At 46.2% G+C, this 230,686-nt stretch carries 214 protein-coding genes, 2 tRNA genes, 1 other RNA gene, 6 pseudogenes and 1 riboswitch (2 of these 224 only partly in view); of the genes and pseudogenes, 154 read left to right on the forward strand and 69 right to left on the reverse strand.

Annotated features, from left to right (window positions below):
* Window positions 1-342: the 3' portion of a sensor domain-containing protein gene (locus tag BLS15_RS14575; protein ID WP_254777345.1), read on the forward strand. 1,632 nt of this gene lie to the left of the window's left edge; 342 of the gene's 1,974 nt are visible here — the last part of the coding sequence; its start codon lies off the left edge, out of view; the stop codon is at window positions 340-342.
* An 88-nt stretch (window positions 343-430) separates the two neighbouring features.
* On the opposite strand, the gene BLS15_RS14580 is transcribed toward BLS15_RS14575, so the two are convergent.
* Window positions 431-1,057 carry a hypothetical protein gene (locus BLS15_RS14580; protein ID WP_021254154.1) on the reverse strand — a complete coding sequence of 209 codons (627 nt, stop codon included), beginning with the start codon at window positions 1,055-1,057 and terminating at the stop codon, window positions 431-433.
* 177 nt (window positions 1,058-1,234) lie between these two features.
* Between BLS15_RS14580 and BLS15_RS14585 the strand changes: the two genes are divergently transcribed.
* From BLS15_RS14585 to BLS15_RS14630, 9 genes are all read left to right on the forward strand, one after another.
* Window positions 1,235-1,537 carry a YunC family protein gene (locus BLS15_RS14585; protein WP_021254153.1) on the forward strand — a complete coding sequence of 101 codons (303 nt, stop codon included), beginning with the start codon at window positions 1,235-1,237 and terminating at the stop codon, window positions 1,535-1,537.
* A gap of 342 nt (window positions 1,538-1,879) precedes the next feature.
* Window positions 1,880-2,323, forward strand: a complete 444-nt coding sequence (locus tag BLS15_RS14590; RefSeq protein ID WP_028532376.1) for a Dps family protein — start codon at window positions 1,880-1,882, stop codon at window positions 2,321-2,323.
* A gap of 345 nt (window positions 2,324-2,668) precedes the next feature.
* Window positions 2,669-3,451 (forward strand): Fe-S cluster assembly ATPase SufC, encoded by a 783-nt coding sequence (gene sufC / locus BLS15_RS14595; RefSeq protein WP_021254151.1) that lies wholly within the window; start codon window positions 2,669-2,671, stop codon window positions 3,449-3,451.
* A gap of 40 nt (window positions 3,452-3,491) precedes the next feature.
* Window positions 3,492-4,808, forward strand: coding sequence for a Fe-S cluster assembly protein SufD (gene sufD, locus BLS15_RS14600; RefSeq protein ID WP_028532377.1), 1,317 nt, complete (start codon window positions 3,492-3,494; stop codon window positions 4,806-4,808).
* Window positions 4,805-6,031, forward strand: a complete 1,227-nt coding sequence (locus BLS15_RS14605; RefSeq protein ID WP_028532378.1) for a cysteine desulfurase — start codon at window positions 4,805-4,807, stop codon at window positions 6,029-6,031. Before sufD ends, BLS15_RS14605 begins: the two co-directional genes overlap by 4 nt.
* A complete protein-coding gene (gene sufU, locus BLS15_RS14610; protein ID WP_021252193.1) occupies window positions 6,018-6,440 on the forward strand; it encodes a Fe-S cluster assembly sulfur transfer protein SufU in 423 nt (140 codons plus the stop codon). Before BLS15_RS14605 ends, sufU begins: the two co-directional genes overlap by 14 nt.
* Before the next feature lie 41 nt (window positions 6,441-6,481).
* A complete protein-coding gene (gene sufB / locus BLS15_RS14615; protein ID WP_021252192.1) occupies window positions 6,482-7,879 on the forward strand; it encodes a Fe-S cluster assembly protein SufB in 1,398 nt (465 codons plus the stop codon).
* 675 nt (window positions 7,880-8,554) lie between these two features.
* Window positions 8,555-9,019, forward strand: a complete 465-nt coding sequence (locus BLS15_RS14625; protein ID WP_051614074.1) for a MarR family winged helix-turn-helix transcriptional regulator — start codon at window positions 8,555-8,557, stop codon at window positions 9,017-9,019.
* Window positions 8,997-9,860: a DUF6544 family protein gene (locus tag BLS15_RS14630; RefSeq protein WP_051614075.1), complete on the forward strand. Its 864-nt coding sequence runs from the start codon at window positions 8,997-8,999 to the stop codon at window positions 9,858-9,860. Before BLS15_RS14625 ends, BLS15_RS14630 begins: the two co-directional genes overlap by 23 nt.
* Window positions 9,861-9,909: 49 nt before the next feature.
* Here the strand turns inward: BLS15_RS14630 and BLS15_RS29490 are convergent.
* Window positions 9,910-10,051: pseudogene (locus BLS15_RS29490) on the reverse strand (IS110 family transposase); the annotation flags it as partial.
* A 63-nt stretch (window positions 10,052-10,114) separates the two neighbouring features.
* On the opposite strand from BLS15_RS29490, the pseudogene polYB reads away from it, so the two are divergent.
* A pseudogene (polYB, locus tag BLS15_RS29970) lies at window positions 10,115-10,667 on the forward strand (DNA polymerase IV); the annotation flags it as partial.
* A 312-nt stretch (window positions 10,668-10,979) separates the two neighbouring features.
* Window positions 10,980-11,690, forward strand: a complete 711-nt coding sequence (locus tag BLS15_RS14640; protein ID WP_051249834.1) for a polysaccharide deacetylase family protein — start codon at window positions 10,980-10,982, stop codon at window positions 11,688-11,690.
* 108 nt (window positions 11,691-11,798) lie between these two features.
* Here BLS15_RS14640 and BLS15_RS14645 read toward each other — a convergent pair whose 3' ends face one another.
* Complete coding sequence (locus tag BLS15_RS14645) at window positions 11,799-12,869, reverse strand: HD-GYP domain-containing protein (RefSeq protein WP_028532381.1); 1,071 nt, start codon at window positions 12,867-12,869, stop codon at window positions 11,799-11,801.
* Between the two features lie 231 nt (window positions 12,870-13,100).
* Between BLS15_RS14645 and BLS15_RS14650 the strand changes: the two genes are divergently transcribed.
* The 4 genes from BLS15_RS14650 to yfkAB all read left to right on the forward strand — a co-directional run bounded on the left by BLS15_RS14650 (window position 13,101) and on the right by yfkAB (window position 18,900).
* On the forward strand, window positions 13,101-13,925 hold the full coding sequence (locus tag BLS15_RS14650) for an undecaprenyl-diphosphate phosphatase (RefSeq protein WP_028532382.1): 825 nt from the start codon (window positions 13,101-13,103) through the stop codon (window positions 13,923-13,925).
* Window positions 13,926-14,223: 298 nt separating this feature from the next.
* On the forward strand, window positions 14,224-15,318 hold the full coding sequence (locus tag BLS15_RS14655) for an HD-GYP domain-containing protein (protein ID WP_021252188.1): 1,095 nt from the start codon (window positions 14,224-14,226) through the stop codon (window positions 15,316-15,318).
* A gap of 102 nt (window positions 15,319-15,420) precedes the next feature.
* Entirely contained in the window at window positions 15,421-17,667 is a 2,247-nt protein-coding gene (locus BLS15_RS14660; protein ID WP_028532383.1) for an MMPL family transporter, read from the forward strand.
* Window positions 17,668-17,736: 69 nt separating this feature from the next.
* The gene (gene yfkAB, locus BLS15_RS14665) at window positions 17,737-18,900 is read left to right on the forward strand and encodes a radical SAM/CxCxxxxC motif protein YfkAB (protein WP_028532384.1); all 1,164 of its coding nucleotides are present in this window, start codon (window positions 17,737-17,739) and stop codon (window positions 18,898-18,900) included.
* 47 nt (window positions 18,901-18,947) lie between these two features.
* On the opposite strand, the gene BLS15_RS14670 is transcribed toward yfkAB, so the two are convergent.
* Window positions 18,948-19,928, reverse strand: a complete 981-nt coding sequence (locus BLS15_RS14670; protein WP_028532385.1) for a YpdA family putative bacillithiol disulfide reductase — start codon at window positions 19,926-19,928, stop codon at window positions 18,948-18,950.
* A 215-nt stretch (window positions 19,929-20,143) separates the two neighbouring features.
* Here BLS15_RS14670 and BLS15_RS14675 point away from each other — a divergent pair, with 215 nt between their 5' ends.
* The 3 genes from BLS15_RS14675 to BLS15_RS14685 all read left to right on the forward strand — a co-directional run bounded on the left by BLS15_RS14675 (window position 20,144) and on the right by BLS15_RS14685 (window position 22,719).
* A complete protein-coding gene (locus BLS15_RS14675; RefSeq protein WP_021252184.1) occupies window positions 20,144-20,854 on the forward strand; it encodes an HAD family hydrolase in 711 nt (236 codons plus the stop codon).
* Window positions 20,855-21,001: 147 nt separating this feature from the next.
* On the forward strand, window positions 21,002-21,553 hold the full coding sequence (locus BLS15_RS14680) for a hypothetical protein (protein ID WP_021252183.1): 552 nt from the start codon (window positions 21,002-21,004) through the stop codon (window positions 21,551-21,553).
* Between the two features lie 116 nt (window positions 21,554-21,669).
* The gene (locus BLS15_RS14685; RefSeq protein ID WP_254777346.1) at window positions 21,670-22,719 is read left to right on the forward strand and encodes a S66 family peptidase; all 1,050 of its coding nucleotides are present in this window, start codon (window positions 21,670-21,672) and stop codon (window positions 22,717-22,719) included.
* A gap of 62 nt (window positions 22,720-22,781) precedes the next feature.
* On the opposite strand, the gene BLS15_RS14690 is transcribed toward BLS15_RS14685, so the two are convergent.
* From BLS15_RS14690 to BLS15_RS14710, 5 genes are read right to left on the reverse strand one after another with little or no spacing between them, the layout of a single operon-like run.
* Complete coding sequence (locus tag BLS15_RS14690; protein ID WP_051614076.1) at window positions 22,782-23,948, reverse strand: YheC/YheD family endospore coat-associated protein; 1,167 nt, start codon at window positions 23,946-23,948, stop codon at window positions 22,782-22,784.
* A gap of 24 nt (window positions 23,949-23,972) precedes the next feature.
* Complete coding sequence (locus BLS15_RS14695) at window positions 23,973-25,079, reverse strand: YheC/YheD family endospore coat-associated protein (protein ID WP_021252180.1); 1,107 nt, start codon at window positions 25,077-25,079, stop codon at window positions 23,973-23,975.
* A complete protein-coding gene (locus BLS15_RS14700) occupies window positions 25,076-26,452 on the reverse strand; it encodes a YheC/YheD family endospore coat-associated protein (protein ID WP_028532386.1) in 1,377 nt (458 codons plus the stop codon). The genes BLS15_RS14695 and BLS15_RS14700 overlap by 4 nt, the downstream gene beginning before the upstream one ends.
* On the reverse strand, window positions 26,449-27,615 hold the full coding sequence (locus BLS15_RS14705; RefSeq protein WP_021252178.1) for a YheC/YheD family endospore coat-associated protein: 1,167 nt from the start codon (window positions 27,613-27,615) through the stop codon (window positions 26,449-26,451). Before BLS15_RS14705 ends, BLS15_RS14700 begins: the two co-directional genes overlap by 4 nt.
* A gap of 13 nt (window positions 27,616-27,628) precedes the next feature.
* Window positions 27,629-28,996 carry a YheC/YheD family endospore coat-associated protein gene (locus tag BLS15_RS14710; RefSeq protein WP_021252177.1) on the reverse strand — a complete coding sequence of 456 codons (1,368 nt, stop codon included), beginning with the start codon at window positions 28,994-28,996 and terminating at the stop codon, window positions 27,629-27,631.
* 152 nt (window positions 28,997-29,148) lie between these two features.
* Between BLS15_RS14710 and BLS15_RS14715 the strand changes: the two genes are divergently transcribed.
* The 5 genes from BLS15_RS14715 (at window position 29,149) to BLS15_RS14735 (ending at window position 35,606) form a co-directional block, all read left to right on the forward strand.
* On the forward strand, window positions 29,149-30,327 hold the full coding sequence (locus tag BLS15_RS14715) for a DUF445 family protein (RefSeq protein ID WP_090512242.1): 1,179 nt from the start codon (window positions 29,149-29,151) through the stop codon (window positions 30,325-30,327).
* A gap of 78 nt (window positions 30,328-30,405) precedes the next feature.
* Window positions 30,406-30,741 carry a YlbF/YmcA family competence regulator gene (locus tag BLS15_RS14720; protein ID WP_021252175.1) on the forward strand — a complete coding sequence of 112 codons (336 nt, stop codon included), beginning with the start codon at window positions 30,406-30,408 and terminating at the stop codon, window positions 30,739-30,741.
* A gap of 112 nt (window positions 30,742-30,853) precedes the next feature.
* Window positions 30,854-31,159, forward strand: coding sequence for a hypothetical protein (locus BLS15_RS14725; RefSeq protein WP_021252174.1), 306 nt, complete (start codon window positions 30,854-30,856; stop codon window positions 31,157-31,159).
* Window positions 31,160-31,454: 295 nt separating this feature from the next.
* Window positions 31,455-34,130, forward strand: a complete 2,676-nt coding sequence (locus BLS15_RS14730; protein ID WP_028532390.1) for a YhgE/Pip domain-containing protein — start codon at window positions 31,455-31,457, stop codon at window positions 34,128-34,130.
* Between the two features lie 141 nt (window positions 34,131-34,271).
* Window positions 34,272-35,606 carry a DRTGG domain-containing protein gene (locus BLS15_RS14735; RefSeq protein WP_028532391.1) on the forward strand — a complete coding sequence of 445 codons (1,335 nt, stop codon included), beginning with the start codon at window positions 34,272-34,274 and terminating at the stop codon, window positions 35,604-35,606.
* Window positions 35,607-35,808: 202 nt separating this feature from the next.
* Here the strand turns inward: BLS15_RS14735 and BLS15_RS14740 are convergent, their stop codons facing one another.
* The 3 genes from BLS15_RS14740 to BLS15_RS14750 all read right to left on the reverse strand — a co-directional run bounded on the left by BLS15_RS14740 (window position 35,809) and on the right by BLS15_RS14750 (window position 37,161).
* On the reverse strand, window positions 35,809-36,114 hold the full coding sequence (locus tag BLS15_RS14740) for a YtpI family protein (protein ID WP_021252171.1): 306 nt from the start codon (window positions 36,112-36,114) through the stop codon (window positions 35,809-35,811).
* 125 nt (window positions 36,115-36,239) lie between these two features.
* Window positions 36,240-36,734 (reverse strand): sporulation membrane protein YtrI, encoded by a 495-nt coding sequence (locus BLS15_RS14745; RefSeq protein ID WP_021259007.1) that lies wholly within the window; start codon window positions 36,732-36,734, stop codon window positions 36,240-36,242.
* Between the two features lie 100 nt (window positions 36,735-36,834).
* A complete protein-coding gene (locus BLS15_RS14750; RefSeq protein WP_028532392.1) occupies window positions 36,835-37,161 on the reverse strand; it encodes a YtrH family sporulation protein in 327 nt (108 codons plus the stop codon).
* 123 nt (window positions 37,162-37,284) lie between these two features.
* Here BLS15_RS14750 and BLS15_RS14755 point away from each other — a divergent pair, with 123 nt between their 5' ends.
* The 8 genes from BLS15_RS14755 to BLS15_RS14790 all read left to right on the forward strand — a co-directional run bounded on the left by BLS15_RS14755 (window position 37,285) and on the right by BLS15_RS14790 (window position 46,792).
* On the forward strand, window positions 37,285-40,995 hold the full coding sequence (locus BLS15_RS14755) for a DNA polymerase III subunit alpha (RefSeq protein ID WP_090512245.1): 3,711 nt from the start codon (window positions 37,285-37,287) through the stop codon (window positions 40,993-40,995).
* A 120-nt stretch (window positions 40,996-41,115) separates the two neighbouring features.
* Window positions 41,116-41,640, forward strand: a complete 525-nt coding sequence (locus tag BLS15_RS14760) for a phosphatidylglycerophosphatase A family protein (protein WP_090512249.1) — start codon at window positions 41,116-41,118, stop codon at window positions 41,638-41,640.
* A gap of 169 nt (window positions 41,641-41,809) precedes the next feature.
* Window positions 41,810-41,998 (forward strand): hypothetical protein, encoded by a 189-nt coding sequence (locus BLS15_RS14765; protein WP_021252166.1) that lies wholly within the window; start codon window positions 41,810-41,812, stop codon window positions 41,996-41,998.
* A gap of 137 nt (window positions 41,999-42,135) precedes the next feature.
* Window positions 42,136-43,017 carry an acetyl-CoA carboxylase, carboxyltransferase subunit beta gene (accD, locus tag BLS15_RS14770; protein ID WP_021259003.1) on the forward strand — a complete coding sequence of 294 codons (882 nt, stop codon included), beginning with the start codon at window positions 42,136-42,138 and terminating at the stop codon, window positions 43,015-43,017.
* Entirely contained in the window at window positions 43,007-43,972 is a 966-nt protein-coding gene (locus BLS15_RS14775) for an acetyl-CoA carboxylase carboxyltransferase subunit alpha (RefSeq protein ID WP_021252164.1), read from the forward strand. Before accD ends, BLS15_RS14775 begins: the two co-directional genes overlap by 11 nt.
* Window positions 43,973-44,192: 220 nt before the next feature.
* A complete protein-coding gene (pyk, locus tag BLS15_RS14780) occupies window positions 44,193-45,623 on the forward strand; it encodes a pyruvate kinase (RefSeq protein WP_021252163.1) in 1,431 nt (476 codons plus the stop codon).
* A gap of 122 nt (window positions 45,624-45,745) precedes the next feature.
* The gene (locus BLS15_RS14785; protein ID WP_090512254.1) at window positions 45,746-46,246 is read left to right on the forward strand and encodes an acyl-CoA thioesterase; all 501 of its coding nucleotides are present in this window, start codon (window positions 45,746-45,748) and stop codon (window positions 46,244-46,246) included.
* A 153-nt stretch (window positions 46,247-46,399) separates the two neighbouring features.
* Window positions 46,400-46,792 (forward strand): FxsA family protein, encoded by a 393-nt coding sequence (locus BLS15_RS14790; protein ID WP_036590083.1) that lies wholly within the window; start codon window positions 46,400-46,402, stop codon window positions 46,790-46,792.
* A 78-nt stretch (window positions 46,793-46,870) separates the two neighbouring features.
* Here BLS15_RS14790 and ytvI (BLS15_RS14795) read toward each other — a convergent pair whose 3' ends face one another.
* On the reverse strand, window positions 46,871-47,986 hold the full coding sequence (gene ytvI, locus BLS15_RS14795) for a sporulation integral membrane protein YtvI (protein ID WP_021252160.1): 1,116 nt from the start codon (window positions 47,984-47,986) through the stop codon (window positions 46,871-46,873).
* A gap of 349 nt (window positions 47,987-48,335) precedes the next feature.
* Here ytvI (BLS15_RS14795) and citZ point away from each other — a divergent pair, with 349 nt between their 5' ends.
* The 4 genes from citZ to BLS15_RS14815 all read left to right on the forward strand — a co-directional run bounded on the left by citZ (window position 48,336) and on the right by BLS15_RS14815 (window position 52,447).
* Window positions 48,336-49,448 carry a citrate synthase gene (gene citZ, locus BLS15_RS14800; RefSeq protein ID WP_072731473.1) on the forward strand — a complete coding sequence of 371 codons (1,113 nt, stop codon included), beginning with the start codon at window positions 48,336-48,338 and terminating at the stop codon, window positions 49,446-49,448.
* Window positions 49,449-49,581: 133 nt separating this feature from the next.
* Window positions 49,582-50,880 carry an NADP-dependent isocitrate dehydrogenase gene (gene icd / locus BLS15_RS14805; RefSeq protein WP_021252158.1) on the forward strand — a complete coding sequence of 433 codons (1,299 nt, stop codon included), beginning with the start codon at window positions 49,582-49,584 and terminating at the stop codon, window positions 50,878-50,880.
* Between the two features lie 14 nt (window positions 50,881-50,894).
* Window positions 50,895-51,845 carry a malate dehydrogenase gene (mdh, locus tag BLS15_RS14810; RefSeq protein ID WP_021258996.1) on the forward strand — a complete coding sequence of 317 codons (951 nt, stop codon included), beginning with the start codon at window positions 50,895-50,897 and terminating at the stop codon, window positions 51,843-51,845.
* Between the two features lie 158 nt (window positions 51,846-52,003).
* Window positions 52,004-52,447: a hypothetical protein gene (locus tag BLS15_RS14815; protein WP_090512260.1), complete on the forward strand. Its 444-nt coding sequence runs from the start codon at window positions 52,004-52,006 to the stop codon at window positions 52,445-52,447.
* 76 nt (window positions 52,448-52,523) lie between these two features.
* Here BLS15_RS14815 and ytvI (BLS15_RS14820) read toward each other — a convergent pair whose 3' ends face one another.
* Together ytvI (BLS15_RS14820) and yfbR are read right to left on the reverse strand one after the other, a co-directional pair.
* Complete coding sequence (ytvI, locus tag BLS15_RS14820) at window positions 52,524-53,672, reverse strand: sporulation integral membrane protein YtvI (RefSeq protein WP_090512265.1); 1,149 nt, start codon at window positions 53,670-53,672, stop codon at window positions 52,524-52,526.
* Between the two features lie 108 nt (window positions 53,673-53,780).
* Entirely contained in the window at window positions 53,781-54,410 is a 630-nt protein-coding gene (gene yfbR / locus BLS15_RS14825) for a 5'-deoxynucleotidase (protein ID WP_021252154.1), read from the reverse strand.
* A 242-nt stretch (window positions 54,411-54,652) separates the two neighbouring features.
* Here yfbR and BLS15_RS14830 point away from each other — a divergent pair, with 242 nt between their 5' ends.
* The 17 genes from BLS15_RS14830 (at window position 54,653) to BLS15_RS29975 (ending at window position 76,434) form a co-directional block, all read left to right on the forward strand.
* A complete protein-coding gene (locus BLS15_RS14830) occupies window positions 54,653-56,203 on the forward strand; it encodes a fumarate hydratase (RefSeq protein ID WP_021252153.1) in 1,551 nt (516 codons plus the stop codon).
* Window positions 56,203-57,198 carry a bile acid:sodium symporter family protein gene (locus BLS15_RS14835; protein ID WP_021252152.1) on the forward strand — a complete coding sequence of 332 codons (996 nt, stop codon included), beginning with the start codon at window positions 56,203-56,205 and terminating at the stop codon, window positions 57,196-57,198. Before BLS15_RS14830 ends, BLS15_RS14835 begins: the two co-directional genes overlap by 1 nt.
* Window positions 57,199-57,258: 60 nt before the next feature.
* Window positions 57,259-59,079, forward strand: a complete 1,821-nt coding sequence (gene pnpS, locus BLS15_RS14840) for a two-component system histidine kinase PnpS (RefSeq protein ID WP_021252151.1) — start codon at window positions 57,259-57,261, stop codon at window positions 59,077-59,079.
* 149 nt (window positions 59,080-59,228) lie between these two features.
* Entirely contained in the window at window positions 59,229-59,963 is a 735-nt protein-coding gene (locus tag BLS15_RS14845) for a response regulator transcription factor (protein WP_021252150.1), read from the forward strand.
* A 183-nt stretch (window positions 59,964-60,146) separates the two neighbouring features.
* Window positions 60,147-61,064 carry a PadR family transcriptional regulator gene (locus BLS15_RS14850; protein WP_021252149.1) on the forward strand — a complete coding sequence of 306 codons (918 nt, stop codon included), beginning with the start codon at window positions 60,147-60,149 and terminating at the stop codon, window positions 61,062-61,064.
* Between the two features lie 665 nt (window positions 61,065-61,729).
* Window positions 61,730-63,436 carry a hypothetical protein gene (locus tag BLS15_RS14855; protein WP_021252148.1) on the forward strand — a complete coding sequence of 569 codons (1,707 nt, stop codon included), beginning with the start codon at window positions 61,730-61,732 and terminating at the stop codon, window positions 63,434-63,436.
* A gap of 93 nt (window positions 63,437-63,529) precedes the next feature.
* The gene (locus tag BLS15_RS14860; protein WP_139170668.1) at window positions 63,530-68,914 is read left to right on the forward strand and encodes a polymorphic toxin-type HINT domain-containing protein; all 5,385 of its coding nucleotides are present in this window, start codon (window positions 63,530-63,532) and stop codon (window positions 68,912-68,914) included.
* 67 nt (window positions 68,915-68,981) lie between these two features.
* On the forward strand, window positions 68,982-69,626 hold the full coding sequence (locus BLS15_RS14865) for a DUF3885 domain-containing protein (RefSeq protein WP_021252146.1): 645 nt from the start codon (window positions 68,982-68,984) through the stop codon (window positions 69,624-69,626).
* Between the two features lie 201 nt (window positions 69,627-69,827).
* Window positions 69,828-70,112 (forward strand): hypothetical protein, encoded by a 285-nt coding sequence (locus tag BLS15_RS14870; protein WP_021252145.1) that lies wholly within the window; start codon window positions 69,828-69,830, stop codon window positions 70,110-70,112.
* Between the two features lie 237 nt (window positions 70,113-70,349).
* Window positions 70,350-71,420, forward strand: coding sequence for a polymorphic toxin-type HINT domain-containing protein (locus BLS15_RS14875; RefSeq protein WP_139170669.1), 1,071 nt, complete (start codon window positions 70,350-70,352; stop codon window positions 71,418-71,420).
* 12 nt (window positions 71,421-71,432) lie between these two features.
* Complete coding sequence (locus BLS15_RS14880) at window positions 71,433-71,990, forward strand: hypothetical protein (protein ID WP_028533804.1); 558 nt, start codon at window positions 71,433-71,435, stop codon at window positions 71,988-71,990.
* Window positions 71,991-72,223: 233 nt separating this feature from the next.
* Window positions 72,224-72,877, forward strand: coding sequence for an RHS repeat domain-containing protein (locus tag BLS15_RS14885; RefSeq protein WP_021252142.1), 654 nt, complete (start codon window positions 72,224-72,226; stop codon window positions 72,875-72,877).
* A 126-nt stretch (window positions 72,878-73,003) separates the two neighbouring features.
* Window positions 73,004-73,495 (forward strand): hypothetical protein, encoded by a 492-nt coding sequence (locus BLS15_RS14890; RefSeq protein ID WP_021252141.1) that lies wholly within the window; start codon window positions 73,004-73,006, stop codon window positions 73,493-73,495.
* Between the two features lie 46 nt (window positions 73,496-73,541).
* Entirely contained in the window at window positions 73,542-74,471 is a 930-nt protein-coding gene (locus tag BLS15_RS14895; RefSeq protein WP_021252140.1) for a polymorphic toxin-type HINT domain-containing protein, read from the forward strand.
* A gap of 20 nt (window positions 74,472-74,491) precedes the next feature.
* On the forward strand, window positions 74,492-74,872 hold the full coding sequence (locus BLS15_RS14900; RefSeq protein ID WP_021252139.1) for an Imm8 family immunity protein: 381 nt from the start codon (window positions 74,492-74,494) through the stop codon (window positions 74,870-74,872).
* 370 nt (window positions 74,873-75,242) lie between these two features.
* Complete coding sequence (locus BLS15_RS28575; RefSeq protein WP_021252138.1) at window positions 75,243-76,166, forward strand: hint domain-containing protein; 924 nt, start codon at window positions 75,243-75,245, stop codon at window positions 76,164-76,166.
* A 19-nt stretch (window positions 76,167-76,185) separates the two neighbouring features.
* The gene (locus BLS15_RS29975; protein WP_021252137.1) at window positions 76,186-76,434 is read left to right on the forward strand and encodes a DUF1871 family protein; all 249 of its coding nucleotides are present in this window, start codon (window positions 76,186-76,188) and stop codon (window positions 76,432-76,434) included.
* Window positions 76,435-76,592: 158 nt separating this feature from the next.
* On the opposite strand, the pseudogene BLS15_RS29980 reads toward BLS15_RS29975, so the two are convergent.
* Window positions 76,593-76,658, reverse strand: a pseudogene (locus BLS15_RS29980) (IS3 family transposase); the annotation flags it as partial.
* A 538-nt stretch (window positions 76,659-77,196) separates the two neighbouring features.
* On the opposite strand from BLS15_RS29980, the gene BLS15_RS29495 reads away from it, so the two are divergent.
* The 10 genes from BLS15_RS29495 to BLS15_RS14975 all read left to right on the forward strand — a co-directional run bounded on the left by BLS15_RS29495 (window position 77,197) and on the right by BLS15_RS14975 (window position 85,693).
* A complete protein-coding gene (locus BLS15_RS29495) occupies window positions 77,197-77,658 on the forward strand; it encodes a CPCC family cysteine-rich protein (RefSeq protein WP_231515224.1) in 462 nt (153 codons plus the stop codon).
* Window positions 77,659-77,915: 257 nt separating this feature from the next.
* Window positions 77,916-78,086: a hypothetical protein gene (locus tag BLS15_RS29500; RefSeq protein WP_254777347.1), complete on the forward strand. Its 171-nt coding sequence runs from the start codon at window positions 77,916-77,918 to the stop codon at window positions 78,084-78,086.
* Window positions 78,083-78,973, forward strand: coding sequence for an RHS repeat-associated core domain-containing protein (locus tag BLS15_RS14935; protein WP_254777348.1), 891 nt, complete (start codon window positions 78,083-78,085; stop codon window positions 78,971-78,973). Before BLS15_RS29500 ends, BLS15_RS14935 begins: the two co-directional genes overlap by 4 nt.
* Window positions 78,974-78,990: 17 nt before the next feature.
* Entirely contained in the window at window positions 78,991-79,302 is a 312-nt protein-coding gene (locus BLS15_RS14940) for a hypothetical protein (protein WP_090512273.1), read from the forward strand.
* Window positions 79,303-79,680: 378 nt separating this feature from the next.
* Window positions 79,681-80,574 carry a polymorphic toxin-type HINT domain-containing protein gene (locus BLS15_RS29985; RefSeq protein ID WP_175460779.1) on the forward strand — a complete coding sequence of 298 codons (894 nt, stop codon included), beginning with the start codon at window positions 79,681-79,683 and terminating at the stop codon, window positions 80,572-80,574.
* Between the two features lie 5 nt (window positions 80,575-80,579).
* On the forward strand, window positions 80,580-81,125 hold the full coding sequence (locus tag BLS15_RS14955; protein WP_090512288.1) for a hypothetical protein: 546 nt from the start codon (window positions 80,580-80,582) through the stop codon (window positions 81,123-81,125).
* Window positions 81,126-81,276: 151 nt separating this feature from the next.
* Window positions 81,277-82,053, forward strand: coding sequence for an RHS repeat-associated core domain-containing protein (locus BLS15_RS14960; RefSeq protein WP_090512291.1), 777 nt, complete (start codon window positions 81,277-81,279; stop codon window positions 82,051-82,053).
* Window positions 82,054-82,299: 246 nt separating this feature from the next.
* Window positions 82,300-82,644, forward strand: coding sequence for a hypothetical protein (locus BLS15_RS14965; protein ID WP_028533809.1), 345 nt, complete (start codon window positions 82,300-82,302; stop codon window positions 82,642-82,644).
* Between the two features lie 42 nt (window positions 82,645-82,686).
* Window positions 82,687-82,872 (forward strand): hypothetical protein, encoded by a 186-nt coding sequence (locus tag BLS15_RS14970; protein ID WP_028533810.1) that lies wholly within the window; start codon window positions 82,687-82,689, stop codon window positions 82,870-82,872.
* A 577-nt stretch (window positions 82,873-83,449) separates the two neighbouring features.
* Window positions 83,450-85,693, forward strand: coding sequence for a glycoside hydrolase family 78 protein (locus tag BLS15_RS14975; RefSeq protein WP_028533811.1), 2,244 nt, complete (start codon window positions 83,450-83,452; stop codon window positions 85,691-85,693).
* 67 nt (window positions 85,694-85,760) lie between these two features.
* Here BLS15_RS14975 and BLS15_RS14980 read toward each other — a convergent pair.
* A pseudogene (locus BLS15_RS14980) lies at window positions 85,761-85,856 on the reverse strand (IS3 family transposase); the annotation flags it as partial.
* A gap of 155 nt (window positions 85,857-86,011) precedes the next feature.
* On the opposite strand from BLS15_RS14980, the gene BLS15_RS14985 reads away from it, so the two are divergent.
* The gene (locus tag BLS15_RS14985; protein WP_028533812.1) at window positions 86,012-87,019 is read left to right on the forward strand and encodes a carbon-nitrogen hydrolase family protein; all 1,008 of its coding nucleotides are present in this window, start codon (window positions 86,012-86,014) and stop codon (window positions 87,017-87,019) included.
* 474 nt (window positions 87,020-87,493) lie between these two features.
* On the opposite strand, the gene BLS15_RS14995 is transcribed toward BLS15_RS14985, so the two are convergent.
* From BLS15_RS14995 to BLS15_RS15010, 4 genes are all read right to left on the reverse strand, one after another.
* Complete coding sequence (locus BLS15_RS14995) at window positions 87,494-87,673, reverse strand: aspartyl-phosphate phosphatase Spo0E family protein (protein ID WP_331281233.1); 180 nt, start codon at window positions 87,671-87,673, stop codon at window positions 87,494-87,496.
* Between the two features lie 243 nt (window positions 87,674-87,916).
* Complete coding sequence (locus tag BLS15_RS15000) at window positions 87,917-89,209, reverse strand: helix-turn-helix domain-containing protein (RefSeq protein ID WP_028533813.1); 1,293 nt, start codon at window positions 89,207-89,209, stop codon at window positions 87,917-87,919.
* A gap of 407 nt (window positions 89,210-89,616) precedes the next feature.
* A complete protein-coding gene (locus tag BLS15_RS15005) occupies window positions 89,617-90,669 on the reverse strand; it encodes a cytochrome d ubiquinol oxidase subunit II (protein WP_028533814.1) in 1,053 nt (350 codons plus the stop codon).
* A complete protein-coding gene (locus BLS15_RS15010) occupies window positions 90,666-92,027 on the reverse strand; it encodes a cytochrome ubiquinol oxidase subunit I (protein WP_021252123.1) in 1,362 nt (453 codons plus the stop codon). The genes BLS15_RS15005 and BLS15_RS15010 overlap by 4 nt, the downstream gene beginning before the upstream one ends.
* 408 nt (window positions 92,028-92,435) lie before the next feature.
* Here BLS15_RS15010 and BLS15_RS15015 point away from each other — a divergent pair, with 408 nt between their 5' ends.
* The 11 genes from BLS15_RS15015 (at window position 92,436) to BLS15_RS15065 (ending at window position 103,994) form a co-directional block, all read left to right on the forward strand.
* Entirely contained in the window at window positions 92,436-93,563 is a 1,128-nt protein-coding gene (locus tag BLS15_RS15015; protein ID WP_090512294.1) for a methyl-accepting chemotaxis protein, read from the forward strand.
* Between the two features lie 130 nt (window positions 93,564-93,693).
* Window positions 93,694-94,698, forward strand: a complete 1,005-nt coding sequence (locus BLS15_RS15020) for a PstS family phosphate ABC transporter substrate-binding protein (RefSeq protein WP_175460780.1) — start codon at window positions 93,694-93,696, stop codon at window positions 94,696-94,698.
* A gap of 148 nt (window positions 94,699-94,846) precedes the next feature.
* Complete coding sequence (gene pstC, locus BLS15_RS15025; RefSeq protein ID WP_090512298.1) at window positions 94,847-95,773, forward strand: phosphate ABC transporter permease subunit PstC; 927 nt, start codon at window positions 94,847-94,849, stop codon at window positions 95,771-95,773.
* 4 nt (window positions 95,774-95,777) lie between these two features.
* Entirely contained in the window at window positions 95,778-96,653 is an 876-nt protein-coding gene (gene pstA / locus BLS15_RS15030) for a phosphate ABC transporter permease PstA (RefSeq protein WP_028533817.1), read from the forward strand.
* Between the two features lie 12 nt (window positions 96,654-96,665).
* Complete coding sequence (pstB, locus tag BLS15_RS15035) at window positions 96,666-97,439, forward strand: phosphate ABC transporter ATP-binding protein PstB (protein ID WP_021252118.1); 774 nt, start codon at window positions 96,666-96,668, stop codon at window positions 97,437-97,439.
* A gap of 33 nt (window positions 97,440-97,472) precedes the next feature.
* Window positions 97,473-98,132, forward strand: a complete 660-nt coding sequence (phoU, locus tag BLS15_RS15040; protein WP_021252117.1) for a phosphate signaling complex protein PhoU — start codon at window positions 97,473-97,475, stop codon at window positions 98,130-98,132.
* Between the two features lie 160 nt (window positions 98,133-98,292).
* Entirely contained in the window at window positions 98,293-100,965 is a 2,673-nt protein-coding gene (gene polA / locus BLS15_RS15045) for a DNA polymerase I (RefSeq protein ID WP_065293585.1), read from the forward strand.
* A gap of 101 nt (window positions 100,966-101,066) precedes the next feature.
* Window positions 101,067-101,900, forward strand: coding sequence for a DNA-formamidopyrimidine glycosylase (gene mutM, locus BLS15_RS15050; protein WP_090512303.1), 834 nt, complete (start codon window positions 101,067-101,069; stop codon window positions 101,898-101,900).
* A gap of 143 nt (window positions 101,901-102,043) precedes the next feature.
* Window positions 102,044-102,784, forward strand: coding sequence for an MntP/YtaF family protein (locus BLS15_RS15055; protein WP_090512307.1), 741 nt, complete (start codon window positions 102,044-102,046; stop codon window positions 102,782-102,784).
* A gap of 29 nt (window positions 102,785-102,813) precedes the next feature.
* A complete protein-coding gene (gene coaE, locus BLS15_RS15060) occupies window positions 102,814-103,410 on the forward strand; it encodes a dephospho-CoA kinase (protein WP_021252113.1) in 597 nt (198 codons plus the stop codon).
* The gene (locus BLS15_RS15065) at window positions 103,407-103,994 is read left to right on the forward strand and encodes a lytic transglycosylase domain-containing protein (RefSeq protein ID WP_021252112.1); all 588 of its coding nucleotides are present in this window, start codon (window positions 103,407-103,409) and stop codon (window positions 103,992-103,994) included. The genes coaE and BLS15_RS15065 overlap by 4 nt, the downstream gene beginning before the upstream one ends.
* Before the next feature lie 67 nt (window positions 103,995-104,061).
* Here the strand turns inward: BLS15_RS15065 and BLS15_RS15070 are convergent, their stop codons facing one another.
* Window positions 104,062-104,283 (reverse strand): alpha/beta-type small acid-soluble spore protein, encoded by a 222-nt coding sequence (locus tag BLS15_RS15070; protein WP_021252111.1) that lies wholly within the window; start codon window positions 104,281-104,283, stop codon window positions 104,062-104,064.
* Between the two features lie 127 nt (window positions 104,284-104,410).
* Between BLS15_RS15070 and nrdR the strand changes: the two genes are divergently transcribed.
* On the forward strand, window positions 104,411-104,890 hold the full coding sequence (gene nrdR / locus BLS15_RS15075; RefSeq protein WP_090512312.1) for a transcriptional regulator NrdR: 480 nt from the start codon (window positions 104,411-104,413) through the stop codon (window positions 104,888-104,890).
* Between the two features lie 228 nt (window positions 104,891-105,118).
* Here the strand turns inward: nrdR and BLS15_RS15080 are convergent, their stop codons facing one another.
* The 9 genes from BLS15_RS15080 to BLS15_RS15120 all read right to left on the reverse strand — a co-directional run bounded on the left by BLS15_RS15080 (window position 105,119) and on the right by BLS15_RS15120 (window position 112,399).
* On the reverse strand, window positions 105,119-105,406 hold the full coding sequence (locus tag BLS15_RS15080; RefSeq protein WP_021252109.1) for a hypothetical protein: 288 nt from the start codon (window positions 105,404-105,406) through the stop codon (window positions 105,119-105,121).
* Window positions 105,407-105,493: 87 nt separating this feature from the next.
* Window positions 105,494-106,315: an energy-coupling factor transporter transmembrane component T family protein gene (locus BLS15_RS15085; RefSeq protein WP_321163048.1), complete on the reverse strand. Its 822-nt coding sequence runs from the start codon at window positions 106,313-106,315 to the stop codon at window positions 105,494-105,496.
* Window positions 106,266-108,143, reverse strand: coding sequence for an ABC transporter ATP-binding protein (locus tag BLS15_RS15090; protein WP_090512316.1), 1,878 nt, complete (start codon window positions 108,141-108,143; stop codon window positions 106,266-106,268). Before BLS15_RS15090 ends, BLS15_RS15085 begins: the two co-directional genes overlap by 50 nt.
* Window position 108,144: 1 nt before the next feature.
* On the reverse strand, window positions 108,145-108,720 hold the full coding sequence (locus BLS15_RS15095) for an ECF transporter S component (RefSeq protein WP_090512320.1): 576 nt from the start codon (window positions 108,718-108,720) through the stop codon (window positions 108,145-108,147).
* Window positions 108,721-108,805: 85 nt separating this feature from the next.
* Window positions 108,806-109,399, reverse strand: coding sequence for a YkoF family thiamine/hydroxymethylpyrimidine-binding protein (locus tag BLS15_RS15100; protein WP_090512325.1), 594 nt, complete (start codon window positions 109,397-109,399; stop codon window positions 108,806-108,808).
* 145 nt (window positions 109,400-109,544) lie between these two features.
* A riboswitch (TPP riboswitch) is annotated at window positions 109,545-109,651 on the reverse strand.
* A gap of 193 nt (window positions 109,652-109,844) precedes the next feature.
* The gene (locus tag BLS15_RS15105; protein ID WP_302848148.1) at window positions 109,845-110,120 is read right to left on the reverse strand and encodes a sensor histidine kinase; all 276 of its coding nucleotides are present in this window, start codon (window positions 110,118-110,120) and stop codon (window positions 109,845-109,847) included.
* A gap of 24 nt (window positions 110,121-110,144) precedes the next feature.
* Window positions 110,145-110,220 (reverse strand) — tRNA-Lys (locus BLS15_RS15110).
* A gap of 323 nt (window positions 110,221-110,543) precedes the next feature.
* Window positions 110,544-111,359: an ABC transporter permease gene (locus BLS15_RS15115; protein ID WP_021252101.1), complete on the reverse strand. Its 816-nt coding sequence runs from the start codon at window positions 111,357-111,359 to the stop codon at window positions 110,544-110,546.
* On the reverse strand, window positions 111,356-112,399 hold the full coding sequence (locus tag BLS15_RS15120; RefSeq protein WP_021252100.1) for a daunorubicin resistance protein DrrA family ABC transporter ATP-binding protein: 1,044 nt from the start codon (window positions 112,397-112,399) through the stop codon (window positions 111,356-111,358). The genes BLS15_RS15115 and BLS15_RS15120 overlap by 4 nt, the downstream gene beginning before the upstream one ends.
* Before the next feature lie 856 nt (window positions 112,400-113,255).
* On the opposite strand from BLS15_RS15120, the gene BLS15_RS15125 reads away from it, so the two are divergent.
* From BLS15_RS15125 to BLS15_RS15145, 6 genes and pseudogenes are all read left to right on the forward strand, one after another.
* Window positions 113,256-113,331: transfer RNA gene (locus BLS15_RS15125), tRNA-Ala, on the forward strand.
* Window positions 113,332-114,219: 888 nt separating this feature from the next.
* The gene (locus tag BLS15_RS29990; RefSeq protein ID WP_368087125.1) at window positions 114,220-114,390 is read left to right on the forward strand and encodes a GNAT family N-acetyltransferase; all 171 of its coding nucleotides are present in this window, start codon (window positions 114,220-114,222) and stop codon (window positions 114,388-114,390) included.
* Between the two features lie 89 nt (window positions 114,391-114,479).
* Window positions 114,480-115,550: a DUF3810 domain-containing protein gene (locus tag BLS15_RS15130; protein ID WP_028533829.1), complete on the forward strand. Its 1,071-nt coding sequence runs from the start codon at window positions 114,480-114,482 to the stop codon at window positions 115,548-115,550.
* 7 nt (window positions 115,551-115,557) lie between these two features.
* A pseudogene (locus BLS15_RS29995) lies at window positions 115,558-115,776 on the forward strand (thioesterase); the annotation flags it as partial.
* A 208-nt stretch (window positions 115,777-115,984) separates the two neighbouring features.
* Window positions 115,985-116,698: a copper amine oxidase N-terminal domain-containing protein gene (locus BLS15_RS15140; protein WP_021253303.1), complete on the forward strand. Its 714-nt coding sequence runs from the start codon at window positions 115,985-115,987 to the stop codon at window positions 116,696-116,698.
* Between the two features lie 472 nt (window positions 116,699-117,170).
* Complete coding sequence (locus BLS15_RS15145; RefSeq protein ID WP_231515226.1) at window positions 117,171-118,433, forward strand: P1 family peptidase; 1,263 nt, start codon at window positions 117,171-117,173, stop codon at window positions 118,431-118,433.
* A gap of 176 nt (window positions 118,434-118,609) precedes the next feature.
* Here BLS15_RS15145 and BLS15_RS15150 read toward each other — a convergent pair whose 3' ends face one another.
* The 3 genes and pseudogenes from BLS15_RS15150 to BLS15_RS15160 form a co-directional block, all read right to left on the reverse strand.
* Window positions 118,610-118,822 (reverse strand): hypothetical protein, encoded by a 213-nt coding sequence (locus BLS15_RS15150; RefSeq protein WP_021253301.1) that lies wholly within the window; start codon window positions 118,820-118,822, stop codon window positions 118,610-118,612.
* Between the two features lie 129 nt (window positions 118,823-118,951).
* Window positions 118,952-119,239, reverse strand: a pseudogene (locus BLS15_RS30000) (hypothetical protein); the annotation flags it as partial.
* A gap of 1,186 nt (window positions 119,240-120,425) precedes the next feature.
* Window positions 120,426-120,956, reverse strand: coding sequence for a tetratricopeptide repeat protein (locus tag BLS15_RS15160; protein ID WP_028533830.1), 531 nt, complete (start codon window positions 120,954-120,956; stop codon window positions 120,426-120,428).
* Between the two features lie 292 nt (window positions 120,957-121,248).
* Between BLS15_RS15160 and BLS15_RS15165 the strand changes: the two genes are divergently transcribed.
* The 5 genes from BLS15_RS15165 to BLS15_RS15185 all read left to right on the forward strand — a co-directional run bounded on the left by BLS15_RS15165 (window position 121,249) and on the right by BLS15_RS15185 (window position 125,994).
* Window positions 121,249-122,592, forward strand: coding sequence for a phenylacetate--CoA ligase family protein (locus tag BLS15_RS15165; protein WP_090512329.1), 1,344 nt, complete (start codon window positions 121,249-121,251; stop codon window positions 122,590-122,592).
* A 77-nt stretch (window positions 122,593-122,669) separates the two neighbouring features.
* Window positions 122,670-123,911: a phenylacetate--CoA ligase family protein gene (locus tag BLS15_RS15170; protein ID WP_021253297.1), complete on the forward strand. Its 1,242-nt coding sequence runs from the start codon at window positions 122,670-122,672 to the stop codon at window positions 123,909-123,911.
* Between the two features lie 52 nt (window positions 123,912-123,963).
* On the forward strand, window positions 123,964-124,986 hold the full coding sequence (locus BLS15_RS15175; RefSeq protein ID WP_028533832.1) for a bifunctional 3-deoxy-7-phosphoheptulonate synthase/chorismate mutase: 1,023 nt from the start codon (window positions 123,964-123,966) through the stop codon (window positions 124,984-124,986).
* A gap of 81 nt (window positions 124,987-125,067) precedes the next feature.
* Entirely contained in the window at window positions 125,068-125,673 is a 606-nt protein-coding gene (locus BLS15_RS15180) for a chorismate pyruvate-lyase family protein (RefSeq protein ID WP_028533833.1), read from the forward strand.
* 3 nt (window positions 125,674-125,676) lie between these two features.
* The gene (locus tag BLS15_RS15185) at window positions 125,677-125,994 is read left to right on the forward strand and encodes a hypothetical protein (RefSeq protein ID WP_028533834.1); all 318 of its coding nucleotides are present in this window, start codon (window positions 125,677-125,679) and stop codon (window positions 125,992-125,994) included.
* Between the two features lie 210 nt (window positions 125,995-126,204).
* Here the strand turns inward: BLS15_RS15185 and BLS15_RS15190 are convergent, their stop codons facing one another.
* A complete protein-coding gene (locus BLS15_RS15190) occupies window positions 126,205-126,495 on the reverse strand; it encodes a hypothetical protein (protein WP_021253293.1) in 291 nt (96 codons plus the stop codon).
* 26 nt (window positions 126,496-126,521) lie between these two features.
* On the reverse strand, window positions 126,522-126,794 hold the full coding sequence (locus BLS15_RS15195; RefSeq protein WP_021253292.1) for a hypothetical protein: 273 nt from the start codon (window positions 126,792-126,794) through the stop codon (window positions 126,522-126,524).
* A gap of 339 nt (window positions 126,795-127,133) precedes the next feature.
* On the opposite strand from BLS15_RS15195, the gene BLS15_RS15200 reads away from it, so the two are divergent.
* A complete protein-coding gene (locus BLS15_RS15200; RefSeq protein WP_254777350.1) occupies window positions 127,134-127,700 on the forward strand; it encodes a CPBP family intramembrane glutamic endopeptidase in 567 nt (188 codons plus the stop codon).
* 250 nt (window positions 127,701-127,950) lie between these two features.
* Here BLS15_RS15200 and BLS15_RS15205 read toward each other — a convergent pair whose 3' ends face one another.
* Complete coding sequence (locus BLS15_RS15205; protein ID WP_021253290.1) at window positions 127,951-128,205, reverse strand: hypothetical protein; 255 nt, start codon at window positions 128,203-128,205, stop codon at window positions 127,951-127,953.
* A gap of 189 nt (window positions 128,206-128,394) precedes the next feature.
* Here BLS15_RS15205 and BLS15_RS29030 point away from each other — a divergent pair, with 189 nt between their 5' ends.
* The 7 genes from BLS15_RS29030 to BLS15_RS15235 all read left to right on the forward strand — a co-directional run bounded on the left by BLS15_RS29030 (window position 128,395) and on the right by BLS15_RS15235 (window position 132,518).
* Window positions 128,395-128,559, forward strand: coding sequence for a hypothetical protein (locus tag BLS15_RS29030; protein WP_155987360.1), 165 nt, complete (start codon window positions 128,395-128,397; stop codon window positions 128,557-128,559).
* A gap of 70 nt (window positions 128,560-128,629) precedes the next feature.
* A complete protein-coding gene (locus BLS15_RS15210) occupies window positions 128,630-129,526 on the forward strand; it encodes an AraC family transcriptional regulator (protein ID WP_175460781.1) in 897 nt (298 codons plus the stop codon).
* Window positions 129,527-129,717: 191 nt separating this feature from the next.
* A complete protein-coding gene (locus tag BLS15_RS15215; protein ID WP_021253288.1) occupies window positions 129,718-130,095 on the forward strand; it encodes a cupredoxin domain-containing protein in 378 nt (125 codons plus the stop codon).
* Window positions 130,096-130,274: 179 nt separating this feature from the next.
* A complete protein-coding gene (locus BLS15_RS15220) occupies window positions 130,275-130,703 on the forward strand; it encodes a DUF86 domain-containing protein (protein ID WP_021253287.1) in 429 nt (142 codons plus the stop codon).
* Between the two features lie 92 nt (window positions 130,704-130,795).
* Entirely contained in the window at window positions 130,796-131,443 is a 648-nt protein-coding gene (locus BLS15_RS15225) for a helix-turn-helix transcriptional regulator (RefSeq protein WP_090512339.1), read from the forward strand.
* Window positions 131,444-131,661: 218 nt separating this feature from the next.
* Window positions 131,662-132,102: a DUF948 domain-containing protein gene (locus BLS15_RS15230; protein WP_090512343.1), complete on the forward strand. Its 441-nt coding sequence runs from the start codon at window positions 131,662-131,664 to the stop codon at window positions 132,100-132,102.
* A 32-nt stretch (window positions 132,103-132,134) separates the two neighbouring features.
* On the forward strand, window positions 132,135-132,518 hold the full coding sequence (locus BLS15_RS15235; protein WP_021253284.1) for a YtxH domain-containing protein: 384 nt from the start codon (window positions 132,135-132,137) through the stop codon (window positions 132,516-132,518).
* Window positions 132,519-132,628: 110 nt separating this feature from the next.
* On the opposite strand, the gene BLS15_RS15240 is transcribed toward BLS15_RS15235, so the two are convergent.
* Window positions 132,629-133,660, reverse strand: coding sequence for a phosphodiester glycosidase family protein (locus tag BLS15_RS15240; RefSeq protein ID WP_227774739.1), 1,032 nt, complete (start codon window positions 133,658-133,660; stop codon window positions 132,629-132,631).
* Between the two features lie 338 nt (window positions 133,661-133,998).
* Between BLS15_RS15240 and racE the strand changes: the two genes are divergently transcribed.
* The 6 genes from racE to BLS15_RS15270 all read left to right on the forward strand — a co-directional run bounded on the left by racE (window position 133,999) and on the right by BLS15_RS15270 (window position 138,965).
* Window positions 133,999-134,811 carry a glutamate racemase gene (gene racE / locus BLS15_RS15245; RefSeq protein WP_021253282.1) on the forward strand — a complete coding sequence of 271 codons (813 nt, stop codon included), beginning with the start codon at window positions 133,999-134,001 and terminating at the stop codon, window positions 134,809-134,811.
* 194 nt (window positions 134,812-135,005) lie between these two features.
* Window positions 135,006-136,208 (forward strand): M14 family zinc carboxypeptidase, encoded by a 1,203-nt coding sequence (locus tag BLS15_RS15250; RefSeq protein ID WP_021253281.1) that lies wholly within the window; start codon window positions 135,006-135,008, stop codon window positions 136,206-136,208.
* A 97-nt stretch (window positions 136,209-136,305) separates the two neighbouring features.
* Window positions 136,306-136,584: a YkvA family protein gene (locus BLS15_RS15255; protein WP_021253280.1), complete on the forward strand. Its 279-nt coding sequence runs from the start codon at window positions 136,306-136,308 to the stop codon at window positions 136,582-136,584.
* Between the two features lie 125 nt (window positions 136,585-136,709).
* On the forward strand, window positions 136,710-136,931 hold the full coding sequence (locus BLS15_RS15260) for a YuzB family protein (protein WP_021253279.1): 222 nt from the start codon (window positions 136,710-136,712) through the stop codon (window positions 136,929-136,931).
* Window positions 136,932-137,037: 106 nt separating this feature from the next.
* Window positions 137,038-137,319 carry a hypothetical protein gene (locus BLS15_RS15265; protein WP_021253278.1) on the forward strand — a complete coding sequence of 94 codons (282 nt, stop codon included), beginning with the start codon at window positions 137,038-137,040 and terminating at the stop codon, window positions 137,317-137,319.
* A 116-nt stretch (window positions 137,320-137,435) separates the two neighbouring features.
* The gene (locus BLS15_RS15270) at window positions 137,436-138,965 is read left to right on the forward strand and encodes a glycine betaine uptake BCCT transporter (protein ID WP_021253277.1); all 1,530 of its coding nucleotides are present in this window, start codon (window positions 137,436-137,438) and stop codon (window positions 138,963-138,965) included.
* A gap of 101 nt (window positions 138,966-139,066) precedes the next feature.
* On the opposite strand, the gene BLS15_RS15275 is transcribed toward BLS15_RS15270, so the two are convergent.
* Entirely contained in the window at window positions 139,067-141,049 is a 1,983-nt protein-coding gene (locus BLS15_RS15275) for an LTA synthase family protein (RefSeq protein WP_081676836.1), read from the reverse strand.
* 248 nt (window positions 141,050-141,297) lie between these two features.
* Window positions 141,298-142,458, reverse strand: coding sequence for a THUMP domain-containing class I SAM-dependent RNA methyltransferase (locus BLS15_RS15280; protein ID WP_021253275.1), 1,161 nt, complete (start codon window positions 142,456-142,458; stop codon window positions 141,298-141,300).
* Between the two features lie 82 nt (window positions 142,459-142,540).
* On the opposite strand from BLS15_RS15280, the gene BLS15_RS15285 reads away from it, so the two are divergent.
* From BLS15_RS15285 to BLS15_RS15295, 3 genes are all read left to right on the forward strand, one after another.
* Window positions 142,541-143,176 carry an O-methyltransferase gene (locus BLS15_RS15285; protein WP_021253274.1) on the forward strand — a complete coding sequence of 212 codons (636 nt, stop codon included), beginning with the start codon at window positions 142,541-142,543 and terminating at the stop codon, window positions 143,174-143,176.
* Window positions 143,177-143,289: 113 nt separating this feature from the next.
* On the forward strand, window positions 143,290-144,636 hold the full coding sequence (locus BLS15_RS15290; protein WP_021253273.1) for a sodium-dependent transporter: 1,347 nt from the start codon (window positions 143,290-143,292) through the stop codon (window positions 144,634-144,636).
* 76 nt (window positions 144,637-144,712) lie between these two features.
* Window positions 144,713-146,053 (forward strand): sodium-dependent transporter, encoded by a 1,341-nt coding sequence (locus BLS15_RS15295; protein ID WP_028533843.1) that lies wholly within the window; start codon window positions 144,713-144,715, stop codon window positions 146,051-146,053.
* A gap of 76 nt (window positions 146,054-146,129) precedes the next feature.
* Here the strand turns inward: BLS15_RS15295 and BLS15_RS15300 are convergent, their stop codons facing one another.
* Entirely contained in the window at window positions 146,130-146,903 is a 774-nt protein-coding gene (locus BLS15_RS15300) for a Cof-type HAD-IIB family hydrolase (RefSeq protein ID WP_175460782.1), read from the reverse strand.
* Window positions 146,904-147,146: 243 nt separating this feature from the next.
* On the opposite strand from BLS15_RS15300, the gene BLS15_RS15305 reads away from it, so the two are divergent.
* Complete coding sequence (locus tag BLS15_RS15305; RefSeq protein ID WP_021253270.1) at window positions 147,147-148,136, forward strand: LacI family DNA-binding transcriptional regulator; 990 nt, start codon at window positions 147,147-147,149, stop codon at window positions 148,134-148,136.
* Between the two features lie 143 nt (window positions 148,137-148,279).
* Here BLS15_RS15305 and BLS15_RS15310 read toward each other — a convergent pair whose 3' ends face one another.
* The 4 genes from BLS15_RS15310 to BLS15_RS15325 all read right to left on the reverse strand — a co-directional run bounded on the left by BLS15_RS15310 (window position 148,280) and on the right by BLS15_RS15325 (window position 153,245).
* Window positions 148,280-149,491 carry an MFS transporter gene (locus tag BLS15_RS15310; protein WP_021253269.1) on the reverse strand — a complete coding sequence of 404 codons (1,212 nt, stop codon included), beginning with the start codon at window positions 149,489-149,491 and terminating at the stop codon, window positions 148,280-148,282.
* 119 nt (window positions 149,492-149,610) lie between these two features.
* Complete coding sequence (locus tag BLS15_RS15315; RefSeq protein ID WP_028533845.1) at window positions 149,611-150,690, reverse strand: Ger(x)C family spore germination protein; 1,080 nt, start codon at window positions 150,688-150,690, stop codon at window positions 149,611-149,613.
* A 15-nt stretch (window positions 150,691-150,705) separates the two neighbouring features.
* Window positions 150,706-151,830, reverse strand: coding sequence for a GerAB/ArcD/ProY family transporter (locus BLS15_RS15320; RefSeq protein ID WP_028533846.1), 1,125 nt, complete (start codon window positions 151,828-151,830; stop codon window positions 150,706-150,708).
* A complete protein-coding gene (locus tag BLS15_RS15325) occupies window positions 151,800-153,245 on the reverse strand; it encodes a spore germination protein (RefSeq protein ID WP_021253266.1) in 1,446 nt (481 codons plus the stop codon). Before BLS15_RS15325 ends, BLS15_RS15320 begins: the two co-directional genes overlap by 31 nt.
* Before the next feature lie 319 nt (window positions 153,246-153,564).
* Here BLS15_RS15325 and hemE point away from each other — a divergent pair, with 319 nt between their 5' ends.
* From hemE to BLS15_RS15375, 10 genes are all read left to right on the forward strand, one after another.
* A complete protein-coding gene (gene hemE / locus BLS15_RS15330) occupies window positions 153,565-154,614 on the forward strand; it encodes a uroporphyrinogen decarboxylase (RefSeq protein WP_021253265.1) in 1,050 nt (349 codons plus the stop codon).
* A gap of 32 nt (window positions 154,615-154,646) precedes the next feature.
* Window positions 154,647-155,591: a ferrochelatase gene (hemH, locus tag BLS15_RS15335; protein WP_090512348.1), complete on the forward strand. Its 945-nt coding sequence runs from the start codon at window positions 154,647-154,649 to the stop codon at window positions 155,589-155,591.
* 26 nt (window positions 155,592-155,617) lie between these two features.
* Window positions 155,618-157,096: a protoporphyrinogen oxidase gene (hemG, locus tag BLS15_RS15340; RefSeq protein ID WP_021253263.1), complete on the forward strand. Its 1,479-nt coding sequence runs from the start codon at window positions 155,618-155,620 to the stop codon at window positions 157,094-157,096.
* A gap of 379 nt (window positions 157,097-157,475) precedes the next feature.
* Complete coding sequence (locus BLS15_RS15345; RefSeq protein WP_028533847.1) at window positions 157,476-158,729, forward strand: CapA family protein; 1,254 nt, start codon at window positions 157,476-157,478, stop codon at window positions 158,727-158,729.
* A 46-nt stretch (window positions 158,730-158,775) separates the two neighbouring features.
* Window positions 158,776-159,465 (forward strand): fumarylacetoacetate hydrolase family protein, encoded by a 690-nt coding sequence (locus BLS15_RS15350; protein WP_331281232.1) that lies wholly within the window; start codon window positions 158,776-158,778, stop codon window positions 159,463-159,465.
* Window positions 159,466-159,494: 29 nt separating this feature from the next.
* Window positions 159,495-160,364, forward strand: coding sequence for a DUF92 domain-containing protein (locus BLS15_RS15355; RefSeq protein WP_090512352.1), 870 nt, complete (start codon window positions 159,495-159,497; stop codon window positions 160,362-160,364).
* Between the two features lie 115 nt (window positions 160,365-160,479).
* Complete coding sequence (locus BLS15_RS15360; RefSeq protein ID WP_021253259.1) at window positions 160,480-161,058, forward strand: TetR/AcrR family transcriptional regulator; 579 nt, start codon at window positions 160,480-160,482, stop codon at window positions 161,056-161,058.
* A gap of 230 nt (window positions 161,059-161,288) precedes the next feature.
* Window positions 161,289-163,214: an ABC-F family ATP-binding cassette domain-containing protein gene (locus BLS15_RS15365; RefSeq protein ID WP_021253258.1), complete on the forward strand. Its 1,926-nt coding sequence runs from the start codon at window positions 161,289-161,291 to the stop codon at window positions 163,212-163,214.
* A gap of 207 nt (window positions 163,215-163,421) precedes the next feature.
* On the forward strand, window positions 163,422-163,625 hold the full coding sequence (locus tag BLS15_RS30005) for a hypothetical protein (protein ID WP_368087126.1): 204 nt from the start codon (window positions 163,422-163,424) through the stop codon (window positions 163,623-163,625).
* Window positions 163,564-163,848 carry an STM3941 family protein gene (locus tag BLS15_RS15375; protein WP_139170670.1) on the forward strand — a complete coding sequence of 95 codons (285 nt, stop codon included), beginning with the start codon at window positions 163,564-163,566 and terminating at the stop codon, window positions 163,846-163,848. Before BLS15_RS30005 ends, BLS15_RS15375 begins: the two co-directional genes overlap by 62 nt.
* A gap of 115 nt (window positions 163,849-163,963) precedes the next feature.
* On the opposite strand, the gene BLS15_RS15380 is transcribed toward BLS15_RS15375, so the two are convergent.
* From BLS15_RS15380 to BLS15_RS15390, 3 genes are all read right to left on the reverse strand, one after another.
* Window positions 163,964-164,971, reverse strand: a complete 1,008-nt coding sequence (locus BLS15_RS15380) for an oxidoreductase (RefSeq protein WP_021253255.1) — start codon at window positions 164,969-164,971, stop codon at window positions 163,964-163,966.
* A 120-nt stretch (window positions 164,972-165,091) separates the two neighbouring features.
* Window positions 165,092-166,177 carry a M42 family metallopeptidase gene (locus tag BLS15_RS15385; RefSeq protein ID WP_021253254.1) on the reverse strand — a complete coding sequence of 362 codons (1,086 nt, stop codon included), beginning with the start codon at window positions 166,175-166,177 and terminating at the stop codon, window positions 165,092-165,094.
* A 152-nt stretch (window positions 166,178-166,329) separates the two neighbouring features.
* Window positions 166,330-166,719, reverse strand: a complete 390-nt coding sequence (locus BLS15_RS15390; protein ID WP_021253253.1) for a LapA family protein — start codon at window positions 166,717-166,719, stop codon at window positions 166,330-166,332.
* Between the two features lie 185 nt (window positions 166,720-166,904).
* Between BLS15_RS15390 and BLS15_RS15395 the strand changes: the two genes are divergently transcribed.
* The gene (locus tag BLS15_RS15395; protein ID WP_036590692.1) at window positions 166,905-168,512 is read left to right on the forward strand and encodes an FAD-dependent oxidoreductase; all 1,608 of its coding nucleotides are present in this window, start codon (window positions 166,905-166,907) and stop codon (window positions 168,510-168,512) included.
* 157 nt (window positions 168,513-168,669) lie between these two features.
* Here the strand turns inward: BLS15_RS15395 and pepF are convergent, their stop codons facing one another.
* The 3 genes from pepF to BLS15_RS15410 all read right to left on the reverse strand — a co-directional run bounded on the left by pepF (window position 168,670) and on the right by BLS15_RS15410 (window position 171,164).
* On the reverse strand, window positions 168,670-170,463 hold the full coding sequence (gene pepF, locus BLS15_RS15400; RefSeq protein ID WP_174810925.1) for an oligoendopeptidase F: 1,794 nt from the start codon (window positions 170,461-170,463) through the stop codon (window positions 168,670-168,672).
* 274 nt (window positions 170,464-170,737) lie between these two features.
* Window positions 170,738-170,917 (reverse strand): hypothetical protein, encoded by a 180-nt coding sequence (locus tag BLS15_RS15405; protein ID WP_072729768.1) that lies wholly within the window; start codon window positions 170,915-170,917, stop codon window positions 170,738-170,740.
* 13 nt (window positions 170,918-170,930) lie between these two features.
* The gene (locus BLS15_RS15410) at window positions 170,931-171,164 is read right to left on the reverse strand and encodes a hypothetical protein (protein WP_021253250.1); all 234 of its coding nucleotides are present in this window, start codon (window positions 171,162-171,164) and stop codon (window positions 170,931-170,933) included.
* 263 nt (window positions 171,165-171,427) lie between these two features.
* Between BLS15_RS15410 and BLS15_RS15415 the strand changes: the two genes are divergently transcribed.
* The gene (locus BLS15_RS15415) at window positions 171,428-171,625 is read left to right on the forward strand and encodes a cold shock domain-containing protein (protein ID WP_005546053.1); all 198 of its coding nucleotides are present in this window, start codon (window positions 171,428-171,430) and stop codon (window positions 171,623-171,625) included.
* A gap of 202 nt (window positions 171,626-171,827) precedes the next feature.
* On the opposite strand, the gene BLS15_RS15420 is transcribed toward BLS15_RS15415, so the two are convergent.
* Window positions 171,828-175,124, reverse strand: coding sequence for a glycoside hydrolase family 2 TIM barrel-domain containing protein (locus BLS15_RS15420; RefSeq protein WP_254777351.1), 3,297 nt, complete (start codon window positions 175,122-175,124; stop codon window positions 171,828-171,830).
* A gap of 154 nt (window positions 175,125-175,278) precedes the next feature.
* On the opposite strand from BLS15_RS15420, the gene BLS15_RS15425 reads away from it, so the two are divergent.
* Window positions 175,279-176,172: a helix-turn-helix transcriptional regulator gene (locus BLS15_RS15425; protein ID WP_021253247.1), complete on the forward strand. Its 894-nt coding sequence runs from the start codon at window positions 175,279-175,281 to the stop codon at window positions 176,170-176,172.
* 130 nt (window positions 176,173-176,302) lie between these two features.
* Here the strand turns inward: BLS15_RS15425 and BLS15_RS15430 are convergent, their stop codons facing one another.
* Both BLS15_RS15430 and BLS15_RS15435 read right to left on the reverse strand, forming a co-directional pair.
* The gene (locus tag BLS15_RS15430) at window positions 176,303-176,956 is read right to left on the reverse strand and encodes a nitroreductase family protein (RefSeq protein WP_021253246.1); all 654 of its coding nucleotides are present in this window, start codon (window positions 176,954-176,956) and stop codon (window positions 176,303-176,305) included.
* A gap of 93 nt (window positions 176,957-177,049) precedes the next feature.
* Window positions 177,050-178,246: an MFS transporter gene (locus BLS15_RS15435; protein WP_021253245.1), complete on the reverse strand. Its 1,197-nt coding sequence runs from the start codon at window positions 178,244-178,246 to the stop codon at window positions 177,050-177,052.
* A 190-nt stretch (window positions 178,247-178,436) separates the two neighbouring features.
* On the opposite strand from BLS15_RS15435, the gene BLS15_RS15440 reads away from it, so the two are divergent.
* The 10 genes from BLS15_RS15440 (at window position 178,437) to BLS15_RS15485 (ending at window position 187,554) form a co-directional block, all read left to right on the forward strand.
* Window positions 178,437-178,754, forward strand: a complete 318-nt coding sequence (locus BLS15_RS15440) for a hypothetical protein (protein ID WP_021253244.1) — start codon at window positions 178,437-178,439, stop codon at window positions 178,752-178,754.
* A 132-nt stretch (window positions 178,755-178,886) separates the two neighbouring features.
* Entirely contained in the window at window positions 178,887-179,969 is a 1,083-nt protein-coding gene (locus BLS15_RS15445) for a tetraprenyl-beta-curcumene synthase family protein (RefSeq protein WP_021253243.1), read from the forward strand.
* Window positions 179,970-179,993: 24 nt separating this feature from the next.
* Window positions 179,994-180,965, forward strand: a complete 972-nt coding sequence (gene pfkA / locus BLS15_RS15450) for a 6-phosphofructokinase (protein WP_028533856.1) — start codon at window positions 179,994-179,996, stop codon at window positions 180,963-180,965.
* A gap of 180 nt (window positions 180,966-181,145) precedes the next feature.
* Window positions 181,146-181,349, forward strand: coding sequence for a DUF3906 family protein (locus BLS15_RS15455; RefSeq protein ID WP_021253241.1), 204 nt, complete (start codon window positions 181,146-181,148; stop codon window positions 181,347-181,349).
* Window positions 181,350-181,401: 52 nt separating this feature from the next.
* On the forward strand, window positions 181,402-181,941 hold the full coding sequence (locus tag BLS15_RS15460; RefSeq protein WP_021253240.1) for an NADPH-dependent FMN reductase: 540 nt from the start codon (window positions 181,402-181,404) through the stop codon (window positions 181,939-181,941).
* Window positions 181,942-182,380: 439 nt separating this feature from the next.
* Window positions 182,381-182,611 (forward strand): hypothetical protein, encoded by a 231-nt coding sequence (locus BLS15_RS15465; RefSeq protein ID WP_021253239.1) that lies wholly within the window; start codon window positions 182,381-182,383, stop codon window positions 182,609-182,611.
* Between the two features lie 208 nt (window positions 182,612-182,819).
* Window positions 182,820-183,767: a hypothetical protein gene (locus BLS15_RS15470; RefSeq protein ID WP_021253238.1), complete on the forward strand. Its 948-nt coding sequence runs from the start codon at window positions 182,820-182,822 to the stop codon at window positions 183,765-183,767.
* A gap of 599 nt (window positions 183,768-184,366) precedes the next feature.
* The gene (locus BLS15_RS15475) at window positions 184,367-185,734 is read left to right on the forward strand and encodes a radical SAM/SPASM domain-containing protein (protein WP_051614220.1); all 1,368 of its coding nucleotides are present in this window, start codon (window positions 184,367-184,369) and stop codon (window positions 185,732-185,734) included.
* Entirely contained in the window at window positions 185,718-186,302 is a 585-nt protein-coding gene (locus BLS15_RS15480) for a flavoprotein (protein ID WP_021253236.1), read from the forward strand. Before BLS15_RS15475 ends, BLS15_RS15480 begins: the two co-directional genes overlap by 17 nt.
* Window positions 186,286-187,554 (forward strand): MFS transporter, encoded by a 1,269-nt coding sequence (locus tag BLS15_RS15485; protein ID WP_028533859.1) that lies wholly within the window; start codon window positions 186,286-186,288, stop codon window positions 187,552-187,554. The genes BLS15_RS15480 and BLS15_RS15485 overlap by 17 nt, the downstream gene beginning before the upstream one ends.
* Window positions 187,555-187,684: 130 nt before the next feature.
* Here the strand turns inward: BLS15_RS15485 and BLS15_RS15490 are convergent, their stop codons facing one another.
* On the reverse strand, window positions 187,685-188,071 hold the full coding sequence (locus BLS15_RS15490) for a DUF3899 domain-containing protein (protein WP_021253234.1): 387 nt from the start codon (window positions 188,069-188,071) through the stop codon (window positions 187,685-187,687).
* 496 nt (window positions 188,072-188,567) lie between these two features.
* Here BLS15_RS15490 and BLS15_RS15495 point away from each other — a divergent pair, with 496 nt between their 5' ends.
* The 5 genes from BLS15_RS15495 (at window position 188,568) to BLS15_RS15515 (ending at window position 194,534) form a co-directional block, all read left to right on the forward strand.
* Window positions 188,568-190,352: a peptide ABC transporter substrate-binding protein gene (locus BLS15_RS15495; RefSeq protein WP_021253233.1), complete on the forward strand. Its 1,785-nt coding sequence runs from the start codon at window positions 188,568-188,570 to the stop codon at window positions 190,350-190,352.
* Window positions 190,353-190,420: 68 nt separating this feature from the next.
* A complete protein-coding gene (locus tag BLS15_RS15500) occupies window positions 190,421-191,368 on the forward strand; it encodes an ABC transporter permease (protein ID WP_021253232.1) in 948 nt (315 codons plus the stop codon).
* The gene (locus BLS15_RS15505; RefSeq protein ID WP_021253231.1) at window positions 191,368-192,507 is read left to right on the forward strand and encodes an ABC transporter permease; all 1,140 of its coding nucleotides are present in this window, start codon (window positions 191,368-191,370) and stop codon (window positions 192,505-192,507) included. Before BLS15_RS15500 ends, BLS15_RS15505 begins: the two co-directional genes overlap by 1 nt.
* Window positions 192,508-192,526: 19 nt before the next feature.
* Entirely contained in the window at window positions 192,527-193,576 is a 1,050-nt protein-coding gene (locus BLS15_RS15510) for an ABC transporter ATP-binding protein (protein ID WP_021253230.1), read from the forward strand.
* Window positions 193,577-193,589: 13 nt separating this feature from the next.
* Complete coding sequence (locus BLS15_RS15515; protein ID WP_028533861.1) at window positions 193,590-194,534, forward strand: ABC transporter ATP-binding protein; 945 nt, start codon at window positions 193,590-193,592, stop codon at window positions 194,532-194,534.
* A gap of 172 nt (window positions 194,535-194,706) precedes the next feature.
* Here the strand turns inward: BLS15_RS15515 and BLS15_RS15520 are convergent, their stop codons facing one another.
* On the reverse strand, window positions 194,707-195,534 hold the full coding sequence (locus BLS15_RS15520) for a YitT family protein (protein WP_021253228.1): 828 nt from the start codon (window positions 195,532-195,534) through the stop codon (window positions 194,707-194,709).
* 271 nt (window positions 195,535-195,805) lie between these two features.
* On the opposite strand from BLS15_RS15520, the gene BLS15_RS15525 reads away from it, so the two are divergent.
* Entirely contained in the window at window positions 195,806-197,380 is a 1,575-nt protein-coding gene (locus BLS15_RS15525; RefSeq protein ID WP_090512362.1) for a degradosome RNA helicase CshA, read from the forward strand.
* A 119-nt stretch (window positions 197,381-197,499) separates the two neighbouring features.
* Here the strand turns inward: BLS15_RS15525 and BLS15_RS15530 are convergent, their stop codons facing one another.
* Window positions 197,500-197,613 carry a sporulation protein YjcZ gene (locus tag BLS15_RS15530; RefSeq protein ID WP_081676828.1) on the reverse strand — a complete coding sequence of 38 codons (114 nt, stop codon included), beginning with the start codon at window positions 197,611-197,613 and terminating at the stop codon, window positions 197,500-197,502.
* A gap of 170 nt (window positions 197,614-197,783) precedes the next feature.
* Between BLS15_RS15530 and BLS15_RS15535 the strand changes: the two genes are divergently transcribed.
* The 3 genes from BLS15_RS15535 to BLS15_RS15545 all read left to right on the forward strand — a co-directional run bounded on the left by BLS15_RS15535 (window position 197,784) and on the right by BLS15_RS15545 (window position 199,499).
* A complete protein-coding gene (locus tag BLS15_RS15535) occupies window positions 197,784-198,611 on the forward strand; it encodes a YesL family protein (RefSeq protein WP_090512367.1) in 828 nt (275 codons plus the stop codon).
* 166 nt (window positions 198,612-198,777) lie between these two features.
* A non-coding RNA gene (gene ssrS, locus BLS15_RS15540) (6S RNA) lies at window positions 198,778-198,960 on the forward strand.
* A gap of 146 nt (window positions 198,961-199,106) precedes the next feature.
* Window positions 199,107-199,499, forward strand: coding sequence for a DUF1499 domain-containing protein (locus BLS15_RS15545; RefSeq protein WP_005546086.1), 393 nt, complete (start codon window positions 199,107-199,109; stop codon window positions 199,497-199,499).
* 128 nt (window positions 199,500-199,627) lie between these two features.
* On the opposite strand, the gene tpx is transcribed toward BLS15_RS15545, so the two are convergent.
* On the reverse strand, window positions 199,628-200,146 hold the full coding sequence (gene tpx, locus BLS15_RS15550; protein WP_021253225.1) for a thiol peroxidase: 519 nt from the start codon (window positions 200,144-200,146) through the stop codon (window positions 199,628-199,630).
* A gap of 201 nt (window positions 200,147-200,347) precedes the next feature.
* Here tpx and BLS15_RS15555 point away from each other — a divergent pair, with 201 nt between their 5' ends.
* Complete coding sequence (locus tag BLS15_RS15555; RefSeq protein ID WP_021253224.1) at window positions 200,348-200,941, forward strand: rhomboid family intramembrane serine protease; 594 nt, start codon at window positions 200,348-200,350, stop codon at window positions 200,939-200,941.
* 117 nt (window positions 200,942-201,058) lie between these two features.
* A complete protein-coding gene (locus tag BLS15_RS15560) occupies window positions 201,059-202,003 on the forward strand; it encodes a glutamate biosynthesis transcriptional regulator GltC (protein ID WP_021253223.1) in 945 nt (314 codons plus the stop codon).
* A gap of 94 nt (window positions 202,004-202,097) precedes the next feature.
* Here BLS15_RS15560 and BLS15_RS15565 read toward each other — a convergent pair whose 3' ends face one another.
* The 3 genes from BLS15_RS15565 to BLS15_RS15575 form a co-directional block, all read right to left on the reverse strand.
* Window positions 202,098-202,781, reverse strand: a complete 684-nt coding sequence (locus tag BLS15_RS15565; protein ID WP_021253222.1) for a zinc metallopeptidase — start codon at window positions 202,779-202,781, stop codon at window positions 202,098-202,100.
* A gap of 47 nt (window positions 202,782-202,828) precedes the next feature.
* Window positions 202,829-203,281, reverse strand: coding sequence for a helix-turn-helix domain-containing protein (locus tag BLS15_RS15570; RefSeq protein WP_021253221.1), 453 nt, complete (start codon window positions 203,279-203,281; stop codon window positions 202,829-202,831).
* Between the two features lie 220 nt (window positions 203,282-203,501).
* Entirely contained in the window at window positions 203,502-204,710 is a 1,209-nt protein-coding gene (locus BLS15_RS15575) for an MFS transporter (RefSeq protein ID WP_021253220.1), read from the reverse strand.
* Window positions 204,711-204,881: 171 nt separating this feature from the next.
* On the opposite strand from BLS15_RS15575, the gene BLS15_RS15580 reads away from it, so the two are divergent.
* Window positions 204,882-205,430 carry a TlpA family protein disulfide reductase gene (locus BLS15_RS15580; RefSeq protein ID WP_028533864.1) on the forward strand — a complete coding sequence of 183 codons (549 nt, stop codon included), beginning with the start codon at window positions 204,882-204,884 and terminating at the stop codon, window positions 205,428-205,430.
* Between the two features lie 82 nt (window positions 205,431-205,512).
* On the opposite strand, the gene cimA is transcribed toward BLS15_RS15580, so the two are convergent.
* Window positions 205,513-207,126, reverse strand: a complete 1,614-nt coding sequence (gene cimA / locus BLS15_RS15585; protein WP_090512373.1) for a citramalate synthase — start codon at window positions 207,124-207,126, stop codon at window positions 205,513-205,515.
* A gap of 289 nt (window positions 207,127-207,415) precedes the next feature.
* On the opposite strand from cimA, the gene BLS15_RS15590 reads away from it, so the two are divergent.
* The 6 genes from BLS15_RS15590 (at window position 207,416) to BLS15_RS15615 (ending at window position 216,544) form a co-directional block, all read left to right on the forward strand.
* Window positions 207,416-208,723, forward strand: coding sequence for a DNA polymerase IV (locus BLS15_RS15590; protein WP_021253217.1), 1,308 nt, complete (start codon window positions 207,416-207,418; stop codon window positions 208,721-208,723).
* Window positions 208,724-208,838: 115 nt separating this feature from the next.
* The gene (locus tag BLS15_RS15595; protein ID WP_021253216.1) at window positions 208,839-209,072 is read left to right on the forward strand and encodes a ferredoxin; all 234 of its coding nucleotides are present in this window, start codon (window positions 208,839-208,841) and stop codon (window positions 209,070-209,072) included.
* A 263-nt stretch (window positions 209,073-209,335) separates the two neighbouring features.
* On the forward strand, window positions 209,336-211,192 hold the full coding sequence (locus BLS15_RS15600) for a CHASE2 domain-containing protein (protein ID WP_021253215.1): 1,857 nt from the start codon (window positions 209,336-209,338) through the stop codon (window positions 211,190-211,192).
* A 92-nt stretch (window positions 211,193-211,284) separates the two neighbouring features.
* Window positions 211,285-213,336, forward strand: coding sequence for a FecR family protein (locus tag BLS15_RS15605; RefSeq protein WP_175460784.1), 2,052 nt, complete (start codon window positions 211,285-211,287; stop codon window positions 213,334-213,336).
* Window positions 213,337-213,357: 21 nt separating this feature from the next.
* Complete coding sequence (locus BLS15_RS15610) at window positions 213,358-215,070, forward strand: stalk domain-containing protein (RefSeq protein WP_090512382.1); 1,713 nt, start codon at window positions 213,358-213,360, stop codon at window positions 215,068-215,070.
* 22 nt (window positions 215,071-215,092) lie between these two features.
* Complete coding sequence (locus tag BLS15_RS15615) at window positions 215,093-216,544, forward strand: L,D-transpeptidase (RefSeq protein WP_090512387.1); 1,452 nt, start codon at window positions 215,093-215,095, stop codon at window positions 216,542-216,544.
* A 99-nt stretch (window positions 216,545-216,643) separates the two neighbouring features.
* On the opposite strand, the gene BLS15_RS29035 is transcribed toward BLS15_RS15615, so the two are convergent.
* Window positions 216,644-216,781: a hypothetical protein gene (locus BLS15_RS29035; RefSeq protein ID WP_175460785.1), complete on the reverse strand. Its 138-nt coding sequence runs from the start codon at window positions 216,779-216,781 to the stop codon at window positions 216,644-216,646.
* Window positions 216,782-217,050: 269 nt separating this feature from the next.
* On the opposite strand from BLS15_RS29035, the gene BLS15_RS15620 reads away from it, so the two are divergent.
* From BLS15_RS15620 to BLS15_RS15630, 3 genes are all read left to right on the forward strand, one after another.
* Window positions 217,051-218,145, forward strand: coding sequence for a quinone-dependent dihydroorotate dehydrogenase (locus tag BLS15_RS15620; protein WP_175460790.1), 1,095 nt, complete (start codon window positions 217,051-217,053; stop codon window positions 218,143-218,145).
* 68 nt (window positions 218,146-218,213) lie between these two features.
* Window positions 218,214-219,023, forward strand: coding sequence for a GTP diphosphokinase (locus BLS15_RS15625; protein WP_021253210.1), 810 nt, complete (start codon window positions 218,214-218,216; stop codon window positions 219,021-219,023).
* Window positions 219,020-219,442, forward strand: a complete 423-nt coding sequence (locus tag BLS15_RS15630) for a DUF309 domain-containing protein (protein WP_021253209.1) — start codon at window positions 219,020-219,022, stop codon at window positions 219,440-219,442. Before BLS15_RS15625 ends, BLS15_RS15630 begins: the two co-directional genes overlap by 4 nt.
* A 108-nt stretch (window positions 219,443-219,550) precedes the next feature.
* Here BLS15_RS15630 and BLS15_RS15635 read toward each other — a convergent pair whose 3' ends face one another.
* Complete coding sequence (locus BLS15_RS15635; RefSeq protein ID WP_139170672.1) at window positions 219,551-219,931, reverse strand: hypothetical protein; 381 nt, start codon at window positions 219,929-219,931, stop codon at window positions 219,551-219,553.
* Window positions 219,932-220,221: 290 nt separating this feature from the next.
* Here BLS15_RS15635 and BLS15_RS15640 point away from each other — a divergent pair, with 290 nt between their 5' ends.
* The gene (locus BLS15_RS15640; RefSeq protein WP_021253207.1) at window positions 220,222-221,568 is read left to right on the forward strand and encodes a hemolysin family protein; all 1,347 of its coding nucleotides are present in this window, start codon (window positions 220,222-220,224) and stop codon (window positions 221,566-221,568) included.
* 122 nt (window positions 221,569-221,690) lie between these two features.
* Here the strand turns inward: BLS15_RS15640 and BLS15_RS15645 are convergent, their stop codons facing one another.
* The 3 genes from BLS15_RS15645 to BLS15_RS15655 are packed head-to-tail and all read right to left on the reverse strand — an operon-like array spanning window position 221,691 to window position 224,988.
* On the reverse strand, window positions 221,691-222,788 hold the full coding sequence (locus BLS15_RS15645) for an efflux RND transporter periplasmic adaptor subunit (RefSeq protein ID WP_021253206.1): 1,098 nt from the start codon (window positions 222,786-222,788) through the stop codon (window positions 221,691-221,693).
* 59 nt (window positions 222,789-222,847) lie between these two features.
* Window positions 222,848-224,236 (reverse strand): ABC transporter permease, encoded by a 1,389-nt coding sequence (locus tag BLS15_RS15650; protein WP_028533869.1) that lies wholly within the window; start codon window positions 224,234-224,236, stop codon window positions 222,848-222,850.
* A complete protein-coding gene (locus BLS15_RS15655; protein ID WP_051614223.1) occupies window positions 224,233-224,988 on the reverse strand; it encodes an ABC transporter ATP-binding protein in 756 nt (251 codons plus the stop codon). Before BLS15_RS15655 ends, BLS15_RS15650 begins: the two co-directional genes overlap by 4 nt.
* A gap of 299 nt (window positions 224,989-225,287) precedes the next feature.
* Here BLS15_RS15655 and BLS15_RS15660 point away from each other — a divergent pair, with 299 nt between their 5' ends.
* On the forward strand, window positions 225,288-226,034 hold the full coding sequence (locus tag BLS15_RS15660; RefSeq protein WP_036590710.1) for a pseudouridine synthase: 747 nt from the start codon (window positions 225,288-225,290) through the stop codon (window positions 226,032-226,034).
* A 114-nt stretch (window positions 226,035-226,148) separates the two neighbouring features.
* Window positions 226,149-226,946, forward strand: a complete 798-nt coding sequence (locus BLS15_RS15665) for a Cof-type HAD-IIB family hydrolase (protein WP_021253202.1) — start codon at window positions 226,149-226,151, stop codon at window positions 226,944-226,946.
* Window positions 226,947-227,135: 189 nt separating this feature from the next.
* Here BLS15_RS15665 and BLS15_RS15670 read toward each other — a convergent pair whose 3' ends face one another.
* On the reverse strand, window positions 227,136-228,551 hold the full coding sequence (locus BLS15_RS15670; protein ID WP_090512392.1) for an RsmB/NOP family class I SAM-dependent RNA methyltransferase: 1,416 nt from the start codon (window positions 228,549-228,551) through the stop codon (window positions 227,136-227,138).
* A 327-nt stretch (window positions 228,552-228,878) separates the two neighbouring features.
* Between BLS15_RS15670 and BLS15_RS15675 the strand changes: the two genes are divergently transcribed.
* Together BLS15_RS15675 and BLS15_RS15680 are read left to right on the forward strand one after the other, a co-directional pair.
* Window positions 228,879-229,808: an ABC transporter ATP-binding protein gene (locus BLS15_RS15675; protein ID WP_028533872.1), complete on the forward strand. Its 930-nt coding sequence runs from the start codon at window positions 228,879-228,881 to the stop codon at window positions 229,806-229,808.
* Window positions 229,805-230,566 (forward strand): ABC transporter permease, encoded by a 762-nt coding sequence (locus BLS15_RS15680; RefSeq protein ID WP_021253199.1) that lies wholly within the window; start codon window positions 229,805-229,807, stop codon window positions 230,564-230,566. Before BLS15_RS15675 ends, BLS15_RS15680 begins: the two co-directional genes overlap by 4 nt.
* Window positions 230,567-230,639: 73 nt before the next feature.
* Here the strand turns inward: BLS15_RS15680 and BLS15_RS15685 are convergent, their stop codons facing one another.
* Window positions 230,640-230,686, reverse strand: partial view of a GGDEF domain-containing protein gene (locus tag BLS15_RS15685; protein WP_021253198.1) — the 3' end only. The gene runs 1,120 nt beyond the window's last position; the window shows 47 of its 1,167 coding nt (coding positions 1,121-1,167); the start codon falls outside the window, past its right edge; the stop codon is at window positions 230,640-230,642.

The following is a 230,686-nucleotide window of genomic DNA, read 5'->3' on the forward strand; positions in this document are numbered from 1 at the left end:
ATTAGTATTGATGATTTCGGAACGGGTTACAGCTCACTGCATTATTTGAAGAACTTTCCGATACACCGCCTCAAGATTGATCGCTCCTTTGTGCGTGATTTGCAGCAAGATCCGAATGATGCTGCCATCGTATCGGCGATTATTGCACTCGGGCACAATATGAATATGCAAGTTATTGCAGAAGGTGTAGAGACGAAGGAACAGCTTATCTTCTTGCAAAATAATCAATGTGACAATATACAGGGCTATTACTTCAGCCCTCCGCTGCCACGCAGTGGGTTCGAATCTCTGTTCCGCAGATATTCGCTGCAATCAGGAAGCGATGCAATGCTTCGTACATAAGTGAATAACAGATATGCAACAGCCGCAATAGGAGTCGACTGATCTGACTTCATTGCGGCTGTTGTTGTTTGTTCATGTGTTATTGAGTTTAGGGCTGCATATCTTCGATCTCATTCAGGTTGAATGCGTACACTTGCTTCTCATCAACATGGTATACGTTCAGCAGCTGATTTGAGGCGTCATAATTGAGGATACGGCAGGGGAGATTCAATGTAATGCCTTTTCCTTTGTTAATGCGCAAACGTAATAAACGATTCTGTTCGATGTAGCTTCGGAGCTGATTCTCGACATCTTGAAGCCGGGCATCATTGGATTGCTGTTGGCTTGGCTCCGTATATTCGGCAGCTGCGGTGCGTGCTGGCTTGTTCATAGTTGCCATTGATTCTGGTGATTGTGCGGCCGCACCCCGCTTGTTATTTGTTCTCGGTGAGGAATTATCCACACGATGATCAGCAGCTGCGGAGCTTGAATGGGCTGCGCGAACTGCCAGCTTGCCAAACGGTGACTGCTTGATATTGCGCTGCTGCATGGCTTCGGCAAGCTCCAACAAGGAACCGAGCTCATTACCGGATTGAACGCGTGCGTCCAGTACGTCGGGGTGTTGATGCAGCAATTGCAGCAAAGCTTCTAGCGCAGCCACGTTGGATTCGCCTTGTACAAGGATGTCAACATTGAACTTGAAGACGGATTGTTGAGATGAAGTAGGATAAAGCATTGTCAGTAATTCCTCCAACCTGGACATTTTGCCTAGATAAATACATTATAATACGGTATAAATTCCGACAAATATAGTTCTTTAGAACTAAATATCGTTTTGCGGGCACATACGCGCCAAAAAGACGGCGATTGCATAAGATGATACCATCCTGTAAGTCAGAAGGAGGCATTCAAAGTGATACGGTTAATACCCATGGAAATTGGTGAGAGAACCGTGCTAGGCGTTGAAGTGCTGCTGCCCAAAACGACACTTTTGTCGATCTCAACCGATAAAGGCTATATTATGTGCGGTGCGCTTGATGTAGGGCTGCTCAATACGAAGCTGCATGATCGAGGGATCATCGCAGGACGCGCAGTCGGGGTACGGACACTGGAGCAGTTGCTTGAAGCTCCGCTTGAATCCATCACTCACGAAGCTGAGCGTCTCGGTATTACAGTTGGCATGAAGGGCAGCGATGCTTTGAACCTCATGTTCTAAGGCACTTCTAAATTAAGCTGTATGATCAATGCGCAGGGGACGCATAATATTGAAGTATTCCGATGTTTTATGTATCAAGCGTCATAGCTGATTTGAAGCAGCTTGCGTTACACTTATGACCTCTAGTCCTTATGGGACGCCGTGTTGCGATGATTCATTTCACGTGGACACGGGTACATATATATAGTAGGCCAGCAGAATAAAGTTGCAAGGAATCGATGAGAAACAGGCTAGAAAAAATTGGCAATCAACATTTGTACAAGAAAGACTTGAAAAATAGTTAATATTAATTTAGAATTATTATTAATAAGAAATTGATATCAATTAGGAGGCGTTTTGATCATGGCAAATAACGAAAAACTTCAATCTCTGTTGAATCAGCAAGTAGCGAACTTGAACGTATTGTATGTGAAACTTCATAACTACCATTGGTATGTAAAAGGTCCTCTGTTCTTCACGCTGCATGAGAAGTTCGAAGAGTTCTATAATGAAATCACAGCGAAAATGGATGATGTTGCGGAACGCTTGCTCACAATTGGGGGCAGACCATATGCTACTGTGAAGCAGTATTTGGAGCATACAACATTGCAAGAAGCGACAGGCAGCGAAACAGCAGAAGAAATGGTGAAGCAGCTTGTTAAAGACTTCAATCAATTGATTGCAGAATGCGGCGAAGCTCAAGAAGCAGCGCAAGCTGCAGGGGACGAGCCTACAAATGACTTGTTCATCAGCATTCAATCTGACCTAGAGAAGCATGTATGGATGTTGAATGCATTCCTTGCATAAGGAATGGCGGATACAAATCTCAATAAGTAAATGAAAATCATATAAGCGCATCCTGAAAAGGGTGCGCTTTTTACTGAAATTATATATAAATTGGTAAAACGATGATGCTCTAGCAAATAGGCGCTTTTCTATAGAAATAGGGAGCTGTTATGCACGAGGTATAAAGAGTGAGGACAGGGCACTGGTTGATTTATACAAATGATTGTTTTAAAATTATATTGAGAATCAATGATAATCATTTTATAATGATTATAATGTGATAAATCTTATAGCGTGGATAAAGATTGCTTGTTCTTTCAGTATACATCTTTTCTACAAATCCATCAATCTGGAGGTTACAACACAATGTCAACTCAATTCGTCATTAATGGTTTGAAGGCGACCATTGAAGGTAAAGAGATTCTGAAAGGAATCAACCTTGAAATGAAAGGCGGCGAGGTACATGCTATCATGGGTCCTAACGGAACTGGTAAAAGTACACTCGCTTCTGCTTTGATGGGCCATCCTAAATATGAAGTAACAGAAGGTTCTGCTACATTGAACGGTGAAGATTTGCTTGAGATGGAAGTTGACGAGCGCGCTCGCGCCGGCCTATTCCTTGCTATGCAATATCCAAGCGAGATCGCAGGTGTAACGAACTCCGACTTCCTGCGCAGTGCCATCAATGCACGCCGCGGCGAAGGCAACGAAATCTCCTTGATTAAGTTCATTCGCCAAATGGAAGGCAAAATGAAAGAGCTTGAGATGAACGAAGAGTTCGCTCATCGTTACTTGAACGAAGGCTTCTCCGGCGGGGAGAAGAAGCGTAACGAAATCTTGCAAATGATGATGCTCGATCCGAAAATCGTAGTATTGGATGAAATCGACTCCGGTTTGGATATCGACGCCTTGAAGATCGTTGCAAATGGTGTAAATGCGATGCGCAGCGAAGAGCGCGGATTCTTGGTTATTACGCACTATCAACGTTTGCTGAACTATGTGAAGCCTGATTTCGTACACGTTATGATGCAAGGCCGCATCGTGAAATCCGGCGGACCTGAATTGGCTGAGCGCCTTGAGGCAGAAGGCTACGACTGGGTGAAGGAAGAACTCGGCATTACAGACGAAACAGTTGGACAAGACGAGTAATTCATTCTAGCAAACGATTGACAGGAGGAGCGATAGACCGATGAGCACGAATACGACATTGCCAGTGAGCCGTGAAGCGGTCGCAGCGCTTTCGAGCCGCAAGAGTGAGCCAGCATGGCTTGCTGAAATGCGCTTGCAGGCGTTGGATCAAGCAGCGGGACTGGATTATCCGATATTTGAGAAAACAAAAATTGAACGTTGGGATCTTAGTGCATATGGTGAACATGTAGATGGTCAATTGGCATCTACATTTGCTACTATTCCAGCAGAAGCTCGCAACATTTTGACAGGGGATGAGTCTTCCGAGCAGGTTGACAATGTGCTGGTTCAGCACAATTCCAGTGTTGTTTTTCGTCAGCTGCAAGCTGAATTGGCAGCGAAGGGTGTTATCTTCACAGACTTGGAGACGGCTGTTCGTGAGCACGAAGACTTGGTGAAGCCTCATTTGATGCAAGCTCTGAAGGCTGATGAGCATCAATTGGCAGCTGTGCATGCTGCAGTATGGAATGGCGGCGTATTCTTGTACGTGCCGAAAAATGTAGAAGTGGATATTCCGCTTCAGGCTGTATTCTATACAGATAATGCGAAGGCTACATTTGCACCGCATGTGTTGATCGTTGCGGATGTGAATAGCCGCGTTAATTACGTAGACAACTACGTATCCGGTTCTTCCACTGATGCTTATGTTCATAATGGTGTAGTAGAAGTATTTGTTAAATCCGGTGCGAAAGTAACTTACGCATCTGTCCATCATTTGGATGAGAAAGCTACGGATATCACGATTCGTCGTGCCATTGTTGAAAACGATGGCCGCATCGAGTGGATTGTTGGCGAAATGCATAACGGTAACGCTGCGTCTGAAACGAACTCGATCCTGAAAGGGAATGGTTCTACATCGGATACAAAAGTAATATGCGTAGGAAATGGCGAGCAAAAGTTGAACATTACGACGAAAGCCGTACACTTCGGCAAGAGCTCTGACAGCCAAATGATTACGCGCGCGGTTATGCGCGAAGCTGCTTCTTCGATCATCAACGGGATTACGAAGATCGAGAAGGGGGCAACAAAAGCGAACGGTGAGCAAACCGAGCGCGTGCTCATGTTGAGCCCGAAAGCTCGTGGTGACGCCAACCCAATCTTGCTAATCGATGAGGACGATGTAACAGCGGGTCATGCTGCTTCTGCTGGTCAAGTGAACCAGGAGCAAGTACATTACATGATGTCGCGCGGTATTGCTCGTGAAGAGGCGGAGAACTTGATTATCCGCGGCTTCTTGGCGCCAGTTGTAGCTGAGCTGCCAAGCGAGCATCTGCAGCAATTGCTGAAGCGTTACATCGAAAGGAAGCTGGGGCAATGATTGGACGCGAGCTTCGTGAGCAATTTCCGATCCTAGATCAGGAAATTAATGGTCATCCGTTGGTGTATTTAGACAGTGCGGCAACCTCACAGAAGCCGAGGTCCGTAATTGATGCGATACAAGCGTATTATGAGAAGGACAACTCGAACGTACATCGCGGCGTCCATACGCTCGGTTCCCGGGCGACAGACGCTTACGAAGGTGCGCGGGAGAAAGTTGCCCGGTTCATTAACGCGGCACGCACGGAAGAAATTGTGTTCACACGCGGGACGACATCTGCGCTTAATCTCGTTGCATCGTCCTACGGACGCAGCGTATGCGGTGAAGGCGATGAAATCGTAATTACGCAAATGGAACACCATAGTAATTTCATTCCGTGGCAGCAGGTCGCAAAGGCAACAGGGGCTACATTGAAATTTATCCCGATGCAGGAAGATGGCACACTCTTGCTGTCTGATGTGGAGCAGTCGATTACAGATCGGACGAAGATTGTATCGATTGCTTATGCATCCAATGTGCTCGGAATCGTGAATCCAGTGAAGCAGATCGCGGAGATTGCACATCGTCACGGTGCTGTAATCGTAGTTGACGGCGCACAGAGCACACCGCATATGCGGATTGATGTTCAGGATCTGGATTGCGACTTCTACGCATTGTCAGGGCATAAAATGTGCGGGCCAACCGGAATCGGGGCATTATATGGGAAGATGGCGCTGCTCGAGAAGATGGAACCAATCGAATTCGGTGGTGAAATGATCGACTTCGTCGAGTTGTATCATTCGACATGGAAGGATGTTCCTGCACGATTCGAAGCAGGAACACCGATCATTGCGGGTGCTGTTGGACTTGGCGCTGCGATTGATTTCCTGAACGAAGTAGGGCTGGACAATATTCATAAGCATGAAATGCAGCTGGGTGCCTATGCAGTCGAGCGCTTGTCTGAGATTGAGGGAATCTCGATCTACGGTCCTCGCAGCGAACGGATCGGGCTCGTTACATTCAATTTGGATGATGTCCATCCTCATGATGTAGCTACTGTTCTGGATGCGAAGGGGATTGCGGTACGTGCCGGACATCACTGCTGCCAACCGCTTATGCGTTGGCTCAAAGTAAGTGCTACGGCGCGCGCAAGTTTCTACTTGTACAACACGGAAGCAGACATTGACCGGTTGGCGGAAGCCTTGCGGGAAACGAAGGAGTATTTCAGCGATGCAATTGGATGATCTGTATCGCCGAGTCATCATGGATCACTACAAGAAGCCACGGAACCGCGGCACGTTCGAGGAAGACACGGTTACGGTTGACCTAAATAACCCGACTTGTGGAGATCGCATATCACTGCAGCTGAAGCTGAACGATGGCATTGTTGAGGATGCCAGATTCACAGGCGAAGGCTGCTCGATTAGCATGTCTAGTGCGTCAATGATGACAGAAGCGGTTAAAGGTAAGACGTTGGAGCAGGCACATGAATTGGCTGAGCGATTCTCTGCCCTGGTTAAAGGCGAGGACGCTGCGTTTGATGAATATGAAGATATCGAGGCTCTGTCCGGCGTGAACAAATTCCCGGCTCGCATCAAGTGTGCGACATTGGCTTGGAACGCGCTGCGCAAAGGGATCGAGAAGCCTGAATAGGCGATAAAGTGCGAGGTTCGCACGAAGGAGGTACAACAACAATGGCGAAGAAAATGCCTGAAATGGAAGAATACAAGTATGGCTTTCGCGATAATCACCAAGCAGTCTTCCAATCTGGTAAAGGGCTGACGCCGGAGATCGTTACCGAGATCTCCCGTATTAAGGGCGAGCCTGACTGGATGCTGGAATTCCGCTTGAAGTCGCTTGAGCAATTTAACAAAATGACAATGCCTCGTTGGGGCGGCGATTTGGATGAGCTGGACTTCAACGACATTCAATACTATGTGCGTCCTTCTGAGAAGCAAGGAAAGACATGGGAAGAAGTTCCGACTGAAATTAAAGAAACATTCGATAAGCTCGGTATTCCGGAAGCGGAACAGAAGTTCCTTGCCGGTGTATCTGCTCAGTATGAATCTGAGGTTGTCTATCACAGCATGCAGAAGGATCTCGAAGAGCAGGGCGTAATCTTTATGGATACGGACACAGCGCTTCGTGAGCATCCGGAGATTTTCCGCGAGCACTTCGCATCTGTTGTTCCTCCAGCGGACAACAAGTTCGCTGCATTGAACAGTGCAGTATGGTCGGGCGGAAGCTTCATCTACGTGCCTAAAGGCGTGAAGTGTGAAATTCCGTTGCAAGCTTACTTCCGTATCAACTCCGAGAACATGGGTCAGTTCGAGCGTACGCTGATTATCGCTGATGAAGACAGCTTCGTGCACTACGTTGAAGGCTGTACAGCGCCTATCTACAGCACGAATTCCCTTCATAGTGCGGTTGTTGAGATTATCGTGAAGAAAAATGCGCGTGTTCGTTATACAACAATCCAAAACTGGGCGCCAAACATCTACAACCTGGTTACAAAGCGTGCCGTTGCGGAAGAAAATGCGAACATGGAGTGGGTTGACGGCAACATCGGCTCCAAGCTGACTATGAAATACCCAGCTGTCATCTTGAAAGGCCGCGGGGCAAAAGGCTCTGTGTTGTCCATTGCGGTAGCAGGTAAAGGCCAGCATCAGGATGCGGGTGCGAAGATGATTCACTTGGCTCCAGATACAACGTCGACAATCATCTCGAAATCCATCTCGAAGCATGGCGGTAAGGTTTCGTATCGCGGCTTGACTTCGTTCGGTCGTGATTCTGATGGTGCAAAATCAAACGTAAAATGTGATACGTTGATCTTGGATAACGAGTCTACATCCGATACGATTCCATACAACGAGATTCGCAATGACAATATCCAATTGGAGCATGAAGCGACTGTATCCAAGGTATCCGAGGATCAGCTCTTCTATCTGATGAGCCGCGGCTTGTCTGAAGATGAAGCGACTCAAATGATCGTTATGGGCTTCATCGAGCCGTTCACGAAGGAGCTCCCAATGGAATATGCCGTTGAGATGAATAGATTGATCAAATTCGAAATGGAAGGCTCTATCGGCTAATTTCTTACAACCCTTGTTGCATCAAGGGTTGTAAGCTAATTATATATTGGCTTAAAATCGCTCATGCTGATTTCATGCCGATTCAAGATTCATTTTTTCGTGTAGGAGGCGAACTTTTTAAGTTCGTCTTCTTGTATTTTTTTGTGATGTCAAGGTCGGTATCTGCGGTTGTTTTAATTGTTTTATGTCCAAGTCGTTTTGATACAAAAAGTAGTCTTACTCCCGCTTCTCAGTAGTCGTACGGTGTGCGTATGTCTGAATCCATGACTACCTTTGTACTCGGCACCCGCCAACTCGCAATACCTTTTAATCGACCTCTTACCGTCGAAGTAAAGCTACAGGATGATTCAGCACGTTACTTCAATAAATTAAATTGGAGCTGCTTCATAGCAAACTAATATCGTCCAGTTAGCGTAATTTATTTTAAGTATCAAATATGTCCTTATCCTTCGCCTCGACCAACATTAAACCGACTGCATAAGATCGGATTTTATTACACATCTGAAGTGAAACAACACTGTCCGATGACTGATGATGGAGGAAGTTCCTGCGAGTCATATTGGAAGTTACCGTAGATTCTCTAGGGTTCATCAACAAATTTGACAAAAGGTAACTAGTTACGTAAAATAAGTGTAACTAGTTACCTTTATTTTAACAGATCGGAGGTATGTAATATTGAATGACATAGAGAAAAAGGCTTACATCTTTGGTGGTATTCTTACATTAGCCAACCGATTACAAGCTCTTGGTGACAAATTGGATGAGAATGTAACTCTTAAGCAGTGGTTGTTGATAGCTGTCATTTTAAAGTCGGGACGATCATCTCCAACAATAAGTGAGGTGGCTAAATTGGTTGGGAATTCTAGGCAAAATATTAAGAAAATGGCCGGTTTACTTGAGAAACAGGGCTTTGTCTCCCTTATAAAAGATGATCAAGACGCTAGAATCTTTAGAATTCACCTTACACCCGAATGTTTCACTTATTTCCAGGCTCGAAGCGAAAAAGAGATGCAGTTTCTGAATGCTCTGTTTGACGCACTTGATGAAAATTTGACCAACGGATTATATAAAGGAATCATTCATTTAGCTAACAATGTAAACAGAATGGAGAATGTTCATGAAGACGGGGAAAAGGGGTAAAAAAACAATGTGGATAATCGTTTCGATCTTTGGCATTATCATAATCGGTATCATTGTATTTTTTAATGTACCTTATTCCAAAACCAATACAGAATTTCTTCAATCCGCTACAGAACAAATCAATATTTCTAATGTCATTAATGATATCTTTACATTCGATGATATAAAAGAATTGCCGTATCCTGTAAGGAAATATTTTGAATATAGTGGATACATCGGCATTCCTAAAATGTCTTATATGAAGGTAGCCTTTAAAGAAGTTAATTTTATTATGTCACCCGACAAGCCACCATTAAAAATCGACTACACCCAATATAACTTTGTACGTGAACCTATAAGATTTGCTTATATTGACACATCAATGTATGGAATACCATTTCAAGGGTTGGATTCTTATATTAATGGTGAAGGTAGTATGAAAGGAGTTCTGGCTAAAGTCATTACGTTGTTTAATCACAAAGGTAAAGAAATGAATAAAGCTTGTCTAGTAACCTTTCTTTCAGAATCTCTTATCATGCCTAATGCTGCTTTACAGCATTATATGACCTGGGAGACAGTTGATGATACCCATGCAAAAGCGACGATATCATACAATGATATATCAGCAAGTGGGATATTTACGTTCAGTGAGAATGGGGAGCTTCTTTCTTTTACAACAGAAGATAGATCCGTTATATCTACCGATGGAACAATTCAGCAAGTAAGATGGTCGGCCATATTTAAGGACTACAAGACAATTGGCGGTATCAAACAACCAACTCAACTTCAGGCAGTTTGGAATTACGATCAGGGAGATCTCATTTATTTTGACGGTGCTTGTTTTACTGTTGAATATGATTAGGAATAGGTGTTTCTTTATACATACTTAACATGATGAGGCTTCCGCGGGTGACAAGGTTTTGAAATCCTTCTTCATCATTCGAGAAGGAAAGGGGCATTACTGACTACGATCTCACGGAAGTTAACTGCACGTTCATGTGTTTGCTGAGCGAGGTCGATCCCGACCACTAGATGCTGACTGTGATTGTGCATATAACATGATTTATAAATATTGGAGGGCTTTATGTGAGTCAAAGAAGGAAAGGCTAATATTTTTTGGCCGATTACGAAATATGCAAGTGTAGAAAAAGAAAATCATCGAGAATATAAAAATAAAGCAGTAGTAGGAGCTGGTGATCCTACACGTCGTTCAGGGATCACTCTAGCCGCATGACCGATTGCTAAAAGTTTTGGCGTGACGACGACAGCTGAACGGGAAATGCCCGGATCTCGTTATTATGCGTCCTCGTATGCAACATTACATCGATGTTTCTTTGATGATTACTCAGATTTATGAGGAATTTACGATTTAGTTGAAGTGTTTAGTATTGACGAACAATTTTCGGTGATCCGATCACCATTGCATTGGAAATCCAGAAACGAGTAATGATCCAGACAGGAGTGCGGATTCGAATAGGGATCAGCGCCAATAAAATATTAGCTAAAACTGAAACAGACATCTGGAAAAAAGTAAAAGCGGTATTTTTACCGTGCATCCGATGTTCCCGCTTTACTGTGGAAAGAACCTGTTCATAAAATGTTCGGTGTTGGATCCCGAATGTGCAAGCATTTTGCGAAATTAGGGATACTTGCGATTGGGGACATTGCGAGCTCCCACAGGATTCTCACGCCAGATGAAAATGCCCGATCGCTATTTTCTCCATGTTTACCCCCATCATTTTGACTGCATCCGCATGGTACACCCCAAATATGGCATACTAATCCCTATGCTGATGTTCAACTTGCTTGCAGCGGGTTCGCATCTATGTTATTTCACTACGCAACAGGAGGATTGGAAATGGTGGACCCTATCCAACAGGAGCGAAAGTTGCGGCATATTCGTCGCAAGCACAGATTCCGTATCATGATGTTATTAGGCGGTATGGTAGTATGTCTGCTTGCACCAGCCAATGCACATTCCATGTCCGTAGCATCACAAATCGACGCCCATCATGAGAGTGCGCCAGCTCGCAGAGATCGTGCCTATTATGAAGGGCGAGGAGATATCGTCTGGGAAGTGCCATCTGCCGGCAAGCGGATTGCACTCACCTTTGATGATGGTCCTGATCCAACCCGCACTCCGGTTATCTTAGACCTGTTAAAGCAGTATAATGCCAAGGCTACCTTCTTCGTCGTAGGATGGAGGGTAAAGTCGCACCAAGAATTAGTGAAGCGCACAGTTCGTGAAGGACATGAAATTGCGAACCATACGTATCATCATAAATATTTTCGCAAGGGTGTAACGAAGGCCGAAATTGAAGAGGAAATTATGAAGGCGCATCGAGTGATTGAAGAGGTAACAGGTACGCCGCCTCAATTGTTCCGGCCACCTGGCGGGTATTATAATGAGCGGCTTGTAGAAATTGCACGGGAGAAGGGGTACCGCGTTATTTTATGGTCGTGGCATCAGGATACGAAGGATTGGCGTTCTCCAGGAGTAGATCGAATTGTCAATAAGGTGCTTGGGCATGCAAGAAACGGTGACATCGTACTGATGCACGACTTAGTAGAAGGAAGCACACAGACCATTCAGGCACTGAAGAAAATACTGCCCGAATTGAAGCGGCGGGGCTATTCATTTGTCACCGTTTCTGAATTAATGGCGCACCGTGTCAAGGCGAAGACTTCCTAAGTTCATTTTGTGCCTGTCAGGCTAGAAGGGTTCATACCTAGCGAGAAAAACGCCGTAAGTGTGCGCATCATCGAGCACACATCAGGCACACATCGGGCACACAGCAGGTTACATGCACACCTCTTCAATATGAAGATCGCGGCATTGTGTTAAATCAACGAAACGATTATCAATTTGCACGAGCGGCCGGAAAAATTCAGTCTGATGATTCATGATGATTGTTCCGGTTCGCCCGTCGCTTAGGCGTGCCTGCTTATGGATGAAGTTAGGCAGCATATGGCGAATGAAGGTATGGACAATGTGGGGATCAAGTCCGCTGTAGCTCATCGAATCAAGCTCTTTCAGAACCGTAAATAAATCCTGCTTGTCCCGATAAATTCGTGTAGACGTCATGGAGCTATACACATCAGCAACTGCGATGATACGTGCTGTCGGATGGATCTCCTGCTCAGCAGCACCATAAGGGTAACCGCTTCCATCTAAGCGTTCATGATGCTGGAGGGCCGCCATCGCGAGCCAATTGTCGCTATAGGAGGAACGGATGATTTCATAGCCGATCACAGTATGCGACTTCATCTCTTCGAACTCCGAGCTCGTCAGCTGTCCAGGCTTGAGTAGGATCGACTTGTGAATGCGACTCTTGCCGATGTCATGCAGAAATCCTGCCTTGCATATGCGCTCCGCATCCTCTTCTCCGTAATGCATCCACTTGGCCAAATAGTAAGACAGCATGCCGACCTGTACGGAATGCTGGTACGTATAATTATCCTTCGAGTCCAGCAGAAGCAAGAGGGATACAACATCACGCTGCTTCTCCATCTGTTGAATAAGCGGTGTGATGGACGATTGTACAAGCTCATCCTGCAGAAATCCGTGCTGGATAACATCCTGAAAGATGCTCTCCACATTTCGAGTTGCCTCCATGTAGCCTTTCTGCATTTCCTCATGAACGATATGATTTGAACTTGGCGGCACATTGATCTGGGATGGGGATACAGCCTCTTCACCGGTGAGTGGTCTTGCTTCGATGTCTACCATATCCATGTGATGACGAATAAGTAGGGCGATGTCCCTATGCTTCATAACGGTTCCAGCAGACAGAACCAACAGCCCTCTATCATTGAAAATATCCTTCGTGAGAGTGTCCCCTTCGTGAATTTGCGTGACATGAATCCGCACCAAATGTCTCACCCTTCTAGTCATTTTGTACTACATGTATCATTTATCATATCAAAGCCAGTCACAAGATAACAGTAACATTTTCCAGGAAAATGTGAAGAATTGGTGCTGAAATGTTCTCTCTGCTCGTATACAAAGAACAAGATACTTTGTCCGAACGTGTAATGCTCGCAATCATTCAAATCATCATGCTGAGTATTTCTACGTATGGGGGAAATGAGGGGTTTAGCCATGTTCTATGTCATTGTTGCAATTGTACTGGGCATCGTGGAGGGACTGACAGAATTCATACCTGTCTCATCAACAGGTCATATGATATTGACGACGAAGCTGATGGGGATTGAGGAGCAGGCCAACTGGCTCAAGACATTCGAAATTGTCATTCAACTGGGGGCGACCTTAGCCATGACGGTTGTGTATTGGAATCGCATATTGGAGATGCTGGGATTGCGCAAGCGAACCGTACAGCAAGGACATGTCATCTGTCCTCGTCTGAATCTGCTCCATGTCATTATTGCAATAGCACCTGCATTAGCGGTGGCCTATGTAGCGAAAGACCATATTAAGCAATTATTTGACAGCACGGAAGCGGTGTTATGGGCGCTTGTAGTCGGCGGTGCATTTATGTGGTTCGCAGAATGGTATGGGTCTCGCAGACAACCCTCGGCGGACACGATCGATGAAATTAGTTATAAGCAGGCCTTTTCAATAGGACTCTTTCAAATATTGTCTGTGCTGTGGCCAGGGTTTTCCCGATCAGGCTCTACCATGTCAGGTGGTATGTTGAGCGGTGTCAGCTACCGGGCATCTGCTGATTTTTCCTTTCTTATTGCGATTCCCATTATGTGTGCGGCAAGCGGCTATGAACTGCTCCAAAATTATAAGATGTTTACACTCGATATTTTCGCTTTTTTTGTACTTGGTTTCTTAGTATCCTTTGTTGTAGCCTATGTGATTGTTGTTGCCTTCCTCAAGCATATTCAGCGTATTAAGCTTCGTCACTTTGCGATATATCGCTTTGTTCTCGCAGCATTGTTCTGGTACTTCATGATGTAGCAGATATTAGATATTGAAAATTCATGAATATCTCTGTGTGAAGTTCTGAGTATTTCTGATAGGATCATTTCGAGGTATTTAGAATGCCAGTAAATTTCAGAAGTATGCAACAGTTGTGTGCTTTTATTCATCCAAATTACTTGGAAGGTGGAGAAGGGCGGGAGTGAAATCTGCCATATTTTCTACGTAAACAAAGGAATGTACGGTAGTGACTCGCTAGTCTAGCGAGAATTTGATATGATTAATTCGATGCATTTTAAGTGAATGTAAATATCATAACTTCAGGGGTTGACTCTGCTTGCGATGGGTACCTATACAAGCGTGCCGAGCTGGCATGCGATTAGCAAAACAAATATATAATGAAGAAGGTCTAGTGCTGCTCAAGGAGCAAGTAGAGCTTAATACCGCGTATATTCAGCGCTTGGAAGCGATGGGCGTATCATACGTATATGTAGAAGATGATCGGACAGAAGGTATTCATGCGCCGGATGTGTTGAGCGATGAGACGCGAAGGCTAGCTAATATGACGATTCGCAAGCAATTCAAGCAATTGATTGATGAAGCCATGACACGGAAGCGTGCTGCCTCGAATTCTACATTGAATCGCGAGTTTTTCGATGTATTGGATGCCATCATTGGCGATTTGTATGGCAACCATAAGGCGATGGTAATGCTGAATGATATGCAGACAACTGATCATTATTTGTTTCGACATTCCCTTAATGTGTGTGTATATACGACTCTGCTAGGACTTCATCACGGATATCCCCGCAATGAACTGCGGACATTGAGCATGGGGGCGCTCCTTCATGACATTGGCAAGACGCAGATTAATCTCGAAGTATTGAACAAGCCAGGTTCGTTGTCTGATGCTGAATTTGTACATATGAAGCAGCATGCGGAGATAGGATACCGCATGTTGAAGGATGAGCCGAACATTCCGCTTCTGGCAGCGCACTGTGCTTATCAGCACCATGAGCGGTTGAACGGTTCTGGCTATCCGCGCGGCATTAAGTCGCCGGATATTCATGAATATGCGAAGTGGATTGGGATTACGGATTCATATGATGCGATGACAACCCATCGTGTATACCGTAAGGCAATGCTTCCACATGAAGCACTTGAAATTTTGTATACCGGATCAGGGACACAATACGAGCAGGGTATGCTGGAATTGTTCAGAGACCGTATGGCTGTCTATCCGATAGGAATGTCCATTCATTTGAATACAGGCGAGACATGCGTTGTTGCCCGCATTCATGCTGAGTGTCCACAACGACCAGTTGTAAGAGTACTGTACGACGCTGATGGCAATCCATTGAAGACCCCTCATGAGATCGATCTATCCAAGAAACTCCACGTTATGATCGTGGGCTATCACGCAGCTGATTAATGAGCGCGTAGGCAACACACAACGAAGCAAGTAAGCTCAGCACTTATTCATTATTATCATATTCCCTTTATTCAGTCTACAAGTGAGCAGGGGGTTCAACACGTGAGGGAAACAGCCAGAACAGGTTGGTTGTGGCACTGGGGAAAGTGGATGTATCGTTGGCGTCATGGGGTATTGATCATATGGACGCTTCTATTTGCAATGGCTTCGATATTGGCTATACAAGTGCCTTCCATGCTTAAGGATAATGGGTTTACGCCGACAGGAAGCGAATCTTATGTAGGATATGAGCTGCTGCGTGATGGGCTTGGTCTCTCTTCTACGACGATGGATATTGTCTATGAGAGCAGCGACGGCAGGTCGCTATTGACGAAAGAATCGATACAGCAGATTGAACGTTCCCTTACTGAATTGAAGCAGAATTCATCCGTCGGTGACGTTCAGCTGCGGACTCAGGATAGAACGGGAGTGCGTAGCGATGTAGTTGCTGCACATGTCCGTCTTAATATGGATACGGATGAAGCGCTGGATCGATATACCGATCTGCGTAAGCTTATTTCCGATATCCCGTTCGCGAAGGCCTATGTGACTGGTGCGACACCGGTCTACTATGATATTCAGACTGCGAGCAAGAACGATATTGTGAAGTCGGAACTAATCGGATTGCCAATCGCGCTGATCGTCTTATTGTTCGTCTTCGGAACATGGCTTGGGGGATTCCTTCCGCTCATTATCGGGCTGTTCAGTGTGACAACTACGCTCGGGATTATTTATGGAATTGCTCAGCTAACAGATACGTTAAGCAATTTTTTGCCGAATATGGTGTCCATGTTGGGACTAGCTGTTGGCATTGATTATGCGCTCTTCATTGTAAGCAGGTTCCGAGAGGAACTTGCCAAGCAATTTTCTGTTGAGCAGGCTGTCGCCATGACGGCGCAGACCGCGGGCCAGTCCATTTTATTTTCTGGTGTTGCGGTGCTGATCGGCTTAATTGCTATGCTGTTTATTGATTTATCCTTGTTCCGCTCGTTGTGCATTGGTGGAGTTATCGTCGTCATGATGTCAGTTATAGCGGGGAACACGCTCCTTCTGTCACTATTAAGTGTACTCGGCGATAAGGTGAACAAGTTCCCTATCATTCCTGCGCGGTGGAGAAGTGCCGAGAAGACGAGTGGCAGTGAACTATGGAGCCGTATTGCGCATGGTGTGATGAAGCATCCCGTAGGGATCGTTCTGCTGCTCACAACTGCATTGGCTGCTTGTGCATGGCCGATAGGCAGCATGAAGATTGGGATACCGGATGCAGAGATGCTACCGCCGAAGTACGAATCGCGCTACGGTGCAGAATTGATGAGAGAAGCGTATGATGAGCAGGCGTTGAATCCAATTCAAATCGTTGTGGAGACGGACAAGCCCTATTCTTCTATCGAGACGATACAAGCGATTCAAGGGCTAGCATCCCGTATTCAACTTATAGAGGGTGTACAGCGTGTTGACAGCTATGTGGATGCATTAGCTCAGTTGAATATTACAGGAGCTGAAGCGCAGGCAGCGGCGTTGTCCCGACCAGAAGTTCGCACACAGATGGAGGCGAAGATGCCGCTTCGTGACAAGATGCTTGTGGTGCAAGTGATTCTGAGGCCTGACATGAAGGGTGATGCTGCGTTCAAGGTAGTGGGCGAGCTGCGTCAGATAGATTCAGGTTCGGGATTGAGCAGGAAGTATGTAACCGGAGGGCCGGCGGTTCAGCATGATATCATTGAACGCATCACGACTGCGCTTCCGTATGTGATTGCGTTTATTCTTATCGTGACCTATATCGTGCTCTTCCTCGCATTCCGTTCGGTTCTTCTGCCGCTGAAGGCGGTCATCATGAATATGCTGAGCCTTGGCGCAAGTCTTGGCATTGTCGTCCTGGTCTTCCAGCATGGCTATTTAGCTGATCTATTGCATGTAACGTCTACAGGAATGGTGGTGGCGATGCTTCCTGTCATCATTTTTTGTGTCGTGTTCGGCATATCTATGGATTATGAGGTGTTCTTGCTGTCACGGATTGCGGAAGAGTATGATCGAACGAAGGACAATGAGCACAGCACCGCTCAAGGGCTGATGAAGACAGGCAGTATTATTACAAGTGCTGCTTTCATCTTGATTGTTGTTGTTGGTGCGTTTATTTTCACCGATAACGAGATGATGAAGGCTATCGGGCTTGGGCTTGCAGTATCTGTATTTTTGGATGCAACACTCATACGTGTTCTGCTCGTTCCCGCATTTATGAAGCTGATGGGGCATGCCAATTGGTGGGTCCCGAGCATGTTTCGACGCAAGGAACGGCGAAGTATGCTATAAATAAGTAAGCAATTATTTTCTGCAATAAAGATTGTAAGCAGGCAACTAGAAAGTTAGGTGGAATGAATCATGAATCAATTGCAAGCGGAGAAGGCAGCGAATACGGAGCAAAGAGGAACAGTAGGTCTTAAAACAATTAGTCCAGCCTACGATCCATGGGATCCGATTCGTTCTTTGCAGCAATATGGCCGTCATCTATTGACGAGTGTGGAAATGACTGTGGCCCAGGCATGCAATATGCGCTGCGAGCACTGCGCAGTAGGACACACACTCGTCGCAAATGAGCCTCCCAAGCTGCCGTTTGATCTAATGCTTCAACGTCTTGAAGAGGTTGAGCACTTGGAGACGATAAGCATTACCGGCGGTGAGCCGATGTTCCACGAGAAGACGGTCAAGGAGTATATCGTTCCTCTGTTAAAATACGCACGTGAGCGCGGGGTACGTTCCCAGATTAACTCGAACTTGACGATGGACATGCGCAGATACGAGATGGTTGCTCCCTATTTGGATGTCATGCATATTTCATTCAACTACACATGTATGGAGGACTTCCATGCAGTCGGCTTCACGCACAGCAGCCACGAAGTCAAATCTGGGGCCGCAGGTCGACTGTATGAGCGCATGATTGAGAATACACGCAAGCTGAGTGAGGCAGGCATGTATATTTCCGCGGAATCGATGGTCAACTATCGGACGCATGACAAGTTAAGCGAAATTCATCAGATCATCGATGAAATGGGATGCAAGCGACATGAGGTTCACCCGATGTACCCGAGCTCCTTCGCGGAGAACTTGCCGGTGCTTCCAATCGAACAATTGCGTACCTCTATTCATCGGTTGCTGGATACTCGCAATAAGGACATGTGGATGTTGTTCGGCACGCTGCCGTTCTTCTCCTGTAATTCCAATGAGGAGGATCAAGCGCTGCTCCGCCGCCTCCATAGAGAACCAATGGTGACCGTGCGCAACGATCCGGATGGCCGCAATCGATTGAATGTCAACTTGTTTAGCGGGGATATCTATGTTACGGACTTTGCAGATATTCCGGCGTTCGGCAGCATCTACTCAGGCAAGCTTGACGATACATTCAATGCTTGGCTGAATGAGCATCCACTCTCCAGAACGGTGGATTGCCATTGTCCGCAAGCATCCTGCTGCGGGCCGAACTTGCTCGTTGCGGATATGTACTATCGAGGTGTTAATTTCAAAGAACGGACAGCGGTGATGTCTTAGTTCATCCATAAGGAAGCGGGTGGGTTCATTGTACCCACCCGCTGCTCTTAACGGGATTGCTGCTCCAAATGATTCGCAATCAGCTTACCATGATGGCGGCCAGACTCTATAAATATCTCATTGGCATCCCGGCCTGATGAGATGACTCCAGCTACATACAATCCAGGGACATTCGTCTCCATCGTATCAGGATCGAATACCGGTTTCTCGCGATCGCTCTGCAGCTCAATTCCGCTAGCAGTCAGCATCGTTCGATCCGGTCTGAATCCGGTCAAGGCGAGGACGAAGTCGCTTGCGATGACATCGGTGCCCCCCTCATTACGCTCAATATGAACCTTATCAGGTTCGATGCATACGACCCGAGAATGATAGTGCATGTCAATATGTCCCTTCGCAATCATACTCTCGAAAATGGGACGTACCCATGGCTTAATATGAGCAGTTAACTCATCACCGCGGTATACAACCGCCACTTTAGCTCCAACTCGCATAAGTTCAAGTGCAGCATCAACGGCTGAATTGTTGCCGCCAATAATAACAACATTCATGCCAGCATAAGGGTGAGCTTCTTGGAAATAGTGCGATACATGCGGAAGTGTCTCTCCTGGGATCCCAAGCATGTTCGGATGATCAAAATACCCTGTTGCAATGACTACATAACGCGCGCGGTGCGAGCTGGATAAGCCGCTGCGTGTCGTAGAATGAACGGTGAACGTGCCATCCTCCTCTTTGTGAACATGCTTCACTTCTTCATAAGATCGAATTCGCAGCTGATATCGCTCCGCAACTTTGCGGTAGTAGACAAGTGCTTCATCCCGGTAGGGCTTGTCGTGCGGGCTGGCGAATGGCATGCCGCCGATTTCGAGCATTTCCGGTGTACTGAAAAATTGCAAATGGGTAGGATAACGATATATTGAGTTCACAACACAGTGCTTCTCAATGATAAGCGGATTCATACCAATCCGTTGTAATTCTATAGCAGCGGACAGTCCACATGGACCCGCGCCGATGATGATCGCCTGTTCCAATTGATTCGCCTCCGTATGACTAGTTGGTTGCTGTATAATCCAGTGCCTAGTATATTCAACATCCTTATCATATCGAACGTAAAGGGAATTGGCTATCCTCATCCTGACATATTGATTACAAAACATTTACAATATTACTAATGATTCGACGATCGATGTTGTGTACAATGATATATAGTCTGTGCAATGTCAACCATAGAATTGGAGGGAAAGTAATGACTACATTTTCTGACGTATCTCGTACTGCGAGCACTTTGAAGCGCCCGGAGGCGATGATTTTTGATATGGATGGAACGCTGTTCAAGACAGAGACGTTGTTGATTCCGGCGTACCACAGAACATTTGACCAGCTTCGCAATGAGGGACTGTTCGAAGGGCCAACCCCGCCGGAGGAGCGCATCTTAAGCTCTCTTGGTATGCTGCTTGCAGATATTTGGGAGCGGGTTATGCCAGAGTCCAGCGAAGAGGCAAGACTGCGCGCAGATGATTTGCTGCTCGAAAATGAGTTGAAGGGCTTGCAAGAGGGTGGAACGGAGCTGTACCCGCAAGTGGAGGAAACACTTGCCAAATTTCGGGAAGCTGGTGTAAAGTTATTTGTGGCAAGTAATGGGTTGGAAGAATATGTGCAAGGTGTAGCTGCTGCGCACGGATTGACCGAGCTATTCACGGAGCTGTATAGTGCTGGAGGACGGCAGACTTCGACGAAGGTGGAGCTTGTAGAGCTTCTGTTGAAGGAGCATGGTATCTCCTCAGCATGGATGGTTGGTGATCGCTCTTCGGACGTGGAAGCCGGCAAAGGAAATGGACAAACGGTTATCGGCTGTCAATATGCAGGTTTCGGTGCGGACGAGGAATTGAGGGGCTCGGACGTTCTTATCCATAACTTCGATGAACTGCTGGAATTGTATGCTTCATCGGATCAATAACAACAATTAACAATTATTGAAGGGAAGATAGTAATGAAGAAGTAACGTAAGCATGTACCGTGGTGGGCCAGACCTCCTCCAATGTTTATTGTAGTTGGACAAATGCGTACGCGCGTAACTACTTAAAACATGTGGAGGCTGATTGGAATGAGTAAACCTGAGATGAATGTTGCTATCGTATGTGGACCGGATTGTGATATGGAGACACAAGCGCTTCGAGCTACCTTGGAGTACTTTGGGGCAAGGGTGTTTATGTATTGGGTGGGAAAACCGAATGACTTTATCGATGTATTATCCGGCAAGGATCTGTTCCCGAATACGGATCTCGTCATTTTGAACTTTCACGGCGACGAGGGTCGCTTCGTGATGCCTGAGATTGGGGACGAGGCATATGAGGAAGGGGAGCCGCGCGGTGATTTCGGCAGCGAGGCAGTTCGGCAATTTGCCAAGCTCGATGGCCGGACGGTCGTCTGCAACGGATGTGATCTGGGCAATAAGGAGATGGCTGAGGCATTCTTGTATGGTGGCTGCCAGACTTATATTGGGCCTGATGATTATCCATATGGGAACAGCACGTTGATGTTCGTCACCCGTTTCTGTTATGAACTGATCCAGAACAAACGAAGCGTTCAGCAGGCTTATGATCTTGCTCGTGTCGTGGACGAGGATACGATGATGTATCAACTGTATACGAAGTAAGAGAGGAGATGTCGCACACTTGTGCGGCATCTTTGCTATGTATGTGAACATAAATAGGGTTGACCCAAGTGGTGAGTAGGGGTAAGATGGGTGGAAAACTTTAGGGAGGCGGATGAATGATTCGTATGATGAAACCCAAAAGATTGAAGCAAGGCTCGAAACTTGCGGTGATATCTCCATCGAGTGGACTCCCATACTTATTTCCAGAAACCTTCGAGCTTGGGCTGAGCAATCTGCGGGAGATGTTCGGATTTGACATTATCGAAATGCCGACAGCTCGGATGGAGCCGACTGAACTGTATCGCCATCCTGAGCTGCGAGCACAGGATATCAACCGATGCTTCGGTGATTCGAGCGTTGACGGCATCATTTGTTCCATTGGCGGTTATGAATCAATTCGAATATTGCCCTATTTGGATACTGAAATCATCATGAACAATCCAAAGTTCATTATGGGATTTTCCGATGCAACAACGTTCCTCTCGTACTTTAATCAGCTCGGAATGATCACCTTCTACGGCCCATCAATATTGGCGGGAATAGCCCAATTGAAGCATCTGCCTGAAGCGTATTCAGAGCATCTTCGTGATTTCTTATTCTCGGATCAATTTCCCTACAACTATGTTCCATATCGTCGGTGGACCAATGGATACAAGGATTGGGGCAACCTCGATACGCTTGGAGAGTGCCAGGAGTTTTACCCTAATGGGGATGGATGGAGGTTCTTGCAAGGAAGTTCTGTCCAGCAGGGTGAAGTATGGGGCGGCTGCATCGAAGTACTGGAATTTATGAAATCGACAACGTACTGGCCTGATCCATCGTTCTGGGACAATAAGATTCTCTGCTTCGAAACTTCTGAGGAGAAGCCTTCACCGATGCATGTAGGCTACATGCTGCGCAACTATGGGATGCAGGGTGTATATGAGATGGTGAAGGGAATTATATTCGGTAGAGCCAAGGACTATAGTGAGGAAGAAAATAAACAATTGTACGACATTATCGTCAATATTGTAGAAGGGGAATTCGGTGCCGGAGATCTGCCGATTGTTGTGAACTTCGACTTCGGCCATACGGATCCGAAGCTTATCTTGCCATTAGGCGGAAGAGTGGAGCTTCGCCCTCATACCAATGAGGTAGTGCTTCTCGAAAACCCATTTCGTGACTAGATGCGAACAACCCACATCACCGTATCCATAGGTACGCGCGATGTGGGTTGAGCGCTATTATTTTATTTCTGGTCTTTACCGGATGAGAGTGCTCCTTCAACAATGGAGATAGCCGCATCTCCTTGGCGCTTCCCCTTCTGGCGATATAGCCATGATGCATATTCCATTGGTCGTGCGATTGCATTCCGATAAGTATCTCGATCCCCGATTCGATGGAACACTTCTCGTGCAGGCTTCGGATTTACTTCGAGCAGCCATACATGCCCCTTGCGGTCGATCGCGAGATCCAGTGCCAATTCACATAAGGCTCCATATTTCTCTTCTAGGAACTGTGCGATCTCGAGACTGATTCTCTCTGCGTCATCTTTCACTTCTGCAATTCGTTGCTCATCGCCAATCCATCTGCGGAGCAGTTCATCCATTCGAACCGCCTCGCCGCCGCCATGCAGGTTGGAAGTGATGCTTTTATTTGCTCCAACCCGACCTGCACAGCCTGTCACTTCCCATTTACCTTCGCCATTTTTTTGCACGAGCATGCGATAATCATGCACGCGTCCGTTCGGCAGCTTCAGTGCAATCCCTTGTTGGACGAGATAACGGTCTCTAGCTCTCCAGGCAGCCAGTTTCCTTGCTAGTTGGCCAATCGTGAGCTTCTGCGGACGAATAATCCGGCGCTGATGATCACGCCCTTGTACGAATACGATGGTGGGATTGAGAGACGAACGCTCGATACGCATAATGCCCCTTCCACCTGTACCGTTTATCGGCTTCAAATAGATTAAGGAATGAGAGCGCAGCATACTCTGCAGATCCTGCATTGACTGATATAAGCGGGTAGTTGGCAAGTGCCCCTTGACCGAAGGGACGGTCAACAGCACCTGGTGAATCGTCCATTTGTTGCGCAGCGGCCGATTTAAGAATAGCAGGTGATTGTACTTGCTGCGGAATCGGCGAAGCTGAGTGAAGCGATGGCTGTTTTGGAGACGGCATCGATCAAATATCATATTCGGAAAACGCGTCCATTTCCGTGTCCAGCGCCTCGTTTCTGGATGATAACACATCGCGTGAATGCGTCGATGTTGGTCATCTACATCCTGTGGTGTGAACACATACACGTCGAGTCCTATTTTTTTGCCGGCAGTGATCATGCGCTGATAGATGAGGCGCTCTTCCAGATGCTTTCGTTCATTCAAGTATAGCGTCAATATACCGAGTGTCGGTTGACTCAAGCTGTATCACCTTCTTCCCGTCCCTTAACCGCCTAATTTGGCAAGATATTGGCAGTATTGAAATATACGCTCGAGCGAACGTTGGCGGATATGAGGCTCATCGAACTTCATCGGTTTGGCATTTGCTTCGAAGAACCAAATGCTTCCGCCAGCATCGACACCTAAATCCATAGACATCTCTCCATGTAGATGCCCGGATGCACGCTCGATCTGTCTTGCGATAATCAGCGAAGCATGTCTGGCACGAATCATGATGCGCTTAGATTGCTCATTACCGAACACAGAGATTAAGAGCTTCTCCGGGTCGTCTATACTACCGCCGCGAGGTACATGTGTCGTAATGCTCATTGTACCTGCGACACGTGCGCCCACGCCTGTAACCTCCCATTGTCCCCGGCCGTTCTTCTGAATCAGGACACGAAGATCGAAGGGGCGACGATTGCTGGCTGCAAGTGGGATGCCTTGTTGCACAATATAGTCGTGGGCGCCGGCTTCCTTACGGATACGGCTCCATAGCTTCGAGATCGTAGCGCATTTATACGATACGCTCTTCTTTTTTTCCTGGATCTTCAGACGGTACTTGAGTGCCTTGGTATGATTCACGCGAAGAGTCATAATCCCTGCGCCTGCTTTGCCGGATTCCGGCTTCAAGAACAAGTAAGGATGTTTATGCAGCATTTTACCTAATGCGGCCGAGGTTTTCAGCCGTCTGGTTGAAGGGATATACTTTTTCGTAATTTTTGATTTTTTCAGCCATTCGAATAAGTGCCATTTATTGAAAAAGTATGGGTTGAACAACTTGATCGAAGGATGTGCGAGCACCTCTTTAATCTTGCTGCGAACCGCTGGAAGACTTTCATCCTCACGAAGGGGGATGCGATTATAGATAACGTGCGGAAGCGGGAACCACTCCTGCTTCCACACATTATTCTCATAGGAATAACCGATGACACGCTTCGCGTGAAGCTTCAAATCCCGAACTGTTAGAAGAAAAACAGTAAACCCCATTTCTCGGCCCTTTTTGATAATATCGGCAAAATTATCTCGGTTGCCGCGGAAGTACTCTCTGTCATCATCCATCGTTAGTATTGCAATGACAGGTGTTTGTGTCGTTTGCTCGTTCCCACTCACGTGATCTCCCCCCTGCGGAATTTGCTTAGGTACAGGCAGTGATCCAAAATATGTTCAATGGAAGCTTGCCCTTCATTCTTAAGGGAAGGGTGCTTGAATATCGAGCGTCCCGGCTTCGCATTTGCCTCGAACATCCAGACCTGCTCATCACGGTCAATCCCAATATCGAAGCCGAGCTCTCCGATCAAATGCGGATGATTGCGCTCAATTGCTTCTGCCAACTGGATGGCGATCTTCCTCGCCTTGTCGAGCACTTCGTCTGAACGTTCTCCGAATGCACGTTGAAGCGCCTGGGAAGGGGTCATGAGTCTACCGCCATTTTTGACGTGAGTTGTTACACTGCCTTTGCCGGCCTTCTTGGCCCCTACGCCCACCACCGCCCACTTGTTTTCTCCGTTCTTATGCATATGGAAACGGAAATCAATTGGACATCCGTCGATCTCGATCAGGCGAACGCCCTGTTGAATCACATAATTGCGCAGGCTGCGTCCATGTCTCGCTTCGAGCATGCGCATCAGACTGGAGAAGGAGCGGAAGCGAAGGAGTACGTTCTTGCCATTTGAAGTATACCGGGCGAAGAACCCCTTCTTCGGCAAGTAGGTCAGCCGGTAGATACCGATGCCAAGACTGCCTCCAGAAGGCTTATAATAAGCAAACTGATGTCGTTCCAGCATGGTTCGGATCGTGTCTGATGAAGGATTCATGACGGATTCTGGAACATGCTGATTGGCTTCTAATTCATTCTTAAGCAGGGCATATACATCCGATTTATTGAAGAAGCTCCAGTTGAAGAAAGGAATTTTTTTGCGAGTGAACCGTTCACGAAGCGTATTGTAAGAGCCGGATGTTTCGGCACGTCTGCTAGGCAAGCGGTTGTATACGACATCAGGCAGCGGTACGGTTCGCCTTATCCAGCCTCCCGAAGGACCAAGAAAATAGCCAAGCACCGTATCGTTATTCCAATTAATGTCGCGGGGAGCGAATGCGAACACGTATGCCTTCTTATTGCCAGTGCGAAGGATCTGTCTAATAAATCCTGTACGGCTGCCGAAGGGGGCTGAAGATGAGCGGGACGTTCCGTCAGACATTATGCCAATGAGAGGGCCGATGTGAATGTCGCCTTCAGCTTCATTCAACAGAAATACAGAACCAGATTTAGGGACGCGTACGGCTGACCGTAATCCTGCCGTTACATAGAGATGCTTGCCGGGCTTCTGGATCGGTCTGACTGAAGCAGGAATGATCGTCTTTCCGAGCCTGAGCCGTACCGATCTTTTGCCGGCAAGTTTGAGCTGTTTTAATAAGGAGTTGGATACATATAAAATTTTTTCGGAATTTGGCGTCAAATGGACGTTGCATACCGTCAAACTCATGAACTGACCCTCCTAAGGTACCGAACCAACACATGGCGTGCGTACAAGATGGGATTTTCCACTGATTGCAGGGCAGCTTCGTATTCTCCGGTGTGTCTGAATACGGATCTGCCAGGTTTGGAATTGACCTCGAGCAGCCAAGGGCGAGCCTTGCGGTCAATCCCGTAGTCGAGGCCGATCTCGCTTATTCGCCCATATTGGGCTTCCAGAAGCGGTGGAATGTATTCGCTGTACGTACTCAGTTGTTCTATAAGCCGATGAACATGATTCGGTTCGAATTGGCTTTCCAAGAATGGTATGACCGAGACGGCGCGACCGCCTCCGTGCAGATTAGATGTGACGCTGTCAGGCTGGCCGACCCTTGCTGCCATACCGGTTAGAACCCAACGGCCGTTTCCGTTTTTTTGCATAAGAACGCGGACATCGAACGGCTCTCCTTCTTGGGTAACCAATGATAAATAGGGTTGTATGACAAATCTGCGCTTGCCGACAAATTGTTCGATCCAAGCGAATCCTTCCTGAGGCCGGGAGAAGCTGTGTTGTATGGGATGATTATCATCGTCCCTTCCACGAAGTTCCAAAGTGCCGGGAAGAGCAGCTGATATCGAATCAGTCTTCTCCTTATCGTTGTCGCGGTAGCGAACATGCAGTGTAGACTTTCCATGAGTGCCGCCATGTGGCTTCAGAAATAGGCCGCCATGATAACGATTCAGCAGAGCAGCAAGACTGGAGATGCCTGCGAACAACCGAGTGGGAGGCAGTATAGGGGATAGGGATAAATCCTTGCGCATTGAACGATAGATATCCCATTTTCCTCGTAAGCCAATGCCGAGAAGCGTGACATTCGCCAACTGCTTCATACGGATGATGGCAGCTTGTGTTTTACGGTATTGCTGCGGATTGCTGTAGGCGCATCTGTCATAAGCGAGCCGAGGAAGGGGGAATGTACGCCGTTCCCATCTGGACTTCTCATATACAAATGCATGAACGGTGCAGTCACCCCATTGTATCCATAACGGGGAGAACACGATAACACGGATACCATGCTTGCGACCGGCGATGCAAAGTTTGCGGCAGTATTCTGCCTCCGCGAATGGCAGCGTTCCTGTGCCTTCACATTGCAGAACGCCAAGCGTCAGCGCAGAAGGTTCTGACATGTTCATTGCTGCCACCTCCTTAGATCCCGGTTAGAAATCGAGAGTAATCCACGATTTTGCGCACAGAGGGCCGTATTTTTCGATCACCTAAAGGTGTGTTGTCGTTTTTGGATGGTTTGGAATTGACCTCGAGGAGCCAGACCTTCCCCGAGTTATCTACAGCAAGATCGATGCCGAGCTCACCGAAATGAGCGGGAATATAAGTGTCTACTCCTTGAGCGATATCAAGTGCAGCTCGCCTCAGCCGTGCACTTACATCATTCTTCACCGAAGGAGGCAGGTTCGTGCGGAATATGGCTTCCTTCACGGTACTGAGTGAGCCGCCACGTGCCAGGTTGGATACAAAGTGCTGATTGCTCGCAATGCGGGCGACGATCGAAGTGATCGTCCATTTGCCAGAAGCGTTCTTCTGGACGAGTGCTCGGAAATCCACCGGACGCCTACTGTGATCGATTAGCGTTAGTCCCTGCTGAATTTGGTAGTGGTTCGTTTTCAACTTGCCAGATAAGCTGGAGAAGACCTTAGTAAGACTGCTAAACTGCTGCCGTTTTGTTCCGTTTATGGTGGAATATAAGGCTTGATAACTGTGATCCGGGAGCCGGGTGATGCGAATAATGCCTTTGCCAAGGCTGCCGCGTGCGGGCTTTAAGAACACAGTAGTATAACGGCTGCACATGCTTTTTAAGGTGGAGAAGGTACGGAGCGAGTAAGACTCTGGCAAATATTTGGATAGCTCTGCATGAGGTCTGAGTGCTTCGAACACTTCTGTTTTATCCAAGAATTTTTCATTGAAGACAACGGACTGATATCGCGATTTTACTTCTTTCATAAAATGCTGTACGCTAGGTTTGTTCTCCAGCTTGCGTGACGTCAACCGGTTGTTGATAATATCCGGTATCGGCATCGTAACCCGTTGCCAGCTACCATTGGTATTGACCCACGCTTTGACATTGTGGAGGTCTTGGATATGATCGGGTGTGAAGAAGCATACCCATGCTCCTTGGAGCTGGCATGCATCAACCAATTCCTTGCAGAAAGAGGTAATAGAACCGAATGGCTTATCCGGCATGCTCGGATAATCACGGCTTACTAATACACCAATAAGCGGTCCAAGGCTCAAGATTTGGCTCGATGTCTTGTAGGCCGCACGCAGTGACTGGCCGTTCGTTAGCCCCATCTTTCGTGCAAGTGAGTGATTCATTCGTAGCCCGTCGAAGCGGGAGACGGATATTACTGTCACGCGCTGCTTGAAGGAACCGAACTTCAGAGTCAGCGGCTGGTTGACAGGAACCTTCCACAGCTTGACATAAGCCTCTCCCAACATGAGCACATCGTCTTGCAAGAGGCTGGAGCTGATCAACTGGAGCGTCACTTTTGATTTAGACATGGAGGTTCTCCTTCCAACAACAACTTGCAGTCATTCATACGATCCCATCTGCATGGGTCGATACAGATAGACCGTATACGTTAATTCATCATATGAGGACATATTTCCCTTGGTGATTGACCTATTGAAGGAAATAAAAAGGGGGAATAGACATGCCTATATGGCTGTTTATCAGTTTTAGTGTTGTCGTTGCTGCTATCGTAGGTGGGGTTACCAACCATTTTGCGATCAAAATGCTTTTTCATCCGCGCAAAGCCATGTATATTGGCCGCTGGCACATACCATTTACACCAGGACTTATTCCGAAGCGCAGAGAGGATATTGCCGCTTCTTTCGGTGATGTTGTAGCCGAATATTTAGTTACAAGTGATGGGCTCCGTACGATGCTGAATAGGCCCGATACTCGTGAGAAGGCGACAGAAACGGTTCTGCGCATGACTCAGAATTGGTCGGAAGATGACAGAACGGTCAAAGAGTGGGCGGTCAAGTTGTTTCCGGATAAGGAATGGGATGAGATTCGGGATCAATCTGTGCATCGATTGCAGGAATGGACGGCAAATGGGGTTAAGAAGTGGCTCGAGGGGAAAGGCTGGGATGAGCGCCCTCTGATTGAATGGCTTCCTGAAGGGTGGGAGCAGTCATCTGCGAAATGGGCAGACAAAACCGCTGTTGTGATGCTGACATCTTTTGAGAAGGAATTGACCTCGTTGCAGGGACAACTGCTCATGACGAAGCTGGCGAAGGATGTCATTGATCGTGCCTCAGGTTTCTTTGGCGCTATGGCAGCGATATTTGTGGATGAGGATAAGCTCGTAACCAAGATGATGCCTGTGCTCGTCGAACAGCTTCGCTCGCCCAAAGTTCGCGCGACCGTTGCAGGTTTCATTTTATCGAAACTTGGTGAATGGCTACAAGAGACACCTGCTCAGATTGTTCGATCGTGGACGGATATACCCGAAGAGACGAATTCCCTTGATTATATTGCGAGCCAAGCCGCTGCGATGATTCAGTGGCCGAAGCGGATCGATCGACTTGGCGAGATTCAGCCGGCGCATCTGGTTGGCAAGTATGAAGCAGTGTGGAGCGGCTATATTCCACGAGCTGTAGAGGCAGCATTTGCGCTGTTGGATCGCAATCTGGACGCTATTGTTCGCGCAGCTCGCTTGCAGGAAGTGGTACGCACTCAGGTGGAGCAATTCCCGATTGAACGTCTGGAGACGATCATTTTAAGTGTGTCGGGCAAGGAGTTCCGAGCAATTACATGGCTGGGGGCTTTGCTTGGGGGCATTATTGGATTGGTGCAGGCTTTTGTTCTATTAGCTGTTGGATAAACGTCATATTTGGATGAGGACAGTAATATGGAACTATGATATGCTGAAGATTGTATTTTTTGCGGGAGGTAATGAATGATGAGCGTATACGACAAAGCGCACGACTTGGCACGTGCATTGCAGTCCTCTGAAGAGGCCAAAGCTGTAGAAGAAGCAATGAAAGCAGTGGATGCGAACCCTGAAGGCAAGCAGATGCTGGATGATTTCCGTGCACGTCAGATGGATATGCAGCAAAAGATGATGACAGGTGAAATGCCAGATCAAGAAGAGATGGAAAAGATGGAGAAATTGTTCCAAGTGATCAGCATGAATGCGGATATTGCGAAGCTGTTCGATGCTGAACGCCGCCTTGCCGTTGTCATTCAAGATGTGAACAAGATCGTCTCCGAATCGCTAGGCCACCTGTATCAATAAGGACAAGAAAGAAGTCATGGGATTCATATAACCGGCATACGCTCTAGTATAGGACAAGAATAGAGATGATGCTTCAGAGTCACGGCTCGTCTCAAGTAAGGAGCGTAACGGGATGAAAACGGAACATCATACGGCTATTGTGAAACCACGGAATAACTGGAAGCATGTCATATCCATCATACTGGTTGTAGCGATGCTGATTTATGTATTGCCTACATTGAGCTTCAAGGATGGCTGGACAGCAGCTTCGACGTTCGGCGTTGTATGGATGGCGTTTGCGTTGTTGATTGTGGCTGCTCATTTGCACCGCTTGCTGCGGGTGGATGAGGAGACGGAACAGCGTCTGCAGAAGATTAAGCGTGAGAAATATAGACGCCTTGAAGAGCGTATGAAGCGACAGCCAGCCAGATTGAAGTAAGCACAATAGCTGAGGAGTAGAGTCTCTCCATTAGGAGAGGCTCTATTTTTTTTGGTTCTGAACCGCTGATTGCGGTCATAATTGTGACATTGTGGGGCAGGAGAAGCATCGCTGAAGCGTTGGAAACAGCATTGTTTTTTGAGTTGGCATTTGGGGTATTTGTCATGTTAAATGGGTTTCATTGGGAAAAAAATTAAAAATTGAAATTTGAAAAAGGCTAAGATATAATACTCACATCTGTCAAATTAGAACCGTATTAACAAAATGGTCATTCGGTCAATAAGGAGGTGACAGCGTGAATAGTATTCGTTTTTTCTGGTCGGAATTCGTGGCGAATATCCGTGCCAAAGATGTGCTTGTACCCGTTTTGGGCCTGCTCATTATCCCGCTGCTGTATTGCGGCGTATATCTGGTTGCGAATTGGGATCCTTATAGCAATGTCAAGCATATGCCTGTCGCTGTCGTCAACGAGGATCGACCGGTGATGTACGAAGGGAAAGAGATTGCCATCGGCAGAGAGCTGATCGAGAAGCTGCGCGATAATGAGAAGGTAGAGTTTCATTTTGTAAGCAGGCAGGAAGCGGAACGGGGATTAAGCGAGAACAAGTTCTACTTGATGATCCGCATCCCTGAACAAATGTCGCATAATGCAACGACGATCCTTGATCCGCACCCGCAGCCGATGAACCTGATATACACAGAGAACAGCAGTTATAACTTTATTTCGGGACAGATCTCAGATAAAGTAGTGCAGAACATCAAGGCAGAATTGTCGCAAAAGGTAACGGAAACATATGTTGAGCAAATGTTCAATGCGATTGACAAAGTAGCGGATGGATTGAATGCTGCTAGTGAAGGTGCGAGCCAGATTGAGCAAGGCTTAGGCCAGCTTGGTGAGGGGATTGAGAGGTTCCGCGATGAATTGAATGCGGCGGTCGATTCGAAGACCTCTCAGGCTGGAACGATGGTGGAACGTGCCTTGGAGGAGAACAAAGAGAAGCTTGATCAGATGATTCATAAGGAGATCGATGAAGCGATCCGCAGCAATAAACCGAAGATGATGGATAAGATTCATCGTGAAATTGATACGCAATCTGATAAGTATTATGATATCGTGCACGATTCGCTGCATATCAAAATTGACGAGCTTGTTCGCACCAAATCTATGCCAGCTAAGGAAAAAGTACATGAACAAATTGATCTGCAAGCTAACAAGTATGGTGAGCAAATTCGGGAGAATATGCACAAAGAAATTGATCATGCTTATGAAGCGAACTTGAACAATGTACTGGCGAAGATCAGCAAGGAGCTTGATGATTCGATAACGAAAATGGAACCTGCAGCTCGTGCCAAGATGCATACCATCATCGATAATGAGTACAGCAAACTGGACAATACGATTCGTTCGTCCATTCATCGCTACATTGATGAGAAGGTGGATGCGATCTTTGACGGTGCAATTCAGCGTGGCAAGGATGAGATGAACAAGATCCACGAGGATTTGAAAATACTTGAGGAGAAGCTTAAGCCCTTTGAAGAACAGATTCCGCCTGCTATGAAACCGCAGTGGGATGAGTTGAAGAAGAAGCTAGGGGATGCTCGTGCGAAGGTCGAGGATCGGCTGAACGGGGAGAATCTGTTGGCGCTCAAGAGTAAGGTGAAGCAGGATCTAACGGAGCTTGCGGATAGAGAGCTGAGCAAGGTGGGAAGTTCGCTTGTGAAGAAGCTGCACGAGGCAGCGGATCAGAAGTTAGATGAAGTCTTCCCACAGATACGCTCCATGGCGAACCGCATGGTGATTTCGAAGGCGAATGAATTGGCTCCTCAACTGCGAGACAAGGCGCATGAGCTTGCAGAAAATATGTATCAGCAGAAGTCGAAGCAGCTAGTCGATACGCTGCATACGCTTGTTGATGAGAAATGGAAGGAATACGAGCCGAAAGTCGTCAACGGCATTCATCATAAAGTAAATGATGAGTTGAACCGATTGGCGCCAGAGATTACGAAGAAGCTGCATAAGGCTGCAGACGACAAAGTAAATGCGATGGAGCCTATGGCGCGTGATATGCTGCATAATTTGGCGGATATGAAGCTGAATGAAGCAGCCAGTCATGTGCAGAAGGTTATGTTCCAGAAGATGAGTAATATGCTGAATCAGGTAGAGAAGGCCAAGGCATCGATTAACGACGGATTTGCGATGCTATTAGATGGTCAGAAGCGACTGCAAGATGGAGGTGCAGAGCTGCGCGACAAGCTGAGAGAAGGTGCAGAGAAGGCGATGCAGCACCCGACCGACAAAACGTATGAGATGATCTCATCTCCGGTCGGCAGTGACCAGCTTGATAATCATGATGTCACAACGTATGGCGTTGGTATGGCCCCGTATTTCTTGTCGCTTGGATTCTTCGTGGGTGCACTTATGTTCTCCATGGTCTATCCGTTGAAACAAACAAGCGGGAGACCTCCATCTGGTATGGCTTGGATGGTAAGTAAATTTGGCTTTATGACAGTCGAGAGCATTCTGCAAGTGATCATCTGCGGTACAGTTGTACTGACGGTCATTAACCTGCCTGTAACCAATATACCGATGTTCTTCCTTGTATGCTTGACAACGAGCTTAACCTTCTTTGCCTTGATCCAATTCTTCATTACGACGTTTGGCAATGTAGGCCGGTTTATCATTATTATTTTGCTCGTGCTGCAGTTGTCTTCCACAGCTGGCACGTTCCCAATCGAGCTGACACCGCCATTTTTCCAAATGCTTCATCCATGGCTTCCGATGACGTACACAATACGGGCTTTCCGTGGTGTTATCTCACTAGGTGATATGAGCTATGTATGGATGAATCTCGGATTCCTGTCGGTGTACATTGGACTCGCACTGGCAGCAAGCAGCTTGTCGTTCCAGATATTCTATCGCAAGATGGTAAACAAGGAGAAGGCAGATTCATCCGCAGTGATTGCGGGATAAGGCTGTGTATTCCCTCGTATGCTTAGCTAACAAGCTGGTATCTGAATCGTCAGATGCCAGCTTGTTTATTTTGCAGTTACCTATAAATATATGGTAAACTAAGCACAGAATACTACAGTTCGGGATATAGGGGTGTAACAGATGGATGGCCATGATGCGACGCTAACGAAGCACGAACAATTGCTGCAGCATATTGAAAGTTTGAAGCCGGGGACGAAAATATCGGTTCGTAAGCTGGCGAAGGAAATGGGCGTTAGTGAGGGAACCGCCTATCGTGCCGTGAAGGAAGCAGAGAGCATCGGGATCGTAGTCACGAAGGAACGTATTGGCACGGTTCGGGTAGAGAAGAAGCCGCGCAATATGTCCGAACAGCTGACATTCGGTGAAGTTGTTGATATTTTAGGCGGTCATGTTCTTGGCGGAAGCCGCGGTCTGATGAAGACACTGAACAAATACGTCATCGGCGCGATGAAGCTGGATGCCATGGCTCGTTATATTGATGCAGGGAGCTTGCTCATTGTCGGGAACCGCGAGGATGCTCATCGTCTTGCGCTTCAGCATGGAGCAGGTGTACTTATAACGGGTGGATTCGGAACAAGTCGAGAGGTGAAGCTGCTGGCCGATGCGCTGGACTTGCCAATTATCTCTTCGAAGTACGATACATTTACGGTCGGCTCTATGATCAACCGCGCGCTGTTCGACCGGTTAATTAAGAAGAAGATTATGATCGTTGAAGACATCGTTACAGCGAAAGACAAAATGATTGTGCTGCGTCCATCCAGCACAGTTGGCGACTTCCAACGACTGCGTGATGAGACAAGTCATACTCGATTCCCCGTCGTAGACGAGTGGTACCGGGTTATTGGTATGATTACATACAAGGATGTGCTGGGGGCTGAACCAGACACGAGCATTGAAAAGCTCTATACGCGGAGTCCGATCACGGCTACGCTGCAGACGACGCTCGCTTCGGCAGCGCATACGATGGTGTGGGAGGGCGTTGAACTGCTCCCGATCGTCGATCGCAACCGCAAGCTCATTGCTGTAGTGACCAGGCGGCAGGTGCTGCAGGCGATGCGTGATGCCCGCAAGGAGCCGCATCTCGGGGAGACGTTCGATGACCTGATATGGAATGGGTTCGAGGAAGAGAGGGACGATAAGGGGCAGCTCTATTTCCGTGGTGTCATCACACCGCAGATGGTGAATGGATTCGGTTCTGTATCGGAGGGCATCTTATCCACCGTTATGACGCAGGCCGCTTTGCGGGCGGTTAAGGACGTTCGCAGCTACGATCACGTTATGGAGAATATGACAACTTATTACGTCCGTCCGCTTCAAATCGAGGATATCGTTACGCTGCATCCGGAATTTATCGAGATGAGCCGCAAGTTTTGCAAGCTGGAACTGTCTATCCGCCACGGAGAGCATCTCGTCGCCAAAGCAATGATGACCGCACAGTCGATCGATCACGACTAGCGCACAGCTATGCACCGCAGTAGGGACTTAATGTTTTGGTGAGAGAATGTATGTCTAGTTGTCTAGTGCAAATGCGTACGCAAAGAGCAACTGGGACTTAGATATATGGATATGGATACTTCACGACGAGCAAATAAATGGGATTGCCTCTGCTGCTACAACGCGGCATATGAGAGGCAATCCCATTTTGTTGATGAGGCGATTATTTTTTACCTGCGGAATAGATGGCTTGATAATGGCTGTGATTGCGCAGCCCAGCGAACAAATTGAATAATCCGATTACGAGCAGTACAGCTCCTACAATGACTCTAACTGTCGATGCTGTGAACATGAAAATTTGGATCGTTGCGATGAGCAGCAGCATGATTCCCATACACATGTTCATTCTAGCCGCATACAAGCCACGAAGTGCTGTGGCCTGCTCACGTCTTGAACGAAAGCTGTAATACACAGACATTCCTGAAGTCACACAAATCAGGATAATGAGCACCCATTGGATAGTTTCCATCGATTAAGCAACTCTCCTTCTTTGACAATATGGAAACGAATACAATCTAAACTCCTTTATATTACCATATTCCAGGGGGCTGTCCTACAAGATTTAGTGGGCTGCCTAAGCGTGCGATGATTCCCCTAAGGGGACGTTGGTACATAAGTATGTACATCAATCCACACATGAAGCACTCCTTCGGTGACGAGCATTGTTCGGAGCTGAACCGTGTAGTCCTTGTCATTCACGTCGGGATATATTTTACGGGACAATAGCCCTTCCACAAGCTTGCTGTATTCATCAATTTTGAACACGTTGCGTCCCTTCAATACGGCTAAGTCCTTGAGCAAACGCCGTCGCAGTTCCATTTCATCTGCTTGCGGGATGCTAGTGTCGTTCTGTTGTTTGTAGATGTGCAGGTCGATGCTTTTAATAATGGTTTTCCGATTTTTGTAGCGAAGCAAGTCTTCCGTTTCAGCCTTGTAATGGGCAAGGCGGTCGCGCAGATCAATATTGATCATCATGACCTCATTAAATTGACGCAAATAGACCGCATGGTAGATTCCCGCACCGATGACGCTGCCGACAATGATGAGTGCGAGATTGCTGAGCCATAATGGGGTTTTACGCTGGCGCATCGTGCAAGCTCCTTCCTTCCCTTGACTCCTTTACGCGATGTTATGCGCGATTCCGGCGTAAGAAGTGGTTGATGCAGAATGAAATCGGTGGCGTATTGCGTTATACGCGATCTCGGCAAATCCAGTGAATAAGCTCTGTGCTCAGGTGAGCTCCCAAGAATGATACGAAAATGAAGATGAGCTGCTTAAATACTGGATTCAAGTTGCCCATCCAGAAGTTGCTCTCGATGACTCGGATCGGGTCGATCGTTCCACCTACGGCAGCTACGACTGCCCATATTTTAAGATGCTCCGCAATATGGCGCATCGTATCAGAAGGGGGTTGAAGAGCGATGACGGATCCTATGCCCGCCAGTATGGCGCCTCCGAGCACGATGCCGAAGGCGATGAAGAAATCGAGAAGTGCTTTCGAGAGAAATGAACCCATCGTAACGCCCCTTTTCACATAGAATTGCCCTTTGTACATGTATAGGACTTGCTGGCGGAATTATGATACAATAAGAGACGAAAATATGTTCGTATAACATGGCAGGTTGAAGGAGTGAATGGTATGGATCAGTTCGTGCATTTGCACGTGCATAGTGAATACAGCTTGCTCGACGGAGCAGCGCGTATTGAAGCGCTTGCTGCACGAGCAGCCGCATGCGGAATGAAGGCGCTAGCCCTCACGGATCATGGGGTGATGTACGGAATCATTCCTTTCTATAAAGCATGTATATCGCATGGCATTAAACCCATTATTGGCGTGGAAGCGTATGTAACGACAGGAGCGCTCCAGGAGAAGGTATCGCGCAAGGAACAGCCTATTTATCATTTCATATTGCTGGCGAAGAATGAGCAGGGATACCGCAATTTGATGAAGATTTGCTCGGTAGGGCACTTGGAGGGATTTCATTATAAGCCTCGTGTCGATATGGATACGCTCCGCAAATACGCAGATGGGATAATCGCGCTAAGCGCCTGCCTTGGCGGCGAGGTGTCGCAGCATGTGCTTCACGGCAATGAAGAGGCAGCGCGCAGCGCGGTTGAACGATATAAGGATATTTTCCGTGATGGATTTTATATTGAGCTGCAGGATCATGGCCTTCCGGAACAGAAGAAGGTTAACATTGGCCTTATAGCTTTAAGTGAGCAGACGGGCGTTCCGCTCGTTGCAACGAATGATGTGCACTATTTGCAGCAGGAAGATGCAGCGATGCAGGATGTCCTTATTTGCATAGGTACGGGGAAGTCGGTTGAGGATGAGGGGCGGATGCGCATGCATACCGACCAGATGTACTTTAAGTCGCAGGAAGAGATGACGACATTGTTCCGTCATGTCCCGGAAGCGGTTGCGAATACGGCTCGTATTGCGGAGCAGTGCAATGTGACGCTGGACTTCGGAGGGCATGTCCTTCCCGCCTATCATCCGCTCCCTGAAGGCATGAATGCAGGACAGTATGTGCGGCAATTGTGCGAAGAGGGGCTGACGAGTCGCTATCAAGCACTGCCGGAATGGCAGGATGAAGCCTTCCAGCGAGAGGCGAGAGAGAGGCTTGTCTATGAGCTGAATACGATTGAGAATATGGGATTCTCTGATTACTTCCTCATCGTGTGGGATTTCATTCGCTTCTCCCATGAACAAGGCATTATGACAGGTCCCGGACGGGGCTCGTCAGCGGGTAGTCTTGTGGCATATTGCTTGCGGATTACGAATGTCGATCCGCTCAAGTATCATTTATTGTTCGAGCGATTTTTGAATCCGGAACGGGTGACGATGCCCGATATCGATATCGACTTCAACGATGAGCGGCGTGATGAGGTTATTGCTTATGTTGCGAATAAGTATGGCCATGACCGCGTGGCGCAGATTATTACGTTCGGTACGATGGCTGCGCGGGCAGCGGTGCGGGATGTCGGCAGGGCATTGAATGTGCCTTATAACGATACGGATCGGGTAGCGAAGCTGATTCCGAATCAACTCGGAGTCACGCTTGAGAAGGCATTGCGGGCAAGCAGCGAGCTAAGCAGTTGGAGAGAACGTGATTCGCGCATACGCGAGCTTATTGATATGGCGTCTAAGGTAGAAGGCATGCCGCGCCACGCATCAACCCATGCAGCAGGTGTTGTCATCAGTGAGGAGCCGTTAACGCATTATGTCCCCCTGCAGGCAGGAACCGAAAATATTGCTCTCACCCAATACTCGATGGAAAATTTAGAATCGATCGGCTTGCTGAAGATGGATTTCCTCGGCTTGCGAACTTTGTCGATTATTGAACGAACCTTAGAATGGGTCAATCTTCGCGGCGATGAACCGCTTGATTTAGGCATGATTGATGATGCGGATGAGGCGACCTATGAACTGTTGTGCCGAGGGGATACGACAGGGTTGTTCCAGCTTGAATCAGCTGGCGTACGGCGTGTTCTGCGAGAACTGAAGCCATCTGTATTTGAAGATATCGTATCCGTGCTTGCGTTGTATCGTCCGGGTCCAATGGAGTTCATCCCGAACTATATTCATAGCAAGCATGGGTTGAAAGCTGTCGAATATCCCCATCCCGATCTGAAGCCAATCCTGCAGGATACGTACGGGATTATTGTCTATCAAGAGCAGATTATGCATATCGCCTCCAGAATGGCAGGCTTCTCTCTTGGAGAAGCGGATTTGCTGCGGCGCGCGGTCTCGAAGAAGAAGCGGGAAGTGCTTGATCAAGAGCGGTGTCATTTCGTAGAAGGCAGTCTGAATCAAGGGTATACGGAAGTGGAAGCAAATCGGGTGTACGATATGATCGTTCGCTTCGCTGATTATGGATTCCCACGGGCTCACGCAGCTGCATACGGCGTGCTAGCCTTCCAAACTGCCTATTTGAAGGCTCACTATCCGACAGAATTTATGGCGTCCATGCTGACAGCGAATATGGGAAGCCATCGGAAGATTGCAGAGTACATTGAAGATTGTCGAAGAATAGGCATAACGGTATCGCCTCCGGATGTTAATGAAAGCTATGTTCGCTTTACGCCCGTTGATGGCGCAATTCGCTTCGGCCTTGGCGCGATTAAGAATGTGGGTACGCTTGCGATAGAGAGCATATTGAAACAGCGACAGGAGAAGCCATTTGCAGATTTGCTCGATTTCTGTCAGCGAGTTGATCTTCGGGTGTGCAATCGCAGAGTCATTGAATCGCTTATTCAAGCGGGGGCATTCGATTCACTTCCAGGTCATCGGGCACAGCTATTGGCCATGCTGGATGAGGCCTTGGATGCGGCTGCGAAATGGCGTAAGGAAAGAGAGGATCTTCAAATTCAATTGTTCGGCTTCGTCGAAGTAAACAATTGGACGATTGATTATCCGAATATACCGCCGTTCGCTATGGCAGAGCAGCTGGAGCTGGAGCGCGAGCTGCTCGGATTATACTTATCCGGTCATCCGCTGGATGACCATGCACAGCTGCTGGAGTCCTCCGAGACGGATCGGCTTGTTGATTTGCATGAGGTGCCGGACGAGAGTGAGTGTACCGTTGCCGGGATGGTCGTGTCGCTTCGAACGATAATGACGAAGAAGGGCAAGCCGATGGCATTCATTGAAATTGAGGATCGAATCGAGCGGGCTGAAGTGGTGCTGTTCCCCGAAGTGTGGCGCCGATCAGAGCCGTTGATTGGGAAGGGAGCATTGATTGCGCTGCGGGCGAAGGTGCAGCGTCAGGATGAAGGCTATAAGCTGCTTGCTGACGAGGTTGTACCGCTTGAGCCCCATGCGATTGCTGCGTTGACGAAGCGTGCTGCCCATCGCAGACGCTCCTCTGAGACGCGTGGTGGGCAAGCTTCTCAGTCGCGTATAGCCGGCGAACAACCGTCTGGACGAAGCGCGAATCACCGAGAGGCAGCGGTCAACATACAACCTGGTGCTGAAGCAGCTGTCGACATGAACCGAGATGCGGGCAGCATGTCTGCGGATAGGACGGATAGGAGTTCATCCGCAGCTCGTCTGCGGAACACAGCACAGGGTGGGGGAACCGAAGCTCCTGCTTCCAGAGCGAGTGGGCGCCAACCACAGCGACAGCGAGTATATATTAAGATTACAGCCGATCATGAGCGGTCAGACCTGCTGCAACAGCTGAAGGAACTCTTGAAGTCGCAGCCAGGGCCGCTGCCGACTGTATTGTTCTATGAGCGAGAACAGCAATTGCGGGCGCTTAGCGAGGCGTATTCGCTGAAGCCGTCGCCGGATCTGTTCAAGCGGATCGAATCAATGTTCGGTGCTGGAACCGTACGCGTCAAATAACAATTGTCAGGGATCGAATCTCCTCCCGCAAGTAGCACAATTCCTTATCATCCCGCATAGAGTGGTCATACGCCCTATTCACGGGTAGGTAAAGTTGAAGGGGCGAAGGGAGGGGACGCCATGACATTCAATATGGCGGAACAATGGCTTGTTAAGCGCGGCGTATCACTTGAATCCATCGCGGAGATTGTGCTCCATCTTCAGCAGCCATACAATGCAGCGTTGACGCTGGAGGATTGTCTGGACAGCGTACGAGCCGTAACTCGCAAGCGCGAAGTTCAATATACGCTCATTACAGGCATTGCATTGGATTTGCTTGCCGAGCAGAAGCTGCTGCCGGAGCCGCTTCAAGCGATTATGGAGACGGATGAATCCTTGTATGGTGTTGATGAGACACTTGCTCTTGGCATTACGAGCGTATATGGAATGATCGGCCTCACCAGCTTCGGATACTTGGATAAGGCCAAGCTTGGCATCATTCATCAGCTCAATTCGGATCGTACGCGAATTCATGTTTTTCTAGATGATATTGTAGCCGGATTAGCTGCTGCTGCGTCAGCTAGAATTGCCCATCACGATAAGCGTGCTCAGCAGTATGGCGAGGGTGGAGCCTGCAAGCTTGACGATAAGAATGCAAATTCTTAAAGAATACGAATAGCCGAGATAGGATAAGGCTTGGCGCTGGTTCATCGTTGCTTATTAGGCAGCGCATTGCAGCAAGTCTGTTGGAATTTGTTGCGATGAAATTGACAATTATGATATCATAATGGCATTATATGAGCCGTTTCTGGAACGTTAGGGGGGTCAATCGCGCGTGTGGACTGTTATCTACATCGCACCGACTGCCAATTTAGCAGATAAGATTCAGCGCAAGCTGACCGAGGAAGGATTCCTTATTCAGATCCGTCCAATCCATCTGTCTAAACAACAGTTTGAAATTCTAGTGCCTTCCGGAGAAGTTGAAGAGGTTCAGGAAGTGCTTAATTCGATCTTGCATGCATGATGCGGCTGATGAATGACGATGTTATCGTTCAAACAGCCGATTTTTGTTGTCTATGGTTAGGACAATCTCTAGTATGAAGCAATAGGATGATGTCCTGTATTTCAACTGGAGAAATCACGCCTAAAGAGGTGTATCGGGTGTTTAAAGACTTATTTCAAAAGAAAAAGTACGCAACGGTGCCGTCCGGATCTGTACACGATGACCGTCCCAAACGCGAAATACCCGAAGGTTTGATGAATAAATGTCCAAAATGTGGCTCGATTCAATATCATAAAGAGCTGGAGAAAAACCTGAAGGTATGTACGCAATGCGGGCATCATATGCGCTTGAATGCAAGGGAGCGCATTGAGATGACTTTGGATGAAGGCCGATTTTTTGAATATGATGCGGATATCGTATCCGCAGATCCGCTTGCTTTTCCAGAATATAAGGACAAGCTGGAACAGCAAAGAGCGAAATCCGGCATGGATGAAGCTGTTATTACGGGCGAGGGGACAATTGGAGGATTTCCGGTTGTCGTAGCTGTGATGAGCTTCGATTTCTTCACTGGCAGCATGGGTTCGGCAACAGGAGAAAAAATTACACGAGCTATTGAAACTGCTATGCAGAAACAATATCCGTTAGTCATCTTCTCTACATCTGGCGGCGCAAGAATGCAGGAGAGCATCTTGAGTCTGATGCAGATGGCCAAGACAAGTGCAGCGCTTGGGAAATTCCATGAAGCAGGCGGGTTCTATATTTCGGTATTCACGGATCCGACTATGGGTGGAGTGTCTGCAAGCTTCGCTATGCTTGGCGACATCATTATAGCTGAGCCTGGGGCAAGAGTAGGCTTTGCTGGCCGTCTCGTAATCGAGCAGACGATTCGTCAGAAGCTTCCGGAAGAATTCCAAACGGCTGAATTCAATCAGAAGCATGGACAAATTGATCTGGTCGTGCAGCGCAAGGACATGAAGTCCACGTTGGCGAAACTTATCGATCTGCATACGGTGAAAGGGGATGTAGCTCATGGCGAATGAACTTCCGTTCGAGCAACCTTTGGTGGAGTTGAAGCAGAAGATTGCTGAATTAAAACGGTTCGGCGACGAGAAGCAAATTGACTTTACTGAAGAAATCGCCCGGTTGGAGGAGCGTTACGCCAAGCTAGCGGCAGAGATCTATGCTAGCATCTCCCCATCGCAGAAAATGCACTTGGCGAGACACCAACAGCGACCAACCACACTGGATTTTGTCCAGCATATATTCACTGATTTCATTGAGCTTCATGGTGACCGACTGTTCGGCAACGATCTTGCTATTGTGGGCGGATTGGCGCGACTGAACGGGGTGCCGGTAACGGTAATCGGACATCAGCGGGGCAAGGATACTAAGGACAACATTGCAAGATTCTTTGGCAGCCCGCATCCAGAAGGCTTCCGTAAGGCACTTAGGCTCATGCATCAAGCGGACAAGTTCGGTCGTCCGATCATTACATTCATCGATACGAAGGGTGCATATCCAGGCAATACAGCTGAGGAACGAGGACAATCGGAAGCTATTGCACGCAATTTGCGGGATATGGCCATGTTCGGCGTGCCAATTATTTGCGTCGTCATCGGTGAAGGTGGAAGCGGCGGCGCGCTCGCGCTCGGCGTAGGCAACCGAGTTCTTATGTTGGAGAATGCAATCTATTCATGCATTTCCCCGAACGGTGCTGCATCTATCCTCTGGAAGGATGCGTCCAAAGCCGACCAAGCAGCAGAAGCGATGAAGATTACAGCTTCTGACCTGAAGGAACTCAATGTTATCGAGGAGATCATTCCAGAGCCTCAAGGCGGTGCGCATAAGGATGTTGAAGCGGCCTCCGCCAACATGAAAGATGCGCTCTGGCGTCATCTGACCGAGCTGATGGGGATGTCCCCAGAGCAGCTTCGCGAAGATAGATATGACAAATTTCGCAATATTGGCGAGTTCGGCATTCTGCAGCACGGATAAGTTCAGTGGCGTCTGTGTCCTTAATCCCGCGTCCTGACTGGGATGACACGGTTTTCATGAGTCAATTGACTTAAAACATCGTTCACTGGTAAAACTTATAAATATGATTATCTTCATATACAAATTTTATTGAGTATAGTAAATTAGATAGTTGAGAGCCTTGTTTTTAGCAATACAATATAGAGATACAGAGAGACACACATAATTGGAGGAAGCCCATATGCGTAAAACAAAAATCGTCTGTACTATCGGTCCTTCCAGCGAATCTTTAGAGAACACTAAAAAATTGATCATGGCTGGCATGAACGTTGCTCGTCTCAATTTTTCACATGGTGATTTTGAAGAGCATGGCAACCGAATCAAAAACATTCGTCAAGCATCCCAAGAGTTGAACAAAACGGTTGCAATTCTCCTTGATACGAAAGGCCCTGAAATTCGTACAGGTAAGCTTGCTGTTGACTCCGTTGACCTCGTTGAAGACGAGTTCATCACATTGACAACAGAAGAAATCCTTGGCGATAAAGACCGCATCTCCGTAACTTACGAGAACTTGCCTCGTGACGTTGAAGTCGGTTCCACAATCTTGATCGATGACGGCCTCGTTGGTTTGACGGTTGTTGAGATTCAAGGTACAGAAATCAAATGTAAAATCGTTAACGGCGGCACAATCAAGAGCAAAAAAGGCGTTAACGTTCCTGGTGTGAAAATTTCCTTGCCAGGTATTACAGAAAAAGACGCGAACGACATCCGCTTCGGTATCGAGCAAGGCGTTGATTTCATCGCTGCTTCGTTCGTCCGTAAAGAGCAAGACGTTTTGGAAATTCGTGAATTGCTTGAGAAGCACAATGCAACTCATATCCAAATCATTTCCAAAATCGAAAACCAAGAAGGCGTAGACAACCTGGATGCAATCCTGGAAGCGTCTGACGGCTTGATGGTTGCTCGTGGTGACCTTGGCGTTGAAATTCCAGCTGAAGAAGTTCCACTCGTTCAGAAGCGTATGATCGAGAAGTGCAACTTGGCTGGCAAGCCAGTTATCACAGCTACACAAATGCTTGATTCCATGCAACGCAACCCACGTCCTACACGTGCGGAAGCAAGTGACGTAGCAAACGCAATCTTCGACGGTACGGATGCAATCATGTTGTCCGGTGAAACAGCTGCTGGTAAATACCCAGTTGAATCCGTATTGACAATGTCCCGTATCGCTGAAAAAGCTGAATCTGCGCTTGAATACCGTGAAATCTTGGTAAAACAAAGCTCGAGACAGCAAGCTACAGTTACTGATGCAATCAGCCAAGCAGTTGCTAACACAGCTCTTGATCTGGATGCAAAGGCAATCATCAGCTCTACACAAACAGGCTACACAGCGCGTATGGTATCCAAATACCGTCCGAAAGCTCCAATCATCGCTGTGACTCCTTCTGAGCAAGTAATGCGTGGTTTGTCCTTGACTTGGGGTGTTACTCCAGTTAAAGTCGATCAAGCTACTTCTACAGACGAAATGTTCGACGTTGCTGTTGCAGGCGGCGTGAAGACAGGCATCGTTGCAGAAGGCGACTTGGTTGTGATCACAGCTGGTGTTCCTACAAGCTGTGCAGGTTCTACAAACCTTGTTAAAGTAAGCCAAATCGGACAAGGCCGTTGCTAATAAGAATAGGCCTATCCAATTGAATATAGAAGCAATACCAGACAAGAGCAATGGTTGAACCATTGCTCTTGCTGTATTTGTGAACGTACCCTCGAATGCGCTACAATGGAGGAGGAATGAAGATGTATCATGACGTTAGGGAAGAAGATCAATCGGTATGGTTTGGTTATCCGCTGCGTGTTCGCTATCAAGAGACAGATCGAATGAATGTCGTATTCCATGGCAACTATGTGACGTGGTTCGAAGTCGGAAGAACGGAATGGATCCGAGCTCTCGGTATGAACTATCGGGATCTTGAAGCAAGAGGGCTGCTGCTCCCTGTGGTCGATTTGCAGGTGAAGTTCAAGCGTCCCGCATACTATGATGATCGAGTGATGGTATATACTCGCTTGATGCAGCTGTCGCCTCTCCGGTTGACATTTGAGTCACAAGTATGCAGGATAGAGGGCGGTACAGACACAGGCCTGCCTGAAGCAGGCTGGGTCTCTAAGCCATCCGGCAAGCTGCTCGTGGAAGGAACAACTACTCTTGCTTGGCTGAATGCGGATTGGCGGCCTATTCGTCTTGAGCGGGAAGCGGAAGATGTATGGTCATTGCTGGAGCGAATGCGCCCGACCTCTTAATTCATCTTCAGTATGAAGGATGTTGATTTCTCCATTTCAAGAGATGGATGGGAATGATTCTACTTAGAATGTCATCCATGAGAGTTGCATGATTGTAATGCAAGATGCAATGCATAAGTCATTATGCAAGGGAGGGAATGGTTCTTGAATCCGATGGTATGGGTACTCATTACTCTGACATTAATTCCTGCACTGGAAGTGTACGGTTTCGTACTGATGAGCAACTGGGTAGGGGGCTGGAATACGTTCCTGTTGATATTGCTTACCGGGGTTATCGGAGCAGTAATTGCGCGCTACGAAGGGAATCAAGTGTTGGCAGAAGCTCAGAAGCAGATGCAGGCAGGGCAAATTCCAGGACGTTCTGCGGTAGAAGGCCTATGTATTCTTGCAGGAGGAATCTTACTGCTTACACCGGGATTCTTTACGGATATTATTGGCTTCACACTTGTATTTCCGCTGACTAGACCGATCTATCGGCACTATCTGCTTAAGTGGTTGGAGAAAAAGATGAAGGACGGAAATTTTATTTATTTCCGCCGTTTCTAAACTTGAAATATACACGCCCGCTGAATGGTGAAGAACCATGTGGCGGGCGTTTTTGTGTACATTTGAACAGTGCGTTTTTTATTTTCTGCCGCTGATAATATACGTCTGTAAATCCAGAAAGACATTTGCTCGCTTCATGGCAGACAGCAGAACGAGGGAAACGGGACCGACAATAAGTCCGAGGAAGCCGAACAACTGCATGCCGACGAACATGGCAATTAGCATGAGGAGCGGATCAAGACCGACTGTTGACGCCAGTACCTTCGGCTCCATAATCTGCCTCGTGAGCAGGACGATGGCATATACGATAAGTAAGCCGATGCCAAGCGAACCTTGGTCAACGGCAAAGCAGTATACAATCCATGGAATCATGACAGCACCGACACCAAGGTACGGCAGCAAATCGATAATGCCGACGAGAAGGCCTATGGTGATTGCATAATCCACGCGCAGAACAATGAGTCCTGTTGTAATGATGAACATCGTAATGGAAATCAGAAATAACTGGGCTCGCAAGTAACCGAATAGGGCCTGCTTCAGATCGCCCCAGATCGTACGCATGGATTGATTAATGGAGGCAGGCATGGCACGTGCAGGGATGCCCATCCAACGCGACCAGTCCTTGCTTATGAAGAAGGCGGATAAGAGAATGATGATTGAAATGGATGCCACATTTGGAAGACTGGACAAGAGACGGACGATCGCATCCAGAAAAGAGGTGATGAAGTTGGTGATCACTGTCGTTATCTTTTCTGCAGTGCTCGATAAGTTACTGTTGATCGAGCCTTGAAGATTTGGATTATCTTTGTATAAGGAGCCAAGCGTTTCAAGAAATGTGCGAACCTTATCATTTTCGAACAGCTGAATAAAGAATTCCCTCCATAGACGGAGAAAATGATCCATAGAATTAGACAGATTATAAACCTCTCTCACCACACGCGTAACTACCGCTGCCGCAACCGTTAGCATCGACGTAATGAACAGGGTCAAGCATATCGTAACACTTAGCCAGCGCGGCATGCGGAACTGTTCTGACATCCACTCAACAACGGGATTGAGCATTAGAGCGATCAGCCAGGCAATGAGAAACGGATAGAGCAGGGGGACTAATAGATAGCAGGATAAGAGTATAAGTATACCAACGGTCAATACCCACCCTCCGCGAAGAATACGCTTGATGATGTGCTGCTCCATGATCTCAATCACCTCCATGAATCCTACTGTAAATCCTCGGTTTCCCAGCACGTCCGATCTGGGAGGACGACCCTCTCTATATGCTATGCGCCATACCCAATTTCCTTGATTTTTTCTTTTTATCCTCAATGATTTCAAGGTGTTTAAAAAACGTTTATACCTCTGATAAAGCATTTCTATCCATATTTTTCAACTGAAACCGTTCACATTTCCGACATTATCCATTATCATCTTAATAGAAAAACTTGCCTTTTTTTCCGGGGCGGAATACTTCGAAACACATCGAGATAACACAGGGAAAAGAAAGATGGGATGGTATTAGGTTACATATGCAAAGGAGAGAGGGCAGATGACAGCAACGAAAGGTTTGGAAGGCATAGTTGCAACGACTTCTTCTATTAGCTCAATCATCGATGGTGTGCTAACATACCGCGGTTATAATATCGACGATTTGGCCGATCATACGACATTCGAAGAAGTTGTTCATTTATTGTGGTTCGGCAAGCTGCCAAATCAAGAGGAACTTTCGGAGTTACGCACTCGTCTGGAGAAGAGCGCTGCAATTCCTTCAGCCGTTGTTGAACAAATGAAATTGTATCCGTCAGACGCGAATACGATGGCTGTTCTCCGAACTGCGATTTCTGCATTGGCTCTGTATGATGAGCAAGCGAATGACACGGGGCATGACGCTAATGTACATAAAGCCATTGCGCTGCAAGCACAGCTACCAACTGTGGTCGCGGCTTTTGCACGCGTTCGTGCAGGGAAGGAGCCGATTTCTCCGAAACCGGGTCATTCCATCGCTTATAATTTCCTATATATGTTAACTGGCGAGGAGCCTTCCGATAGCGCTGTATCTGCTATGGACAAGGCGCTTGTCCTTCATGCGGATCATGAACTGAACGCCTCTACATTCGCTGCCCGGGTTACGGTTGCCACCTTGTCGGATATGTACTCCGGTGTTGTATCGGCAATCGGCGCGCTGAAGGGGCCGCTGCATGGGGGAGCCAATGAAGCGGTTATGGTGATGCTGGAGGAGATTGCTGACCTTGATCGTGTTGATGATTATATTCAGTCCAAGCTTGACAACAAGGAGAAGATTATGGGCTTCGGACACCGTGTGTATAAGAACGGGGATCCTCGGGCGAAGCATCTGCAGAAGATGTCCCGTGAGCTTGGAGAAGCGTGTCAAGATATGAAGCTGTATGATATGTCGACACGCATTGAGTCTCTCGTTACTGGACAGAAGGGACTGAAGCCGAACGTTGACTTCTATTCAGCATCTGTCTATACCATGCTGGGCATTCCGAGAGACTTGTTCACGCCAATCTTTGCAATCAGCCGCGTATCCGGCTGGACAGCGCACATTTTGGAGCAGTTGGACAATAACCGTATCATTCGACCGCGTGCAGAGTATACAGGCCCATCCAGTCAGTTATTTATCCCGATTCAAGAACGGTAATTATCAACTCAATTGAGATAAATGTAGAAGTTTTTGAAAACATAGGTTGTCTTACAAATTGACGGGTTGCTACAATAGAAGAGTAGCTCCCGTTAGCTGTTTGTGTGACAATGAAATTGAAGGAGGAACATCTGTGATTCAATTGGACAAATTTGCACCACCAACCGAAGGCGAGAAAATTAAGATTGAGGATGGCAAGCTTCAAGTTCCTGTTCATCCAATTATCCCGTTCATTGAAGGGGATGGCACAGGTCGTGATATTTGGCGCGCATCCAAGCGTGTATTGGATGCAGCTGTTGAGAAGGCATACAACGGCGAACGCAAACTTGCATGGTATGAAGTATTCGCTGGCGAGAAGGCATTCAATGAATACGGTGAATGGCTGCCGAATGATACGCTGGAAGCCATTCGCGAGTACATTGTAGCGATTAAAGGTCCATTGACGACGCCAATCGGCGGCGGCATTCGCTCTCTGAACGTTGCACTTCGCCAAGAGCTTGATCTGTACGTGTGCTTGCGTCCAGTACGTTATTTCGATGGTGTTCCTTCTCCTGTTAAGCATCCTGAGCTGGTTGATATGGTTATTTTCCGTGAGAATACGGAAGACATTTACGCTGGCATCGAGTATGCTTCCGGATCGGAAGACGTGAAGAAAGTGATTCAATTCCTCCAAGAAGAAATGGGAGTGAAGAAGATCCGCTTCCCTGAGACATCAGGTATCGGCATTAAGCCTGTATCCTCCGATGGCTCCAAGCGTCTTGTCCGTGCTGCGATCGAATATGCGATCAAGCATAACCGCAAGAGCGTGACGATCGTACACAAGGGGAACATTATGAAGTTCACCGAGGGTGCGTTCAAGAACTGGGGCTATGAAGTGGCGGAACAAGAATTCGCAGAGCACACATTCACTTGGGGACAATATGACCGTATCAAAGAGGCTGAAGGCACGGAAGCGGCTAACAAGGCGCAAGCAGAAGCTGAAGCGGCTGGCAAGGTCATCATTAAGGATGCAATTGCAGATATCGCATTGCAGCAAGTATTGACTCGTCCGAAGGAATTCGATGTCATCGCGACATTGAACTTGAACGGCGACTATTTGTCTGATGCATTGGCTGCTCAAGTTGGCGGCATCGGCATCGCACCTGGAGCGAACATCAACTATGTGACAGGACATGCGATCTTCGAAGCAACGCACGGAACTGCTCCGAAATATGCAGATAAAGACGTAGTAAACCCAGGTTCTGTTATTCTGTCTGGTGTTATGATGCTTGAGCATCTTGGCTGGCAGGAAGCTGCAGACCTCATCTATAAAGGCATGGCAAACGCCATTAACAGCAAGACTGTCACTTATGATTTCGCGCGTCTGATGGAAAACGCGACAGAAGTAAAATGCTCGGAGTTTGCTGACCACATCATCAATCATTTGAACTAGGAGGTCGAATCCGAATGGCTATTCGACGCAACAAGATCACAGTCGTTGGTGCTGGTTTCACTGGAGCGACAACTGCTCTTATGTTGGCTCAGAAAGAACTTGGAGATGTTGTATTAGTAGATATTCCTCAGTTGGAGAATCCGACGAAGGGCAAGGCGCTTGATATGTTGGAGGCTGGCCCGGTTCAAGGCTTTGACAGCCGAATTACAGGAACATCGAACTATGAAGACACGCAAGATTCCGATATCGTCATCATTACAGCAGGGATAGCTCGCAAGCCTGGTATGAGCCGTGATGATTTGGTGACTACGAACGCGAGCATTGTGAAGTCGGTATGTGAGAATGTGAAAGCTTATTGCCCGAATGCCTACGTGATTATTTTGAGTAATCCGGTAGATGCAATGACATTTGCTGCTTTTGAAGCACTTGGATTCCCTAAAAATCGCGTAATCGGCCAATCCGGCGTTCTGGATACCGCTCGCTACTGCACATTCATTGCAGCAGAGTTGAACGTATCCGTTGAAGATGTGCGCGGCGTCGTGCTTGGAGGACATGGGGATGATATGGTGCCGCTCGTTCGTTATACGAGCGCAGGCGGAGTACCGATTGAGAGCCTCATTCCACAAGAACGCATTGCGGAAATCGTACAGCGTACACGTGTAGGCGGCGGTGAGATTGTCAATTTGCTTGGCAACGGAAGTGCTTACTACGCACCAGCTGCTTCCATCGTGCAAATGGCAGAAGCCATTTTGAAAGACAAAAAACGGATTCTCCCGGTCATCGCATACCTCGAAGGTGAATACGGTTATGACGCGTTATTTATGGGCGTACTGGCTGTACTCGGTGGAGATGGTATAGAGAAAGTGATCGAGATCGAACTGACGCCAGAAGAGAAGGCTGCACTGGATAAGTCGGCCGAATCCGTCCGCAACGTTATTCAAGTGGTCGCTGGAGAACGTGTATAATGCAATGATTCCATTATTTATGAACATTGTGACAAATCTCATAGAAATATCAAGAAAGACATCGAATATTTCGGTGTCTTTCTTTGTGTTAGTAAGTAAATTTTAGTATAATGGAACGAAGATTGAACCATATCATGTCTATGGAGGGAATGTATTTCATGTACAGTGCCTTTAGTCTTTTGCACATTTTAGGTGCAGTAGCAATGGGGTTCTATGCCATTGTTCCATTTATCGTAGGGAAATTAAACAAGCTGTCTACAGCAGGACAAGAGGGGCTGCTCGTGGGCGTGGGAACGGCGAATCGTCTGGGACAGTATTTCTTAATCGTTCAGTTCATTACAGGCGGTTATCTCATGAGCCAAGCGAAGTACAGTGTGCTCTGGATGGTATTGACAACGGTTGTCTTCCTAGCGATTGCTGCATTTAGTGGCATCATGGGCAAGCAAATTAAGCTTGCGGTGCAGTCCGCAAAAAACGGTAAAGCGGATGCAGCAGCTACAGGCAAGGTTCGCACTTTCAGTACGCTTATCTTCGTATTGTTCATCGTCATCGTGCTTCTGATGGTTTATAGCTATAAGTTCATTACGGTAACGGCAGGATAATAGAATCGCCCGGTCAGACTTACGTCTAGCCGGGCGATTTTTTTGAATGTCGCTATGGTTGGTCTAAGATTCTAAACTAATCGATGAGTGATACAGCCTGATCGTCTTCTTTACTGAAAAAGGAGCCGGTCATAATATAGCGCCATACATCCCGGAACACATGAGCTTTCTGCAACGCAGTAAGCACGACGAGGGCGAGGATACCAATAATGATGCCGGGTACGCCAAACAGCTTCAAACCACCATAAAGAAAAATGAGAAGCAGAAGCGGATTCAGTCCAATGCTGTCCCCGTATACTTTCGGTTCAAAGGCGTGCCGAGTAACGAGAATAATAGGCCACATAATGAGCAGTCCTGTTCCTAAAAATACATTTCCTTCAACATAGGCGAATACAGCCCATGGCACAACGATAGCAGGGATGCCGACTAATGGGATCAGGTCTACAATGCCGCCAATAAGGGCGATGGTGAATGCATATTCTACTCCGAGTACAAGCAAGCCAAGAAAGAAGACAAATGCGGTAATACTGGAGAGAATAATATGGCCCTTAATATATCCGAACACGGCGTTCTGCAAATCACTTGTCACGACGCCAAGAGAGCGGCGTACCCGTTCAGGAATGAGTGTGGTGCTTTTGGATGAAATCGTATTCCACTGTTTGCTGATTAAGAATGTAGCTACCAAGACAATGACTGTGATGACCGCAAGCTTAGGCAGGAATAAGACGGTAGCTTTCAAGAAATGAAACAAGTAGGTGACAATTAACGTGCCTCCGCTAGCAATCGTTCCTGTGTATTTTGACAGCGATGATTTCAAATCTGCAAAGTTGAATGTATCATTCATGTCGGTGAGAAAATGCTGGAACTCCGCAGAATAGAAATAAGCTTCAGCCTGTATTCTCCATTCCACAATCTGATTCTGTACGATCCCCATAATATGCCATGATTCGGAAATGATCTTCGTCGTGAATAGGTACAGAATTCCTGCGATGATGGCTGCGAAGAGCAGTAGGGCCGTCATCACGGCGAATCCACGGCGGAACTTCCAACGCTTCTCCAAAAAACGAACGATTGGATTCATCATGTAAGCAAGCAGCCAGGCAATCAGAAACGGGCAAATGATCGAAAAACCGAAATAGAATACCGCTGTAAACGAAGCAATGATCAGTAGCACCCATGTTGCTCGGAAGATGCGGTGAACGAGAGTAGGATTAAAAATAGGCATTCATGACTTCCTTTCTATGAAATCAATCTGTGGTGTTGGTATTTCCATTATTGTAACAAACACATGAATTCATACTCGACTTCACATATGTGTCTATGACATCAGCTCTTAGGTATGCTCTTCTTCATCCGATAGAGATATTTCATCCAAAGTCATGTTGAAGCTCGGAGCGAGCGTAGTCAGGAAATATTGTACCTCTGGCATATTCAGCTGCTTCAGCTTCTGTTCCGTCTGGCGCTTGGCGACTTCGAACTCGCGATTGCCTGCAGCTAGCTCACTGATGCATTTAACGTAGGCATCCAGTAGATCGGCTGCCTTCACATAACTCCGCAACTCATGATCTCCTTGGGGATCTATGAGGGGCGTGTAGATGCTTTGCAGTTCGGGAGGAATCATGCCGACCAAGCGTTCGGCGGCCAACTGTTCAATTTCACGGAAATTGTTCAGCAGTCGGCTGTTGTGGTGCTTGACAGGAGTAGGAATGTCGCCTGTAAATACTTCGGTAGCATCATGAAATAAGGCCAATGCTACAGCTTGCCCGGTGTCTACTTGTTTATGGAACACCTCATTAGCAATCGTGCACAGCATATGGGTAGTCATGGCAACATGGAAGGTATGCTCCGCAACATTCTCTTTGTCTGTATTTCGCATTAGACTCCAGCGTTCGATATGCTTGAGCCGGTACATATAGGCGAGAAAATGATGGGGTTTGGTTGTTGAATTCTCAGTTGTACTCATAGGTTCCTTCCTTTCAGGGGGTTATCTAGACGCTCTACAATTGCAGCAATCAGTTGACTGCGGATTGTCGCAGGAGATAGGCGTGGAAAATGCTTCGATTAGGTGCACGCCTTGTGATATTATAATAGCATTGGAACTCATTTGACGAAATTGTAACAATGACTACTTCCCGTTGCTTCCGAGATCTGCATCAAGGACACTCATTTCCCGGGATGATTAGAGATGAGAGGAGCAAGTTCATGATGACATCATTTTTGCAGAGTGTGTACGATTTAATTGTAGAAACGTCTACAAATTTGCCAGGGGATGTAAGGCGCGCGATACAAGAGGCACAGGCACAAGAGGATGCTGCAACGCGTTCCGGCTTGTCCTTGAGCACAATCGCTCGGAATATCACCATGGCTGAGAAAAATGTGTCGCCGATATGTCAGGACACAGGCATGCCAACCTTCATTGTACATACACCCATTGGAGCGAATCAAATCCAAATGAAGAAAGACATTCGCGAAGCGATTAGCCGCGCAACGAAAGAGGGCAAGCTTCGTACGAATTCAGTTGATTCCTTAACAGGAGCGAACAGCGGAGATAACTTAGGACCGGGCACGCCAGTCATCCACTTCGAGCAATGGGAACGTGAAGATATTGAAGTGAAGCTGATTCTCAAGGGTGGCGGATGTGAGAATAAGAACATTCAATACAGCCTCCCTGCGGAATTGGAAGGGCTCGGCAAGGCAGGCCGTGATCTGGACGGCATTCGCAAGTGTATCCTGCATGCTGTCTATCAAGCTCAAGGGCAGGGCTGCAGTGCAGGCTTCATCGGTGTTGGCATCGGTGGCGACCGAACGACTGGATACGAGCTTGCAAAGCATCAACTGTTCCGCAAGGCAGATGATGTGAATCCTCATTCTGATTTGGCACAGCTGGAACAATATATTATGGAGAAAGCTAACGAACTCGGGATTGGAACGATGGGCTTCGGCGGTGAAGTCACCCTGCTCGGATGTAAAATTGGCGTGATGAACCGTCTTCCAGCAAGCTTCTTCGTATCTGTTGCGTACAACTGCTGGGCATTCCGTCGTCAGGGCGTGATTATCGACAGCGATTCGGGAGCTATCCGCGAATGGATATATGAGCGCGGAACAGAGGTAGCTATGGCAGCTTCACAGAAATCAGAGAACTCTGGACAAGTCGCAGCTGCCTCTGAGCAAGGAGAGAGTCGTCAAGTCGTGCTGACAACTCCAATTACGGAGGAAGCGATTCGTTCCTTGCGTGTGGGCGATGTTGTCATTATAAATGGGGAGATGCACACTGGCCGTGACGCCCTTCATAAGTACTTGATGGATCATGATGCTCCGGTTGATTTGAATGGGGCAGTTATCTACCACTGCGGTCCTGTCATGCTGAAGGATGAGGAAGGCTGGCATGTCAAGGCTGCTGGTCCGACGACGAGTATTCGCGAAGAGCCTTACCAAGGTGATATTATGAAGAAATTCGGCATCCGTGCTGTTATCGGCAAAGGCGGGATGGGAGCGAAGACTCTGGCTGCCTTGCAGGAGCATGGCGGGGTGTACTTGAATGCAATTGGTGGTGCTGCGCAATATTATGCAGAGTGCATCAAGCGTGTAAATGGCGTTGACTATATGGAATTTGGTATTCCAGAAGCGATGTGGCATTTGGACGTAGAAGGATTTGCAGCAATCGTTACAATGGATTCCCATGGGAACAGCTTGCATGCAGATGTGGATCGGAGTTCGCTTGAGAAGCTGTCTCAGTTCAAGGCTCCGGTATTCTAATGAATCGACAAATAAAGTTCGATCGTAATGTCGGTCTGATCGTTAACGATTGGTTCGAACGGTATATGTACTTGCTTATCCCCAGCTGCTTGGTGCTGGGGGTTCTTTGTAGTGAGCCGTTGCTTCCGTTCGTGCCCTACGTTCCGTGGATGTTCGGACTTGTTACTTTCGTTATGGGGCTAGGTTGTGGACGCCGTGATGTGATGGGAGCCTTTCAGCAGCCGGTTCTATTCGCGGCCGTATTCATTCTGACGCATATCATCTCACCGATCGCAGCCTATGGGATAGGCACGCTTCTGTTCGGTGGAGGATCATCTTATACGGCTGGACTCGTTCTGTTCACGATTATCCCGTTAGGGATATCTTCTGTGCTGTGGGTGGAGATGGCGAGAGAATCTGTCCCTCTGATGTTGGCTCTAGTGGTCATGGACTCACTGCTTAGCCCCATCGTTGTTCCCGCATCGCTGTCTGCGATGTTCGGGGCTACCATTGCATTCGATGTATGGGCAATGCTGCTTGATTTGCTGTGGATTATTGTGGTTCCAACCGCAGCAGGCATTTGCATATATGAATGGTCAGGAGGCAAGGCCAAGGCATCGGCTGCGCCCGTGCTTCTGCCTGCATCGAAGGCTGCATTTGTTGGTGTTGTACTCTTGAATGCAGCAGCGATTGGCCCCTATGTGCGGGCATGGGGGAGTGAGGCAATAGGGCTGTTCTTCGTCGTGCTGCTGCTCGTTGCCGTCTGTTATGCACTAGGCTGGGGATTGAGCTTTATGTTCAAGCGCAGCGGCACTGCGATGCAGGGGACATTGGGCTTCGCTTCAGGGATGCGCAATATCTCTCTTGGTCTAGTGCTAGCGATGAGGTACTTCGGGCCGGAAACAGCCGTTGCTGTTGTACTCGCCATATTAATTCAGCAGCCAGCTGCCACCGTGTATCACGCGATTTTACAAAAGATTAATAAACTTTCTGCTGGTCAAACGGAAAAGGGATAAGTAGGATTAATACGTAGACAGTAACAACAATGAATTGAAGCAGAGAGAAGGAGTAGAACCATGTCACGTTTTCGCACAAGGTTGACCTTTGTGTTTGTCTTGCTTATCGGTATTTCAGTGCTAACAGCGGGCATTTATATGGCATCTACATTCAAGACGAGTCATATTCGGCAGCTTGAGCAAAATATGTCCCGGGAAATTATGCTCATCGAACAGACCTTGGTCTGGAAGCAGGGAAACCGCTTCGAAGAGCTTGCCAGCTACTACACAGACTGGGCTCGCAAGCTTCATGATAGTGCTGACGCAAGGGTTACGTTCATACTGAAGGATGGAACCGTTGTCGGAGATTCTGATCGTCCAGTAGCTGAGTTGGATAATCACTTGAACAGAGAGGAGATCGCTGCTGCGAAGAAGGATGGACTAGGCTCCAAAATTCGCTATAGCGATACCCTTCGGCAAAATATGCTGTATGTTGCTAGTCCTGTTCATACTCCAGACTTCGATGGCTACGTACGCTTAGCGATGAGTCTGGCAGATGTAGAGAGCAGTGTACGAGAGTTGTGGGCTTATCTGTCGATTGGGCTCGCTTTATTGTTCCTTGTCGCAGCTATTGTCAGCTATCGAATAGCGTATAACATGACACGGCCAATTGAGAATATGACCCGCGTCGCGATGCGTATCGCGCAGATGGACTATCGGGCACGAACTCAATCTGTCGGGAAAGATGAGATCGGGCAGCTGGGCTCTGCGATTAATGCGATGGCTGATAGTCTGCAGGTTCAAATGTCGGAAATTCGCGAGAAGGAAAGCCGCCTTCAGGCAGTGCTTGAACATATGATTAATGGCATTGTTATGATTGATGCTCAGGGCCAAGTTGGTCTGTTGAATCGCAAGGCAGAGCATATATTTGGCATTAAGAGCACCGAGTGGATCGGACGTACCTTCGAGGATGTTCGAGCGCCACATGAGATGCAGCAAATGACTGCAGAGGTGCTGGAACGCAAAGTAGCGAGTCATGATGAAATTACACTGTATTATCCAGAAGAACGTCTGCTTGATGTGAGTGTAGTACCCGTTTACTTCACAGATAATGAATGGGCAGGTGTACTGCTTGTCATGCAGGATGTATCTACAATTCGGCGTCTTGAACGAATGAGAAGTGAATTCGTGGCCAATGTGTCCCATGAATTGAAGACACCGATTGCTGCGGTGAAGGGATTCGCGGAGACCTTAATGAATGGCGCGATGAATGACCCAGAGATAGCAACGTCGTTCCTGCAGATCATCCATGATGAGAGTGAGCGGTTGAATCGCCTAATCGGCGATATATTGGAGCTGTCTAAGATAGAGTCGAAGCGGGTGCCGCTGCAATATTCCCCGGTTCAGGTCGATCTGTTCTTGGAGAAGACGGTGGAGATGCTCCAGAAGGAAGCTGACAAGAAGCGAATAGATGTTCTTCTGAGTACAGAACAAGATATGTATGTAGAGGCTGACGAGGATCGCTTCCGTCAGATTGTACTGAATCTCTTGTCGAATGCGATTAATTACACGCCAGAAGGCGGTCACGTAAAAATTGTAGCAATGCCGATTGAACATAGCGAGAACGGGGAAGCAGAGTGGATTCGTCTGACTATATCCGATACTGGCATCGGTATTCCGAAGAAGGATTTGCCGCGCATATTTGAACGGTTCTATCGTGTTGATAAGGCACGGTCTCGCAGTTCCGGAGGAACTGGCCTAGGCTTGTCCATCGTGAAGCATCTCGTTGATGCTCATCATGGATTAATTCGCGTAGACAGTGAACTTGGGGTGGGTACGACGTTCACGATCGAGTTGCCAGTCGTGCAAGATATTCAGATGCTATCGAATAGTGTAAAGTAGGCCACGCGATGAGATCGGCTGCCTTTCATTAATTTTCAACATTTTCAAAAAATGCTTGGTCAACATCACATGATATATGTTACGATAATGTTGAGAAACGATGAAGAAAGACGATTACGTATAATCGATTCGACTTTCGGAGGAAGATTATGTCAGAGATTAAAGTATTGGTAGTTGAAGATGAACCGACACTGGCGCGACTGCTGTCCTACAACCTGACTTTGGAAGGGTATGAGACAACGGTTGTCGATCATGGGACTCAGGGCTTGCAGATGGCGCTCCATCGCAAATTTGATCTTATCGTTCTAGATATTATGCTTCCGGGAATGAACGGTTTCGAAATATTGTCGCGAGTAAGACAGGCAGGGATTCGTACCCCAGTGATTGTTCTAACTGCTCGAAATGCGGAGGAAGAGGTCGTACAAGGTCTGAAGTGTGGTGCTGATGACTATATTACGAAGCCTTTCGGTGTTGCAGAGCTGTTGGCAAGAGTGGGAGCGGTGCTAAGACGGACATCGAGTGACGGAACCGGATTGACATTGTCCGAAGAGTCTGATGACAAGATGATTGCACTTGGCGATCTGCGGATTTATCCAGAGAAGTATGAGGTTACGCTTCATAATGATCTCATTCCACTGCGGCCTAAGGAATTTGAAGTATTGTTATATTTAGTACAGCGCCCTGGAACCGTAGTAACAAGAGATGACCTGATGAACGCCGTATGGGGGTTTGACTATATTGGCGGACAGCGGACAGTAGATGTGCATGTCAGCTCTCTTCGCAAGAAGCTGGAGATGAATCAACAATCTGTGCAGATTGATTCGATTCGTGGCGTGGGCTATAAGCTTGTCGTTCATAAGAAGCAGGGTGTGCTTCCATCTTAGGTTGCATGAAAATTAGAATATGGAATTTTTAATATAGTAGGGCTGTCCCGTCACATCCGATGTGATTATGGGGCAGCCCTATTTTTTCTTTTGTTGATCTAATCAACCATCCAGTATTTACATTATCAATAATATAGATTATTATTAACCTATGTTATAAGTAACCTAATGAGGTGTTTTTCGATGTCGATCAAATATGCCATTCTGGGGCTTCTGAGCTGGAAGCCAGCTTCCGGATATGAATTGAAGAAGATTTTTGAGGACTCATCAGCGATGTATTGGTCCGGCAATAACAATCAAATCTATAAGTCGCTTGTTCAGCTATTGGATGATGGCCTAGTCACTAACGAAATCAAGCATCAGGAAAGTTCTCCATCCAAAAAAATTTACAGCATTACAGATGAGGGAATGCTCCGATTAAAAGAATGGGTGCTTGAGGAACCTGAACTTCCCGAGCTTAAGAATACATTCCTTATCCAATTGGCATGGGCAGACCAACTAGACGACGAGGAATTAGATGATCTGCTTGATCGGTATGAGGACAGGATCAACATGCAGCTCGTCTATCAGCAAGAAAAAATGAATCGTGGACTCCAAGAGCCGAATCGAAATGAGCGGGAAGCCTTTTTGTGGAATAAAATTTCTGAGAATCTATTGTCCAGCTACCTCAATGAACTGAAATGGGTGCAGGGAATTCGCATGGAGTTTAAGACAAGAAAACAAATGAAGGAGAGAATGACTATGAACTATAAACTCGTCGAAAACGAAACGAAGGCATATTTCGAATTGATTGCAAGCGACACGCAGTTAAGTACGGAGCAGGATGCTGTGGATTTGATTGCCTTGTGCAAGGAACATGATGTTGAGCTGCTTCTGGTACACGGGGAAGCTCTTGCGGGGGAGTTCTTCAGTCTTAGAACGGGCGTAGCGGGAAGAATGATTCAAAAGTTTACGAACTACCATGTGAAGACGGCTGTCATCATTCCCGATCCATCGTTGAATAGAGGCCGCTTTAAGGAAATGGTGGGAGAATCCAATCGCAGCAATCATTTCGGGGTCTTTGAAACGCGGGAAGATGCGGAGAGCTGGCTTATTCAGTAACGGTTAATCGACGGTTAGGGAATGTAGGAGATACGAATATGTATTTCCCAGAATGGCGGGTATGTAAGTCGCAATTTTGACGAGGCCTTGCTGTATACGATAACTGATATTGTACGGCATGATGAAGCTACGCCTCAAGAGCAGGATGTTCGAAGGCTGTTTTCTTGTAGTGGATCACTACATAGGAGACAGCTTTTTTATATTGAACGAAGTCTAAGTGCAGATGAGAAGAGATTCCTTTAGGGGAAATTTAGGTTGAAATTGGTGAGCCGTGGTTTGATGATTCGGACTTGGAACCGGAGATCGGGTTAAGTGAGCCGCATGCAAGAGATGATGGAATCCGAACATGCGGAGCATCGCCTGCAAGCAGCGGAGATTGTACTTCGTCATGCGAAGAAGCGCAGATTCCGGCTGTCTTCCTAAATAAATTGCCAAAAAAGATTTACTCTAACCAGTAAGTCTTTTTTTATTCGGGGCAGATAAATATTCACTCAAAATTTCACGAAGAAAAAGTTTCCCCAAAATTTAAAATAGTAAAATCAAGGAAAAATAGGATATTATTATTGTAAGTCCTAGAATAATGAAGGGGGGGGAGAACGGTTGTTTGAAAGTGAGGGACGGTCATATATTTTAGAAAGGAATGTCGAAACATGAGGTGTGCAATTATGTTCGTAGTACTGTCATTATTGACGTTTTCCGTAACTAGCGTAAGTGCTCATCAAGCGGAATATCGTTATGACAAGAATGGGAATCTATCGGTGATCACGCAAGGTGATACAGAAATCGCCTATCAGGCAGATAACAATGGAAATCTGACAAGTAAAAGTTTAAGAGAGAGGACATATAAGGATAAGCTGGAAAACGGAGATTTTCATGAAGTAAACAATGGTGGCAAAGCGGTAGGCTGGTCATATATGACGGATGACAAGGCTGCATCGAGCTTTAACATCCAAAAAATAGGATCAAGAAATCATCAACAGATTCAAGCGAGTAATATTCCAGTAGGAGATTTCATTGGAATCAAGCAGGCACTGTGGATTACGAAGGAATCCAGCCGTGGGTTTGATCTGAAAGCTTCCTTAAAGATTGAACATCTACAGAATGCAGAGGTTGTGATGATGGTCGATTTTGTAGATAACACAGGAAAGGTTATCGGTAATGCGAGACAAAAAAGCACGCTGCAGAGAGATTTCTTCTTCACGATGAGCCTCAGAGAGAGTATTCCCCAAAAAGCAGAAAGAGCGATTGTGCAAATCGCGATCCATTCAACTGGCAATAATGCGGCTGGCACGATAGTAATTAAGGGAGTCGATGTCTCCTATGGTTTAGATTATTATTTTAATTTGCTCATGAATCATGATTTTCAGGGCAGAGAAATTCAAGTCGCGGAGGGAACAATTCCAGATTATTGGGAAATCTCAGGGGATAATGGTTCTGCTAAGTTTAACTTGATGACTACTAGTGACTATAAGAAAAGGCAGGTCATCTCTTATAATTCTAACGGCACTAGTAAAGAATCATACCTGATACAGCATCTATTAATTGATGATTCGAGAAATTATCAATTGAGAGGGATATTTAATCGACTTGGCAATGTAAATACTCATTTTCAAATTTTGTTTTTTAATGAGAAGGGGACATTGCTAGGAACGAATTATACAACATCAGATAGTATAACTGACCAGACTGCATCACTAAGAGGGAATATTCCAAAAGGTGCAGTCTATGCAACTGTGTACGTGGGAGCGCGTTACAGTGGAGTAAGCAATGTCAACATCAACATCAACAATGTTTACATTGCTCAGGTTTCAATTGAGTATAGTACTGAACCGCAGGCATTATGGAACTCGTTATTTACGTTGTTTGATCAAAAAAGCGATATCGCACAAGGCTGGGCAAAAAGAAGTAGTGGAGCGGGTGTAGGAGCTATTTATGGGAAGAGTAGTGGTGATGGAGGCCAAAACATATCCGTACCATTTGGAATATGGGGGAATCTTTCGGCTGAAATTTACCAAGACATTTCACTGGAGCCGAGTTCTGAGAAAGGGAAATTCGCCTTATACGGCGAGATTTCGATTCTAAGCAGCAGTAATGCAAAATTGGAAGTTGAGGTTGGGCCTCCTAAGAGAATCGGTAGTTTTCCCCAAAAAACGTATAAAGAGACTTATATATTAGGCAATGGTAGACAAGTGATTACTATACGAGGAGATATTGCACCAAATACTAGAGAAATATCGGTTTCTGTCCGTTTATTGCCGATAGTTCGCAACAAAGCGTGGGCAGAAAACGTCATAATTCATAATTTGAGATTTAACCCGAACTACAACCCTTCAGGGCCGGTAGAAATGTTTCTTCCAGAAGAGATGGAATGAATGAAGTGAGTTTAGACGAGCATACATCAGATGAAGGCTTTTTCAACCGATGTCTAATTGATGTGCAAGGAAAGATAATTGATAGGAGAGATTATGTTGAAAAGATGGCTATCACTTATTCTCGCATGTGTACTATTGATTACAAGCGTGCCTTTCGCTTCTGCAGAAGAAGCTATTGCATCTAAGAAATCGGTGAAAGAAATCTATCCATCGGTAACCTCCAGTGTATATGGTCCGCACGCAACGTTCACGGATTTTAATCCAGACAAGCTTATTACGATTACCTCCCTAACCGAAACCTTTGGCGTAACGAGGGATTGGATAACGGAGGAGCTGTTCAAGGGCTACGAGCTTCATCAAATCTATCAAGGTCTAAAAGCCAAGCAGCAGGGAAGAGACTATGAGCAATTCATGAACAGCACTTATTTGAAGCCTGCTCCAGATCCGTTAATTGAGCATCAGGAAAAAATGAAAAGTGTATCGGAGGCTGTGTATCAAGCCAGCGTAACGGAGCAGGTCTACGGGAAAGGGAAACCGTCGGTGACGGATCAAGTGTATGGATTATGGGAGAAGCGCTCGTTAGCCTTCCTTGGGAATAATCTATACGATGAGAAAGCGCTCCGCAATCGTCCAATCCGGTTGGATCAAGCGCCTTACTCCGTCGGATCCTTTAGCGACCATATCTCGCCTGTCGACGGCTCCTTGCGAGTGGAAGTAACGGATATGGTAATGCCTGGACCGAACGGCATGGATTTCGCGCTGCGGAGAATTTATGACAGTTCCCTGGCGAAAGATGATATCTATGTGAGCGGATATGAAAGTAACGGAACACAGGCAACCTGGGAAGAAGAGATTTTTCATCTCGGTAAGGGATGGATTTGGGATATGTCGTATATAAAGTGGGTTAACAATTCTCGCTATATCTATATATCGGGCGTCGGTACATATGGGCTGGACGATGATTTGGTAGGATATCCGCTCGGTGATTTGGTCTTTATGGACTCGGATAAAGTATTGCAGTCCGATGAGCGAGCCGCCTATGAGCTCCTCAATAAGACGACGGGAGTCAGTCAATATTTTAGCTATAGGGGCAATCTCATCTTCATCGAAGACACAGATGGAAACTATATTCAATTCTCATATAAGGATGAGCCGGACATAGGATGGGTTTTGTATCAGGTAAAAAGTTCAACCAGGGATTATCAAGGCAAGAATGAAATGAATATTTCCTACAACAATGACAACACGATTACCATCCAAAGCGGAGATCGAAGGGTGATCTATAAGAAAGAAAGAGTAGGAAAAATAAAAAATGACACGCTCTCCCGAGAGCAAGATATTTTAACGGAAGTGATCGATCCGGAGGGCCGCTCGACGAAGTATGATTATGGCGTATGGAATAGGCTGCAATTCAATTTGGTCAGATCTTATAAAGGTCTCCCAAAAAATTCGAACGACCGCAAAATATTTTGGGGAGAGAACGAGATGATCGCGCTTGGCGTCATCGAACACCCGACCAAGGCCATTACGGAATTCGGATTTGATGGCGCAATTGAACGAACGATTGGGGACTTTGCAGTAGAGAACGTAGTGCGTTATAAATCTCGCCGTCATTATTATAGCTCGTCCACCTATACGCAAAAAAATGAAATGACTCTTAGATATACAATGGATCATAGTAACGACAAAGATAGAACGGGGATTGGAGATGGAGGAAAGTACATCGAGCAGGATTTCAGGTTTTCTGTGGATGTGTACGATAAATTCAAAACGACGACCTATACGTACGAAAAACAATTCGTTGCGTATGATGCGCCTTCGGCAATCTATAACACGAGAACGGAAGTTCGTGATGAACAGACGAATAACCGTCAGGTGTTCCAGTACGGGTATGACAGATTCCGAAGAAATCCGAATCCGATCCAGATTGAAGAGACGTATTATCAAGGGGGATATGCATCTTCGCCTCGGGTAACAAAACGAGAGTATGATTACTGGGGACAATTGACCTCGGAAACGAATCCGCTCGGCAAAACAAGCCGTTATGAGTACAAAGATGTAGTAGAGAATAAGCTGTTCCGCATGAAGAGTAGTAGTGTGCCGATGGATCAGGGAATGACGCTGCGCTCTGAATATGAATACGATCGATATCGCGGGGGATTGAAGCAGGCCGTTTCCAAAAATGACAGAGGCGAAATTGTCCAACAATTGAACTATGAGTATGACTATGCTGGCAACCCGATTAAGATTCGGATTAAGGAAGACAGCGGAGAAACGATTTTTTACCAAGACTTCAGTCACGATTTCAAGCGTTTCTTCTTAAGCAGGCAAACTATAGGCGTCAAGAATGTTGACGGAAGCAATGAAGTAATAGAAACCCGCATGGATTATACACCCGAGACGGGGCTCCCGACGAAGTTTACGGATGGCAATGGCAAGAGCATCTCCTATACGTATGACAAGCTGGGACGGATTACAGCCGAAATCAATCCTGACGGAACGAAAATGACCGTCGTATATGATGATCAGAACAATAAGATGTTCATTACCGATCCGAATGGGCTGCAAATCGAGAAGCATTTCGATCCGCTCGGCAATCTGATTGCTGAAACGAATGGGCGAGGCATGGCCCAGCACACGTATGACGAGAATGGCCGGCTGATTCGTAAAGGGGACTTTAACGGATCCCAGATTCAATACGAGTATGACGCATGGGATCGGATTATCAAGGAAATAGTTGGAAAAAGTACGAATCGAACTGTCTATAACGATGTGGCTAATACGAAGACAACCATCGATGGGTCAAATAACAGCATACGTGAAACATACGACATCATGGGCAGAGTCATCAAGAAGGAAGAAATCAAGCCTTCTGGCCAAGAAGTCTTGTTAGCTCGCTATGAATACGACTATGTGGGGAACGTCAAGGTAGCCTACGATGGAAACAACAATGTAACGAAATACGAGTATGATGTACTAGGACGCTTGATCGCCGTTACGGATGCTGAAGGGAAAACGACACGGTATCGGTATAATCTGTCGGGCGATATGGTCGAAATTAAGTATGCGGACGGAAATACGGTTGAGAAGCAGCATGACGGCATCGGTCGCCTGCTGAAGCAAACCGATTCGAACAAGCAAAGCAAACGCTTCTATTATGACGGCAACGGCAATGTAATCAAAAGCATCGACCGGAAAGGACAGATTCAAGAGTTCGTATACAATAGCCGGGGCTTCCTAACGGACATCGTTGCGTCGGACGAGAGAATTTCGTTTAACTATGACGCAACAGGAAAACGGACGACAATGACGGATCAGACAGGGACAACGAGCTACGCGTACTATCCTTCAGGCGAACTGGCATCCATCACGTATCCGGATAAGACGGTGTTGACATTTGATTATGAGAATCGGGGACTGCGCAAGGAGCAAGCCATCACGTCGGGCGCCTACCGCTTGGCAAGCCAAACGGAGAGGATTATCCTAGTTCCTGCTCCAAGAAGCTTGAAAGTAGTGGACGGAGCCGGAGGAGCGCTGGCTCAATTCGACTATTCGTATGATGATTCCTATCGGATCGCCAATCTGAAGTCAATGAATGGGCTGAATGAAGTCTATACCTATGATGGAATAAACAGGACGGGTATCCAGCAGAAGCAAGGCGAGTCGTCATTTGCGAATTACGGCTATACCTATGATAACAACCGCAACATTGTAGCGAAGAATGATAATGGAGCAGGTTATCAATTTAGCTACGATCCGCTGAACCGAATCAAGACATCAAGTCAGTTCAATGAGGCATATTCGTATGACCAGCGGGATAACCGCAGCACCCTGCAAAGCGATCAGGTACCGAACATCAAGGGAGCCAGCTACGTGTACGACAGCCGCAACCGTCTGACCCAAGTAACGACGGAAGACGGCAAAGCCGTCAGCTACCGCTACAACGGCGACAACCTGATGGTAGAACGCACCGAAGGCGGCGTCACGACCCGTTACTACTACGATGATCGGGCGAAGATAGTAGCAGAAGGAAGAGTAGAAGGAAACGGCAGCGTCACGATTACAGCATCGTATGTCCATGACGATTACGGCAAGCTGCTGGCTCGTCAGGTTCCAGGACAAGGTATGCAATACTATGTATCCAACGGACACGGCGACATTACGGAAATCCGGGATGCACAAGGCAATGTCCTGAACCGCTATACGTACGATATCTGGGGCAATCCATTGGTTCAGGAGGAGCGAGTCCCGAACATTTTCCGCTACTCGGGCGAATACTGGGATGCGACAACGAATCTGCAATATTTGCGCGCAAGATGGTATGATCCAAGTATAGGGCGGTTTATTAATGAGGATACGTATGAAGGGGAACTGGGTAACCCGCTGACGCTGAATTTGTATACGTATGTACAGAACAATCCGCTGAAATATATCGATCCTAGTGGGAACAGATATATACCTTCAGATATGAATTCTATTCTCGCAGCGACTATGAAGATAACTTCTACCGAAAGTAGAGCATATTCATACGCTTATAACTTGTTAAGTCAAGAGTTTGCAGATGTGTATGATAATAATCGTTTTAATTATTTGTTTGGTTTATTAACGCAAACAAGTGCATACAAGAATAGTGCAGGAAATGCGGACTGGGCAAGAGCGGAGTTAGCCAAGGATTACAGTAAATGGCATCAGGAAATCTCCTTTGCGGAAGCTTTGGCTTCATTGGGGCCGATAATCGGGGGCATAGGAAAAGCTAGAGAAGTTGGTGGAAAGGGAAGAGCGATTGGCGGGTGTAACTGCTTCACAGCGGGTACCAAGGTTCTAACAGACGATGGGGAGAAATCGATTGAGGAAATCGAGGTAGGGGATAAGGTTCTCTCGAAGGGTGAACAGACTGGAGAGATGGCTTACAAGGAAGTCGAATGGCTCTTCCAACGTGTGGTAAAGGAAACGTATAATATTACTGTTGGGAGCGAAGTCTTAACGACAACCGATGAACATCCGTTTTGGATAGTTAATAAGGGTTGGGTAGAAGCACAGAATCTTGGAGTGGGCGATGTTCTGATTACTTCGGATGGCAAGAAATTAGCCGTTGAGAAAATTGAAGTCAAGAAAGAACAGAAGGTTGTCTACAACTTCAAGGTAAAGGACTTCCATACGTACTTTGTATCCAACCTTGGCATTTGGACACATAATGCTTGTAGTACACCTAATACAACTACGAAGTGGGATATAAAAACAAATTCTAAAGCAAAAGTTAGCTACAAATTCCACGGAGATACAATAACAGCTTACCAAGATAACACTAAGAAGGGCTATTGGTGGGCAAAAGATACTACCGGGCATGGCGGTTCAGCTTTTAAGGTGTTTGTAAGGAAAGGAAATGAACTACACTGGGTTACTGATGCAGATGAGTACGGGAATTTCATAACAGGGAAACACAAGAGTACAACGGGTACAGTCATAAAGTTGAAATAAACATAGTATAAAATGCCGTAAAGGGAACATCAATTTCCCTTTACGGCTATATGATGGGGATGATTTTATGGAACATGATCAATATTTAGATAATTTTTTGTTGCATTACTTTGACGGAATTCATCTGAAAAAGCCTTTGTTTTATAGTGCATCATTTGCCATTAGATTTGAAATGGGGGGGGATATTGATACGCCTAAAGAAAGAGTGGAGCAGGTGAAACAGAGAGCAATTGCTTTATTTGACAGATTAACTGAACATGATAACGATATTTGCTTTGTGATATTTGTAGATAAATGGAGTGATGAATCAATCAATGACATTGAGAGTGATGTCTTTAAAGTATTCAATACTTATATCAATAAGTTTGATTTTGGACATGTTTTTAAACAAGAGAAGGAGTATCGCTACAGAGATTCCGATGAAACTGATGATATAGTAACTATGAGATATTATATCAATGTGAAATCTCAAGATTTGAAAGTTGATAGTTTGATAGAGGCAATTGCAAATCGAACACTTGGTTTAGAACCTAGTATTGATGGTGACATATATTTAATAAATGACACGCACAAAACAATCTTTCATCTTTATGATGATAGAGGTTTGGACATTGTAGCAGAAAACAAGGAAACTCTAAGAACTGTTTACCAGCAGTATAGTCATTGGATATTGGACTATGACCGAAATAAAATCAATGAATTATTTTCATGAAGACCTTGGGGGCAACAATCCTCAAGGTTTTTCTTTGTTTACCTATACCCATTGCCGAATGAATTGAGCGGCACGTTCCGAAAGAACTTAACCCTCATCATCCCCGTATGATATTTTCCTGACAAGACGGTGCGTACAATTGAGATCAACAATTATATCCTAAATCACTATATACTTTTACGATATTCAGGTCGATTTCAATTGTTACTCGAGGTTTATTGTCTTTATGGAATCGAGGATGACAAAGAATATGGTGACATTCCTCCGTTTTGTAAATCGGGTGCGGAACAGCCTGGCTACTGCTGCATGGAAAATAGTTGTCCTTTTGTAGCCTACACAGATGCACCGTTTGAGATTGCATATGCTGGTGAATCAGGTGGGGTGCCTAACGCTGATTCTTGGATTGGCTTTGGCGGAGACATGGAACCTGATGATGCGGATGAGGGAAGAATCACTGATCTAAAAAAGTTATGGGAAGACATATGAAAACAGAAGGTCCAAGAAGCCTATAAAGAGTATATGAGAAAAAGTGGAATAGAAAAATAAACATTTGACCTTGAGGATGTATTACAGATTCTTCAAGGTCTTTCTATTTCCCATCCGTGAAAAATAAATCGAGTGGAAAGTCTAGAAAGAATCTAACTCTCATCACCGCATTTTTAAGTTAAATACCTTACCTCGCTTTATGATGATTTTTCCGAAATAAATTGAAACTGTAATCCGTTGAAATTTATCGATCCTAGTGGGAATAGATATATACCGTCAGAGATGAATTCCATTCTCAAAGCGACAGCGAAGATAACTTCAACCGAAAGTAGAGCATATTCATACGCTTATAACTTGTTAAGTCGAGAGTATGCAGATGTATATGATGATAATCGTTTTAATTATTTGTTTGGTTTATTAACGCAAACAAGTGCATACAAGAATAGTGCAGGAAATGCGGACTGGGCAAGAGCGGAATTAGCCAAGGATTACAGTAAATGGCATCAGGAAATCTCTTTTGCGGAAGCTTTGGCTTCATTGGGGCCAATAATCGGAGGCATAAGAAAAGGTAAAGAAGTTGGTGGAAAGGTAAGAGCGATTGGCGGATGTAACTGCTTCACAGCGGGAACCAAGGTTCTAACAGACGATGGAGAGAAAAATATCGAAGACATTGAGGTCGGAGATAAGGTTCTCGCCAAGGATGAGAATAACCCTGATGGAGAATTGGCTTATAAAGAAGTAACGGGGTTATACCGCAACCAACGTGATGATATAATTAAGTTGAACGTTGGGGAGCAGATCATCGAGACGACAGACAACCATCCATTTTGGGTAGAAGAAAAAGGGTGGGTCTTCGCAGATGAACTCCAAGTAGGTGATAAGCTCCAAAAATCTGACGGAAGCAATCTGATAATTGATAAGGTTGAGTTTGTTAATCTGGATGAACCAGTCACGGTTTACAACTTTACAGTTGCTAACTTCCATACGTATTATGTCACGGATTTGGGTATTTGGGTTCATAATACCAATTGTTATAATGATTATAACAAAATACTAAAAGGTGATAATTCGACATATAAGATACTAAAAGAAGAAACAAATTGGATGAAAGACCAAGGTATGGTTTCTAAGGGGACGATAAACGGCAGAAAAACTTGGTATGACGGGAAGTATTATTATCAGTGGGATAGTAAGAAAGGTGCTCTAGAAAAATGGGACAACAAGAAAAAAAACCACTTAGGTGAGTTTAATGCTGTGACTGGAGAACAATCAGGTAAAGCGGTGAAGAGAAGAGAATGGGGAAAATAAGGAGGTATTATATTGTCCCATGGAATGAGGTTTGTCGAAGAACATCGTCAAATTAATAAAGTTTTAGAAAAATTATATTCGAAGAGGGAACTAGACCAATGGTATGTAGACACAAGCCGAAAGAAACTTGAACTTCCTAGAGAAATATATGATATCGTCCAAGTTTCCGAAGTGAAAGTGCAAGATGGATTTTGTCCTTCTGCACATGTGTACTTGAAACTAAAAGATAGGCTCGGAGAAGGAGGATTTGTTTTACTGCAAGAAATTCAGTTAACAATTTCCAAACTAGTGCCTGTATACGAGTACTTGCTTTTCCATGAGGTGAAGCATAATGCTCTAGTTGGCAATTTAGGGTTAGTTGGTCCTGCAAATACGTTTGAGCTAATCGAAGCAGAAGTGCAAGTTAATAAAATACTTCAACAACATGGTTACATTCAATTAAGTCATGAATATGATTTGTATGATACTGTTTACGAGTGGGGGCAATTAGAAGGAATTGACCCCGTAAACCGGAGATTGACTCTAAAGGATGCAGCATTTGTTGATATATTGGAATTATGTAATGATTAGTGAAGAGGCCTTGAGGGAAGAAAACCTCAAGGTCTTTCTCTTACCCCACATAGTGCGGATTGAATCAGGTGGCATGTTTCGAAAGAAACGAGATGCTAAAAGTAATCTACACCAAAGACTCTAAGGGAAATATTAAAGTAATTGAAGTGATAACAACCCATGATGTTTATTAATCAAATGAAATAGAGATGGTTCGATGAAAATGAGAATCCAATTCGGATACGCCTACGACGGTGTATACGACCAAAATCGAAACGCAAGCGATAGGGGCGACTCAAAAAAGAATCACAGAATATGAGTACGATAGATCCCGAGGCCGCGCAGTTCCGACAAGAATTAAAGAAAGCAGCTACGATGGCGGCCGATGGTCACCAGATCGTTACACCCATCGAACCTATAATAGATGGGGATTTATTACTGCCGAGACAAATCCTCTAGGTGTAACAAATAACTTTCAATATGATTTTGTTTCAGAAAAGAAGGTTGCTTTGCTTAGTAGTACACAACCGTCAGCGAATAATGAATCCTTGCATTCTTCCTACCAATACAATTTTGCTAACGGTGAATTTATGCAGCTTATTATGAAAAATAACCATGGAGCTTTACTACAGCAAATAAACTATGCTTATGATGCTGTAGGGAACCCCATTACGATTCATATTAAGGGAGATCAAAGAGATACAGTCGTTCAGCAAGAATTCCATCCACGATTTAAATCATCCTATCTAAATAAACAGTCTGTTCAGGTGGCGAACGTAGATGGGGCGGTTTCGACCATTGAACAGCATCTAGAATATGAACCCTACCTAGGACTCGTAATAAAATCCATTGACGGCAACGGAAATGAGACCCATTACACGTATGATAAGCTTGGACGCGTGACATAGCGGCTCTACATCCAGAGTATACATGCCTGATGGTTCTACAGTGAATGCAACAAGAATTTGGGTAAGAAATAATGGTTCAGGTACATTTCATGGTTATCCTGCACCATAGAAAAAAGGAGACTGCCTATGGATTTTAGAATTCAAGCAGGATGTCCCAGATTTACTGGGGAGTTTGATGAAGATATATCTTCCTTGTCTGATGCTCTTGAGATTGTGTTTCCTCTTTGGACAGAAGATGTAATAATTATGTGGAAGAACATTTGTATTCCAATAGGGTACAAATACGACATGAGCCTGATGATAAATGACATCTTAGACATTCTTGAAAACCTTAGGACGAAAGTTTCTGGTGAGATAAGGGTTCACTGGCCATCAAATTCATTTGCATGTAAGTGGGATTTAACGTGGGATTCAAGTAATCTGGTAATTCGTTCGGAGTGGGAAAATGTTGTAGGGAAGACCGAGAATTTACTCAATCAAAGCGGTCATATTGTAACTACAAAAGAATTTTTTCAGTCAGAATGGAAAAGAGTACTTAAAAATATTATTGATGGTATGGCGAATTCCGGATTCAATGCAGTTTCAGTTCCTGAAATGGTACGATTAATCCGAAAGTAGAGCATATTCATACGCTTATAACTTGTTAAGTCAAGAGTTTGCAGATGTGTATGATAATAATCGTTTTAATTATTTGTTTGGTTTATTGACTCAAACCAGTGCTTATAAGAATAGTGCAGGGAATGCGGACTGGGCAAGAGCGGAGTTAGCCAAGGATTACAGTAAATGGCATCAGGAAATCTCCTTTTCGGAAGCTTTGGCTTCATTGGGACCAATAATCGGGGGCATAGGAAAAGCTAGAGAAGTTGGTGGAAAGGTTAGAGCGGTTGGCGGATGTAACTGCTTCACAGCGGGAACCAAGGTTCTAACAGACGATGGAGAGAAAAATATCGAAGACATTGCGGTCGGAGATAAGGTTCTCGCCAAGGATGAGAATAACCCTGATGGAGAGTTGGCTTATAAGGAAGTAACGGGGTTATACCGCAACCAACGTGATGATATAATTAAGCTGAACGTTGGGGAGCAGATCATCGAGACGACAGACAACCATCCATTTTGGGTAGAAGAAAAAGGGTGGGTCTTCGCCGATGAACTCCAAGTAGGCGATAAGCTCCAAAAATCTGACGGAAGCAACCTGACGATTGATACGGTAGAGTTTGTTAAACTTGTAGAACCAGTTACGGTTTATAACTTTAGTGTTGCTAACTTCCATACGTATTATGTCACGGATTTGGGTATTTGGGTTCATAATACAGAGTGTAACTTAAGCCCTAAAACTCTCGCTACTATGGGTAAAACAAACACAGGAAACGCAGGTCTAGAAGTTGGCTATATAACAAAAAGTACAGCACAAACAGCAGCTACTGAATTTGTAGGAAAAGGTTATACAAAAGGTACTGCTAGTAACGGATATACAACTTATGTAAGCTCCGATGGCAGATATGTAGCAAGGTATGGTTTTAAGAAAAATGGAGGACTTGAGTTGAATTTAGAGGATACTCAGACGGGTGGCAATTTTCATATCAAGGTCAAATGACAAAAAGGTGGAGATATTAGTTGGTTGTTCCCGTACTCAAAGGTATTGATTTCATTGAAATTAAAGATGGTTTGAAAGGCTCTAAATTAAGAGGTACAGCTTATATTGCTGAAGAAGATGATGTCGGTTCTGATTGTTTTCATTTTCAAGTGTTAACACCTGAGTATGTGATAAAAAGTCTTAATGAAAATAAGATGCTAAATTGTAGAGCAACATTCATTGTTCAAAACTTTGAGCTAGAATTGTTAGAAACAGAAATAAAAGAAATGCTCAAAGATTGTATTCGACCTACTTGGGAAGAAGCCGCAAAAGCTATCAATCGTCATTTGAACTGGGAGTATGACAATATCCAGTTCTATACGGAAAAAGATATATTATCAAAGCTAGACGAAAATAAGTAATAGGTTACACCCTTGGGGAATACGCAACTTTCTCAAGGGTTTTCTTTTACCCCCACTCAGTGCCGAATGAATCGGGCGGCACGCTCCGAAAGAATTTTACCCTCATCAACTTCGTATAATGTTTTTCTGAAATGTGGACGTACAAGTGAGAAGCGGTGATTAGAAGACAGTCATCGCCCATTTTATCGAGTGTAGGGCGGTTTATTAATGAGGATACGTATGAAGGGGATATCAAGAATCCGCTGAGTTTGAATTTGTATACGTATGTGTACAATAATCCATTAATTCATTTAGACCCTACAGGTAATTTTGTTTATCCAGTTTCTCCGTCTTTAACTTATGCGGTTGATATGGGAATTATTAATCAAATTTGGATGCACAAGTTAAGGGAGGTAAGGCTGTTGCAAAAAATGGGGCTGACTTCCTACTTCTTGATGATATAAATACAATGTTGGATCCTAATAGCTCATTAGGAGATAAGGGACTTGTGTTGTTGGGATTTTTACCTCCGGCAAAATTAATTAAAACAGGAACCAAAGTTAGTAAAGCTGCTGCAAAAGTACTAGCAAAGTGCAATTGCTTTACTGCAGGGACGAAGGTATTAACAGACGAAGGGGAGAAACCTATCGAGGAAATCGAAGTAGGGGATAAGGTTCTCGCTAAGTCTGATGAAACCGGAGAAGTGGCATATAAAGAGGTCGTGGGGCTGTTCCAAAAACAGGCTGACGAAATTTATTACGTCCACATTGGGGATGAAATCATCGAGGTTACGGGTGAGCATCCGTTTTGGTTGGATGGTAAGGGATGGACGTTTGTTAAAGACTTGAAGGTTGGCGACTTGCTTGTTTCGAGTGTCAGTACTAAACTAGCGATAGATAAGATTGAGAAAGAACCTCGCGAAGCAACAGTTTATAACTTTGAGGTTAAGGACTTTAATTCATACTTTGTTTCAAACCTTGGGATTTGGGTGCATAACTGTAATTTAGCAAAGATAGGCGACAGTTTTGGAAAGTCTGGGGTTTTAGTAAACCATCCTGGTACTAGGATTGAGTGGTCTAAGGTTTCCAACCACGGATTAGAGAGAATGGGACAACGTGGAGTAACCCAATCAATGGCAGAGTCTTGGGTGAAAAATGGTAAGGCACTTTCTCAGAACAATGGAAGTAAGCATTTGTTCTTTACCAAAGATGGTGCTGTAGTTGTGGCGACCGATGGAACGCTTGTAACAGCAATCCCAAAAAGTCATTATGATGATGCGTATAAAGCACTTTCTAAATCATTATTTGGTGAATAAAACTTGGTGAGGTGATTTTTTGGTAGAGGAAATAACAAAAATAATAAATGACTGGAATCCCGCTGAAATTTACCCACTACTTCATGATGAATATCAATGTGAGGTTAGTAAAATCGTTGAACTACTCAGCTCTTTTGAATCTAAATCGACCATTTCTAAACAAATATACGACTTATTTGAGAGCTGTTTTGGTAATGAGTTCCGAAAGCCATATCATGAATGTGAAGAAATAACAGAAATATTAATAAATATTCAGTCATCTAAATAAAAATTGATACCTTTAGGGTGGATGAACTGACCCCTGTCAAGTAGACAGTGTAAAAATAGCTCTGGCACCGATCCTTCACTTTTGGTCGGTGCCTTTTTTTATGCTGCTGAAATGACGCTTGTACATCAATGCCGTCATACAGTTTAATTTTTTTGGTATCAATAATTATTGTAGTACTCAATGTATTCCATAATTGCTGCTTCCATTTCTTCGTACGTATTGAATTTCTTGAGGTTTTACATTTCGGATTTCATCATTCCCCAGAATGATTCCATTAGGCCATTGTCTATGACTTGGATACCCTGGACATAATTTGTGCCATTCCTGCATCATCTGGCATTTTCTTGAATGTTCTTTACAACCTACAGGTAATAACAAATGTGCATTTACAGAAACTGCAATGGAATGCGTTGGGGGCGGCAAAGGTGATGGAGGTGGTTCTTCCAGTAACAGCTATGTGGGAAGTACAGTTGTTAGAGGTAACGTTGCACCTCCTCCGAAAATAACACGTGCTTCGCCCAAGGTGAAATTTGAGGTTTCTTGGAATGAAGCAAAATCATTTAACAAACTGAATATTGAAAAGGCAATGAAGCCTCAGGGGACGGGTTATATTGGAAAGTCATATTCAGGTACAAGAAATACCGCTTCTGATTTTACGAGAGGTAATGGTAAGAGTACTCTAACAAAAACACTTTAATGACCATAAAGGTGATTTTGGTTTTACTACTGAGGCTCAATATCTTAAAGGTGCAAGAAATTTTCTTGAGAAATCTCCAACCTCAACAACACAATCTTTTGTTTCAAAAGAAGGCACATATTTTAGGTATGATACAGCAACGAATGAATTTGGAATTATTAATCAGTATGGTGGAATATCAACTTACTATAAGCCAACTGATGGAATTAAATATTGGAAGGAGCAAATCGGATTGTATGCTCCTAAGTGAGAGAGGGTGTGGAAATATGAAGAGATTACAGTGTCCATGTTGCTGTAATTTTACTATTGAAAGTAAGGATGAAGTGGTTGTAGATATTTGCGATGTGTGTTTTTGGCAGTTTGATGTTGTAGCTCATGCTAAGCCCGACATAAACATAGGAGCAAACCATATTTCGTTGAATCAAGCCAGAGAGAATTATAAACAATTTGGCGTATGCAAACTTCAATATAAAAATATGGTTAGAGAGCCGTTGGAAGAAGAATTACCAAAGAATAATATTGAGTAATTTTTATTCAGAAACTTTAAGGTCTGCATACCTATTTTAGGGTTAACAGCATGAAATATCACCTCAATAAACGAATAACACTTACAAAAGAGCAGAGGATTTACTTCTTGACAATTGGTTCGTACAAGACAACCAACAAACCAAACACTAAACAACTTGACTAACACACATGATAAACTTTCAAAGGCTTATTCCACTTGAATGATAAGGAGGAATAAGCCTTTTTGCATGCCTAAAACCAAAGGAGGATAAGAATAATGACAAAGCAGGTACAGGCAACGGCAGCATCACGATTACAGCATCTTATGTCCATGACGATTACGGCAAGCTACTGGCTCGTCAGGTTCCAGGACAAGGTATGCAGTACTACGTATCCAACGGACACGGCGACATTACGGAGATTCGGGATGCACAAGGCAATGTCTTGAACCGCTATACGTACGATATCTGGGGCAATCCATTGGTACAAGAGGAGCGAGTCCCGAACATTTTCCGTTACTCGGGCGAATACTGGGATGCGACAACGAATCTGCAATATTTGCGCGCAAGATGGTATGATCCAAGTGTAGGTAGGTTTATTAATGAGGATACGTATGAAGGGGAACTGGGTAACCCGCTAACGTTGAATCTGTATACGTATGTGCAAAATAATCCGTTGAAATATATCGATCCTAGTGGGAACAGATATATACCGTCAGAGTTGAATTCCATTCTCGAAGCGACTATGAAGATAACTTCTACCGAAAGTAGAGCATATTCATACGCTTATAACTTGTTAAGTCAAGAGTTTGCAGATGTATATGATAATAATCGTTTTAATTATTTGTTTGGTTTATTAACGCAAACAAGTGCATACAAGAATAGTGCAGGAAATGCGGACTGGGCAAGAGCGGAGTTAGCCAAGGATTACAGCAAATGGCATCAGGAAATCTCCTTTGCGGAAGCTTTGGCTTCATTGGGGCCAATAATCGGGGGCATAGGAAAAGCTAGAGAAGTTGGTGGAAAGGGAAGAGCGCTTGGCGGATACACCAGTACTAAGAGTAAAGGATTTAACAAATCATACGATAAACTTTCTAAAAATATACAAGAAAAAGCAGATGCGGCTTTTAAGCAATTCAAGAAAGATCCGGATCATCCAAGTTTGAATTTCGAGTATCTAAATGGTGCTCCAGATGGTAGAAAGTATGTGTCTGCTAGAGTTGATGGTTCCTATCGGGCTTATGGAATAGTTCGAAAAAACGGTGTAATTGAATGGGTTGGAATAAACAACCACGACTATAAGGCCGTCATTAGGGAACTAAATACCGCTTATTGAGTGTAAGGAGGAGTCAAATGGGATGGAAACATATTGTTCTAGAGGCGAATTGTTTCTATGAAGACAACGAAGAGAATCATGATTCAAAATGCTGTAAGGGAAATATAGGTGTTCATTGTTTAACTTACAACCAAGATGGTCATCAAATTTGTCCCAATTTGGTTTTCGGTAAAAGTAGGACATCTGTTATTGCAACCGATAAAGATGGTAATGCAGTGGACTCTTCTACGTTCTGGACGGACGAAAAATTAAGTTCTGAAGAATGGGTGAGAAGAGAAGAAGAATGGTTAGATGAGAAGAGAAGGCAAATGAATATGAATAGTAAGTAATAATTTGGTAAGGGGAAGAACTAGAGAGTATAATGATATGGCTCCTACTTGAAGTAAACAGTTTTATAATTTCAACTGTCCACCGCAAGGCATATCAGAAATCCTCAAGGTCTTTTTTTACCCCATTCCTTGCCGAATGAATCGGGCGGAATGTCTAGAAAGAACCTAATCCTCATCAATGCTGCAGCTGAGATTGAATCTATATCAGAACAATCCGTTGAAATATATCGATCCTAGCGGGAACAGATATATATCTTCCGAGATGGACTCAGCTCTCGTAGGGGCCATGAAGGTAACATCTACCGAAAGTAAAGCATACTCATACGCTTATGACGAGTATGCAGATGTGTATCATGATGGTGGTAATCGCTTGGTTTATTGACTCAAACCAGTGCTTATGAGAATAGTGCAGGAAATGCGGACTGGGCAAGAGCGGAGTTAGCCAAGGATTACAGTAAATGGCATCAGGAAATCTCTTTTGCGGAAGCTTTGGCTTCATTGGGACCAATAATCGGGGGCATAAGGAAAGGAAAAGAAGTTGGTGGAAAGGGAAGAGCGATTGGCGGATGTAACTGCTTCACAGCGGGAACCAAGGTTCTAACAGACGATGGGGAGAAAAATATCGAGGACATTGAGGTCGGAGATAAGGTTCTTTCCAAGAATGAAGAGACGGGTGAGCAGGATTACAAGGAAGTTACGCATCTTTATCGAAATGATAAGGAAGTCATCTATGAACTTACCGTAGGCAATCAAGTCATTGAGACGACCGACAATCATCCTTTTTGGGTTGAAGGTAAGAGTTGGGTACACGCGGCAGACTTGAAGGTGGGGGATAAGCTGCAGCAGAGTAACGGAAATACCTTAACGATTGACAACATTAGGATTGTTAAGCATGATGAAATGGTTAAGGTTTATAACTTTACTGTTGCTGACTTCCATACTTACTTTGTAAGCGATTTGGGGATTTGGGTTCATAATACTGGTTGCGATGTAATGAAGGTTTGGAATTTAGAGGGAACAGGCGATGCAATATCAAAGAAGAATCTAAAAAGCATTATTGAGAATATGAAAAAAAACGGATGGGATGGTGACCCAATAGAGATATATAAAATAAATGGTAAAAGTTTAATTGTAAATGGACATCATAGGGCTAAAGCCGCAAGGCAAGCAGGCATTGAGAATGTACCAGTAAAAACTTTAACAGATAAGGAACTCAAAGATATTTATAACATAACTCCAGAACAGTTGCTTAATGAATATTACGGAAGGTGATTGTAATGGGTTTAGAATCATACAACTTGTTATTGGTTCCACATGACTCCCAAGTTACGATTGAAGATGATATTGTTGATTATGTGGGAGGGAGGAGAATCTCTTTTTCCAAAGCGGTTGAAACTATTTTATCAATAAAAGAGATTCGAGCATATGTGCCACCCGATATAACTGCAAGTAAAAATGCGGAATGTTACTATGCATATTCAGATGCTAAAAGTATTGTTGAGATCGAAATAAACGCCGGAATAGTTGAAAAGGAAGGTATAGAGGAAATTTCGGTGCGTTTTGCGGTAACTAGCAATGAAGAAACATTTGAAGTGGCTGTATTTATTAGCAAGGTTTTGAATGAGCGGCTACGAATGAAAACTATTGATATGCGCCTAAAAGAGGAGATAGATTTAACAAACGACTTTCAAATAAGAAGGAGTCAGAAAGCGTTTGAGCAAAAAAAGCGGATGTTTTACGAAATGTACTCCCTGCCCTATAATTGTATTACTGAACCAATGAACTGCGGAAAAGCATTTTTCGAAGCATTAAGGGGCAAGTAATTTGATATCAAAATGGAATTTCTATAGTTAACCGACCTTGGGGGACACAATCCTCAAGGTTTTTCTTTTATCCCACCCAGTGCCGAATGAATCGGGCGGCATGTCTCGAAAGAACCTAACTCTCGTCAACCCTGTATGATATTTTTCCAATATGGTTGTACGTACGTATAGCATTCAGCAAATTCAGAACAATGCAGCATTTGCGAACTACAGCTATGCCTATGATAACAACCGCAACATCGTAGCGAAGAACGACAATGGAGCAGGGTATCAATTCAGCTATGATCCATTGAACCGAATCAAGACCTCAAGCCAGTTCAACGAAGCATACACGTACGATAATAGGGATAACCGCAGAACCCTGCAAAGCGATCAGGTACCGAACATCAAGGGAGCCAGCTACGCATACGACAGCCGCAACCGTCTGACTCAAGTAACAACGGAAGACGGAAAAGCCGTCAGCTATCGCTACAACGGCGATAACCTGATGGTGGAACGCACCGAAGGCGGCATAACGACTCGTTACTACTATGACGACAGAGCAAAGATCGTAGCGGAGGGCAAGGTAGAAGGCAACGGCAGCGTCACCATTACCGCAGCGTATGTCCATGATTCGACCGGCAAGCTGCTGGCTCGTCAAGTACCAGGGCAGGGGATGCAATACTACGTATCCAACGGACATGGCGACATTACGGAAATCCGTGATACCCAAGGCAATGTATTGAACCGCTATACGTACGATATCTGGGGCAATCCATTGGTTCAGGAGGAACAGGTTCCGAACATTTTCCGTTACTCGGGAGAGTATTGGGACGCAGCAACGAATCTGCAATATTTGCGTGCAAGATGGTACGATCCAAGTGTAGGGCGGTTTATTAATGAGGATACGTATGGAGGGGATATCAAGAATCCGCTGAGTTTGAATTAGTATACGTATGTGGATAATCCGTTGAGATGGCTTGATCCAAGTGGACATATAAAAGATAGTTTTGGGGCGACATTACCGATGCCGAGAGATGCAGAGGAAGCAGCAAAGCTAATTTCACAAGCAAACAAACTGGGCATATGCTCAACAACTCTTCAATAAAATCAGGAAAAGGAACGGGAATGTTATGTAAGGGGTGTATCTCTTATTATTGGAGGAAAACTAGGTGCAGAAATCAAAGATGACAAAATGAAATTATATTATCTCGCAACTTATGGTCAAGGGGGAGAAAACCTATCCTTAACAGGGGGGATTTCCCAAACCAATGATTTAATGGGGGAAATGAGCAGTTGGACAGCAAATGGTGGTGCTTCATATGGGGTCTTTTATCTTGGTGAGGCAAGCATTAAATCGGATTCGAAGTATATGGAATTTTCCAGTGGAGGTGGAATTGGAGCGGCCGCTGAAATTTATCTTCTACCAATATCAGGAGAAAAAGAATATTCAATAACTTGGGAATTATCATTCAATCTCGGTAAAAAGCTGCTATTTTACCATCATATGTGGGTGCACTTAATGCTCAAGAGTGGTTAGATATGATTGGAGGAAAAGGGTGGGAAAAGAAAGGAGTGCTCAATGAGTCCATTTTTATTAATTGGGGTTGTAGCTGTGATTTATTCACTGCTTCAAATTACTATTCCGGATATAATTTTGAGTATGAAACCATTCGGTGTTAAGACACGAGAAGCAGTTAGAGTTGGAGGATTTATAACATTACCAATAGGTATACTAATAATTATAGCTGACTTGGTAATGAATTAAGTTGAACAAGTAAGGTGCATGATGAAATGAAGACCTTGTTGGGATTTTTAGTCCCTTCAAGGTTTTTTCTTTGGTGGATGCCCCACCCAGTGCCGAATAAATCGGGCGGCATGTACTTTACCCAGTATAGTTACTTTGGTAGCTTTGATTTAGACGAGGAAGAGTGGAAAAACAAGAATCACTATGGATAACAAAGTAGAAATTTAAAATTATCAAGGAAAAAGTGAAAGACATTAATTACGCTTGGGGTCTGACAACAAGAGTGAGCCACCAAATTTAAGTAAAGATGCAGATGATTTAAATAAGATTGGACAGGTTTCTTGATACGGTAAAGTCTGACGAAACAGGAGAAATGGAATATAATGGGGTCGTTGGAATGATCTAAATCAAGCAAACGAATCTATTACATCTACATTAAGGATGAAATCATCAAAGTTTATCAACACAAAATCCCTTAACGCTAGTATGGAATCGGCATAATGAAGGGGGGGCTTATCGCTTAGAGAACTGACAGATCAGTGAGGAAAGATAGTGAGCTAATTATTTCAAATTTTCGTTCAGGAGGTAATGAGTTTTCATGCCAAGAGCGCTAAGAGTGATGAAATTTTGCTTAATACTATGCTTTTTTGTTATTTGTTATGTCGGAGTGCATGTCCAAAAGGTAGATGCTTACTCACCGAATTTATCTGAGAGGATGCTTCAACAAGATTCGAAGGAGCTTGTGAGCGAACGAACGGATACCTCCAAGACTTTTCTTCATTCCAATAATTCAAGAACTACATATATTTCATCTCGGCCTATGCATTATAGGACGACGAGCGGATGGAAAGACATTAACAACATCTTTAACATATCAAACAACTCAAAAACCATAGCATATATGAATGAAAATGTGTACGAGTTGGACGTTGCAAGGAAAAATGCAGCACTTCATATCAATTATGTAGGCAGCAATATGGCACTAGAACCGTTGAATACCATCTCAAGTTCTCCGCAAGTGAAACAAAACCGGATTTATTATCCTAATCTGTGGTCGAACGCATCATTTCAATATATTTCACAATATGATCAGATGTTTCTTCAGATTCAGCTTCATAATAAGAAGGCCTCGCAAGAATATGAGTTTAAATTGCAATCTAAAGATCTTATCATATCATCCAAAAGTTCAAGCAGACTGGAATTAACAAATAAATTGAATCATGACGAAGTTTTTCAGTTAGATGGGTTCATTATTGATCGGAAAGGAAAGATACGCGATTCCCAATTTTCTATTAAACATGTGAATGTTAATGAATCGGTAGTCAAAGTCAATGTAAATGATAAGGAATTGGAGTATCCGCTTCAGATTGTAATGATGGCGACACCTGGTATCTCGAAAACGTCATCTCCGGATTATTCCAACAGCAACAAAATATATATAGACACACCAAATTTCCCAATTTCGCTAATTGAAAAAATATCATTTACGAGCCACTCCTTCGAACTAACCCCTGATGGAGATTATTATACATTCAGCAGACCGATGAAGGCATATCTTACGCTAGAGGAATATGAGAATGCAGGTTATACAAATTGTAAGGAAGAACCAGGTCTCGACGGAAGGTTGGTTAAGTACATCGGAAAAACTGCTGATGGCGAACCCAATGAGCTGCACGTTGGGAAAGATGAGCTGAGAACTGCTTGGGGAGGGACTACGGGGAAGTTTTATGGAGCAGCCTTTTACTCTCCATTCATATCGAGTTCTAGCTCTATGACATATGTAGAGGTTGCAATCACTTATACCCCGACAACTAGTTTCGCCCCTATTGTCTCAAATTTAAAGCCGAATAATAATGAGGTAGTAACAGATGATACGATTCATCTGTCATGGACATATTCGGATGCAGAAAATCAACGTCAGTCTGCGTATGAGATCGAAATTTTTAATGGTGACAAGGTCTATATAAAGAAAAAAGAGATGATTAATACGAACTCTTTCGAATTACCACCAAATTCTTTATTGAAAAATTTCCATTATTCGTGGAGGGTTAGGGTATGGAATTGTGATAATCAAGTATCTGAGTATTCAGCCCCTGCGACCTTTTATTGGAAAGAAAAAGAGAAGCCACTAAGAGCCTATGAACTATCGAATCATTTTAAGGATGGGACTATCTTTTTCAACTGGAAATATGAATCTCCTAGTAAGAGCCCGCAATCAGCCTATGAAATCAATGTTTATGATGAAAATGGAAAAGAGTTCTTATCGACGGCCAAAATAAATTTGAATAGAAGCTCCCACTCGGCTGAACTGGGTCTATTTAATACCAAGAAGCAATATAGTTGGGAAGTAAGAGTATGGGATGATAAGAACACTGTGTCGGCATATTCGGAGCGTAGGGCGATTATTTGGGGAGACAAGCTTAAGCCATTGCCTCCTTCTCAGCTACAATCTCGTATCACAAACGGTGCTGTAGAATTCCAATGGAACTATAAATCACCGAAGGACAGCCCTCAAGCTGCATATGAACTCTTGGTATATAATCAAAATGGACAAATTGCTCTCCAAACTGGGCGTATAAGCAGCCAACGTTCTCTTCACACTCTTTTACTTAGCAGTATCAATACAAAAGAAACGTATACTTGGAAAGTGCGGGTATGGGATCAAGACAACGGAGTATCTGACTTTTCATCAATATCAATGCTCGATTTGTATCAAGAAGTAGAATATCATTACAACTCGGATGGAAAGCTCATGTTCATTTATTCGAAGAGCAAAAATAAAAAAATTATAGAATATGTATATGATAAAAATGGTAATCTTCTCAAAGTGATTAGATATTAAATCATAAAATGTACGCCTTGGATTGTTAATACTAAACTAGACAACTTTTTTAGGGTCAATTTTTTTAATCAACTGGGCTCCTATAGCCTAGTGTTCCATGAATTCGGTGTTTATTGTACCCGTTCACATAATCATTTAACTCCAGTTTCAGATGCTGAAGGCTATTTGTACTTCTCTTTGATCAAATTAACAAAAATAGAAAGTGGATGGGTAAAAAATGGAAAGTGGATGGTTACAAATGATTTCTCAAATGTTAATTTGTAGTTAAATAATTATTTGAACTTAAATAATTATAAATAATTACAAAAGGAGAAATTTATTGTGGGGAATTATCCTAAATATCGCGCAGCAGCTGTCCAGGCTGCACCTGTATACTTGGATTTAGATGCAACAGTTGAAAAATCTTGCAAATTGATTGCTGAAGCAGCATCTAATGATGCAAAATTAGTTGCTTTTCCCGAAGCTTTTCTTCCCGGTTATCCTTGGTTTGCATTTATTGGTCATCCAGAATATACAAAAAAATTCTATCATGATCTCTACAAAAATGCAGTTGAGATTCCTAGCTTAGCTATTCAAAAAATAAGTGAAGCAGCTAGAAAACACGAAACTTACGTATGTATTTCTTGTAGTGAAAAAGATGGTGGATCTTTATATTTAACTCAACTATGGTTTAATCCCAAGGGCGATTTAATTGGAAAACATCGAAAGATGAGAGCGTCTGTTGCTGAAAGACTTATATGGGGAGACGGAAATGGAAGCTTGATGCCCGTATTTAAAACGGAGCTTGGTAATTTGGGTGGACTGATGTGTTGGGAACACCAGGTTCCTTTAAATCTGCTTGCAATGAATTCACAAAATGAACAAGTACATGTAGCCTCCTGGCCAGGATACTTTGATGATGAAATCTCAAGCCGGTACTATGCTATTTCAACTCAAACCTTTGTTTTAATGACATCATCTATATATTCGGAAGAAATGAAAAGTATGATTTGTTTAACACCTGAACAAAAAGAATACTTCGATACATTTAAGAGTGGACATACTTGTATTTATGGACCTGATGGAGAACCAATTAGCGATATGATCCCTGCAGAAACAGAAGGAATCGCTTATGCTGATATAGATATAGAGAAAATAATTGATTATAAATATTACATCGATCCTGCTGGTCACTATTCTAACCAAAGCTTAAGTATGAATTTTAATCAAAATCCTACACCTGTTGTTCGTAAGTTTGGAGATAACGAGACTAAGAAAATTACTTATGAGGAAATCAATCTACAGATTGGCAGTCGAAACTTTTCAGGTGAAAATGCTTCCTTTTAATTTTGTCACACTCCCAAAGCAAAGAAGAGCATTAATCTAATAAAGTGAGATGACATGAGAAAGCGTCTTGAACATCGATCAAATAATGTTCAAGACGCTTCTATTTTCATGCACGTGGCATGGGTAAAAGGGTATGTCGTAAAACCCGGCATCTGAACGACACCGATTTGGCATTATCCTATTTTTCGAAACTACTCTGTGATTTTTCACAGACAGGCATGATCGCAATTGGCGGAAGAGACAGAAACATCGCTTGGTAACACACATTTTATTTGTCGCCAATGGAACTGACAAATCCGGCGAAAATTGATTGATCCTGTTTGTCATAGCCGAGACCGAAATGTTGTTCGAAGCGGATTCATCCGCATGAGCAAGAGCAGGTGTTGCTCCGGTCGCAAATCTTAAACCTAATGAGAGAGTGAATACTGCAATACCAAATTCTTTTTCGTGAGCATGTTTTGTAATCCTCTCTTTTTATATTTTAATAGAGGACTTTTTCATGCATCTCTTTTGATGCTCCAGTATGTAAATGTCTAGAAGCTGGCTAATTTGGACGACTTCGTCATCGATAAGATTATTCTTTTGGTTCATGAGGCAGGTTAATTCTTGCCTGAGTCGATCAATTTTATTTAATAGATCATCACAGTATATAATAGTCCGTCACCTCGGATTAGGGGGAATAATGGGGCGCCCTGTCTTTACTATTAGTATACAGTGTGTCTATTGGATTCTAATAAAAGGGATTAAAGGGAAACTTTTTAAAATAAAAAAGAGTACCAAGTTGGCACTCTTACCATGGGTGATGTCCGTTATCACTTCCCAATGTCGACAAAAATGTTGTTAGTCCGATAATAACGGTGAAAAGGAGACCATTGTATAGCTTTGCTTTGAAACGTTTCACATGAACCCCTCCAATTTATGTTCTTTAGCTGCGCTGCGTTTATAAAATGTATTCAATTTAGCTAATGTGGATATGGGCATGTCAAGGTTTTGTTGCAGATGGCTATGCACGATTTGATTTATGCATTCTTTTTCGTGATCAGTGTCATTAATTTTTGAATAGTGCAGCGCGCTCTCCAGAAAATCAGATATCCCTTTATCGAGATCGTCAACGGCAATGAAATATTCAGCTCGGTGATAATAATATTCGGCTAGCTGCGAGATTATGTTGGGGTTATTCGTACTAATGGATTTTGGACATATTGGGTATGAAAGTAATTGTTCGGCTTCATATAACCGATTTCCTTTAAAATATATTTTTAATAACTGATTGATTGCTAGAAGAGCATCATCCTGGTTGCATGTTTTTAGAAAGTTCTTAAGCAGTTCGATAGCTACTTCGGAGTTTCCCCTTCTTGCGTTTAATGATGCCTTCATAAGCAGTGAATACGCCTTGATGTGTGGGTAGTCATATTTTTCATATTGTATTGAATAATATTCGGACTTGTCGTAATCCTCAAGATAGAAATAAGAATCGCGCAATATGCCAAGCGCATTGATGTAGTACCAATTGTCTGCATCTGCTTCTTGGAGTACATGAAGGCAGAGATCAATGCTCTCCCGGTATAAAAATAAATTAAACGCGTGAATTCCTAATTTGTAATACAGAATGATTCTGTCCTCGCAGCTTAAAAAATGGGCGTATTCCACAATATATTTACGCCCATTGTAAACCGTACGGAGCCTTGTAAAATCATCTCGTTCGATGAGGTACACCTGGAGTAAGCCTTTTGCCAAAAAAGGCATGATGCCGTGATCGCGTGAGTAGTCAACGATCAATTGGTATAAGGCCAAGCGAATATCCTTGCGTTCCACTGAAGCTGTGAAGCTATATAGGCGTTCGACTAAGGAGTGGCTGTCGTCGCTTGGTGATTCTAGAAACTTGGCACCTACTGTTCGTGCCAGTTCGGCGGAGCCTGAATGCTGGATCACGTCCTGCAGTATATGCAGCCGCATTTCTGCTCGTTTGTCCACGCTTATGTACAGTTCGACAACCGTATCCAACGGGATGCGCAGTGCTTCGACAAGCGGGCGAAGTGTCGTATATTCTGGCCTCTTGACGTCTTCGTTTTCGATTTTCGATATTGTGCCTTTATGAACGCCGGATGTTTCTGATAATTGCGCTAAAGTCATGCCGCTATTGCGCCTATAACTATGTATTAATTCGCCGATGGACAATATCTGTGCCATCCTGTATGCACCTACTCTCATTTTCAATCATATACTCCTATAATTTACCATAGATTTTGTCGAATGGGAATGTTTGGATTGTTTGGATGGGATCAAAAGTTAAAAAAGTGTCGATTATAAGGAAATTAATCAATTCCATTAACAAAAAAGAACCTTGCCCGTACGGTGGCAAGGTTCTCCATGGATGATGCGAGAGACAGCGATCTAAATATCCTCCTCATTCATGTCTCGTGAGCCCCAATAAAATAGGGCAATGACGAAAGCGATGACAATAATGAACGGGGCATAAAAGATTAAAAATTGATTCATCTGCTCTGTGCTCCTTTATATTTAATATAGCACTGCGCGACATTCATATCTGCCGCTTCATCCGCTACATAGCACTGCATGAATACCTTCTCATCCTCTTAGATGTGCTTCTTCCCTGTACGCCCGCCTTTTCCGCTTTTAATCCCCTTCACATAGTTCGCGTCGAACAGGAACAAGCGAAGGAGCAGGAAGAGGGAAGGCAGCAGAATGAGCAGTCCAAGGACGAATACAACGATCAGCGCATAGGCCATAGCCGGATTCGTGACATGCTCATAGACATTGATGTATGGGTAGAGCACATAAGGCAAATGTGCCGAACCGTATCCGAACCATGCGAACCCGAATTGTAAGATGACACATAGAAACGCTAAGCCATAACGGCGTCTTCTCCATACATAATAGACGGCGATGACGAAGAACAGGAAGGACAGAACGAACATCCATGCCCGATCCACCATATTGTTGAAGTGCTCCGCATTATGACCCTGAATGGCGTAGAACACGAACAAGCTGGCTAGGATGGTGGGCGCGGACCACATCAGGGCATATTTGCGCACAATGTTGAGTGCCCCTTTATCCTCAGCTTTGGATGCATAGTACGTCAGGAACATGGCGGAAATGTACAACACGCTGACCAGGGCGAGCACGATAACGGAATAGGGGTAGATGTTAGTGAACAGGCTCAGGAACTGGAATGAAATGCTGCCGTCAGCCCCCTCCGTGATATACCCTCCTTCAGAAATCGCGAGCACGGTGGACAACGCAGCGGGAATGAGCCATCCACTGACTCCATATAGAAACAGGTAGATACGATTACTCTTAACCCCATATGTGCTAAAGGCATAGTACGATCCTCGTAAGGCAAGCAGAATGAGCGCTAGACTGCCTGGGACGAGCAGTGCTGTTCCATAGTAGTACGCGGAATCGGGGAAGAATCCGACCAAGCCGATGTAGAAGAAGACTAAGAACACATTGGTTACTTCCCATACAGGGGACAGGTAACGCTCAATCACGTTATGGATTATATGGCGCTTGCCCGTTACCGAGCTGACATAACTGAAGAAGCCTGCCCCGAAGTCGATGGACGCAACAAGCAGATAGCCGAACAGGAAGATCCATAGAACGGTGATGCCGACTAATTCGTAACTCATTTCTTCCCTCCTCCTTCCCAGCCAAGTGCCTTAATTTCGTCTTCAGCAGGGTTGTGCTTGAACATGCGAATGAGCACCCGAATAGCAGTCACTGTGATTAATAGATAGAGCAGCGTGAACAGCCACAGCATTGTATCCACGTGATTGGATGTTGTTGCGCCCTCGGTTACCGTCATGACTTTCCATAGAATCCAAGGCTGCCGTCCAATCTCAGCGAACATCCATCCGAATTCGATAGCCAACACCGAGAGCGGAGCGCCAAGCACAACGGCTCTTAGCAGCAGACGATTATGTGGCTTTTTCAGACTTTGCCGGCGATTGCGCATGAACCAGATGACATACCATAGGGACACGACCGTTAAATACATGCCGATAAACACCATGGAGTCGAAGAAGTAGTGGGATGCCTTAAGCGGAGGTCTCTCCTCCACGGGCACTTCGTTCAATCCCTTCACGACAGTATCGGGGGTGCCGCCTGCTAATATGCTCAAGGCAAATGGGATATGAAATCCGTATTTTACCTCATTATTTTCGGTAAGAATGCCACCGAAGACGAGCTCAGCATGGGACTTCGTCTCGAAGTGCCATTCTGCTGCCGCCAGCTTCTCGGGCTGATATTCATGCAAATACTTGCCTGAGAAGTCGCCGATGACAGCTGTTGCGACAGAGAAGAGCAGGGCGGTCACCATCGACATGCGGAGCGCTTTTTTGTAATACGCGTGAGTGCGGCCGCGCAGTAGAGACATAGCAGAGATGGCTGCCATGATGAAGGCGCAAGTCACATAGGCGGTCGCGAGTACATGTCCAACTTTCGTTGGCATGGCTGGATTGAACATCGCTACGATGGGTTCAATATTCGTCATTTTCCCGTTCACCAAATCAAATCCGCGTGGTGCATTCATAAAGCCGTTAACAGCCGTAATGAAGAAGGCAGAGGCTGAGGAGCCTATAGCGACCGGGACGAGCAGAAGGAAATGATAGATGCGGTTCGGGAAGCGATCCCAGGTGTATAAATAGATGCCAAGAAAGATGGCTTCCACAAAAAACGCGAATGTCTCCATGAATAAAGGCAAAGCGATAGCCTGTCCTGCAACCCGCATAAAGTTCGGCCACAACAAGCTCAACTGTAGACCGATGCATGTCCCTGTTACGACGCCTACAGCTACAGTAACCGTGAACCCGCGAGCCCAGCGGCGCGCCATAAGCAGATAATAGGAGTCGCCTCGCTTAATGCCGATCCATTCCGCAAGTGCAATCATTAACGGCATTCCGACACCAATAGTGGCGTATACGATATGTACGAACAGTGTTAGCCCGGTAAGTATGCGGCTGAAAATAACCGGATCATAGGTGAGCATGTGAGGTCAACACTCCTTCAAATATAAGTTCCGATCGTTCAGAATAGCCTTCGCAAGAAGGACAGCAGCATGATCGCGCCAACAACAAAGCAGACGACGATAAGCATTTTTTCTTGCTTTCTTATTTTTTCAATATGGTTGTTATCAGATCCCATTCATAGTCCCTCCCTTTTATCCCGAGAGAACGATCCCCGAAAAATAGGTTTGCCCTTGAAAAAGCTCCTAGTGAAATGATGCCCGTTTTTTCGATGTCTATGATGAAATCGTGAAAGTTAGTCTTATCAAGATATGAAAATGAGGAAAAGTCGATTTACAAAATCTTAAAACACGCAATATGGCAGCATTAACATTACCGTGCTACATTGGGACTAAAGACCGATAACAGGACTAGAGTAGGAGTGGGAGCTTATGACGATGTTGCTAACGAAGATGGAAGTAAGACGTGAGGGAGCGAATCGACAATCCATAATGAAGAGAGAGTATGAGGATCTCATTCAATTCGCACCGATCATTCTTGCCAGCACCACCATTGAAGAAGCGGATCATCGATTTCGGGAGGATGGCTCGCTGCGCTGCCTTGTCATAGGAAATGAACATTCTGAACCGATTGGCATTGTGATGCGGGAGAGATTCCATGAAAAAATGAGCAAGCGATTCTCTCCTGCACTTTATTACGAAAAACCAATTGTACGCGTAATGGATAATGAGGCACTCATTGTCGAATGCGGTATTGAAACTGAACAACTATTGGATATGTCAGCGTCCCGTTCTGAGGAACGAATGTACGACAGTATTGTGGTCACACGTGGGGGCAAATATGTCGGAATACTCACCTCCAAGCAGCTGTCATCCTTATCCAATCAAATACGACTCGAAGCGAAGCAGAAGGAATCGGAGGTTATTACGTCCACGCGGGGAGCATTGCACAGCATATTAACAGAAACAGAGCATGTCCGCCAAGCTTCAGCAGATGGCAAATCGCACGCAGATCGGATGATCGACGAAACATTGACGGGAAAGACAGTGCTTGATCAGGTATCTTCAGCATTTCAACAGGTGTCAATACGTGTGGAGAGCCAGGCAAGACAAACAAAGAAATTGACAGAGCATACAACAGCGGTGGCGGATGCCGTCAGCGTTATTCGCTCATGGTCGGATTCTTGTCATATGCTGGCGCTCAATGCATCCATTGAAGCTGCGCGTGCAGGGGAGCATGGGCGCGGGTTCGAGGTGGTTGCGTCCGAGGTGCGCAAGTTGGCTTCGTTAACCAAGGCAGCCACGGAGCAAATCGATGAGACGCTCCATCAGATGATGGAAGCTTTAACGCTGACGATTACGACTGGCGATCAAGCTCATTCCGAAGTGAATACGACGCTTGAAGGCTTGAACGCTGCCTTGTCCAAGTTCGAGCAGTTGTTCCGTGCCATAGCAGAAAATCGCAATCGATTGGATCAAGTAGATGCTTACGCAGCACGCATGGCTGTGACAGCGAATGAGGCAAATCGACAGTTACAGACAATGTCAGCGGAAGATTGATTTTTTTACATTCCGTTAACAAATAAACCAAACAGTCTTAACAAACAGCCATTAACATACTAGATGTGAGACAAACAACGAATACATTACAACACAACACATGGGAATCAATCAAAAGGAGTGGATTGTCTTGAAAAAATGGGGAAAACAAATCATGATGCTCACGCTCGTAGCAGCGTTGACAGTAGTATTGGCTGCTTGTGGAGGCAAGAAGGATGATGCTTATGCAAATCAAGGAAACAACGCGGCAACAACGGAAACGAACAATTCGGCGAAGGAAACGACTAGCCCTGAGAAGTTGACAGGCACGATCGAAATAGATGGATCCAGTACAGTATATCCAATCGCAGAAGCGATTGCAGAAGAGTTCGGCAAAGAGAACGGCGAAGTACGCGTATCGGTTGGTACAGCAGGTACAGGCGGCGGTTTCAAACGCTTCATTAATAGTGAGACAGCAATCAGCAACGCTTCTCGTCCAATCAAAGAAAAAGAAGCAGCTGCTGCAAAAGAAAAAGGGATCGACTACTTGGAATTGTCTGTAGCTTATGATGGCTTGTCCATCGTAGTGAATAAGGACAACACTTGGGTGGATCACATTACAACAGATGAACTGAAGAAAATCTATGAGCCTAACTCGAAAGTAAAAACATGGGCTGACGTTCGTGCAGGATGGCCAGCAGAAGATATTAAAATTTATTCGCCGGATACAAACCACGGCACATTCGACTACTTCACTGAAGAAATCAACGGCAAAGCACAAGAGAGCCGCAATGACAAGCAAATCACATTCAGTGCCGATACGAATGCTATCGTGCAAGGGGTATCTGGTGATAAGAACGCTATGGGCTACTTCGGATTCTCTTACTACGAAGAGAACCAAGACAAGCTGAAACTAATACCAGTTGACGGCGGCAAAGGCGCAATCGCTCCTTCTGAAGAGACAATTAAAGATGGAAGTTATGCACCACTGTCCCGCCCGCTCTTCATCTATGTGAACAAGAAGAAGCTGGAGCAGCCAGAAGTGAAAGCATTCGTTGATTACTATATGAAAAATGTAGGCAACATCGCGAAGGAAGTCGGATACGTTGCACTTCCACAAGAAAAATACGATGAGCAAATGAACTTGTTGAAATAAGAGAAGTACTGACTTCGGCTTCGGTTATAGTCAGCATCATACTAGCAGTGAAATGTGATGTCTCTCCAAAAACAAATGTTTGAGGCATCACATTTTCACGAAGTCAATGTTAACGAATTGTAAAAGAACGCAAAGAGAGGTTAGGGCTATGCACGGTAATCTCCCGCAGCGAGAGACGACGATATCATTCAAAAATGGCAAAGTACATGTAACCGATAAAATTGTTCCGATTTTATTATTTCTATGTGCCGCTTTGTCTGTAGCGACAACCATCGGGATTGTTTACACGCTCTTTTCTGAAACGTTCTCTTTCTTGAAGCAAGTCAAGATTACAGAATTCTTGTTCGGTACAACGTGGAGCCCGCTCATATCACCGAAGTCCTTCGGCATCCTGCCGCTGCTAGGTGGTACGTTAATGATTACGGTTATTGCTTGTCTGGTTGCGATACCGATTGGACTTGCAAGTGCAATCTACTTGAGCGAATATGCACCTACTCGTGTTCGCAAAATTGTGAAGCCGATTCTTGAAGTATTGGCTGGTATCCCAACGATTGTTTACGGTTATTTTGCTCTAACCTTCGTTACGCCGTTGTTGAAGTTTATCTTCCCATCGACGGGAATGTTCAATGCGTTAAGCGCAGGTCTTGTTGTCGGGATTATGATTATTCCGATGGTCTCTTCCTTGTCTGAGGATGCGATGTCGGCAGTACCGCGCAGCTTGCGAAATGGGGCATATGCACTCGGGGCAACAAGATTTGAGGTTGCGTTGAAAATTGTGGTTCCAGCAGCTTTCTCGGGTATCGTATCATCCGCTGTACTTGCCTTCTCGCGCGCAATTGGCGAGACGATGATAGTAACGATTGCTGCAGGTGCAACACCGCATTTGACCTGGAATCCGCTAGAGAGCATCCAGACGATGACGGCTTATATTGTACAGGTCAGCATGGGAGATACACCGCATGGCTCCATTGAGTATGGAACGATCTTTGCTGTTGGTATGACCTTGTTCGTGATTACGTTCCTGCTTAATATTTTGGCGCTGTGGGTGGCAAGACGCTTCAGGGAGGAGTACTAAGCTAATGAGTATGTTTCAAGATGCAAACCGCAAACAGATTGGTACCCGCCGGAAGGTAGACCTTGTGCTTCATATCCTGTTCCTGGTGGCAACTTCTATCGGTATTATTGCGCTAATGGCCTTGCTGATTCAGATCATGATGGATGGATTGTCTCGTTTGAACCTTGATCTGTTTACGAATTACCCTTCGCGAATGGCTGCGAAGGCTGGGATGAAATCAGCAATTGTCGGTTCCATTTACATGGTGCTTATTATGGCTCCTATCTCGTTCGTCCTCGGCGTAGGAGCGGCGATCTATCTTGAGGAATATGCGAAGAAGAATAGGCTAACACGGTTAATTCAACTGAATATTAGTACGTTGGCCGGGGTTCCATCCATTGTGTACGGGATTCTAGGATTAACAATCTTCGTACGCGGATTGGCTCTGGAACGCAGCTTGCTCTCCGGAGCGCTTACGATGACGCTGCTCGTGCTGCCGATTATTATCGTGTCTGCACAGGAAGCCATCCGTGCAGTACCTAGGGCGCGCCGGGATGCTTCATTCGCTCTCGGTGCAACGAAATGGCAGACGGTATCCCGTTCTGTGCTTCCGTCTTCGATTTCCAGTATTATGACAGGCGTTATCTTGGCATTGTCCCGGGCAATCGGGGAGACAGCACCGCTCGTTATGATTGGGGCATTGACTTTCGTTGCGTTTCTGCCAGAGAGCATTATGGATCAGTTTACCGTTATGCCGATTCAAATCTTCAACTGGGTATCTAGACCGCAACTTGCATTCCATGAACTGGCTGCAGCAGGCATCATCGTGCTTCTGGCGCTGCTTATCATTATGAATATCTCAGCAGTTATTCTACGCAATAAATATCAGAAACATATTTAAGGAGACGATAGCATGAGCACAGCGACTGCCTTACAGACGTTAATCGACATTAAGAACTTAAACTTGTACTACGGTACGTATCATGCCTTGAAAAATGTCACTATGACGATTCCGGAGAAGGCAGTCACTGCGTTCATCGGACCGTCCGGCTGCGGGAAATCTACGTTGCTTCGTACATTGAACCGCATGAACGACATGATCATAGGCACGCGTATTGAAGGAACAGTTGCGATTGGTGGGACAGATATCTACAGCAACGAAGTTGATGTGGAAACACTTCGCAAAAAAGTAGGTATGGTATTCCAGCAGCCGAACCCATTTCCGAAGTCGATTTATGACAACATTGCTTACGGCCCGCGTCTTCATGGCATCCGCAGCAAAGCGAAGCTGGATGAGATTGTTGAGCAGAGCTTGAAGCAAGCTGTACTGTGGGATGAAGTAAAGGACTACTTGAAGCGCTCTGCCTTCAGTCTGTCTGGTGGTCAGCAGCAGCGTCTCTGTATCGCGCGCGCATTGGCAGTCAACCCTGACATTCTGCTGATGGACGAGGCGACTTCGGCCTTGGATCCAATCTCTACGCTGAAGATTGAAGAGCTTGTTCAAGAGCTGAAGCATAAGTACACGATTGTTATGGTTACGCACAATATGCATCAAGCTGCTCGTGTATCGGATCAGACGGTGTTCTTCTTGAACGGGGAAGTCGTTGAATTCGATCATACGGAGACGTTGTTCTCGAATCCAACTGATAAGCGGACAGAGGATTACATTACAGGCCGCTTCGGCTAAATTTGATAAGAAGGATAAGGAGTGTAGCTGCAAATGATCAAGCGGAGAGAGTTCGACTTGGCCTTAGAAGAACTAAGTACATTGCTTGAAGAGATGGGAACGCGGGTAGAGCGTGCCTTGTCGGAATCAATTGAGTCATTGAAGAATATGGATGTCGAGCGTGCCAAGCGAATCATTTCCGAGGATGCTGAGCTGAATCGCATTGAGGAGAAAATTATCGATTTGGGATCGAAGTTGATTTTGACACAGCAGCCTGTTGCGAAGGATTTGCGCCGCATTCTCGTTTCCTTCCGCATCTCCAATGATCTGGAGCGGATGGGAGATCTGTCGATTGACGTAGCGAAGGTTGTGCTGCGCATGGAAGGACAGACGCTCATGAAGCCGTTGATTGACTTGCCTCGCATGGCGGAGACGGTACAGCTGATGATCAGGGAGTCGATTCAAGCTTACATTAAGGAAGACGTGAATCTTGCTTACAAAATGGCGAAGGACGATGACCTCGTCGACCAGTTGTACAGCCAGATCTTCCGAGAGCTGTTGACGTACGTTGTGGAGAATCCGCAAAATGCATCTCAGGCGATGCTGCTTACCTTCGTCGGACGCTACATCGAACGGATAGCCGACCATGCGACTAACATCGGTGAGGCGGTCGTCTATCTTGTGACGAACCAACGCCCTGATCTGAATAATTAATCTTATGGAATCATTGATGAATATGTCATCTTATTCTCCATCCTCCAACCGACCGCGGATCACCCGGTCGGTTATTTTTTTCCCATAATATCATCATTTTCTTTTCTAGTACTGGCTATGCTATCATGAAGGTAGAGAATGGATTGAGGTGCATGAATCAATGGATAAATGGATCATTATTGACGGCAACAATATTATTTACCGCGCTTTCTTTGCAATGCCTCCTCTGACGAATGCTCAAGGATTACATACAAATGCTGTATACGGATTCACGACGATGCTTCTTCGCGTTATTGAAGAAGAGAAGCCGACCCACTTGCTGGTTGCATTTGATGCTGGCAAGGAGACATTCCGACATGGAGATTACAAGGACTATAAGGGCGGTCGGGAGAAGACGCCTTCTGAGCTGTCAGAGCAGTTCCCTGTCTTGAAGCAGCTCCTTGATGCGCTTGGTGTTCCTCATTTCGAGATGAGCGGATACGAGGCGGATGATATTATCGGTACCTTGACTCGCGAAGCGAATGAGCAAGGAATTGAGATGGCGGTTGTGAGCGGGGATAAGGACATGCTCCAGCTTGCTTCTGATCAGGTTACGATTCTGCTCACGCGCAAGGGTGTGACGGAGATTGAGAAATATACACCAGCAGCTTTGCAGGAGAAGTATGGCATTGAGCCATTACAAATTATTGATATGAAGGGTCTAATGGGCGATTCCTCGGACAATATTCCGGGTGTGCCCGGTATTGGAGAGAAGACGGCTCTTAAGCTGCTGCATCAATTCGGCAGCGTAGAGAGTGTGCTTGAGCATGTGGACGAGCTGAAGGGCAAGATGAAGGAGAACCTCATTAATCATGCTGAAGACGCACGCATGAGCAAGAAGCTTGCAACGATCTTCCGTGAGGTGCCGCTGGAGAAGAGCCATGAGGAGATGGCGTATCACGGCATTAAAGCGGACACGGCGATTCCGATGCTGCAGAAGCTCGAGTTCAAGTCAATTATTGAGCGTATGGAGAAGATCGGCCTGATCGAGGGCGGCACGGTTGCATCAGCACCTGCTGATGAAGAGCTGTCTGAGGATAAATTGAACGTGCAGCTCGTGAATGGCGATTTCAGTGGGTTGAAGCAGATAATTGCTTCCGCGGATACAATCATCGTGGAAGCGCATGGAGACAATCCACATCAAGCAGAGCTTATTGGTGTGCTTATCGCGGAAGAGGAGTCCAACTGGTTCTTGACCCGTGAGGAGCTTCTATCTGACGAGGCACAGTTCGTACGGGAATGGATCGCCGATCAAGGGAAGCCGAAGAGCGGCTACGATATGCATTATGCGGAATTGGTGCTGCATTGGACAGGCGTTCCCTATGATGGCTCCGCATTCGATGCTCAGCTTGCTTCCTATGTGCTCAACCCGGATGATGCGGCACTGTCCCTTCAAGCGATTGCGGAGAAGTACGGCTTGTCGTCTAGCCCGACGGATGAAGAAGTGTACGGGAAGGGCGCCAAGTTCAAGGTTCCTGAACTTGAGACTGTTGCGCTGCACGCTGCTCGCAAGGGCAAGCTTGTACGCCAGCTGAAGCCTGTGATGGAGCAATTGCTCCAGGAGCAGGAAATGAACCGGCTTTATTTTGACCTGGAGCTTCCATTGTCTCGCGTACTGGCGCAGATGGAGAAGACCGGCATTCAAGTCGATACAGATGCGCTAAATCAATTAGGTACGCAGTTTACGGAACAAATTGAGACGACAATGAAGCGTATTTATGAGCTCGCGGGCACGGAGTTTAATGTTGGATCGCCGAAGCAGCTTGGTGAGATTCTATTCGATAAGCTCGGACTTCCTGTCATCAAGAAGACGAAGACCGGATATTCCACAGATGCGGAAGTATTGGAGAAGCTGGAGCCTTACCACGAGATCATTCCACTGATTCTGCATTACCGTCAAATGACGAAGCTCCAATCGACGTATATTGAAGGATTACTGAAGGAAGTGCGCAAGGAAACGGGCAATGTCCACACTTACTTCCGTCAGACCATTACAGCGACCGGACGGCTAAGCAGCCAATATCCGAATCTGCAGAATATTCCCGTTCGGCTTGAGGAAGGACGCAAGATTCGTCAGGCGTTTGTTCCTTCGGAGAAGGGATGGCATATCGTTGCTGCCGACTACTCTCAGATTGAGCTTCGTGTATTGGCTCATATCTCGGGAGACGAGAAGCTGAAGGAAGCCTTCCTGCATGACATGGACATTCATACGAAGACCGCGATGGACGTATTCGGTGTATCTCCTGAGCAGGTTGACGCGAATATGCGCCGTTCGGCGAAGGCGGTTAACTTCGGGATTGTATACGGGATTAGTGATTACGGATTGTCTCAGAACTTGAATATTACGCGCAAGGAAGCAGCGCAGTTTATCGAGCAGTATTTCGCTGTATTCCAAGGCGTTAAGCAGTATATGGAAGACATCGTGAAGCTCGCTCGCCAAGACGGCTATGTAAAGACAATGCTGGAGCGCAGACGGTACTTGAAGGATATTCATGCTTCCAACTTCAATCTGCGTTCATTCGCAGAGCGGACGGCGATGAATACTCCGATTCAAGGAACAGCCGCAGATATAATTAAACTCGCCATGGTTCAGATGGATGCTCGTATGCGCGAAGCGGGACTGAAGAGCCGCATGCTGCTGCAAGTACACGATGAATTGGTATTCGAGGTTCCGGATGAAGAAATGGAGACGATGTTGAAGCTTGTTCCTGAAGTAATGGAATCGGCTATTGAGCTCTGTGTTCCGCTGCGAGCAGATGTAAACAGCGGCGAGAATTGGTATGAAGCGAAGTAGAAAGTAAGCCTAAGACGGTGAGCGAGAACGATGTAACAACCGCCAAGCCTACATGAAAGCGGCTTTTTCGGTATAATGAATATATCAAGAGGTGATAGGACATGCCGGAATTGCCGGAAGTAGAAACAGTCAAACAAACATTAAATACATTAGTCGCTGGAAAGCGGATTGAGCGGGTAACGGTTACGCTGCCTCGTATTATCCAGCGGCCGTCAGAAATAGAGCAATTTTGTGATGCATTGAAGGGTCATACGATCGAACGGGTTGAACGCAGGGGCAAGTTCTTGCGGATCCTGCTGGATGGGCTTGTCCTTGTATCCCATCTGCGTATGGAAGGACGCTACGGCGTATATGCTGCTAATGAGCCAGTTGAGAAGCATACGCATGTTATTTTCCATTTCGATGACGGTACCGAGCTGCGTTATAAGGATGTCCGCCAATTCGGCACGATGCATCTATTCGCAGCAGGAGAGGAATGGGAGCAGCCTCCTCTTCATAAGCTGGGGGTAGAACCCTTGTCTCCTGAATTTACTGTCGAACGCTTCGCGGAAGCGATGAGAAGACGGCGCAGCTTTATTAAGCCAGTCCTGCTGAACCAGCACATCGTAGTAGGAATCGGAAATATATATGTGGATGAAGCTCTGTTCAGAGCAGGCATTCACCCGAATCGTGCGGCAGATGAGCTTACGGATGAAGAGTACGCGCTTCTGCATCGCGCGATTATTGAAACCCTTCAGGATGCGGTTGAAGCTGGCGGCTCCTCCATCAAGTCATATGTAAATGGCCAAGGGGAAATGGGGATGTTCCAGCATCAGCTGCAAATGTATGGACGTCAAGGGCAACCTTGTGTTCAATGCGGTAGTATCATTGAGAAGACAGTAGTCGGCGGTCGGGGTACCCATTACTGCCCGGTATGCCAGCATCGTTCTAAGTAATGGAAACCTAGGTAAACTGAAAAGTTGAATAAGCACTCTTATCCACTCTTGCCCATATGATATGGTAAATCGGGATTCCTAAGCTGTGAGTTGTACGCTAGTTTGCACTAGCTTGGGAACTGCCTAGCGGGAGGGAACGGTAGTTGCTTATTCATACAGTATCTTTGTTCATCCTGGCTTTTGCCTTGAGTCTGGATAGCTTCGGAGTAGGAATGACCTACGGATTGCGCCGGCTCCGCATCCCTTGGACTTCAATTGCTGTCATTGCATGCTGCTCTGGACTGGTCATTCTACTGTCGATGCAAGTGGGCAACTTGCTTATTCAGTATGTATCACCTGCTGTAGCTCAATGGATCGGATCACTTATTCTTGTCGGGATTGGCTGTTGGGCTATCCTGCAGCTGCTTCGCTCATCGCACGATGAGGATGATCCGTTGAATCACATAGCAAGCAGTGAAGATGCGGCAGCAGATCAGATGCATATATCAGCAGTTGTTCAATCCTCTTCAGTTCCATCTATTCCGATGGGGGATGAGCCGAAGCAAGTGGTGCGCATTCAATTGAAGAGCCTGGGCGTTGTCATTCAAATATTGAAGACTCCAAGCGCAGCGGACATGGATCGTTCAGGCACCATTAGTGCAATAGAGGCTGCGTGGCTTGGGGTAGCGTTGTCGTTGGATGCATTTGGAGCGGGTATAGGAGCCGCACTGTTAGGCTATCCTGCACTCATGACCGCGATTGTTATTGCCTTATTCAGCGGCATATTTCTGCGACTCGGCATTCATGTTGGGATTGCATTCGCAGGCGCGCGCTGGATTGGGAAGCTGTCATTTGTGCCGGGACTGATGTTAATTATAATGGGGATTATTAAGCTGCTGACGTAAGCGGCATTATTATAGAATGAGGTGAAGGCATGAACATCGGGTTAACCGGAGGCATTGCTTCCGGCAAGAGCACCGTCTCCCGATTACTAGTGGAGCGAGGCGCTCTGCTGGTTGATGCTGATAAGATTGCCAGGGAAGTCGTTCTCCCTGGCAGTCCCGTGTTGGAACAAATTGCGGTGCATTTCGGATCGGACATGCTGCTTGTGGACGGAACGCTCAATCGGAAGCGATTAGGGGAGGTTGTCTTTGCAGATGAGACAAGTCGCAAAGCGTTAGAAAGCATCACCCACCCGGCTATCCGGAAGGAAATCCAGCGTCAAATGCATCAATATGAGACGGACTATCCAGAACGTCTTGTTGTCGTTGATATTCCGCTCCTGTATGAGTCAGGTCTAAGCGAGATGTTCGATTCGATATTGGTAGTGTATGTTCCAAAAAGTGTTCAATTACAGCGTCTAATGGAACGGGACGGTTGGAGCGAGCGCGAAGCTGAACAGAGGCTGAATGCTCAGTGGAGTATGGAGAAAAAGCGAGAGCTGGCGGACATTATTATCGACAATAGCGGTTCGTTGGAAGATACGATCAAGCAGCTCGACCATTTCTGGTCGGAGAAAGGCTTGCCATGAATCGTATGATGAAAATGCTCCGCAAAAAGAGAGTGCTATTGCTGTTGTTTTTGGGCATGCTGTTCTTGCTGTTCGTTCAGTCGCAATGGCTGGGGAGATGGATGTACCCGATTGCATATGAAGACGAGATCCGCAAATATGCAGCTCAATATGATGTAGATCCTCTGCTTGTGGCTGCTATCATTCGAGTGGAGACGAACTTCCAAGCGGGGCGCGAATCTCGCAAGGGAGCGATTGGAGTCATGCAGCTGATGCCGGAAACGGCTACATGGGCGATGGAGCAGCTGAAGATGAATAATCGTTGGTCTTTAGACGAGTTGAAAAATACGGCCGACCCCAATATTCTTATTGGCACATGGTATCTGAAATCGTTGCATAAGCAATTCAATGAGAATTGGATCGCGGCGATCGCTGCTTACAACGCGGGTCCCGGCAATGTGAACAAATGGATTCGCAACAAAGTATGGGACGGCAGCTATGACACAGCCAAGCAGCAAATTCCATATGGGGAAACAAAGTTGTACGTACAGCGTGTTATCCATTATTATGATAAGTATAAAAACATCTATCCGAAAATGAAGTAGAATGAAGAAGAAGCATCGGACAAGCCGATACCGTTATCGCGCATGATGTCCGACGCTTCTTCCGTCATTATTTGTATTGACCTGCAAGAGATTGTTCAGCGATTTGGACAAGGCGCTTCGTGATGTAACCCCCGATAGAACCCGTGTCACGAGTTGCCATGTTGCCATAGTATCCGTCAGATGGGATGGCAATGCCCAACTCTTGTGCGATCTCGAACTTCATTTGTTCAAGAGCTGCTGTCGCTTGAGGTACGACCAAGTTGTTGCTGGAACGATTGTTTTGGCTCATTTGATTCACCTCCTTGCGGTTGGTAATTGTATTGTGTGCATTCTTTCAAAGATCATTACAGGTAACCACTGGTAACTTTTTAAAAAGTGAATTGTGATAACATCAAGAGTAGAACGGAGGAACGAAAATGAAGTGTCCTTATTGTGACCACTTAGGAACAAAGGTACTTGATTCTCGTCCAGCGAACGACAATAAGTCTATTCGCCGCAGGCGGGAGTGCGAGCTGTGCAGCAGACGCTTTACTACATTCGAGATGGTGGAGGAGACTCCGCTCATCGTTATTAAGAAGGATGGAAGCAGGGAAGAGTTCAGTAGGGATAAGATGCTGCGCGGACTTATTCGTGCCTGTGAGAAGCGTCCCGTATCTGTGGAACGGCTGGAGATGATTGCTTCGGAGGTCGAGAAGCAGCTGCGCGATACCGCCTATGCGGAGGTAGACAGCCGTGTCATCGGTGATTTCGTCATGGAGCAGCTCTATCCAGTAGATGAAGTTGCTTATGTGCGGTTCGCATCGGTCTATCGTCAGTTCAAGGATATCAGCATGTTTATGAAGGAACTGAATCATCTTCTGTCGAAGAACGCCCTTGGCGAACACTCAGATAAATAATTCAAATGAGAACCTCTTAAGCAGTAATCTGCTTGAGGGGTTCTTTGTATTTTGTCGATCAATCAATTGTAGTGTGGGTTATAAATAACTGCAGATCTACATTGCAGACGACTTTCCATCGTAGCGGGCATTTTCCCCGTTTTGAGGAGCTGGAGCGTTATCTCGAATTGTTCGTGAGTTTGTCGTGCAAATAAAAACTCCCTCAAACATTTGAGGGAGAATAGGTCGTTAAAAAATAATTCGTCTACGGGTATCAAGCAGCACGATAGCAAGGAGATCGAAGAGCACCAACGGCAAGATGAAAGGGAAAAATGAAGTGTGTACTTTTCCCGCATGCTTTACGGAGTTGACCTTTAAGTACACTCTCTTTTTATCTACTTTCACGATGGTGCCTGTATATATGTTACCGTTTTTGGCCTTTATCTTTACGAATTTTTTCAAGAACTTTACACTTTTGGAGTAATGGGGGGATAACGTCTTAGACGTGATCTTCTTAGGCGTGATTTTTTTAGGCATAGAAAGACCTCCTTTTCGCATAATAGCGGAACATACAATGTGCTTAGATATGTTATGCATGATGTACGAAAAGGGTGTCATAATGTGTCACAATTGTCCTTGATACCATTGTACGAACCCAAGTTTCCAGGATACGTAGTAGCATAACGCGATTCCGCCTAGCAGAAGGAAGAGTAAGGCCCAATCCTTCCATGTAACTCGAAGCTTCACATAATAAGCTCTTCCACGTCGGCCTGTGAATCCCTTCGATATCATGGCGGCAGCTACACGCTCCGACTTGCGGATAGCTGAAGCAAGCAGTGGAATTGCATGACGCTTCCATGCCCGCAGCTTGCTCTTCCAGCCACGCTCCCGTTCTATGCCTCGCATGCGGTGGGCATCCTGTATGATGCGCAGTTCTTCCTTGAAGAAGGGTAGGAAGCGATAGCCTGCCAGAATACCGTATGCCCACTTGGGCGACAGCTTGCACTGCTGCATCAGGCTCAGCATGAAGCGAACAGGATCTGTCGTCAAGATGAAGATGAGCGACAAGGCGGAGAAGATAAGCACTCTGAGTCCGAGTGATACCGCCTGCTGGAACGTGGCCTCTGTAATGATGAACGACCCCCACTGCCATAGAATGGCACTTGAAGCGGGATCGGCAGAACGCGGGAAGACGAGAGCCGTCCACACGTAGCCGATGCCCATAATGAGGAAGGGGCAGAAGCTAAGCAGCCATTTACGCCATGATATGTTCCCTAATAGGAATGTAAATAGAACGATGTAGACAAGTGCTGCAAGCGGTGTAACCGGATCGAATGTCAACGACAGCATAATAACCGCTATAATGATCGCAAGCCCCTTAATGCTTGGATTCCAATCACGGAGTATCAGGATGATCTCCTCCTTCGATACCTGTAGTCTGTACAAGTAAGCGAGATGTCACCGCGAAGTTCATCGGCATACGTAGATGACACTTCTCCACGAGCTCAGGGTGCTCCTTCCACAGCTTGGAAGGGCTGCCGTCAAACTGTATGCAACCTTCATCTAGCACAATAATTCGGTCGGCATAGGTCTGAACCCACTCCATATCATGCGTGATCATCAGGACAGTTGCGCCTGCTTGGGTTCGTGCTTGCAGGGTGTCCATCAGCTGCTTGGATGTATAAGCGTCTTGTCCATATGTCGGCTCATCGCATAACAATAGCTGTTGGCTGTCGGTAAGAACGGAAGCGACACTAAGTCTTCGCTTCTGTCCTTGGCTGATGGAGAAGGGATTGGCATTGGCCACCTTGTTCAAGCGGAAGCGTGTCAAGGCTTCTCCAACATGCTGCTGTACTTCTTCTTCGCTCAGAAGCTGCAAGCGCATCCCGAATGCAAGTTCATCGAACACGGTATCAGTAATGAACTGATGCTCTGGATTCTGGAATACATATCCGATGAAGGCTCTCAGCTCCCGCTCTGCATATCGATGAAGAGGCATGCCATTCAGAATGATTTGACCTTCATCCGGCTGTGTCAATCCAGATAAGAGGGAGGCGAGGGTAGATTTCCCAGCTCCGTTTGGACCAACAAGTGCTACCCATTCCCCTGAATGCAGAGTAAGGGACACGTGATCGAGGATTACTCTCCCTTTACGCCAATAGACAAGGTTGTGCGCTTGCAAGACTTCCTCAGGTTTTCGTGGGGAACCGTTCGATTGAGCTGATGTTAGGATGCGCATCACATCCTGCTGTGCGAATTTAGGGAGCGACAGCAGCAGCTTCAAGAGATCCTCGTCTGTGAGTGCAGGGTCCGCGGCTGTGAGACGCTGACGAACGAACTGATCATCATAATTGCTGAAATCGCTAATATTGCTACTATCGTCATCGTTGTTGCCATCGCTACTGTTGCTGCGATTAAACCGCTCACGGATGAATTGCTGCAGTTCCAGCGCTTGCGGGAGCCAGATACCACGTGACTTGGCTTCAGCTGCATGATGCTTGAAGTAAGAGGCAGGAAGCCCGTCAAAGACGAGAGCTCCATCCTCATCCATCACGAGCAGGCGATTCGCCATGCCGATCCAATCGTCCAATTGGTGCTCAATGATGAGCAGAGCCATCCCTTCCTTGCGTGCCAGTTCTGAAATGAGTACAGCAAATTGATGTCTTGTATACGGATCGAGATTCGATGTGGGCTCATCCAATACAAGCATGTGCACGCGAAGGGCTAGAGCGCAGGCGAGAGCCAGCTTCTGCTTCATGCCTCCCGATAGTTCGTGAATATACGCATGACGCCATGCGAGCAATCCTACCTTTTCTAATACCTCTTGAATCATGGATTCCATCTCAGTTCGAGGACAATCCCGATTTTCTAGGCAAAAGGCTATTTCCTCTTCTACACGCAGCATACAGAACTGACTTTCGAAATCTTGAAATACAATTCCGATATGCTGGGCCGCTGCACCGGAATCGTACTGTTCGATTGGCTTGCCGTACACGAGGACACTGCCTTCAACTAGACTGTCTATTGCATGTGGATATAGCCCGGTAAGGCAAAAGGCTAGCGAGCTCTTGCCACAGCCACTTGGGCCCAACAGCAGAACGGTTTCCCCCTCATGCAGGGTGACATTGATGTTGGATAAGACAGGCTTGCCTTCGGTCTCGAAGGCGAGTGTCAGATCAGTGGCTTCCAGTGCAATAAGAGCTCCATGCTCGGCGTCACGTTGTAAGGTCGATTGTGCTGGGTGATTGGGAATGAGAAGCGCTGGGCTTGCCATGTTATCGCTGCCCCTTTGCAATTGGGAAGCTTCTAAGAACTCCTGTATTGGCCAAGGCGTCCGCAATCCATTTGCCAAGCAGACCCGAGAGGAGTGCGCCACTTATACAGCGAACGACGAACATCGCGAGGATGAGACCAACAGAGTAGGCCGCATAACCGTTGCGGAAATACCCCCACGCGAAGCTGAATACAGCGGAGCCCACCCCAGCCTCCATAAGCACTTTGGTTGAATAATTCCGATATCTTGTAGCGGCAAATACGGCTTCGGCACCCAAACCTTGAATTAGGGCGGATACAATCAAAATAGGCCCTACGGCGTTGCCGATTAATACCTCAATCAGTCCAGCGACTGTCTCAGAAATGACGGCAGCCCCGGGCTTGCGGATAATATAGGTAGCGATGATCGATACGATAAACCAAATGCCGAAGATGACTTCATATCCCATCGGCCCCATAAAGCCAACAAGCACATTGCCTAATTGCAAGAAGAGCAGATAAATGACGGCAAACACAACAGATAATGAACTGAGAACGACAATATCTCGTAATTTCCATTGGCTGTTTCGCGAATTCATGAACATTCCTCTTTTCTTAGAACGATGATCGGATGAGTCCGTTTGGTTTGTAATTTGCATTTTGGAAATTCTTTATCTTCAGCTGCTACCTTGTGGAAGGGCTGTTGGCTGACATCGTAGTTGTCATCACTACATGGGACTTGTCTGATTTTCTCGCCCGATTAAACGCGTTCTTAAGTGTAGTAAATACTCGCTGTGCATCTCCTTCTAAGCGGCTTGCATAATGAGCGCTCTCATCGAAAGTGCCTTCTTCCTTAGCAAGGCCAATGATCTCATAGATCGTATCCATGTAATCTGCCGTTCCGAGCGGGTAGAGCGCAAAATGAGCAGCGACCTTGAGAGGAATCGCTTGATACCGTTCCGCATTCATTCGAATTTCGTCCGTATTCATGAAGGCATCTCCTTGTGTGTCGCCCGGACAGCCAACAGAGAAGGTAGCATTCAGCACAACATGTTCTCCACTTGCCGCGCTATGTAAAAAGATTGACTGAACGACATCGAATACGTGTTCACTGCGCCCACGAACCCAGGTGCTGACATCATCGGTATGGCACCATACCTTAGACATGTCTGTGTCTCGCAACGCTCCCAAAATAAGGTCAACGAAGCGATCGCTCATCGGATAGATAGAAAAGCGACAACCAACGATGCGGCTCGTACCGCAAGATAACTGACTCATAACTTATATCCTCCCTGACGAATCAATATGTGGTCAGCAGACAACAAAAAAACTGCACCGTGAGTCGGTGCAGTTACGCTTGAGGATACAAGGGTATGACATGGCTTCATGCAATGACGAACATGACGAAGCCGCAGCTTATATCAATCAGTCGACTACACTTCCCCACGCTAGTATTATCTAGTTCGGGTTGTAAGGGTTAACAGCGTTGCCGCTGTCTCTCAGCTTGTTACAGCACCCCTAGTGTTCGAAATTCACTATGCAGTTTCCATCGTTCATATGCTTGACAGCTTTCATTATACACGGGATGATCCGTTTGTAAAGGGTGTAACACCAAAAGGAATACTTCAAACTGGAGCTTAATATTGCAATGGGCTAGATCCGGGCATGCAAACGATCCGTGGTATCGAAGCCTGAAGGTGATGCCCGACATCATGAAGGAACTCTAGTCCTCCGTAATAGTCAACGTGATTTGAAACAAGGTATGGTAACACTGATCCTGCGTTAGTTCAATCGTGCCATCATGGAGCGTTATGATTTTTTTGCAAATGGCGAGACCTAAGCCTGTACTGTCTTTAATCGGGCCATCGCCGCGGATGAATTCTTCGAAAATATGTTCCTTGATCGGCTCCTGAACGCCGATACCATTGTCTCCGACTGATAGAATAACGTTACCTTTTTGCCGTTCAAAAATGAAGAGGATGCAACAAAAAAACGGCATTCTCTGCCGTTTTGATCACATAATTGGTGGGTTCTGAGGGGTTCGAACCCTCGACCTGATGATTAAGAGTCAACTGCTCTACCAACTGAGCTAAGAACCCGTATGATAACTGGGTTCAAGGGGGATTGCTGCATCCCGATTGAACGAAGCTGTTGTGAAATGCCTTGTTCCTTAACACCCCTTAAGTATAGACCTCTACAGGCGATTCGTAAAATAGAATTAAGGGGGTTATCCGTGGATATTCAAGGATATTCCCTTCTCTGCTAAGGGTGTAGCATGACTCTGTTAGGAATACTTCCATTTCCCGTATCATGCGATAAGGAGCAGGGATTTAGTTCTCTACTCCTTACCGTACATGTTTACATTTGGGTGTTAAGATGTTTTTTCAGTTACCGAAATTGTTGAGGGCTGCTTATTTGAAATTTAGGTGCGGCGCATATACGCGCGGACGGTGAGTGGGGCAAAGATGGCTACAATGACCATAGCGCACAGGAGAGTGAGGCCAAATTCAATGCCGATCGTGCCTTGATTGGCGAGCTCACGAACAGCACTTACTAAATGGGTGATTGGGTTTATATTAGCAAACCATTGAAGCCAATCTGGCATCGTATTGACCGGTACGTACGCATTAGAGAGAAAGGTGAGCGGGAACAGCACCATCATGGCAATCCCTTGTACGCTAGCTGCTGTACGAGCAATGACGCCGAAGAAAGCAAAAATCCAGCTGACTGCCCAGGAGCATGCAATGACAAGCAAGCCGGCGATTGCGACATAACCTAGGCCTCCGGCTGGGTGATAGCCCATTAAGTAGCCCATCACGAAGGTGAGTACGGTTGCAATGGCAAAGCGGATCGTATCTGCCAGAAGGGCTCCCGCCAAAGGCGCAATACGCGCGATCGGAAGGGACTTGAAGCGGTCGAATACGCCCTTATCCATATCTTCACGCAATTGGACACCAGTGGCGACGGCACTCGTGATGACCGTCTGGACAAGAATGCCGGGGATAATGATTGGTAAGTAATCATGTACATTTCCTGAGATTGCTCCGCCAAATATATAGGTGAACATGAGGGTAAACAAAATGGGCTGAATGGTTACATCGAACAATTGCTCGGGGGTACGCTTTATTTTGAGCAGCCCACGATAGGCCATTGTCATTGAATTACGTAGTGACTGACCGAAGCTGGCATAGTTTTTTAACTGCTGGTGTGGGCTCTTATTTACAGTTGCATTACTCATACTCGTGCCTCCTCTCTAACGTTCGTAAGTTCAGTATTGTGGATCGCGTTCGTGTTCTCTATAGCACCCGACGAGCTGTTCCCGGTGATGGTTAGAAATACTTCGTCAAGTGTAGGTTTTTGTACACTGATTTCGGCAAGTCGAATTTCTTGGTTGCGAAAAGCGATCAACAGGTCTGTTACTTGGTCGGCGTCGGCCATCGGTGCAGTAATAGTTCCAGCTTCGGCGGTTACATTGGAGCGGACTTGAAGTACTTGCTCTACGATTGCACGCGCATCGGCGATATCTTTTTCATGTTGAAGTCTTAAATGCAGCGACGACGTTCCAACGGAAGCCTTAAGTTCATCCACGGTGCCTTCTGCGACAACTTGGCCTCGGTCGATAACCGCGATACGATCTGCCAACTGATCGGCTTCATCGAGGTATTGTGTGGTGAGGAGCACGGTTGAGCCTGTGTCGACTAAACGGCGAATCGTATCCCACATCTGTGAGCGGGTACGCGGATCCAGCCCTGTTGTCGGTTCATCCAAAAAAATGAGCGGAGGCTGAGCAATGAGGCTCGCAGCCAAATCCAGCCTGCGTCGCATACCACCGGAGAAGTTCTTGAGCGGCCGCTTGGCTGCCTCTGACAAGCCAAATTCCTCTAACAAGTCAGCAGCCTTGCGCCGTGCCTCAGCACGACCTAGACCGAGCAGCCGCGAGAAGATAATGAGGTTCTCAGTCGCGCTTAAAGACTCGTCAACCGATGCGTATTGTCCTGTGACCCCAATTAATTGACGGACGATATGGGATTCCTTCACGACATCGTGTCCGAAGATCCGTGCCTCGCCAGCATCCTGACGCAATAAAGTAGCTAACATTCGAATCGTCGTCGTTTTCCCTGCTCCATTTGGACCCAGCACGCCGTATATCGAACCAGCTCGAACGTTCAAGTCTACGCCATCGACAGCGCGATTATCTCCGAATGTTTTGACGAGCCCACGGGCTTGAACGGCCCATTCATTGCTGCTCGAACCTGCTATGTTGAAATTATTGTTCATTTCCATTTCTCCTTACTTAAAGATGGAATGTTTGCACTTGTTTTCAGTCTATTTGCATTGTAAAAGTAATTTACAGCCTGTTAAACCTTCTGTGGAATGGTTTTCCAGTCAGTCTGTAGACCGATAAACAACGGCGTAAGATGAAGCCTTGTTATGAGCACAAAGAAACACGCCTAACCAACAGCGTGTTATCTAGGATAAATGTTATTCAATAAAGATGTAGATAATGAATGGAATAGTGTGCTTGTGTTCGGTATATGCTTGATACGAGCGTATGTCCGAGAATGATGTTTGCAATGATGATATGATCATTTTGGAGGAGGTATGAATAGAAGCCGGGAAGAATGTGAAAATCCTAAGTAACCCCATACATGGGCGAGTGAGATTATAGAAGCAGGAAGCCCTAGCAGCAGTAATCTGGACGTATCGATTTTCCGAGTTTCCTTGTCGCGAGATGAACCATTCAAGAGGCTTAATCCTAGTAATCCTAGAAGTGCTCCTATGCCTCCAAAACAACCAATTGGATTGACGATGATGTAGACGAAGTTATACTCAAGGGTGTGCTTCGAGGGGGTAAGAAAAGGGGATATCTTCGTTAGAGAATACAATGATATCCATTTCAATCAATTGATAATGAAATCGATGTAACAAAAAAACACGACTCAACGGATTATCTACTTTGAACGGTTTAATAAAAGAGAAAGATAAATCGAGAAAAAAGAAGAAATGATGTCTAATTGCTTCATATTGCTATAAAATTGTTGAAAAGAAGAAGAAAATAACCTGCCAAGTCCGATAATAGGAATTTGCAGGAAATTGCACAGAGGTAGTATAATGGTTTGGCATACAAAAATATGGGGCCATAGCTCAGCTGGGAGAGCGCTTCGCTGGCAGCGAAGAGGTCAGGGGTTCGATCCCCCTTGGCTCCACCAAATAAATAATAAATGCAGCTGATTGGCTGCTTTTTTTATTATGGTGGATTGCAAAAGGGGGCGAACCCCGGGGGTCGTCCGCGCGCAAGGAGCCAAAGGCGAGAGAGCACGGCGTCCCATTCTACCTCTAAGGTAGTCATCGTTGAGTGAGCTTCGCCAGCAAGAATAATCAGGAATGGGACATCCCGTAAAGGATGGAGTGAGGATTGCGAGCGTAATCACCTTGGCTCCACCAAATAAATAATAAATGCAGCTGATTGGCTGCTTTTTTATTATGGTGGATTGCAAAAGGGGGCGAACCCCGGGTTCGTCCGCGCGCAAGGAGCCAAAGGGGAGAGAGCACGGCGTCCCATTCTACCTCTAAGGTAGTCATCGTTGAGTGAGCTTCGACAGCAAGAATAATCAGGAATGGGACATCCCGTAAAGGATGGAGCGAGGATTGCGAGCGTAATCACCTTGGCTCCACCAAATATATTAATAAATGCAGCCGATTGGCTGCTTTTTTTATTATGGTGGATTGCAAAAGGGGGAGAACCTCGGGGGTCGTCCGCGCGCAAGGAGCCAAAGGCGAGAGAGCACGGCGTCCCATTCCACCTCTAAGGTAGTCTAACTACTTGATGATAAAGAGAAGGAATGGTACTCTAGGATGAAAATCGCGATAATTATACATAGTATGTAGCAACGTACATTAAGATGGAAGGGGCTATTATGTATGAAATTTATTCGATTAACAAGTGCTGACGGCATGTTTTTTAGGGAAGCGATGGACTTATATGGGATGAGTTTTCCTCAGCACGAGCAGTGAATATTAGATGATCAAATTATAGTTTTAAATAATTCAGCACATCATTGCGTAGTGATTATAGAAGACGATGAGTTATTGGGCTGATATTTTACTGGAGTACGGAACGATTTTCATACATTGAACATTTTGCAATTAATCCAAATATGAGAGGGAATAATCTAGGATCGCGCTGCTTACAAGAATTTATAGAAGCGCACGGAAATGTGATTTTAGAAATTGATCCACCGAAAGATCCTATTTCAAAAGTATATTGAAATAAAGAAATGATATTACTATGCGTACATACTACACTAATTTGATAGGAGGATGTGTTATCAAAAAGCTTTTACTTAAGAGATTGCCATTGATCTCACTTGGAGTTATGGCTTATATACTGACAAAATACGCGCAGAACCATCAGGATTGGGCAGAAAAATACAGTAGGTCTGTATATCCGATATTGTCAAAAACAGTAGAATTTGTACCTTCTTGGGTTAAATTTTCTGTTAGTGAATGGCTCGTAGTGTTGGTTGTGTTACTTTTGCTATTTTATATAGGTTATTATGTGCGCAAGGTTATCATGAGTAAAGGTGCACGTAGGATGGTAGTTTATCGTGGTACTCTAGGAATAGTTGCAATCTGTAGCGTGATATATTTTTGCTATACTGTTTTGGGTGGAATAAACTATCACAGATATTCTTTTTTGTCTTATACCGAATATAAAGAAGAGAACTACAGCAAGGAGGAACTGGTCAAATTGAGTAAGTCGCTTGCCGTTGAAATGGAATTGGCAAGGGAAAAGTTAGAGGATACTGATCTTTTGGCTCAAGTACCAGAGGTTTTTGATTATTATGCACAACACGCAGTGCTGTCGATGCAAATGTTATCAAAGAAATATCCTGTTTTGGAGCATTCTTTATATTCAACACCAAAACCAGTGGTGATGTCAAAACTAATGTCGCGTGCAGGGATACACGGTATTTTTGTCCCTTTTACTTTTGAATCCAATATTAATGTTAATGTGCCAGTTTTCTTAGTGCCTGCTACTATGGCACATGAATTGGCACATCAGAGTGGTTTTATGCATGAGGATGAGGCAAATTTTATAGCTTATCTGGCATGTAAGCAGCAGGATGATCCAATGATACTCTACAGTGGTTTTTTTCTAGCGTTTGATTATTCTATATCAGCACTAAAGAAAGTTGATTCAGATCAGGCGTCTGATATAATGTCCAGTCTGTCCAAGGCGGTGCAGCATGACATAGTACAAAATGAACAGTATCGGGATAAGTATGAGGGTGTTATTTCGAGTATTTCAAGAATTGTAAATGACTTATATCTGAAGGCGAATAATCAGACAGACGGTTTGAATAGCTATAGTGGTATGGTAAATTTGTTGCTGGCAGAGCAACGAGGAATAGAGAAGTATCATTAAATAAAGTATAGATATTATTAGGAGTGAAATAAACAAAATAAAAGTATTTCCCATTCCATATGCTGGAGCGTCGGTAAATGTATATTGTGAATGGAAAAAACTACTGCCGGATAGATATGAATTGTGTATATGTGAATTGGCTGGAAGAGGAACTCGATTCACAGAGCCTTGCTACCAGTCTGTTGGTGAAGCAAGTGAAGATATCGCAAAAAGAATAAGTGAACAACATCCATTAATACTAAATCTTCTAAATGCTCTGCCATATTAGGATATTTTGCAGCTATTATACGAACTGAAACGAAGGAACTGGAGTACAAGGACTACGTTATAATAAACGTCCTGAAAACGATGATCGATAAAGATGTAATTTATCAATAAGTGTGATAAGATCATTCTGGGAATTCCGTCCAATAATATATTGTAGGAGGTTTAAAATGAAGAAAAAGCAGGTCATTGTTTTATCACTTGTTTTTGCTCTTACCTCTTTGTTAATTGGGGGAGCATTTGCTAGTGGGAAAATTTCAATTGTTGTAAACGGTCGAACAGTACCTACTGACGTTTCGCCTCGCAATGTTGATGGAAGAGTCATGGTTCCTATTAGTACGATTTCTAAGGCATTAGGTGCTGATGTGACTTGGGATTCTAAAAAACAAACAGTAATTATTAATCAGAAAAGCGGAACTTCAGTTTCTACTCCTGATCTATGGAATGAAAAATTAAATCTGACTGGGGGAGAATGGGCAGACATCGTATCTTTGATTAATAAGTATTTCGTTACATATGATTCAAGGGATGAAGAAGCTTGGAAAAAAACAATAGCCTCTAGTTACTTGAATAACGGTTCAATCGAACTACCAGGAGGAGGAGTATATCCTTCCATTCTAGAGTTGAAAATAGTAGATGCTAAAAAAATAGTAGATGCTAAAAGAAAAGGGGAAGGTAGGAGCGATGGAGACCAATACAAAGTACGTGTAAAAATAGTTCATTACATGAACTTATCCACACCATTTGTGGCTGAATGGGACTTTGATGTAGCTCCATATATGAGCAAGGGATACCTGATAGATTATGCAAACATAATCAGTGATACCCAATTAAAGAATTATACCGTTTTCCCTGGTTTAACATTCCAAGATGTTTCTGAATAAATATTATATTTATGATATGTAATGAAGCCCATAGCTTATCGGGGAATTTCCTATAAGCTATGGGTTTTCCTTTTTTTTAGCGTACTTTTTCTAGTTATTTCTTACATATTTGGAGCATTTCGCCGCAATGTACAAACTAAAGATCGGCATCAATTTGCATCGTTTGGGATTAGTCCGAAAGATCGTTATGTTGCCGCGCATCGAGTAATTAACAGTGAATTAACAAGAATCGTATGAGGATGACTTCTCATAATTTCTATAAACTTCAATTTCAGCAGTTTCCTGCTAATGTCGCTATTAGTTGATTCGAAGCAGTATATTCGGGCCCGAAACCGAGTCATTCCACCTGAAAAGGTGGATTTTTTGGTTTTTATCAGAGCACGTTTGTCATCCCAAACATATTATTTATAGATGAATGTCATTAGATGAGGCTTTAAGCAGTACTATTCTACATGAAATCGGAGTTGAAAAAATGGATAGAAAAAAAACAAAATTGACCGCGAAAATCATAAAGCCAGAGGATGCACGGCATGATGAGAAGCACAGGAACGCAGACAAAGCTATTCGAACGGCGAAATATTGGGGTTATCCAGTTCGAATGAGGAATTCAGGGATTTACCGAGGCAAAGGAGTACCAGAAAAAAGCAATAAAATTTTTTTCAATAATGAGAAGAATTCCGTAAAGAAAGTATATCAAGACGATCACAGCATACTTAATCATCCGATTGGACCGAGTGCCAACCGATTAATTGGTCAGGGGACAAAAGTTCATGCCAAAGGGAGTATTACTGATGTTCCGGGTATCCTAGTGGGGCACGCAGAGGATAGAAGCGGTCGTACTGGTTGCACGGTTATTTTGTACCCTGAAGGTGCAGTTCCCGGCGTGGATGTCAGAGGCGGTTATCCGGGTACGGAACAGACAGATGCGATTAAACCCGGAACTTCAACGGATCTTATACAGGGGGTTCTTCTTACAGGCGGCAGCAACTTCGGTCTTGCGGCAACAGCAGGTGTCGTGAACTGGCTTGCAGAGCATGGGTATGGTACCCCGACAGATGTTGGACCGCTCCCTACTGTGCCTGCGGCTGTTATTTTTGACCTTTATTATGCGAAAGGCTCCCGCAGGCCTGATGCACAGTTGGGCTACAAGGCAGCACAAGCTGCGAAGTCCGGTGCCGTGGCGCAGGGCAGTGTTGGTGCTGGAGCGGGTGCGACGGTAGGGAAAATCTACGGTACGCCGATGAAGGGCGGAGTTGGAACCGCCTCTTGGCAAATCCCGGGCGGTCCTATAGTAGCCGCTATTGTAGTCGTCAATGCGCTTGGAGATATTTGGAATAATAATCATATCATAGCCGGGGCGCTCGAGCCTGATGGTAAATTCGTTAACCAAACTAGGGCAATTCTTGAAGGAATACCACCAATGCCGATCTCGACCCGGAGCAGAAGCACAACCATCGCTGTCATCGCAACCACTGCAAAACTAGACAAAGCCGAGGCTGGGAGGGTTGCGACACTCGCCCATGACGGAATGGCGCGGGCGATTTCCCCGGTGCATATTCAAGGTGATGGGGACACTGTATTCTGCATAGCTACCGGAACCGATACTAGCGGGCTTATTGGTAATGCCGCCGTGACCGCAGTCGGCACCGTCGCAGCGGTGGTGCTTGAACAGGCCATCGTCAGAGGAGTAAAGGCAGCCCAAGCAGAAATTAAACATCAACAAAGTAAGAAGTGAAATGAGGTTTCGATCACTTCCAAACTATTCGTTCAAACAGCAAAAATGGGCTGAGGACAAGATCCTCAACCCATTTTGTCAACAACCCCTTCTAGACATGGGACTATTTACGTAAAATTCCTATCACTCTTATCTATTAGTGCATCATTTAGGGAATTCCATGTGATTCAAGTTAACTACTTATCCTGATTAAGTTGAGCTCGCAACACGTCTTGGCCTGTTGCAATGGCACCGTCCCTAAGGGCAGTTACGATTCTCCCCAAAACAATATCAACAGGTTGGTTTTCGTCATTTACTGCATCTAGAAGATGTTTGCCGAAGTTGTTAGCGCCGCTTTTTAAAGCAGAATCAAGGAAACCCTTGAAAAATTCTTTGTGTTTATCAGACATGTATCTCACCCCCTTCCGATAATACGGGTATCCCCCTGAGGTATAGTCTGATGGGGATTCGACTTCCTGCTAACGTCGACCAACTAACATCAGGAGTGGTTTAGAAGGAGAGATATTTCTTTTCTTTTTCTAAGGCCATTTCTTGCACTCAGCTATTTGGCTTTTTCTTTCGCGCGTCTTTTTGCACGATCCTTTGCACGATCCTTTGCACGATCCTTCGCGCGTTCTTTCGCGCGTTCTTTCGCGCGTTCTTTCGCGCGTTCTTTCGCACGTTCCTTCGCACGTTCCTTCGCACGTTCCTTCGCACGTTCTTTCACACGTTTTTTCACGCGTTCTTTCACACGTTTTTTCACGCGTTCTTTCACACGTTTCTTCGCACGTTCCTTCGCACGTTCCTTCGCACGTTCTTTCGCACGTTCTTTCGCACGTTCCTCCGCACGTTCTTCCACATGCTCGTTCACACGTTCTTCCACATGCTCATTCACACGTTCTTCCGCATGCTCCTTCGCACGTTCTTCTACATGCTCATTCGCACGTTCTTCCACATGTTCCTTCGCATGCTCCTTCTCATGTTCCTTCGCGCGTTCTTCCGCGCGTTCTTTCGCGCGTTCTTCCGCGCGTTCTTTCGCGCGTTCTTCCGCGCGTTCTTTCGCCCGTTCTCTCGCGCGTTCTTCCGCCCGTTCTTTTGCCCGTTCTTTTGCCCGTTCTTCTGCCCGTTCTTTCGCACGTTTTTTCGCGCGTTCTTCCGCCTTTTCTTTCGCTTTTTCATACTCCTTATCATTACCAAACCAAGAAAGGAGGGCGTTGCCTACAGTTCGAGTAGCTTCAATCAAGATGGAAGAAGGGCCTTTGTTTGGTATTTTTTCAACTGCTGGTTTTCCTTCTAGCTCTTGCAGCTTTTGCTTGGATAGCTGCTTCCATGCCGAATTTTGTGTTTGACTCTCCAATTTTCTAAAATACGTAGCCGCGTCTTGGTTCTGGCCTATCTTAATGCAAGCCTCACCGAGTTCATAGATGAGTTCCAATTGTTTTTCAGTGTCAAGCGTGTCAGATGGTGTATTGAGGACGTGGGTGAAATCTTCAATCACCGTCTTCGTCCGATGGAAGTACTGCTCTGGGAGATTGTAAGAGGACTTGCCGCGAAGCAGTCGGATCGTACTGTCGTGTGGGTCGGCGGCTACCGCATTGTCGAGCATTTTCAATCCCTGTTTTGACCATTTCAATTTATCAGATGCCTCTGTTTTATCTCTTGCAATCAATATCATGGTGCTGCCATAGTAAGCACCAACAAGAGGATGATCTGGATCATCGACGTGCAGCTGTTCTAAAATCTGATGTGCTTCTTGAACAGCAGCCGCACTCCCAGCTACGCCATCCAGATACAGTTGGATAGCTAGGGTGAGTCTTTCATTGAACGGGTCAGACGGAGTAGACACCTGATCTGACACGGAATTTAGAACAGATTCGGTCAATGAAGCATGATCATCGCTCGATGTTGAAGTCTCATTTAAGTCTGAGCCTTCCATATCGCTGGGATTAAGGTTTGTCACTCAATTCATCCTCTCTGTACTCATGCATGAACACATTGCTCGCTTGCATGATTCTAATCATCTTTTTTCTTTGGATACATGGAGGCAAGACGCTGTGAGACTTCATTCGCCTTGGCGGGATTGCCGCTATTTTGGTAGGCTTTGCTCAGCTTTCGAAGTACTCTTCTGACTTGATTGTGGGTAAGGTAATTTGAATCTTGTTGATAACGGTCAAGGAGGAATGTGAAGTCCTCGATCGCTATTCTCGAAGAATAGAAATAAGACTCCGGCAGATGCAGGCAGACACTTCCGCGTAAGAGGCGAATTTCTTTTTCGTTGGGATCCATTTCTACTGCTTGATTCAATACCTCTAAACTCTCGAGTGCTTTTTCTTCTTTCTCAACAAGTTTGACGGCATCACGTGATAAGAGGGCTAATGAACTACCGTAATAGGCTTCAATAAGCGCATGATGAGGCTGGGTCTCACGGAGCCTTAAAAGCTTCTCATGCGCTCTTTTCGCTGCCTGTTTGTCTCCATCAACTCCATCTTGAAGAAGCTTTTTTACGATCTTGAATTGTTTTTCAGGAGTGCTGTCAGATGACATGTATGCCTAACCTCCAATTTGCTTCGCCATTCATTTGAAAGTCGAGTCCCTCTACGCCAACAACTCATGATTTCGAAGGTTATATAATTGCTACGATATGCGAGTCCCTACTGCATTGATTGGATGAAAAAATCAGTTTTCAGAAGATATACAGTTGTCCGAGTCAAGGGTGACATTGCCTGCATTTCATATAAGGATGACTTGGAGGGATGGGGAGTACAAAAAACATTGAGAGAATGCTAGACGAATAACATGCCGCAGGTGTGGACTGAAAATGGTTAGGAGGATTTTTATGAAAGCACAAACCCATAAAATGAAGGTAACCGTGGACGAACATACATCCCATCTAGAACAATTCAAAGCATTTTTCACGAAATTGGATGAGGATGGAAGCACCATTGAGAAGCTGCCTCGGCAAAAAATCGAAGAGTATCAGTTACAAGCAATTAACGCCACGCTTGCTCATGTTTGGGACCACAATGAATATTATCGTTCAAAGCTGGAAGAAGCAGGCTTTACAGTGCCGGAGATTGAAAGCCTGAAGCAATTAACAAATGTACCGCTATTGAATAAAGACGTCATTCGAGGCGATAAGCAGAAGATCTTATGTGTAGACCCGAAAGAAATCGGGCAGGTTCACCTTACGAGCGGTACTTCGGGAAAGCCTATTTATACCTCGTACTCGTTAGCTGATCAGTATGTCTATGATTTGCTGCCGAAATATTTGGAATTGTTTAAGGAAACGGATGTTGATGTGGTAGCCGTCGCCTTGCCTTATGAATTTGCTCTGCCTGGTCTTGGGTTTCAGCGGTTGTTTCAGTTTGCATTTGGAACGGCAGTACTGTCACTTGGCAAAGGCGGTTACATGGCTCCCGTCGATAAGTCATTAGAATTGATGAAGGAGTTCCAAGCTACCGTTCTGACTACGACGCCCTCTTATGCGGCGCTTTTGGCTGAAGAAAGCGAGCGCTTCGGTATCAAAATCGGAGAAGACATACGATTGAAAAAAATAGTGCTTACAGGTGAAGGCTGCTCCTATAAATTCCGTGAGCGTTTGGAAAAATGGTGGGGATGCGAAGTATCCTTCTTCTACGGATCGACCGAGTGCGGCGTCGTTGCGGTCGAATGCAGTGAGCACAAAGGTTATCACGTGATGGAGGGACATGTAAAAGTCGAAATTATTAATCCAGTTACGCGGGAAAAGCTACCTTACGGCAAGACGGGAGAAATCGTGGTAACGACGCTGTTGCGCGAGGCCATGCCAATGGTGCGTTATCGCAGTGGGGACATCGGATATCTACAGAAATCCAAATGTGATTGTGGTCTCACGATGGACGTCCTTCATTTGAGAGGAAGAATGGAGAGTATGATTCGATTGGGGGATGAGGACTACTCACCGTTCCTATTAGAACAATTTTTGATGGAAATTCCAGATGTGGGTATGTGGTATCACTTCAAATTGAATCAGGGATCATTCAAGATTGAAGCCGAACCGTTTCGGACGGAATTAACAGATGAGCAATTGGCAACGAAAATCCGGAAGCATATGACGGATCGAATCGGCATTGATTGCGAAGTGGAAATCAGACATGATATTCCTCGGACTTTTGGCAAAGCAACGCGAATATTCACGTAAGACAGCTAGGAGCATGGGGCCAAGGATTCGCATTAACCATCCTGAAGCGCCGTGTTACGCCGAGAGGAGGTGCCCTTATGACCGATATTCAGAGGGAGCGGGAGGAGAAGTTCAAGAATTTATTAGTACGCCTAATGAAATCTCCTCTATATCAGGATCGATTAGCGAACTATAACATCGATGATATCGGGATGGAGCACATTCAAACACTGCCCTTGACAACGAAAGAAGATCTCCGGAATGCCGGTACTTTCGGACACCTAGCTGTCGAAATGAGTAAGATTGCCCAATACCACGAATCCACGGGTACAACCGGAGAACCTTCCGCTTCTTGGTTCACGCATGAAGATATGCGAGTAGGCGGAAGACAGCTTCAGGAATGCGGAGTCCGATTAACAGCGGATGATCTTGTGCTGATTCGATTCCCGTATGCACTGGCGCTGCCCGCCTTCTTAATGCAGCAAGCTGCTTGGCAGACAGGAGCAGGGGTTGTACCTGCAAGCGGACGTACGGTAGTTACACCATATCCGAGAGTATTAAGTCTTATGAAGCGCCTACAAGTTACCGTATTAGCGGGGCTTCCGCGCGAGATGGAGCTTCTGGCTGAGACAGCGCGTCTCATTGGTTTGGATGTGAACACAGAATTACCAGCGCTACGGGCTATATGCGTCGCTGGTGAGTTAATGAGCGAGAAACGCAAAGAGCATATCGAGAGGCTGTGGGGTGTACCCGTTTTTAATATGTATGGTTCGACTGAAACCGCGAATATTGCAACCATGTGTGAGTATGGATCGATGCATATCGTGGAGCAGGATTTTTACGTGGAAGTGCTGCATGAAGATGGTTCAGGTCCTGTTGCTCAAGGAGAAAGAGGGTTTGCGGCGATAACAACGCTCACACATCAAGCTTCTCCTCTGTTGCGATACTTTAATGAAGATATTATCTCCGTCGAACCTTCCAGGTGTGCTTGTGGGCGAGCAATGGGCAAGTTGGTGCATTACGGTAGAAGTAAGGATCGAATCGTAATCGGTGATACGATTCTAGATGCTTATGACATCCAAGAAGCTGTCTATTCGTTGACACCTGCCCCAGATGCATGGAAGGTATTGGAGCAAGAAGAGGGATTGTACGTTCTTCTTGATTCGCACGATGCTGGACAATGGAGTAGGGAGGACATCCAAACTCGATTAGCTGAAAAGCTTCATTTACCAATCACCCTTCAAATCATTACCGACGCAACGCTTCTCGATCGAGTTGGGCTCGTAAATAACGCGCCATCGACCAAACCGGTATATATCCAGAAGCGAAATAAAATCTAAGCTGATGAGGGAAAGGCTGCAGTCAATTGTGAAAAAGAGGGGTGTACTCGTATTGAGCGACAAATGGAAACAATTAATTACGCAATGGGATGGAATTAATAAACAATTGCTTGATCTGATGAACGAACGTGCACGAATGGCTGCGGAAATCGTTCAAGAAAAGAATAAGCAGGGCATTTCACAAGCGGAGCCAGTTGGCAACCAACAACTACTGAAAGAGCTTGCTACCCATTCTTTGGCGAATCCTGAAATAAAAAAAGAGGCTCCTGCCGAGCGCAAGCTTCTCGTTAGCCGCCAGCATAAGAGTGAGGATACCGTTATTCAAGTAAATCATACTAAAATCGGCGGCTCTTCGCCTATTATCGTCGCTGGCCCCTGCTCTATTGAAAGCAGAGATCAGCTGCTTACCGTTGCTGCCGCAATGAGGAATGCCGGCATTACCGTCTTACGAGGAGGCGCGTATAAACCAAGAACATCACCGTATGATTTCCAAGGCCTTGGCGAAGAAGGATTGCAAATCATGAAGGAAGTGGCTGATGAAACGGGGATGGTGACGATCAGTGAGATCATGAGCCCTAAGCATATTGACACGGCAGCTCGTTACATTGACATCTTTCAGATTGGTGCCCGCAATATGCATAACTTTGATTTGCTGAAAGCCGTTGGCCAAACCCAAAAGCCTGTCTTGTTGAAACGCGGTCTCTCCGCCACACTCGAAGAATTCGTATTTGCGGCTGAATATTTGCTATCCAGCGGGAATAACCAAGTTATGTTAATTGAGCGCGGAATTCGCACCTACGAGAAATGGACGCGTAATACACTCGATATTTCTGCTGTTCCGATATTGAAACAAGAGACCCATCTCCCCGTTCTCGTGGATGTTACCCATGCGACTGGTCGTAAGGATATTATGCTTCCATGCGCGAAAGCAGCGTTAGCAGCTGGCGCGGACGGTATTATGGTCGAAGTGCATCCGAATCCGCAGGTTGCACTTTCTGATGCGAAGCAGCAGTTGAATCTTGACGAATTTCACACCTTCTTGCAGGGTCTCCGCGATTCCGGTCTCTATCGTTAGCAGCAAGGCATCATCCCAGAAGTTGCTGTACACAGGTTATATATCAACACGAGCTGACATACGGCTAATGGAGGTAACTGTATGACAGATACCGATGGCAAGGACTCGAAGTATGCGGGGAAAGAATTGGACTTTTTGCAGAAACTGATTTTCGATTTGCTATTAGTGACAGATGGAAGGACAACAGATTTGCTGGAAACCTTGTTGGATGAAAAGATGCGCGTAACGGTCATTCGACAAGAGCAATTGAATGAAGTACCTGCTGATTATCAAGTGGACTCCTCTGCCGCTCCTTTATATCTGAGAGAATCATTATTGATAAGCGACAAAAGTGACTTAATCGTTTCTCACAATATTGCAATCGTGAATTCAAAGTACGTACCCGATTCTTTGTTTGAGAGTATTGCTCATAGACAAGAGGGGATTGGCAAAGCAATCAGCTCGATGGGATTACAATCCTACAGGAAAGTGGTTGATTCTGGGCTCAAGGGCGAAGAAGAGGCTGTTGATCTGTTCCAAAAGCCTCACAATCTTCGTATCCCTGAGCTGCACACTACTAAAATCCCTTACAAGAGATATGACATTTATTTTCAGGTATTTCCAGGGATTCATATGCTTGAATATTTTAATCCAGAAGTCATTAGATACCGTTTGAACAAGGTTCTCAATTCCAAAATGGAGGGATAAAACATGAGTGAGGAAATGAAAGAACAGAAATCGACGGACAAAGAGGAAAAAGAAAAGGCGAAAGAGCAGGCTAAACTTGAGAAGAAAGCAAAGAAAAAAGAAGAAAAGAAAGAAAAGGAGAGACTGAAAGAACAGAAGGAGATTGAGAAAAAAGCTAAGAAAAAAGAAGAAGAGCAGGCAAAAGAGCAAGCAAAGAAGCAAGAAAAAGCACAAAAGGAGCAAGAAAAGGCACAAAAAGAGATTGAGAAAGAGCAGCGTGAAAAAGAAAAAAAGGAAAAAGAAAAAGAAAAAAAAGCAAAAGAGAAGGAAAATAAAGAGTAATAAATACATGAAAATGTAATAGGGACTGCTTTCTTATTATCGTTGAAGGAAGTGGTCCTATGTTTTCTCAATAATTCAAACCATGCTCTCGTAGCAGATGCGTGTCCAACTCAAAAAAACCTCTGGTCAATAACGTACGTTCATCAACCAAGAGGAGAAAACACGAAACAGAGAGTCAACCCTTTTATTTAATTGTAGCGATGGCAAAATTCACTTTCTCTCCATATTGCTTTTCTGACTGTTTTTCATTTGTTCTGCGAATTCCATACCTGAATTCACCAAATGCTCACTGGCATGTTGTACGCCAATTTTAACGGCTGCGAACAGCTTTCCAGCAGGAATATCGGATGGTTGATCCGCATCCTCCATCGCATCAATAATTTGCTTCTCTGCTACATTCGCGCCGCTTTTCACCGCTACGGAATAGGTATTGGCGAAATGTAAAAATCCGTTCTTCACATCACTAAAGAACTTCGACATCCCTTGATTACTCGTTGCCAATTGTGTCATCTCCATTCTAAAATCATCTAATTCGGTGGTCTCTCTTGCTTATCATTGACTTGCAATTCTTTTTCTTCAGATAATTGCTCACTTGTGGAAACACTTTCCAAAGGTGCTTTTGGATCATCCTTTAGCATTGGAGCTGGCTGAACTTGGATGGTTCGTTCCTTTCTATCCATGAAAAATTTTAATATTGCAACAATGACTCCGACCAGAAGGACAAATGTCAGTACACCGGCTAGGGTTAGTCCGAGAATAAAGATTACACGATCAGCAAAGCCCATTTCCTTCCTATCCATGTCAATACTCACATCCTCTCACAATAGTCCAGTATATGTATGGAGTGCCTCGATAATATGGACACATGAGCACCCTCCAGCGTAATTCCACGATTGTCTATTCCATAAGGAGGATAAAGAATGAATTTCACTTTATTTCGAAATGTAGCTTGTCTATTCTTGGTTGGATCACTTATGATCTCCCTGCAAACGCAAAACTACATATTGATGGGTTTGTGGGTATCCTGTACTGGCTTGCTTTTCATTTACAAGCCAATGCGATCATTTCTCCTGACAACGATAGGCTTGGGGGTCGGATTTGCTCTCTATTTATTCATAAACTCAAGTTGGATTCACGATTTGGAGCCCAAAGAATGGCATATCCTTCTCAACAGATTGTCACTGATTTGTATCCTCATTCCCTTGCTTGTCTTAGCGCTTATTCAAAAATTACCTTTTATGCTGTATGCGAAAAAACCGCTTTGGAACGAGCGGATAGATATACCATTTATTTGGTCGGGCTTCCGTCAATCCAAAGTTAAGGTTTTCTTGCCCGTCGCAATTGCAGCGACTTCTGTAGCTTTTATGCCGTTTGTGATTCGAAACGGATGGGGTCACGTGCAAGAGATTTGGTTATTCGCGCTCGCTTTTTCATTCATAAATGTGTTGGAGGAGATCATCTGGCGAGGGGTGCTTCTTAGTCGGTTCTCTGAACAATTAGGTGATAGGTGGGCAGTAATTGTGACTAGCGCAGGGTTTGGTTTACAGCATTATTCCCTTGGATTCCCATGGGGCGTTTGCATCGCCTTTGCGCTGGGTGGGCTGTATTTCGGAGGAATTACGATCAAATCCAACAGCCTCATTCCTGTCGTGTTCTGGCATACGTGGATGAATGTTCTTATGATTTTCAGTGGTCTGCTCTTATAGCCGCGAGCGGTACTAACATGCGTTCACAGCTAGGAAAGGGAAGATAAAAAAAATTTTAGAAAATGGAGGGTTATTCAAATTTACAATGAATAAATGGTATAATTAGGTTGCTTTGTTGAGAGGAGAAAAAGGGCTGAAAGTTTATGCTGCAAGGCATAACAAAAACTCCCTTCCCGCACGAGGCAGTAAGAGAGTTTGTATTCTGCTTATATTCAGTGAACGAATCCGAACGGATGAATCGTTGTGCGATTTACTTAGCCAGCAGTTCAGGCAAGTTGATCTGCTCGTCAAGCTGGTCTGCGAAGCGACTCATGCATTTGCAAATGAAATCCTTGCGGCAAATCGGGCATGGAATAGTAAGCAGTCTGCTAACATGTTTGGCACCGTGATTATAAAAGACGCGGCATAGCGTACCATCTTGCAATTTTACTTTTACTTGATAAAGGTTATCGGCATCGTTGCGTTCGATTAACGTTTTTTCCTTTACAATCGGTTCATAGGTCACGTTGGCTTCACCTGCATCCTTAAATTTTTTGCAAGTAACATATTATGTTGTTTGGGCTCGTTTGTCAATTTATTTCTTCACGAAGGGTGGAAAATCCATATTCCAAAAATTAAGTATTTTCATTTGTCTTGCAGATGGTGATACATATAGTGAGCGAATGACTTTGAGACAAAATTGGAGGAGCCCACCATGCATGAAGACGACACAGAATTCAAGCATCTTAGTGAACTAATTGAAAAGAGAAACGAACTTCAAAATGAAATTAACTCCATACTTGCGCGAATGACGATGAAGCAGGAGGAGCGGGTGTCCAAACTTGCTGAGAGTATTTCCGCTTCACACAAACGCAAATAAGCCTTTCTCATAATCTTAACCAATGTTCACCTCTATATTCATAGCAGAATGCCAGGAGGTTGATAATTATATGATAAGGTACTCTGACTTAGAATCATCGGGCCACGCTTCAGTTGAAAAGGGAGGCGAGCAGCAGAACGTGATGATGCCGAGAATCGAGCAAATGGTGCAAGGCAATCATCCAAGGGTGACCCTCGCGCATTGGCACTCGCATTGGGAAATCAATCGTGTCGCTGGGGGGGGCGGCCTATATATCATTAACGGAACACAGTATACGATCCAGCAGGGCGACATTGTGCTTATCCCACCTCAGCAATTGCATCGGGTATGCGGGACAGATCAGCTGCTGCTGGAAGCGTTTCATATTGAGACGCCTCACCAGATGAATGGTTGGTGGGCCGAAGATATGAGTTCCGTAATACATCGTATCGGACAAACTGTGCCACATGTCCTGTATCGGTCTATGCCGCAATGCGGATTGCTATCCGAAGTGTTGATGGATGTGAAGAAAGAGCTGGCTCAGAGGGAGTTTGGCTATGTATCTATCGTTCAAGCACAATACATGCGGCTGCTGTCGCTGCTTAGCAGATATGCTAGCAAACCCCTCTCTAGCTATACTCCTGCGCCATCTAGAGGTGTGCAGACGGTGAAAGAAGTCATACGCGTAATGGAAGGTCAACTAGCCTTTCCATGGACGTTGAAGAAGCTCTCTGATTTGGCACATTTAAGCCCATCCCGATTCAGTGCGTTGTTCCAACAGACGGTAGGCACATCACCACTGGATTATCTCATCAGGCTTCGATTGACATATGCAGCTCAGTTATTAACCTCTTCGAATGAAAAAATCATCGAGATTGCCGCAGAAAGTGGCTTCCGCAACCTGTCCAACTTCAATCGACTATTCAAGGATCACTTCCAAATGTCACCTAGTGAACTGCGAGATACGAATGAACAGCTAGAAGCGTAATGTTATTTTTTACATGGATATCTTCTCCTCAAGACACAAGAAATGTCATTTTACACCTATTTGATGTTCATTGAATTGTCACATTTACAAAATTTGCTTCCGGAATTTACAAGAATGTATTGAGAGAAATAGGAAAGATTTTGTAATATGAGAAGTGATGAATGTAACTGACGAAGGGGCGTAGAACTGTTATGCAGAAATGGGCTATGTTCATTTTGTTCAGCATTGCGTGCCTGCTTGCCGCTGGCTTGATGCTGTTCAATATGCCGAAGCCGGAGGTCGAGGAGGCAGCTCCTGAGGGAGTCACTCTAGTTAAGCTTGTGGCAACGAGTGATTTTAAGTTCGACCAACCGGAGTATAAAGTGAAGGCTGGGGAGAAGGTTCGCATGAAGCTTGTGAACAAATCCGGCTTGCATGGTGCTGAAATTAAAGATTTAGGCATTGATCTGAAGGATGGCCAAATGGAAAAGGACGTTGTATTTGAGAAACCAGGCAAATACGAAATCCAATGTTCGGTTATGTGTGGAACAGGCCATGATGATATGAAATCGGTTCTTATTGTAGAATAATACGTTTTTAGTTGAGAGAAGGGGCTGGCAAGCTCCTTTTTTTCATGCCGCAGGCAGGAACAGGAGATTGATCACCTACGCCGAATGTAGTAATGGGACGGAAGACTTAGGCTTTGAGGGATGAAGTAGAAGTCGACTTCCGCGTTATACGCAATACCATCTCAAGGGAGGGCTAACGAATGTATTACGTGAACATGGAGCAGATCGAGCAGCGTCTTGATTTTATACCGAATCTCATACAGACAGTAGAGCAGATTATAGCGAAATGGGACGGAAGTCTACATAGCTCGTTCGCGCAGGAACGTGCGCTGCACATCGCGATCGAGATCATAACCGATGTCGGCAGCTTGCTTATTGACGGATTCTTGATGCGTGATGCGAGCAGCTATGAGGATATCGTCGAGATTATTGCTCAGGAACAAGCGGTATCACCTGAGCTTCATGCGTCGTTGCTTCAGCTTGTTGTCTTGCGCAGGGCGCTGGTTCAAGATTATATCGCTTGGGAGAGAGGGGCGATACATCCTCAGCTGTCCAGCCTCCCTGTATGGCTGCCAGAATTCGCTCAATCTGTTCGCCACTTCATAACGAAAGAACTGGCACTAAAATAATTCATGTATGGGATCTTAGGCAAGGTTGTTGTCTGTATGGGAGTGATGCGATACAATGACGATACGATGACAACCAAAGTTAAGGTGGTTACATGAAGCAACCAGTACGCAAATTATCCACACGTGAAGAGATTATGGGCTTACTCAAGACAAATGGAGCTATGTCTGTTGCTCAGCTTGCCAAGCAGCTGGAGATGACAGAAATGGGGGTAAGACGGCACTTATATGCCATGCAGCAGGATCATTTGCTGGACACCGAAATGGTTCGTCAGCAGATGGGTCGTCCCTTGCAAATGTATCGCTTGTCTGATACGGGTGACGAACGATTTCCGAAGCAATATCATCAGCTTATATTAGATCTGCTTCAAGAAATGGAATCTTGGCAGGATGAGAATAGTGTCCAACGTCTATTCGAAGGCAGAAAACAGTCGATGCTGGAAAAATACACACCCCTTGTCCAAGGCAAGAATTTTGAAGCACGATTAGAAGCGCTTGGTCACATCCAAGACTCAAATGGATATATGGTAGAGACGGAGCAAGTAGACGATGGAAGCTGGCTCCTGCATGAGTACAATTGTCCGATCGCACAAGTCGCTCAGCAATATAAAGAACCGTGTGCTTGTGAACTAGCTTTGTTCCGGGATTTACTGGATAGTGATGTAGAACGGACAGAATGCCTTGCTGAGCGGGGTCAGCGCTGTACGTACAAGATTCGTCCTCGAACAGACAAGCAGGAATAAATGGAATGAGTTCAGCGCACACCGTTGCACAGCCGTATTCCTGCATAGGTTAGGTAGATGTAGGCAGACCCCTCAGGGGTCTGTCTTTTTGTGCTGCACAGGACAGGCATACCCAAAAAGTACAGGCATGGGTGTGTCAATACGAGCCCAACTTCCTTATACTGTCAATACGACATGGGCATGCGCCCGGTTGATTTCACAGCTAAGGAGGGGAGACGATGACGGAATGGAGCATCTTGTTGGCTGCTATTGCTTGGAGTGCTGTATGTATAGCTGCTATTGTTCTGATTATCCGTGGGATGCGCACATTGGGGAAGGCAGACGCTAGTTTGGATGAAGGGAAGCAATTAGCTCACCAGCTCCAAGTGTTGACGCGTCGTGCTGAGGATGTGCTGAAGGAAACAGAACAGATAGTAGGAACGGTCAAGGAGTGGACACATGAATTGCAGCGTGCCCGGGATATCATTCAACGAGGAAATGATGCATTGGAGCGAATTATATCTCATGCTAGCCAGCAAGGTACGGAATCTGCATGGAAGCAGCGACTGACGGATATCCTCCAGCTATTCGAGCTAGGATGCTCTATATGGGCCTCCATTCAAGGGAAGCTATCTGGGCGCTCTCCTAGCTCGTCTACATCTCCTAGCTCGGAGAAATAGACCGGGAACTGAGTGATGAGGAGGAAGGAAAGATGAGCAATAAGAAGTTTTGGATAGGGGCATTAATCGGAAGTGTGATTGGATCGGTATCGGCATTGCTGTTCGCACCGAAGAGCGGTCGCGAGCTGCGCAAAGATATTGCAGAGGGTGCACAGCAGGTCAGTGAACGGACACAGGAGTGGGCAAGGCAGGTTGGAGAGCAGACAGACGAATTGATTTCATCCGCCAAGGGCAAGGTTTCATCCTTCAAGCAAGGCTTCAGCTCATGGAAACAGCGGAATTCAGAAGAGGCGCAAATCGCGGCCATTTCAAGCTTATCTGCTGAACAAACAGCAGAACCGACTGAGGAATGGAATGAGGAAGCAGAGGCGGAAGTGAACGTGCTGGATGGGGAGAATAAGGAAGAAGTACAATAGCCGCAAGGAGACGTTAGCAGCGTTTATTGTTAAAAATCCCTACCACTTTATGCGTAAGCAATGAGATGGTAGGGATCATTGTGTTTTCAAATACGTCTAATTAACGTTGATTACCACTTGGATGGATCGATATCACCCGGATTCAATCCTTCCCAAATGTTAGGGATGTTCGCTTCTTCAGGATGTTCAAAAATTAAAAATGCAGTAGGCAAGTAACGTTCGCCATATTGGCTTGATGGTGAATTTTTGATGACGCCGTCCTTCTCGACAAGTACAGTAGACGAGCCTCCGTCCAAGTTAGCAGCGATGATTGCGCCATTCTCGAGCATAATTTTTTGGCAGTCGTATAAGTCGGCCCCGATACTATGAGGCTGGCGGCCATCAATAACAAGGAATAAAATTGCTCCATCCTCACGCTGCCCCATTACCGTCCGAGGTGCAATTCCCCAACCGTCCGCATGATTGCGGATTTGCCCCTTGCCGTTCACGATCATGCGAGGCTGGAAGGTAACTGCTTCTTTTACCCCCATGTCGAGCAGCTCGCTCACCGAGAAGTTACCGGCGACCATTTTCCCATCCTTATCTATCCCTACAATTTGTGTATTTTTCTTGCCTACTCCGTTGTAATATAACTTGCCGTCGTTGATGACGACTCCGATTGGTTTGAAGCCATTGCCTTCCCAGTTCGGATCAGCGAATCCACCGCCATTGACTCCTGCAAGGGCACCAGTACGTTTTACCATGCTAGAGACCTTCTCGCCTCTTCCAGCCTTGCCGGGAACGCCAATTCGAATTTTGGATGGATCGTTCACTATCATCAGATACCCACTGAACGAAGCACCGGTAGCGCCTGTACCACTTACTTCCTTATATTCGATGAGTGGTTTTTTTGTTTGTTCAGCAATGGAAGGCTTCTTGATATCAATCGTGGCTTTCTCATCTCCCATTCGCTCGAAGTTCTTCCAATACTCTTGGACACGCTTGTCTAATTCGGCCTGACCAATAATATACTTGGCCCAATGTCGATGCTGCGTCGTGATTAGTGTATCGGCAATCAAGAACCGCATATCTGTACCGGAAGGGGTCAGGAATAACCATCCGGCGCCTAGGGAGCAAATTAGGATGAAGATAGCCGCAACCATGCGCAGAATGCGCCATACAGATCGTTTTTTCCTCGGCTTCCCTTGCTTGGGATTGCTAGTCCGCTGTTTTGCTCGAATTGCGTGGCGCGGAGGCAACGCTCGATTCTTATTGTGTTTGGAGATAGAACGCTCCGTTTGCATCTTTTTCAACCCTTTCTGATTTGTCTCCACCTATTAATGACGTTTTTTGGAAGCGAAAAGTTTCGCACCGTGTTTTGCCAGTACTAGATGACTTGAACCTTGTCCTTCTTACTGATAAGATCGAGGTACGTTTTATTTAAAGAGTACATATGGTAAGTAAGGTCAGTCAATCAAGAGACGAAGGAAGCGGTGTATTCGTGCAGCAAGCTATAGCCATGCTCGATTCGGGTGTCGGTGGGTTGACAGTTGTCAAAGAAGTGATGCGTCAACTGCCGCGGGAGAAAGTCATCTATTTCGGTGATACAGCCCGCTCGCCTTATGGTCCTCGTACTGCCGAGGAAGTAAGGCTGTTCACCCGTCAAATCGTAGATTATCTTATTCAATTCCAGCCTAAAATGATCGTAATTGCATGCAATACAGCGACAGCCGTAGCATTGGAATATATTCGAGCTTACGTGTCCATTCCTGTAATCGGAGTCATTCATCCAGGTGCCCGTGCGGCGCTGTCCGCTACCAATAGCGGCTATGTCGGTGTTATCGGAACAGAAGGCACAATCCGCAGTGGCGCATATGAACAAGCATTGAAGCGGCTGTCTCCTCATGTTGAAGTAGTCAGTCAAGCTTGTCCTCGTCTAGCTCCTCTTGTTGAGAGGGGGATGTTCAGAAACAGTGAATCGACCTCTGATGTTGTACGCGAGTCACTCGAACAGTTGCAGAATGTACCTATTGATACTCTCATTTTAGGTTGCACCCATTATCCATTCCTGTCCGATTCTATCCAAGATGCGATTGGACCTAAGGTACAATTAATAAACTCAGCGGAAGAGACAGCGCGCGAGATCAGTACGATTTTGCAGGACAAAAGCCAGTTGGCGAATACGGAAGCAGTACCGGTTCATCAGTTTTTCTGCAGCGGCGATCCGGAAATATTCCAGAATATCGCCCGCCAGTGGCTTGGCGAGCAGATTCAGGCTACTCCAGTCATTTGGCAAATTCCTAAAATCATGTAATCCAAAATCATTCAATGAGATTCATGAACTTATATATGATCATGATATTTGAGGGCGTTCCTTTGAGCAGATAGTCTGCCAGATAGGAACGCCTTCTCTGTGTTACGACCTAGGGATGATCATCCTTGAAGTTATGAACCTCTATCCCGTCGCATATGCTCAACCAATAACGAATTGGGAGAGGAGCGACAATCGTGGCTGTTCCTTATCTAGTGCAAAAAGGGGATACCTATCTTCGTATTTGTGCACGTTACGGCATACAACTGCATGCGTTGATGAACGCCAACCCTCAGCTGCGCTTAGAGGGATACGCAATTCCCGGACAAGTAATTGATATTCCGGAGCTTCCGTTTAATAAGTATGTTGTGCAGGCAAAAGACACGTTCTATCATATCGCTCAGCGATTCCAAGTATCGACACAGCGACTCGCCGAAGCGAATCCAACCATTGATCCGAGGAGAATCATACAAGGTCAATTGATGCTAATCCCTTACGAGTGGAGTAGGGAATGGGAGAGGAAGACCACCGAATACGGTTATGGTCAGTTAGTACGAGATATTCATCATTTGCAGAACAGTTATCCCTTCGTCCGCGTTGAGCAGATCGGAATGAGTGTGCTGGGGAAGCCGATTCCCGCAATTGTAATCGGCAACGGTGCTGTGCCCGTGCATGCAAATGGTTCCGTACATGCGAATGAATGGATCACATCGGCGCTATTGATGCAATTTGCCGAAGATTATGCAAGAGCCTACGACAGTGGTGGGGCATGGAACGGGTGGGATCCCCTTGCTGCGTATGAGCGAACGACATTGTGGATCGTACCGATGACGAATCCTGATGGGGTAGAGCTTGTGCAAGAAGGAATCTCCCCGAATCATCCGTTCTACAATTCGATTATGGAATGGAATCAAGGCTCTCGCAGATTCCATCGTTGGAAAGCCAATATTCGCGGGATTGATCTCAATGATCAGTTCCCTGCCTTTTGGGAGGAAGAACAAGCCCGAAGGGGTGTGTATTCGCCAGCACCTCTCAACTATGGTGGGACGAGGCCGCTGTCTGAGCCGGAAGCAGCTGCGCTGGCGGGGTTATCAGAGCGGATTCCATTTGAACTAGCTCTGTCCTTCCATACGCAAGGACAGGAAATATATTGGAACTATCGTGGTTTCGAACCAGATGAATCCTTAGCGTGGGCAGAACGATTCCAGAGGGCAAGCGGATATCGGGCAGTGAAGTTGTCAGGCAGCGATGCGGGCTATAAGGATTGGTTCATACAGCGCTACAGGAAGCCTGGTTTCACGATTGAAGTTGGCAACGGAATAAGTCCACTGCCGCTCGATGACTTCGATGGGATGTATCGGGAAGTCGCCGCTATCATGAAGGAAGCGCTGCTTCCATAGCGAAGATAACGATAAGGAGGACATGCAAGGTATTACTGCATGCTGCTGTATGAACTCTGTTTCGCTACGCACACTAACAGCAGGAGGTGTGTAACCATTGGCGAATCCAACTCCACGCAGTTCACAACGGCAACCACGTCCTAAGCGGTCTTGGCAGAGGCTGTGGCTGCTTCTCAGCTCGGTGCCAAGACTATTGACGTCGAAGCGTGTTCCTTTTTGGGAGAAGGCGATATTTGTAGGCGCAATTGTTATTTACTGGTTAATTCCGGTGGATTTGATTCCATTTATGCCGATTGATGACATTATTCTCACCTTAATTCTGCTTCCTTGGTTTTCCAAGCGTGCCCTAAAATATGAAGATCCGAACCCAAAATGACGGAATGTGACGCAAAAGGTTGCTTCTCGCCCCAGGTTCCCGTACAATGACATAGAGGTTGGCGAACGCAACAATTTCATTGCGAAAGTACAACAAGACAATGGGGTAAAGCGGAGTGAAGAACAATGGCGAACGATATTCGTATTTGTGATAAATGTCGGCATATCAAAATGAAGACTTTTTTGCCGAAAGTCAAAGGTCTAGATCCGGAAGCGGATATCAAGATTGGCTGTAAGTCATACTGTGGGCATTGTGCCAAGCGAGTGTTCATCTTTATCAACGGACGATACGTAATCGCTCCGACGGAGGATGAAGCTATCGAGAAGGCGAAGCCTTTTGTGAAATAGTAAGTTTTTAACCGCATAGAAAAAGCTGCGAAGCGATATCCTAATCGTTGGAGACAACTACTCTCTGTTGGGAACAGTCCATACTCTGGCGCAGGAGGCTCGCAGCATGTCCAAATATGACTCAAGCTTGCAATCGCAAAACCCGATTTCGCAAGCGCAGAACGCAGTCAAGACAGCGCACAACGCTGTATCTCAAGCAATGTCACATCCTTCGGACCAATCCGTCTATCAGGCGGAGCAATCTCTTCAACACGCTGAGCGTGCCGTACTACAGGCCGCAGACAGCGATAATCCACATCCGGTCCAATTAGCTGAAGAAATGCTTGCAGCGGAGCAATCCCGGTTGAATTCCATTGGTGCAGACCAACTGGATTCCTTTGAGGGATAGGTGCACGCAATTTATGTCTTTTATCGTCATGATATTTGTTCTTGTCCCGGACTATGTCTGGGATTTTTTTGCCCTTCCATCGCCGACATCAAGTCTTAGCATCTGGGAGTGAGGTTATGGTATTTGGTATATCAGTAGTAGTTATTTTAGCGTTTGTTATTTGGGGTTTCCTGTCCCCGGAGAGCTTATCCACGCAATCTAGCGCAGCCTTGTCATTTACGACAGAGCGGTTTGGATGGTTCTACCTGATTACGGCGCTAATCATTTTAGTATTCTGTCTTTATCTTGCATTTGGCAAGTTTGGACATATTACACTAGGCAATGATGATGATGATCCGGAATACTCCAATATTTCTTGGTTCGCCATGCTGTTCAGTGCAGGCATGGGGATCGGGCTCGTATTCTGGGGGGTGGCCGAACCCATCAGCCATTACATAAATCCGCCAACGCTGAAAGGAATGACGCCTGGTGCTGCGAATGAAGCGCTGCGCTATTCCTTCTTCCATTGGGGATTGCATCCTTGGGGCATTTATACGCTTGTCTCGCTGGGAATCGCTTATTTTACGTTCCGAAAAGGCCATAATGGCTTGATCAGTTGGACTTTCGAGCCATTGCTTGGCGATCGGGTAAAGGGGCCGATCGGTAAGACGATCGACATATTGGCGATTATTGCAACGGCCTTCGGGGTAGCAACATCGCTAGGTCTCGGTGCGATGCAAATTAATGGTGGACTTGCCCACACATTCGGTATTCCGAGCAATGCAACGGTGCAGGTCATCATTATTGCGATTGTAACGGTGTTGTTCCTTGCTTCTGCAGTGTCGGGACTGGACAAGGGAATTCGTATTCTCAGCAATACGAATTTACTTATTGCGTTAGGCTTGCTCTTGTTCACTTTGCTGCTGGGTCCAACATCCTTTATTTTTGATTCCTTTACGACGACGCTTGGCGGTTACTTGCAAAATATTATTCAGATGAGTCTGCGGCTGACGCCGTTCACAGAAGATTCCTGGGTAGCAAGCTGGACCTTGTTCTATTGGTCGTGGTGGATAGCGTGGGCGCCATTTGTCGGTTCCTTTATTGCGCGTGTCTCCAGGGGGAGAACGATTAAGGAATTCGTACTAGGAACGATGCTGTTGCCAAGTGGATTCAGCTTTATTTGGTTCTCGGTATTCGGTGCTACGGGTCTGAAGTTGGAAATGTTCGATGGACTCCCAATCGTAGAGTCGGTCAAAGCGGACATTACGTCAGCATTGTTTGTGACACTGGATGCTCTGCCGTTTGGAAGTTATATTGCCATTCTGGCGACGCTGCTGATTATTACCTTCTTCGTTACATCAGCAGATTCCGCAACCTTCGTGCTCGGCATGATGTCGACGAACGGGAATCCGAATCCAAGTGCGCTGATTAAAATTGCATGGGGTTTATTCCAGTCCCTTATCGCAGTTGTCCTGCTGCTCGGAGGCGGCTTGGAGGCATTGCAGACCGCATCCATTCTTACAGCCCTGCCATTTGCCGTCATTCTGCTCGGGATGTGTCTGTCCATAACGAAGGCGCTTCGCAAAGAGGAGCGGGACTACCGCTTGAAGGAGAAGCGCAGACGGCGCAAGGTTGATAAGCTGTTGGAGCAGGAGGATTTACTGTAAACACTGCACTACATGATGTCTGTACACCTTGGTTCACGGTCAGCAAGAAGATATAAGAAGAGCCGCTTGCGATGATGCAGCGGCTCTTTTCGTTGTTTATTTTATTTCTTGCGTTCACGCAATTGTTGAATTGCGTTGTTCATAATGATCTGATCTGAGATGTGAAGTCGGTTCTGCGCTTCTGCCGCGAATGGCTGGCACGCAGCTACATCAGTTGGCTGGCGTGTCCCATAATCATAGCAGGTACCGTGTTCGAGCAGTCCGTCAGCAGACGGTACATAATATATATTGCCGTTTGTGAATGAGCCATTACGGAAGACGACTAAGCGACTTGCTGAGTTCAGCAGATTTTGCCCCATGAGGTGCTTATCGCTTGCATCGATTCCGAGCCAATGCAAGAGCGTCGGCTCAACATCTAGCTGACCGCTCACGGTATCATAGGTACCCGCATTTGCTCCATCAGGCAAGTGCACGATAAGTGGCACTTGGTTTTTCATTTCAAGCATATCGAAATCACTGATCTCATGTCCAAGCATGCGAGCAAGCGGTTCGCGATCTTCAATCGAATTATCATGATCCCCGTACATCATCCAAATTGTCTTATCCCATAGACCGCGCTGCTTCAAATCTTCAATCATTTCGCCCAGTGCTGCATCTACATAATGGATAGCCTGCAAATAGTCGCCAAAGATCGTGTCCTGATATGGCTCGACATTCAGCTCCTGTTTATCTGCTGGCAGCTTGTACGGATGATGGCTGGTCAACGTAATAAGGAAGCTATAGAATGGAGATTTGCCGTCAGCCATGTGCGCTACGGATTGGTGCAGGAATGACTTATCACCAAGTGACCACCCAAGCGGCTCGTCTATCTTATAATCGGTACGGCTCATAAAGGTGTCGTACCCCATATTGCTGTACATAATATATCGATTCCAGAACCCCGCATCATAGGCATGATACGCACCAGTGGAATATCCTGACGATTTCAGAATAGATGGCAGCGAATCATACGTTTGATCTGGATAACGGATAAAGACAGACCCGGTTGGCAATGGGTGAAGGCTTGCGTTCACTCCAAAGTCTGCATCTGATGTCCGTCCTTGTCCGGTTTGATGGGAGAAACGACTAAAGTACATGCTTTCCTTCAGCAGTTTGTTCAAATTCGGTGTAATCTCTTGTCCGTTGAAGGACTTGCCGATAACAAAATTCTCAAAAGCTTCTGCCTGTACAATAATGACATTGCTGCCCTTATATTTGCCGAAAGAGGCAGGTGGGCCTTGCAGCTTCGCACGGTGATCGTCGAACCAATGCTGCGCCTTATCCAGTTCTTCTTCGCTAAGCTTATTTCCGCCGAACCATTTCAATTCCGCATAGCGGTACACATCATACCCATGAAATCCGAACAGCCCTGTTATGTTATAGATGGAAGCATTCCACCAATTGCTCGAGAAGACGCCGGATGCCCATGTTGTCGTTGCTTGATGTATCGGCACAGCCATCATGAATGCGCCTATGACAAGGCTAAGAATATAGGTGATTAAGCGACTCACCCATGCCGGTCGACGGCGCCGTTCACTGCTAATCGAGTATCCACTCCGATGTTCCCGGCGTTCCTTGGACAGTACTCTGAAATACATGATCGTCAATGGAATAACGATGATCCAATCGATGAATAGCCAGATGTCCCTGATATGGATCAAGGATGCGATACTGTCGCCAAGCGAGCTTACTTGTCCAGCTTGCAGCAGCACCGGTACTGTGATGAAGTCTTGAAAATAGCGAAAGTATACCAAGTCGGAAAAGATAAGAATTGTAAGTAGTACATTGAGCACAAGCAGTACTATTGTACGCCAGCGCTTGGACAGCCAGAACGTCCAACCGGCGATAAGGATAACAGCGCCAAGTGCGACGAAAAAGTCGGGCGTGGTCATTGTCATATAGGGAATCGATAGCGTTCGATCGAACCAAAACAGCTTCCACATCATGAAGACAATGAACCATACCATATCGAATCGTCCGAATATGGACGAGAAAGAAAGACGACGGCTTGAGTTGTGGTACGAGCCATACATAGACGAATTCATACTTCCATCCTTTCTGTACTTCTACTTATTCAAACAATCTTCATCATACCAGATTTTACGATAATGTAATAATTGAAAAAGAAGGTACCTGTTACAGTAGTGGACTTCGTTTATATATTTACCAATTATTTAAAAATGGAGGTATTTTCGTCAACGTTTCTATCCGATGGATTCGATAAAAAAAAGGCCGCCCCATCCTAATCGAGTGACGTACAACTCGATTGGATAGAGGCGGCCTCCAATTAAAATTAAGACTGTTGCTCCGGACGCGGCTTGCGTGGTGGGAGCGGGCCCATGTATTGATAAAACTGGCATTCGATATTGCCGTTGAACAGCTTGCGGCGCTTCGTTGCTGGATCGCCGATTCGATGTTCGAACTGGCGGTTTGGACTGATGACGAACATCGACCATGTCGGAAGCGTCTTATAGACGAAGCCGAGCTGGCGGATCATGCGGTCGACTTCCTCCTGCTCACTTAAGCGTTCCCCGTACGGCGGGTTCGTCAATATGACGCCGTAATCTCCGGTAGGCTTAGCCTGTGCAACCGGTGCAACACGGAACTGGATCTCACGACCGAAGCCTGCGCTTTTCGCTGCTGCTTCAGCTAGGCGAATCGCTTCCGGATCAATGTCAGAGCCCATGATCTGCAGTTCAATATCGTCCCGAACAGCATCGAATGCTTCATCTCGTGCTTCTTCCCAGTATGATTCGCCGATGACGGACCATGCTTCACTGGAGAAGGTGCGGCGAAGTCCGGGAGCTACATTCCATCCAATCATAGCTGCTTCGATGAGCAGTGTGCCGGAGCCGCAGAATGGGTCATACAGCGGCCGCTCTGGATTCCAGCGGCTAAGCTGAACAAGTGCAGCGGCCATTGTTTCTTTGAGCGGGGCTTTCCCAGTCAGCTGCTTGCGATACCCACGCTTATGGAGTCCAGGCCCTGTTGTGTCTAATGTAATGGTAGCGATATCGTTAAGCAGGGATACCTCAATCCGGTATAACGGCCCTGTTTCCTCAAACCACTCAATATGGTACTGCTGCTTTAATTTATCAACAACCGCCTTCTTCACGATGCCTTGGCAGGCAGGCACACTTGACAGCTGGGATTTGTGTGAGCGTCCATCAACCGGGAATTCGCCGTGAGCCGGAATCCAATCATGCCAGTCAATGGCCTTGGTTCCTTCAAATAGCTCATCGAAGGTGCGGGCAGGGAATTGTCCCATCTTAATTAGTATGCGATCCGCGGAGCGCAGCCATAAATTGGCGCGGCACACATCCAGCGGGCCGCCAGTGAAATTGACGCGTCCGTTCTCGGTTTGGGTTTCATATCCTAGTTGCTGCAATTCGCGTGCGACGACGGATTCCAGCCCCATCGGCGTAGTTGCGATTAACGACCAAGGTCGATTCATTGTTCTCATTCAACTCCGTTTTCTCGTCTGACTTGTACTCATATGGCATTCATCATATCATAAAAAGCAGGAGGTTGTGAAAATGTCTAATGAAGCGGTTGAAACATATTTGGAACAGCTCTATAAGAAGGATCATGAATTAGAGAGGATTAAGGAAAATATTCGGCAACATGGCTTGCCTGATATATCCGTACACGAAGGGTACGGAAGATTGCTGACCATGCTTGTAAGTATGTCAGGGGGCAAGGATGTACTGGAAATTGGAGCCCTGGGCGGCTATAGCGGCTGCTGTCTGCTTCGCGGAATGCCGTCAGACGGCAAGCTGGTATCGCTTGAATTGCGTCAGGATTATGCGGATATTGCCAAGAACAACTTGACAGAAGCGGGATATGGAAGTCAAGTGGAATATAGAGTCGGTGAAGCGATGAACGCCTTGGCTGAGCTAGAGAAGGAGCAGGCAAGATTTGACTTCTTCTTTATTGATGCGGACAAAGGAAACTACCCGAACTACTTGGAGTATGCAATACGGCTGGCTAGACCGGGCGCCATTATTGCAGGAGATAACTTGATGCTGCGTGGACGCACCCTCGATGAATCCAAGCAAGGGCCAGCTGTACAGGCTATGCGTCTCTTCAATAAGAGAATTGCTCAGGATGAACGCCTGATCAGCACGCTGCTGCCTGCCTATGACGGCTTGGCGCTCGCGATTGTTCGATAACCGTAATTTGGTGTATGAATTCCGCAGCCGAAGCCCTAAAATCATGCGTGAAGCCGTTCCTTCTTATGTTATAATATGTGACGGCAACTCGACAATGAAGGATGGATCATGATATGAAATCGGGAGAACAATGGACGTCCAAGCTAGGATTCATACTGGCTTCTGCCGGAGCCGCTATTGGTCTCGGGGCAATATGGAAGTTTCCAAATGTAGTCGCAACGAGCGGCGGCGGAGCCTTCTTTCTTGTATTTATCTTGTTTACATTCGGTATCGGTCTCCCGCTGCTCCTTGCCGAATTTTTTATCGGTCGTGGAACAGGCAAGGAAGCCGTGTCCGCTTATCGTGATCTGGCGCCGAACAGCCGTTGGCACTGGATCGGATATCTCGGGATGGCAACATGCTCGCTGCTGCTATCCTTTTATAGTGTAGTAGGCGGGTGGATTGTACTTTATTTTCTTCGTTCAATTAGCGGCACATTGCTGGAGAACGGACGTGATTATGGGCAGTTATTCTCGCAAACCTCAGCAGATCCGTGGTTTGCGGTGCTGTCACAGGGCGCCTTTATGCTGTTGACGATTATCGTCGTGTCCAAAGGGGTAACGGCGGGCATCGAGCGTGCAAGCCGTATATTAATGCCAGGATTGTTCGTGTTGTTTCTGGTGCTGATTGTGCGTTCCTTGACGCTGCCTGGAATGTATGAAGGTATTGTATACTTTTTGAAGCCTGACTTCAGCAAGCTGTCCTCGGAAGCGCTGCTGAATGCACTAGGGCAGTCGTTCTTCTGCTTGAGCGTAGGCGGATCTTGTATGGTGACCTACAGCTCCTATTTGAAGAAAGGGGAATCGCTTGGCAAGCCTGCACTATCTGTCGTTGGCCTAAATGTGATGACCTCATTCATGGCGGGAATCGCCATCTTCCCTGCATTGTTCGCGTTGGGGATGAAGCCAGTGGACGGGCCTGGGTTGCTGTTCGTGACTTTGCCAAATGTATTTGAGCAGCTTCCGTACGGCAGTGTATTTATAGCGGTCTTCCTCGCTTTGTTCCTGTTCGCAACATTAACATCAGCGTTCTCGCTGCTTGAGATCGTTGTCGCTGCCTTCTCGCATCATGATGCGGTACGTAGAAAGCGAATGTGCTGGTTGTTTGGAACGATTATTTTCGTGCTCGGCGTGCCATCTGCACTGTCGTTCGGAATAGGCAGCGAGCTGACATGGTTGAACAAGAATGTATTCGAGTGGGCAGACTTCGCAGTAACGAATGTGATGCTTCCACTAGGGGTACTGCTTATTTCCTTATTTGTCGGCTTCCGATACCCTCGGGAGCGATTGAAGGAAGAATGGAGCACAATGCCATCAATGTGGCATAAGGGTCTAATGTTATATGTAGTGCTGCTGCGCTACGTTCTGCCAATTATCGTAGGTATTGTGTTTTTGCACGGAATGAATTGGCTTCCGTTCTAAGGTACAACAATCACAGATTAGGCAACAAGCAAGATGAGATGATGACAACGAGAAAGAACGGTTGCAGGAGGAATTCATGAAGGGTAATGAGCAGTGGACTTCGAAGATTGGATTTATATTGGCCTCGGCGGGATCGGCCATTGGCCTCGGAGCGATATGGAAGTTCCCGAATGTCGTCGCCACTAGCGGTGGCGGGGCATTTTTACTTCTGTTTCTTATTTTTACATTAGGCATTGGCTTGCCGCTGCTCATTGCAGAATTTGTGATCGGTCGTGGAACAGGCAAGGAAGCAATCGGTGCATATAAAGAAATTGCGCCGGGCACGCGTTGGCATTGGACAGGATATTTAGGGATGGGAACTTGTTTCCTGCTGCTCTCCTTCTACAGTGTAGTAGGCGGCTGGATTCTACTGTATTTGGCCCGTGGTATTGTAGGGGGATTGCTCGTAGAAGGCAGAAATTATGATGAGCTGTTTGCGCAGACAGTCTCCAATCCATGGACTGCAGTCATGGCGCAGCTATCCTTCATGCTGATTACGATTGTCGTCGTCGGTCAAGGGATTAAGTCAGGCATTGAGCGAGCAAGCCGCATCTTGATGCCAGGGCTGTTCATCCTGTTTCTTGTCCTCATTCTTCGATCGCTGACACTTCCGGGCATGACGGAAGGGCTTGAGTACTTCCTTATGCCAGACTTCAGCAAGCTGACCGGACAAGCTGTTCTGAATGCGCTCGGACAGTCCTTCTTCTGCCTCAGTGTCGGTGTATCTGTTATGGTCACATACAGCTCTTACCTGAACAAGAAGGAGTCGTTGGTGAAATCTGCGACGTCGGTCGTTAGCTTGAACGTGTTGACTTCGATTATGGCGGGAATCGCGATTTTTCCAGCGTTGTTCGCATTGGGGATGAAGCCGCAGGAAGGTCCAGGTCTGCTGTTTGGCACGCTTCCAGCACTGTTCGAGCAAATGCCTTACGGCGGAATTTTTATTACGTTATTCTTGGCGCTATTCTTATTCGCGGCATTGACTTCCGCATTTTCGATGTTGGAAATCTTGGTGTCGGGCTTCTCGCGCGGGAATAAAATCAATCGGAAACGGCTAAGTGTGCTGTTCGGTATCTTGATCTTTTTGGCTGGTGTGCCTTCTGCGTTGTCCTTCGGCGTACTGTCCGAAGTTCAGCTATTCGGCTTGACGATCTTCGAAGCTGCTGACTACGCAGTAACGAATATTTTGATGCCGCTCGGCGTACTGCTAATCGCATTATTCGTCGGCTATCGGTTCCCTAAGGATCGGTTGAAGGAGGAGTTCCGTACAGAAGCAGCATGGTGGCAGAAGGGGCTTGCCCTATATGTGATGCTGCTGCGTTATGTCATTCCGATAGTCATTCTGCTCGTATTCTTGAACCTGCTGCACATTGTATAAGAAATCATAGTAACGTAAGAACAGAACGAACAACCCTCCAGCATGCAGGCCGGAGGGTTGTTCGTTCATATATGTGCTAAATGAGACCAATTGCTTGCAGACCATTCCGAATTCCGTCTTCATTATTTGAGGATGTTACATAATTAGCATGCATCTGAATATCATCGGATGCGTTCCCCATCGCCACACCAGTGCCAACGAATTGTAGCATTTCAATATCGTTCGTGCCGTCGCCAAAAGCATAGCAATGCTCCCGAGAAAATCCGGCATGCTCGATCATCTTTTGCAGCCCAACAGCTTTTGTTGTTTCGGCATGTAGAAAGTCTACTGCGTGGGTATGCCAGCGATGCTGCTGATAATCAGGGAAGTGTGCGGCGTATTCCATTCCATCCTGCTCATTGCAGAATAGTAAAATTTGGTACACGGGCTTATTCGAATCACTGGCCTGCCGGATCGGCAGCCGGTCGATTTGGAACTGCTTCAGCGCCTCGGTAAATGTATTCTGCTTCATGGACTTCTGCATGGCATCTGCCTGCAAATAGACGAGAGGATGGTTGCGCTCGTCAGCCATTGTGGTTAAGCGGTCAACTTCAGCAGCTGGAATCGGATTATCATGGATAACTTGTCCTTCAAAGACGACATACTGTCCGTTCATGGACACGAAGGATTGGATATTGAGCTCCTCGCATACCCACTTGAAGGATGCAGGACAGCGGCCGGTTGCAATCGCTGTATATATGCCGGACTGCTGGAGCTGTGTGATAGCCTGCTTCGTAGAAGGATCGATCCGCTTCTGTTCATTCAATAATGTTCCGTCTATGTCAAAAAATACGATGCTTCTTGTCATCATTTCTCTCTCCTTCTTCATGCTGCTCGGCTGCGAGCCGTTCTGCCGTAACGCCCTCTTCCATGAGACGAAGCAATGCTGTACGTGCTTCATCACATGCATCGGTTACGCCAGCAGATAACGGCTACAGCTATAACGTAACAGATGAAATGCATTTCATAGCAAGCTTTTTTTACTTTTTTTCAGACAACGGTTACCATGCGTTATAATAAAGAGTGCGATGGATGAATGAGGGGGATTACGTATATGGCGAATATTAAGCAGATTGCGGAGCTATCGGGGGTATCCGTCACCACGGTCTCCCGTGTATTGAACAATCATCCCTATGTGAGTCAGGAGAAGCGTGAGGCCGTCATGCAGGTGGTCGAGCAGCTTGATTACAGTCAAAATTTCAATGCGGTTCATCTAGTCAAAGGGAGAACACAGATGATTGGCATCCTCCTCCCGTGCATGGATATGCCTTTCTTCTCCAGTTTCATGACGGGATTGGCAGATGAAGCGCTGAAACATAAATATAACCTCGTATTTTTTCAAACGGATTATAACGAGGAAGAAGAGCTGCGCGCGCTTCATATGTTGAAGCGTAGACAAATTGATGGACTGATTATTGTATCGAAGGATTTATCATGGGATACGATTGAGGAGTACGCACACTATGGGCCGATTGTGTCGTTAGAGCATGCTGGCAATCGCCCGATCAGCTCGATCAGCTTCGATTACTATGGAAGCTACAGCTATGCCATGCGCTATCTAATCGATAAAGGTCATCGACATATCGGAATATCAGTCTGTAGGGAGTATAGCTACAATAGTTCAATCCGCTTGCAGGCCTATATGGATGCCCTGCGGGATGTTGGTGTAACACCTGATGAGGATTGGATGTTCTATCGAAGCAGTAATATACAGCATGGGGCTGAGGTGCTGCAGAGGTGGATTGCCATGGATAATCGTCCGACCGCTATTATTGCTTCTGGCGATGAAGTTGCGGCTGGGATTATATTGGAGGGAAGGAAGCGGGACATCTATGTACCGGAACATCTGTCCCTGATAAGCTGTGAGAACTTCCCTATGGCGGCAGTAATCGGCGTAACTTCGATTGATTATCGCAACGAAGAGGCTGGTGCTGCCATGTTCCAGGCTTGCTATACCCGCATAATGCAGCCAGAAGCGATGCCAGAGCAGCATATTATGCGTTTTGAGTTCGTAGAGCGAAGCTCGGTGGCGAGTCTAATATAGAACAAGACCCAGGGCATCCCTGGGTCTTGTTGGCGATATTCTCGTTATGTCTGAAGCCTATTGAGGTAACTGGCATGCTGCTGTGACCTATTCTTGAACTGCTTATGAACGACTACTCAAATGGAACACGTGCTTCGCTAACACTACGGACGGACTTGTGCACGTGTACTGCCGTACAACGAGAAGCGAGTCCACACAGTATTGATAAGCAATAACGCTCCCGACATAATAAAGATTCCCTCTATCCCGATCACGCCGGAGACCAATCCTCCGACGATTGGCCCAACCATATTGCCTAGTGCCAGTGTGCTGCTGTTGAAGCTGTAAGCTCGGCTTTCCATTCCGTCAGGCGTATATTTGCGAATAAGCGAGTTGACGGAAGGGAGCAGACCTCCCATAAATATGCCAAGCACGAATCGTACGGCAGCAAGCTGCCATACTTGATTGACGAATGCCTGAGGGATTAAGGAGCAGGCTGCACCAATAAGACAGACGGTCAAGATGCGATGCGACCCGATCCTATCACTAAGCTTCCCGAGTATCGGCGAGCATATCATATTGGATAGCCCGGTAACCGCACTGACAATGCCCGCGAGCAGCGCAAGATCTTTCTGTGACCCATGCAGCTCTTGTACATAGAGCGGAAGCAGCGACATGGGGCTTAGCATTGCAAATTGAAGTAGGAAGGTTACAGCCAATAACGACTTCAATTGCGGGATGCGAGCCAATTCCTTGAAGCCCTCGAGTACAGACTTTTCGGCTGCGTCGGTTGCCTTCTCGCGGTCGAATGATTCCTTCACCATGAACATCGTCAGCAAGGTCGCGAGGAAGAGCAAGGTGCCTGTAATGTAGAAGATAGGGCGATATCCGACCCAATCGGCTAGAACGCCGCCAATCAGTGGACCCAAGATAGATCCGGCAACGACGCCGGATTGAAGCACACCCATTGCGAAGCCCATTCGTTCCTTCGGTGTCGTTGACGATACGAGGGCAACGGCGGCAGGGTTGAACCCGGAAATGGTTCCGTTCAGCATGCGCAGCAGCAGGAGGTGCCAAGGTGTCTGCGCTAGCCCCATTAACGCGGTTACTGCCGCCATTCCGAATCCAGAGCGGAGCAGCATTACTTTACGACCGTACTTGTCGGCAAATTTCCCCCAGATTGGCTGGAAGATGAATGAAGTGAAGAAGTTCGCAGCAAATATAAAACCCGACCAGAGTGCGATTTGATGGGTATCGGTTAGCCCGATATCATGCTGCAAATATAAAGCGAGAAACGGTGTTACCATGGTCATTCCCGCCATGGCAAGAAATGAACCGAACCATAAAATGATGAGATTTAGTTTCCATTGCTGCATATATCCTGTTCACCACTTTCTTAGGTCACGGTCCGTCCGATGTGCCAGCAACTGGTATCAGTATACCATATTGTACTATAACAATGTTGTCATATTGAATGGTGTCGTGCCAATCAATCTTACACCTCGTTAATTTTCGTGAAACTAACTGTGCACCGTATGTTGGATTTCGCAAATCGCTCCGGCCATTCTTCCCCTTTATAAGCGGGATACCCGATTTTATTGCGCACATGCATGCCTACTCCGAGGCAATCTGTCCGATTCTCCTGCAGAAAGTGAATGACTTGCTCATACTTGCGCTGAAGCTCTTTGGCAATGTTTGTTGAAGTGCCGACTTTATTGTTGCCGAGCTCGTTCAATGAAGAGGTGGTGGCTCCTTTAATGGTAAGCACGATTTCCACCTCCGGATGGGGATCTGTTCGAAGGACTCGAATTTCCCTTCTGACTTGAGCGTTCTCAATAATAAGCGGCTGGGTGGTGTTAAGATGCTTCTCAGCGATATACAGTGGGGCAGTCATCCGGTTATGACGCATAGTAAGCATGAAGTTGACATCCTCCTCAGGTATGGTAGCTACCCAATTTCCATTACGGAATAATGCCATTCCATGAATAGATACATTATTATTATCAAACCTCGCAATCGAACAGATAGGCTCAATTCCGTCATCCAGATCATCTCGGATAAAGTTGAAGAGCGAGGACAAGGTTAAATTTTTGTTTTTGTGAAGCTTCATCAGCAATTGATATAGTGGCAGGTTCAGCTCTTCCTTCGGTGCTTGGAGGATAGAGTTCGCCTTGCCCCGTACCATGAGCAGGTTAGAAGTGAGCGGGAACTTCGAATCATAGACGAGATGTCGAATGGCATTCACCGTTTGTTTCCCGACCTCTTCGCCGAATAAGATGTTGCGTAATTGTCCAACCACGAGCTGAGATTGCGTCAATAAATTGAAATGATTCATCGCTCCTTGGAAGTCCGGTGCTTCCAAAATCGAGTTCCATATGATTGACTTTTTTCCATTGGCTTCTTGAGGAAAGCTGATGCCATATTCGTAGGGCTGTTTCGTTCCGGTGTCGACGGTAATCGTCTGAATGAAACCAGCCTCATTGACAATAATCTTCTGCTGGCATCCGGTTGTTGCAATCCAGGTACTCAAGATGATCCCAGTCAAGACAAGCTTTCTAGTGGGTATAATCTTCATGTGATAACCTCCAGTTCACGGCTGCGGGCAGGCGGATTCGTGCATGGACGTATCTTCGTGCTGCATGGCAGAGCGCGTCTTATCATTCCGGACTGGTAGTATCCAATACAGCATAATGAGGGTGAAAATAAGAATCCAGTCTCCGTAAGCGATGATCTCGTTAACAATGTTGAACTGTTCAACTGAAACGGGAGCAAGCAGAAGCAGCGCACACAACAGTCCTAAAAGAAGGAATACTGGCCGTTTGCATTCCTGCAACTGATATTGCATGATGGCTCGCGAGGCGCTCCATATGTACATCGCGGCAGAGACAACAGCTGAGAACATCATGAAAATAAATAGCAAGTCGGTAATGTTCTCTAATGCTGTCAATCGGGAGCCGCCGTATAGTCGAAGCACCGGATATCGCATTGTACTGGATTGATGCAGCGGAAGCATGCCCTGGACTAGCAAGCAGTACATGAGATAGTAGGCAGCTACGAATCCATTGAATAGGAGCACGGATCGGAACCATTTCGTCCTGTTATCCAGCAGCGGAGCCATCATCATTAATAGCTCAAACCCGAAGAACGAACTCATGATTTCTCCGATGCCTTTTGCTGTTGGCTGGGCTTGATAAAAGATAAATGGTGTAAGTCTTGCAATCTGGAAATCGGTGAACTGCAACAGCTCCAATCCGATAGACCAGCATGTCAGCGCCAGAAAAATAATAGAAGCTTTGGACATCGTATAAGGGCCGAGCCATGCACAATATAACGCCGTCCCCAATACGATTAAGCTCAGTGTATTAATGCTCACAGAAGTATCGTTCGTATATTGAAATACAAGGGTGTAGGAGTGAATCACAATATACACGATACTAATGAACTGGATGCCAATAAAGGTGAGAAGAGGGATAGCCACATACTTAGGCAGCTGCTCCGTTATGAGCTGAGGGATGGATCGAAATTCTTGTCTTCGCATCCCATAGTACATCACGATAATGTGAAGCAGAGACAGTAAGTAAAAAACCGGAATCATAATCCAGCTGTTCGTTCCAAATTGCTGTGCCATAAGGTTAGGCAATTGAAAAAACATAACCCCGCGCTGTGCCATATAGATGAGAATACCTACTCCCCAGGCTTTGCATGTTGGTGACAAGACTGCACCTCCGATTTCATCTCATGTTTACTTCCGTCACCCGCCACAACATCAGTTGCTGGGTGCGCCACAGATTGCGGCATTAGGGATCGGGTCAAGAACATATAAAAGGGCACTCCATTTAAGTAGATATACTCCCGATTGATACTGCGCAGATGGCATAGGTGCACAATGAAGACGATGAAGAACACCATCAGCCCGAAGTAGCCAAGGAAGCCGGCTAACAGAATCGCAACAAAGCGCAGCAGGCGCAGTGAGGTCTCCATGGTATAATTCGGCACGATGAAGGAGGACAACGCTCCGGCCGCAACAGAGACGATAAGTACATTCCCGGCTAGTCCAGCTTGAACAACGGCTTGTCCAATAACGAGACCGCCTACGATACCGATAGTCTGTCCAATCTTCGTCGGCAGCCGCACTCCTGCTTCTCGAAGCAGCTCGATGACAAATTCCATCAGCAGCGCCTCAATCATCGGGTCAAAGGGAACAGACGAGCGTGAACTAACAATGGTCTTCAGCAACGTAGCCGGAATGAATTGATAGTGATAGGTTGTAACCGCCACATAAAAAGCACTAAACATAATAGAAAGCATGAAGGCAGCTAAACGCAGAAAGCGGATAAATACGCTAAAATGCCATCTCTCATATGCATCCCCTGTTGATGCGAAAAATTCCAAGAAACGTGCAGGAGCCGCCATCACGGAAGGGCTGTTATCCGTAATTAGCGCGATTTTGCCAAGCGAGAGACAACTAGCAATTGCATCAGGCCGTTCTGTATCGTACCACTGTGGGAAAAATGAGTACGGCGAATTCTCCAAATGTTTAGCAACTGTATTTCCATCCATCACTTCATCCATTTGAAGGAACTGCAGTCGGCGATTGATTTCTTCAAGTGCAGACTTATCCACTTTCCCTTCCAAGTAAACCAGGTAAACGTATTGAGTACATTTGTGTCCGATGTCTATTTGCTTCACTTTGAGGTGAGTTGTGCGCAAACGCTGGCGCAAGAGAGCGATGTTGGTGCACGCATCTTCGATGAAGGCGTCGTGTGGGCCCGTGATTAAGGTTTCTCGCTCTGTAACGCCAACGGGTCTAGTCGGGGCGCCTCCAGAGGCAACGGTATACAGTTTTGAACGGTATACCGCACCAATCTGACCTTCCAATACGGAAGTGATGAAGCAGCGTTCGCTTGCTGCTGGGCTAGGCTCATTGACGGCTTGCCATGTGGACAACATTCGCATAATGCTCACATCCGTTGGATTATCCTCGAAGAAAGAGGTCACAATTTGTTGAAATTGCCTTCCATCAAGTAGGCGATCAAAGTAATATAGCGTTACTTCTCCGTCACCATAAGAACGCACGGTTAAGTCATCGCAATCATGAAATGCGTCATTGAGCTGCTGAAGCCAGTCCATAAGTGCTGTCCCTCCTATGTGTCCCTAATCCATGAGCATATGATGTGCAACATTATAAATTTTATGAAGATAAGGTTGTCTCGAATGTGTCCATGTTCAAATTTGAATACGCAGAATGAATGCAGAGAAGTGGTGGAATATCGGCAAAGGAGGGGCATGTATGATAAAATGTCAAAGTCTGTTCATTTCCGGACGTCGATTGTCAACAGATTGTCATAGCTTCGAGAGATGGTCTGGTTGTGGTCGTTCTGGAAAACGGGCATAATGGAAGCGTCAGGTTGTAACAATTTGCACAATACCGTTCGTTCGGAGGGTATCTATGACTTATAATGATCGTTTTATCCGCGCATGCCGCAAACAATCCGTAGATCGCTTGCCAGTATGGTATATGCGCCAGGCGGGTCGCTATGATCCGGAGTATCGCAAGATTAAGGAGAAGTACAGCTTACTTGAAATATGCCGCCAGCCAGACTTGGCTGCGGAAGTAACGATGATGCCAGTGAAGAAGCTTGGTGTCGATGCTGCTATCCTCTACTCAGACATCATGAATCCAGTCGCATCGATGGGTATTGATTTCGATATTGTAGCGCAGGTTGGTCCAGTTATTCATAATCCGATCCGCACTGCTAAGGATGTTGAGCGCTTGAAGCCAGTTGATCCAGAAGGAGATCTTGGGCATATTCTCGAGACAATTCGGATACTGGACGCGGAGCTGAACGTACCGTTGATTACATTTACGGGAGCACCGTTCACGATTGCGAGCTATCTCATTGAGGGACGGCCATCGAAGTCCTATATTCGGACGAAGACGATGATGTATGAAGCGCCGGAAGTATGGTTCGCTCTTATGGACAAGCTGGGCGATATGGTTATTCGCTATATTCGTGCTCAGATTGCGAATGGGGGCAAGGCATTCCAGTTATTTGACAGCTGGGTGGGCTCCTTGTCGCCACGTGATTACGTGAGATATGTCCTCCCTGTTATGGAACGGATATATTCTGAATTATCTGATTTGGGTGTGCCAAGCATCTACTTCCCAGGCGTTAGCTCAGGTGAGCTGCTGCCGTATTTGCATGAGCTGAAGGCTGATGTGATCGGACTGGATTGGCGTGTGTCGATTGCAGAAGGTCGCAAGCGCTTGGCTGGCAAATATGCGGTGCAAGGCAATCTTGATCCTTATCTGCTGACCGGTCCGATGGACATTATTCAACGTGAAGCGGCTCATATTATAGACGAAGGCGTGAAGGAGCCAGGTTATATATTCAACCTTGGACACGGACTATTCCCAGAGGCATCGCTAGACAAGTTGAAGCAATTAACGGAATTTGTTCACTCGTACTCGGCTGAAGCCATTGCTTCTCGTAAATAGAACTTGGCAATAAATCACGATGGAGGTGGCGCATGAGTAAGAGAAGAGTAGGCGTCCTCGTCATGTCTTACGGGACACCACGCAGCATGGAAGAAATCGAACCCTATTACACGCACATCCGGAGAGGAAATCCGCCTTCTGCCGAGCAGCTTGCTGAACTACAAGAGCGCTATGAAGCAATTGTAGGCGGTGTATTTCCACTTCGTGAGCATACGGATCGCCAAGTCGCTGGCTTGCAGCTTGCTTTGGATCGACTCACGGAAAATACAAATGTACAGTATATGTGCTATCAAGGGTTGAAGCATGTTCATCCTTATATAGAAGACGGCGTAGCAGCAATGGCGCACGATGGTATTACGGAGGCCGTCAGTATTGTACTGGCTCCGCATTACTCCGTGATGAGTGTCGGCAGCTACAATAAACGTGCTCAGGAAGAGGCGGAGAAGCACGGTATCCGGATGAAATGTGTGAATAGCTATCATCTGCATCCGGAACTTATTGATGCGCTTGCGAAGCGAGTGAATGAGCAGCTGGATGCATTCGTACAAGCAGGAGTGGATCGTGGAGCGGTTGAGGTGCTGTTCAGTGCCCACAGCTTGCCGGCACGAATACTGGAGATGAACGATCCATATCCAGATGAATTGAATGCAACAGCTGCAGCTATAGCCAAGCAGTGTGGGTTGAAGGATAGCCAATGGCGCTTTACATGGCAAAGTGCAGGCCAGACTGCAACACCATGGCTTGGCCCAGATATATTAGACACGCTGTCCACTGTTGCGGACGAGGGAACCAAGTGGGTGCTGTCCGCACCGATCGGATTCGTATCCGATCATTTGGAAGTCCTGTATGATTTGGACATTGAAGCACTTCAGAATGCACAGAACTTGCAGCTTGGCTTCAAGCGCATTCGCATGTTGAACGACGATCCACAATTCATGTCGGTATTGGCCGACACGATTATGAAATTGGATCAATAGGGAGCTAGAGAAAGAAGGGGCGTAACATGAACTGTTCGCGGGATCTGGTCATCATCGGCGGGGGAATAACGGGGTTGTCCGCTGCCTACTACGCGGCAAAGAAGGCGGAAGAGAACGGACGAACTCTGAATATAACTATCATTGAGCAAGCAACACGACTTGGAGGCAAGATCGAGACCTTGCGCAAGGATGGATGTGTTATCGAGAAGGGCCCGGATTCCTTTCTCGCCCGTAAGATGCCGATGATCGATTTAGCACGCGATCTCGGACTGGAGACGGAGCTTGTAGCTACGAATCCACATGCCAAGAAGACATACATTGTAAGGCGGGGGGTTATGCATCGCATGCCGCCAGGCCTTATTCTTGGAATTCCTACTGAGCTTACTCCATTCGCGAAGACAGGTCTTATTTCTGTCATGGGCAAACTGCGAGCGTTGATGGATTTGTTCAAGAAGCCGCGTATGTCGACTGAGGATGAGTCGCTAGGCTCATTCTTGGAGCGGCGATTAGGTCATGAAGTGATGGAGCACATTGCAGAGCCGCTGCTTGCCGGTATTTATGCAGGTGATATGAGCAAGTTGAGCTTGCAGCAGACGTTCCCGCAATTTGCTGAAGTGGAGCGGAAGTATGGTAGTCTTATCAAGGGAATGATGGCAAGCCGGAAGGCTGGACAGAATCTCCCTGGATTGCCGGATGTGGCAAGAGGCTCCACCTTCTTAACGTTCCGCAGCGGACTAACCTCACTTGTTGAGCGCTTGGAGGATGTCCTGCGAGAATTGAAGGTGAATGTTCAATTGGGCGTGAGTGCTGACCGATTCGAGAAGATGGAAGATGGCCGCTATCGCATCCATCTCCATGATGGGAGCCAGATAGAGACGTCCTCAATCGTGGTCACAACACCATCGTACCATGCTTCGACCTTCTTAGAGGGACATGTGGATACATCTGCACTACGGGCGATTGAACATGTATCGGTTGCCAATGTTGTCAGTGTATTCGAACGCAGTGTGGTAAACAAGCCGATGGATGGAACTGGCTTCCTCATCTCGCGCAAAGAGAAGCGAGCCATAACGGCTTGCACGTGGACATCGATCAAGTGGCCCCATACTTCAAGAGGGGATAAGCTTATCGTTCGCTGCTACATTGGGCGAGCGGGAGATGAGGAGCGTGTCGACTGGCCGGATGAAGCGCTGAAGCGCACGGTTCGCAATGAATTGCGAGACCTTATGGGAATTACATCCGAGCCGGAGTTCGTAGAGGTTACGAGACTGAAGCACTCGATGCCGCAATATCCGGTAGGACATGTGCAGGCGATTCAGAAGCTGCGCGCGTCAGTTGGCACTCAATTGCCAGGTGTATTTCTTGCGGGTCAACCCTATGAAGGGGTTGGAATGCCAGACTGTATTCACAGTGGGCGAATGGCGGGTGAACAGTCCGTTGCAATCTTAGCTGAGACTGCTTCAGAGAACGGCATGCCGACAGCATGTGCGAGCAGCATGGCCTGAACGTTTGCAGAAGCTTGCAGTTCCTGACATACTGCCATGATAAAATGAGTGCGATATCGTACGTATATAAATAGATCGTGATAATTAGGAGGTCGTGTATGAACACGGCCTCTTTTTTGTATTGTTCATGCGGTGCAAATTGGTGCAAAAAGATAGATGTTTGCCCATGAGACTGACTAACATCTGCTGGAACTAGAACTAGAACTGGAACTGGAACTGGTTGGACTTAGATTGTAGTTCATTCGTTCTTCGTTTGGGTATAGGCAGAGTAGAGGGAGTTGAAAATGCTTCTTTGCCGAGGCTATCGTACCCTTGTTATAATAGAATTAGCATGTATTGGATCTAACCATACAAAAAATGAAGATACGAAGGAGGGCTTATGGAGCTATCAAGAACGGAACGTCACAAGCAGCAGCGAGAGCAGCGCCAGAACAGGAAGCGGAAAGCTGTATGGGGATACAGTGTTCTAGGTATCATCATCATTGCAGCGGCGCTGTTTGCATTGCAGGGGAAGTTGTTCGATTTGGGTGGAACGGAAGCACAGGATGGAATAACAGCTCCTGTCGGAGATAAGTCAGGGACAGACGGACAAGATCAGACCGCAGAAGGTGCGGATGACTCGAAGGATCCTAAGGATGCCAATGCGGATGATTCAACAGCAGTGCCGGATGATAAGAAGGAGCCGACAGTTCGTCTAGCCTTCGTAGGTGACATGATGATGTCAGGTCGCGTTGAGGATGTTGTGAAGGATAAAGGGTATGACTTCCCTTATTATTATGCGAAGTCACTGCTGCAGGATGCGGATCTTGCGATTGGAAATTTGGAGACGCCGCTCACGACTGGTGGTTCTCCAGCAGACAACAAACTGTTTGTATACAAATCGTCTCCGAAGATGGCACAGGCAATGGCTGAGGCGGGAATCGATATTGTCAATTTGGCCAATAATCATTCGATGGATCAAGGTGAAGAAGGGCTGCTTGATACATTTAAAGCATTAAAATCTGCTAACATTGCTTACATAGGAGCTGGAAGCAATTCCAAAGAAGCCTATACGCCGCATATTGTAGAGCGCAATGGCATTAAATTGGCATTCTTGGGACTTAGTCGAGTCATTCCGGACGACACCTGGTATGCGTGGAAGAACAAGCCTGGAGTAGCAACAACCTATGAAGGGACGAAGGAGCGGGCGGCAGAAGCAATCAAGTCCGCCAAGAAGGAAGCGGATATTGTTGTCGTGATTGCACATTGGGGAGAAGAACGGACGGACGAGCCGAATGCGAAGCAGAAGGAGCTGGCGAAGCTGTTCGTGGATTCCGGAGCAGACCTCATCGTTGGCGGCCATCCCCATGTCGTGCAGGGCTTCGAGCAGCAAAAAAACAGCTGGATTGCATACTCAATGGGCAACTTTATTTTTACGCAAGCAGAAAACCCAAAAACCTGGGAAACGATGGCGCTTCAAGCGGAATGCAAGAAGGATGGGAAGTGCGAGCTTAAGATGACCCCGTTCTTTACAAACGTAGGGCAAGCTATCCCACTCGAAGGTGAACGAGGGCAGAAGCTAATGAAGCGGGTGCAGGAAATATCCCCGGGCGTCCAGATCGATCAGGGCGGGAACATTCGGAAGAAATCATAGCTTATACTTATCATAATGAATGGCATATGAAGTGGGGGAGAAACGGATGAACATGAATCCAGTAAAGTCGCAATTTACAGGAGAGATAGATCCTTCTAATATTCGTAATGTGTATTGCATTGGCCGTAATTACCGCATGCATGCTGCCGAGCTTGGCAACGAGGTTCCGCAAGAGCCAATGGTATTTATGAAGCCATCTCATGCGGTTCATAGCGTAGCAGAGGGGACACTGCTGCCCCTTCCGCTGCATCTTGGAGCCGTTCACCATGAGTTAGAGCTTGTCCTGCATATCGGAACAACCGTGCAGCCAGGCATGACTGCAGATGAGGCAGTTGATGGCTATGCGCTGGGCATTGATTTTACGCTGCGTGATGTTCAGGATGTGTTGAAACGCAAAGGTCATCCGTGGATGGCGGCGAAGGGGGTGCTGAATTCTGCTCCGATTACACACTTCCTTCCGTATCCAGGAACTGGTGCATTGCTCGATTCGTCATTCAGCCTTCTACGCAATGGAGAAACTGTTCAATCCGGTACAGCACGGGACATGCTGTTCTCTATCGATGTGCTTATCAACCACATTGCCGAGCATTATGGGCTTGGTGCAGGCGACGTCATCTTCACAGGCACACCAGCCGGTGTAGGGCCGATAGAAGAGAATGATGAATTGGTGCTTAAACTTGGCGAAGAATCGGTTGGCAGCTGTCGCATTACAGCCAAGCCTCCTGTTGAGCGGTGATGGTATGGTAGAACGTAAGGAGGGCTACAATGCTCCATCGTTGGATTGAACTTGGGCTTAGCATCAATCCGTGGTTGATCGGATTTATCGGCAGCGCTGCTGTAGCAGGAGCAGCCCTGTGGAAGCGTGCATTAACACGATCCGGGGCTGCTGCAGCTGTGATCATGGGTACGATTTATTATAGCTGCGGTGATCTTGTCTGGTTTGGCTTGCTGCTTACTTTCTTCATATCTTCGACCTTCTGGTCGAAATGGAAGAAACGGAAGAAGGCCCATCTGGATCAGATTTATGAGAAGACAGGCGAGCGTGATGCTGGACAAGTATTCGCAAATGGTGGAATTGGGATGCTGCTATGCATTGTCAATTTCATTTGGCCGAGTCCCTATTGGCTGTGGCTGTTTATTGGGGTAATGGCGAGCGTGAATGCAGATACATGGGCAACCGAGATTGGCAGCCTGAGCCGTCGATTACCACGCTCACTGTTAAGTGGCAAGCAAGTCGAAGCGGGTACATCAGGGGCGATATCACTCCTCGGAACCCTGGCGTCGGTTGCAGGCGCGTTCACGATTGGAATTGCGGCAATGTGCTTGATGATCCTGCAGCACGCAATCATAGGCCAAGTGCCTGTTGAAGGATTGAATTGGACCTATTTCCTGATTATCATAGTCGCAGCATCAATTGGCGGTACTGCAGGCGCATTAGTCGATTCCCTGCTGGGGGCAACTATCCAAGCAGGATATCAATGCAACGCTTGCGGGGCGTCGACTGAGCGGCTTATGCACTGCGGTGCAGCAACCAAGCACATTCGCGGCCTATCCTGGTTAAATAATGATAACGTGAACTTGCTTGCTTCTTGTGCCGGCGGGCTGATGTCTATTGTTGTCATTCTGCTGTTATAGGCGAAAAGAGTTGATCAATTGTCATGCAATTGAAATCGACAACATTCCTGTCTCATGTTATAGTCGAAGCAGAATGTAAGTAACCATGGCGGCAGCGTACAAGGAGGTGAACCGAGTGAGTTATGGACAGGGTGACAAGCTGCAGTTGATTATGGACGCGGCTTATGAACTCTTCGGTTCGAATGGTTTTTATGAAACGAAAATGTCGGATATAGCTGACAAGGCAGGTATTGCCAAAGGAACGCTATATTTATATTTCGAGAGCAAAGAGCAGCTGTTTACCGTAATGATGATGCAAGGCTTTGAGCAATTTCTGCAAGAGTTGGATCAGGGGCTGCTTGAGCGGGACACCTTGGAGGGAAGTCTAGGTTTCGTTGCCGAGCATCATTTGGAATATTATTATAATCGCAGGGAGTATACGAAGCTGTTCTTCAAGGCGCCAAATAAGGATCCGGAAATGATGGAGGCGCTGTGCAACTTCATGAAGAGTTATGTACAGCGAATCGCAAGCTCGATGGAGGATTTCAATTTGCCAGATCCTCTCCTTCATGCCAAATCATTTATCGGTATGCTCGATATGCTCAAGATGGATATATTATTTAATCCGACCTTCTCTAACCATGATTTGCGGCAGCGGATTCAGTTCGCATCTGAGTTGTTTGTGAATGGCTGTAAGCAGGGCATACCGCTCTAGCAGCTTCATACCTGATCGCGTGCAAGGGGGGAACCGTAGGTTCTCCTCTTTCGATGATGGGAGCGAAGATAGGCGGATAAATCTGCACTATGTACTGTTGACAGCTATTTGCAATCTGGATGTGTCTACGGGTTAGGATAAAAGGTTATAAGGGGATGAAGTAAGCTTAGTTCGCTTGCAGCTTCACCTTCGTTATAGATGGCTGATGCTTGATTGGAGGAACGGAATTCATGCATGTAATGACGATTGAACAGCTAGGTAAAAGTTATGGGGACAAAACCTTATTTAAAGACGTATCATTCGGAATCGAAGAAGGGGATCGATTCGGAATTGTTGGGGTGAATGGGACTGGGAAATCTACATTCCTTCGTACGATTATGGGATTAGAGCCCGTTGAGGAAGGTAAGATCATGGTTGGCAGCCGCGTTCGGGTTCAATTTGTGCCTCAGGAGCCGGAATTTGATCCTAATGCAACTGTATTGGATCAGGTGATGGGTGGGGATGCCCCAGAAATGGTCGCAATCCGGACGTATACCGCGTGCTTGGAAGCAGCATCTTCCCAACCGAATGATGAGCAAGTACAGCATCGCTTGGTACGCGCGAGTGACGACATGGATCGCCTCCAGGCTTGGCAGCTTGAGAGCGATGCGAAGACGATCCTGTCCCGTCTGGGGATTCAGCGCTTCGATGCCCGAATGGGCGATCTCTCAGGTGGCCAGCGTAAGCGTGTGGCGCTTGCGTCAGCACTTATTCATCCTTCGGATCTTCTGCTGCTGGACGAACCTACGAACCATATTGATAATGAGACCGTAGCGTGGTTGGAAGCATTGCTTCAGAAGCGAAGCGGTGCATTGATTATGATTACGCATGATCGCTATTTCCTCGATCGCGTCGCGAATCGCATGATTGAATTAGATCAAGGACGCGCGTATTTCTATGAAGCGAACTATACGCGTTTCCTAGAGTTGAAGGCAGATCGTGAGGCGCGTGAAGCAGCCTCGGAGGAAAAGCGTCAGAATTTGCTCCGTAATGAGTTGGCATGGATTCGGCGCGGGGCACAGGCTCGGTCGACGAAGCAGAAGGCGCGTATTCAGCGCTTCGAGGAATTACAGGCCGATAACCCAGCAGCGAAGAACGGTCAAGTTGAGATATCTGCGATGTCTGCACGGCTAGGGAAGAAGATCATGGAGATTGAGTCTCTGGGATGTTCGATTGAGGAACGTGAGCTGTTCAAGGATCTCAGCTACATCGCAGTTCCAGGGGATCGCATTGGTATCATAGGGCCAAATGGAAGCGGCAAGTCGACATTGCTTCGTGTCATTGCAGGCAAGCGCGAACCGCAGCAAGGGACAATTGTGCTCGGTCCTACGGTTCGGATTGGATTCTTCACACAAGAACATGAAGAGATGGATGAATCCCTTCGTGTCATCGAATATATACGTGAGGGAGCAGAGACCGTGCAAACCGCCGAGGGGTATACCGTAACGGCTGCACAAATGCTCGAACGGTTCATGTTCAGCCCTACAATGCAATGGACATTGATTGGCAAGCTGTCCGGTGGTGAGAAGCGACGCCTTCAACTGCTTCGTATCTTGATGGAAGCGCCGAATGTGCTGCTCCTTGACGAGCCTACGAATGACTTGGATGTACAGACACTTGCTGTGCTTGAACAGTATTTGGATGACTTCCCTGGCGTTGTTATTACGGTATCTCATGATCGTTACTTCTTAGATCGAGTGGCAGAACGTATTTGGTCGTTTGAGAACGGTCGTGTCTCCCAGCATGTTGGCAATTACTCCGAATATATGGAATGGAGAGCTAAGCATGCACAGGCGGCGAATACAGAAGGCGGCACGCCAACAGTGAAGACAGCAACTGCTGCAGATCCTGCGGGCCGATCAGAGCGCAAGCCTAAGCTCAAGATGTCATACAAGGAAGAGCGGGAGTATGAACAGATTGAGGAACGAATCATGGAAGCGGAAAGCAATATTGAACGTATCCAGCAAGATATGGAACAAGCGTTCAATGATTCAGTACGCTTGCAGGAGCTGATGAAGGAAGATGCGGAGGCTCAGAAGCTCTTGGAGCATTTGATGGAGAGATGGACTTATTTAAGCGAGCTAGCGGAGCAAATCGAGGCTGAGAAGTCGAAATAATGCTGCTGGTTCGAGTGAATGTGAATATACCTTAGTTCATCGATGATTATAGCGATCGAAACAACTACGATGGAATATCAGCGGAGTGAGGGAAGCGTTCGTATGAGGGGGAAGTATGAACCAGCACCACATGATATAGTGATATATCCTAGCAAGCGCAAGTTAGTCGCCATGTTCCTATGTTCCATAGTGTTTATTGCGATTGGAATGGTCATGCTCATGCAAGATCAAGGTGGAGTCGTGCTTCTAGGGGGAGTAAGTGTCGTATTTTTCGGTATGTGCGGTGTATATTGCGCATACCGCATGTTAGTCCCTAAGCCAGCTGTCATCCTGACAGCGGATGCCTTCTATGATCAAGCCTCGCTTGGGGCAGCAGGGAGAGTATTGTGGTTCAGAGGTAGAAGAAATTAAAGTGTACGATATGATGGGCCAATCCTTCCTGGGAGTGAAGATGGCCAATCCGGAAGAATTCCTTGCTCGGTGTCCAGGCTGGAAACGTTCGCTCATGTCAGCGAACCGAGCATTCGTTGATACGCAGATCAACATCCCAAAGGTTGGCATTCGAGGCTCGCTGGAGCAAATGGCTCAAGAGATGCTCGTACGCTGGGATCGTGCCAAGTCGCAACAAACTTAGGCGAATAAGAGAAGAGCAGGTAACCTCAGTGGGTAGTCCCCATGTGAGGTTCCTGCTCTTTTTTTCGTACGGCAAACCGTTCAACAATTCTGCCGATCAATCGCAATTCATACTGTTATTCATCTTCGCCAATCTTGACGATGGCTCTCCCAGATGATTGGCCCTGGAGCAACTGGTTGAGATAACCAGGGACATCAGTCAGCTGCAATTCATGAATCCAGTTCGGGGTATGGGTGAATGACTTCCACTCCGCCGCGATTCGTGACCAGAGGCGGACACGATCTGTACTCGGTACGAATACAGAATCGATGCCATATAAGGCGGTCCCTCTCAGAATAAATGGGAAGACAGAAGCCGGCAAAGTTCCACCAGCCGTCATTCCTGTTGCGGCCACAGCCCCGCCGTAATGGAGGGACGCTAGGACAGAGGCAAGAATCGCGCCGCCACAGACGTCGATCGCTCCTGCCCAGCGCTGCTTATCGAGAGCCCGAGGCCGCTCTGGAAGAAGTTCCTCACGTGCAACAATCTGCTTGGCACCAAGAGAACGAAGTAACTCTTCATACTGGGCTTTACCTGTAGAAGCGGCAACCTCATATCCGAGCTGTGCCAGCATAGAGACTGCGATGGAGCCGACTCCGCCTGTTGCACCAGTAACAAGGATAGGGCCTTTATCAGTTGTAATACCATGGCGTTCTATCCGTTCGACAGCGAGAGCAGCAGTGAGACCCGCTGTGCCGAATATCATTGCTTCCCTTAGGCTGAGCGAATCGGGGAGTGGAACGATCCAATCGCCTGGTACGCGCACAATCTCACTGAGACCGCCCGTATGGGTTACGCCTAGCCCATATCCCGTTACCAGTACACGCTGTCCTGCCGAATATCGTTCATCCTCTGATTCAATGATGACCCCAGATACATCAATTCCGGGGATGAAGGGGTATGATTTTACGATATTTCCTGTTGGTGAGCAGGCAAGCGCGTCTTTGTAGTTCAATCCAGAATACGCGGTACGAATCGTTACGGTTCCCGCTGACAATTGCTCGGGGGTACATTTTTGAACACTTACATCCAGCGTCCCATCCGTTTGCTGGTTAATCCATAACGCTGCAAATTGCTGTTTCATCTTACCTTCGAACCTCCCTTTCATTCCATGCTGCTTATATGTAATTAGGTAGAAGACAGGCTGATATCACTCGCTTCAGAGTTGGCATTTAGACAGCATTAATTATAAGGGATCAGGTTCTTATTCCTCTGTGATGTATGCAGCAATCAAGCGTGCTGTATTGATTACTGCCCGCTGATGAGTGCGTTCCATCGCATGTGAGGCATGAACGCCTGGCCCAATTAAGGCAGCACGGATGTTGTTGCCACCGCGAAGCGCAGCTGAAGCATCGGAACCATAGTGAGGGTAAATATCAACTGCATGCTCGATTCCCTCTCGTTCTGCCAGAGCAATAAGAGTGCCCGTCATCATATAGTCGTAAGGCCCGGATGAATCTTTCGCACAGATGGACACGTCCGTCTCCTTGCAAGACAGATCATCGCCCATAGCTCCCATATCAACAGCAAGCATCTCCGTTATTTCCTGGGGAATGTAGGATGCGCCATGTCCGATTTCTTCGTAATTCGTAATGAAAATGACAATATCGTGCTTTGGCTGCCATGCGTGGCGCTTCATGCTCTCCAGCAATCCGAATAAGGCAGCTACACTAGCTTTGTCATCCAGATGGCGCGACTTAATAAATCCATTTGGCAAGTGTACAGGACGTGCGTCAAATGAAACGTAATCACCTGTGCGAATGCCAAGTTCCTCGGTATCTTTCTTGGTATGTACAAGCTCATCGATGCGCACAATCATGTTCTTCTCTTCACGTGCGTATTCGCGTGCGTCGCTGTATACATGCACAGAAGGGTGGTTCGTCATAATTGTACCTGTGTATGTACGACCATCACGAGTATGTATGTGGCAATATTCATTCTCCATGGAACTAGACATATATCCGCCTAGGGAAGTTAAGCGAAGTGTGCCATCAGCATGGATGGATCGTACCATAGCACCCAGCGTGTCGACATGGGCAGACAATCCGATGACTTTGTTCGAATCGTGCTTCTCTCCTGCTACCTTAATGACGCCACAGCCTTTTTGAGTCTGCTCGAATGCGTATCCGAGTTGTTCCGCTTCACGGCCAATGCGGGCCATAATATGGTGGGTATAGCCTGTTGGACTCGGTGTATTAAGCAATTCGAGCAGGAAGGAAGTTACGTATTTTTCGTCAATTATCGCTTGGAAGGGTTGTGATGAAATAGTTGAATGATCGGGTGCAGTCATGACTGTATTCCTCCTTGATATGATAAATGGGTACGATTTAATCGCTAAACGCTAAATACCAGTGTTAATCAGTGTTAATGTTAATGCAAATACTAGTTCTGAGACTAGTACTAATGCAAGTACTAATGCAAGTACCAATGCAAGTACTGGTGCTAGTGATCAATCTTGCTCGAATTGGCTGTGCTTGATGTGAGTCCCGTTAAATCCTCATTTGTCATGCTGTCGCCATGAGGATGCAATTCTTCCAGGTTGTTTGTCGATTCAAGATTCTCGAACAAGCTAGTGTCAGCGTCGCCTGTATATTGAGCAAGCTGATGCTCCAATTGCTTAATCTTCTTCTGGGAGCGGAACTGCAGGTAGATGCTGTATGAACCGACAATTACAGCTCCAAGCAGGGTGCAGCCCAAAATGAGAAGAATAAGCGGTACATCGAACGTGCCGAACAAGAGATTCACTTGTACTGGATTCACGTTAATGACTGCGAATATCGCCGTAATGAGCGCAAATATAAGTCCTGCTAGCAGGGACCATTGAATACGCATTGCAGGTAGCCTCCTTACCATTATGTTTATGTATCTATTCTCAGTATAATGTTCGACTTCATTCGCCACAAGTTGAATGGTTGCTCCAATCAAATATTTTCATTATGGAATAAGGATTCATAATACAGACATGTCATGATATGATCATGGGGAGGAATGATCTGGAAGTGAATGGAGGGGCATTCATGAATACGAGGAAGGCAGACGTTGTCATTATTGGTGGAGGGCTTGGGGGAACGCTGGCAGCTTGGACACTGGCGAATCGGGGTCTAGAAGTGATCATGACAGAAGAGACGGACTGGATTGGCGGCCAGCTTACCAGTCAAGCAGTTCCACCAGATGAACACCCATGGATTGAACAAACAGGATGTACGGCTGCTTATCGAGCATTCCGCAATCAGATTCGGAGTTATTATGCTGCACTTGTGAAGCCAGAGCTGCTGAAGGATCGAGATGCATACGACAATACTTTCAATCCGGGGAATGGATGGGTAAGCCGGCTGTGTCACGAGCCGAATGTTGCGCATGATCTGCTGCAAGCGTGGCTTTGCCCTCACGTTGAGGAAGGGCGTCTGCACATTTTGTATCATACGGTTCCGCTTGAAGCGCACACGCAAGGCGATGCCGTACAAGACATCACCGTGCTCAATCGAATTACAGGAGAGAAGACAGTACTCACTGGACAATATTACGTAGATGCAACAGAATGTGGTGACGTGCTGCCGCTCGCAGGTGTTGAATATATCGTTGGTGCTGAATCACAGCAGATGACAGGGGAGCCTCATGCGCTAACAGAAGCAGACCCAGCTGATTTGCAAGCGTTTACAGTAGTGATGTCGCTGGAGAAGCTGGATGCCAACGCCGCTGAACGCAATGAGCCGATTGCCAAGCCGGCAAGTTATGATTGGTGGAGAAGCTTTCACCATGAAGGATCGCCTTATCCTTTGTTAAGTTGGTGGGATACAAAGCCAAATGCGACTCATGAATTGCGCAAGTTCATTTGCTTGCCCGACGGTATAGACCCGCTGCCTCTGTGGACGTATCGCCGTGCTGTGGACGCATCGCAGTTTCGGGACGGCCATTATGAGGGAGATCTGTCCTTAATTAATTGGCCGCAAAATGATTATTCCATTGCATCTCCTGTTGAGATGAGTTATGAAGAGCGGGATGCGATTGTTGAGGAGGCTAAGCAGTTAAGCTTGTCTCTGTTATATTGGCTTCAGACAGAAGCGCCACGTGAAGATGGTGGAGTAGGGTACCCCGAATTCCGCTTGTATCGTCCATCTGTCGGCACTGATGATGGCCTTGCTAAGTCGGCTTACATTCGTGAATCGAGAAGAATTCAAGCCCTATATACAATAACGGAACATGATGTGAGCAAGGAGCTCCGCAAGGGGCAGGGACTTGGCATTCGCCGATATGAGGATAGTGTAGGAGTAGGGCATTATTCTATGGATTTGCATACAACAACCAAGACTGGACGAAGCTGCTATATTCCGACCTTGCCTTATGAAATTCCGCTTGGATCTCTCATTCCGAAGCGGGTCACGAATGTTCTGCCTGCTTGCAAAAATATCGGTACGACTCAGCTCACTAACGGGTGCTATCGCTTGCATCCAACCGAATGGAATATTGGAGAATCCGTCGGTCACTTGATCGCTTATTCGATTGAGCAAGGGATCATTCCTAGCAAGGTCTATGAGGATAAGCAGCATCTCAGCGCTTATCAAGCGGAGCTGGATGGGGCAGGCGTACAGCGAAGCTGGCCGTTCGATGGAACCGAAATCGCATAGCGCAGCTATATCAACTTCTTCGCTTCTTACCTATTAGCACGCATCGTGTCCCTGGGAATTACTCGATTTGATACAAGAGGGGATGTGACAGGATAGCTGACAAAAAAAGAGACGCCCAGACAGCAGTTAGTTAGGCTGTCTAGCGTCTCTTTTACATTTATTTTGCAGCGAGCTGTTCCATCTCTTTGATAAGGGATTCAAGCAAGCTCATGCCTTCTTCGATTGGCTTCGGAGTGGACATATCTACGCCGGCCTTCTTCAGAATGTTGATCGAGAAGTCGCTGCCGCCGCTCTTCAAGAAGCCTGTGTAACGATCGACTGCCGGTTGACCTTCTTCGAGAATTTGCTTCGCGAAGCTTTGTGCAGCCGAGAAGCCTGTAGCGTATTTGAACACGTAGAAGCTTGTATAGAAGTGAGGAATACGTGCCCATTCCATCTCGATATCTTTGTCGATGACCATGTCATCTCCGTAGTACTTCTTATTCAAGTCATAGTATACGTCACAGAGGAGCTGCGGTGTCAGTGCTTCACCTTTCTCAGCGTGATCATGGATAATCATCTCGAATTCAGCGAACATCGTCTGACGGAATACAGTTGTACGGAATTGATCGATGTAGTACGCAAGCAGATACATCTTTTCTTTCTTATCCGTTGTCTTCTTCAGCATATAATCCATGAGCAGCGCTTCATTTAACGTGGAAGCAACCTCTGCCAAGAAGATGGTGTACTGTGCGTCACGATATGGCAGGTTGTTGTCCGAATGGTACGAATGTAGTGCGTGACCCATTTCATGTGTCAATGTGAACATGCTGTTCAAATTGTCTTTATGGTTCAACAGCACGTAAGGGTGCGTGCCGTATGCGCCCCAGCTGTATGCGCCAGTACGCTTGCCTTCATTTTCATAAACGTCAATCCATCCGTTGTCGAAACCATCTTGAAGCACATTCAGATACGATTCACCAAGCGGCTTCAAGCTTTCCTTAACAGTTGCCTTCGCTTCTTCGAATGTAATATTCATGTCGAACTCATCGACAACCGGAGCGAATAGGTCGTACATATGTAGTTCCTTCACACCCAGAAGCTGCTTGCGAAGCTTCATGTAGCGGTGCATAAGCGGCAAGTGCTTGTGGATCGTGTCAATCAGATTCGTATATACTTCCTTCGGAATGTTGTCGCCGTACAGATACATTTCCAATGTGGAAGGGTATTTGCGTGCACGAGAATAGAACAGGTTCTTCTGTACGTTCGCATTGAGTGTAGAAGCAACTGTATTGCGAAGCTTGCGATATGTACCGTATACGCCTTCAAAAGCAGCCTTGCGAACTTCGCTGTTGCGGCTTTCAAGGAATTGAATGTAGCGGCCATGTGTCAGCTCTACATCCTTGCCGTTCTCGTCCTTAATCGTTGGGAACTTCATGTCGGCATTGTTCAGCATGCTGTAAATGGTCTCAGGCGCCTTGGACATGCTTCCAACTTGCGCGAGCAGCGCTTCTTCTTGCTTGGACAGAATATGTGCCTTTTGGCGCTGCATTTCAGTCAACGTGAAGCGGTAAGCAGCCAGCTTCGGTTCTTGAATGAAGGCATTCAATTGCTCATCAGACAAGGACAGAACTTCAGGCGTAATGAAAGAGAGAGCCTCCCCAACTGTTACGCTTAATTGCTTGGCCTTCTCGGACAATGCCTGATATCCAGGTTCCGCTGTGTCTTCATGATGGCGCATGCTCGCATATACGTACAGGCGCTCTGTATGTAGGGAAATATCGTCTTCCAGCTCAAAGCAATTCTTCAGTGCTTCCGCATCATTCAACTTGCCTTGATATTGCTTCATTTTATCCAACAGCTGGTTAACCAGCGAGAATTCTTTGTCCCATTCTGCTTGTGATCCGAATAAGTCCTCCAATTTCCAGCGGACATCCTGTGGGACTTCTGAACGTTTCCATACTTGTTCCATATGTACCCTCCTCATATATTGATATTGCGATAATGGCTTCGCTGTCGCTTGCTTATAACTAGCGGCTGTTGAAGCAGACAGTAGGCTGGTCACCATGATGGCAGAGGTGACCAGCCCAATAACCAATTGGCGTGTCGTGGCCATATATCCCCCTCCGGTAGCGTTGCCGTGCGGCAATGGTGCTGTGTGCACTCACCGATTAATCTGTAGGGTAGTATGACCAGAGAACGCCAAACTATTTGTTGCGGGCGGCTGTGCTTGTTCGTTGATGAAGCTAACTGCCGAGCGCAAAAAAAGAATAGACAATTAGGAAGAAGGCGAATGTAATCAAGCATAATGCAGTAATTGCCAACGGCCTGCGCAGCTTCTCTGGCAGCGTGTCTCTCTTCCAGACTAGGATCACTCCAAGTGAAAATGCAAGCAAAACAAAAATAAGGTTCGTTGATGAATTCATAAGCATCCTGCCTTTATACTTGCTTGAATTTGTCCATGATCTCGTTCCATTCTTCTTCCTTGCCTACGTAATCTTCTTTAGGAAAGCGTTGTTCAGCCCAATGCATCAAGGCCGGACGGCTCAAGAAGTTATGGCATTCTTCTCCCCATTGTTCGGATATTTCACGCAATACGATATAACGGCCTTGTACTTCAACCGTAAGCATATTCCAGTTATCCTTTTTATAAATAACATGTTTCTTCATCATAATTTGGTTCCCTCGTTTCTTGGTGCAGGGCACTGTCACTCTAAGTTGTAAGCGGTATTGCCAAGCAGTTCGTCTTACCGATCATGATACCTTAGCCATTAAATGAAATCAAATCTGATTTCACTGGAAAACCGCAATATTGATCACATTATTTGCAATTTTTTTAGAAATCTTTTTTTGTGGGAAAAGTTGCGTTTGACTTTTTGCTTAAGTATAATATTACTATTCGCCTGTCAGGGCGAAGAAGTGAGGAGGTTTTGACTTTGAAAGGTACTGTAAAATGGTTTAACGCAGAAAAAGGCTACGGATTTATCCAAGTGGAAAACGGCGAAGACGTATTCGTTCATTTCTCCGCAATCCAAGGCGACGGTTTCAAAACACTTGACGAAGGCCAAGAAGTAGAGTTCGATATTACTGAAGGCAATCGCGGTGCGCAAGCAGCTAATGTCATTAAATTATAATGAATTGTCCCGTTAAGGGCTGTCATTTATAAATAGTGCACTAGCAACGCCAAGCAGCCATGTTCATGTTGAGCATGGCTGCTTTTTTATGTTCTCATCTGATCGCAGTAGCCTGAACCCATTATTTTGTTAGCCAGTACCCTATTTGTTCATCGGACTTGTTCATAAAGATATTTGCTCGATCCGAGAGTCATGGATTTGATTAGGATAAAATACCGCTGTGCACGAGCCGCGCAAGTTGCCTCGGAGACAGTGTCTCACAGTTGAATGGGATCACTTGCAGGCTGAATGACATGTCCTTGCACTTCAATTCATGCTCAGGGAGCGCTCTCGGGCCGCAGCTGTTGCTACCAAGACCATTCTGTGCTTTGTCCAGATGAAGAACAATATCGCTTCGAGGCACTAGATCAGCATGATGGGCGGCATTCTCCAAGTCCATGACCGAGTAGCGATGGGCGCTAAAGTCAAAGGTATCCACTCCAGAACTGCTTGTAAAGAATAGTCCCGTGCCTTGAGTGTTCACAAAAGATACCCATCTTGTATCTGTACGATTGCCATTCTCCTGCGGCTTCTCGTATGCCACCATAAGATCATCGACCTTCGCTTCGTACCAGCCTATTGCAGCTGCTTCCTTGCTGTCGACATAGCTTTCGCCTGGACCGCGTCCATACCAGCTGCAGGAATTCAAGCCGGCAGGGATGCCAAGCTCGTAGCCAAAACGAGGGAGAACCTCTGGATGGCATCCTTCAGGCCGTACGTCAATGTGCAGCTGTATGATCCCATTTCCTTGTATGGTCATGATCTGCTCACAGGCCAATCCCCACATGAAGGCAGGTGCTCCTAACCGGAAGCAGGTCGTTACGGTAATCATCCCCTCTGCTGCGCGTGATGAATCGATGGTCACCTGTTTTATCCGTTTCTTCAATTGATGTAGTCGAGCATTCCGCCAATCCTTCACTAGATAGCGATCATTATCGATAACGGCACGCCATAATTGAAGGCGGGGACTGCCAGTTAGCAAATCTGTATTATGGAAACGCCAAGAGAGAAGGCTTCCGTCTGACCGATTGATCTCCATAGTAAAGCTGCTGCCTGTAAGGATGAGGCTAGCTCCTTGGTCATGGATCGAAATGGGCTTCAGCGACATCATGCCTGCAGGGGCAGTATGAATACCGAAGCCGGATGTCAGGCTGCTCTTAGACGATGATATGGTAGAGGAGGCTGCTGTCTCCTGTATGCAATCGGTATGCTGTAGCTGAAGAACCTGCGAAGGCTCAAGCTCAAATTGAGCCCATGCCACTTCATGACCCACAGGGAGCCAGGGGATTGTGCCATAAGTGCCGCTACCCGAACGGAAGGAGAACCGAAGCCACATATGTTGAAATGCCGGTTCAGATATCGTATGGCCGAACGCGGCTCGAATCGCTGTCCGCGCATCCCACCGCCATGCAGCGCGCTCACGTGGAGTTACTTCGGGTACCTCGAATGTCCCTTCGGCAATTAGTTCACCATCGGCAATGATGGAATAGTGACCGCGCAAGCATGATAATGGAAGGAAGTCGTACCGGTTCTCGATGATATATTCTCCTGGTTCACTGCTGGCATAGACTTTGACAGGCTCGATCGCTTTTTTGTATTCATGCAGAGCGGGCCACGGCTTACGGTCTCCGTCGATGAGTCCATTCAAGCAGAAGTTTCCGTCATGAATAAGCTCGCCGAAGTCTCCGCCATACGCCATTTCTTGGCGGCCATCCTCTCGCTCACGCCGAATGCCTTGATCGACCCAATCCCAGACGAACGAACCTTGCAGCTTCGGGTAGCGATAGAACATTTCCACGTAGTCCTTAAGCGCTCCCGGGCCGTTGCCCATTGCATGCGCGAATTCACATAAAATATACGGACGATCGTCATCAGACTGGACAACCTTCTCAATGGCTTCGAGTGTTGGGTACATCGTTGAGCGGATGCCGAGCTCAAGCATGTTGCTCCAATCGCCTTCGTAATGAACGGGGCGAGTCGGATCATATTGCTGTGCCCACTCAGCCATGGCTGCATGATTGGGCCCGCAGCCGGATTCATTGCCAAGTGACCACATGATGACGCTCGGCGCATTTTTGTCACGGATTACCATCCGCTGCATTCGCTCCACATAGGCTTGTTTCCACGTCTCATCCTCACTGAGCAGTGACCAACACCCGGCAGCTTGAAATCCATGTGTTTCCAAGTCCGCTTCGTCGATTACGTATAGCCCTGCCTCATCACATAAGGCGTAGAAGCGCGGATCATTCGGGTAGTGTGAGGTCCGCACAGCATTCAAGTTGAACTGCTTCATTAAGCGCACATCTTCGACCATTGTGGCATAGGGAATCGCACGTCCATGATCCGGATGGAATTCATGCCGATTGACGCCCTTGAACATGATGGCCTTCCCGTTTACGAGAAGATTCGTACCGGTAAGCTTCACTTCTCTGAATCCGATTCGCTGCGAGATTACTTGAATGACCTCTTGGTTCTTGTCTCGAAGCTCCAGCACGAGATGATACAAATAAGGGGTCTCCGCTGACCATAGTGTAGGGGCTTCTACGGTAGTGCTTACCCGGATGATTGGCTCTGATTGCTGGCATCGATCACATACCAAGATTGTGTTCGCCGGCGAAATTGGCTGGCGGGCTGCATTCAATAATGTCCATGCAAATGTATGTGACTGCGCAGCCTCCTCGCTGATACAGAGCTCGACATCAACGTCCAGTTGAGCACGCTTACCATTGTCGAGCAGGTGCGTGCGAACCGTAAAGTCCCACATATGCTCCGTCGGGAAGGCCAGCAAATACACATCGCGGAAAATACCGCTTAACCACCACATATCCTGATCTTCCAGATAGGAGCCGTCGCACCATTGGTATACCTGAACGGTAATTTGATTCATACCTTGCTGCAGGGCGGGACGGATGTCGAATTCCGCAGGAATGCGGCTTCCTTGACTGTAGCCAATAAAGTGCCCGTTCACCCATACTCGAAATGCGCTGTCCACACCTTCGAATCGAAGGACGACCCGCTGCTCCATCCAGCTTGGCTCAATCCAAAAAGTCCTGCGATACGTTCCTGTAGGATTCTCATGGGGAACAAAGGGAGGTTCAACTGGGAACGGATAGAGGATATTCGTATATTCTGGTTTTCCGTAGCCGTGCATTTGCCAATTCGAAGGTACCGGAATCTCGTCCCAATCGGAATCATCGTACTGGGGCATCCAGCACGCTGCCGGTGCTTGCTCGGGACTCGATGCGTAGCTGAATTTCCAGGTGCCGCTCAGCTGCTGGAAATAGGCCGATGCACCGCGCTCGTACGTCAATGCTTCGGAGGCGCTTGCACAAGGAATGAAGTAGGCACGGTCATGGAGGCGTTGTTGATGCAATACAGTAGGTGACTGCAATAATTCATTCAGTGTTAATGGAGCTTGTTCATTGTGCGGATCTACCAGGTTCATTCGTTCTACTGACATTCTCATCTTCCCTTCAAATGCTATAGACTCAATATCACGATATGAATATAAAAGGCTGTTGATTGTATATATGATAAAATGAAAAAAGACGCTCAATCAATCTAACGATTTTATTTGAAATAACAATATATGAAACTCGAAACAGGTGAAGTCAATGCAGCATTTTCATTTTCCAATGATCAGCGAACGTGAGCGGTCGTTGCCACTCGTTGTAACTACGGTAGGAAGCTGGGTAAGCCAACAGGAAATTGTGCGTCTGAGCGGATATCCTGATTACCAGTGGCTGCAATGCACGTCCGGCCGTGGCGAGTTCTGGTGGAAGGGGATGAGTGAGCCTATCGTTGTTGAGACTGGGCAGGGTGTTATCTTATTTCCCCATATACCGCATGAATATAGGCCAATTGAGGAGCCATGGGGAATCTATTGGTTTGGATTTCAAGGAAGCTTATCGCAGGAGCTGCTGACTGCGGCTCAATTGTATCAATCGACAAGGATTACGCCAATGAACCCTGAGCTCACGCTAGAGCCAATCAAGAGGGCGATTGCTCTATTGAACCGATCCTCGTTCAATGAGGGACAAGGCACAATGCTGTCAGGACATGCCTATGAGCTGATTATGGCGTGGACTCAATCCGGATGGGAGACTCTGGTCAGGGAAGGGCGGCACGTGGATAATGATCCGTTAACGCCGTTGTTGGAGTGGATTCAAGAACATGTTCATCAGGAGCTTACACTTCAGCAGATGGCCGACCAGATAGGTGTTACTCCGCAATATGTATGCAAGCTGTTTCGAAGAACACTTGATATGCGGCCGCTTCAATATGTGATACGTCTGCGGATTCGTAAGTCGAAGCAGCTTCTACTCGCTTACCCGAGGCTGTCTGTCCAGCAGGTGGGACAGGAGGTTGGCTTCATGCACACGAGTTATTTCATTCATCGATTCAAGCAGCAAGAGGGAATGACGCCAGTCCAGTTCCGTCTCCTTCATGCGGGGAAACTGATGGGTGATCATCGTGTATTTGATGCTACAGAAGTGAATGGAACATAGATCCGGCAGTAATATCAGATCTTATAGTAGTAATAATACGAATCTCCCAAAAGAGAAGCCCCTCGCTCCGCCACAGTTATTGTGGGGAGTTAAGGGGCTTCATGTGCTATTGATACGTGGACATGCCCTGTTATTCAATGATGCGCAGTATCTCTTCGACCGGCTTGCGTGGGAGCTTGGCCGGTGTTTCCAGCGGATAGCCGAGTGCAAGCACCATGTTGACCTGGCGGTCTTCTGGAATGTCAAGCAGTGACTTGATTGCATCAGCAGCCAGTAGGACAGGGCCAGTCATTGGACAGGTAGCCAAGCCCTGCGCATGAGCGGCTAGCATCAGATTTTGAATGGCCAAGCAGCTGCTCTTAATGCCCTCTTCTTCCCATACCGCAGTCGGCACCAGTTGAATCGGATCGAAGATGCGCTCACGGAATTTCGAAGTGTAAGGCGTCGCTAAGCATACAATGAGTGCTGGTGCGTCTGAGAAGGCCGTTGCATAGGGCCCGAAGGACTTGAGCAGCATTCTCGCTTCCTTGTTTAATCCTTGCTCTTCCGCTATTTGAGCCTTGGCATGCAGTGCATCCCATGTAAGCTGCTCGATTTGCTTGATCATCGAACGATTCACAACGGCGATGAACTCCCATGTTTGGGAGTTTGTGTCGCTTGGCGCGTAACGCGCACAATCCACAAGCTCTTTAATGTCGTCGACAGACACTGGACGTTCATCGTAGCGACGAACGCTGCGGCGCCCATGAATGACTTCCTTTATTGTCTCATACGTTGTTGTCATATTGGTGACCCTCCACCGAACGAGTAGTATGATTGCTTTAAGACCTTGTATTAAGACCTACTACTATTATACGGTACAGTTGAAAAAATGCAATTAGCTGTGTCTGCTGGACGCTTGGATTGTCGCTGTTTCACTATGACGGGCAATGATAGCCATAGTTATAAAGCCGAGGCAGGCTATAAATGAGAACCCTGCTGCAACCTCATATAGCACATCCTTGCCGAAGGATTGCATTAAGATTCCACCGAAAGTTCCGCTTATGAGCCCTGCGATGCTGGACCAGACGATCGTATACAGTGCAAGCCCTGTTGAACGATATTCGTCAGGAATGACACGGCTTATATAGCGAACGGCAACGAAATAAAAGATCCCGAATGACACGCTGTGCAGCAACTGCGTAGAAACAATCCATGTTGGATCTTGCAGCACTGCAATAAGCAGAAGCCGAATGGTATAGGTTAACCCGGAGAATGCTAATAGCGGCAGTTCCTTGAATTTCTCCCCATAGGCATTCAATAAGAAGAAGATTGGAATTTCACTAAGCGCTGAGAGCATCCAAGCCCATCCAACCAAAGATTCATCTGCCCCAATCTGGGACAATGACAATCCGAGGAAGGCTTCATTCAGACGATGCCCGATGGCAAGCAGCAGCACGAACAGGAAGAACAATAGTACTTCTCGCTGCCGCAGGACAACCCACAGTCCGGACAGTTCCATCTTCTTCATCGTGGCGCGCTTATCCGTAAGGGGGAAGGCAAGCCCCAGCGATAGCAAGCCAAGCAGAACAATGACCCATATGCTGTACGAAGCGCCTACCGAGCGTAATATGAATCCGAATAAGAGTGCAGATACAGCGAAACCGATCGAGCCAAAAACACGAATGCCGATAAAGCTCTTGCCTTGAGCCTGCGCAGTCATAATCGCGAAGCTGTCGTTCAGTGGATATATCGGAAAGTAAAAGAAATAAAAGCAAACGAGAAGCAGAGCAACCAACCCGTACGAGGATACTTGAGCAAGTGCCACAGATAATACGATTTGTGCGACCAACAACGTGATGAGCACTTTTTTCAACGTACCGAGTTTATCGCTGGTTACGCCCCAGAATAGGTTGGAAATGATAGAGATGAGCGGTCCAATGGAATAGAGAAGCCCAATCTGGACACTTGTAAACTGCAATGATTTGTAGTAGAGCGGCAAATACGATACAACGACCGAAGAGGTCATAAAGATCATAAATGTAAAGGCGCGCAGCCAATGCGCTTCTGTGTTCCGGGGTGCCGGATACGCCATGCGTGTTCCCTCCATGAAGTAGATGAATGTGTATAAATCGGAGTTGTCAATTGAGCAAGTAAAAATGGAATAATCCCTAGTATAGCATGCTTCCTGTGGATTGGGGCGGTTTCGTCATTTACATCCTCGCAAGCGGCATGGTACATTAACAGCATTAATGATGCATCCTATTTACCGGAGGTGCGGCAGCATGGTGAATGATTGGTTCGAATTCGACGAACGGCTTGGTATTGAAGTGCCCATAGTTGAGGATTCTTGGGATGGAATGAGCTGGGACGAACAAGTGCTCATTATGGACAAGTGGGAACACACTCGCGGCAGAATTCCCGACCGTATTAAAGAGCTGGAACGTACGATTGTTTTGAAGCAGAATGCGCTGAATGAGGAGGAGCAATTTGAGGCTTCCTGCCGGCTGAATAGCGAGATCGCAGAGCTTGCTTCGCAAATTATCGATTTGAATTTGTGGTACCGGGTTCATCAGGACGTAGATGCCAAAAATCACCACTAGTGAATATCGCATGCAATCGTTTGTGCAATTAGTCACTTCGTAATATAATAGGTGTGGTTAAAATGGGTACTCAATAAGTGTGAGTAACATCATCTCGTAGAAGTTGACCTACACAGAGGACGGAGGATTTTCTTGAATCAGGTGAGGCAACGCCGTACGCGAGCTCCGAAAGAGCCGCTCGGACTCATGTACCGCGTATATAAGTATATATTGCCGGGGGTTCGTCAATCGTTGGCAAGCTGGCAGACGCGGGCTGAACGAATTCCGAACGAGGAGCTGCGCAAGCAGGCGCTCGCGAGCATCGCTAGCAAGCAATTTCATTGTGAGGGCGGTGCTGTATACGCTGCGGCTAGGTTAGATGTACGCCATATATTGATCCCGCTCATTGTTGCTTTTCAGACGATCAGTGACTATTTGGACAACCTGTGCGACCGAAGCACCTCGATGGATGCGGAGGATTTCCGCTTGCTCCATCAGGCTATGCTGGATGCGGTCCAACCGGACGAACCGCTCAAAGACTATTATGCGCTCCGTGATGATCAAGAGGACGGGGGCTATTTGCGTGATCTAGTACAGACGTGCAGAGATAGTATTGCTTCACTGCCGGCGTATGGAATCGCACAGCCGCATATTGTTCGTCTCGTCGGACTGTATACAGACCTTCAGGTGTACAAGCATATTCACCCGGATTCTCGGGAGCAGGCGCTGCTGGATTGGTGGAGTCTGCATGAATCGGCTTATACGGAGCTGGGCTGGAATGAATTCGCTGCGGCGACCGGCTCCACACTAGGTGTGTTCCAGTTATTTTTGGCTGCGGCGGACGAGAGTCTGACGCAAGCAGATGCAGACCGCATTCTAGAGGCATATTTTCCATATGTATGTGGACTGCATATTATGTTAGATTATTTAATTGACCAAGAAGAAGATCGTGCCGGCGGAGACTTGAATTTCTGCAATTATTACGACGATCAGAGCTTGGTCGTGAACCGGATTGGCCACTTTGCAGACCTTGCAACGGTGCGAGTTAGCTCACTGCCGGATGGACGATTTCATCGTATGATTATAGAAGGGCTGCTAGCTCTATATTTATCAGATCCGAAAGTAAGGGAACAGGCCGCGGTTCAACAAGTATCCAAGCGTCTCATGAAGAATAGTCCGCTTATGAGATTATTTTTCTGGTTGAACAGTCTTTGGATACGTAAACATATGTATTGAGGATTATGAGGGAGGAAACGAATCATGTCTGCTGTAAAAAAGATTGCCGTATTGACAAGCGGCGGAGACTCACAAGGTATGAACGCTGCAATCCGATCAGTAGTGCGTGCAGCTATATTCAATGGAATTGAGGTTTATGGAGTTCAGCGCGGCTATCAAGGGTTATTGAACGAAGATATTCGCCCAATGGATATTCGCAGTGTAGGTGACATCATTCAACGTGGCGGAACGATTCTGCAATCCGCTCGCTGCCAAGAGTTCAGAACTCCAGAAGGCCAGCAAAAGGGTGCAGACATTTTGCGCAAGCACGGCATCGATGGCTTGATTGTTATCGGTGGCGACGGTTCCTATCAAGGTGCGAACAAGTTGAGCAAGCTTGGCATCAAGACAATGGGTCTGCCAGGAACAATTGATAATGATATTTCCTTTACAGATTATACAATTGGCTTCGACACAGCTGTCAGCATCGTAGTTGACGCAGTAAACAAGCTTCGCGATACGATGAGCTCCCACGAGCGTTCTTCCGTCGTAGAAGTGATGGGTCGCCATTGTGGAGATATAGCGCTGTATGCAGGTCTTGCTAGTGGTGCGGAATCGATTCTTGTACCTGAGGTTGACCATAACATCGATGAAGTTGCAGGTCGTATGCGTGAGAACTTCGAATGCGGCAAGCGCCACAGCATCGTTATCGTCGCGGAAGGTGTTGGACGCGGTGAAGATGTCGCGAACGCCATCATTGAACGCTGCCCAACTGTTGAGCCGCGCGTTACGGTTCTCGGTCATATTCAGCGCGGTGGTTCTCCAACAGCGTTCGACCGTATCTTGGCAAGCCGTCTAGGCGACTTCGCAGTTCGCCAGCTGATAGAAGGCGAATCCGGCAAGGCTTGCGGTATGATTAAGGGTGAGCTGGTCGCAACCGACATCGATCTTGTTGTGAACACGAAGAAGGAATTCAATATGGAGCTGTACGAATTGGCTTCGCGTCTGTGTCAATAAGACGCTGCTGGTTCACGCAGTTTTGGATAAGCCCGGCAAAGCCGCATCATGCGGTTGGCCGGGTTTTTTTGTATATTTGCAAGATGTGCGGAGGAGGGATAGATGATTTCAATTGATGTGACATCTTGACGCATGATTCCGGTTTTATGTATGATGTGCGATAGGGAAGGGGATGGAAAAATGTACATATATCGGTTGGAAGCGTCCTCGGTGCAAGGAACGTTCGTATGTGTGCTGACAGCAGATACAGAAGAACAAGCATTTCTGCAAGCAGAAGCACATTTCGAGCGGGAGATCCCGGGTGTTACTTGGGAGGGCTTGACTTTGCTAGAGAAGAAACGCTGCGTGAATGGCAGCGGATATATCATCCCCGTTCGAGATTAATAGACGTAATAGACGCTTGTCAGCCGAATGATGATGGAAGGGGAGTGCGATCATGCGCATCGTATGTATTTCTGGCAGCAATCGTAAAGAAGCAACAAGCACGAAGCTTGTTCGTTATCTAGCAGCAAGTATTCAGGAGAAAGGCCATGAGGCGCAAGTCATTGATCTCAATGAACTGCAGCTTCCTCTCTACAGCCCAGACGATGCAGAACAGCATACGAATGTGAAGCTGTTGAGAGAGTCGGTTCTCGCAGCTGATGCCATTGTGTTGGCTACACCTGAGTATCACGGGAGTATATCCGGCGTACTGAAGAACGCGCTCGATTATTTGAGCTTTGACTATTTCAACAATAAGGTCGTTTTGTCGGTTAGCTCTGCAGGTGGTGCGGTTGGTATCAGTTCGTTGACGCATTTACAGACAATCGTTCGCAATGTACACGGAATTAACTGTCCAGAATGGATTTCCATCGGCGGCGATGCAAGACAATTCACAGCAGAAGGGCAGCCTGTTCAGGAGCAAGTGATTCAACGAGTTCAGAAGACGTTGAACTATTTCTTGAATCTGTCTGCGAGCACTCGTGAGCTTGCATAAGCAATTGATGTAGTTTGAAGCACCTCAGGCATGCACAAGAATACGCTTGTGCAGGGAGGCACGTGAGAGTGTCAGAGGATACCCCGCCTCACGGCTTCCCGATAAGGTGTTCGTATTTGTGTGAACGCTACAATAACTCCAGCATACCCCCCCCTCGGTTACCGATTATCTTTTCTTCTACTCCATATCGATACAATCTAGTCTTTCATCTCAATGAGCTTGAACGGCTATTTTATTTTCACGTTTGTGTCAAGTTTGATTGGTCTATTACGTAGTCATAGATATACATCAGTTGGACTGCAACAAGAGGGACAAGCCCTATCAAACTGAGGAGCGGGGGATGCCTTTGGTGTGATGCGAGAAACATTGGTCAAGACTTGCGCGTCTATAACATGCCAGCGTGACAAACAAATACGAATGATGAGAAGGAGACGCGTATATGAGAGTAAAGACAGGTTTCTTTTCCGTTAGCGCCATACTTTTAGTTGTAGTGTTTGTACTGATTGGTTGTTCAGGTTCACCTTCAAAGGGTGAGGGTTGGGTGAGCACAAATTTCTCGCAGCAAGAAGCAGATAACTTGCAAAAACAGGTGGATGAAGGCCATAAGCCTGGACTAACAGACTGGCAGCAAGTATCGAGAGAGTATCTCATACACAAGAAGGCCTCGTAGTTAATGAAGACATTGATGTGAAGCTTATTGTAGATGAGAAAGCCAAGAAAGTTGTCCAATACGCACTCAAAGACGGGAGAACCATTCAGCTAGAGCTCATCCAACCAAGTAAGGAAGGTCCTTCTGGCATATTTGTCGTAAGCAGGTATCGTTTTGCGAGTAATGAATAAGCACGGAAAACATGCCATGAAATATGGAGGCGAATTTTATGTTAAAAAGGAATATGACCATCATGTTGCTTTTTACTCTCATTTTGTCTCTCTTTGCTTCGACGGGATCTGCTTATGGAAATGCAATTGATGAACAATCGAACCCACTGCTGGACAGCAAGGAAGTATTGAATTATTTATTTTGGACCAAGGACGACAAGCTGAAGGCGGACGTAGCCTCACTTCAGACGGCTCTGGGATTGTCCGATCAGCAAATGACACAACTAAAGGATATGGGGCTCAAAGAACGTAATTCAGCCAGAGCACTGCAGCTGCAGGCGCAGTCGCTAACGGTGGACAGCTATAACGCGAAGGCAGACACCTTATTTCAAGTACGGAATGCTGCCTTACAGAGTCTGCTCCAAGATAAGCACATTGCCTTCGAAGAATGGGTGACGAAGTGGTGGGCAGACGAGAAAGAATATAGAAATACATGGTTGAAGACAAAATACGGTGCAAATGCTGACGTACCGCGAATCTCTGGAATTTTTGCAACTCAATATGATCCAGATATAAGCGGCTCCTATGAGGTCGCACTGCCTGATAAATATATTAAATTTGCGAATAAAGGCTGGATTAGTAATATCCCAGTCCAATTGCGAGGGACGTATGGCAATCCGAAGTATGTAGTCAATGTTTATAATCCAAATACGGTTATGTCTGCCCTTGGTGTAGAAGTGAAGGATGTTGGCCCTTGGAATGTCGATGATAATTACTGGGATACTGCCAACGGAAGCAATCCTAGGCGATTCGGCTCTGGATTAGCATTGGGTACTCCTGCTTCAACAGCTGCCTATTATAACAATTGGAACAATGGCAAGGATTCACAGGGTCGCAAGGTGCTCAATCCTGCCGGGATCGATTTGTCGCCAGGCGTTGCTGCAACGTTAGGTCTTGCCACAAACGAAAATGCTTGGGTCGACGTAAGATATGAATATTTGCCTTAAGAAACGAGAGGAAGAGTCATGATTACAAGTAACAGATAACATATACGTTGGGGAGCCATTATTCTGCCTGCAGGATTTTGGCTCTTTTTGTTGTGGAGAGTGATATCGAATGTTCGTAATAAGGGAGTGAATCAACTTAACATCAGTGTGGAAACAACTTGTTTACTTAGCGATTAGAGGGTAATAGATAGAATGTTGTCATACATGGATTAAACCTAATTTTGTTATATATTATACCAAAAAAAATTTCAAGAAAAGAGTTGACTTTAGTATAAAATGGAATTATTCTGAACTTGCAAGTGGCAAACAAACCAAATTATGGAGGTGAATCAAATGGCATTTTCAGTTGAAAAAGAAGGCGAAGAAGGCGGATCCAAGACAATCAACATTTTCTGTTAAGCACTTATCCCAAACGATTACAAAATAGGCTCCAGCCTATTTTGTAATCGTTTACATCTATTTAAATCGAGGTTATTCTACTGATTCTACTTGCACTAATGAGCAGGACAGTTATCCATATAGCAATAGCAGCAGCAATGCTGAGCGAGTACATAATTCTCAATTTGGTAGGTATTTTAAATAGCTGCGGAGGGATTCAATTGGTATTAAGAGGAGATATAACGATCCAGGACAGCAGCACGCTCAAGGCATCTCGTTTCAATGTACGTGTCGCAGACGGCGAATATTTGCGATTATATAATTCATATACCGGGAAAATAAGTAAGTTCACTGGTGAAGAGGCAGAGATCGTAGAAGAGCTGTTGAAAGTCAGGGAGCTTGAGGCAGTAGAGTCGCAAGATGAGGTTCGCAGTGGGTTAATTCAACATTTACAAAATAAAGGTTTCTTAGTTAAGAATCGAGTGAATGAATTTCAGCTGGCAACTGCGCAAAAGTACAATATGTTAGCTGAGAACCGTATGCTGCAGTTAATAATACTGCCAAATGAGGATTGCAACTTCCGTTGTACTTACTGTTATGAAGACTTTCTGAAGTCCGAAATGAAGGAATCAGTGCAGCAAGGAATATTGAACTTTTTGGAGAGAAACGTAAAAAATTATAGCCGGCTGCTCATTAGCTGGTTTGGCGGGGAGCCGCTCAAATCATTCGATGTCATAAAGCGTATGTCTGCTCCAATTAAGGAGATTTGCGCCAAATACAACGTGCAATATCACGCCAATATCACAACGAATGGCTATTTGCTTAATAGTGAGACTTTCGAGGAACTGCTAGAGATGAATGTGAGAAGCTTTCAAATCACATTGGATGGGACTGCGGAAACGCATGACAGTTATCGAGTTGGCCGATTCGGAGAGAAGACATTTGATACGATCTTCTCTAATTTATTGAAGATGAAGCAAAGCGATAGACCATTCAATGTTGTACTGCGTTCCAATATCAATCAAGAAGTGTCGACTGTGATGGATAACTATATTTCGTTAGTCAGCAGTGCATTTGTTGACGATCCCCGTTTCATGCTGCATTTCGTGCCGATACAGAATTTGAAAGGGGAACAGACAGCTGACATCCATTTATGCGATACGAAAATGCTGTTTCCGTTCTATGAGAAAGCGAAAGAAAAAGGATTTAATTTCGATTTCTACAAGCAATACTTGCGCCCAGGAGGTTCTGAATGCTATGCCTCCAGTCCATCCTCATGTGTAATCGGGTCTGACGGGATGATCTACAAATGCACAGTTGCATTCAATAATCCAATGAATCATGTAGGCGATATTCTTGAAAATGGGGATATGGTCATTGATCAAGAGAAATGGAGCTTGTGGGTTACAGGCGGAGTCAATGAGGATACATCTTGTACCAAATGCTTCTTCAGACCATCATGCCAGGGGAATGCATGCCCGCTCGAACGAATTGAGACTGGCGCAACACCATGTCCTCCAGTCAAGAAGAGTATTAAGAAGTACATTACATTAGTAAATGAGGATTATGCTTATGAGCCGAGCGTATAACAAAATCTTAATAGGGATTACAGGTACAATTGGCGCCTTGAACGTACATAACTATATTTTCGCGCTTAAAGGCCGCTTTCAGTGTCAATTGGATATTGTGGTTACCGATAATGCCAAGCAGTTCGTGTCTACGCTTGCACTAGCCAATTTGTGCGATCATGTCTATGATGATCTATTTACGACAAATCTCAAAGCTCCGCATGTCAACGCTGTTCAGGATGCCGACATCTTCCTCATACTTCCCGCATCTGCGGACTTCTTGGCCAAGATGGCGCACGGGATGGCAGACGATCTGTTAAGCTGCTGCGTATTGAACTATACGAACCCGATATACATCGCCCCGAATATGAATAACACCATGTGGAATCAGCCGAGCGTGCAGCGGAACGTGGAAATCCTCAAGACGGATGGACATCTGTTCGTTAATGTACAGGCAGAGGGATATAAAGCTTCAAGCGGAACCTATACCGGTTCAGATGCCGCTCTTCCGCAACCGGAAGAGTTGATTCAGTTGATCTTGCATGAAGAATCCAGAATGAATGAGCCTGCCTATGAATACAACAACTAATCTCCGTAGCAACAGGAACTACATGCTGCTGCTGACCGCCGCAATTCTAGTTAGTCCTGGGTATTATATTTACATTGTTGCTGTCGAATGGCTGACAGTGACCTTATTTGACTCGCGCAGTTATTTGGGTTTGATCCTTTTCTCCTCTTCCGGTGCGAGACTGCTGTTCATGATATACGGCGGAGTAATCGCAGATCGCGTCAATCGAAAGATCATTATCCTCTCATCGCAATGGATGAAGGTGCTCTCGATCGGGGTACTGCTGACGATGTACTGGCTGGATATGATCACCCCGTTATTCCTTATCATCGTCTCCTTCTTGTTCGGTGTGCTGGATGCATTTGCTGGCCCGGCCTATGACTCTGTTATTACGTCAATCATTGATAAGAAGGCTTACCAGAGAGGCAACGCGCTGCTTCGTATGGCTAATCAGTACAGTTTAATCATAGGTCCCTTAATCAGCAGCACGTTTATTATTACAATAGGCTTTTCCGGTGTCTTTCTATTTAGTCTTATTTCTATCATTATTTCGACTACGCTTATATCCTTTATTCGGATTCAATCGCATGATTCAAGTACACCGAGGAAATCAAAGTGGAGGGAATTGACTTCCTCCTTCGAATATATTCGTACACATTGCGCATTACCCACGTTAATGGCAATTGGATTCATCATGAATTTTTTTGTGACTGGTCCAATGGGGGTAATGCTTCCGATTTTGGCTAAGGATATTTTCAAGGGGAACGCAGTTGTGTTAGCCCTGTTAGAGGTCTCGCTGGGAGTCGGATTTATATTGGGATCCATTGTTGTATCGCTGCGAAAGTCTTTCGCAAGACCGGGAATTGTTATTTTATGCTCGTTGTTTCTAATCGTTATTGCTTACACGTCACTCGGATATGTGCATCATTTAGTCGTGTCTATGCTTGTATTGTTCACGATTGGAGTATTGATTCAGGTTATGAATATCCCATTGTTCACGTACATTCATTCAAGCACTCCCCATCATATGATAGGGAAAGTAATGAGTATTTTCATATCGATTGTAACCGGATTAACACCGCTTTCTTACGCATTCGTTGCTTATTTGCTGCATGCTGGGATAGGTATCCAGTTTGTTGTGCGTATTTTTGGGATATTTTTGTTAGTCATTGTATTTGGTGCCATGACGCGGCCAGCATTGCGTCAATTAAGCTATACAGATTCGGAGACAAGCGAGCAGGAACATGTACAACAGCAGACCTTGTCCAATTAGTCAAAAAGAGATGAAGGATTAGACCCGTCCTTGCTGGACGGGTTAATACTTTGTGATTACATGGAAATGAACGTTTTAAACATTGAATAGCGTTTGATTAATCCCCGTTCTGTTATGGAACGCGTATTGTTTATGCTGCGAACATTGCCAATATGCAGGAGCACAGCAGCAGCGGAATCGAATACAAATATAATATTTTGCTTGACCATTGGTTTGTGTGAATCAATTCAGCATATTCATGCAGAGCCATTCTCTTTTTGGGCTGCCCAGACGACGATATGTCACTGGAATCGTAATGAACCGCCTGTTCTTGTTCCTTCTCCTTACGATGGAGGTGATAACTCAATGATTTAAAAAAGCCGATGTTCCGCACGTAAGCAAGCAAGGCGATCAATAGGTAGATAAGACCGATAATGAAGAAGGAATTCGACAGATTTATAAGCAGGGAATTATGACCGTTTAAGATGGAATAACCAACGGCAAATAAGAGGGTTACAACAAGCAGCAGTCGTTTCATGGCGAAAAATCCTTTCCCTTTAAACTCGCTCGTATCTAGATGTGTTGGAGGATTCGGATGTGACGAGTGAGAAGATATTTTGATCTGATGACTAGGAAATATTCGCCATAATCCATCATTAATCCTCCTATTTCTCCATTTATTCCAGTATTCTAAGGAATATTCTGTGATTTAACTGTTGACTATGGGTATTTAGTTTGATAGATTTATAAAAAACTGTACCATAATTTACCTCACAAGTATGCATTAGATCGTTGTCGATTCGTGGTATATACGCATATATAGCAACCGACAAGTAATGATCTTCCTCAATGAATCGGCTCTCAGTCTAATATCAAACCTACAACAATGTGAACGCATCCATCCAATCCAAAGGCACATTATTTCACAAGGTGTCAATTTTGTTGGCATAATCGACCCAACATTCTATTTCCTTTGTTACCCACATATTTTACATAATGAATTGAAAAAAATGAGAAAATCAGGAGGGGATTGTATGAAGCTGCCAAAAAAACCGTTCTTGGTTGTTTTGGCTATCATGATGATGCTTACGTTCGCGGGTTGCACGAGCGGGAGCGGGAATGCCGGACAAGAGAGTCAGGGAAGTAAAGAGAATGAAGGTAAGGTTACGACCGAGCAGAGAGGCGCAGCGAGCGATAAGCCGAAGGTATTACGGCTTTCTACGATGTCTGCGGATACGTTCAATCAGCATACGTACAACAGTGCCGAAACCGCAGATATGATGAAATATATTTACGGGAACTTATTGGAAATCATTTATGACGAGCCTTCAGACAATATAAAATTTGTCGGTAATCATGCGGTTGATCTGCCTACTTCAACAGATAATACAGTATGGACGTTCAAGCTGAAGGATGGATTGAAGTGGACGGACGGCACGCCGATTAATGCGAAAACTTATGAATATTCCTATAAAATGCTGCTTGATCCAAAGCTGGCCAATAAGAACTCTTACATATTATTTGACGATATTCCTATTGTAAACGCTAACAAATATTTTAAGGGCGAAGCAAAATGGGAAGATGTCGGAATTAAGGCCAAAGATGATACTACGCTGGAAATTACGTTAGAATCGAAAATGCCGGAAATTGATATCTACGGCGCCTTTGCGAACGGCGGGGCGACGTCTCCCGTTAACGAAAAGCTCTATGAGGGCGGCATGAAGGCTGATCGAACGGAAACGACTTACGGAACAACGGTAGAACAGGTTCCTTCTTCTGGAACGTATCGATTAACGGAGTGGGTGCGCGACCAGCATCATACGTTTGAAAAGAACCCGGATTCGCCATTAGCGGCAATTTATAAGCCTGACCGCATCGAAACCCGTGTTGTCACGGAAAGCTCAACACGCGTTCAATTGTGGGAAAAAGGGGAAATAGACTTCGTTTCTATTAGCGGCGAACAATTCGATAAATATGGTGAGGATCCTCGGGTCGCCTATACAGAAGCTAATGGAGTATGGGGCTTCTACGTAAACTCGGAATCGGACAGCAACCCGATTTTGAAAAACAACGATTTCCGCAAAGCGCTGTATTATGGGATCGATCGCGATAAAATTGCAAAAGGGATTTTTAAAACGTTCAAACCGGCTCCATATTATATCTCCACGATATGTATCGTAGGAGACTATACAGAGGGCAAGCGTTATCGTGATTCCGAAGAAGCGAAGTTAGCCGTAGTCCCAGGAACGGGCTATGATCCGGATAAGGCGAAGGAGTATTTCGAAAAGGCCTATCAGGCGAACGGCGGCAAAAAAATCACGATTGAAATTACTTACTTCGATGCGCAGGAAGAAATGAAGCGCACAGCCGAAGTAACGCAAGAAGCGTACGAGAACCTGTTCGGCAAGGATAAGCTGACCGTTAAGCTTAGAGGAATGCCACCGAGATCAGCTTACGACGCTTACAAAGAAGGAAAGTACGAATTGGGTATCGGCTCCATGACACAAAACCCGTTCAATCCATGGGGCAGCATGAAGGTATGGACGAAGGACTTCCCGAACCGCAACCATCGCTTTTCCAGCGACGCTTTCGACGCGCTGCAGAAGCGGACTACGACAGGTGATTTGCTTTTGAAGCCAGAGGAACGTTTGAAGGCATTAGGGGAGATGGAGAAGATGATAGCCGATTATGTGCCGCAAATTCCGCTCTTCCAAAACAATAATGCTAGGATCTTCCTAGATCGAGTTCATTTGGCTACAAAAGGGAAGTACTTCCCAGAAGTCGGTTTTGCTATACTTCAAGCTGACATTGTCGACTAATACCAGAACAGAGGAGGCCTTGCGGTTGCGCAAGGTCTCCTACCTTGCGGAAAAGGAGTTCCAGGCTTATGTTACGATACATATCGCAAAGACTCATTGCCATGGCTATTACCCTATTTCTTATCATTAGCCTGCTATTCTTTCTAATTCATGCTATGCCCGGTAGCATCGTAGACGATCCGTTATTGCCTAAGGACATTCGGGAACGGGTGGAAGCCAAATATCATTTGGATAAGCCGCTCATTGTTCAATACGTATATTTCCTGGGGGATTTCCTTACTTTCAATTTCGGAGATTCGCTTAAAGTCCAGCCGAAGGTTCCGGTATTTAATATTATTAAGGAGAAACTTCCGATCACGATCCAGTTAAATATTTTGGCTCTTATTTTTACGCTGCCAATAGGCATTATGTGCGGAATCATAGCGGCATTGAAGAAGAATACGATGACCGACCATGGGATTAACTTAATGGTTGTTCTGTTCATATCCGTTCCTTCCTTTGTATTTGCCGCTCTGCTCCAATATGTGGTGGCTTTTAAGTTGGAGCTGCTGCCGATTCTGCTCTCAACGGATCAAGGGATCACCTGGGATAAGTTCAAATCCATGATCTTGCCGGTACTGGCATTATCGTTTGGAGAGATTGCCGTCATTGCAAGGTATTTGCGTGCCGAATTATGTGAAACAATTAATTCAGATTATATGCTGCTGGCAAGAATGAAGGGTTTATCGCATATGCAGGCTACCGTACGTCACGCGATACGCAACTCGTTCATTCCGCTGTCGAATATTATTATTCCTATGTTTTTCTCCATATTGTCGGGAGCAATCGTAATTGAGAATATTTTCAGCGTGCCAGGTATTGGCTCTTTATCTGTAAATTCCATCAATTCATTGGATCATCCACTGACGATTGCCGTCATGTTTTTCTATTCTTTAATTGCTCTTATCGGTATTCTAGTCGTAGATTTGTCATATGGCATTATTGACCCGCGAATTCGAATGGGAGGGAAGAAGTAATGAAGACGAGCCAGAATACGGAGCACAACAAGGAGCGGAACCCATTCGAATTCGTACAACGGGACAAGCCTATCGCTGATGAAAAATTTGAAGGCAAGGCGATTGGATTTCTACAGGATGCGATGCTGCGATTCCGCCGGAGCAAGGCTTCCACCATCGCGGCAATTGTGATTGGCATTATCGTTCTACTGGCGATCATTGCTCCAATGATCAGCTCTTATTCCTATAGGGAACAACATATTGATTGGAGCTTACTGCCCCCGCGTGTCCCGGTGCTAGAGAAGCTGGGGATATGGGATGGAACGAAAGTCATGGATGTGAAAAAAACAAGCATGGAAGAAAAATATAAAGGCTCGATTGTGAAAGTGTTTAAAGAATACGAGCTTGATTATCGTGGTAATAAAATTCCGATGGTACAGGCAAAAGTAGACGTCTATCAGTTGAAAGGGGCAAAGGACAAATATTTCTGGATGGGTACTGATGCATTAGGGCGCGATCAATGGACACGATTATGGACAGGTACCCGGATATCGCTCTTAATCGGATTTTTAGCCGTCCTCATTAATATGCTGATCGGCATTACATATGGTTCAATCTCCGGATATTATGGCGGAGCGGTCGATATGATCATGCAGCGGATTATTGAGATTTTGAGTGGAATCCCTAGCTTAGTCGTCGTAATTCTGTTTGTTATGCTTATGGGTGCAGGTATAGTGCCGATTATATTAGCGATGGTGATTACAGGCTGGATTGGCATGAGCCGCATGATTCGGGCGCAGTTCTATAAATATAAAGGTCAGGAATATGTATTGGCTTCCCGTACGATGGGGGCGCGTGATCGTCTATTGATTTTCAGACATATTATGCCAAATGCGATCGGCCCGATCATTACACAAGCGACGCTCGCGATTCCAGGTGCTATTTTTACGGAAGCTTTCCTCTCATATTTAGGACTCGGCATCGCTGCTCCTGATCCTTCCATCGGCGTCTTGCTTTCGGAAGGTCAGAAGGTGTTGCTCGAACATCCTCACTTGACGCTATTTCCTGCAATTGTAATTTCGATGTTGATGTTGTCGTTCAATATGTTCGGCAACGGTTTGCGGGATGCATTCGATCCAACTTTGAGAGGCCAAGAATAATAGCGCGGGGGGAGCTAGGATGACGACACATAACGATATGATTCTTCAAGTAAATGATCTGCAAATCTCGTTCAAAACGTTTGCAGGAAAGGTCCAGGCCGTGCGCGGGGTCGATTTTGAATTGCATAAAGGCGAGACGCTGGCAATCGTAGGCGAGTCCGGCTCGGGAAAATCGGTGACGAACAAGGCCATTGTCGGGATATTATCGAAAAATGCCGTTATCGAACGCGGCAGCATTATATATAGAGGACAAGATCTGACGAAGTATACAGAGAAGCAATATACTGAAATCCGGGGCTCTAAAATCGCGATGATCTTTCAGGATCCTCTTTCGTCTCTAAATCCGGTAATGAAGATTGGCAAACAGATTATGGAGGCGCTTCGTTCACAGCAGCTAAGCAAAGCGGATGCCAAAGCCAAGGCGCTGGAACTGATGGAGGCTGTAGGCATTCCGAATGCGGAGAAACGATTCGATCAATATCCGTTCCAGTTCTCCGGCGGAATGCGTCAGCGTATCGTCATTGCTATTGCTCTTGCATGCGATCCGGAGGTACTGATATGTGACGAGCCGACGACGGCGCTTGATGTAACGATTCAGGCGCAAATCCTCGATCTTATTAAGGAAATCCAGAAGGAACGGCAGTTGTCCGTCATATTCATTACGCATGATCTTGGGGTGGTGGCTAACGTCGCGGATCGCGTGGCCGTGATGTATGCGGGCAAAGTCGTCGAGCATGGAACGGTGGACGAGATTTTCTACAATCCGAAGCATCCTTATACTTGGAGCTTGCTTGTGTCCATGCCTGATCTGGGCACGAGCTCATCCGATGAATTGCTAGTCATACCAGGAACGCCTCCCAATATGCTGCATCCGCCCAAAGGAGATGCTTTTGCTCCACGCAACCGATATGCGATGCATATTGACTTCGAGGAAGAGCCGCCGATGTACAGAATAAGCGACACGCATTACGCCGCGACGTGGCTTCTCCATCCGAATGCGCCGAAGGTGGAGCTCCCGGATATATTGAAGAGACGAATTGAGCAGCAAACGGGAAGGCTGGTGCGATAAGGTGACGAATGTAATCACTCGCGATCCGGTGCTGGAAGTTAAGCATTTAAAGCAATATTTCAGCAGCGGCTTTGGTAGAAAAAAAACAGTGGTCAAAGCGGTCGATGACATTAGTTTTACAGTGTATCGCGGCGAAACGTTTGGGCTTGTAGGTGAATCTGGCTGCGGCAAGACGACAACGGGCAGAACGATTATCCGTCTGTATGAGCCTACGGATGGAGAAATTTATTTTAATGGAACACTCATTTCAGGGGCATTGACCAAGGAAATTAAAAAAGAAGTGACGCGCGGCATGCAAATGATCTTTCAGGATCCAATCGCATCACTGAATCCTCGTATGACCGTGAAGGAAATAATTGCGGAGGGCTTGAAAATTAATAAGCTTTGCCGTAGTGAGCAGGAAAGCATGGATATGGTCTATGAAATCTTGGAGACCGTTGGGTTAACCCGGGAACACGCGAGTCGTTATCCGCATGAATTCTCAGGAGGGCAGAGACAGCGGATTGGAATTGCGAGAGCTTTAATTACGAGTCCCGATCTTGTTATTGCGGATGAACCGATATCTGCGCTTGATGTATCGATTCAGGCGCAGGTATTGAATTTGCTCAATCGGCTTCGGAAGAAGCTTGGGCTTACCATTTTGTTTATTGCCCATGACCTGTCTGTCGTTAAATACTTCTCAGATCGGATTGGCGTCATGTATAATGGGAAGATTGTGGAATTAGCCAAGGCTGATGATCTATATCGGCAACCAATTCACCCGTATACGAAATCCCTGCTCTCAGCCATTCCTCATCCAGATCCGCACTACGAGCGGAATCGCCAACGCATATATTATAGTCCGAGTATTCATAACTATGATGTGGAGAGTCCAAGCTTAGTTGAAATAAAGCCGGGGCATTATGTGTTCGCTTCTCCATCTGAAGTCGAGAAGTATAAGCAAGAGATGACTCTATAATCAATAAACGATGCGCATTTTCGCATAGTATGTCCACATCCAGCGTAGAGCATCCGAGTCATTCCGATGTAATTATAAATTTTATTCGCATAAGAAAGCCCGTCCAAGTAAATGGACGGGCTTTCTTATATCGCTGACAACGATTCATATGTACGTCTGGCAACCGAGCGGCTTACCTATTTTTCGGCCTTCGGAAATTCCCGATGACACCAGCAGTCTCCACAATATTTACAAAAGCTTTAGGGTCATTTTCACGAATAACACGTTTTAATTCGGTCAATTCATAACGTGTAGTAACGGTCATCAACATGTCTTTCTCAATATCGGTAAATGCACCTGTGGTTTTTATAACGGTAACTCCATGCGGCAAGACCAGCAGCTTGTTAATAAGTGCTTCCTTGTTCCTCGTAATAATGAACACCGTTACCTTGTAGTGGTTAATATAGATGGTGCCGATTACTTTGCCGGTCGTAAAAATGGAGACCATGGAGTAAAGCGCCAGTTCCCACTCGTTCGATAAATATCCATGGGTTACAATAACAGTCGCGTTCATTCCAACCAGAATGTTCGAGATTGAGAAATCGCGATATCTGGTTACAATTGAACCGATAATGTCAAATCCACCTGATGAGCCGCCTACACGTAGGGATATCCCGCTTCCGATACCTACTAGTGTGCCCCCAAATACAGCAGATAAAAGCGGTTCGTTGGCAACAGCTTTAACTGGGAAGACGGATATGAAGTAAGTTGTCGCGACGACACTTAGTAAACTATATCCAATAAAGCGTTTGCCAAGCACGAACCAGCCCCATATGATTAGCGGTAAATTATAGGCGAAATATAAAATGCTCGGATTCCAATGAGTCAAGTAATTCGTTACGAGCGATAATCCAGATACGCCGCCACTAAGCAGATGGTGGGGCATTAAGAACAAATTAAATGATGCAGCGATGAGCGCTGCCCCGGCAATTAACATGATGAAATCAAAAATTCGTTTCAAGCAATGTCACCTCAAAACGTAGTATTAGTTAGTTCGGATCTGGTATTCTTCAATATTTTTGTGTTATAATATTCTGGATATTCTTGAGTAGGCTTTAGTTACCAACGATGTACATGAATTTGACGCGGAGTTCACGCTACACAATAAGAGTGTCCCTCCGCATTGTATATGAGAAGACGGTTGACTGAAAGTGCCATTCGTCACCATTGTCGCGCTACTTAAGAATACAGATAAGGCTGTGGATTGTCCACAATGAAGGAGTATGAATATTTTGAAGACATTTGCAGAATTTGGCTTGGAGCCGAAAGTGCTTCAAGCGATAACGGAATTAGGGTTCGAAGAATCGACTCCAATCCAAGAGAAAGCGATACCTGTAGCGATGACCGGACGAGACCTTATCGGACAAGCGCAGACGGGTACGGGGAAGACGGCGGCTTTCGGTATCCCGTTGATCTCGAAGATTGACCCAACTGAAGAACGTGTAAAGGCTCTGATTATGACACCAACGCGCGAATTGGCGATCCAAGTTGCTGATGAAATCGGCAAACTGACTCGTTTCAAAGGCGTCCGTTCATTGCCGATTTATGGCGGACAAGATATTGGCCGACAAATTCGTGCTTTGAAAAAGCACCCACAAATTATTATCGGTACACCAGGTCGTTTGCTTGACCACATCAACCGTAAGACAATTCGTCTCGATGATGTTGCAACAGTTGTATTGGACGAAGCAGATGAAATGCTGGATATGGGCTTCATGGAAGATATCACTTCCATCTTGAGCCTTGTACCTGAACAACGCCAGACAATGCTTTTCTCCGCAACGATGCCACCGAACATCCAAAAGCTTGCTAATCAATTCCTTCGCGAGCCAGAACATGTATCGGTTATGCCTAAGCATGTGAGTGCTCCACTCATTGAACAAGCATACATTGAAGTTCCTGAACGTGTGAAGTTTGATGCATTGAGCCGCTTGCTCGATATGGAATCCCCGGAGCTTGCGATTGTATTCGGCCGTACGAAGCGTCGTGTAGACGAATTGTCTGAAGCATTGCAGAAGCGTGGTTATTCAGCAGATGGTTTGCATGGCGATTTATCCCAAAACCAACGTGATACGGTTATGCGCAAGTTCCGTGACGGCAGCATTGATGTTCTCGTTGCGACTGACGTAGCTGCACGTGGTTTGGACGTTTCTGGTGTAACACATGTAATTAACTTTGACTTGCCGCAAGATCCAGAATCTTATGTACACCGTATCGGACGTACGGGCCGTGCTGGTAAAGAAGGCAGCGCATGGTCTTTCGTGACGCCTCGTGAAATTGACCATTTGCACTTCATCGAGCGTGTAACTCGTCATCGCATTCCGCGCAAGCCGATTCCTAGCCTTGCAGAAGCGATAGAAGGGAAGCAGCGCATTGTTGCAGATCGCATTCTTGATGTGCTCAAGGATGGCGAGCTAAATGAATACAAAGGCATTGCTATTGAATTGCTGGAGCAATACGACTCCGTACAATTGTTGTCTGCTGCATTCAAGATGCTGACAGGTGATAAGAAGGAAGTTTCTATCAACTTAACTCCTGAAGATCCAATCCGTGCGAAGCGTCGCAAGCCAGACCTTCGTTCTAGTGGACGCAAGATGTCTGCACCTTACAACCGCAATGGTCGTTCCGGTGGCGGACGTGACTCTCGTGGAGGACGCGATGGCAACCGTGGCGGGTACAACCGCGACGGACGTGGCGAGCGTTATGGCCGCAGCGATTCCCGCGACCGCAACAACAATGGTGGTGGTGGCGATCGCCGCCCAAGACGTTTTAACAACGACGAGAACCGTAATAAGCGCGACGAGTAGGACGAGGCACATTCGAATGATGAATGTCTTCCGTTGATCATAGAGACCGCCCCAGTTGGAGCGGTCTCTTTTGCATGTCAAGGATGATTAGCGTGAATCCGAATTGCTGCAACAGTTCATTATATAAAAGATCGACTTATAATAACTAACAAAATAAACAAGACAAGAATCACCCCTGTGGAAGTAAAACCAAAACCACAGCCACAGCTTCCTCCAAAACCTAATTGCCCCATACGGGAACCTCCTTTAACACTGCGATGTTTGGTGTTTTCACTTAATATCCTATGCGGAATCCCTTTTCTCGCTGTAGACACGAACCTAATTGGATGCAAAATAGGCACTGGCACTAAGGTAGCAATTTGTATTATAGTAGTAGAGACAGGATGATGAGGGGGAATGACCTTTGGAATTTCGAGGGATTATGGGCGGCTTTTACCGCATTTCAGAATGGATCATGCGTTTTTCGGTCACGAACATATTGTGGCTTATCTGTTCGTCACCTTTTTTTATTTTTTTATTCATGAAGCTGATGGTTGATCAGCAGAACTTTATCAATGAATCCATTACGATGAATTGGGCGATGGGACTTGTGGCACCGTTTACATTGTTCCCAGCGACAGCTGCGATGTTCTCCGTTGCGCGGAAGTGGATCATGGGGGACACGGACGTAAAGCTCCTGCGTACCTTCTTCAAATCATACAAAGATAATTATAAGCAGGCGATGGTAGGCGGTATCTTCTACACGCTGCTGTTCGTTATTATGTATATCGACTATTACGTGTATATGACTGAGTTGAAGTCTATGCAGTTTATCGGGTATGCAATGCTAGGTTTGCTGATATTGCTGTTCGTTTCACTGTTTAACTTCTTCTCGATGGTTGCACATTTACAAGCAAAAACAACACATATTATGAAGAACAGTGTGCTGTTAACGATTTTCACTCCTGTTAGCAGTATCGTAACGATTGTATTGAGCTGCATCATTTTATACTTTAGCTTGACGAAATGGCCAGTTCTATTGTTCTTCTTCACAGGTTCACTTATTGCATACTTATCTTACTTTAACTTCAATAACGCCTTCACGAAGATTCAGGACAAGTACCAGCGCATGGTGGCTGCTCAGGAAGGTGAAGGTGAAGGTGAAGAAGCGGCTGATACAGAGAACGGCGAGACATCAGAGGCTGCGCAATTGGATGGAGAACAAGCGGGGAACACGACTAACAAGCAGTAAGAGAACTAGGACTTGCATTGCTTTGAAGAAATGTGATATGATGTTGATCCTAACGGATGAACTAGAATGTTTGGGTAGCTTTTTAAGAGCTTATCCGCTACTGAGTGGTAAGAAATACGCAAGGCGCAAGGTTTACAATACGTGAACAACACAGTATAATAAACAATACATCCTGCGATGTACGTGTAGGCTTACGTTGTTTTGAACCAATGTTTGTTTCTAGGGAGTTCAACATCTAAGTATCGCTGGCAAGCCCTCTCCGAAGGGAAGTCAAACGTACTTATGCGAGCACCCACCTGCGAGAGCGGGTTCAGAAGCATAGGAGCTGAACGGCATAGGCGGGTTTTCTTTCTAACGAATCACCTTCTTTCGTGAATGACTTCATGGGAGGAGGTGTTTTCTTTTTCTATGTAAATCCTCTTTCGTATCCTTACGAACAATGTTACACTATAGATAAGTGAGCATCGGCTGTCTAGAAAAAGGAGGAACACACTCTTGTCACTCAAACGTGTACTGGTCGGTATCGTTCGCAGTTTTGAATCGAGCGGCGATCGTGCAAAGGACCCTAAATTGAAAACGCATTATTATCAAATGTCCCGAGAGAAAGCTTGGGGAGAAGTTACATCCACGCTAAAGAAAATTCAAGGGTACAAAGTGTTGCATGAGGTGTCTTCTGTAGGCGAGATTACGCTAGAGAAGAGAACAATGACGGGGCGGACGATGGATATAACCGTATCTGTCATTAACGTAGGACCAAACAAGACCGCAATAGATATTTATTCCGCGTCTCGCGGTGGACTTGGTGATTTTGGAGCTAACTATCGTGTTATTCTTGATTTGTATGCCATATTGGACAAGAAGTTGGCATCTTACAAAATGAATAGCTAATGAGCGGAAGTGAAGGTAGTAGCGGGCGCCGTAGGGCGATATATGAATACTCGTTGATAGGATCATGAAGCGAGAGAGGAGCCTTCACTCTTCTCTCGCTTTTACTCTAGTTGATTTGTGTCGCGGTGTTACAGAAGCGCTTGGACAGCAGCCAATGCTTGCTCATAACTAGGGTGCTCTGTCATCTCGCTAACATATTCAACATAACGGATCGTATTATCGGCATCCACTACGAAGATGGAGCGCATATCTAGGTGTAATTCCTTAATCAGCACACCGTAAGATTTGCCGAAGTTGTTGTCCTTGTAGTCAGACAGCATGACTACATTGTCCACACCGGCAGCTCCACACCAGCGAGCTTGTGCCATTGGGAGGTCAACACTCACGGTAATAATTGCGGCTTTGTCGCCAAGCTTGGAAGCTTCCTCGTTAAAGCGGCGCGTCTGCGCATCGCATACACCTGTATCGATGGATGGGATTACACTGATCAATTTTACTTTACCAGCGAATTGTTCAAGCCCAACTACATCAACAAGCGATTTATTCAATTGGAATTCAGGCGCTTTATCGCCTACTTTAAGTTCAGGGCCGATCAATGTGATAGGATTTCCTTTTAATGTTGCCACACCTGTACGTTCTGCGGACATGGTTGGTAGCCTCCTTCTTACATATCATGCACATAATTGGTAAACCTATTGTCCATTATACGGTTTGCACATAAGGTTGTCCAATGTCGCTTCGTGATGAATTCGCTACACGATTGAGAATGATTCCGAGTAGCCGATTACATGGTTGGGGTAAGTACGCCTATGAATGTGAACTGGCAGGTGAAAGTGAGGAGAGACTCGATGATTTTTATTCGGTACGAGAATTGGCGCACCTATGTCAAAAGCTACCCGATTACAACGCTGCTTATCATCGCCAATATCGTGATGTTTATCGTGCTGATGGCTAGTGGTGGTACAAATGGTGAAAATCTATTTCGACATGGGGCAATCTGGAAGGTAGAGCCGTTCAATAAGGAAACATGGCGCATTGCCGCTGCCATGTTCCTGCATGGTGGGTTTGAGCATTTGCTGTTTAATATGTTCGCCTTATTTGTCTTTGCACCGCCGCTCGAACAGATGATGGGATCGTTCAAGTATGCCGTCCTGTATGTCATAAGTGGATTGCTAGGAAATGCGACTGCACTGTGGCTATCGGAATGGGGGACACTTGCGGTTGGAGCATCAGGTGCAATATACGGCATTTACGGAGCCTATTTGTTTATTGCCCTGTTCCGGCGTCAGACACTTGATGAGGCATCCCGTCGAACATTGCTTATAATATTAGGGATTGGTATTGTTCAATCCTTTGTCATTCAAGGCATCAGCTGGAGTGCCCATTTGGGTGGCTTAGCCGCTGGATTTGTCGTGTATGGTGTATTAAGGCTTATCCGGTGAGCAGAGCTTGCATATCATACAGTTCTTGTCTAGAGGGTAGTGATGCACTCCTCTTGAATTGCAGGTAGAAAATGAAATTGATGAAATAGCATAATTGACAGAACGGAGCGAGAAGTCGTGGAACTTAGGCAATTGCACTACTTTGTGAAAGTGGCGCAAAAAGAGCATGTCACGCAAGCTGCTGAAGAACTGCATGTGGCGCAATCCGCCGTCAGCCGGCAAATCCATCAACTAGAGGAAGAACTAGGCGTTAAGTTGTTCCTTCAGAAGGGACGGAACCTTCAGTTAACACCTGTTGGTCAATTGTTCTGCAAGCGGGCGGAGGAAATCTTGAAGGATCTTGAGCGATCGATTCAAGAAGTGCAAGAGTTTATGGATCCAGAGTTGGGGGAAGTTCGGATTGGGTTCCCCCATAGTCTAGGTGTGCATCTCATTCCTAGCATCGTAGCAGAATTCCGCAAGCGTCATCCGAATGTAAAGTTTCGTTTCAAGCAAGGCATGTATCCGTCACTAATCCGGGATATCGTATCCGGCGAAGTGGATCTCGCGTTCATTTCTCCTTTCCCGAAGGAGTGTGAGCATGTAACCGGAGAGATTGTGTTGACCGAGGAATTGTTTGCAATCTTGCCGCCAAATCACCCGTTGTCGAATGAACAAGAAATCACATTGACGCAGCTGAAAGAAGATACTTTTGTTCTGTTTAGTCCAGGGTATTCCCTACGTCCCATTGTATGGGATGCTTGCATCGAAGCGGGCTTTACGCCGCGTATTGGCTTCGAAGGTGAGGAGACTGAAACCATAAGGGGACTTGTCGCTGCTGGTATGGGAGTGAGTTTATTGCCGGACATGGCGCTTCAACATACTTCTGAGCTTCAGCCTGCCAGAGTTCGGGTTGTAAAGCCGGAAGTAACGAGAACAATAGGCATCATACGCCGATCAGGGGAGAAATTGCCTCTTGTCGCGCATACATTCCATGCCTTTTTACTTCAATATTTTGCTCAGCACGACTTACAGCAACTAGCTAAAACAGCGGCGGCTTCATCTTCTGCTAGCTCATCATAAATAGGCTTGTCATGATACAGAAGAGCCCCATTCCATGCGTATCCGCATAGGAATGGGGCTCTTCGATTCTTGGATCAATGGCTCACGTTCGAGATTAGTCGTTGCGATTTGTAAAGATCATAATGTACTTCAATAGTTCCAGTACAGAAATGGCAGCTGCTGCAACGTAGGTTAATGCCGCTGCGTTAAGAACCTTCGCTACGCCACGCTCTTCTTCGTTCGTTACGAATCCTTCAGCGATCATCAGATCGCGTGCACGTCTGCTTGCATCGAACTCAACTGGCAAGGTAACAAGCTGGAACAATACCGCTGCAGAGAAGAAAATAATCCCTAACAGAATCAAATTGCTCCATTGGAAGAGGAAGCCTGCGATCAACATGAAAGGCGCAATACCAGATGAGAAATTAACTAATGGGAACATGCGATGGCGCAGAACAAGCATCGGATAGGACTGCTGGTGCTGAATCGCATGGCCGATTTCATGGCATGCTACTGAGATTGCAGAGATTGAGTTCTCATAATATACGGGTTCGGACAAACGTACAACACGGTTAATCGGGTCGTAATGGTCAGTAAGCGCACCTTGAATCGGCTCGATTGGAACATCATGCAGGCCATTCGCGTCCAGCATGCGGCGCGCTGCCTCGTAACCAGTTAGACCACTCATTGCTCTTACTTGAGCAAAGCGTTGAAAGGTTCCTTTAACGCGGAACTGCGCCCAAATTGAGAGCCCAAAAGCGATTAGAATCAAGAAATCCATCGGGTGAAAAAATAGCATGTACAAACCTCCTAAACATCAAGAGTACGGTCAAGCAGCAATCTAACTTACATCATAAAGTGATTGTTGCCCTTATCGATCAATGTGAGCAGTACCTCTACACAAGCCGCGCTTTGAGCTGCGAGACGATTGAACAATGACTGCGCTTGTGTTGGTTTGAGCTTATCCAGCATTGGGCTGAGCTCTTTTGCTTCACGTTCGAGCTTTTGCAAATGGATTTGCAATTCGGTAAGTCGTTCTTCCAATTCACGTTCTGCAGTCACGCTGTTCAATTGCGAGAAGTAAAGCTTGATTTCATCGAGACTATACTTTTCTTGTTTTAATTGATTAATACGTTCGATTCGTTCAATCGTTTCATGACTGTACAGACGATAGTTTGTATTTGTGCGCTTCACCGGTTCAATCAGGCCTATCGTCGTGTAATAGTCAATCGTTCGTTGACTTACATTCGCGGCGCGTGCCAGCTCTCCGATTCGTATTAACTTGTTAGTAGCCCCCATCGTCATCACCTCACTTATTCATTCTATGATACAAGATTGCAAACCATACAGTCAAACGTTATGGTTCTAAAATTTCTGTTTGAACATGGCATTAATATGACAATTTACATTCTTTCCTGGAGCAGGGTTCAACTTAGCGAGAAATGGCAGAAAGGAGCGGCCATAGAATGGTGTCCGCTCCGAGACTTCGCTTATCTTATTTAGGGGATGATGGGAATGATCATTGAACCTTCGCATCCGGCTTAATAAAGAGACAGACGAGTACAAGGGCAATGATGGATAGAGCTGTCACCGAGATAAAAATGATCTGATGTGACTTGCTCATCATCCAAGTGAACAGGGGAGGACCCAGGGCTACGCCGAAAAATCGCAGGCTGCTGTATAGCGATGTAATCATGCCGCGCTCAGCCTTCTCCACGCTGCCCGTAATCATCGTATTGAGACAAGGCAGCAGCATGCCAGTACCTATACTACTTATTGTAATTAACGCAATGAACCAATAGACCTGCTTATGGAACATAATGGTGAGTCCCAATGACAGAGACATAAGAACAAGCCCGATGATCATCATTCGCCGGATAAGTATGCCGTTCTTCTTGATTACGCTGCCTGTGATAAATGCAGTCGTTACGATGCCAAGCAAAGGGATTGCCAGTACAAGACCCTTCACAACGCCTTGGATGGAATACGGCTTTTCCTCTAATATATCGGATAGATAAATCAAAATGCCAAACAAAATGAATAAGGCGAGCGACCCTGCAAAAAATGCGGGGATGAGCCATCGTCCCATTTTCTTAAATATGGAGCCGACATTATGCAAATAAGTTTTGAGTGGGGTTGGCTCCTTTTGGCGTTTGGGCTCTTTAATGAGCCAGATAATGGCCACAAGCGAGAGCGCGCAAAAACATGGGAATGCAAAAAAAGGAGCGGTCCATGTCCAGAGAGCAAGCGCAGCGCCAAGAATCGGACTAATAACTTTGCCAGCTCCGTTCGATGCTTCAATTAAGCCCATGGCTTTGCTCTCTTCGGCATCCTTATACAAATCCCCTACGAGGGCCATGGCGATAGGTGCAGTTCCTGCTGCACCCAAGCCTTGAACTGCTCGTGAACTAATGAGCAGTGGATAGGAGTTCCACAACGCGCCAAGGCCGGTGAACACCCCGGCAATCCCATAGATGAGAAGACCAGGTATGATAATCTTCTTGCGGCCATAGCGATCGGATAAGTATCCAGCGACCGGGATAATAATGGCGGCAGACAGTGAGAACAAGGTGATGATGAAGCTTGTCTGCAGGGAAGTTAATCCGAGATTGCGCTTCACCTCGGGCAGAATGGGCACGAGCATGGAATTGCCCAATACCATAACAAGCGGGACAGTTGCTAACGCTGCATATTCAATCCATAATGGCCTTGATTGTTGAGATGCCATATATCATCTTTCCTTCGCGAGTAGTCATATTTCAATTATTCGTTACTGTGCCCGCATAATTAGGTTGGCATACGTAAGTTTGCTCAGAAAGCTATTGTGGGGAATCGTATTTTTGCTGGAAAAAGGGTACAATATGAACACGGAACAAGACGCGAACAAGGAGAATCAAGAATGAAAAAAAGTCTAATATTGCTTGTAGTGAGTGTTGCGCTCATTGGAATCGCGATATGGAACAATTACGATAAGTCAGACACTACCGCTTCCATGAATGACACACCGACTAAGATTGGCGGACAAGTAGGGCAGTTAGCACCGTCCATATCACTGGATGTGCTTGGCGGTCAGAATCCGATTACAGTTGGTGGCAAGCAGGATAAGCCGATTTTTGTAAACTTCTGGGCTTCATGGTGCGATCCATGCAAGGCAGAGGCACCTGATTTAGTGAAGCTGCATGATAAATACAAGGATAAGCTGTTGATGGTATCGATCAATGTGACCGCTCATGATACGGAGGAAGGAGCCAAAGAATTCGTGTCTGCCTTTGGATTCACGAATCCAGTGCTCTTGGATACCGCGGGGAAAGCTTTCAAGGCGTATAACGGAATTGGATTTCCTACCAATGTATTGCTGGATAAGAATGGGGTAATCCGGCAGCGTTACGATGGCATAAGACCTCCAGCTGAATTAGAAAAAGCGATTCAACAAGTCATAGAGGAATAGAAAAACGAAAAATGAAAACAGCCGTAACCTCTTCGTTAAAGTGGTTATGGCTGTTTTCGTATTCCGGATATATCGCATTTTATTAGTGATTGACGAGTCCGACTTGTTCTTTGCGTTCAGCGGATGTAGCGACTTTCTCTTGACCGATGAGTGCATAACGAATACTGTCAATAAGTGCTTCCCAGCTCGCTTCGATGACGTTGCTGGAGACGCCAACCGTACTCCACGTATTGCGCGAGTCTGTTGATTCGATAAGCACGCGTACCTTGGCAGCCGTCGTATTATTCTCATCGAGCACCCTTACCTTGTAATCGGTGAGGTGCATGTCGGCGATGGAAGGGTAGTGACGGCTCAGTGCTTTGCGCAATGCGCTGTCGAGAGCGTTCACAGGACCGTTGCCTTCTGCAGCCATGTAGATCGACTCGTCATCAATTTGCAGCTTCACAATCGCTTCCGATACAACGGAGCGTAATGAAGATTTTTCAACTAGTATTTTGAAAGATTCGAATGTAAATGGAGCTTCGGCTTGACCTGTAGCCTGGCGCAACAACAGCTCCAACGAAGCGTCAGCACCTTCGAATTGATATCCCTGATGCTCAAGCTCCTTGATTTTCTCCATAATGGCCCTCGTTTCAGGCTTCGTAGGGTCAAGCTCATAGCCCAATTGTTGTGCTTTGGATAGTACATTGCTCTGCCCTGCTAGTTCTGAGACGAGAATTCGCTGCTTGTTGCCAACCAGCTCAGGCACGATATGCTCGTAGGTACGGGCATCCTTCATAATCGCGGACACGTGGATTCCACCCTTGTGGGCGAAGGCTGCATTGCCGACATAAGGCTGATTCACAGGCATCGTGACGTTGGCAATTTCGCTGATATAGCGTGCAGCAGGTGTCAACGATTGTAGTTGCTCTGCGTCAATACAAGAATAGCCCATCTTCAATTGAAGTGTTGGGATGATCGAGCACAAATTGGCATTGCCGCATCTCTCGCCATATCCGTTAATGGTGCCCTGCACTTGGGTAACACCCGCCTCTACCGCAGCAAGTGTGTTCGCTACAGCAAGCTCACAATCATTATGAGTATGAATGCCGAGCTTCACTTGGACGTGATTGTGTACGTCACGAATAATACTGCCGATCTCGCCAGGAAGCGTTCCGCCATTCGTATCGCACATAACGACCCAATCAACTCCGGCTTCTTGCGCCTTGCGTAGTACAGCAAGCGCATATTCTGTATTGTTCTTGTATCCGTCGAAGAAGTGCTCAGCATCCAACATGACTTCAAGCCCTGCTCGCTTCAGATAGGCGATGGAATCATAGATCATAGCTAGGTTCTCATCCAGCGTAGTTTGCAGCGCAGTGTGTACGTGGAAGTCCCATGACTTCCCGACAAGCGTTGCGGCAGGAACGTTCGCTTCGATTATCCGATTAAGGTTCGAATCCTGTTCGGCCATTGAGTCTTTGCGGCGAGTGCTGCCGAATGCTGTTAGCTTCGCATTCCATGAATATGCCGCTACTCGTTTGAAAAATTCTATATCCTTGCCATTGCTGCCTGGAATGCCGCCTTCAATGTATGTGACGCCAAGCGCATCAAGTTTGCGCGCGATCTTGATCTTATCGTCTGCAGACAAGCTAATCCCTTCGCCTTGGGTGCCGTCGCGAAGTGTAGTGTCAAAAATAGAAATGACTTTCGACATTCTCGGAACCTCCTTCAGTTTTGCAAGGATGAATATGGAAATAACTATTTCCCTATTATAGCACTGCTTTTTTGCTTGTATAGACGTATTTTCATAAATGAATCACTGTTTTTTTTCCAACGGGAGTCTTGAATGAGGCTTGCAACCGATCAGAGATATCGGTAAGCTTAAGAATTAGGAAGAACAATTGTTCGAATAGATGAATTGATCGATTAACGAATCTGTATATATTTTACAATTAAATTATGGATGAGAGGTATCATTAATATGTTAGGAAGGAGGACAGTGTATGAACGAGAACGAAACCTCGCGTGATAACATACAACAATATTATCCGACCAAGGGTCGCGTCATTCTGCATCTCGATATGAATGCCTTCTATTGCTCTGTACATGCCGCAGAGGAGCCGGAGAAGTATCTGGGGAAGCCAACAGCAGTTGCAGGAAGTATGGAATTGCGCAAGGGGATCATTGTTACTTGTTCTTATGCAGCCCGTAAGCTTGGTATTCGAACAGGAATGCATGTAAAGCAGGCGATGCGGCTATGTCCTCACTTGATTGTCATTCGTCCAGATTTTTATTTATATCGGAAGTACTCGAGAGCCTTTATAGACATTGCACGCAGCTATACCCCACTGGTGGAAGTGGTATCGATTGATGAGTGTTATATGGATATTACTGGATCCAAAATATTCGGAACACCGCTCGATATCGCGAATGAACTTCAGACACGAATCCGGGAAGAATTAAGTTTGCCTTGCTCTATAGGTGTCGCGCCTAATAAGCTGCTGGCGAAGATGGCCTCTGATATGAAGAAGCCAAACGGCATAACGATCCTTCGAATCCGAGATGTACCTCAGCAATTGTGGCACAGGCCATGCGGGGAGTTGTTCGGCATTGGGCGGAAGACTGCAGATAAGCTGTCACGGGCAGGAATACGAACCATCGGAGAGCTTGCCCATGCTGATGAGGGGAGACTTGTTTCTTTATTTGGCATACAGGGACATTGGATGAAGCAGGCGGCACATGGTTTGGATGACGGGCAGGTGAAGGCGGAACGCGAACAGAGCAAATCGATCGGTCATACGACCACTTTGCCTAGGGATGTGGAATCGAAGGAAGAAGTAAGAAGGGTTCTGCTGAACTTGGCTGATCAAGTTGCTCGTCGGATCAGGAAGCAGAAGTTGATGGCGCAAACGGTGCAGCTTACGATTCGTAATCCGGAAATGAAGACGATTACGAGGTCGAGCACGCTTCAAGGGCCGACAGATGATGCGGACATCTTGTTGGATGAAGCATGGAAGCTCTATGAACGACATTGGACTTCAGGCAGCCCTATTCGACTGCTGGGGATTACGGGTCAAAATCTAGTACCGAAGCAAGAGGCAGCCGTTCAGTTGGATCTGTTCGACTTCGAGCGGCAGCCGAAGCGGGAGCAATTGATAGAGACGATGGATCGGATTCGAGATAAATATGGAGAGAATGCGATTGTTACGTTAGGAATGATAGGGGATGATCCATCCTCATTGCTTCGCAACCATCGTGTACGAGGGACTTCACTCCAGACGGATACGCTGCATGAATCAGGCGACGAATAATAATTTCCAAATCATTTAAAAAAGTTGGAAATCGTTTGAATTCCAAGCTTGTTTGTATTATATTGATAACGGAGGAACCAAGAAGATCTGTAACATTACAGGAGGGAACTAACCAATGGCAAAATATACTTGGGTTGATAAAGACACATGCATCGCTTGTGGCGCATGTGGAGCTACTGCACCTGACATTTACGACTACGACGATGAAGGTATCGCAGAAGTTATTTATGAAGGTGATAACAACCAAGGGGTAACCGCTATCCCTGACGATCTGTTCGACGATCTGCAAGATGCTGCAGATGGCTGCCCAACAGATTCTATTAAGATTGCGGACGCACCATTTAACTAACCTACTGCAAGCTGTATACTCACATAGAGAGAGAATACCTACACGATCCCCGCGCCTCCCGCGGGGATTTTATTATATCTGCTCACCCCATCTAATTACTGCGTCAAAGCAAAAATTCGCAAAATTCGACAAAATTCAACTTGAAATTGCCCATATCATCGTATACGCTCATACAATATGATAGATTAAATATAGCAGAGTATATCAAACTGTAATTCTCAATATATGGGTTCATGCCTTCAAATGAAGCAGGTGATATCGAAATGAAAAAATTTGCCGTCCCGTCATTGGTTGTTATGATACTGACGATGGTTACGGTATATGGGTACAGTAATGGGACAGGCGGCGTGTTTCATATGGCAGAGCAGGCATTTCGTGATGCCTTGCGTACGAAGAGTATTGAAGAACGCCAACCAGATGATCGAATTAAGATGATTACGATTGATGAGCCTTCCTTGGCACAGATGGGCTCTTTCCCATGGCCACGATCCCATTATGCTGAATTAAGCGCGAAGTTGATGAAGGCTGGAGCTAGGGCGGTCATCATCGATATACTTATGCTAGATCCTTCCCAGAATGAGAGGGACGACCGAACCTTATCTGAGCAATTGAATACATATCCAACCATTTATTTGCCCGTGCAAGTATCCCTTCTTCCCTTACAGGAACATGCGGATTCTCTCCGGGCGGAAAGTGTGGAACGGCCTCCATCCTCCATTCAAATTGGTGAAAGTCAGCTTGGACATGTGAATGTACTGCCTGATGGAGATGGTGTTATCCGCAAAATCTGTCTTGGCATTCCGGATGAGCGGGGAAGTATGATTCCCTCGATTGATATTTTAGCGGCGAATCAGCTGCTGCCGGAAAATGAACAGATTTCATGGGATGAGACAAGTGGAACATGGTATAGAGGAGCAAAGCGAATTCCAACTGATGATCGTGGGCAAGCTGCTTTTGATTATTTCTCTTCTATATATGGAAGCAGTGAGGAGGACGTGGACGGATATGACCGTCAGTCATTCGCTGATGTATGGAATGGCACGGTTGATCCTTCTTATTATAAGGATTCTGTCGTGCTGATAGGTCCATATGCTGCGTCTTTGAGCGACCGGCATATGACACCGCTTAGTCGATCCATGACATTGTATGGTGTTGAGATTCACGCGAATATGGTTCAATCCCTGGTAGAAGGCCGCTTCTATAAGGAAGCGCCAATCGCATGGAACGTTCTTGCCTTGTTCATTGGCATTGGTGCCGTAGTCTGGAGTGCATCGCGAATTCGGGGAATTCGAGGGGCAGCAGCTACTATAGGCATCGTCTTGCTATTTACGCTCATATGGATTGGGATTTACGAGAGCGGCTCTGTCTTCATTCCTTACTTTACCGAATTGTGTGGAATGGGGGCTTCTTATATTCTCATTGTCGCTTACCGTGGTCGGGAGGAACGGAGAGCAAGACAGCATGTTGAAGATCTATTCGGCAGATATGTATCACCCTCCGTAGTAACGAAGCTGTTGGAATCACATGAGCCTGTTAAGGCAGGTGGGGTACGCACGGATATTACAGTGATGTTCATTGATGTTAGAGGATTTACCCCATTGTCAGAACGATTGGCACCGGAGTCAACGCTTCAGCTCTTGAATCAATATTTGCATCTGTGCGCTGACACGATATTTAAGCACAATGGGACATTAGATAAATTTATGGGTGATGGCGTTATGGCGATCTTCGGAGCTCCATATCACCTTGATAATCATGCGGATCATGCAGTGCGTGCCGCATTAGAGCTTCAGCGCTGTGCTGAGGAATTGCGTGCACGGCTAGCGGAAGGTATTGAGCTTAGTGATCGATTTGGGATCGGCATTGGCATTCAGAGTGGGGAAGCGATTGTGGGCAATGTTGGTTCAGAGAAGCTACGCTTGGACTACACGGCGATTGGAGATAGCGTCAATGTGGCTTCACGCTTAGAATCAAGGGCTTTACCAGGGCAAATCGTGGTTGGGGAAGGTACGTACGTGCGAATATGCAATCGCTTCGACCTGGCAAAGATTGGACCCCTCCAATTAAAGGGGAAGTCCGAAGAAGTAATGGCATATGAAGTGTTATCAGAACGAGAATGAGTCAGAACGAAGGGGACCCGTCAGTATGTTCATGCTGACGTTGTCTGACACCTGAATTATATGTGATGTAAGGAGAGCATGGAGGAATGCAAATGAATCGCTTGTTGCAAAGCAGCCTCGCCTGTATGGTTGTATTTTTCACTCTATTTGGAACTGGATCATGGGGAACCGTGTACGGTGCAGAGGCTCCTGCCAAAGCTGTACGAGTAGGTGTTGTGAAGGAATGGAAGGGCAGTGTATACGTAACGAAGGCAGGAGGGGACAAGGCGATCCAAGTGTTCAAGAAGATGAGCATTAATCAAGGTGATCGTCTTCTCACGGGAGATAAATCACGCATTGTTATTCAATTGGCCGGTGGGGATAAAGATGATGAGCTGACCATCGGGGCGAGTGCAGATGTTAGTTTTACAGAACTAAAAAAGGACGGCGGTGTAAAAACACGCATCGGTGTATGGGCTGGCTCTGTATTTGCCAAGGTAAAGTCGATTGCGGGAATCGATGATCGGTTCGTCCTTGAGACGCCGACGACTGTTATGGCGGTGCGCGGAACACAATTTGGGGTTAAAGTGCATCCGTTCAATGGACTGACCCAGTTGTATGTTACAGCCGGTACGGTACGTACCGAGTACCCAATCAAGATAAGCAGCGATGCTGGTTCTCTTAACAATCGGCAAGGGGCGAAGCTGGATTCAACATTCGGCAGAAGCAAGGTCGTAACGATAGGCCATCATGATGTATTTCCGGCACAGACTGCGGCGTTCTCGGAATCTGAGCAGGGCATTGGAATGAAATATGGATATGCGGATGCGATAACATTGCTGGATCAATGGGACATGGCCATTGTTCAGGCGATGATTGCGGGTGCGTCAGATGCAGAAGATGAGAATAAAGCGATGAGGACTCATTGGTTAGCGGAAAAGTGTGAAGCAGTACAAAAGCAGTTGCGCTCTTGTGATGCACTTCGATCGTATGGCTTGCTGCAGGGCAAATACGGTGGGATTCTGCCGATTGGATCCATTCAGATGATCGGTGATATTTTGAACAGCGGCAAGAGTGAATCGATTCTGTTTGAGACTCGAGCAGCCCATAATGTGAGTGATTTTATTGCATATGTGGTCCGTACTGCGGTTGAACATGGCAAGCTGACCGAACAGGAGGCAAATCGGACTGGACTGCCATGGAAAACAGCCAAGCTCATGTTGACAAAGGAGGAAGGTCAGCAGCAGTCTCTTATACGTAAGCATGTTGAAGAACAGGTTAAGCTGGGAGTGCTCCAAGACAATGTGTCTCTTCCTAAGGAAGGAAGCAATCACTCGCTTGAAGAGCAGCGGATGGCTGCGGAGTTTGAAGAGCTGGCCAAATTAGAAAAGAACTACGAGGACTCTCTTGGTTCGGAGCATGCAAAACAGCAATTTAAAGAAAATCTGCAAAATGCCCGCTTGGAAGTATGCCAGAATGCGTACGAAAACCGAGTTTGTCAGGAAGCGGACAAAAATAAAGGCGATACCCAGGGTGGAAAAATGAATCCTAATCCGAATACGCCAGATCCAAGTAAGCCGGACCCAACCAAACCAGATCCGAAGCCAGATCCAAAACCGGATCCGAAGCCAGACCCAGGCCCAGGCCCAGATCCAAAACCAGATCCAAAACCAGATCCAAAACCACAGGAGCATGTTCTCGAACTGGCTGCCAATGTAGATCAAGTCAAGCCAAATGAGGATTTCGTTGTGTCGGCAGTACTGAAGCGACTTACATCACCGATTCCAGCGGCAACACTGCAATTTACAATCAAGGTAGCTGGAGCTGAGATAGACAAAGCTCAATTGCTGAGTCAACCGGATACATATCGTGATGGCGGGGGCAAATTTCGAATTGCACACCTCCCTGGAGATTATCAGTCGAGCAATAGTGTGGATTCGGTAGTGACGGCAGGCAACTTGATTACGTACCGTATTATGATGACTAAAACTGGACATGTGACGCTAAGCAGTGACGACACGCTCATTAAGCTGCCTTATAAAAAGGATGGCAGCAAAGACCCAGTTACATTGGAACTATCCAATGTTCGTTTCTATGATGAGAAAGGTGCGCTGCTGCAAGTCAATAAAATGGAGAAACCACTTGAGATTAAGGTTACTCCGTAAAGATTGAAGGAGATAGTGGAGATGAAAGTAGGACTAGTAACGGGGAAATTCCGCCTTGCCGTCACCTTTATGCTGATAGCGAGTACTGCATCGGTGGCATCATCTGCCGAGGTTTATGCAGCAGCCTCATCGTTGAACAAGAATTCTGATCAGACGCAAGCATTTGAACGCTTTACTTCCCCAGCGATCGAGATGGGCGCATGGAAGACTGCATCACATTGGTACGAAACGGTTTACTTATCAGGCAGCGCGCTGGCCAAAAAACAAGAAGAGAGCCTGCAATTCCCTTCTGGAATTGTATCCGAAGGGAAATCGGTTGTTGTTGCAGACACACGCAATCAGGTCATCCGACGACTGGACGTAAATGGGCGGATATTGGCGACAATAGGCATGAGGAATACGAAGGGATGGAAAGACGGGAACGATGTTCAAGCTCAATTCGATCAGCCGATTGGAATGGCAGCGGATAAGAAGGGGAATCTGTACGTAGCTGATGCAGGCAATCATATTATTCGTAAAATTGATCGAAATGGGAATGTATCAACTGTAGCCGGCGATGGCATTCCTGGATGGAAGGATGGCGAAGCGGGGCAGGCGCGCTTTTATTCGCCGCGTGCAATTGCATTAGCGGATGACGGGTCTATCTATGTGGCTGATGCATTAAATCATGTCATTCGACGGATTGATGCCAATGGTACGGTCACGACATTGACGGCCCGTTCTTCTCGAATCGTCGAATATTCCCCCGGAGCTGTAACTGGAGCTGGAGATTATAAGGATGGCAAGCTCGCTGAGGCAAAGTTCAATGAACCAAGTGGGATTGCAATGATGCGTGATGGCAAGTTAGCCGTTGCGGATACTGGAAATCAGCGTATTCGTGTGATTGATTTGAAGCAGGGGAATGTATCCACCATTGCTGGGAGCAGTTCAACTGCAGCTTATACAGCACCGAACGTCCAGCAAGTGTTGTATGCATCTGGTGGATATCGCGACGGCGCTGCTACAGGATCGTTATTCAACAATCCTTCAGGAATTGCAATTACGGAGGAAAATGGGATTGTAGTCGCTGATAGATGGAACCATGTTGTCCGATATATATATAAGGGAGAGGTCGTTACACTAAGCGGACAAGCTGGCAAGAGCGGCGACGTAGACGGGATTACCTCGTACGCCAAGCTACACGAGCCAACAGCAGTTGCTGTACTTGCGAACGGGTCAATCGCTGTGACGGATGCGTTTAACAATGCAATTCGTCTCATTCGCCGTTATGAACTCCCAGAGGGAATTATGGGATCTTCGGGGCAGTCGCGGGCATCCCAGGTACAGCTTGTCTATAATCGCTTGCGTCTGGACTCGGATACAGCGCCGATGATTAAAGATGATAGAACCTACTTGCCTCTGAGGATTCTATCTGAAACCTTGGGGTATAAGACGGTATGGCGTGCAGACAAGCGTGTGATTCTTCAGCTTGGAGATAGCAGTTTCGATCTGCGTCCGGGGAGCAGTCAAGTCAATGTGACAGACAATGGCACATCATCCGTCTCGAAGCTGCCAGCAGCTCCATTTATCCAAAATGGCAGGATTCTAGTACCTGTCCGATTCGTAGCTGAACAATTCGGCTTCGATGTACAGTGGGTTGCAGAAGCTCGAGCAGTTGTAGTAAGAGACCGAATCTTCCTGCGCTATGCGGCAACAGGCTCGTATTTGCCGCCACAGCGAATTACAGCTAAGTAAGTTGCTGAAGGGAGGAATGTGATTGACGTCTTCATCAGATGGAAATCATCCACTCGGATCGAAGAAAGACCAAGCTTACATGAAAGAATATATTGAGGCGCATCCAGATAATCGGATGGCCTGGTACTTGCTCGGGAAACAGTATGAGCGAAATGGCGAACAAGGCAAGGCGAAATACTGCTTTAAGCAAGCGGGGGATATTTATCATGCATTCGAGAATGTACCACATCCTTCTGAACAAATAGAGGAACTGCTGGCGCAAACGCAAATGCAGCAGACCGTGTCGTCCTCGCCGCGGAAGGTGAGAAACCGGGTGGAGGCAGCAATTTTGGTATTCCTTCTACTCGGCTCGATTGCGGGAGAGGTGAATGCGCCTTCCCGATTGCACCCAGCCATTACTGATGAGGGAATAGAAGCAGCGGGTGATGATACGTCTTCTTCGAGAGCCGGGAATCATCACCTAGTTGGTACCCCTGCTCTCTCTACTCAGATAGGCATTCTTGTTCCTGAACATGACAATGCAGCCTTCGGTCAAGCCCTGAGGCATACAGAGCATTTCGCCTCTGGAACTGGTCATGTTCACTATTTGCTGAATATTCGTGTTCAGCAGAATTGGTGGATGTGGGAGCCGCCCTTGCGTGCCGACAATCGATTGACATCCGATTCGGATGGCAGACGGATCGTGATTACTCCGCTGCAGGGCAAGCAGTGCAAATGTGAGGCAGAGCGCTCCCAGGCACAATCCTTTGTTCAGCAATGGATGCCTAGGAGTGTAGACCGGCTAGTGGCGAAGTCAGCACTGACGGCGGCCTTGCATACGAAGGATCAACCGCCGAAGCAATTGGCTGCTCTAGCAGGCAAATACCCGAACAATATCGTGTCCGGTATTACGCCGCAGATTGCAAGTGCATATGAAGAAGTATCTGCTTCATTTATAGCTCGGATGAAGAACGCCAAGCAGGCAGCCCCGAAAAAGGCTAAGCAGCAGGCGCTGAATCAGATATGGAGCGATGAGTTAGATCCGTTCAGAGAGCCCCTGCGTATTCTGGTAGATAAGAAGCGACATAGGCTTGCGGTTGTAAGCGGGAATATAATGGTTAGAAACTATAAAGTTGGCCTCGGCGGCAAACGAACCCCGTTAGGGACCTTCCGGATTTCTGAAAAGGTAGTCGATCCAAACGGGTCATCTACTGGAGATTTTGGCAGCAGGGGAATGACCTTATCGGATACCTTATATGCGATCCATGGCACGAACGAGCCGGAGAGCATTGGGAGAGATAAGTCGCTTGGCTGTGTACGGATGGGGAAGGAAGATGTTGAAGAATTATTCGATATGGTGCCGATGGGGACAGAGGTCGTAATCGGCTCTGATATATTGCCCGATGAACTGCTTGTACCGGATAAGGAGGGCCGCTACCGGCTCAAATTGAGCCCACATCAGGACAATCCGAACAAGAAATATCGCTGGCTGTAATCGAACATCCTTGCGCACCTGTGAAGAAAAAGAAGAGCCGGAATTCACAAGTATAACTTGGAATCCGGCTCTTTCCCATAAATAACTATGATTACATGTTCATCCATTCGCAATAAGCAGCGTTGAGACAATTATGACAAATAGCAAGATAGCCCCGCCGATCCAATAGATTGCCTTCTTGTTTACTTCTTCAGTATGCTTGGCTGGCATAGATGGGGATTTGCGTTTCACTGCCATAGGTCATCACCTTTCTTACGATTCTAGCTTCTATATGCCTATTGTAATCGTTTTCGTAAGGTTTGACCAGTCAAGGTTGGTTGACATATGTACTTTTCTTTTGCACGAGAAACCTTTAAACTAGGACATGGAGCCTTTTTATGCCCGCCAAGAATTCTCCAACGCATTGTCTTGTGATTGAGAGAATAAGACTTGCGTGGTACGGTAACTATACGATGTTGTCAGTAACCATGGCTTACATGTATGGCACAATGAACGGAGTGGAACCTTTGTTATATCGCAACATAGCTAAACCGGTATTTTTCAAATTAGATCCTGAAAAAGCTCATCACCTGGTTATAGGTGGCATGGCGAAAGCGACGAAGGTGCCAGGTGCACTTGCCATGATGCGTGGGATGTATGGTGTGAAGGCAGATCCGGCCCTGACGACCTCTTTGTTCGGTCTCACATTCCACAGTCCAATTGGACTAGCAGCAGGACTTGATAAAAATGCGGAGGCCGTCCGCGGATTCTCATCCATTGGCTTCGGATTTATGGAAGTGGGCACTGTCACGCCGAAGGGACAGCCTGGCAATGAGAAACCACGTATGTTCCGGCTTCCTCCCGATGAAGCGTTAATCAATCGAATGGGCTTCAATAATGAAGGAACAGAAGCAATGCGCGAGCGATTGGCTGCGATTAAGGATCGACCAATTCCGGTATGGGTCAATATCGGTAAAAATAAAGCAACACCAAATGATAAGGCGCATGAAGACTACTTGAAGTGCATACAAACGATGTATAATGTTGCGGATTTGTTCGTCGTCAATATCAGCTCGCCGAACACGCCTGACTTGCGGAATCTGCAGCATGGCGATGAGCTGAAGGCACTGCTCAGTCTGGTTGTTGATGAGATGAATCGTCAGAATGCTGCACATGGTCAGAGCAAATCCATTCTCGTCAAAATTGCACCGGACGTATCTGATAGTGAATTGGAGAGTATGACCGAGACGATTGTGCAGAGTGGAGTGTCAGGAATAATTGCCACCAATACTACCTTGTCACGGATGGGGGCAACCCATGTCCATCGATTGGAGAACGGGGGATTGAGCGGTAAGCCGTTGACGGAACGCTCGACAGAGGTCGTATCGCAAATCTATCGAATGACCAAGGGGGTCATCCCAATCGTAGGGTCGGGTGGCGTATTCACTGCCGAAGATGCGTACCGGAAAATACGTGCCGGAGCCAGTCTGGTGGAAATATATACGGGACTCATTTACAAGGGGCCAGGAATTAACCGTGAGCTAGCTTCGGGCTTGAAGCGACTGATGAAGCAGGACGGATTCAAGCATATCTCAGAAGCTATCGGGGCTGATCATCGATAAGAATGGTCGTATAGTGAAACGGCATAGGTTCACTGAACGAATGGTTGGAATGGACAGGAGGCGTACAAATGGACGGAAGAGATTGGGGAAATTTTTTGCTGCCTTATGCACAGGCCGTCGAAGAGCTGAAGGTCAAGTTCAAAACGTTGCGAACTGAATTAAAGAAGCGAGAAGAATATTCACCTATCGAGTTCGTAACGGGTCGGGTGAAGAGAATTTCTAGCATCCTTGAGAAAGCAAAGCGCCTCGAGGTGCCTCTTAATCAATTGGAGCAGGGAATTGAAGATATCGCTGGGATTCGAATTATGTGCCAGTTCGTCGATGATATTCATCGCGTGGCTCAATTGATTCGGAATCGACAAGACATGAAGGTCGTATATGAAAAGGACTACATTACCAATTATAAGGAAAGCGGCTATCGCAGCTTCCATATGATTATCGAATATCCGGTTCAAACGGCGCTCGGCCAGAAAATGATTTTGGGAGAGATCCAAATCCGTACATTGGCCATGAATTTCTGGGCAACGATTGAACATTCATTGAATTATAAATATAAGGACAGCTTGCCTGAGGAGGTTCGTCTGCGTCTGAAGACAGCGGCTGAGGCGGCGTTCGTACTAGACAACGAAATGTCCAGCATCCGTCAGGAAATTCTCGTAGCGCAGCAGAGCTTCGAGGACAAGTCGAAGATTGTACAGAAATGCTTGTCCTTTATCCAAGAGTTGTATTATTCCCACCGTATTTCTGAGGCGATTCAATTCCAGAACCGCTTCAATGAAGTATGGGAGAAGGATGATATTACAGAGTTGAAGCAATTAGAGGAAGAGATCACGAATGCACTGGAGAGAGCGAAGAAGAACGGAAATATTCAGCTATGAATACCGAGTCGGCTCTCCCTTATGACAGGCTGTATATTCAGTTCATCAAGCTGTTCAATGAAGAACGGGATTATTATCAATGCCATGATGTCATGGAAGAGTTATGGCTTGAAGAGGGGCGCAAGCCGCTTCTTCAAGGGCTGCTTCAGGTAGCAGTGGGGCTGCATCATTTCCAGAATGGCAATCGTCCTGGAGCGATTAAGCTGCTGACCGCAGCGCTTCAGAAGCTGGATGCCTATCCAGATATCATATTGGGGATCGACTTGCAGCAGCTTCGTAACGATTCTGAAGAGACTTTGGACAAATTGTGCAATTGCGATGCGAGTTTGCCTCCATTTCAAGATCTTACGATTCGAATCGTGGATAAGGAGCTCGGTGCGCTTATTGAGTGCTGCGAGCTGCCTTCCTTACATGAATAAGACAAGTTGAATATCGTGACATATTGATGTTAGAAGAAGAGAAGAACACCATTTTGGGGCAAGGCCTTAAATGGTGTTCTTCTCTACATAAACGGATCCCGTTACGAATTAACCAATAACAATAATGCCTTGAGAATTCGTCGGGCCAATGAGCAGTGTATCTTCCGGCAAAAACGTTCTGGTGAATGTCAATGTCAATAAGAAGGTACCACCCACTGGAATACATTGGTGGGTGTTAAAGAACGTTGTTAAATCCAAATCAAGTGATATTACAGGCGGAGTCAGAACCAATTGTTTAGCTTCGAATGTTGTTTGAATCTTTAATGATGCAAGCATAGGCGGAATTCCAAGGCTATTTTTAGTTTGAATGTGGAGGTCGCATAAACTTTGACTAATGCCATTTTGAAGCACGAGTTGAAATGTGTTTCTGCCTAAAAGCAATTCATCCAAATCGTTGAATATCAGCGTTCTGTTAAACAAGATCGTCATCTCTTCACCCCCCATCTTGCCGGTCTGCAAAATTAATATATGTGAAACTGCATGTGCTGGCTTGTATGGATACACCGTATGCGAGACTTTCATGTAAAATTGGCTCTACAGCTTACAGGAGAGCATGCGCTCGTGTAATGAAGCGTGCCGATGTTATTTTACTGGAGGACTGGAATAACAATAACGATAGAAGTCGATTTCCGACTGTAGAGACTTTTGTTTTCCGTTCTGCTAACCTGTATAATATGTGGAAATAAGCTTCATATTTTGGTTCATAAAGGAGACAAATAATGGATTTGCCCCCGAGTATCAGCTTTATTCTAGTAGCAATACTGATTATCCTTACCGGCTTTTTTGTAGCCACAGAGTTTGCAATTATTAAAATCCGATCCAGCCGTGTAGATCAACTGGTTCTGGAAGGGCGCAAGAATGCACTTGCGGTCAAGCAAGTGACGAGCAATCTGGATGGATATCTGTCCGCCTGCCAGCTGGGAATTACGATTACGGCGCTTGGACTTGGTTGGCTCGGTGAACCTTCGATTGAGAAGGTGCTTCATCCGGTATTTGAGTGGTTGTCTGTTCCACAGCAAGCTGCTTCGATCCTTTCCTTTTTGATTGCATTCATCGTCATTACATTTCTACATGTTGTGGTTGGTGAGCTTGCGCCGAAGACGCTTGCGATCCAGAAGTCGGAGAAGATCAGCTTGTTGTTCGCTAGACCGATCATTTGGTTCCACAAAGTGATGTACCCGTTCATTTGGTTGTTGAACAGTTCTGCGAATGGATTTATCCGCATGTTCGGTCTGAAGCCTGCGAAAGAGCAAGAAGAGGCCCACTCTGAAGAAGAGCTGCAGATAATTCTGAATGAAAGCTATGAAAGCGGTAAAATCAATAAAACGGAATTCGGTTATGTGAGCCGCATATTTGCATTTGACGAATTGCTGGCCAAGGAAATTATGGTTCCGCGAACGGACATGATTTGCTTGCAGGAGGAACTGCCTGTAGAGGAGAGCATTCCAGTCATGAAGCGGGAACAGTATACCCGATACCCGATTATTCGTGGAAGCAAGGATTTCATTGTGGGCATGATCAACACGAAGCAGTTGTTCCTGCAATATGATGAAGCGGCTAATAAGAAGCTATCTGACATCATGCTGCCCGTTCTCACCGTTTCGGAGTCTACTCCGATCAATCAGCTCCTTAAGCGAATGCAGAAAGAAAGCACGCATATGGCGATCCTAATTGATGAATATGGTGGAACATCCGGTATGATCACGATTGAAGATATATTGGAAGAAATCGTTGGCGATATCCGTGATGAATTTGACAAGGAAGAACGCCCTGAAATTGAACAATTGGATGAGCATACCTATATATTTGATGGGAAAGTGCTGCTTACGGATGTAAATAGCTTGCTCTCCACTGAGCTTGAGCACGAGGATATCGATACTATCGGAGGATGGCTGTACGATCGGATGCCGGATTGCAAGAAGGGCTCTAAGCTCGAATGGAACGGTATTCAATTCACTGTGCTGGAGAGAGAGAAGCATCGAATCCGCAAAGTCCAGATCGCATCAGGACAATGGAATCAGTTATTTGAACAAGAAGATGTGCAAGCGGAGCAATCTTCACTGTAATAGAGAAGAAGCACCCTTCGGAACCTTTCTTTGCGGTTCTGCAGGGTGCTTCCTTTATTTTATCGAACTCATATTGAATGATCTCATTGTGAATTACAAACTTGTAGGTTTATTGGCATCGATTATTGCAGCACGACCGTATCGCCTTCCTTCAATCCTTCCAATACCTCTGTTTTCTCACTTGTTTCGAGACCAACTTTTATCTCTTTTCGTTCGATTTGGCCATTGCCTTTATCGATATTAACAAAGACGCTCTCTTTTTCCCGCATAACGGCAACAGTTGGCACAACGATCGCATTTTCTTTCCGTTGTGTCTCAATTTGTCCAGTAAGGCTGAGACCGGCAATCAGGTTCTCATTGGCATCGAGTCCGATGATGACTTCAAATTGAGCGGGCTGATTGTTATTGCGTTGTTCCTCGGATACCGCCTTTGCGAATTTGGACACTTTCAGCACTTTCCCTTTAATCTTGACGTTCTTCATGGCGTTCATTTTTACTTCAACGGCCATGTCAGGCTTAATGCGGAATACATCCTGTTCGCCAACTAGCGTAACGAGCTGCAATTTCTTCAGTTCTACGATTTTGCCGACACGTTCATTCTCTTTCAGTGCTTGTGGAATTTTGTTCGGATCATCGTATAGGAAAATCCCTGGCGAAGGTGCGATATAATTGGCTACATCTACCTTCTTCTGCTTCTGAGCGATTTCCTTTCGTTGAATATCAATGGTTACATTGTTCAGCTCTTGCTGAAGCTTCGCCGTTTCTTTCTCGACGAATTTCTTCTTCACTTCGGCTTCCGTGGAAGGGAGCGCTTGATCTTCTTCGCTTAGCGCGGATTGATATTGTGCGAGCTGCGTTTCAAGCTTCTGCTTTTGAATTACAGCTTCAGCTTGTGCAATTTCATTCAACAGTACACTTGGATCGAGACGGAAGATAGTTTCGCCCTTCTTCACCTGCTGCCCATCCTTTACAGCCCATTGCTTCACTTCTGCACCGAATGGCGCATACACGATCGTTTCCTTTTCATATGTGGATTTACCCTTTACTTCAATATGATTCACAAGTGTTTCCTTCGTAACCGGGAAGGTGATCGCACCCGCATTGTCCATCGGAAGCTCTGGTTGTGGTGGGTTAGCGAAACGATACAATCCAAAGCTGATGCCGCCTAAAATAAGTATGATAATTGCCCATTTCAATATCGGTTTTATTTTCGATTTCATTTGGTAAATGTCCTCCTCTATGTGGAACAGCTCTACAGACAACGCAAAAATGATGGCTGTTAGTCGCGCTTAATTGCGGTAAGAGCATCGGTACGAGAGGCGCTGACGGCTGGATAAATGCCCGACAGAATGCCTGTTACGATTGCAAATGTAATTCCGATCGGAATATTAGAGTAGGAGATGAAGATAATCGCATCCCCCGTACTCTCGGACATTGTACTTGCTGTAACCCCGTTAATGCCCCATACGATCCAGTAGGACAGCATAACGCCAATCAATCCACCAACCAATCCGAGCAGTGCCGCCTCAATGATGAACATGTTGCGAATCTGTCTTAGATTCGCACCGAGCACCTTCATAATGCCGATTTGGCGGCGGCGTTGATACGTGGACATTGTCATTGCCACCACAATCGAGATTGAGGCGATGAACAGAACGAAAATGCCGATTCCAAGTGCAATCGTCTTGACGATTGCGAAGTTCTCCTGCAGTCGATCCTTTTGATGGAGGTTTGTTTGCGTGTTTAACGTTAACTTTTTAATTTGCTTCTCAACTTGTTCTACATTTGCTTGGTCGTCTACTTTTACGATGACATTGTTGTATGTACCTTGTTCTGTACTGCCGTCATTCATGTGCAACTCCTGCATCAGCATTTTTCCGGTTTCAAGAGATACGTACAGCTTCTTATCGTAAGCTACCTGATTCTCACTTACACCGTTTGGCTTCTTCAATACAGCAGACACGCGAAGCGGGGAGCTCATATAGGTCTTGCTATCCCCGTTCATCAGCATCGTCTTGAGCCGAAGTTGACGTTGATACATCGCTGTAGGAATACGGTTTAGGTTGTTATACTGCTCCATCAAGGAGTCGTCGTACGGATTGTTCGACAATTGCTCCATCAGGTTATCCATCGTCTCTTGGTCAATAAGTCCGAGAGTGGCTCCATAGCTCAATACGACGGTACCATCAAGGTCTGAAGGGGATCCCTGCATAAACTTATTGTCAAATTCAGTTAACGAATTGAGCTCTGTCGCAAATACCTCAATTCCAGTCCGACGATCATCCATCGTATACATTTCCAAATAGCCGAATTGCTGGAATGGCGCAACAGCCTTGACATGAGGGATGTTGCGAATGACCTCAATTTTCTGGGCTGTAATCTTTCCGCGCTCAATACTCTCGTCATCCGCACCTTTTGCCTGCTGTCCGCTGTTTTTTCCTTGATTTCCACCTTGGCTGACCCCGGTATTTGGTGTTACCGTAATCTCGTCCATTTTCAAGTACGTGTTCAACTGTTTCTCTGCAAACGTCTGTGCAGATTCTCCGACACTCATCGCAATAATAATAGCGGCACAGCCAATTGATATTCCCGCTGCACATAATCCGGTTACGACCTTCCGTCTCTTCAACTGATCCCATGAAAGATGGAGGTAGTCTCGTACTCTCACGACTGCTCACCTCCAACGGGCTGAAGGATTTTTTCCTCCGGAACAGCTTCTTCTGCTGTTATCGAACTCACGCGTGTGCGCGATCCATCTTCGATCAGTACGCCGTCCTTCAACGTAATAATCCGCTTCGTTTGTTCAGCCACTTCCATTTCGTGGGTAACGATGATGAAGGTGGTGTCGACGGTTTCGTTCAAGTTTTTCAGGATTGCAATGATTTCTTCTTCTGTACGTGTATCCAAATTACCGGTAGGCTCGTCCGCAAAAATAACCGATGGCTCGGTAATAAGAGAGCGTGCAATACTGACACGCTGCTGCTGTCCACCAGACAATTGGGAAGGGAACAGCTCAGCCTTGTCAGGAATACCGACTTGTTCAAGCAGGCGCAGCGATTTTTGTTTCCGCTCCGATGGACGAATTCCTTGAAAAATAAGCGGGAGCTCTACATTTTCACGTACAGTTAAATTGGCTATTAGCTCATACGCTTGAAAAATGAATCCGATGTGCTTGCGTCGAAATTCAGCGAGTGAGTTCTCGTTAAGTTTCACAATGTCCTGATCTGCAATATAGATGCTTCCTTCAGTTGGCTTCATTAAGCCTGCCATTAAGTTAAGCAATGTTGACTTACCAGAACCTGAGCTGCCGAGCAGTGCAACCATCTCGCCGCGCTTCACTTCGAAATTGATGGAATGCAGTACTTGGGTGGTTTCGGGGCCGTTCTTAAATGAGTGTGATAGGCCTTCGACACGTAACATTCGGCTCCTCCTTTCTATCTACTTCTTCGATTAAATATGTATCGATCCAGCGCATAACAGTGTTCCATACGATGATTATAAGGGAAAGTTTCTCTCTTGACTGCATTGTGACAATATTGTAAGGGGGAGGGAGAATGCTGTCACCTAAATCGATGAGATGTCGATTCGTTGTGATATGCGCAGCTGGCATGGTATGCTGTAAGAGCACGGCTCAGAATAGCTTGTGCACAATGCAATACGAGAAGATAGGAGCGAAGAATGAACACAAGCACACCGTGCAGCATGGAGGTGAGCATGCGGTGGCAAAAAAGATAAGGCTGGACAAACTATTAGGGCATATGGGCTGCGGCAGTCGCTCAGAGATTAAAAAATGGGCGAAGATTGGCCTAATTCAAGTCAATGGACGGGTAATTAAGGACAGCGGCTTGCAGGTGGATCCCGATGCAGATGAAGTGCTGCTGGATGGCGAACAGATTCGCTATCGTGAATTTGTATATATTATGTTGAATAAGCCGCAAGGCGTAATATCTGCTACGGAAGATATACGGGAACGGACGGTGATTGATCTGCTCCCTGAAGAGCTGCGGCACTTCGAGCCTTTCCCAGTAGGCCGGCTGGACAAAGATACAGAGGGCTTGCTGCTGCTTACAAATGACGGCAAGCTGGCGCATGAACTGCTGTCTCCGAAGAAGCACGTCCCGAAGACCTATGTGGCTACCGTTAGAGGACGGGTTGACAGCAAGGATGGAGAAGCATTTCAACAAGGAGTAGAGCTGGATGATGGATATGTGACGAAGCCAGCTCATCTTGTCATACGTGGCCATGAGGAGCAATCCGATGGAACCGTACACTCCTTCATCGAACTGACGATTACAGAAGGAAAGTTTCATCAGGTGAAACGAATGTTCGAGTCAGTCGGCAAGCAAGTCATTTATTTGAAGCGAATTCGAATGGGCGAACTGGAATTGGATTCGGCTCTTAAGCTCGGTCAGTGGAGAGAGTGTACGGAAGAAGAGCTTACCTTGCTCCAACGACAGCAGCAATAGCAACAATATCAGCAATACTAACCATAGCAACAACTGGCTAGGACTGCTTTACACTTACGAATATCATACTGTTCATACGATACAGAAGATAGAGATGAGAGGGAGAAATCAGTGATGAATTATCGCATCGTGGCTTTAGATATGGATGGAACTCTGCTTCATGACGATCATACGCTGTCCAGCGCGAATGCGGAGGCGATTCGCAAGGCTGCGGCACAAGGTATGGAGATTGTGCTGTGTACGGGAAGAAGTCCGATCAGTACGCTTCCTTATTTAGAGCAAATCGGACTAGAGGGTGTTGTCATTACCCATAATGGTGCAGCTACCATTGCTTCAGAAGGGCGCAGAGTGCTCCACCGCTTCGATATCCCGAGCGCTGGCTTGGAGCCTTATATTCAATATTGCCGTGAGAACGGAGTTCACTTCGATATCAATACAGCTTTTGATCTCTATGTGGACAAGCTGAACGAGTTGACCCCGGAGATGCTGGATCTATACCGTCAATTCCTGATTGAGCCGAAGCAGTTCCCAGGTTGGACGGGCTTGACTGATGCTCCTGTGAAGCTGACGATGAGCGGGCAAAAGGATGAGATGGATCGAGTGGAACATGAATTGAATCAATGGACACATGAGCACAACTTTATTCGCTCAGGAGACTACTTTATCGATATTATGCACAAGGATGCAACGAAGGGAAATGCACTCAAGCAGCTTGCTGCTATGCGCGGCGTACCTCGTGAGCAGGTATTGGCTATCGGCAACTATTATAATGATATGACGATGATTCAATTCGCTGGCTTGGGCGTGGCTATGGACAATTCTCCTCTTGAAGTAAAGGCTGCTGCACAGGAAGTCACACTGTCGAACAACGAGGATGGAGTGGCGGCAACTCTGCTTAAGTATTGTAAATAGCTGCACCCAGCCCTAGAGGAAATTGTACTGGAGCTATGCTGGAATTGGTTCCGTGCGAGTACCCATGCAATGATTCACTCATGTGAACCACTGTCCTTGCACAATCGAAGCTTCTCTCAGGAGCATTCTATTGTGCAAGATCAGTGGTTTTTTTATTTGCATGAAGCTGTTCTTGTAAGGTAGTCTACTTTATTTGCGCAATCCTTTTGGATAATGATTCTTTAACTGGCCGCCTGATGCTTTGCCGAAGCCAATTGGCAATCCGTCTATTGCGACAAGTGTCCATCCCTTCAGATTCGCATTTTCTCCTTCAAGAAGCAGAGCTTCACCTCGCAAATAGGCTTCCGCGGCCGGATCTTCCACATCATATGAGATGGATTGAGCAGCTACCTCTGAAGAACCGCAGAACATCGCGAGTGCATGGGCGGGCTCAATACGATTCTTGCGTATATGAGCGAGATGCAGACCGGCACGAGGGATGCGGAGCCCTTGGAGTGTCTCTCCACTTCGTAGTGCTTGAACAGCTGATTCATTGCCCTGCGGCAGCCAATAGAGTTCTTCCCCGAACAGCAAGGGCATTCCTTGCGGCAAGTGAATCCCAGGTAGGAACTCTTTCATCCAAGCCTCAAACTGTGTAAATGCCGTCTGCGCTTCGTTGGAGCGGGTTCCACCTCCCTTGCGGGCAGTCTTGCCGCGACGGCTAGTAGAGCTAGTGGAAGCAATTGATTCCGAGTCGCCCTCCTGTAGCTGCAACACGGCTACAAAATGTCCTTCTCCTTCAGAGTGATGAGGCCAAATTCGCTCCATGCGAATCAACTTGAACTGGTCGTAATGCTGAAGCCATTTTTCAATGATCCCTTCATTTTCCTGATGGTTGAAAGTGCAGGTGGAATAGGCAATCGTCCCGCCGGGCTTCAACATCGTAACTGCTGCCTGAATAATATCCCATTGCCGTGCTGCGCACATGGCAACATGCTCAGGAGACCACTCCTTGATAGCATCGTTATCTTTACGAAACATGCCTTCACCCGAGCATGGGGCATCGAGCATAATCCGATCGAAGGCTTGCGGGAACTTAGCGGCTAACGCATGTGGATCGGATTGGGTGACGATCGTGTTGGGGATCCCCATTCGCTCAATATTTTCGGCTAATATTTTGGCGCGCTGTGGATGAATCTCATTGGAGATGAGGACACCTTCACCTCGCATCCGTCCTGCAATGTGGGTAGATTTCCCTCCAGGCGCAGCGGCCAAATCCAAGATGAATTCGCCTGGCTGTGGATCAAGCAGGCTTACTGCAGACATTGCAGAGGGCTCTTGAATATAATAGAAGCCTGCTGCATGATACGGGTGCTTGCCAGGACGCGAGCTCTCTTCGTAATAGTATCCTTCTTCGCACCAAGGCACGGGGCGCAGCTGGAATAGCTTCTCTGAGCGCGAGCGAGCGTCAGGATGTGTCAGCCACTTCACGGGATTGGCACGCAGTCCGAAGGTTCGCGGCTCTGTATAGCTTTGCAAAAATGCATCCCCATCCTTAGGGAGCATCTGCTTCATCTGCTCAATATAAGCTTGAGGTAATGAGTAGTTTGTTTTTTCTAGGGACATGTTACAGCTCCTTTCCGAATGGGTATAAGTAATCAGCATTGTATAGTTTACCGGACTGCTGGCCTTCGATGCAACGTTGAATCTTTAGGGAATAACCGCATGAAATCTCTTATTCATCATTGTGATTTTCTAGTAGTGATTGGAGGTACAGGTTACAATAATGTAAGACACTTTTGCGAAACGTCATAGTAAGCTTGTACGTATGGAGTATGTGGTAGGATTCGGGGTTGGAAAGATCAACTCATGGATACAATTTGACTAGGGGAAGCTAGAGATACGCATCTACGAGAACAACCAGGTAAGACAGGAGAAAGGAGCGGATGAATGGTGAATGATGTCGTTGTTGAACTACAAAACGTCACGAAAAAGATAAAAGGAAAAACGATTATCGATGATTTGTCATTCAGTGTACGTCGCGGTGAAGTATATGGATTCCTTGGCCCGAACGGAGCAGGGAAGACGACGACGATCCGGATGATGGTCGGCCTGATGTCGATGACTTCTGGAAATATTGTAATAGAGGGGCATAATATTCGAACCGACCGCGCGAAGGCGATGGCTCATGTTGGCGCGATTGTCGAAAACCCAGAGCTTTACAAATTTATGACCGGACGCAAAAATTTGCAGCACTTCGTACGTATGAGCGGGAAGCCGATTACGGAGGAGCGCATTAAGGAAATTGTGAAGCTGGTAGATTTGGAAAATGCGCTGGACAAGAAAGTTAAGACGTACTCCCTAGGGATGCGCCAAAGGCTGGGTGTTGCGCAGGCTCTGCTTCATAACCCATCCATTTTGATATTGGATGAACCTACGAATGGTCTAGATCCAGCCGGTATACGTGAACTGCGTGATTATTTGCGCCATCTCGCGAAGAAGGAAAATATCTCGATTCTCGTATCCAGTCACTTATTGTCTGAGATTGAACTCATGTGTGATCGAGTGCTCATCATTCAGAACGGTAAGTTTGTCGGGGAACGATCGCTTGATCCGAATGAAGAGGGCGAACAATCACAAGCAATGGCAATTCGCTTCGTGGTCGACGATGCCGCGAAAGCGATGGAAGTGCTGGCATCTACAGCTTGGAAGGCAAGTGTAGAGGATGACAGTGCAGTTAAAGTTGAACTGATGCATGACGAGGTTCCTACAGCCGTACAGAAGTTCGTTCAAGCGGGTGTTCTCATTTATGAGGTGCGCACAGTGGCGCCTACATTAGAGGAGACGTTCTTGTCCATGACGAAAGGGGGACGTATTGAATGAGATACTTCGTATCCCTTGTGCAAAATGAATGGATGAAGGCGAACAGCAAGCGCCAAGTGCCTTATTTTTACGCGTTTATCGCGGTTATTACGTTAATTGTAGCTGCTGCAATGCGGTTCTTTATTTTCAAAAGTGATCCATATCCATATATGGCTTTTGTGAGCGACGTCAACTTCTTGTTCAGTTCCCTCATTGGCATCTTTATCATGGTCGTCGCTGCACAAATCGTTACCGACGAGTATCGAGATGGAACGATTAAGCAGTTGTTGATAAGACCGGCAAGCCGCACAACGGTACTTACCTCTAAGATGGTTACTGTAGTACTCATCTTGTTGTCGGTGTATGTATTCACGGTCATTTGCAGTGTTGTGATCGGAATGATCTTCTTCAGCTTCATGTCAGCAGATGTTACACTGGCGTCCATATTGAAAGATATCGTCTTCCGAATTCCAGATGTACTGTTCTATGCACTGCTTGCGATGACAGCAGCTGTGCTGACACGCAGCTTGGGTCTGGCAATTACCGTGCCGATTGTGATGAAGTCAGTCGTTGGAGCGGGGATATACTTCTTCTCTGGCAAGCCGTGGTACAAGTATTTAATTTTCCCGAATTTGAACTGGCAGCCGTATTTCAACGGTGGAGACAATCTTCCATTTAAAGAAGCGAGCTTCGGTTTCAGTGTTACGATTTTTGCCGTGTATATGATCGTGCTTCTTGGCTTGTCCCTCATCATTTTCAACAAAAGAGACGTACAATAGAATAGCGCTCAATCTGGAACAACGGACAATGCCTTCCCTTGCATGGAGATGCAGGAGAAGGCGTTGTTTATTGTTAGGACATATTGCCCGAGGCTTTCTGGATATGGAGATAATTTGTGA

Origin of the sequence: Paenibacillus sp. cl6col (genome assembly GCF_900102125.1) — a bacterium.
GTDB lineage: Bacteria > Bacillota > Bacilli > Paenibacillales > Paenibacillaceae > Paenibacillus_B > Paenibacillus_B suaedae.

Bases quoted from the DNA above. Each gene is read 5' to 3' on its own strand.
- sufB (WP_021252192.1), top strand. From the start codon at position 6,482: ATGGCGAAGAAAATGCCTGAAATGGAAGAATACAAGTATGGCTTTCGC.
- BLS15_RS15185 (WP_028533834.1), top strand. From the start codon at position 125,677: ATGAGTGAGGAAATGAAAGAACAGAAATCGACGGACAAAGAGGAAAAA.
- citZ (WP_072731473.1), top strand. From the start codon at position 48,336: ATGACAGCAACGAAAGGTTTGGAAGGCATAGTTGCAACGACTTCTTCT.
- BLS15_RS14710 (WP_021252177.1), bottom strand. From the start codon at position 28,996: ATGTCTAAATCAAAAGTGACGCTCCAGTTGATCAGCTCCAGCCTCTTG.
- BLS15_RS15365 (WP_021253258.1), top strand. From the start codon at position 161,289: ATGCATGTAATGACGATTGAACAGCTAGGTAAAAGTTATGGGGACAAA.
- BLS15_RS14685 (WP_254777346.1), top strand. From the start codon at position 21,670: ATGATTCGTATGATGAAACCCAAAAGATTGAAGCAAGGCTCGAAACTT.
- BLS15_RS15625 (WP_021253210.1), top strand. From the start codon at position 218,214: ATGGACGGAAGAGATTGGGGAAATTTTTTGCTGCCTTATGCACAGGCC.
- BLS15_RS15170 (WP_021253297.1), top strand. From the start codon at position 122,670: ATGACCGATATTCAGAGGGAGCGGGAGGAGAAGTTCAAGAATTTATTA.
- BLS15_RS14835 (WP_021252152.1), top strand. From the start codon at position 56,203: ATGAATCGACAAATAAAGTTCGATCGTAATGTCGGTCTGATCGTTAAC.
- BLS15_RS14790 (WP_036590083.1), top strand. From the start codon at position 46,400: ATGGTATGGGTACTCATTACTCTGACATTAATTCCTGCACTGGAAGTG.
- BLS15_RS15465 (WP_021253239.1), top strand. From the start codon at position 182,381: ATGAGAGTAAAGACAGGTTTCTTTTCCGTTAGCGCCATACTTTTAGTT.
- BLS15_RS15460 (WP_021253240.1), top strand. From the start codon at position 181,402: ATGCGCATCGTATGTATTTCTGGCAGCAATCGTAAAGAAGCAACAAGC.
- BLS15_RS15095 (WP_090512320.1), bottom strand. From the start codon at position 108,720: ATGAATTCGCGAAACAGCCAATGGAAATTACGAGATATTGTCGTTCTC.
- BLS15_RS15315 (WP_028533845.1), bottom strand. From the start codon at position 150,690: ATGAAGATTATACCCACTAGAAAGCTTGTCTTGACTGGGATCATCTTG.
- BLS15_RS14605 (WP_028532378.1), top strand. From the start codon at position 4,805: ATGATTGGACGCGAGCTTCGTGAGCAATTTCCGATCCTAGATCAGGAA.
- BLS15_RS14785 (WP_090512254.1), top strand. From the start codon at position 45,746: ATGTATCATGACGTTAGGGAAGAAGATCAATCGGTATGGTTTGGTTAT.
- cimA (WP_090512373.1), bottom strand. From the start codon at position 207,126: ATGTCGAAAGTCATTTCTATTTTTGACACTACACTTCGCGACGGCACC.
- mutM (WP_090512303.1), top strand. From the start codon at position 101,067: ATGCCGGAATTGCCGGAAGTAGAAACAGTCAAACAAACATTAAATACA.
- BLS15_RS15665 (WP_021253202.1), top strand. From the start codon at position 226,149: ATGAATTATCGCATCGTGGCTTTAGATATGGATGGAACTCTGCTTCAT.
- BLS15_RS15355 (WP_090512352.1), top strand. From the start codon at position 159,495: ATGCTCCATCGTTGGATTGAACTTGGGCTTAGCATCAATCCGTGGTTG.
- BLS15_RS15440 (WP_021253244.1), top strand. From the start codon at position 178,437: ATGGTGAATGATTGGTTCGAATTCGACGAACGGCTTGGTATTGAAGTG.
- BLS15_RS15000 (WP_028533813.1), bottom strand. From the start codon at position 89,209: ATGGCACAGATATTGTCCATCGGCGAATTAATACATAGTTATAGGCGC.
- BLS15_RS15090 (WP_090512316.1), bottom strand. From the start codon at position 108,143: ATGGCAAGCCCAGCGCTTCTCATTCCCAATCACCCAGCACAATCGACC.
- BLS15_RS15195 (WP_021253292.1), bottom strand. From the start codon at position 126,794: ATGGATAGGAAGGAAATGGGCTTTGCTGATCGTGTAATCTTTATTCTC.
- BLS15_RS15140 (WP_021253303.1), top strand. From the start codon at position 115,985: ATGAAGAAAAAGCAGGTCATTGTTTTATCACTTGTTTTTGCTCTTACC.
- BLS15_RS15555 (WP_021253224.1), top strand. From the start codon at position 200,348: ATGATTTTTATTCGGTACGAGAATTGGCGCACCTATGTCAAAAGCTAC.
- BLS15_RS15380 (WP_021253255.1), bottom strand. From the start codon at position 164,971: ATGAAACAGCAATTTGCAGCGTTATGGATTAACCAGCAAACGGATGGG.
- yfbR (WP_021252154.1), bottom strand. From the start codon at position 54,410: ATGAGTACAACTGAGAATTCAACAACCAAACCCCATCATTTTCTCGCC.
- BLS15_RS14580 (WP_021254154.1), bottom strand. From the start codon at position 1,057: ATGCTTTATCCTACTTCATCTCAACAATCCGTCTTCAAGTTCAATGTT.
- BLS15_RS15080 (WP_021252109.1), bottom strand. From the start codon at position 105,406: ATGCCTAAAAAAATCACGCCTAAGAAGATCACGTCTAAGACGTTATCC.
- BLS15_RS15670 (WP_090512392.1), bottom strand. From the start codon at position 228,551: ATGTCCCTAGAAAAAACAAACTACTCATTACCTCAAGCTTATATTGAG.
- BLS15_RS15210 (WP_175460781.1), top strand. From the start codon at position 128,630: ATGATAAGGTACTCTGACTTAGAATCATCGGGCCACGCTTCAGTTGAA.
- polA (WP_065293585.1), top strand. From the start codon at position 98,293: ATGGATAAATGGATCATTATTGACGGCAACAATATTATTTACCGCGCT.
- BLS15_RS15115 (WP_021252101.1), bottom strand. From the start codon at position 111,359: ATGAGTAATGCAACTGTAAATAAGAGCCCACACCAGCAGTTAAAAAAC.
- BLS15_RS14745 (WP_021259007.1), bottom strand. From the start codon at position 36,734: ATGCGCCAGCGTAAAACCCCATTATGGCTCAGCAATCTCGCACTCATC.
- BLS15_RS14700 (WP_028532386.1), bottom strand. From the start codon at position 26,452: ATGAGTTTGACGGTATGCAACGTCCATTTGACGCCAAATTCCGAAAAA.
- sufU (WP_021252193.1), top strand. From the start codon at position 6,018: ATGCAATTGGATGATCTGTATCGCCGAGTCATCATGGATCACTACAAG.
- BLS15_RS15645 (WP_021253206.1), bottom strand. From the start codon at position 222,788: ATGAAATCGAAAATAAAACCGATATTGAAATGGGCAATTATCATACTT.
- sufD (WP_028532377.1), top strand. From the start codon at position 3,492: ATGAGCACGAATACGACATTGCCAGTGAGCCGTGAAGCGGTCGCAGCG.
- BLS15_RS15295 (WP_028533843.1), top strand. From the start codon at position 144,713: ATGAAGGGTAATGAGCAGTGGACTTCGAAGATTGGATTTATATTGGCC.
- BLS15_RS15145 (WP_231515226.1), top strand. From the start codon at position 117,171: ATGGATAGAAAAAAAACAAAATTGACCGCGAAAATCATAAAGCCAGAG.
- BLS15_RS14630 (WP_051614075.1), top strand. From the start codon at position 8,997: ATGAAGACGGGGAAAAGGGGTAAAAAAACAATGTGGATAATCGTTTCG.
- BLS15_RS15235 (WP_021253284.1), top strand. From the start codon at position 132,135: ATGAGCAATAAGAAGTTTTGGATAGGGGCATTAATCGGAAGTGTGATT.
- BLS15_RS15305 (WP_021253270.1), top strand. From the start codon at position 147,147: ATGGCGAATATTAAGCAGATTGCGGAGCTATCGGGGGTATCCGTCACC.
- BLS15_RS15240 (WP_227774739.1), bottom strand. From the start codon at position 133,660: ATGGTTGCGGCTATCTTCATCCTAATTTGCTCCCTAGGCGCCGGATGG.
- BLS15_RS14855 (WP_021252148.1), top strand. From the start codon at position 61,730: ATGTTCGTAGTACTGTCATTATTGACGTTTTCCGTAACTAGCGTAAGT.
- BLS15_RS15680 (WP_021253199.1), top strand. From the start codon at position 229,805: ATGAGATACTTCGTATCCCTTGTGCAAAATGAATGGATGAAGGCGAAC.
- ytvI (WP_021252160.1), bottom strand. From the start codon at position 47,986: ATGGAGCAGCACATCATCAAGCGTATTCTTCGCGGAGGGTGGGTATTG.
- BLS15_RS15505 (WP_021253231.1), top strand. From the start codon at position 191,368: ATGAAGACGAGCCAGAATACGGAGCACAACAAGGAGCGGAACCCATTC.
- pfkA (WP_028533856.1), top strand. From the start codon at position 179,994: ATGTCTGCTGTAAAAAAGATTGCCGTATTGACAAGCGGCGGAGACTCA.
- BLS15_RS15600 (WP_021253215.1), top strand. From the start codon at position 209,336: ATGAAAAAATTTGCCGTCCCGTCATTGGTTGTTATGATACTGACGATG.
- nrdR (WP_090512312.1), top strand. From the start codon at position 104,411: ATGAAGTGTCCTTATTGTGACCACTTAGGAACAAAGGTACTTGATTCT.
- BLS15_RS14650 (WP_028532382.1), top strand. From the start codon at position 13,101: ATGTTCTATGTCATTGTTGCAATTGTACTGGGCATCGTGGAGGGACTG.
- BLS15_RS15630 (WP_021253209.1), top strand. From the start codon at position 219,020: ATGAATACCGAGTCGGCTCTCCCTTATGACAGGCTGTATATTCAGTTC.
- BLS15_RS14740 (WP_021252171.1), bottom strand. From the start codon at position 36,114: ATGGAAACTATCCAATGGGTGCTCATTATCCTGATTTGTGTGACTTCA.
- BLS15_RS15285 (WP_021253274.1), top strand. From the start codon at position 142,541: ATGTCTAATGAAGCGGTTGAAACATATTTGGAACAGCTCTATAAGAAG.
- mdh (WP_021258996.1), top strand. From the start codon at position 50,895: ATGGCTATTCGACGCAACAAGATCACAGTCGTTGGTGCTGGTTTCACT.
- BLS15_RS15655 (WP_051614223.1), bottom strand. From the start codon at position 224,988: ATGTTACGTGTCGAAGGCCTATCACACTCATTTAAGAACGGCCCCGAA.
- BLS15_RS14760 (WP_090512249.1), top strand. From the start codon at position 41,116: ATGACATTCAATATGGCGGAACAATGGCTTGTTAAGCGCGGCGTATCA.
- BLS15_RS15100 (WP_090512325.1), bottom strand. From the start codon at position 109,399: ATGAGTCAGTTATCTTGCGGTACGAGCCGCATCGTTGGTTGTCGCTTT.
- hemE (WP_021253265.1), top strand. From the start codon at position 153,565: ATGACTTATAATGATCGTTTTATCCGCGCATGCCGCAAACAATCCGTA.
- BLS15_RS15495 (WP_021253233.1), top strand. From the start codon at position 188,568: ATGAAGCTGCCAAAAAAACCGTTCTTGGTTGTTTTGGCTATCATGATG.
- BLS15_RS15500 (WP_021253232.1), top strand. From the start codon at position 190,421: ATGTTACGATACATATCGCAAAGACTCATTGCCATGGCTATTACCCTA.
- BLS15_RS14775 (WP_021252164.1), top strand. From the start codon at position 43,007: ATGGCGAATGAACTTCCGTTCGAGCAACCTTTGGTGGAGTTGAAGCAG.
- BLS15_RS14705 (WP_021252178.1), bottom strand. From the start codon at position 27,615: ATGAACATGTCAGAACCTTCTGCGCTGACGCTTGGCGTTCTGCAATGT.
- BLS15_RS15275 (WP_081676836.1), bottom strand. From the start codon at position 141,049: ATGAATTCGTCTATGTATGGCTCGTACCACAACTCAAGCCGTCGTCTT.
- BLS15_RS15225 (WP_090512339.1), top strand. From the start codon at position 130,796: ATGAAGCAACCAGTACGCAAATTATCCACACGTGAAGAGATTATGGGC.
- BLS15_RS14720 (WP_021252175.1), top strand. From the start codon at position 30,406: ATGAGCGTATACGACAAAGCGCACGACTTGGCACGTGCATTGCAGTCC.
- BLS15_RS15405 (WP_072729768.1), bottom strand. From the start codon at position 170,917: ATGAATTCATCAACGAACCTTATTTTTGTTTTGCTTGCATTTTCACTT.
- BLS15_RS14970 (WP_028533810.1), top strand. From the start codon at position 82,687: ATGAGTCCATTTTTATTAATTGGGGTTGTAGCTGTGATTTATTCACTG.
- BLS15_RS14640 (WP_051249834.1), top strand. From the start codon at position 10,980: ATGTCCGTAGCATCACAAATCGACGCCCATCATGAGAGTGCGCCAGCT.
- pnpS (WP_021252151.1), top strand. From the start codon at position 57,259: ATGTCACGTTTTCGCACAAGGTTGACCTTTGTGTTTGTCTTGCTTATC.
- BLS15_RS15580 (WP_028533864.1), top strand. From the start codon at position 204,882: ATGAAAAAAAGTCTAATATTGCTTGTAGTGAGTGTTGCGCTCATTGGA.
- coaE (WP_021252113.1), top strand. From the start codon at position 102,814: ATGAACATCGGGTTAACCGGAGGCATTGCTTCCGGCAAGAGCACCGTC.
- BLS15_RS15420 (WP_254777351.1), bottom strand. From the start codon at position 175,124: ATGTCAGTAGAACGAATGAACCTGGTAGATCCGCACAATGAACAAGCT.
- BLS15_RS15160 (WP_028533830.1), bottom strand. From the start codon at position 120,956: ATGTCATCTGACAGCACTCCTGAAAAACAATTCAAGATCGTAAAAAAG.
- BLS15_RS15640 (WP_021253207.1), top strand. From the start codon at position 220,222: ATGGATTTGCCCCCGAGTATCAGCTTTATTCTAGTAGCAATACTGATT.
- BLS15_RS15605 (WP_175460784.1), top strand. From the start codon at position 211,285: ATGAATCGCTTGTTGCAAAGCAGCCTCGCCTGTATGGTTGTATTTTTC.
- ytvI (WP_090512265.1), bottom strand. From the start codon at position 53,672: ATGCCTATTTTTAATCCTACTCTCGTTCACCGCATCTTCCGAGCAACA.
- BLS15_RS15290 (WP_021253273.1), top strand. From the start codon at position 143,290: ATGAAATCGGGAGAACAATGGACGTCCAAGCTAGGATTCATACTGGCT.
- BLS15_RS29500 (WP_254777347.1), top strand. From the start codon at position 77,916: ATGACAAAGCAGGTACAGGCAACGGCAGCATCACGATTACAGCATCTT.
- BLS15_RS15485 (WP_028533859.1), top strand. From the start codon at position 186,286: ATGAATACAACAACTAATCTCCGTAGCAACAGGAACTACATGCTGCTG.
- BLS15_RS15590 (WP_021253217.1), top strand. From the start codon at position 207,416: ATGAACGAGAACGAAACCTCGCGTGATAACATACAACAATATTATCCG.
- BLS15_RS15065 (WP_021252112.1), top strand. From the start codon at position 103,407: ATGAATCGTATGATGAAAATGCTCCGCAAAAAGAGAGTGCTATTGCTG.
- pstC (WP_090512298.1), top strand. From the start codon at position 94,847: ATGCACGGTAATCTCCCGCAGCGAGAGACGACGATATCATTCAAAAAT.
- BLS15_RS14850 (WP_021252149.1), top strand. From the start codon at position 60,147: ATGTCGATCAAATATGCCATTCTGGGGCTTCTGAGCTGGAAGCCAGCT.
- BLS15_RS15575 (WP_021253220.1), bottom strand. From the start codon at position 204,710: ATGGCATCTCAACAATCAAGGCCATTATGGATTGAATATGCAGCGTTA.
- BLS15_RS15435 (WP_021253245.1), bottom strand. From the start codon at position 178,246: ATGGCGTATCCGGCACCCCGGAACACAGAAGCGCATTGGCTGCGCGCC.
- BLS15_RS14830 (WP_021252153.1), top strand. From the start codon at position 54,653: ATGACATCATTTTTGCAGAGTGTGTACGATTTAATTGTAGAAACGTCT.
- BLS15_RS15310 (WP_021253269.1), bottom strand. From the start codon at position 149,491: ATGCAGCAATGGAAACTAAATCTCATCATTTTATGGTTCGGTTCATTT.
- BLS15_RS14965 (WP_028533809.1), top strand. From the start codon at position 82,300: ATGAAATTATATTATCTCGCAACTTATGGTCAAGGGGGAGAAAACCTA.
- BLS15_RS15470 (WP_021253238.1), top strand. From the start codon at position 182,820: ATGTTAAAAAGGAATATGACCATCATGTTGCTTTTTACTCTCATTTTG.
- BLS15_RS15635 (WP_139170672.1), bottom strand. From the start codon at position 219,931: ATGACGATCTTGTTTAACAGAACGCTGATATTCAACGATTTGGATGAA.
- BLS15_RS14955 (WP_090512288.1), top strand. From the start codon at position 80,580: ATGGGTTTAGAATCATACAACTTGTTATTGGTTCCACATGACTCCCAA.
- BLS15_RS15390 (WP_021253253.1), bottom strand. From the start codon at position 166,719: ATGCGTATTCAATGGTCCCTGCTAGCAGGACTTATATTTGCGCTCATT.
- BLS15_RS15375 (WP_139170670.1), top strand. From the start codon at position 163,564: ATGATCAAGCCTCGCTTGGGGCAGCAGGGAGAGTATTGTGGTTCAGAG.
- BLS15_RS15490 (WP_021253234.1), bottom strand. From the start codon at position 188,071: ATGAAACGACTGCTGCTTGTTGTAACCCTCTTATTTGCCGTTGGTTAT.
- pstB (WP_021252118.1), top strand. From the start codon at position 96,666: ATGAGCACAGCGACTGCCTTACAGACGTTAATCGACATTAAGAACTTA.
- tpx (WP_021253225.1), bottom strand. From the start codon at position 200,146: ATGTCCGCAGAACGTACAGGTGTGGCAACATTAAAAGGAAATCCTATC.
- pstA (WP_028533817.1), top strand. From the start codon at position 95,778: ATGAGTATGTTTCAAGATGCAAACCGCAAACAGATTGGTACCCGCCGG.
- BLS15_RS15410 (WP_021253250.1), bottom strand. From the start codon at position 171,164: ATGATGAAGAAACATGTTATTTATAAAAAGGATAACTGGAATATGCTT.
- BLS15_RS15350 (WP_331281232.1), top strand. From the start codon at position 158,776: ATGAACATGAATCCAGTAAAGTCGCAATTTACAGGAGAGATAGATCCT.
- BLS15_RS15395 (WP_036590692.1), top strand. From the start codon at position 166,905: ATGAATACGAGGAAGGCAGACGTTGTCATTATTGGTGGAGGGCTTGGG.
- BLS15_RS15345 (WP_028533847.1), top strand. From the start codon at position 157,476: ATGGAGCTATCAAGAACGGAACGTCACAAGCAGCAGCGAGAGCAGCGC.
- BLS15_RS15265 (WP_021253278.1), top strand. From the start codon at position 137,038: ATGTCCAAATATGACTCAAGCTTGCAATCGCAAAACCCGATTTCGCAA.
- BLS15_RS15150 (WP_021253301.1), bottom strand. From the start codon at position 118,822: ATGTCTGATAAACACAAAGAATTTTTCAAGGGTTTCCTTGATTCTGCT.
- yfkAB (WP_028532384.1), top strand. From the start codon at position 17,737: ATGAATCAATTGCAAGCGGAGAAGGCAGCGAATACGGAGCAAAGAGGA.
- BLS15_RS15070 (WP_021252111.1), bottom strand. From the start codon at position 104,283: ATGAGCCAAAACAATCGTTCCAGCAACAACTTGGTCGTACCTCAAGCG.
- BLS15_RS14860 (WP_139170668.1), top strand. From the start codon at position 63,530: ATGTTGAAAAGATGGCTATCACTTATTCTCGCATGTGTACTATTGATT.
- BLS15_RS15230 (WP_090512343.1), top strand. From the start codon at position 131,662: ATGACGGAATGGAGCATCTTGTTGGCTGCTATTGCTTGGAGTGCTGTA.
- BLS15_RS15010 (WP_021252123.1), bottom strand. From the start codon at position 92,027: ATGCTCACCTATGATCCGGTTATTTTCAGCCGCATACTTACCGGGCTA.
- pepF (WP_174810925.1), bottom strand. From the start codon at position 170,463: ATGGAACAAGTATGGAAACGTTCAGAAGTCCCACAGGATGTCCGCTGG.
- BLS15_RS15595 (WP_021253216.1), top strand. From the start codon at position 208,839: ATGGCAAAATATACTTGGGTTGATAAAGACACATGCATCGCTTGTGGC.
- BLS15_RS29035 (WP_175460785.1), bottom strand. From the start codon at position 216,781: ATGGCAGTGAAACGCAAATCCCCATCTATGCCAGCCAAGCATACTGAA.
- BLS15_RS15385 (WP_021253254.1), bottom strand. From the start codon at position 166,177: ATGACTGCACCCGATCATTCAACTATTTCATCACAACCCTTCCAAGCG.
- BLS15_RS15430 (WP_021253246.1), bottom strand. From the start codon at position 176,956: ATGACAACAACGTATGAGACAATAAAGGAAGTCATTCATGGGCGCCGC.
- BLS15_RS15120 (WP_021252100.1), bottom strand. From the start codon at position 112,399: ATGAACAATAATTTCAACATAGCAGGTTCGAGCAGCAATGAATGGGCC.
- BLS15_RS14680 (WP_021252183.1), top strand. From the start codon at position 21,002: ATGAGTAAACCTGAGATGAATGTTGCTATCGTATGTGGACCGGATTGT.
- BLS15_RS14815 (WP_090512260.1), top strand. From the start codon at position 52,004: ATGTACAGTGCCTTTAGTCTTTTGCACATTTTAGGTGCAGTAGCAATG.
- BLS15_RS14890 (WP_021252141.1), top strand. From the start codon at position 73,004: ATGGATTTTAGAATTCAAGCAGGATGTCCCAGATTTACTGGGGAGTTT.
- BLS15_RS15015 (WP_090512294.1), top strand. From the start codon at position 92,436: ATGACGATGTTGCTAACGAAGATGGAAGTAAGACGTGAGGGAGCGAAT.
- BLS15_RS15425 (WP_021253247.1), top strand. From the start codon at position 175,279: ATGCAGCATTTTCATTTTCCAATGATCAGCGAACGTGAGCGGTCGTTG.
- BLS15_RS15510 (WP_021253230.1), top strand. From the start codon at position 192,527: ATGACGACACATAACGATATGATTCTTCAAGTAAATGATCTGCAAATC.
- sufC (WP_021254151.1), top strand. From the start codon at position 2,669: ATGTCAACTCAATTCGTCATTAATGGTTTGAAGGCGACCATTGAAGGT.
- BLS15_RS14675 (WP_021252184.1), top strand. From the start codon at position 20,144: ATGACTACATTTTCTGACGTATCTCGTACTGCGAGCACTTTGAAGCGC.
- BLS15_RS15165 (WP_090512329.1), top strand. From the start codon at position 121,249: ATGAAAGCACAAACCCATAAAATGAAGGTAACCGTGGACGAACATACA.
- BLS15_RS15260 (WP_021253279.1), top strand. From the start codon at position 136,710: ATGGCGAACGATATTCGTATTTGTGATAAATGTCGGCATATCAAAATG.
- BLS15_RS15005 (WP_028533814.1), bottom strand. From the start codon at position 90,669: ATGAGTTACGAATTAGTCGGCATCACCGTTCTATGGATCTTCCTGTTC.
- BLS15_RS29030 (WP_155987360.1), top strand. From the start codon at position 128,395: ATGCATGAAGACGACACAGAATTCAAGCATCTTAGTGAACTAATTGAA.
- BLS15_RS14715 (WP_090512242.1), top strand. From the start codon at position 29,149: ATGCCTATATGGCTGTTTATCAGTTTTAGTGTTGTCGTTGCTGCTATC.
- BLS15_RS15180 (WP_028533833.1), top strand. From the start codon at position 125,068: ATGACAGATACCGATGGCAAGGACTCGAAGTATGCGGGGAAAGAATTG.
- BLS15_RS14865 (WP_021252146.1), top strand. From the start codon at position 68,982: ATGGAACATGATCAATATTTAGATAATTTTTTGTTGCATTACTTTGAC.
- BLS15_RS15215 (WP_021253288.1), top strand. From the start codon at position 129,718: ATGCAGAAATGGGCTATGTTCATTTTGTTCAGCATTGCGTGCCTGCTT.
- BLS15_RS14755 (WP_090512245.1), top strand. From the start codon at position 37,285: ATGGATCAGTTCGTGCATTTGCACGTGCATAGTGAATACAGCTTGCTC.
- BLS15_RS14940 (WP_090512273.1), top strand. From the start codon at position 78,991: ATGGGATGGAAACATATTGTTCTAGAGGCGAATTGTTTCTATGAAGAC.
- BLS15_RS15530 (WP_081676828.1), bottom strand. From the start codon at position 197,613: ATGGGGCAATTAGGTTTTGGAGGAAGCTGTGGCTGTGGTTTTGGTTTT.
- BLS15_RS14725 (WP_021252174.1), top strand. From the start codon at position 30,854: ATGAAAACGGAACATCATACGGCTATTGTGAAACCACGGAATAACTGG.
- pyk (WP_021252163.1), top strand. From the start codon at position 44,193: ATGCGTAAAACAAAAATCGTCTGTACTATCGGTCCTTCCAGCGAATCT.
- BLS15_RS14590 (WP_028532376.1), top strand. From the start codon at position 1,880: ATGGCAAATAACGAAAAACTTCAATCTCTGTTGAATCAGCAAGTAGCG.
- BLS15_RS14845 (WP_021252150.1), top strand. From the start codon at position 59,229: ATGTCAGAGATTAAAGTATTGGTAGTTGAAGATGAACCGACACTGGCG.
- hemH (WP_090512348.1), top strand. From the start codon at position 154,647: ATGAGTAAGAGAAGAGTAGGCGTCCTCGTCATGTCTTACGGGACACCA.
- BLS15_RS14960 (WP_090512291.1), top strand. From the start codon at position 81,277: ATGGTTGTACGTACGTATAGCATTCAGCAAATTCAGAACAATGCAGCA.
- BLS15_RS14975 (WP_028533811.1), top strand. From the start codon at position 83,450: ATGCCAAGAGCGCTAAGAGTGATGAAATTTTGCTTAATACTATGCTTT.
- BLS15_RS15480 (WP_021253236.1), top strand. From the start codon at position 185,718: ATGAGCCGAGCGTATAACAAAATCTTAATAGGGATTACAGGTACAATT.
- hemG (WP_021253263.1), top strand. From the start codon at position 155,618: ATGAACTGTTCGCGGGATCTGGTCATCATCGGCGGGGGAATAACGGGG.
- BLS15_RS15270 (WP_021253277.1), top strand. From the start codon at position 137,436: ATGGTATTTGGTATATCAGTAGTAGTTATTTTAGCGTTTGTTATTTGG.
- BLS15_RS14750 (WP_028532392.1), bottom strand. From the start codon at position 37,161: ATGGGTTCATTTCTCTCGAAAGCACTTCTCGATTTCTTCATCGCCTTC.
- BLS15_RS15570 (WP_021253221.1), bottom strand. From the start codon at position 203,281: ATGGGGGCTACTAACAAGTTAATACGAATCGGAGAGCTGGCACGCGCC.
- phoU (WP_021252117.1), top strand. From the start codon at position 97,473: ATGATCAAGCGGAGAGAGTTCGACTTGGCCTTAGAAGAACTAAGTACA.
- BLS15_RS15300 (WP_175460782.1), bottom strand. From the start codon at position 146,903: ATGATGACAAGAAGCATCGTATTTTTTGACATAGACGGAACATTATTG.
- BLS15_RS15220 (WP_021253287.1), top strand. From the start codon at position 130,275: ATGTATTACGTGAACATGGAGCAGATCGAGCAGCGTCTTGATTTTATA.
- BLS15_RS15455 (WP_021253241.1), top strand. From the start codon at position 181,146: ATGTACATATATCGGTTGGAAGCGTCCTCGGTGCAAGGAACGTTCGTA.
- BLS15_RS15610 (WP_090512382.1), top strand. From the start codon at position 213,358: ATGAAAGTAGGACTAGTAACGGGGAAATTCCGCCTTGCCGTCACCTTT.
- BLS15_RS15565 (WP_021253222.1), bottom strand. From the start codon at position 202,781: ATGCTATTTTTTCACCCGATGGATTTCTTGATTCTAATCGCTTTTGGG.
- BLS15_RS14735 (WP_028532391.1), top strand. From the start codon at position 34,272: ATGGATGGCCATGATGCGACGCTAACGAAGCACGAACAATTGCTGCAG.
- BLS15_RS15280 (WP_021253275.1), bottom strand. From the start codon at position 142,458: ATGAATCGACCTTGGTCGTTAATCGCAACTACGCCGATGGGGCTGGAA.
- BLS15_RS30005 (WP_368087126.1), top strand. From the start codon at position 163,422: ATGGTCATGCTCATGCAAGATCAAGGTGGAGTCGTGCTTCTAGGGGGA.
- BLS15_RS15325 (WP_021253266.1), bottom strand. From the start codon at position 153,245: ATGGACTGGCTTCAGCAGCTCAATGACGCATTTCATGATTGCGATGAC.
- BLS15_RS15105 (WP_302848148.1), bottom strand. From the start codon at position 110,120: ATGCCGTTTTTTTGTTGCATCCTCTTCATTTTTGAACGGCAAAAAGGT.